182 protein-coding genes, 9 tRNA genes and 3 rRNA genes (2 of these 194 running past the window's edge) are annotated in these 230,686 nt (G+C 31.7%); 113 read left to right on the top strand and 81 right to left on the bottom strand.

Annotated features, from left to right (window positions below):
* The 5 genes from HYG85_RS10935 to sdaAB form a co-directional block, all read right to left on the bottom strand.
* A protein-coding gene (locus HYG85_RS10935; RefSeq protein ID WP_212693472.1) for an ABC transporter ATP-binding protein crosses the window boundary here: on the bottom strand, positions 1 to 545 show its 5' portion. Its footprint begins 331 nt before the window's first position; 545 of the gene's 876 nt are visible here — the first part of the coding sequence; its start codon is at positions 543 to 545; the stop codon falls past the left edge of the window.
* Positions 517 to 834, bottom strand: a complete 318-nt coding sequence (locus HYG85_RS10930; protein ID WP_113672995.1) for a hypothetical protein — start codon at positions 832 to 834, stop codon at positions 517 to 519. Before HYG85_RS10930 ends, HYG85_RS10935 begins: the two co-directional genes overlap by 29 nt.
* 40 nt (positions 835 to 874) lie before the next feature.
* Positions 875 to 1,393, bottom strand: a complete 519-nt coding sequence (locus HYG85_RS10925; protein WP_212693471.1) for an RNA polymerase sigma factor — start codon at positions 1,391 to 1,393, stop codon at positions 875 to 877.
* 234 nt (positions 1,394 to 1,627) lie between these two features.
* Entirely contained in the window at positions 1,628 to 2,518 is an 891-nt protein-coding gene (sdaAA, locus tag HYG85_RS10920; protein WP_212693470.1) for an L-serine ammonia-lyase, iron-sulfur-dependent, subunit alpha, read from the bottom strand.
* Between the two features lie 27 nt (positions 2,519 to 2,545).
* Entirely contained in the window at positions 2,546 to 3,217 is a 672-nt protein-coding gene (gene sdaAB / locus HYG85_RS10915; RefSeq protein ID WP_113672992.1) for an L-serine ammonia-lyase, iron-sulfur-dependent subunit beta, read from the bottom strand.
* Positions 3,218 to 3,455: 238 nt separating this feature from the next.
* On the opposite strand from sdaAB, the gene HYG85_RS10910 reads away from it, so the two are divergent.
* A complete protein-coding gene (locus HYG85_RS10910; RefSeq protein ID WP_113672991.1) occupies positions 3,456 to 3,716 on the top strand; it encodes an AbrB/MazE/SpoVT family DNA-binding domain-containing protein in 261 nt (86 codons plus the stop codon).
* Between the two features lie 85 nt (positions 3,717 to 3,801).
* On the opposite strand, the gene rsmI is transcribed toward HYG85_RS10910, so the two are convergent.
* The 33 genes from rsmI to dnaA all read right to left on the bottom strand — a co-directional run bounded on the left by rsmI (position 3,802) and on the right by dnaA (position 35,609).
* Entirely contained in the window at positions 3,802 to 4,656 is an 855-nt protein-coding gene (gene rsmI / locus HYG85_RS10905) for a 16S rRNA (cytidine(1402)-2'-O)-methyltransferase (RefSeq protein ID WP_212693469.1), read from the bottom strand.
* Positions 4,657 to 4,673: 17 nt separating this feature from the next.
* Positions 4,674 to 5,411: a tRNA1(Val) (adenine(37)-N6)-methyltransferase gene (locus HYG85_RS10900; RefSeq protein ID WP_113672989.1), complete on the bottom strand. Its 738-nt coding sequence runs from the start codon at positions 5,409 to 5,411 to the stop codon at positions 4,674 to 4,676.
* A gap of 6 nt (positions 5,412 to 5,417) precedes the next feature.
* Positions 5,418 to 6,350 carry a PSP1 domain-containing protein gene (locus tag HYG85_RS10895; RefSeq protein ID WP_113672988.1) on the bottom strand — a complete coding sequence of 311 codons (933 nt, stop codon included), beginning with the start codon at positions 6,348 to 6,350 and terminating at the stop codon, positions 5,418 to 5,420.
* Position 6,351: 1 nt separating this feature from the next.
* Positions 6,352 to 7,341 carry a DNA polymerase III subunit gene (locus HYG85_RS10890; protein ID WP_212693468.1) on the bottom strand — a complete coding sequence of 330 codons (990 nt, stop codon included), beginning with the start codon at positions 7,339 to 7,341 and terminating at the stop codon, positions 6,352 to 6,354.
* A gap of 301 nt (positions 7,342 to 7,642) precedes the next feature.
* Positions 7,643 to 8,086 carry a YaaR family protein gene (locus HYG85_RS10885; RefSeq protein WP_113672986.1) on the bottom strand — a complete coding sequence of 148 codons (444 nt, stop codon included), beginning with the start codon at positions 8,084 to 8,086 and terminating at the stop codon, positions 7,643 to 7,645.
* Between the two features lie 56 nt (positions 8,087 to 8,142).
* Positions 8,143 to 8,472 (bottom strand): cyclic-di-AMP receptor, encoded by a 330-nt coding sequence (locus HYG85_RS10880; protein WP_113672985.1) that lies wholly within the window; start codon positions 8,470 to 8,472, stop codon positions 8,143 to 8,145.
* Between the two features lie 167 nt (positions 8,473 to 8,639).
* Positions 8,640 to 9,281 carry a dTMP kinase gene (tmk, locus tag HYG85_RS10875; RefSeq protein ID WP_193774495.1) on the bottom strand — a complete coding sequence of 214 codons (642 nt, stop codon included), beginning with the start codon at positions 9,279 to 9,281 and terminating at the stop codon, positions 8,640 to 8,642.
* 1 nt (position 9,282) lies between these two features.
* Positions 9,283 to 10,707, bottom strand: coding sequence for an aminotransferase class I/II-fold pyridoxal phosphate-dependent enzyme (locus tag HYG85_RS10870; RefSeq protein ID WP_212693467.1), 1,425 nt, complete (start codon positions 10,705 to 10,707; stop codon positions 9,283 to 9,285).
* Between the two features lie 214 nt (positions 10,708 to 10,921).
* A tRNA-Lys gene (locus HYG85_RS10865) sits at positions 10,922 to 10,995 on the bottom strand.
* 19 nt (positions 10,996 to 11,014) lie between these two features.
* Positions 11,015 to 11,090 (bottom strand) — tRNA-Phe (locus HYG85_RS10860).
* 4 nt (positions 11,091 to 11,094) lie between these two features.
* Positions 11,095 to 11,171, bottom strand: a tRNA-Met gene (locus HYG85_RS10855).
* 35 nt (positions 11,172 to 11,206) lie between these two features.
* Positions 11,207 to 11,288: transfer RNA gene (locus HYG85_RS10850), tRNA-Tyr, on the bottom strand.
* Between the two features lie 6 nt (positions 11,289 to 11,294).
* Positions 11,295 to 11,367 (bottom strand) — tRNA-Thr (locus HYG85_RS10845).
* Between the two features lie 160 nt (positions 11,368 to 11,527).
* Positions 11,528 to 11,600: transfer RNA gene (locus tag HYG85_RS10840), tRNA-Val, on the bottom strand.
* Between the two features lie 41 nt (positions 11,601 to 11,641).
* A tRNA-Asp gene (locus tag HYG85_RS10835) sits at positions 11,642 to 11,716 on the bottom strand.
* 130 nt (positions 11,717 to 11,846) lie between these two features.
* Positions 11,847 to 14,745 (bottom strand): 23S ribosomal RNA (locus tag HYG85_RS10830).
* Positions 14,746 to 15,218: 473 nt separating this feature from the next.
* Positions 15,219 to 15,336: ribosomal RNA gene (gene rrf / locus HYG85_RS10825) — 5S ribosomal RNA — on the bottom strand.
* Between the two features lie 166 nt (positions 15,337 to 15,502).
* Positions 15,503 to 17,030 (bottom strand): 16S ribosomal RNA (locus HYG85_RS10820).
* Together the 16S, 23S and 5S rRNA genes with 8 tRNA genes alongside form the textbook arrangement of a ribosomal RNA operon.
* Positions 17,031 to 17,285: 255 nt before the next feature.
* A tRNA-Ser gene (locus tag HYG85_RS10815) sits at positions 17,286 to 17,376 on the bottom strand.
* 468 nt (positions 17,377 to 17,844) lie between these two features.
* The gene (locus tag HYG85_RS10810) at positions 17,845 to 18,768 is read right to left on the bottom strand and encodes an ABC transporter permease (RefSeq protein ID WP_212693466.1); all 924 of its coding nucleotides are present in this window, start codon (positions 18,766 to 18,768) and stop codon (positions 17,845 to 17,847) included.
* On the bottom strand, positions 18,765 to 19,877 hold the full coding sequence (locus tag HYG85_RS10805) for an ABC transporter permease (protein ID WP_212693465.1): 1,113 nt from the start codon (positions 19,875 to 19,877) through the stop codon (positions 18,765 to 18,767). The genes HYG85_RS10810 and HYG85_RS10805 overlap by 4 nt, the downstream gene beginning before the upstream one ends.
* Entirely contained in the window at positions 19,877 to 21,367 is a 1,491-nt protein-coding gene (locus HYG85_RS10800) for an ABC transporter ATP-binding protein (RefSeq protein WP_276515035.1), read from the bottom strand. The genes HYG85_RS10805 and HYG85_RS10800 overlap by 1 nt, the downstream gene beginning before the upstream one ends.
* A 114-nt stretch (positions 21,368 to 21,481) precedes the next feature.
* Positions 21,482 to 22,624 carry a BMP family lipoprotein gene (locus HYG85_RS10795; protein WP_244971310.1) on the bottom strand — a complete coding sequence of 381 codons (1,143 nt, stop codon included), beginning with the start codon at positions 22,622 to 22,624 and terminating at the stop codon, positions 21,482 to 21,484.
* A gap of 359 nt (positions 22,625 to 22,983) precedes the next feature.
* Positions 22,984 to 23,469, bottom strand: coding sequence for a hypothetical protein (locus HYG85_RS10790; protein WP_113672980.1), 486 nt, complete (start codon positions 23,467 to 23,469; stop codon positions 22,984 to 22,986).
* Positions 23,470 to 23,528: 59 nt separating this feature from the next.
* Positions 23,529 to 24,080 (bottom strand): Fe-S-containing hydro-lyase, encoded by a 552-nt coding sequence (locus tag HYG85_RS10785; protein WP_113672979.1) that lies wholly within the window; start codon positions 24,078 to 24,080, stop codon positions 23,529 to 23,531.
* A gap of 31 nt (positions 24,081 to 24,111) precedes the next feature.
* Positions 24,112 to 24,954: a fumarate hydratase gene (locus HYG85_RS10780; protein ID WP_113672978.1), complete on the bottom strand. Its 843-nt coding sequence runs from the start codon at positions 24,952 to 24,954 to the stop codon at positions 24,112 to 24,114.
* 132 nt (positions 24,955 to 25,086) lie between these two features.
* Positions 25,087 to 26,433: an S-layer homology domain-containing protein gene (locus tag HYG85_RS10775; RefSeq protein WP_212693464.1), complete on the bottom strand. Its 1,347-nt coding sequence runs from the start codon at positions 26,431 to 26,433 to the stop codon at positions 25,087 to 25,089.
* A 212-nt stretch (positions 26,434 to 26,645) separates the two neighbouring features.
* The gene (gene gyrA / locus HYG85_RS10770; protein WP_212693463.1) at positions 26,646 to 29,195 is read right to left on the bottom strand and encodes a DNA gyrase subunit A; all 2,550 of its coding nucleotides are present in this window, start codon (positions 29,193 to 29,195) and stop codon (positions 26,646 to 26,648) included.
* Positions 29,196 to 29,298: 103 nt separating this feature from the next.
* On the bottom strand, positions 29,299 to 31,209 hold the full coding sequence (gene gyrB / locus HYG85_RS10765) for a DNA topoisomerase (ATP-hydrolyzing) subunit B (protein WP_212693462.1): 1,911 nt from the start codon (positions 31,207 to 31,209) through the stop codon (positions 29,299 to 29,301).
* A 188-nt stretch (positions 31,210 to 31,397) separates the two neighbouring features.
* Positions 31,398 to 32,498 (bottom strand): DNA replication/repair protein RecF, encoded by a 1,101-nt coding sequence (gene recF, locus HYG85_RS10760; RefSeq protein WP_212693461.1) that lies wholly within the window; start codon positions 32,496 to 32,498, stop codon positions 31,398 to 31,400.
* 56 nt (positions 32,499 to 32,554) lie between these two features.
* Positions 32,555 to 32,764: an RNA-binding S4 domain-containing protein gene (locus HYG85_RS10755; protein ID WP_212693460.1), complete on the bottom strand. Its 210-nt coding sequence runs from the start codon at positions 32,762 to 32,764 to the stop codon at positions 32,555 to 32,557.
* 33 nt (positions 32,765 to 32,797) lie between these two features.
* Positions 32,798 to 33,901, bottom strand: a complete 1,104-nt coding sequence (gene dnaN, locus HYG85_RS10750; protein WP_212693459.1) for a DNA polymerase III subunit beta — start codon at positions 33,899 to 33,901, stop codon at positions 32,798 to 32,800.
* Between the two features lie 364 nt (positions 33,902 to 34,265).
* Positions 34,266 to 35,609: a chromosomal replication initiator protein DnaA gene (gene dnaA / locus HYG85_RS10745; RefSeq protein WP_212693458.1), complete on the bottom strand. Its 1,344-nt coding sequence runs from the start codon at positions 35,607 to 35,609 to the stop codon at positions 34,266 to 34,268.
* A 694-nt stretch (positions 35,610 to 36,303) separates the two neighbouring features.
* Here dnaA and rpmH point away from each other — a divergent pair.
* From rpmH to HYG85_RS10695, 10 genes are all read left to right on the top strand, one after another.
* A complete protein-coding gene (gene rpmH / locus HYG85_RS10740) occupies positions 36,304 to 36,438 on the top strand; it encodes a 50S ribosomal protein L34 (RefSeq protein WP_113672970.1) in 135 nt (44 codons plus the stop codon).
* Between the two features lie 118 nt (positions 36,439 to 36,556).
* The gene (gene rnpA / locus HYG85_RS10735) at positions 36,557 to 36,904 is read left to right on the top strand and encodes a ribonuclease P protein component (RefSeq protein ID WP_212693457.1); all 348 of its coding nucleotides are present in this window, start codon (positions 36,557 to 36,559) and stop codon (positions 36,902 to 36,904) included.
* A gap of 5 nt (positions 36,905 to 36,909) precedes the next feature.
* Positions 36,910 to 37,128, top strand: coding sequence for a membrane protein insertion efficiency factor YidD (yidD, locus tag HYG85_RS10730; protein WP_113672968.1), 219 nt, complete (start codon positions 36,910 to 36,912; stop codon positions 37,126 to 37,128).
* 22 nt (positions 37,129 to 37,150) lie between these two features.
* Entirely contained in the window at positions 37,151 to 38,125 is a 975-nt protein-coding gene (locus tag HYG85_RS10725; protein WP_212693456.1) for a YidC/Oxa1 family membrane protein insertase, read from the top strand.
* Positions 38,126 to 38,303: 178 nt separating this feature from the next.
* The gene (jag, locus tag HYG85_RS10720) at positions 38,304 to 38,933 is read left to right on the top strand and encodes an RNA-binding cell elongation regulator Jag/EloR (protein WP_113672966.1); all 630 of its coding nucleotides are present in this window, start codon (positions 38,304 to 38,306) and stop codon (positions 38,931 to 38,933) included.
* Between the two features lie 97 nt (positions 38,934 to 39,030).
* Entirely contained in the window at positions 39,031 to 40,413 is a 1,383-nt protein-coding gene (gene mnmE / locus HYG85_RS10715; protein WP_212693455.1) for a tRNA uridine-5-carboxymethylaminomethyl(34) synthesis GTPase MnmE, read from the top strand.
* A gap of 218 nt (positions 40,414 to 40,631) precedes the next feature.
* Positions 40,632 to 42,521: a tRNA uridine-5-carboxymethylaminomethyl(34) synthesis enzyme MnmG gene (mnmG, locus tag HYG85_RS10710; RefSeq protein ID WP_212693454.1), complete on the top strand. Its 1,890-nt coding sequence runs from the start codon at positions 40,632 to 40,634 to the stop codon at positions 42,519 to 42,521.
* Between the two features lie 49 nt (positions 42,522 to 42,570).
* Positions 42,571 to 43,290: a 16S rRNA (guanine(527)-N(7))-methyltransferase RsmG gene (gene rsmG / locus HYG85_RS10705; protein ID WP_212693453.1), complete on the top strand. Its 720-nt coding sequence runs from the start codon at positions 42,571 to 42,573 to the stop codon at positions 43,288 to 43,290.
* A gap of 317 nt (positions 43,291 to 43,607) precedes the next feature.
* Entirely contained in the window at positions 43,608 to 44,402 is a 795-nt protein-coding gene (gene noc / locus HYG85_RS10700; RefSeq protein ID WP_113674475.1) for a nucleoid occlusion protein, read from the top strand.
* Positions 44,403 to 44,526: 124 nt separating this feature from the next.
* Complete coding sequence (locus HYG85_RS10695) at positions 44,527 to 44,982, top strand: GNAT family N-acetyltransferase (RefSeq protein ID WP_212693452.1); 456 nt, start codon at positions 44,527 to 44,529, stop codon at positions 44,980 to 44,982.
* Between the two features lie 91 nt (positions 44,983 to 45,073).
* Here the strand turns inward: HYG85_RS10695 and HYG85_RS10690 are convergent, their stop codons facing one another.
* A complete protein-coding gene (locus tag HYG85_RS10690; protein WP_212693451.1) occupies positions 45,074 to 46,015 on the bottom strand; it encodes an alpha/beta fold hydrolase in 942 nt (313 codons plus the stop codon).
* 482 nt (positions 46,016 to 46,497) lie between these two features.
* Between HYG85_RS10690 and HYG85_RS10685 the strand changes: the two genes are divergently transcribed.
* From HYG85_RS10685 to HYG85_RS10650, 8 genes are all read left to right on the top strand, one after another.
* A complete protein-coding gene (locus HYG85_RS10685; RefSeq protein WP_212693450.1) occupies positions 46,498 to 47,664 on the top strand; it encodes a sensor histidine kinase in 1,167 nt (388 codons plus the stop codon).
* Positions 47,657 to 48,307: a response regulator gene (locus HYG85_RS10680; RefSeq protein WP_113672959.1), complete on the top strand. Its 651-nt coding sequence runs from the start codon at positions 47,657 to 47,659 to the stop codon at positions 48,305 to 48,307. Before HYG85_RS10685 ends, HYG85_RS10680 begins: the two co-directional genes overlap by 8 nt.
* 270 nt (positions 48,308 to 48,577) lie before the next feature.
* A complete protein-coding gene (argS, locus tag HYG85_RS10675) occupies positions 48,578 to 50,269 on the top strand; it encodes an arginine--tRNA ligase (RefSeq protein WP_212693449.1) in 1,692 nt (563 codons plus the stop codon).
* Positions 50,270 to 51,808: 1,539 nt separating this feature from the next.
* Positions 51,809 to 52,579: a ParA family protein gene (locus HYG85_RS10670; RefSeq protein WP_212693448.1), complete on the top strand. Its 771-nt coding sequence runs from the start codon at positions 51,809 to 51,811 to the stop codon at positions 52,577 to 52,579.
* Positions 52,580 to 52,581: 2 nt separating this feature from the next.
* Positions 52,582 to 53,463: a ParB/RepB/Spo0J family partition protein gene (locus HYG85_RS10665; RefSeq protein ID WP_212693447.1), complete on the top strand. Its 882-nt coding sequence runs from the start codon at positions 52,582 to 52,584 to the stop codon at positions 53,461 to 53,463.
* Positions 53,464 to 53,470: 7 nt separating this feature from the next.
* A complete protein-coding gene (locus HYG85_RS10660) occupies positions 53,471 to 53,968 on the top strand; it encodes a DUF4446 family protein (protein WP_212693446.1) in 498 nt (165 codons plus the stop codon).
* An 84-nt stretch (positions 53,969 to 54,052) separates the two neighbouring features.
* The gene (locus HYG85_RS10655; protein ID WP_212693445.1) at positions 54,053 to 54,343 is read left to right on the top strand and encodes a YkuS family protein; all 291 of its coding nucleotides are present in this window, start codon (positions 54,053 to 54,055) and stop codon (positions 54,341 to 54,343) included.
* Entirely contained in the window at positions 54,340 to 55,149 is an 810-nt protein-coding gene (locus tag HYG85_RS10650) for a Cof-type HAD-IIB family hydrolase (RefSeq protein ID WP_212693444.1), read from the top strand. Before HYG85_RS10655 ends, HYG85_RS10650 begins: the two co-directional genes overlap by 4 nt.
* A 114-nt stretch (positions 55,150 to 55,263) precedes the next feature.
* Here HYG85_RS10650 and adhE read toward each other — a convergent pair whose 3' ends face one another.
* Positions 55,264 to 57,879 carry a bifunctional acetaldehyde-CoA/alcohol dehydrogenase gene (gene adhE / locus HYG85_RS10645; protein ID WP_212693443.1) on the bottom strand — a complete coding sequence of 872 codons (2,616 nt, stop codon included), beginning with the start codon at positions 57,877 to 57,879 and terminating at the stop codon, positions 55,264 to 55,266.
* 1,001 nt (positions 57,880 to 58,880) lie between these two features.
* Between adhE and HYG85_RS10640 the strand changes: the two genes are divergently transcribed.
* Both HYG85_RS10640 and serS read left to right on the top strand, forming a co-directional pair.
* Positions 58,881 to 59,942, top strand: a complete 1,062-nt coding sequence (locus HYG85_RS10640) for an HD-GYP domain-containing protein (protein ID WP_113672951.1) — start codon at positions 58,881 to 58,883, stop codon at positions 59,940 to 59,942.
* Between the two features lie 414 nt (positions 59,943 to 60,356).
* A complete protein-coding gene (gene serS / locus HYG85_RS10635; RefSeq protein ID WP_212693442.1) occupies positions 60,357 to 61,628 on the top strand; it encodes a serine--tRNA ligase in 1,272 nt (423 codons plus the stop codon).
* A 104-nt stretch (positions 61,629 to 61,732) separates the two neighbouring features.
* Here serS and HYG85_RS10630 read toward each other — a convergent pair whose 3' ends face one another.
* The gene (locus HYG85_RS10630; RefSeq protein ID WP_212693441.1) at positions 61,733 to 62,011 is read right to left on the bottom strand and encodes an ArsR/SmtB family transcription factor; all 279 of its coding nucleotides are present in this window, start codon (positions 62,009 to 62,011) and stop codon (positions 61,733 to 61,735) included.
* 399 nt (positions 62,012 to 62,410) lie between these two features.
* Between HYG85_RS10630 and HYG85_RS10625 the strand changes: the two genes are divergently transcribed.
* The 7 genes from HYG85_RS10625 (at position 62,411) to mmsB (ending at position 71,722) form a co-directional block, all read left to right on the top strand.
* A complete protein-coding gene (locus HYG85_RS10625; protein WP_212693440.1) occupies positions 62,411 to 63,439 on the top strand; it encodes a substrate-binding domain-containing protein in 1,029 nt (342 codons plus the stop codon).
* The gene (locus HYG85_RS10620; RefSeq protein ID WP_212693439.1) at positions 63,436 to 64,971 is read left to right on the top strand and encodes a sensor histidine kinase; all 1,536 of its coding nucleotides are present in this window, start codon (positions 63,436 to 63,438) and stop codon (positions 64,969 to 64,971) included. The genes HYG85_RS10625 and HYG85_RS10620 overlap by 4 nt, the downstream gene beginning before the upstream one ends.
* A gap of 1 nt (position 64,972) precedes the next feature.
* Positions 64,973 to 66,556, top strand: a complete 1,584-nt coding sequence (locus HYG85_RS10615; protein WP_212693438.1) for a response regulator — start codon at positions 64,973 to 64,975, stop codon at positions 66,554 to 66,556.
* Between the two features lie 20 nt (positions 66,557 to 66,576).
* The gene (locus HYG85_RS10610; protein ID WP_212693437.1) at positions 66,577 to 67,647 is read left to right on the top strand and encodes a substrate-binding domain-containing protein; all 1,071 of its coding nucleotides are present in this window, start codon (positions 66,577 to 66,579) and stop codon (positions 67,645 to 67,647) included.
* 204 nt (positions 67,648 to 67,851) lie between these two features.
* Positions 67,852 to 68,877 (top strand): sugar ABC transporter substrate-binding protein, encoded by a 1,026-nt coding sequence (locus HYG85_RS10605; protein ID WP_113672944.1) that lies wholly within the window; start codon positions 67,852 to 67,854, stop codon positions 68,875 to 68,877.
* A 128-nt stretch (positions 68,878 to 69,005) separates the two neighbouring features.
* On the top strand, positions 69,006 to 70,526 hold the full coding sequence (locus HYG85_RS10600) for a xylose ABC transporter ATP-binding protein (protein ID WP_113672943.1): 1,521 nt from the start codon (positions 69,006 to 69,008) through the stop codon (positions 70,524 to 70,526).
* A gap of 2 nt (positions 70,527 to 70,528) precedes the next feature.
* On the top strand, positions 70,529 to 71,722 hold the full coding sequence (gene mmsB / locus HYG85_RS10595) for a multiple monosaccharide ABC transporter permease (RefSeq protein WP_212693436.1): 1,194 nt from the start codon (positions 70,529 to 70,531) through the stop codon (positions 71,720 to 71,722).
* Positions 71,723 to 71,783: 61 nt separating this feature from the next.
* On the opposite strand, the gene HYG85_RS10590 is transcribed toward mmsB, so the two are convergent.
* Positions 71,784 to 72,140, bottom strand: a complete 357-nt coding sequence (locus HYG85_RS10590; protein ID WP_113672941.1) for a winged helix-turn-helix transcriptional regulator — start codon at positions 72,138 to 72,140, stop codon at positions 71,784 to 71,786.
* A 286-nt stretch (positions 72,141 to 72,426) separates the two neighbouring features.
* On the opposite strand from HYG85_RS10590, the gene HYG85_RS10585 reads away from it, so the two are divergent.
* Together HYG85_RS10585 and HYG85_RS10580 are read left to right on the top strand one after the other, a co-directional pair.
* The gene (locus HYG85_RS10585; protein WP_212693435.1) at positions 72,427 to 73,704 is read left to right on the top strand and encodes an O-acetylhomoserine aminocarboxypropyltransferase/cysteine synthase family protein; all 1,278 of its coding nucleotides are present in this window, start codon (positions 72,427 to 72,429) and stop codon (positions 73,702 to 73,704) included.
* A gap of 109 nt (positions 73,705 to 73,813) precedes the next feature.
* Positions 73,814 to 74,689: a DUF3881 family protein gene (locus HYG85_RS10580; protein WP_193774493.1), complete on the top strand. Its 876-nt coding sequence runs from the start codon at positions 73,814 to 73,816 to the stop codon at positions 74,687 to 74,689.
* 110 nt (positions 74,690 to 74,799) lie between these two features.
* On the opposite strand, the gene HYG85_RS10575 is transcribed toward HYG85_RS10580, so the two are convergent.
* A complete protein-coding gene (locus HYG85_RS10575) occupies positions 74,800 to 75,867 on the bottom strand; it encodes an acyltransferase (RefSeq protein ID WP_212693434.1) in 1,068 nt (355 codons plus the stop codon).
* A 192-nt stretch (positions 75,868 to 76,059) separates the two neighbouring features.
* Here HYG85_RS10575 and uvsE point away from each other — a divergent pair, with 192 nt between their 5' ends.
* Positions 76,060 to 77,019: a UV DNA damage repair endonuclease UvsE gene (gene uvsE / locus HYG85_RS10570; protein ID WP_212693433.1), complete on the top strand. Its 960-nt coding sequence runs from the start codon at positions 76,060 to 76,062 to the stop codon at positions 77,017 to 77,019.
* Between the two features lie 17 nt (positions 77,020 to 77,036).
* Positions 77,037 to 78,047: a spore photoproduct lyase gene (gene splB / locus HYG85_RS10565; protein ID WP_330619266.1), complete on the top strand. Its 1,011-nt coding sequence runs from the start codon at positions 77,037 to 77,039 to the stop codon at positions 78,045 to 78,047.
* Positions 78,048 to 78,175: 128 nt separating this feature from the next.
* Here splB and HYG85_RS10560 read toward each other — a convergent pair whose 3' ends face one another.
* Complete coding sequence (locus tag HYG85_RS10560) at positions 78,176 to 81,397, bottom strand: SNF2 helicase associated domain-containing protein (protein WP_212693431.1); 3,222 nt, start codon at positions 81,395 to 81,397, stop codon at positions 78,176 to 78,178.
* Between the two features lie 250 nt (positions 81,398 to 81,647).
* The gene (locus HYG85_RS10555; protein WP_212693430.1) at positions 81,648 to 84,158 is read right to left on the bottom strand and encodes a M28 family metallopeptidase; all 2,511 of its coding nucleotides are present in this window, start codon (positions 84,156 to 84,158) and stop codon (positions 81,648 to 81,650) included.
* A gap of 683 nt (positions 84,159 to 84,841) precedes the next feature.
* Between HYG85_RS10555 and pgmB the strand changes: the two genes are divergently transcribed.
* The 5 genes from pgmB (at position 84,842) to HYG85_RS10530 (ending at position 89,426) form a co-directional block, all read left to right on the top strand.
* A complete protein-coding gene (gene pgmB / locus HYG85_RS10550) occupies positions 84,842 to 85,495 on the top strand; it encodes a beta-phosphoglucomutase (RefSeq protein ID WP_212693429.1) in 654 nt (217 codons plus the stop codon).
* 420 nt (positions 85,496 to 85,915) lie between these two features.
* Entirely contained in the window at positions 85,916 to 86,575 is a 660-nt protein-coding gene (locus tag HYG85_RS10545; RefSeq protein ID WP_212693428.1) for a hypothetical protein, read from the top strand.
* A 1,113-nt stretch (positions 86,576 to 87,688) separates the two neighbouring features.
* Positions 87,689 to 88,426 (top strand): GntR family transcriptional regulator, encoded by a 738-nt coding sequence (locus HYG85_RS10540; protein ID WP_212693427.1) that lies wholly within the window; start codon positions 87,689 to 87,691, stop codon positions 88,424 to 88,426.
* Positions 88,423 to 89,154 (top strand): GntR family transcriptional regulator, encoded by a 732-nt coding sequence (locus HYG85_RS10535; protein ID WP_212693426.1) that lies wholly within the window; start codon positions 88,423 to 88,425, stop codon positions 89,152 to 89,154. Before HYG85_RS10540 ends, HYG85_RS10535 begins: the two co-directional genes overlap by 4 nt.
* Before the next feature lie 198 nt (positions 89,155 to 89,352).
* A tRNA-Arg gene (locus tag HYG85_RS10530) sits at positions 89,353 to 89,426 on the top strand.
* 98 nt (positions 89,427 to 89,524) lie between these two features.
* Here HYG85_RS10530 and HYG85_RS10525 read toward each other — a convergent pair.
* Complete coding sequence (locus HYG85_RS10525) at positions 89,525 to 89,902, bottom strand: PDDEXK-like family protein (RefSeq protein ID WP_212693425.1); 378 nt, start codon at positions 89,900 to 89,902, stop codon at positions 89,525 to 89,527.
* 354 nt (positions 89,903 to 90,256) lie between these two features.
* Here HYG85_RS10525 and HYG85_RS10520 point away from each other — a divergent pair, with 354 nt between their 5' ends.
* The 5 genes from HYG85_RS10520 (at position 90,257) to HYG85_RS10500 (ending at position 95,236) form a co-directional block, all read left to right on the top strand.
* Entirely contained in the window at positions 90,257 to 90,394 is a 138-nt protein-coding gene (locus HYG85_RS10520; protein ID WP_212693424.1) for a hypothetical protein, read from the top strand.
* A gap of 278 nt (positions 90,395 to 90,672) precedes the next feature.
* Positions 90,673 to 91,179 carry a DUF2726 domain-containing protein gene (locus tag HYG85_RS10515; RefSeq protein WP_212693423.1) on the top strand — a complete coding sequence of 169 codons (507 nt, stop codon included), beginning with the start codon at positions 90,673 to 90,675 and terminating at the stop codon, positions 91,177 to 91,179.
* 321 nt (positions 91,180 to 91,500) lie between these two features.
* Positions 91,501 to 91,665 (top strand): hypothetical protein, encoded by a 165-nt coding sequence (locus HYG85_RS10510; RefSeq protein WP_212693422.1) that lies wholly within the window; start codon positions 91,501 to 91,503, stop codon positions 91,663 to 91,665.
* A 329-nt stretch (positions 91,666 to 91,994) separates the two neighbouring features.
* Positions 91,995 to 93,761, top strand: coding sequence for a sensor histidine kinase (locus HYG85_RS10505; protein WP_212693421.1), 1,767 nt, complete (start codon positions 91,995 to 91,997; stop codon positions 93,759 to 93,761).
* Positions 93,758 to 95,236, top strand: coding sequence for a response regulator transcription factor (locus HYG85_RS10500; protein WP_212693420.1), 1,479 nt, complete (start codon positions 93,758 to 93,760; stop codon positions 95,234 to 95,236). The genes HYG85_RS10505 and HYG85_RS10500 overlap by 4 nt, the downstream gene beginning before the upstream one ends.
* A 65-nt stretch (positions 95,237 to 95,301) precedes the next feature.
* Here the strand turns inward: HYG85_RS10500 and HYG85_RS10495 are convergent, their stop codons facing one another.
* The 3 genes from HYG85_RS10495 to HYG85_RS10485 form a co-directional block, all read right to left on the bottom strand.
* Positions 95,302 to 96,108, bottom strand: a complete 807-nt coding sequence (locus HYG85_RS10495; protein WP_212693419.1) for a carbohydrate ABC transporter permease — start codon at positions 96,106 to 96,108, stop codon at positions 95,302 to 95,304.
* The gene (locus HYG85_RS10490) at positions 96,105 to 97,004 is read right to left on the bottom strand and encodes a carbohydrate ABC transporter permease (protein ID WP_113672919.1); all 900 of its coding nucleotides are present in this window, start codon (positions 97,002 to 97,004) and stop codon (positions 96,105 to 96,107) included. The genes HYG85_RS10495 and HYG85_RS10490 overlap by 4 nt, the downstream gene beginning before the upstream one ends.
* A gap of 116 nt (positions 97,005 to 97,120) precedes the next feature.
* On the bottom strand, positions 97,121 to 98,440 hold the full coding sequence (locus HYG85_RS10485) for an ABC transporter substrate-binding protein (protein WP_212693418.1): 1,320 nt from the start codon (positions 98,438 to 98,440) through the stop codon (positions 97,121 to 97,123).
* 432 nt (positions 98,441 to 98,872) lie between these two features.
* Here HYG85_RS10485 and HYG85_RS10480 point away from each other — a divergent pair, with 432 nt between their 5' ends.
* Together HYG85_RS10480 and HYG85_RS10475 are read left to right on the top strand one after the other, a co-directional pair.
* Entirely contained in the window at positions 98,873 to 102,550 is a 3,678-nt protein-coding gene (locus HYG85_RS10480; protein ID WP_212693417.1) for a carbohydrate-binding protein, read from the top strand.
* A gap of 21 nt (positions 102,551 to 102,571) precedes the next feature.
* Positions 102,572 to 105,214 carry a carbohydrate-binding protein gene (locus HYG85_RS10475; RefSeq protein WP_212693416.1) on the top strand — a complete coding sequence of 881 codons (2,643 nt, stop codon included), beginning with the start codon at positions 102,572 to 102,574 and terminating at the stop codon, positions 105,212 to 105,214.
* Between the two features lie 166 nt (positions 105,215 to 105,380).
* Here the strand turns inward: HYG85_RS10475 and HYG85_RS10470 are convergent, their stop codons facing one another.
* Complete coding sequence (locus HYG85_RS10470) at positions 105,381 to 107,471, bottom strand: methyl-accepting chemotaxis protein (protein WP_212693415.1); 2,091 nt, start codon at positions 107,469 to 107,471, stop codon at positions 105,381 to 105,383.
* Between the two features lie 740 nt (positions 107,472 to 108,211).
* On the opposite strand from HYG85_RS10470, the gene HYG85_RS10465 reads away from it, so the two are divergent.
* The 4 genes from HYG85_RS10465 to HYG85_RS10450 are packed head-to-tail and all read left to right on the top strand — an operon-like array spanning position 108,212 to position 112,086.
* Positions 108,212 to 109,261 carry a glycosyltransferase family protein gene (locus HYG85_RS10465; protein ID WP_212693414.1) on the top strand — a complete coding sequence of 350 codons (1,050 nt, stop codon included), beginning with the start codon at positions 108,212 to 108,214 and terminating at the stop codon, positions 109,259 to 109,261.
* 15 nt (positions 109,262 to 109,276) lie between these two features.
* The gene (locus tag HYG85_RS10460; RefSeq protein WP_212693413.1) at positions 109,277 to 110,038 is read left to right on the top strand and encodes an NAD-dependent epimerase/dehydratase family protein; all 762 of its coding nucleotides are present in this window, start codon (positions 109,277 to 109,279) and stop codon (positions 110,036 to 110,038) included.
* 51 nt (positions 110,039 to 110,089) lie between these two features.
* Positions 110,090 to 111,211, top strand: coding sequence for an FAD-dependent oxidoreductase (locus HYG85_RS10455; protein ID WP_244971309.1), 1,122 nt, complete (start codon positions 110,090 to 110,092; stop codon positions 111,209 to 111,211).
* Complete coding sequence (locus tag HYG85_RS10450; RefSeq protein WP_212693412.1) at positions 111,208 to 112,086, top strand: hypothetical protein; 879 nt, start codon at positions 111,208 to 111,210, stop codon at positions 112,084 to 112,086. Before HYG85_RS10455 ends, HYG85_RS10450 begins: the two co-directional genes overlap by 4 nt.
* 86 nt (positions 112,087 to 112,172) lie before the next feature.
* On the opposite strand, the gene HYG85_RS10445 is transcribed toward HYG85_RS10450, so the two are convergent.
* The 3 genes from HYG85_RS10445 to HYG85_RS10435 form a co-directional block, all read right to left on the bottom strand.
* Positions 112,173 to 113,990, bottom strand: a complete 1,818-nt coding sequence (locus tag HYG85_RS10445) for an NADH-dependent [FeFe] hydrogenase, group A6 (RefSeq protein ID WP_212693411.1) — start codon at positions 113,988 to 113,990, stop codon at positions 112,173 to 112,175.
* Between the two features lie 20 nt (positions 113,991 to 114,010).
* Positions 114,011 to 115,804, bottom strand: a complete 1,794-nt coding sequence (locus HYG85_RS10440; protein ID WP_334300188.1) for an NADH-quinone oxidoreductase subunit NuoF — start codon at positions 115,802 to 115,804, stop codon at positions 114,011 to 114,013.
* Between the two features lie 118 nt (positions 115,805 to 115,922).
* The gene (locus tag HYG85_RS10435) at positions 115,923 to 116,414 is read right to left on the bottom strand and encodes an NADH-quinone oxidoreductase subunit NuoE family protein (RefSeq protein WP_113672911.1); all 492 of its coding nucleotides are present in this window, start codon (positions 116,412 to 116,414) and stop codon (positions 115,923 to 115,925) included.
* A gap of 582 nt (positions 116,415 to 116,996) precedes the next feature.
* On the opposite strand from HYG85_RS10435, the gene trmB reads away from it, so the two are divergent.
* The 4 genes from trmB (at position 116,997) to HYG85_RS10415 (ending at position 119,191) form a co-directional block, all read left to right on the top strand.
* Positions 116,997 to 117,641 carry a tRNA (guanosine(46)-N7)-methyltransferase TrmB gene (trmB, locus tag HYG85_RS10430; protein ID WP_113672910.1) on the top strand — a complete coding sequence of 215 codons (645 nt, stop codon included), beginning with the start codon at positions 116,997 to 116,999 and terminating at the stop codon, positions 117,639 to 117,641.
* Between the two features lie 26 nt (positions 117,642 to 117,667).
* Entirely contained in the window at positions 117,668 to 118,249 is a 582-nt protein-coding gene (locus HYG85_RS10425) for an amino acid kinase family protein (protein ID WP_113672909.1), read from the top strand.
* Between the two features lie 83 nt (positions 118,250 to 118,332).
* Positions 118,333 to 118,926, top strand: a complete 594-nt coding sequence (locus tag HYG85_RS10420; RefSeq protein WP_212693409.1) for a hypothetical protein — start codon at positions 118,333 to 118,335, stop codon at positions 118,924 to 118,926.
* A 112-nt stretch (positions 118,927 to 119,038) separates the two neighbouring features.
* A complete protein-coding gene (locus tag HYG85_RS10415) occupies positions 119,039 to 119,191 on the top strand; it encodes a hypothetical protein (protein ID WP_193774487.1) in 153 nt (50 codons plus the stop codon).
* Positions 119,192 to 119,306: 115 nt separating this feature from the next.
* On the opposite strand, the gene HYG85_RS10410 is transcribed toward HYG85_RS10415, so the two are convergent.
* Positions 119,307 to 120,257 (bottom strand): CPBP family intramembrane glutamic endopeptidase, encoded by a 951-nt coding sequence (locus HYG85_RS10410; protein ID WP_212693408.1) that lies wholly within the window; start codon positions 120,255 to 120,257, stop codon positions 119,307 to 119,309.
* 222 nt (positions 120,258 to 120,479) lie between these two features.
* On the opposite strand from HYG85_RS10410, the gene HYG85_RS10405 reads away from it, so the two are divergent.
* The 4 genes from HYG85_RS10405 (at position 120,480) to HYG85_RS10390 (ending at position 124,859) form a co-directional block, all read left to right on the top strand.
* A complete protein-coding gene (locus HYG85_RS10405) occupies positions 120,480 to 120,968 on the top strand; it encodes an RNA polymerase sigma factor (RefSeq protein ID WP_212693407.1) in 489 nt (162 codons plus the stop codon).
* Between the two features lie 11 nt (positions 120,969 to 120,979).
* Entirely contained in the window at positions 120,980 to 121,846 is an 867-nt protein-coding gene (locus tag HYG85_RS10400; protein ID WP_212693406.1) for a DUF3298 and DUF4163 domain-containing protein, read from the top strand.
* Between the two features lie 368 nt (positions 121,847 to 122,214).
* Positions 122,215 to 122,532, top strand: coding sequence for a thioredoxin (gene trxA / locus HYG85_RS10395; RefSeq protein WP_113672904.1), 318 nt, complete (start codon positions 122,215 to 122,217; stop codon positions 122,530 to 122,532).
* Positions 122,533 to 122,867: 335 nt separating this feature from the next.
* Positions 122,868 to 124,859: a hypothetical protein gene (locus HYG85_RS10390; RefSeq protein ID WP_212693405.1), complete on the top strand. Its 1,992-nt coding sequence runs from the start codon at positions 122,868 to 122,870 to the stop codon at positions 124,857 to 124,859.
* An 18-nt stretch (positions 124,860 to 124,877) separates the two neighbouring features.
* On the opposite strand, the gene HYG85_RS10385 is transcribed toward HYG85_RS10390, so the two are convergent.
* Positions 124,878 to 126,104, bottom strand: a complete 1,227-nt coding sequence (locus HYG85_RS10385) for an AI-2E family transporter (RefSeq protein ID WP_212693404.1) — start codon at positions 126,102 to 126,104, stop codon at positions 124,878 to 124,880.
* Positions 126,105 to 126,279: 175 nt separating this feature from the next.
* On the opposite strand from HYG85_RS10385, the gene HYG85_RS10380 reads away from it, so the two are divergent.
* The 3 genes from HYG85_RS10380 (at position 126,280) to HYG85_RS10370 (ending at position 132,459) form a co-directional block, all read left to right on the top strand.
* The gene (locus HYG85_RS10380; protein WP_212690144.1) at positions 126,280 to 127,737 is read left to right on the top strand and encodes a DDE-type integrase/transposase/recombinase; all 1,458 of its coding nucleotides are present in this window, start codon (positions 126,280 to 126,282) and stop codon (positions 127,735 to 127,737) included.
* Between the two features lie 847 nt (positions 127,738 to 128,584).
* Positions 128,585 to 131,812 (top strand): efflux RND transporter permease subunit, encoded by a 3,228-nt coding sequence (locus HYG85_RS10375; RefSeq protein WP_212693403.1) that lies wholly within the window; start codon positions 128,585 to 128,587, stop codon positions 131,810 to 131,812.
* Between the two features lie 29 nt (positions 131,813 to 131,841).
* Positions 131,842 to 132,459, top strand: coding sequence for a TetR/AcrR family transcriptional regulator (locus HYG85_RS10370; protein WP_212693402.1), 618 nt, complete (start codon positions 131,842 to 131,844; stop codon positions 132,457 to 132,459).
* A gap of 72 nt (positions 132,460 to 132,531) precedes the next feature.
* Here HYG85_RS10370 and HYG85_RS10365 read toward each other — a convergent pair whose 3' ends face one another.
* Positions 132,532 to 132,693 carry a hypothetical protein gene (locus HYG85_RS10365; RefSeq protein WP_193774485.1) on the bottom strand — a complete coding sequence of 54 codons (162 nt, stop codon included), beginning with the start codon at positions 132,691 to 132,693 and terminating at the stop codon, positions 132,532 to 132,534.
* Positions 132,694 to 133,482: 789 nt separating this feature from the next.
* Here HYG85_RS10365 and HYG85_RS10360 point away from each other — a divergent pair.
* Positions 133,483 to 134,061: a thymidine kinase gene (locus HYG85_RS10360; protein WP_212693401.1), complete on the top strand. Its 579-nt coding sequence runs from the start codon at positions 133,483 to 133,485 to the stop codon at positions 134,059 to 134,061.
* 98 nt (positions 134,062 to 134,159) lie between these two features.
* On the opposite strand, the gene HYG85_RS10355 is transcribed toward HYG85_RS10360, so the two are convergent.
* The 3 genes from HYG85_RS10355 to HYG85_RS10345 all read right to left on the bottom strand — a co-directional run bounded on the left by HYG85_RS10355 (position 134,160) and on the right by HYG85_RS10345 (position 140,048).
* The gene (locus HYG85_RS10355; protein WP_212693400.1) at positions 134,160 to 134,423 is read right to left on the bottom strand and encodes a hypothetical protein; all 264 of its coding nucleotides are present in this window, start codon (positions 134,421 to 134,423) and stop codon (positions 134,160 to 134,162) included.
* Between the two features lie 36 nt (positions 134,424 to 134,459).
* On the bottom strand, positions 134,460 to 135,710 hold the full coding sequence (locus HYG85_RS10350; protein ID WP_212693399.1) for a DNA polymerase Y family protein: 1,251 nt from the start codon (positions 135,708 to 135,710) through the stop codon (positions 134,460 to 134,462).
* 174 nt (positions 135,711 to 135,884) lie between these two features.
* Positions 135,885 to 140,048 carry a hypothetical protein gene (locus HYG85_RS10345; RefSeq protein WP_212693398.1) on the bottom strand — a complete coding sequence of 1,388 codons (4,164 nt, stop codon included), beginning with the start codon at positions 140,046 to 140,048 and terminating at the stop codon, positions 135,885 to 135,887.
* Between the two features lie 382 nt (positions 140,049 to 140,430).
* Here HYG85_RS10345 and HYG85_RS10340 point away from each other — a divergent pair, with 382 nt between their 5' ends.
* The 19 genes from HYG85_RS10340 (at position 140,431) to HYG85_RS10250 (ending at position 164,161) form a co-directional block, all read left to right on the top strand.
* A complete protein-coding gene (locus tag HYG85_RS10340; RefSeq protein WP_212693397.1) occupies positions 140,431 to 141,432 on the top strand; it encodes a hypothetical protein in 1,002 nt (333 codons plus the stop codon).
* Between the two features lie 124 nt (positions 141,433 to 141,556).
* Positions 141,557 to 142,054 carry a shikimate kinase gene (locus HYG85_RS10335; protein WP_212693396.1) on the top strand — a complete coding sequence of 166 codons (498 nt, stop codon included), beginning with the start codon at positions 141,557 to 141,559 and terminating at the stop codon, positions 142,052 to 142,054.
* Positions 142,055 to 142,105: 51 nt separating this feature from the next.
* Positions 142,106 to 143,485 (top strand): PhoH family protein, encoded by a 1,380-nt coding sequence (locus HYG85_RS10330; RefSeq protein WP_244971308.1) that lies wholly within the window; start codon positions 142,106 to 142,108, stop codon positions 143,483 to 143,485.
* A gap of 500 nt (positions 143,486 to 143,985) precedes the next feature.
* Positions 143,986 to 144,717 carry a glycerophosphodiester phosphodiesterase gene (locus HYG85_RS10325; RefSeq protein ID WP_212693395.1) on the top strand — a complete coding sequence of 244 codons (732 nt, stop codon included), beginning with the start codon at positions 143,986 to 143,988 and terminating at the stop codon, positions 144,715 to 144,717.
* Between the two features lie 134 nt (positions 144,718 to 144,851).
* A complete protein-coding gene (locus tag HYG85_RS10320; RefSeq protein WP_212693394.1) occupies positions 144,852 to 146,189 on the top strand; it encodes a sn-glycerol-1-phosphate dehydrogenase in 1,338 nt (445 codons plus the stop codon).
* 344 nt (positions 146,190 to 146,533) lie between these two features.
* Positions 146,534 to 147,259, top strand: coding sequence for a sulfite exporter TauE/SafE family protein (locus HYG85_RS10315; protein ID WP_212693393.1), 726 nt, complete (start codon positions 146,534 to 146,536; stop codon positions 147,257 to 147,259).
* A 125-nt stretch (positions 147,260 to 147,384) separates the two neighbouring features.
* Positions 147,385 to 148,740 carry an MATE family efflux transporter gene (locus tag HYG85_RS10310; RefSeq protein ID WP_113672889.1) on the top strand — a complete coding sequence of 452 codons (1,356 nt, stop codon included), beginning with the start codon at positions 147,385 to 147,387 and terminating at the stop codon, positions 148,738 to 148,740.
* A gap of 47 nt (positions 148,741 to 148,787) precedes the next feature.
* Positions 148,788 to 149,492, top strand: coding sequence for a histidine phosphatase family protein (locus HYG85_RS10305; RefSeq protein WP_113672888.1), 705 nt, complete (start codon positions 148,788 to 148,790; stop codon positions 149,490 to 149,492).
* 204 nt (positions 149,493 to 149,696) lie between these two features.
* Positions 149,697 to 150,701, top strand: a complete 1,005-nt coding sequence (locus HYG85_RS10300; protein ID WP_113672887.1) for a LacI family DNA-binding transcriptional regulator — start codon at positions 149,697 to 149,699, stop codon at positions 150,699 to 150,701.
* A 216-nt stretch (positions 150,702 to 150,917) separates the two neighbouring features.
* Positions 150,918 to 151,622, top strand: coding sequence for a histidine phosphatase family protein (locus HYG85_RS10295; protein WP_212693392.1), 705 nt, complete (start codon positions 150,918 to 150,920; stop codon positions 151,620 to 151,622).
* Between the two features lie 75 nt (positions 151,623 to 151,697).
* Complete coding sequence (locus HYG85_RS10290) at positions 151,698 to 154,895, top strand: alpha-mannosidase (protein WP_212693391.1); 3,198 nt, start codon at positions 151,698 to 151,700, stop codon at positions 154,893 to 154,895.
* Between the two features lie 391 nt (positions 154,896 to 155,286).
* Positions 155,287 to 156,165, top strand: a complete 879-nt coding sequence (locus HYG85_RS10285; RefSeq protein WP_212693390.1) for a carbohydrate ABC transporter permease — start codon at positions 155,287 to 155,289, stop codon at positions 156,163 to 156,165.
* A gap of 41 nt (positions 156,166 to 156,206) precedes the next feature.
* Positions 156,207 to 157,061: a carbohydrate ABC transporter permease gene (locus tag HYG85_RS10280; RefSeq protein ID WP_212693389.1), complete on the top strand. Its 855-nt coding sequence runs from the start codon at positions 156,207 to 156,209 to the stop codon at positions 157,059 to 157,061.
* A 58-nt stretch (positions 157,062 to 157,119) separates the two neighbouring features.
* The gene (locus HYG85_RS10275; RefSeq protein ID WP_212693388.1) at positions 157,120 to 158,517 is read left to right on the top strand and encodes an extracellular solute-binding protein; all 1,398 of its coding nucleotides are present in this window, start codon (positions 157,120 to 157,122) and stop codon (positions 158,515 to 158,517) included.
* 123 nt (positions 158,518 to 158,640) lie between these two features.
* Entirely contained in the window at positions 158,641 to 159,705 is a 1,065-nt protein-coding gene (locus tag HYG85_RS10270; protein ID WP_212693387.1) for an endonuclease/exonuclease/phosphatase family protein, read from the top strand.
* Between the two features lie 101 nt (positions 159,706 to 159,806).
* The gene (locus tag HYG85_RS10265; RefSeq protein WP_212693386.1) at positions 159,807 to 161,168 is read left to right on the top strand and encodes an extracellular solute-binding protein; all 1,362 of its coding nucleotides are present in this window, start codon (positions 159,807 to 159,809) and stop codon (positions 161,166 to 161,168) included.
* Between the two features lie 139 nt (positions 161,169 to 161,307).
* The gene (locus HYG85_RS10260) at positions 161,308 to 162,162 is read left to right on the top strand and encodes a helix-turn-helix domain-containing protein (protein WP_212693385.1); all 855 of its coding nucleotides are present in this window, start codon (positions 161,308 to 161,310) and stop codon (positions 162,160 to 162,162) included.
* Between the two features lie 139 nt (positions 162,163 to 162,301).
* Positions 162,302 to 163,252, top strand: a complete 951-nt coding sequence (locus HYG85_RS10255) for a sugar phosphate isomerase/epimerase family protein (RefSeq protein WP_212693384.1) — start codon at positions 162,302 to 162,304, stop codon at positions 163,250 to 163,252.
* Positions 163,253 to 163,294: 42 nt separating this feature from the next.
* On the top strand, positions 163,295 to 164,161 hold the full coding sequence (locus tag HYG85_RS10250) for an MBL fold metallo-hydrolase (RefSeq protein WP_212693383.1): 867 nt from the start codon (positions 163,295 to 163,297) through the stop codon (positions 164,159 to 164,161).
* 68 nt (positions 164,162 to 164,229) lie between these two features.
* Here the strand turns inward: HYG85_RS10250 and HYG85_RS10245 are convergent, their stop codons facing one another.
* The 14 genes from HYG85_RS10245 to HYG85_RS10180 form a co-directional block, all read right to left on the bottom strand.
* A complete protein-coding gene (locus HYG85_RS10245; RefSeq protein WP_212693382.1) occupies positions 164,230 to 164,784 on the bottom strand; it encodes a uracil-DNA glycosylase in 555 nt (184 codons plus the stop codon).
* Positions 164,785 to 165,150: 366 nt separating this feature from the next.
* A complete protein-coding gene (locus tag HYG85_RS10240; protein ID WP_212693381.1) occupies positions 165,151 to 165,861 on the bottom strand; it encodes a tryptophan synthase subunit alpha in 711 nt (236 codons plus the stop codon).
* Positions 165,851 to 167,017 (bottom strand): iron-containing alcohol dehydrogenase, encoded by a 1,167-nt coding sequence (locus HYG85_RS10235; RefSeq protein WP_212693380.1) that lies wholly within the window; start codon positions 167,015 to 167,017, stop codon positions 165,851 to 165,853. The genes HYG85_RS10240 and HYG85_RS10235 overlap by 11 nt, the downstream gene beginning before the upstream one ends.
* Positions 167,018 to 167,290: 273 nt before the next feature.
* Complete coding sequence (locus tag HYG85_RS10230; RefSeq protein WP_212693379.1) at positions 167,291 to 168,091, bottom strand: BtpA/SgcQ family protein; 801 nt, start codon at positions 168,089 to 168,091, stop codon at positions 167,291 to 167,293.
* 87 nt (positions 168,092 to 168,178) lie between these two features.
* Complete coding sequence (locus tag HYG85_RS10225; protein ID WP_212693378.1) at positions 168,179 to 168,937, bottom strand: nucleoside phosphorylase; 759 nt, start codon at positions 168,935 to 168,937, stop codon at positions 168,179 to 168,181.
* 30 nt (positions 168,938 to 168,967) lie between these two features.
* The gene (locus HYG85_RS10220) at positions 168,968 to 169,924 is read right to left on the bottom strand and encodes a carbohydrate kinase family protein (RefSeq protein ID WP_212693377.1); all 957 of its coding nucleotides are present in this window, start codon (positions 169,922 to 169,924) and stop codon (positions 168,968 to 168,970) included.
* Complete coding sequence (locus tag HYG85_RS10215; protein ID WP_212693376.1) at positions 169,917 to 170,495, bottom strand: cysteine hydrolase family protein; 579 nt, start codon at positions 170,493 to 170,495, stop codon at positions 169,917 to 169,919. The genes HYG85_RS10220 and HYG85_RS10215 overlap by 8 nt, the downstream gene beginning before the upstream one ends.
* A complete protein-coding gene (locus tag HYG85_RS10210) occupies positions 170,488 to 171,396 on the bottom strand; it encodes an ABC transporter permease (protein WP_212693375.1) in 909 nt (302 codons plus the stop codon). Before HYG85_RS10210 ends, HYG85_RS10215 begins: the two co-directional genes overlap by 8 nt.
* Before the next feature lies 1 nt (position 171,397).
* Complete coding sequence (locus tag HYG85_RS10205) at positions 171,398 to 172,471, bottom strand: ABC transporter permease (protein ID WP_244971307.1); 1,074 nt, start codon at positions 172,469 to 172,471, stop codon at positions 171,398 to 171,400.
* The gene (locus tag HYG85_RS10200) at positions 172,461 to 173,990 is read right to left on the bottom strand and encodes an ABC transporter ATP-binding protein (RefSeq protein ID WP_212693374.1); all 1,530 of its coding nucleotides are present in this window, start codon (positions 173,988 to 173,990) and stop codon (positions 172,461 to 172,463) included. Before HYG85_RS10200 ends, HYG85_RS10205 begins: the two co-directional genes overlap by 11 nt.
* A gap of 165 nt (positions 173,991 to 174,155) precedes the next feature.
* On the bottom strand, positions 174,156 to 175,211 hold the full coding sequence (locus HYG85_RS10195; protein WP_212693373.1) for a BMP family lipoprotein: 1,056 nt from the start codon (positions 175,209 to 175,211) through the stop codon (positions 174,156 to 174,158).
* Between the two features lie 160 nt (positions 175,212 to 175,371).
* Positions 175,372 to 176,106, bottom strand: a complete 735-nt coding sequence (locus HYG85_RS10190; RefSeq protein ID WP_113672865.1) for a GntR family transcriptional regulator — start codon at positions 176,104 to 176,106, stop codon at positions 175,372 to 175,374.
* 351 nt (positions 176,107 to 176,457) lie between these two features.
* Positions 176,458 to 176,709 (bottom strand): TIGR03905 family TSCPD domain-containing protein, encoded by a 252-nt coding sequence (locus HYG85_RS10185; RefSeq protein ID WP_113672864.1) that lies wholly within the window; start codon positions 176,707 to 176,709, stop codon positions 176,458 to 176,460.
* A 34-nt stretch (positions 176,710 to 176,743) separates the two neighbouring features.
* On the bottom strand, positions 176,744 to 177,634 hold the full coding sequence (locus HYG85_RS10180; protein WP_212693372.1) for an AraC family transcriptional regulator: 891 nt from the start codon (positions 177,632 to 177,634) through the stop codon (positions 176,744 to 176,746).
* Positions 177,635 to 177,769: 135 nt separating this feature from the next.
* Here HYG85_RS10180 and HYG85_RS10175 point away from each other — a divergent pair, with 135 nt between their 5' ends.
* The 15 genes from HYG85_RS10175 to HYG85_RS10105 all read left to right on the top strand — a co-directional run bounded on the left by HYG85_RS10175 (position 177,770) and on the right by HYG85_RS10105 (position 200,233).
* Positions 177,770 to 178,726: a DUF5107 domain-containing protein gene (locus HYG85_RS10175; protein ID WP_212693371.1), complete on the top strand. Its 957-nt coding sequence runs from the start codon at positions 177,770 to 177,772 to the stop codon at positions 178,724 to 178,726.
* 66 nt (positions 178,727 to 178,792) lie between these two features.
* Complete coding sequence (locus tag HYG85_RS10170) at positions 178,793 to 182,122, top strand: DUF5107 domain-containing protein (RefSeq protein WP_212693735.1); 3,330 nt, start codon at positions 178,793 to 178,795, stop codon at positions 182,120 to 182,122.
* Between the two features lie 166 nt (positions 182,123 to 182,288).
* Positions 182,289 to 182,987 carry a 5'-methylthioadenosine/adenosylhomocysteine nucleosidase gene (locus HYG85_RS10165; protein WP_212693370.1) on the top strand — a complete coding sequence of 233 codons (699 nt, stop codon included), beginning with the start codon at positions 182,289 to 182,291 and terminating at the stop codon, positions 182,985 to 182,987.
* A gap of 84 nt (positions 182,988 to 183,071) precedes the next feature.
* Entirely contained in the window at positions 183,072 to 183,818 is a 747-nt protein-coding gene (locus HYG85_RS10160) for a hypothetical protein (RefSeq protein WP_212693369.1), read from the top strand.
* Positions 183,819 to 184,149: 331 nt separating this feature from the next.
* Positions 184,150 to 185,208: a 2-oxoacid:acceptor oxidoreductase family protein gene (locus tag HYG85_RS10155; protein ID WP_212693368.1), complete on the top strand. Its 1,059-nt coding sequence runs from the start codon at positions 184,150 to 184,152 to the stop codon at positions 185,206 to 185,208.
* A gap of 20 nt (positions 185,209 to 185,228) precedes the next feature.
* Positions 185,229 to 187,475, top strand: a complete 2,247-nt coding sequence (locus HYG85_RS10150) for a thiamine pyrophosphate-dependent enzyme (protein ID WP_212693367.1) — start codon at positions 185,229 to 185,231, stop codon at positions 187,473 to 187,475.
* 143 nt (positions 187,476 to 187,618) lie between these two features.
* On the top strand, positions 187,619 to 189,259 hold the full coding sequence (locus HYG85_RS10145; protein ID WP_212693366.1) for a PucR family transcriptional regulator: 1,641 nt from the start codon (positions 187,619 to 187,621) through the stop codon (positions 189,257 to 189,259).
* Positions 189,260 to 189,473: 214 nt separating this feature from the next.
* The gene (locus HYG85_RS10140) at positions 189,474 to 190,775 is read left to right on the top strand and encodes a cytosine permease (RefSeq protein ID WP_212693365.1); all 1,302 of its coding nucleotides are present in this window, start codon (positions 189,474 to 189,476) and stop codon (positions 190,773 to 190,775) included.
* Between the two features lie 72 nt (positions 190,776 to 190,847).
* Positions 190,848 to 191,948, top strand: coding sequence for a DUF917 domain-containing protein (locus tag HYG85_RS10135; RefSeq protein ID WP_212693364.1), 1,101 nt, complete (start codon positions 190,848 to 190,850; stop codon positions 191,946 to 191,948).
* Positions 191,941 to 193,491 carry a hydantoinase/oxoprolinase N-terminal domain-containing protein gene (locus HYG85_RS10130; protein ID WP_212693363.1) on the top strand — a complete coding sequence of 517 codons (1,551 nt, stop codon included), beginning with the start codon at positions 191,941 to 191,943 and terminating at the stop codon, positions 193,489 to 193,491. The genes HYG85_RS10135 and HYG85_RS10130 overlap by 8 nt, the downstream gene beginning before the upstream one ends.
* Before the next feature lie 192 nt (positions 193,492 to 193,683).
* Positions 193,684 to 195,435, top strand: coding sequence for a stalk domain-containing protein (locus HYG85_RS10125; RefSeq protein ID WP_212693362.1), 1,752 nt, complete (start codon positions 193,684 to 193,686; stop codon positions 195,433 to 195,435).
* Between the two features lie 70 nt (positions 195,436 to 195,505).
* Entirely contained in the window at positions 195,506 to 196,555 is a 1,050-nt protein-coding gene (locus HYG85_RS10120) for a hypothetical protein (RefSeq protein ID WP_212693361.1), read from the top strand.
* A gap of 65 nt (positions 196,556 to 196,620) precedes the next feature.
* Positions 196,621 to 196,815: a hypothetical protein gene (locus HYG85_RS10115; protein ID WP_212693360.1), complete on the top strand. Its 195-nt coding sequence runs from the start codon at positions 196,621 to 196,623 to the stop codon at positions 196,813 to 196,815.
* A 60-nt stretch (positions 196,816 to 196,875) separates the two neighbouring features.
* Entirely contained in the window at positions 196,876 to 198,459 is a 1,584-nt protein-coding gene (locus HYG85_RS10110) for an NADase-type glycan-binding domain-containing protein (RefSeq protein WP_212693359.1), read from the top strand.
* A gap of 721 nt (positions 198,460 to 199,180) precedes the next feature.
* Entirely contained in the window at positions 199,181 to 200,233 is a 1,053-nt protein-coding gene (locus HYG85_RS10105) for a substrate-binding domain-containing protein (RefSeq protein WP_212693358.1), read from the top strand.
* Between the two features lie 179 nt (positions 200,234 to 200,412).
* Here the strand turns inward: HYG85_RS10105 and HYG85_RS10100 are convergent, their stop codons facing one another.
* A complete protein-coding gene (locus HYG85_RS10100; RefSeq protein ID WP_113671495.1) occupies positions 200,413 to 201,585 on the bottom strand; it encodes an IS110 family RNA-guided transposase in 1,173 nt (390 codons plus the stop codon).
* Positions 201,586 to 201,858: 273 nt separating this feature from the next.
* Here HYG85_RS10100 and HYG85_RS10095 point away from each other — a divergent pair, with 273 nt between their 5' ends.
* The 3 genes from HYG85_RS10095 to HYG85_RS10085 are packed head-to-tail and all read left to right on the top strand — an operon-like array spanning position 201,859 to position 205,299.
* On the top strand, positions 201,859 to 203,355 hold the full coding sequence (locus HYG85_RS10095) for a sugar ABC transporter ATP-binding protein (protein ID WP_212693357.1): 1,497 nt from the start codon (positions 201,859 to 201,861) through the stop codon (positions 203,353 to 203,355).
* Positions 203,333 to 204,316 carry an ABC transporter permease gene (locus tag HYG85_RS10090; RefSeq protein WP_212693356.1) on the top strand — a complete coding sequence of 328 codons (984 nt, stop codon included), beginning with the start codon at positions 203,333 to 203,335 and terminating at the stop codon, positions 204,314 to 204,316. Before HYG85_RS10095 ends, HYG85_RS10090 begins: the two co-directional genes overlap by 23 nt.
* On the top strand, positions 204,313 to 205,299 hold the full coding sequence (locus HYG85_RS10085) for an ABC transporter permease (RefSeq protein ID WP_212693355.1): 987 nt from the start codon (positions 204,313 to 204,315) through the stop codon (positions 205,297 to 205,299). Before HYG85_RS10090 ends, HYG85_RS10085 begins: the two co-directional genes overlap by 4 nt.
* Positions 205,300 to 205,443: 144 nt before the next feature.
* Here the strand turns inward: HYG85_RS10085 and HYG85_RS10080 are convergent, their stop codons facing one another.
* Entirely contained in the window at positions 205,444 to 206,721 is a 1,278-nt protein-coding gene (locus HYG85_RS10080; protein WP_212693354.1) for an L-cysteine desulfidase family protein, read from the bottom strand.
* A gap of 160 nt (positions 206,722 to 206,881) precedes the next feature.
* Here HYG85_RS10080 and HYG85_RS10075 point away from each other — a divergent pair, with 160 nt between their 5' ends.
* The gene (locus tag HYG85_RS10075) at positions 206,882 to 207,571 is read left to right on the top strand and encodes a Crp/Fnr family transcriptional regulator (RefSeq protein ID WP_212693353.1); all 690 of its coding nucleotides are present in this window, start codon (positions 206,882 to 206,884) and stop codon (positions 207,569 to 207,571) included.
* A gap of 87 nt (positions 207,572 to 207,658) precedes the next feature.
* Here HYG85_RS10075 and HYG85_RS10070 read toward each other — a convergent pair whose 3' ends face one another.
* The 6 genes from HYG85_RS10070 to HYG85_RS10045 form a co-directional block, all read right to left on the bottom strand.
* Positions 207,659 to 209,539, bottom strand: a complete 1,881-nt coding sequence (locus HYG85_RS10070) for a TRAP transporter permease (RefSeq protein WP_212693352.1) — start codon at positions 209,537 to 209,539, stop codon at positions 207,659 to 207,661.
* Between the two features lie 90 nt (positions 209,540 to 209,629).
* A complete protein-coding gene (locus tag HYG85_RS10065) occupies positions 209,630 to 210,628 on the bottom strand; it encodes a TAXI family TRAP transporter solute-binding subunit (RefSeq protein ID WP_212693351.1) in 999 nt (332 codons plus the stop codon).
* Positions 210,629 to 210,648: 20 nt separating this feature from the next.
* On the bottom strand, positions 210,649 to 211,044 hold the full coding sequence (locus tag HYG85_RS10060; protein ID WP_212693350.1) for a PPC domain-containing DNA-binding protein: 396 nt from the start codon (positions 211,042 to 211,044) through the stop codon (positions 210,649 to 210,651).
* 27 nt (positions 211,045 to 211,071) lie between these two features.
* Positions 211,072 to 212,427, bottom strand: a complete 1,356-nt coding sequence (locus HYG85_RS10055) for an FAD-dependent oxidoreductase (RefSeq protein ID WP_212693349.1) — start codon at positions 212,425 to 212,427, stop codon at positions 211,072 to 211,074.
* On the bottom strand, positions 212,427 to 213,344 hold the full coding sequence (locus HYG85_RS10050) for a dihydrodipicolinate synthase family protein (protein WP_212693348.1): 918 nt from the start codon (positions 213,342 to 213,344) through the stop codon (positions 212,427 to 212,429). The genes HYG85_RS10055 and HYG85_RS10050 overlap by 1 nt, the downstream gene beginning before the upstream one ends.
* 296 nt (positions 213,345 to 213,640) lie before the next feature.
* A complete protein-coding gene (locus HYG85_RS10045) occupies positions 213,641 to 214,648 on the bottom strand; it encodes a LacI family DNA-binding transcriptional regulator (RefSeq protein ID WP_212693347.1) in 1,008 nt (335 codons plus the stop codon).
* 323 nt (positions 214,649 to 214,971) lie between these two features.
* Between HYG85_RS10045 and HYG85_RS10040 the strand changes: the two genes are divergently transcribed.
* The 15 genes from HYG85_RS10040 to HYG85_RS09970 form a co-directional block, all read left to right on the top strand.
* Positions 214,972 to 217,221: an alpha-amylase family glycosyl hydrolase gene (locus HYG85_RS10040; protein WP_212693346.1), complete on the top strand. Its 2,250-nt coding sequence runs from the start codon at positions 214,972 to 214,974 to the stop codon at positions 217,219 to 217,221.
* 83 nt (positions 217,222 to 217,304) lie between these two features.
* Positions 217,305 to 218,567, top strand: coding sequence for an extracellular solute-binding protein (locus tag HYG85_RS10035; RefSeq protein ID WP_212693345.1), 1,263 nt, complete (start codon positions 217,305 to 217,307; stop codon positions 218,565 to 218,567).
* Positions 218,568 to 218,639: 72 nt separating this feature from the next.
* On the top strand, positions 218,640 to 219,542 hold the full coding sequence (locus HYG85_RS10030; protein ID WP_113672839.1) for a carbohydrate ABC transporter permease: 903 nt from the start codon (positions 218,640 to 218,642) through the stop codon (positions 219,540 to 219,542).
* Positions 219,535 to 220,377, top strand: a complete 843-nt coding sequence (locus HYG85_RS10025) for a sugar ABC transporter permease (RefSeq protein ID WP_113672838.1) — start codon at positions 219,535 to 219,537, stop codon at positions 220,375 to 220,377. Before HYG85_RS10030 ends, HYG85_RS10025 begins: the two co-directional genes overlap by 8 nt.
* Positions 220,378 to 220,409: 32 nt before the next feature.
* Positions 220,410 to 222,146, top strand: coding sequence for a glycoside hydrolase family 13 protein (locus HYG85_RS10020; protein WP_212693344.1), 1,737 nt, complete (start codon positions 220,410 to 220,412; stop codon positions 222,144 to 222,146).
* A gap of 195 nt (positions 222,147 to 222,341) precedes the next feature.
* A complete protein-coding gene (locus tag HYG85_RS10015; RefSeq protein ID WP_212693343.1) occupies positions 222,342 to 223,223 on the top strand; it encodes a hypothetical protein in 882 nt (293 codons plus the stop codon).
* A 33-nt stretch (positions 223,224 to 223,256) separates the two neighbouring features.
* Positions 223,257 to 224,183, top strand: coding sequence for a hypothetical protein (locus HYG85_RS10010; RefSeq protein WP_212693342.1), 927 nt, complete (start codon positions 223,257 to 223,259; stop codon positions 224,181 to 224,183).
* A 1-nt stretch (position 224,184) separates the two neighbouring features.
* Positions 224,185 to 224,766, top strand: coding sequence for a hypothetical protein (locus HYG85_RS10005; protein ID WP_212693341.1), 582 nt, complete (start codon positions 224,185 to 224,187; stop codon positions 224,764 to 224,766).
* A 10-nt stretch (positions 224,767 to 224,776) separates the two neighbouring features.
* Positions 224,777 to 225,601: a hypothetical protein gene (locus HYG85_RS10000; protein WP_212693340.1), complete on the top strand. Its 825-nt coding sequence runs from the start codon at positions 224,777 to 224,779 to the stop codon at positions 225,599 to 225,601.
* A gap of 21 nt (positions 225,602 to 225,622) precedes the next feature.
* Entirely contained in the window at positions 225,623 to 226,096 is a 474-nt protein-coding gene (locus HYG85_RS09995) for a hypothetical protein (protein WP_212693339.1), read from the top strand.
* Positions 226,097 to 226,224: 128 nt separating this feature from the next.
* Positions 226,225 to 227,463, top strand: coding sequence for a putative DNA modification/repair radical SAM protein (locus tag HYG85_RS09990; protein ID WP_212693338.1), 1,239 nt, complete (start codon positions 226,225 to 226,227; stop codon positions 227,461 to 227,463).
* A 149-nt stretch (positions 227,464 to 227,612) separates the two neighbouring features.
* Entirely contained in the window at positions 227,613 to 228,344 is a 732-nt protein-coding gene (locus tag HYG85_RS09985) for a TIGR03915 family putative DNA repair protein (RefSeq protein ID WP_212693337.1), read from the top strand.
* 529 nt (positions 228,345 to 228,873) lie between these two features.
* Complete coding sequence (locus HYG85_RS09980) at positions 228,874 to 229,047, top strand: hypothetical protein (protein WP_212693336.1); 174 nt, start codon at positions 228,874 to 228,876, stop codon at positions 229,045 to 229,047.
* Positions 229,048 to 229,136: 89 nt separating this feature from the next.
* Positions 229,137 to 230,432: a radical SAM/SPASM domain-containing protein gene (locus HYG85_RS09975; protein ID WP_212693335.1), complete on the top strand. Its 1,296-nt coding sequence runs from the start codon at positions 229,137 to 229,139 to the stop codon at positions 230,430 to 230,432.
* 6 nt (positions 230,433 to 230,438) lie between these two features.
* A protein-coding gene (locus HYG85_RS09970; RefSeq protein WP_212693334.1) for an ABC transporter transmembrane domain-containing protein crosses the window boundary here: on the top strand, positions 230,439 to 230,686 show its 5' end (the start). Its footprint extends 1,342 nt past the window's final position; 248 of the gene's 1,590 nt are visible here — the first part of the coding sequence; the start codon lies at positions 230,439 to 230,441; its stop codon lies beyond the right edge, outside the window.

Raw genomic sequence — 230,686 nt, 5'->3', positions numbered from 1 at the left:
ATAATAACTTTATCTTTACTAAAATCCGATAATAAATTACGGAATCTTATTCTTTCTTCTGGATCAAGTCCTGCTGTTGGTTCATCTACAATCAATACTTTTGGGGCATTTATAAGAGCTATTGCAATACCAAGTCTTCTCTTCATACCTCCGGATAATGCTTTTACCTTAAGTTTTTTACAAGTTTCAAGATGTACTTCTTCTAACAAACATAATATCTTTGATTTAGTAGGTTTTATATCTGATAACAAATAAAAATATTCTAAGGTTTCATATACTGACATATTAGGATATAAAGAAAATTCTTGTGGTAAATATCCTATTATTTTTCTTACTTCTTTTTTATTCTCAACTTTTATACCATCATAAGTAATTTCTCCTGAAGTCTTTGGTAATAAAGTTGTTAGAATCCTCATAAACGTTGTTTTTCCTGCTCCATTAGGTCCAAGTAGACCATGCATGCCGTTTTCTAATTCCAGGTTAATATTATTGAGTACTTGTTTATCACTATAACTCTTATTCAACTCTCTGATACATATTTTCATCTATAATCCTCCTGTATATTTTTCTTTCGATAATATTTTCATAATATAAGGCTACAATGAATAGTACTGCTCCCCCTGATAAAATAACAGTTAAATCAAATTCAAATAAAATTATGAAAACCATAATAATCAATGAAAAACACCCAAACAGCTTAAGTTTTACTTTTCTTTCTCTCTGTTTTATTAACTTGGAAGCTAACTCTGCTTTATCTTTTTGAATCCTTTCATATTCCATCCATCTTACTTTTTTCCAAACCTGATCCATATAATCCTTATGATTATTTTCCATATAATCAACTCCTATATATTTCTCATTCCTTAAATTAATATCAATCAATTGATACTATTAATTTAGTTTTTAGTTTTTTACGTGCACGGTATATTATTGCTTTTATCTGCTTTTCGGTCTTCCCTAGAACTAATGCAATCTCTTTGTAATTAAGATTTTCATATACATATAAATATATTGCATATCGTTGTATGGGTTTAAGCCTGTTTATAGTCTCATTTATAAGCTCATTTCTTTCTTGTTTGAGTATTATATTTTCTGGGGATGAACAATTTATTATTTCAAATTCCAGGGACATCTCTCTTTTACTTTTTCTAATATAATCTATGGCTTTATTCTTTATAATTGAGAAAAAGTAAGATTTTATAGATTTATTCTTATCAATTCTATCTCTATATACATATAATTTTGCAAAACTATCTTGTACTATATCTTGTGCCAAATAATTATCATGCACTATGTTCATTGCGAAATTTTCAGCTGATAATCTATAGTTATGTACAAAACTCTCGAACTCATTATTATCACCTTGCTTTAGTAATTCAACATTAATTTCCAAGTTATTTGCCTCCAAGATATATTTATAATAATTATTATAATTCCTATGTTAAACATACTCTATAATTAATACGAATAAAGCTATAAAAAGTTACGTTAATTTTAATAAAATATTTAATTATACTTTTTTCCATATAAAAATAGAGTTATCCAATAATACATAGTCTAACATTAAGAAAGCTAATACCCTTTTTTCATTAATGTACAACATATATTGGATAACTCTATATTAAAATTAGTTGACTTTATCTTCTCCAAATATTTTCTTTCTCAATTTTCTACCTGTAGGTGTAGTTGCTATACCACCTTCTGCTGTTTCTCTAAGATTCACCGGCAACATTTTACCTACTTTTCCCATAGCTACGACTACCTCGTCAAATGGTATAATACTTTTGATACCAGCCAAGGTCATTTCTGCCGAAATCATAGCGTTGGAAGTACCTATAGCATTTCTTTTTGCACATGGAGCTTCTACAAGACCTGCTACAGGGTCACAAATCAGCCCCATCAGGTTTTTCAGTGCAATGGCTGATGCATTCAAGGCCTGTTCCGGTGTTCCTCCTAGCATTTCTACAATTGCTGCTGCTGCCATCGCTGATGCAGACCCTACCTCAGCTTGACATCCCCCTTCTGCTCCTGATAGAGAAGCATTCTTGCCAATGATAATACCTACCGCACTAGAAGTTAATAATCCCTTTACAACAGTTTCTTCATCCAGATCAAATTTTTCTTTGACTGCTAAAAGTACCGCTGGTAATACTCCACATGAACCTGCTGTAGGACAAGCTACGATTCTACCCATAGAAACATTTACTTCCATTACACTAAGAGCATAACTAATAGCTTTGGACATTGTTTTTCCACATATGGATTTATTGTTCTCATAGAATCTTTTTAATTTTTTTGCTTCCCCACCGATCATAAAACCTTTGATATTCTTTTCTTTTTCATCAAGACCCTTTTCAATTGAATTTTTCATTATATCTAGATTATTTTTCATTACATTATATATTTCTTCTTTAGTTAGAGAGCTATTGATGCTTTCATTTAAGATCGCTACATCATATATCGCCAAATTTTTTTCTTTACATATTGCTAATAGCTCTTTCCCATTTTTATAATTCATTACCTCACCCTTTTCAAGTCATTGATATTATAGTATTAATTTATCTATTTTCGTTACATCATCTACATATTCCATTTTTTTAATATCCTCTAGTACACACATTTCAATCTCTTCATCAGATTCTAAAATAAGTCTGGCATAATCTCCTCTGGCATCTCTGTATAACTTCATGAATGCAATATTAACCTTATCTTTTGCTAAGATTGAAGTAATAGCTGCCATTACTCCAGGCCTATCTAGGTGTTTTGTAATCAATGTAGTATATTCTCCATTGAAATCAACATCAAAATCATTTATTTTTATAATGGAAACTTTACCCCCGCCAATTGACGAACCCATTACCATCATTTCATGACCGTCTTCTGAAAACATATTAATCCTTACTGTGTTAGGGTGGACATCTCCCAAATCTTTTGAATTGAATTTATACTTTATTCCTTTTTTCTCAGCTATCTCATATGCATTTCTAAGTCTCTCATCATCTGGAAGAAAACCCATTACTCCTGATAATAATGCTTTATCAGTACCATGCCCTAAATAAGTTTTTGCAAATGATCCATGAAGATAGAATCTTACTTCACTTACTTCCTTACCAAAGATCTCTCTAGCAATATAACCAATTTTGGCTGCTCCAGCAGTATGTGAGCTGGAAGGTCCAATCATTACTGGTCCAATAATATCAAAAATACTATATTCCATTTTACGTTCTCCTTTGATAGATTCTAGATAATTATTACTTCTTTAACTATACCTTCTTTATTCCTATATTTCAACATTATATATACTATTATTTGCGTTAAAGATGATAATTAATACTCACTTTGTAATATTCGCCAAAAAAAGATTATATTTACAAGATTATCCATTTTATTGACACTTATTACCTTTTGTGTTATCCTTATATAGGATAAACATAACGGTTTGAGGGGGAAATATTATGAAGTCAACAGGAATTGTTAGAAAACTTGATGAATTAGGTAGAATAACTTTACCAATTGAAATACGTAGGAATTTTGATATTAAAGAAAAAGATGCTCTAGAAATTTATGTCGATAATGAACAAATCATACTTAAGAAATATCAGCCTGCTGATATATTCACTGGCAATATGGATGATTTAATTGACTATTATGGGAAAAAAGTATCTAGACAATCAATTATTGAAATGGCCAAAATTGCTGGACTTAATGTAGACTAAATTAAATATACTTGAATATAAAACTAACCCTCTAATCATAGAGGGTTTCTTATTTATATTGATACTATTAGTATTACGAATATCTTCAATCTTGATTATCTAATTTTACCAAATAGTTATATATATCTCTTTTTGACGTACCCCTATCTTTGGCTACTTGTTTCATGGCATTTTTTTTATCTAATCCTTCTTCAATATATTTATTATAATGATCTTCTATAGAAATATTTTCCCATCTCTGGATTTCTTCATTTCTCAAATCTTCCAATGGTCTACCTTCAATAATGAGTACAAATTCACCTCTTGGCGATTCAGAACCATACTTATTTACTGCTTCCTCCAAAGTGATAGTATCTACTTCTTCAAATTTTTTAGTCAACTCTCTAGTAATTGCAATATTCCTATTACCTAATGCTTCCAATAATTGTTTAAGGGTTTGTTTTAATCTATGAGGTGCTTCATATAATATAATGGTTCTATGTTCAACCTTTAGTTTCTGTAATATGCTATTTCTCTCTTTTTTATCATGAGGTAGGAATCCTTCAAAAACAAATCTCCTAGTGTTGAGCCCAGATAGTATAAGTCCTGTTATCAACGCCACTGCACCAGGAACAGATGTAACTTCTATATCTTCCATTCTACATAGTCTGACTAAGTCTTCCCCAGGATCTGATATTCCAGGTGTTCCTGCATCTGTTACTAAAGCTATAGTTAAACCCTCTTGTAATTTTTTAATAAGATACGGACCCTTTTCAATTTTGTTATGCTCATGATAACTGGTTAAGGATGTATTTATATTAAAATGATTCAACAGCTTTTTTGTATGTCGTGTATCTTCTGCAGCTATAATATCAACTTCACTTAATACTCTTATAGCTCTATATGTTATGTCCTCCAGATTACCAATAGGTGTCGCTACTAGATATAATTTCCCTGACATATTCTCATTCCCATCTCTTATTGATTATATCCATATATATCATATATTTCATCTGTATATTTCCCAACTGATTCATATACAATTAGTGGTGGCTCTACTTTCAATAAAGGTTTACCATGTCGCACTGATTCTATTAGTACCATATTGGGTTCTTTGTCTATATAAGGATGAACTAATCTTATTCTCTTAGGTTCTAGTTTATATTTTTTTAGTGTTACAATTATCTCTGGTAATCTGCTTGGTCTATGTACCATATAGAATCTTCCTCCTACCTTTAATAAAGAAGCGGTATTTTTTATAACATCATCTAATGTACATAGTATCTCATGCCTGGCTATAGATTTTGGTTGTAGATCATTTTTTATACCATTTTTATTATTCATGTAAGGTGGATTAGAAGTTATCACATCAAAACTAGATAAAGGAAACAGCTTCACTGCTTCCTTTATATCACCTTTTACTATGGATATTTTATCTTCCAAACAGTTAAGTTTAACACTTCTATCTGCCATTTCTACACTTTCTTCTTGAATCTCCAGCCCAGTAAAATGATTACCTTTTGTTTTTGCTTCCAATAGTATTGGAATAATTCCTGTACCTGTACCCAAGTCAAGAACTGTTTCTTTTTCTTTAACAACTGCAAAACCAGTCAATAGTACAGCATCTATTCCAAAACAGAACTTACCAGTATTTTGTATTATTCTATATCCATTTCTATGAAGTTCATCTATTCTTTCGCCTTTTTTAAGTTCCATTTATATCTACTCTCTCTTCATTTTACCTTCTTTACGTTCTAGATTCTGTAATTCCTTTAATTCTTTTTCTTCTTCCTTTGAAATAGCTTCATTATTACCATTAGTACATTTTTTACAAGGTTTACCAACTTTAAACTTTAATTCACTTGCCTTGTATTGTAATATTTCTGGATCTCCATCATCTTTTCTAACAACCAATCTTACTAGCTGTCTAAGAACATTTACACTTAGTACTTCTCCTTTTTGTCCTTCTGGTGTGATTACCTTGTCTCCCACGTTTGGTAAGTGTTTATTAAGATATTCATAGGTTGATTCTTCGTATTTAAGGCAGCACATCAACCTTCCACAAACTCCAGATATCTTAGTTGGATTAAGAGATAAATTCTGTTCTTTAGCCATTTTTATTGATACTGGCTGAAACTCACATAGATGTGTATGGCAGCAAAGAGGTCTTCCACAGATACCGATACTACCTATCATCTTTGTCTCATCTCTAACACCGATTTGTCTTAATTCTATTCTTGTTTTAAATATTGCAGCCAAGTCTTTAACTAATTCTCTGAAATCAATTCTTCCATCAGCTGTAAAATAGAATAATACTTTGTTATTATCAAAAGTATACTCTACATCAATAAGTTTCATTCCTAAACCATGCTTGCTGATTTTCTTGACACAAATATCAAAAGCTTCTTTTTCTTTTGACCTGTTCTTTTCTTCTTTTTTATCGTCCTCTGGTGTTGTAATCCTTATAACGCTCTTTAGTGGCTGTATTATCTCATCATCAGTCACTTCCTTGATTCCTATTACAACATGTCCATATTCTATACCTCTAACTGTCTCTACAATGACATTTTGTCCTTTTTTTATATCTAAGTTATTAGGATCAAAATAATATATCTTACCTGCCTTCCTGAACCTGACACCGATTACTTTTATCATATTAATTCTCCTTTGTTTGTAATATCATCATCTCTATAACTAATCTGAAATTTGCATTTTGTTTCAATAAATTTTTAGCTTTATTAATATTCTCAATCATTATACTTATTCTATTATACGATAAAACCTGTGCTTGTTTCAACAGAGTTCTATATTTATCTCTATTAATTATATACATCTCATCATTTATCTTTTTTACAATGAGCAAATCTCTAAACCAAGTCATAAGTAAATCTAAAAAATCTTGTATATCATCTTTATAATCCTCGAATTTCTGACTTACCTCTAATAGTTGGTAATCATCACCATTAATTATAATATCTACAATCTTTATCATACTTTCTCTCATATCAAAAAATTCTGTAGATGATGCCAATTCCTTTGCTTTACCTATTATCCCCTGAGCAAAAGAAGTTATTAACTCACTTCTATAATCTGATATTTGAAGTTTTTCTATCACATAATTCATAACTTTATCAGGCATTATGGGTTTTAATTTTAAAACTACACATCTTGATAATATAGTAATTAAAAATTTGTTTATATTATTAGATAGTAGAAGTATCATCACATATGATGGAGGCTCTTCAATTGTCTTGAGTAAAGCATTCTGTGCCTGTTCTGTCATGGTATCTGCATTATCCACAATATAGATTTTATAGGGATGCTGATAAGGCTTAATATTTATATCCTGATTAATCTGTTCTCTTATATCATCAACACCAATACCTGTTTTTTTGGTCTGTTCTACATATATTACATCTGGATTGTTCAATGAATCAAAAGTCCGACAAGATATACATTCATCACATGGTGAAATTCCTTTTTTCTGGCACTGAAGTGTTTTAGCAAAAGTATTAGCAATAAGTTTCTTGCCAATTCCCTTTTCACCATCAATTATATATGCATGGGATATTTTATTAGTCTTGATAGCACTTTGTAAGTGGTTTATTATTTCATTATGCCCAACTATTTCATCAAAAGTATACATTTATATTCCCTTCCTGATAAACTATCTTAAATTCATCTCTAAACATTATTATACACTGTTTTAGAGCATAATTTATAGGATTTTTTATAATTATTCTATATTTTATGGGTTTATCTATTATTATTAACATAATCTCATGTATTTAAAAAGTTCTCCCCAATATGATAAATTAAAAAAGCTGTCTCAATACACATTTTATGTTAATAGACCTTAAGAATAACCAACAAAAATGTTTATGAGACAACTCTTTTATTTTTATAGGATAAAACCCCAAATTAGTTTATGGATAAAAATATATTTATCATGTCATTATATCTAATAATAGTCCCCTTATCTCATCTACATGTCCTAATATATTAAGATTATTTTTTTCTTCCTGAATTAATTCTTTTGCTAGATCATCTAGATTTCTATCCACTAATTTGACTATACCGTATACTCTATGCCTTCCACGTCTGTCTAAAAAATTTTCTCTTGAAAATTTGTGAGAGTGGGTTACTACTTCATTAACGAAGTCTTTGATTAATTCTCTATATTTTTTCATATCTTTTACATCCATATGCTTAGCAATTTTCTTACCTTGCTCTGTTATATCGTTAATCATCATATTCAATTTATCTTGAAGTGATGATTCATCTATTTTGCTAAGTAATGTAAATTTGAATTCTTTATTGTTATTATTATCAATCCTATTAATATTATCATTCATATCTGGCATTTTCACGGTATTTACTTTTAAATCCATAACAATATCCCCCATCTAGAAATTATTTATCTTTTGTATCAGTTATTCATAAACTTTTATAATTTGTAATATTGGTCTACATCAATGACAAATACTGTTGCTCCTCCAACTGTTACTTCAATTGGATATGGTAAATATCCATCTGGCATACCAGCTACTGGTGGATTCAGTAGTGACATTTGTTTATTGGTTTTACACTCTTTTTTTATAATCTCTATTACTTCGTCAACTTTTTCTTTTGGCACACCTATAAGTATTGTAGTATTGCCAGTTTTTAAGAAACCGCCTGTACTAGCTAATTTAGTAGCCATAAATCCTGCTTTGTTAAGTCCTTCAGTTAATCTGTGAGAGTCTTCATCATGAATTACTGCTATGATTAATTTCATAGTATCACTCCTAAAAATTTAATTTTTATAAGATAAAATGAATAAACAATCTATAGGCTATTAATTTATTATATTATATGATTAATATCGGATAAATATAGATTTTTGTTTAGAATATGAAGATATTATAATAACTCTTTTATAATCAATTAATATTTTTTAGATATTTATTTATTATAATTATACCTATTATTGATAATGTGTTCAATAGTATTTATTATTTCCCTATGGATATTTTCTACAGATTCTGATGCATCAATTATTTTAATTCTATGAGAATGAAGTTCAGCTAATTTTCTATAGCCTTCACAAGTTTTTTTATGAAAATCTAATTTCTGCAATTCTAATCTGTCTAGCTCTCTTTGATCCTTTTTACGCTTTAATCCTTCTTCAGCATCAATGTCCAATAGAATAGTTATATCTGGTTCTAACCCGCCTGTTGCGTATTTATTAATCTGTTCTACGTTATCTATACCTAAACCTCTAGCATGTCCTTGATACACTACTGATGAATCTACAAATCGATCACATATAACTATTTTGCCCTCATCCAATAATGGTTTTATATATTGCTCTACGTGCTGTGCTCTTGAAGCAGCATATAAAAGTGCTTCTGTCATATCTGACATCTCCATAAAATCTTTGTTCAATATTATATCTCTTATGGATTCACTTATAACTGTACCACCTGGTTCTCTTGTAAATACAAATTCATAATTATGATTTTCCAGATAACTTTTTAACTTCTCTATCTGAGTTGATTTACCTGAGCCATCTGCTCCTTCTATACTAATAAATAGTCCTTTCATTTTACACCTCTTCAATTATATTAATTGTTCTATATTCCTTATTACATATCCCCATTATTTCTATACCCAATTCCAGATATTCGTTGATTAGATTGATATTTTCTTCTGTGATTATTTCTCCTGGAACAATTAAAGGTATTCCTGGTGGAAAAGGTATAATAAAATCTCCTGATATCTTATCAACAGCATCTTCTAATTTTATTTCAACCTTATTTTTATTAAAGGCATCCTTTGGGTTATAATGTATTCGGGCATTATTTATTATATCATATTTATTGCCCTTTATTTGTTTTTTTCTTAACTTACTATCTATTTCTATGAGGGATTTAACTAATTTTTTAAACCCATATTTACTATCGCATATTGAAGTCATTGCAATAATATGATTAATACCACTTAACTCTACTTGTATATTATATTTGTCACGAAGTATTTCATCAAGTTGTGCCCCTGTAATATCAGCACTTGTACAATCTATAACTATTTTAGAGTAATCCATGGCTGCTATTTCCTTGCTGCCAATTATTTCATTATCTATAAGCTGTAAATTCTTTAACTGAGCCTTTAATCTATGTCTGCAATTTTTTAATTGTTTAACATATGCATTGAATAATTTATTACCTCTTGTGTCAATTATATTTCTGCAGCTATCTAGACTATTCATTAGTACATATGAGGGGCTGCTGGTTTGAAAGATAGATAGAGCATTTTGTAATCTATTAGTATCTATCCTATCATTTTTGATATGCAACATAGCGGTTTGAGTAATTGATGGTAGGGTTTTATGGGCACTCTGAATAACTATATCTGCACCTTGTTGTAATGAAGTTTCTGGAAAATAATTGTGGAATCTAAAATGTGAACCATGGGCTTCATCAACCATTAATATCTTATTATATTTATGGGTTATTTTTGATATTGCGGCTATATTGGATACATAACCTTCATAAGTAGGACTTGTAATAATTATCATCTTAATATGAGAGTTATTCTTGATTTTTTCTTCAATCTCTGTTGGATTAATTCCACCAATAAGACCGTTTTCTAGTACTTTGGGGTAAATATATATGGGTACCAAATTATTTATTAATATAGCATTATAAACGGATTTATGACTATTCCTTGCAATCAATACTTGGTCTTTTTCTTTACATATTGAAGTTATGGCAGAAATAATACCTCCAGTACTACCATTTACTAAGAAATAAGTTTTATCTGCACCAAAAGTCTTTGCTGCTTTTACTTGGGCTTCATATATTATACCAGAAGGATCATGCAAATTATCTGTTCCTCTTACTTCTGTAACATCTATCTTAGCTATATTTTTTAGCTTAAATTTTCTACCTAATTTATGTCCTGGCATATGAAAAGGATAAATTTTCTTCTTATATTCCATAAGGTGATTATAGAGTGTTTTTTCTTTCATTCAAATTCTCCTATCCATTCAGTAAAGGATTTTTATACTTATTTATCTTATCAACAGAAACAATCGGATTCATATAAGATTGTTAACAGTTTTATGTTTTTCATATAGAATCTGTTGATAACATTTATTTTATTTTATAGTAATTATTCTTATATTATATTAGACTATTTCATTATACTAAAAAATCGTCTATAAATATAGACGATTTCTTAAGTGAGCCACCCGGGACTCGAACCCGGGACACCTGGATTAAAAGTCCAGTGCTCTAGCCGACTGAGCTAGTGGCCCAAATTTTATAAAGTTTTTATGGTGCCCAGAGGCGGAATCGAACCACCGACACGAGGATTTTCAGTCCTCTGCTCTACCGACTGAGCTATCTGGGCATATTGGTTGCGGAGAAAGGATTTGAACCTCTGACCTTCGGGTTATGAGCCCGACGAGCTACCAGACTGCTCCACTCCGCGTTAACATTAACAGTACTTATATTACTATTAATTAGTGGAGGGAGAAGGATTCGAACCTTCGAAGGCGGAGCCAACAGATTTACAGTCTGCCCCCTTTGGCCACTCGGGAACCCCTCCATTGCAAGCCGACGATCGGACTTGAACCGATAACCTGCTGATTACAAGTCAGCTGCTCTGCCAATTGAGCCACGTCGGCGCATATTTATTTTCATCCACTTTATAATATTTTTTGTTATTCTTATAAAAATTATTCTATTATAATCTTTATAATATGTAAATACTAATGGATTATTTGCTTTATGCACGTTACCGTGCTATATAAAATTCCTAACTTATTGTAAAGGAATTTGATTTAGTGGGCGCAACAGGGCTCGAACCTGTGACCCCCTGCTTGTAAGGCAGGTGCTCTCCCAGCTGAGCTATGCGCCCTGGGAATAAATATTATATAAATCTATTAGTTTTACAACTAACGACCCAGAAGGGACTCGAACCCTCGACCTCCGGCGTGACAGGCCGGCGTTCTAAACCAACTGAACCACTGGGCCACATTTATAAACATTCAAAACAACACATTGTCATCAACAAATCATCTTTATCAACCTTTGCAAAGCTACATAACTTATATATCTTAACTCTTAGCTTAACTACCATACACTCAAATCTCTTTGATGTACTTAGGTCAAGCCCTCGACCTATTAGTATCGGTCAGCTGAACATGTTACCATGCTTACACCTCCGACCTATCAACCTTGTAGTCTTCAAGGGGTCTTACTACCTTTCGGTATGGGATATCTTATCTTGAGGGGGGCTTCACGCTTAGATGCCTTCAGCGTTTATCCCTTCCAAACTTGGCTACTCTGCTATGCACTTGGTAATACAACAGATACACCAGCGGTTCGTCCATCCCGGTCCTCTCGTACTAAGGACAGCTCCTCTCAAATATCCTGCGCCCACGACGGATAGGGACCGAACTGTCTCACGACGTTCTGAACCCAGCTCGCGTACCGCTTTAATGGGCGAACAGCCCAACCCTTGGGACCTACTTCAGCCCCAGGATGCGATGAGCCGACATCGAGGTGCCAAACCACTCCGTCGATGTGAACTCTTGGGAGTGATAAGCCTGTTATCCCCGGGGTAGCTTTTATCCGTTGAGCGATGGCAATCCCACTTTCATACCACCGGATCACTAAGTCCTACTTTCGTACCTGCTCCACCCGTCGGTGTCACAGTCAAGCCATCTTCTGCCTTTGCACTCTTCGAATGGTTTCCAACCATTCTGAGATGACCTTTGAGCGCCTCCGATACCTTTTCGGAGGCGACCGCCCCAGTCAAACTCCCCACCTGACATTGTCCCTACACCAGTTTATGGTGCCAGGTTAGAAATCCAGTACTACAAGGGAGGTATCCCAACATCGACTCCACAAAGACTGGCGTCCTTGCTTCAAAGTCTCCCTCCTATCCTGTACATGTAATACCGAATCCCAGTATCAAGCTGGAGTAAAGCTCCACGGGGTCTTTCCGTCCTGTCGCGGGTAACCAGCATCTTCACTGGTACTACAATTTCACCGGGCGCGTTGTCGAGACAGTGCCCAAATCGTTACGCCTTTCGTGCGGGTCGGAACTTACCCGACAAGGAATTTCGCTACCTTAGGACCGTTATAGTTACGGCCGCCGTTTACTGGGGCTTAAATTCAGAGCTTCGCTTGCGCTAACCCCTCCTCTTAACCTTCCAGCACCGGGCAGGCGTCAGCCCCTATACTTCACCTTTCGGTTTTGCAGAGACCTGTGTTTTTGCTAAACAGTCGCTTGGGCCTATTCTCTGCGGCCTCTATAAAGAGGCACTCCTTATCCCTAAGTTACGGAGTCATTTTGCCGAGTTCCTTAACAACGCTTCTCCCGTCGGCCTTAGGATTCTCTCCTCATCTACCTGTGTCGGTTTACGGTACGGGCACATACAAAACAATAGCGGCTTTTCTTGACAGTATGGATTCAGAGACTTCCCTACTTTTATTTCGGTCCTGTTCGTACTTCAGAAACGGACGGCGGATTTTCCTTCCATCCTATCCTTTGTACTTAAACGGGTTTTTCCATTCCCCGATTCTCTTATCCTCCTGTGTCCCCACAGTTCTGTTTGCATGCGGTACAGGAATTTCAACCTGTTGTCCATCGACTACGGCTTTCGCCCTCGCCTTAGGTCCCGACTTACCCAGAGAAGATCAGCTTTACTCTGGAAACCTTAGATATTCGGCCGAGAAGATTCTCACTTCTCTCTCGCTACTCATTCCGGCATTCTCTCTTCTTAATAGTCCACTGCTCCTTACGGTACAGCTTCTTCCCTTTTAAGAATGCTCCTCTACCACTGATATTACTATCAATCCACAGCTTCGGTGTCATGTTTTAGCCCCGGACATTTTCGGCGCAAGATCTCTCGACTAGTGAGCTATTACGCACTCTTTGAATGTATGGCTGCTTCTAAGCCAACATCCTAGTTGTCTTCGAAATCTCACATCCTTTCCCACTTAACATGTACTTTGGGACCTTAGCTGGTGGTCTGGGCTCTTTCCCTTTTGACTACCCAACTTATCTCGCGCAGTCTGACTCCTGATGAGCATCTATATGGCATTCGGAGTTTGATATGTTTTGGTAAGCTTCGCAGCCCCCTAGACAATTCAGTGCTCTACCTCCATTAGACTCCATCAAGGCTAGCCCTAAAGCTATTTCGAGGAGAACCAGCTATCTCCGGGTTCGATTGGAATTTCTCCGCTACCCACAGCTCATCCCCACGTTTTTCAACACGTGTGGGTTCGGACCTCCATTACCTTTTACGGTAACTTCATCCTGGCCATGGGTAGGTCACCCGGTTTCGGGTCTACATACACTGACTTAACGCCCTGTTAAGACTTGGCTTCCCTTCGGCTCCAGACCTTTAGTCCTTAACCTTGCCAGTATACGTAACTCGCCGGACCGTTCTACAAAAAGTACGCCGTCGATCATATATAGATCTTCGACTGCTTGTAAACATAGGGTTTCAGGTTCTCTTTCACTCCCCTCCCGGGGTTCTTTTCACCGTTCCTTCACAGTACTATTCGCTATCGGTCACTAGGTAGTATTTAGCCTTGGGGGGTGGTCCCCCCAGCTTCACACAGGGTTTCTCGTGTCCCGTGCTACTCTGGATCCTGCCAGCTCTTTTGAATTTTCACCTACCGGACTTTCACCGTCTTTGGTTGGCTTTCCCAAAACCATTCGGTTAATTCTCAAGATACCTTATGCAGTCCACAACCCCTAATAACTAGGTTATTAGGTTTGGGCTCTTCCCCTTTCGCTCGCCGCTACTCAGAGAATCGATGTTTCTTTCTACTCCTTCGGGTACTTAGATGTTTCAGTTCCCCGAGTTCCCCCTGCATAGCTATGTATTCACTATGCAGTAACTAGGTATTTCCTAGCCAGGTTTCCCCATTCGGATATCTCCGGCTCGATGGCTATTTGCGCCTCCCCGAAGCTTTTCGCAGCTTATCACGTCCTTCATCGGCTCCTAGTGCCAAGGCATCCACCCTATGCTCTTATTAGCTTGACCTATGTTTTAGTCATCTAAGAGCTAAGATTTACAAGTTATTTTATAGAATCTTTTGATTCTCGTAGCTTGTTGTTGCTTTGGTTTTTCTTGTTTTCACAGTTTTCCATATGCGACATATGGTTACTATTTATTTCAAGGATATTGATTATTTGATGTCTAGCTATTTCTTCTTCTCTTCTTATCGATGACTTATCATCAATAGTCCGATTGGATTAATAACTTACAATGTGTAGTTTTCAATGTTCATTTAAGAGTCGGCTTTACGTATGTAAAACGATCTCTTTCATTATAAATCTTTTTTGTTTCTTTGTTTGGCTTGTGTTAAGCGCTAGGATATATTATCATAGTCACCAGCGTTGTGTCAAGCACTTTTTTAATTTTTTTTACTTACATTTCCTATAACTGATAACTAAATTCTTTAATCATCTTAAAGAATTTTGATAGTGTCATATGAAGTTAAAGTAAAACTGGTAATCTGGCAGCCACCTACTCTCCCAGGTCGTCTCCAACCAAGTACCATCGGCCGTTAATGGCTTAACCATCGTGTTCGGTATGAGAACGGGTGTTTCCCAAAAACGCATCGCCACCAGAAATTTTCTGTATTCTTTTGTGTTCCTTGAATACTCAACAGTGAAACAACTAATTACCTTAGTCTTTTACCTAAGTCCTTAGTGCTTTTTATAAGATTAGCCTCAGCTAGTTTTTAATCTTCGGTTAAAAACTTCCTTAGATTAACTACATATCTTATTTTCCTTAGAAAGGAGGTGATCCAGCCGCACCTTCCGATACGGCTACCTTGTTACGACTTCACCCTAGTCATCGGCTTCACCTTCGACAGCTCTCTCTTTGCAGTTGAGTCACTGGCTTCGGGCGCTTCCAACTCCCATGGTGTGACGGGCGGTGTGTACAAGGCCCGGGAACGTATTCACCGCGACATTCTGATTCGCGATTACTAGCGATTCCAACTTCATGTAGTCGAGTTGCAGACTACAATCCGAACTGGGACGGCTTTTTTGGGATTTGCTCCATGTCACCATTTTGCTTCCCTTTGTCACCGCCATTGTAGCACGTGTGTAGCCCAAATCATAAGGGGCATGATGATTTGACGTCATCCCCACCTTCCTCCGAGTTGTCCCCGGCAGTCTCTCTAGAGTCCCCAACTTAACTTGCTGGCTACTAAAGATAAGGGTTGCGCTCGTTGCGGGACTTAACCCAACATCTCACGACACGAGCTGACGACAACCATGCACCACCTGTCTCTTCTGTCCCGAAGGAAAGTTCCGATTAAGGAACGGTCAGAAGGATGTCAAGATTTGGTAAGGTTCTTCGCGTTGCTTCGAATTAAACCACATGCTCCACCGCTTGTGCGGGCCCCCGTCAATTCCTTTGAGTTTCAATCTTGCGATCGTACTCCCCAGGTGGAATGCTTAATGCGTTTGCTGCGGCACCGAGGTTCGACCCCCGACACCTAGCATTCATCGTTTACGGCGTGGACTACCAGGGTATCTAATCCTGTTCGCTCCCCACGCTTTCGTGCCTCAGCGTCAGTTACAGTCCAGAAAGCCGCCTTCGCCACTGGTGTTCCTCCTAATATCTACGCATTTCACCGCTACACTAGGAATTCCGCTTTCCTCTCCTGCACTCTAGCAAAGCAGTTTCAAATGCAGTCCCGAGGTTGAGCCTCGGGCTTTCACATCTGACTTACTTCGCCGCCTACGCACCCTTTACACCCAGTAAATCCGGATAACGCTTGCCCCCTACGTATTACCGCGGCTGCTGGCACGTAGTTAGCCGGGGCTTCTTAGTCAGGTACTGTCACTATCTTCCCTGCTGATAGAAGTTTACGATCCGAAAACCTTCTTCCTTCACGCGGCGTCGCTGCATCAGGGTTTCCCCCATTGTGCAATATTCCCCACTGCTGCCTCCCGTAGGAGTTTGGGCCGTGTCTCAGTCCCAATGTGGCCGATCACCCTCTCAGGTCGGCTACTGATCGTCGCCTAGGTAAGCCGTTACCTTACCTACTAGCTAATCAGACGCGGGTCCATCCTATGCTACCGGAGTTTTTACCACTGAGTCATGCGACTCTGTGGTCTTATGCGGTATTAGCACACTTTTCAATGTGTTATCCCCCTGCATAGGGCAGGTTACCCACGCGTTACTCACCCGTCCGCCGCTTTCCACTATCTAAATCACCCGAAGGTTCAATAGATAGCTTCTCGCTCGACTTGCATGTGTTAAGCACGCCGCCAGCGTTCATCCTGAGCCAGGATCAAACTCTCATGTTAAAGTTTCATCTTGACCAGATTGCTCTGGCTTATATTTTATAGACTATCGTCTTATCCATTAATTTACTAAGGAATTTTCTTGGGTAAAACTTATTACTAAGTTTTTGGTTGTTTCACTGTTCAGTTTTCAAGGTTCTTTGCTGTTGTTTGCTGTTGTTTTTTGCGAGACAACGAAATATATCTTATCATGCATTTCAACATTTGTCAACAACTTTTTTTATTTTTTTTTAATTATTTATTTTACATAATTGTTAATGGCGGAGAAGGAGGGATTTGAACCCTCGCGCCGCGTGAACGACCTATACCCTTAGCAGGGGCACCTCTTCAGCCACTTGAGTACTTCTCCACAACTGAATTATATAAAATATTTAATTATGCCCTAACGAGTAGCGCAAAAGTTATTATACTAGAGGATACCTATAATGTCAATACGTTTTTTATATTTTTTATTAATTATTATATTTTATACATATATACTATATCGAAAATACTCGATTATACTCTGATTTAGGGGATATATATGCCTTTTAGGTATACTTATATCCCTATTAAATGTACTAAACTTTTCTTTTATGGTGTCTAGATATATATACCAAGGAGTATTAATCGCTATTAATCTAGTTAACCATACCTTTATATACAAGATATAGTAATTAAACCTTGATAATTACTATATCTTGTATAACTTAATCTTGTATAACTCAATATAAAATTTATTTATTATATTTTTTATATAATTAATCTTCAATTTATAACTATAGCTAGTAATAATACTAATCTATAACTAAAATATACTGGCTTTTAATATCTATACTTATTCTTTTATGTATGGTTCTCCATCAGCTGCTGGTGGAACAGATTTGCCTATAAATCCCATAAGTATTACTATTGTCAATACATATGGAATCATTGATAATACATCTATAGGTATAGGTATATTCTTTCCACCTAAGAAGACAACCAATGCTTGAGCTCCACCAAATACTAAACATGCTCCTAATGCACCTTGTGGTTTCCAATTTCCAAATATCATGGCCGCCAAGGCAATAAATCCTTGTCCAGATATTAAAGTTGGAAAGAAATTAGATGCTACTGCCAGGCTCATGGAAGCGCCGCCAAAACCTGATAATACCCCAGACAATATTACACATATATATCTAGTCTTATGCACGCTGATTCCTAAGGTATCTGCAGCTTCTGGATGGTCTCCAACTGCTCTAACTCTAAGACCTACTTTAGTCTTATATAATATAAACCACATAATTATTGCAAATAGAAATGCTAAGTAAACTGTTATTTCTTGATCAAATATATTATCTAAAAACGAATACTCAGGAAACACTCCCTTAAATAATTTGGGTATTTTATTTTCTAGAGGAATACTTTTTGTCATAAATTTTCCATCAAAAAATTTTCTGCATAGGAACAATGATAATCCTGGTCCCAAAAAATTAATAGCAATACCAGAGACAACTTGATCAGCTCCAAGTGTAACAGATGCTACTGCGTGTAATAATGCTAATAGACCTGCACCTATTCCAGCACATATTAGTCCAAGCCACCAAATTCCTGAATAATAACCTACAGTAGCCCCTATAAAAGCTCCCATAGTCATCATACCTTCTAATCCAATATTAAAGACTCCAGATCTTTCTGATATAACGCCTCCTAATGAAGTATATATAAGAGGTGTAGAATACATTAATGTAGTTCCTAATATAAACCCTATACTATTCATCTAGTCACCCCTTTTCTACCTGTTAAACGTTTTAATACTTTAACGATTCTAGGAATTGCTATAAAAAATATAATTGTACCTATCATTATACTAATTATCTCTTTTGGAGCTTCAATAGGTCTAGCCTGTATTTTGGAGCCTCCGTATTTTAGCGCTCCAAAGAATAATCCTGAGAAAATACATGCTATTGGTGAATTACCTGCTATCAGAGCGACTCCGATTCCGTCTAGACCATATCCTTCCATTGCAGATAGGGTGGTTATACCTTTTGATACACCAAGTATCATTAGAGCACCAGCTAGTCCACTAACAGAACCTGAAATGAACATGGAAGTAACAATATTTCTCTTTACATTAATTCCACCATATTCAGCAGCAAATTTATTGTAACCAACAGCTCTTAATCTGAAACCTAGGGTTGTTTTATTTAATATGAACCAGATTAATATTGCAACTAATATAGCTATTATGATTCCATAATTGACTGGAGCTTTTAGAATATCTCTTATTCCAGGATGGTCTAACAACCACTCTTTTCCCGATTCAGAGTTTTTGAACCCTTCTAAAAACACAATACTAGCACTATCTTTGATAGTATGTGCTTTATTAGTACGTTCAAAGAATGCAGGTATATTAATAACAGCATTATGAGCATATAAAGCAATCCAGTTCAACATGATAGATGATATTACCTCATGTATACCGAATTTTGCTTTTAAAGCTCCGATTAAAGCTCCCCACAACCCTCCAAATATAATTGCTACAATCATAACTACTATAGGGTGAATTACTGGAGGTAGGTTGAAAAAATATCCTGCCATTGAAGCTACGATTGTTCCTACTATAAATTGTCCTTCTGCTCCAATATTCAATAATCCTGTTTTTAAGGCAAATGCTATAGAAACACCTGTTAATATTAATGGAGTAGATTTGATTATCGTATATGCAATGTACTTAGGTTTACTGAAAACACCTTTTACTATAACGCCATATATCTGAAGTGGATTATACCTGGCAATAAGTAATATAATAGCTGTTATAATAAATCCAAACAATATTGACAAGAGCGTCATCTTGGTAGTTGATTTTAATAGTTTTTTCTTCTCCATTATTTTTTGCCCCCTGCCATCTCTAATCCTAATTTTGCTTCAGTTGCTTCTTTTGCATCTACTACATATTTGATTTTCCCTTCATATATGACTGCAATACGGTCCGATACATTCATTACCTCATCAAGCTCTAATGAAACTAATAATACAGCCTTATTCCTATCTCTTTGCTTTACCAATTCTTTATGTACGTATTCTATAGCTCCTACGTCAAGACCTCTTGTTGGTTGTGTAGCTATGAGAAGATCGGGGTTATTCATTATCTCTCTAGCTATAATGACTTTTTGCTGATTTCCACCGGATAAAGATTTAGCTAACACGTTTTCATCAGTTGGTCTTATGTCAAATTGTTTAATCAAATTCTTAGCATTATCAATTATCTTATCTTTTTGTAGGATACCTTTTTTAGAAAATGGTTCTTTATGATAATTTTCCAGTATCATATTTTCATATATACTAAAATCAAGGACTAACCCAACTTTTTGCCTGTTTTCTGGTATTGTTGATACTTTATTATCAATTATTTTTCTAGGTGTCATATTGGTAATGTCTTTCCCGTTTATCTTAACATGTCCTTTTTCAATTTTTCTTAGTCCTGTTATAGCTTCAACTAATTCACTTTGTCCATTACCATCTACACCAGCTATTCCAACTATTTCTCCTCTCTTGACTTCTAGAGATAGTCCATCAACAGCAACTAGACCCCTGTTGTTTTTTACTGTAATGTTATCAATGGACAATACTGTATCTGATGTTTCTCTATCCTCTTTTGGTACTTTGAATGTTACTTCTCTACCTACCATTTTGGCTGCTAGCTCTTCTTCCGTTACCTCATCTACTTTAACTGTATCAATTCGTTTTCCTCTTCTGATTATTGTACAATTGTCAGCTACCTGTTTTATCTCCTTTAACTTATGAGTTATTATTATTACTGATTTACCTTCTTTTGTTAAATTATCAATTATAATAACTAACTCTTTTATCTCTTGTGGTGTAAGCACGCTTGTAGGTTCGTCTAATATTAATATATCAGCTCCTCTATATAGAGCTTTTAGTATTTCCACCCTTTGCTGCATACCTACGGTTATATCTTCTATTTTGTCATCAGGATTTACATATAAACTATATTTTTCAGATAATTCAACAATCTCTTCTTTGGCTTTTTTCATATCTAACACACCATATTTAGTTATCTCACTGCCAAGAATAATATTCTCTACTACTGTAAAAGGTTCAACTAGCATGAAATGTTGATGGACCATGCCTATTCCATTAGCTATTGCTACATTAGGATTATTTACATTAACTTTATTACCATTAATATATATCTCACCACTTGTTGGCTCTATCATTCCATACAATTGATTCATTAGAGTAGATTTACCTGCTCCATTTTCTCCTAATAGTGCATGAACTTCTCCTTTATATACTGTAAGATTGATATTATCATTAGCAGTTAGATGACCAAATTTTTTAGTAATGTTTTTCATTTCAATTACTCTGGTTTTATAATCTATATTATGCAAAGTATCTATCCTTTCTCTATTTAGTTGGCTAAAATCACAGCTCAGACAATATGCCTGAGCTGTTTAGGAGTCAAATAACTATTTATCACCATATAATTCATCATATTCTTCTCTTGTCTTAGGAACAACTATCCTACCTGCTTTTATATCTTCCTCTAATTTAGCAACTTCTTCTAATATATCTTCTGGTACAGCTTCTGCCGATGTTGGAGCTATTCCTACTGCTCCATCGCTTAATCCGTAATTTTTATTAGTTCCGCCTTCAAATTTCCCATTTTTAAGATCTTCTGCAACCATAAATATTGCCTGGTCAACTCTCTTGACTGCTGATGTGATAATTGCATCTTTTCCTAGTTTTGCTCTTTGATCTTGGTCTACACCAATAACATATTTTTCATTTTCAACAGCTGATTCTATAACTCCAGTACCAGTAAATCCAGCAGCATGGAATATTATATCAGCTCCGTTTTGATACATACTATTAGCTATTGCTTTACCTTTTGCTGTGTCACCAAAATCATTGGCATATTGAATTTGTATCTTAGCATCTGGATTAGCGGTTTTTACTCCAGCTCTATATCCACTCTCAAATCTCCAGATAACATCAAATTCCATACCACCTACAAAACCTACATTATTTGTTTTTGTCATTTTACCAGCTATGTATCCAACTAAGAAAGATGGTTCATGTTCACTGAATGTAACACCTAATAGATTATCTAATGGTTCTTCATATGCATTATCTATAATCGCATATTTTCTGTCTGGATTAGTTTCAGCTGCCTTGTATACAGCATCTGCCATTAGATATCCAATACCCCATATCAAATCATTACCTTGGTCATATAATGTTTCCAAGTTAGGAGCATAGTCAGATTCTTGAGTTGATTCCATATATTCTGGAGTTATACCTAAATCTTTTTGAGCTTTTTCTAATCCTTCCCATGCAGATTGATTAAATGATTGGTCATTTATTCCACCTGTATCAGTTACCATACTTATTTTTAGATTTACATTATCTTGAGCTTCGTCTTGATTATCTTCTGTGTTATTATCTTCTGTATCATTTATGTCTTCTTGTGAGTCTGCATCAGATTCTTGATCATCAGTTACTTCATTTCCTTGACCTATTGTGTCTTCTTCTTTTTTCTCTCCACAACCAGTTAGAAGTAGAGTGAACACCATAGTCAGCATAACAATAATTGATAATACTTTTTTCATCTTATAACAATCCTCCCATATCTACATAAAAATATTAAATTATTACAGAAAAAATATTGTTTTTTACCAACTGTCAAGCTTGGTATTTTACCTTTATAAATTGAAGAATTAAATATTAATCTAATATTAACAAATCATCCAACTCATAATAAGAAAACTTATTTTTTTTGTAATAATCTTATACTTATATTACCATATCATGGGGGTTTTGTCATAATTTTTAACAAAATAATAATTATTATTGTAAAAAATACAAAAAAATAATATATCAATACGCAAATGTTATTGATATATTATTTATATAAGTAATGTATTATTCAATTATAATTAATTTTGTAAAGTATCTTTCAATTAAAACTTTATTTAGTAATATTTAATAATTTAATAAGTTCTTCTGAAGGTTGAATTTCGAATAAATTCAATTCATCATCCTCTTCATATATGCAATAATATATATCTAGGTTCTTAAGATTTTTATTTAACTTCTTTCTTTTGTTATATTTCTTTTTTTTATCATTAGCATAATCACTACTGGTAATAGGTTTAATTTTCTTTATTTGATTAGTGTTTATATTCACTAATATCTTTTCTTTTGAACCTGTTATTTCTTGTATGATGAATTCATTTTCAATCAACATGTATTTGTAAGAAGTTATATATTTTTTTATAATGATATAAGATAATATTGTTGCTATTATTAATGTCAAACCATCGATGATACTTGTATTAATCTTTAATGTGTTTCCTAAGAAATTAAAAAGTATTAATAGTATTGCACCTATTATTATAAAAACAAGCATTTTTAATGGTGATATTTTTTCTCTTTTTGTTATTTCTTGATGCATAGTTACATCCCCTAACTCTTATTTATTATATTTTAATAGGATATTTGTATAACCTTTATCTATATAATCTTGTATTTATTCTTTTCTGTTTCGTATAGATTGTTTCCTTCACTGTCAATGACAACTACTACAGGTAGATCTTTTACTTCCATTTTTCTCACTGCTTCAGTTCCTAGGTCATCATAAGCTATTACTTCAACTTTTTTGATTTTATCAGCTAGAAGAGCTGCTGCTCCACCAACTGCTGCAAAATATACTGCTTTATTCTTTATCATGCTTTCAATTACATCTTTGCTCCTGTCACCTTTTCCTATCATACCTTTTAGGCCTCTATCCAATAAGTAAGGTGCATATGGATCCATTCTATAACTTGTAGTTGGTCCTGCTGAACCAATTATTTCACCTTCTTTTGCTGGTGATGGTCCTACATAATATATAACACTATCCTTAACATCAAAAGGTAGTTCTCCACCTTTTTCTAATTGTTCAACCATTCTCTTATGGGCTGCATCCCTAGATGTATATAATACACCTGATAATAATACTTTGTCTCCAGCCTTGAGATCTTTAACTTTTTCCTCTGTTAGAGGAGTACTTATTTCTACAGTCATATTCTATACCTCCCACAATCTTATAGACTGATTAAATAATTCGTGTGCTATGTCTAGTAGCATGACAACTAATATTGACAGCGACTGGTAATCCAGCTATATGCGTTGGATAAGTTTCAATGTTTACAGCCAGTGCTGTTGTCCTTCCACCTAATCCTCCTGGTCCAATTCCTAGTTTATTAATTTTATCTAATAATTCTTCTTCCATATCTTTAATATATTCTTTTGATGAGTAATTGCCTACAGGTCTTAGTAAAGCTTTTTTTGCTAGAAAAGCAGCTTTTTCGAATGTGCCTCCTATACCAACTCCTACTATCATAGGTGGACATGCATTACCACCAGCTTGTTCTACTATGTTCAATATAGCTTTTTTTGCGCCTTCTATTCCATCAGCTGGCTTTAACATAGCAATCTTACTCATATTCTCACTACCGAATCCTTTTGGGGCAACTGTTATTTTTATTTTATCGCCCTCAACAATATCATAGTGAATTATTGCAGGAGTATTGTCTTTTGTGTTTTCTCTGAAGAAAGGATCTTTTACAACAGATTTCCTTAGATAACCTTCTTCGTATCCCTGTCTTACCCCTTCATTTATTGCATCGGTTATAGATGCACCTGTTATATGTACATCCTGCCCTATTTCACAAAATATAACTGCCATCCCTGTATCTTGACACATAGGCATCATCTTGTTTTTTGCTATCTCTGCATTTTGTTGTATTTGTTCTAATATATCTTTTCCAATTGGTGATTCTTCCTTGTTTTTATATTCTTTTATAGTATCTAATATGTCTTTACTTACATAACAGTTGGCTTCTATACACATTTCTTTAATCTCTTTTGTTATAAGATTAACTGATATTTCCCTCATAGAAATTCCTCCTTACAAAAAAAATTTATGTTAATATATAAATTAAACTTATATATACCTCTTTCTATCTTAATCAATTAAAACTTATTCGTCAAGAAAAAGCGCAAGTAAGTCAGAAAAAGGATATTAATCTTAGTTAATATCCTTTTTTACATTATATATTTCTTGATATAGATTTATTATTCTTTTATATTCGGATTCTGTTATTTCTCCTTTTAATTCATTACTTCTTACTCTACTTAACAATCCGATCTCTTCCGCTTTTTTCATATAATTTACGGCCCAGTTGCTGACACTATGATAGCTGTAACTGTATGATTTATATTCGTTCAATTTAATTTCGCCATTTTCTTTTTCATAGGCTCTAATCAATAAAGTATATACTTGTTCTTTTGTTATATTTTGATTAGGACGAAATGTATCATCGCCAAAACCACTTACTAGATCATTTTTATAGGCTGTGTAAATATATTTGGCGTCATTTGATTTTATATCTATGTCTTTGAATACTTCTTTTGGTTCTAATATATCAATTTTCAAAGCTTTTACAAGATATTCAGTGAATTTGGCTCTATCTAAGGGATTATCTTTTGCTTCGGTCTTAAAATTCACCGTATACTTAGATTTTTTTTCACTGGGTATTGTACTATTTTGAAAAATGAAATCTACATTTATTGAAACCTGGTAATTAGTATTATATTCTAATTTTTTTAGAGGCAATATTATTAAACTGTTATCAATGTATTTATCATCCTGAGGTAATATTATTTTGGTTTTAACTTCAAGTCCTTTATCTTCATTCTCCAGTTTTATATCATTGTTGTATATTCTTCTTATTTTATTTTTATCTGAATAGTAACTTAGTGTAATGGGCAAGCCTACATTGCTAGATTCTATATCCAAATCTCTATAGGGATTTATTTTATAATTATTTTCCCAAGTTATAGGTACACTTTCCATCTTGTCATAAGGGTATATTACAATTTTTTTATTTTTTACTGTCAAGTCCCTAGATTTTCCTCCAAGGTCATATGTGTACATATCTTTATATGAACCCATACCTATATGTTGATACAGTGGATCTAAAAATGATATTCTGGAATATGGATTATTAATTAAATCTACAACCCCATTTTTGTAGCTATCCAAATTATTATTTATAAATTCTGTTATATAAGGATTGAAGTATGAGTAATAGGATGCTCTATCCCAGCTATATCTTCCTCTATAATATTTGTTTCCACTTTCCTCAATAAGGGAGAAATTATTATTTACAGACATATATTTACTATGATTAGCAGCAGATGATTCCAACTGTTTACTATTCTCTATAGATCTGACTGATACTTTTTCTCTTATCCCATTTATATATTCAATAGCTTCGTCTGGTTTATCTTCGGAAGCATAGATGTTTATATTACAGATGATACTCACAGCTATAATTAAATATAATACTTTTTTTATATTCTTTATTATCACTTCTTCACCTCCAACATAAACTAAGCATTTAGTTATATGTTAATAGTTAACTAGTCCTCTTATACTATTATAACAGATATACTAAGATATACTGTTACATGTATATTACAACTTGAAGTCAATAATCAGGCTTTTATCAGCAATAATTCAAAAGAAAAAGGCTACATAAAGTCTTATTGAACTTTATGTAACCTCTTTTTGTTATTCTTATATTATTGTTTATTTTCTTCTTCTTTTTCTTCCTGTAATTCTTCGTCTGGATCTATTTCTTCTATTTCTTCTATTTCTTCTATCTCTTCAATTTCTTCTTCATGGGTTACTTCTTCTTTTATTCTTGCAATACCTGCTACAACTATATCATCATCTAAGTTCATTAGTCTAACCCCTGAAGTGACACGACCAAATCTGGATATATCACTGACTCTTATTCTGATAACTATACCTTCTGTAGTTATTATCATAAGTTCATTATCTTCATTAACCGCTTTTATTCCTATTACATTACCTGTTTTTTCAGTTATTTTATAGAATTTAACTCCTTTACCACCACGTCTTTGTGTAGTAAATTCATCAATATCAGTTCGTTTTCCTAATCCATTTTCTGATACTACCAATAAGTCAGTACCTTGTGATGTTAACTGCATACCTATTACTTCATCATCATGGTTCAGATTCATACCTCTAACACCCATGGATGTTCTACCAATAACTCTTACATCACTTTCGCTGAAACGGATACATTGTCCATATTTTGTACCTAGTATTATGTCTTGTTTATTATCTGTTAATTTAACTTCAATTAAATCGTCATCTTCTTTTAGAATTATTGCTTGAAGACCACTAATTCTGATATTTACATATTCCATGATATTACTCTTCTTGATAATACCTTTTTTAGTTGCCATAAGAAGATATCTGTCTTCTCTATATTCACTTAGAGGTATTACAGCTGTTATTTGTTCGTCTGGATCTAACTGTAATAAATTAACTAAAGCTGTACCTCTTGCTGTTCTACTAGCTTCAGGTATTTCGTATGCTTTTAATCTATATACTTTACCTTTGTTTGTAAAGTATAATATAAAGTGATGAGTAGATGTAATGAATAGGTTCTGTATGAAATCCTCATCTCTCGTTTGCATACCTTTAATACCTTTTCCACCTCTGTGTTGACTTTTATAAGTGTTTATTGGCATTCTTTTAATATATCCAAGATGAGTCATAGTAATAACTGTTGGCTCTTTTTTGATAAGGTCCTCTAAAGAGATTTCTCCTGCATCATAAGTTATTTCTGTCCTTCTTGGATCACCATATTTTTCTTTGATTATTAATATCTCTTCTTTGATGACAGCATATAATAATTTATCATCTGCTAATATGGCTTTTAATTCTTTTATCTTTTCCATTAGTTCTCTATATTCGTTTTCAATCTTTTCTCTTTCCAAACCAGTTAACGCTCTAAGTCTCATATCGACTATAGCTTGGGCTTGTATTTCACTGAACTGGAATCTATCTATCAAATTAAGTTTGGCTTCAGCAGTACTTTTGGAAGCTCTTATTATCTTAATGACTTCATCAATAAATTCTAAAGCTTTTAACAATCCTTCTAAGATATGTGCTCTATTCTCAGCTTTTTTCAATTCATACTTAGTTCTTCTTGTGACAACTTCTTTTTGATGCTCTAAATAGTATACTAGCATTTGTTTTAAGTTGAGTATCTTAGGTTCATTTTTCACAAGAGCAAGCATATTGATACCAAATGTGTCCTGTAGCTGAGTATGTTTGTATAATTGATTCAATATGACGTTAGCATTAGCATCACGTTTTAATTCAATTACAACACGCATACCTTTACGGTCTGATTCATCTCTTAGGTCAGAAATACCTTCTATTTTTTTCAGCTTAACCAATTCAGCAATCTTTTCTATTAATCTTGCTTTATTAACTTGGTAAGGTAGTTCTGTAACTATAATTCTCTGTTTGTTTCCTGGCATTGGCTCAATATCAACAGCTGCTCTTACTTTAACCTTGCCTTTACCAGTTCTGTAAGCTTGTTTTATACCATTTTGTCCTAATATTTTACCATAAGTAGGAAAATCAGGTCCTTTTATTATTTCTAGAAGTTCATCTATTTCAGTTTCTCTATCTTCAATTGTTTTGTTATCAATTATTTTAACTACACCATCTATTACTTCGTTTAAGTTATGAGGTGGTATATTAGTTGCCATTCCAACTGCAATTCCAGATGTTCCGTTTACTAGTAAGTTAGGAAATCTTGCTGGTAAGACTTCAGGTTCTTTTAATGATTCATCAAAGTTAGGTTTGTAATCAACAGTATCTTTACCTATATCAGCCAATAATTCCATTGACATCTTACTCATTCTAGCTTCTGTATAACGCATTGCAGCTGCACTATCACCATCAACAGAACCAAAGTTCCCATGACCATCTACTAATAGATATCTAGTAGAAAAATCTTGTGCCATACGAACCATTGCATCGTAAATAGAACTATCACCGTGAGGGTGATATTTACCCATTGTATCTCCAACGATTCTTGCTGATTTACGGTAAGGTTTATCAGGAGATAAATTAAGTTCACTCATTGAATATAATATTTTCCTATGAACCGGCTTCAATCCATCTCTTACATCTGGTAGTGCTCTTGAGGCAATAACACTCATGGCATAGTCAATATATGATTTTTTCATTTCATCCTGTAAATCAACGGATATTATTTGATCGTATTCTTGTCTTTCATCCATTATATTAATCCTCCCAAATTAACAATGTTAATGTTAATTTATTATTTACTTAACTCATATTAAAAGTGATTTAGTCGAGTTATTTTTAGCTTTATTATAAATTTTAGATATCTAAATTTCTTACATGCTTAGCATGTGATTGAATAAATTCACGTCTAGGCTCAACTTTATCACCCATTAATGTCGTGAATACTTCATCAGCACTTGCTGCATCATCTAATTCAACTTTTAATAGTATTCTCTTATCTGGATCCATGGTTGTATCCCATAATTGTTCTGCGTCCATTTCACCTAATCCTTTGTATCTTTGAAGGTTAATACCGTCTCTACCAATTTCATTTAACAATTTCTCTAAAACTCTATCATTGTAAACATACTGAGAGTTTTTATTTTTTGTAACTTTATAAAGAGGAGGTTGTGCAATATACACTTTTCCCTGCTCAATAAGTTTAGGCATATAACGGTAGAAAAATGTTAAGAGCAATGTTCTAATATGAGCACCATCCACATCGGCATCTGTCATAATAATTATCTTATGATATCTTAATTTCTCTATATCAAAATCATCTGATATACCTGTTCCAAAAGCAGTTATCATGGCTCTTATTTCTTTGTTGCTAAGTATTTTGTCAAGTCTGGCTTTTTCTACATTAAGTATTTTTCCTCTTAGAGGTAAGATAGCTTGAGTTTGTCTTGATCTAGCTGATTTTGCTGAACCTCCAGCTGAATCTCCCTCAACAATATATATTTCACATTTAGTTGGATCCTTATCTGAACAATCCGCTAGTTTACCTGGTAGACTAGTACTTTCTAGAGCACTTTTTCTTCTTGTCAGATCCCTAGCCTTTCTTGCAGCATCTCTTGCACGACTGGCCATCAATGCTTTTTCTAATATTACTTTGGCTACTGCTGGATTTTGTTCCAAGAAGTAAGTAAGCTGCTCAGATACTATAGAATCAACAGCACCTCTTGCTTCACTGTTACCTAATTTCTGTTTTGTCTGACCTTCAAACTGTGGATCTTCAATCTTTATACTGATAACAGCAGCTATTCCTTCTCTTACATCTTCACCAGATAAGTTCTTCTCGTTATCTTTTAGTATTTTATTTTTTCTTGCATAATCATTAAGAGTCTTAGTAAAGGCTGTCCTGAATCCACTTAGATGAGTACCGCCTTCAGGTGTATTGATATTATTTACAAAGGTGAATATATTTTCTACGTATGAGTCATTATGTTGGAAAGCGACTTCAACATATACTCCGTCTTTTGTACCTTCTGCATATGCTATTTGATCATATAATGTATCTTTATTACGATTTCTATATTTTACAAATTCCTTGATACCACCTTCATAATGAAATTCAAGCTCCTGAGGACCTTGTTCTTCTCTAGTATCAATAAATTTGATTTTTAGGCCTTTTGTTAGGAAAGCCATTTCTTGTAGTCTTTGTTTGAGTGTATGAAAATCATATACTGTTTCTTCAAATATTTCTGGGTCTGGTTTAAAATGTATATAGGTTCCCGTCTTATCAGTCTCACCTATAACTTTTAATGGATGTAGCACTTTACCTCTTGCATAGTTTTGTTCGTGTATTTTACCATCAGTATATATCTGAACCTTCAGCCATTCAGAAAGAGCATTAACTACAGAAGCACCAACTCCGTGCAAACCTCCAGATACTTTATAGCTACCGCCACCGAATTTACCTCCGGCATGTAGTATCGTAAAAACTACTTCTACTGCTGGTATTCCTTTTTGATGATGTATTCCAACTGGTATACCAAATCCATTATCTAATACTGATACTGAATTATCGGGATGTATTGTTATTTCAATATAATCACATCTATCTGCTAATGCTTCATCAATAGCATTATCTACTATCTCATAGACAAGATGATGTAATCCTCTTGATGAAGTACTACCAATATACATACCAGGTCTTTTTCGAACAGCTTCCAGCCCTTCTAAAACTTGAATATGACTTTCATTATATTCAGATAAATTACTCATAATAAACCTCCTGCTCTATGTTTAGATACGCATAATTATACGCATATATTTATCTATTATATATGTTAATTAATTAAGTACATATGAAGATGTATTAATTAAATTGTTATTTATACCTATCCTAACTATTATATATTAGTCTGTAAATTATTGCAAATAGGGCATAACAACTATTTAGTGAATTAATTTCATTTTTTATTATGTAAATCGTATAGAGTCACATTTCCTTCACTTACTTGGTATAATTTTCCAATATCAATACTGTTTTTTATATAATCTTCAACACCTGTACAAGTAACAATTGTTTGAATGTTCTCTAAAGAATTTATCAAATACTTTTGTCTATCATCATCTAATTCTGATAATACATCATCTAGAAGTAAAATTGGGGTATCATCCATTTTATCCACAACCAATTTTATTTCCGATAGTTTCAACGATAGGGCAGCAGTCCTCTGCTGACCTTGTGAACCATATTTTCTAATATCTATTCCATTAACTAAGAACATCATGTCGTCCCTATGGGGACCTACACTTGTTGTTCCGAATCTTATATCTTTTTCTAGATTATTTTCTAATTTTTGTTTAAAATCTATATTACTTACATTCTTTTCGTACACTATCTTAAGATTTTCTTTATTTCCAGATATATCTGAATGAATCTTATTTATAATTTCGTTCAGATCATTTATAAATTCTTCTCGTCTGTTGATAATCTTAATGCCATACTGGACTAATTGATTATCCCATATACTTATAGTCTCGTCAATTTTATTGATTTTTTTCAAGTTTTTCAATAAATTATTTCTTTGTTTCAAAATTTTTTGGTATTGCTGCAAGTTATGGTAATATATATTGTCCAGTTGACATAATTCTAAATTCAAGAATTTTCTTCTTTCTTTGGGACCATTTTTGATTAACCCCAAATCTTCGGGAGAAAAGATTATAACGTTAACGATACCTAATAGTTCATTCAATTTTTTAATAGGTATCCTGTTTATTGCTATACCTTTTCTATTATTTTTCTTGATGTGGATATCTATTACTTCGTCAATACCTTGTTTATTAACAGTAAGTTTTATATGTGCTTCACTGTTACCTAAGTTAATTAACTCTTTATCATTGCTTGTCCTATGTGATTTTGAAGTTGCACACAAATAAATGGCTTCAATGATATTAGTTTTGCCTTGAGCATTTTTCCCAAACAATATATTGATTCCATTTGAAAAATTCACAACACAGTATTCATAATTTCTATAATCCTTTAATGATAATGACTTTATAAACATATTTTTGCACTCCAAAAAAGCTAAATTCTTAATAAAAGTTAAAGCACATATAATTCTTAAATGACTTTAATCTCTCCGTATCCAGCTACACTAACTATATCTTGTGAATGTATTTTCTTACCTCTTCTTGTTTCTACTTCTCCATTAACAGTGACTTCACCATCAATGATTAATATTTTAGCATGTACTCCTGAATCAGCAGCCCCAGCTAATTTTAATAATTGTCCTAGTTTAATGTATTCATCTTTGATTTTGATTTCTTCCATATTTTTAATCCTCTCATACTAACTTTAGTTTGATTATCTTATTCTAATTGGAACAATTAGATATTTATATTCATCTCCATCTACCTGCTTAATAATACAAGGACTATGAGGATTAGTGAATTGTAAGTAAATATATTCTTCATCAATTACTTTTAATGCGTCGATAAAATATTTTGGATTAAATGCTATCTCTAATTCATTACCTTCTTTTTCAATATCAATTTCTTCGTATACATCACCAAAATCAGTATTGGATGTAATAACCATACTATCACTTTGTATAGTAATCTTGATAGGGTTATTTTTTGTTTCTCTGGATATTAAAGCAGCTCTATCGATACTGTTCAATAATTCTTGTTTTTCAACTTTAATCAATGTATCGTAATCTTTTGAGAAGAATTGTTCATATTTTGGAAAATCTCCTTCTAGAAGCCTTGAAACTATGATACTTTCTTCTAGTTCAAATAATACATGCTTGTCTGTAAAATAAATCATTACATCTTTTTCTTCATCTGTGTCTAAGATCTTGCTGATTTCATTTAAGGTTTTTCCTGGTACAACCACATTGATATTATCAAATTCAGATTCAAAATCCAATTTTCTGATTGATACTCTATGTACATCAAGAGAAACGATATTCAATTCGCTGTTCTTGATCTCTAATAATTCACCAGTTAATATAGGTCTTATTTCTTCTAGAGCTATAGAAAATATTGTTTGTCTTATCATTTCCTTAAGTTTCAGTTGAGAAACTTTAATGTATTTATCTTTTGATACATTAGGAAGTTGTAAAAAGTCATCTCCTGATTGACCTGATATATTGAATTTGGATTTTTCACATATTATAGTAGTGTAATTTTTTTCATCAACTGTTATCTCAACTTCATTATCAGGTAATTTCTTAACTATCTCAGAAAAGATCTTAGCTTTTAGAGCAACTGTTCCAGTTTCAATAATATTAGCGTTTACGTTACTTTCAATACCAAGTTCTAGATCATTACTAATTAATTTGAAGCCACTTGATGTTGCTTGTAATAAAATACATTCTAATATAGGTAATGTCGTTCTAGTTGATACTGCTTTTAAAACAGTTGTTACTCCATTTAATAAATCACTTTTACTACAAGTTAGTTTCATAATTGTTAATAACTCCTTTCACACGTGTATATAGATAATATATATTTTTTTATAGTAATTATAATAATAGGGCTTGTTAATATGTTCATAAGTATTCTAAACCCCTATTGTTAGTATCTGTTAATAAATCTAATAAGTCTGTTGATTAATTTGTTTTTTTTTATAAAGTATCCACAGGTTGAAAGAGGTTGTACCCCTGCAAAATGTTTTGCACAGGTTATACATATATTCTTAACACCCTTATGTTGATAACTTTATAGCCCTAAAAAAAATTATAATGCATTTATCTATAAGTTGAATTTATCACTAATTCCTACGTTATTCATCTTATTTTAAGTACATTATAATTTATTAAATGTAGCTTCTATTTCCCTGTTATTTTTTTCGTAAGTATTTCTATAGTGTTTTTTAATGCGCTATCTTTTTGGATATCTTTACTTATCTTCTCGTATCCATGGATAATTGTTGTATGGTCACGTTTACCAAGTATTTGTCCTATCTTAGGTAAGGATAAATCAGTTAATGTTCTTGATAGATACATAACTATTTGTCTTGGATAGGCTATTTCTCTCGGTCTTTTTTTAGAAACAATATCTGTAGGGTTAAGGTTATAGTGCTCTGCAACGATCTCTAATATAAATTCTGGCGTTATCTCTTTATCTTTTTCTGGTGTTATCAAATCTTTTAGAGCATCTTCAGCCAATTCCTTGGTAAGGTCTTTATGTACTAAGGTAGAATAAGCAATAATTTTATTGATTCCACCTTCTAGTTCTCTAATATTGGATTTTATGTTTGTTGCAACATATTGTATAACATCATTTGGTAGATTAAGGTGTTCAAGTTCAGCTCTTTTCTGAAGTATGGCCATCCTTGTTTCAAAATCAGGCGGTTGAATATCTGCTATTAACCCCCATTCGAATCTGGATCTTAACCTTTCTTCTAAAGTTTCGATTTCCTTTGGTGGGCGATCACTTGATATGATTATCTGTTTTTTTGCTTCATATAAAGTATTGAATGTATGGAAGAATTCTTCCTGAGTTCGTTCTTTTCCTGCAATAAATTGTATATCATCAACTAATAGAACATCTATATTACGATATTTTTGCCTGAATTCTTCATTTTTATCATCTCTAATGGAATTAATCAATTCATTAGTAAATTTTTCTGAAGATACATATAATACTTTTGATTCACTATTCTCCGAGAGAATGAAGTGAGCTATTGAATGCATCAAGTGAGTTTTTCCTAACCCAACACCACCATATATAAAAAGAGGATTATATGCCTCTGCTGGTGATTCAGCAACCGCTAAAGCCGCAGCATGGGCTAATTTGTTGTTGTTACCTACAACAAATGTATCAAATGTATATCTAGAATTGAGGCTATTATATTCATTATTATTAATAGTAGGTTGTCTTTTGCCACTAGATCTTTTTTCTTCTCTTTCTATCTCGCTTGGCAGCATAAACTTAATGTTATATATTTCACCTACTATTTCTCTAATTGCGATTATGATCGATTTGCTATATTTTCTTTCTATATAGTCACGACCGATCTCATCATCTGTTTTTATTATGATTGTGTTATCATGTACTCTAATAGGCTCCAGATTTTCTAGAAAAGTTTTATAAGATATTTTTGAAATATCTGATTCATCCCTAAGTAGCTCTTGAATTTTGTCCCATTTTTCAATAACGGAATGACTCATCATATATCCTCCTTTGCATTATTCAGGGTATATTTCCCATATTAACGATACAATCATAATAATATAAAAATATACCGTAAAATGAACATACTTATTCATTTTCATCTTACTATCTACAGTATATAATACGCTATACAGAACTAATTTTCAATGAAATAATGTTGATGTGTGGATAAAAATTGTTGATAAGTTGGTTTCATAGTATGTTAATAGTGTGGATAACTTGGATAACTCCAATTTTATCCACATTGTGTTGATTAAAATAATGTACAGGCTGTTAATAGTTTTTAATGTGCATAAATATAACTAAAATTAGAACTGTAAATTTTTGTAAATCAATAACAAATTGTCGACTTATCCACATTTTTATTGACAGTTGTGGATAAATAGTTTTTAACATATTATCCACAAAATGTGGAAAAAACACAAAAAAATTGTGGATAAAAATTTGTAGGATTATTATTTAGACATAGTTCTACTGACTAGAAACATTTTTTTCTTGACTAGAAGATAGTTTTTTAATATAATTAGAATAGTGCTTTTATGTAGATGAATCTATGAAGCATTATTATTTTTCATTAGTATTAGTAAATTATATGTATTTTGATAAATTGCTTATCATTAAATGGTACATGTTATTTAATAAAAAAGAACATTGTTGTATACTATGTAATTTTAAAGGAGGTGCTTATTCATGAAAATGACATACCAACCTAAAACGAAACAAAGAAGTAGAGAACATGGTTTTAGAAAAAGAATGAGTTCTAAGAGTGGAAGAAGCGTTTTAGCAAGAAGAAGAGCAAAAGGTAGAAAAAAATTGTCAGCTTAAGGCCTCATTTTGTGGCCTTTTATACTATCCTCCAAACCTGATTTTACTAGAATTTATTGAATTGTTTTTAAGGTTTAATAGAGGTCTTATTACCTTATAGTATGGGAGGAAGTTATTTATGAACAGGACAGAATCGTTAAAGAAAAGAAAAGATTTCAAAATCGTTTTTAACAAGGGTAGATCCCTTGCAAATAACTATTTAGTTATGTATATTTATAGTAATGGAGATTCTATTAATCGGTTAGGAATCTCTGTAAGTAAAAAAGTTGGGAACAGTGTAGTTAGACATAGGGTCACTAGATTAGTAAAAGAAAATTATAGGCTTAATGAGAACAGAATAAAAACTGGATATAATATTGTTGTAATAGGAAGGGTCAACTCTTCAAATGCAAGTTTTAAAGATATAGAAAAATCATTAAACAACTTATTGAGAAAACATAACCTATTAGAATATAAAGAGAAGTGATATATATGAATGTCTTTAAAAATATTTCATTAAAATTTATAATTTTTTATAGAAAATTTATTTCTCCTTTAAAGAAGCCATCATGTATTTATACGCCTACTTGTTCAACGTATGCATATGAAGCTATAGTCAAGTATGGATTTCTAAAAGGAGCTTGGTTAAGTATTAAAAGAATCTTAAGATGTCATCCATTCCATAAAGGTGGATATGACCCAGTACCATAAAATATTAGGAGGAACTAATTTCATGTTATTGTCGAATATTGTTGTTCTAACACAGAGCAGTTCATTTATAATAGGTCCAATAGCTAAAGTTTTTGGTGCGATTATGGACGCTATATATAATTTATTTAGTGCAATAGGTATTGAATCTTTGGGAATCAGTATCATATTATTTACTGTTATTATTAGATTATTAATGTTGCCTTTAGCTTTTAAACAACAAAAATCAATGATTGGTATGCAAGCAATTCAACCAAAGCTAAAGAAAATACAAGACAAGTATAAAAATAAAAAAGATGCAGAATCTCAAAATAAGATGAGAATGGAAATGAGCCAGTTATATCAAGAACATAATGTAAGTCCTTTTGGAGGATGTTTACCATTATTAATTCAATTTCCTATTATCATGTCATTATTTCAAGTTCTCAGAAATATACCAGCTTATATCATGAGCATAAAAGGTATTTACCTTAGTATAATAGCTAGCGTAAGAGGTGTAGCAGGTTTTGGAGATTATATTACAAGTTTGAATGAGGCTGCTAAAATACCAGTTAAGAATTTTGATATAGCTTCTAACGATAAAGTTATAGATCTATTAAGTACTTTTAGTTCATCTGATTGGACTAAGTTTACTGACCACTTTAATTCAGTTGGAGATAAGATTGCACCACTTGTAAATCAGTTAACGGATATTAACTATTTCTTAGGCATCAATTTAGCAGACAAGCCTGACTTAATGTCTATTGGTCTCTTAATACCAGTATTGAATGTTGTTGTTCAGTTTTTAGTTTCTAAGACTACAATGAGCAGTAATAATAAAAATATGGACGAAAAACAAGCTGCTACTAATAAGACTATGATGTATACTATGCCTCTTATTACAGTATTCTTCGTTGTTACAATGCCAGCTGGTTTAGGTCTTTATTGGTTAACAAGTAGTTCTTTCCAATTAGTACAACAAATTGTAATCAACAATCATCTTAAAAAAGACAAAAAATAACCTAATAAATTTCGCATAATTTATAAAACAAAATAGAACTCACCATAGTTTGTAATGTTTATAAAATCCATAGGATAGCTTTATTATATATACAACTTTTATTTTTGGATTTTAAAATTGAATAGTTTATGTTTGTATAAAAGTTGAATATATAAAATTTAAGGAGGAAAGTTCTAAAATGAATTTTGTTGAAAAAACAGGAAAAAACGTTAATGATGCTATAACTGAGGCATTAATCGAATTGGGGACTACAAGTGATAAAGTTAACATTGAAGTTATCGATAAAGGTCCAACTGGTTTACTTGGTTTGTTTAGTTCAAAATTAGCTAAAGTTAAAGTTACTAAAAAAATAAATTTATCTGATGTAGCTACTGAGTTTTTAGAAAATATATTTAGGGTAATGAATCTAAAAGTTGAAATTGTGGCTCAACTAAAAGAGCAGAACTTGGATATTGAGTTAAGTGGTCCAAGCATGGGAGTTCTTATTGGTAAAAGAGGGCAAACACTGGATTCGTTACAATACTTAGTAAGTTTGGTAGTTAATAAGGAATCGGATAAGTATGTAAGAGTTAAATTGGATACAGAGAATTATCGTGAAAGAAGAAAAGAGACTCTTGAGAATTTAGCTAAGAATTTATCTTATAAAGTAAGAAAGACTAATAGAAAATTTAGCCTAGAGCCTATGAATCCTTATGAAAGACGAATAATTCATTCCACATTGCAGAATGATAAATATGTAGATACTCATAGTGAGGGAGAAGAACCATTTAGAAAAGTAGTAATTACACCTAATAATTTCAAAAAGTAATAAAAGGGGGCCTAAGCTCCCGTCTTTATAAAGACCCAAGCTTACGAGCATGGGTTTTTTATGATAATATAGGAAATAAGCAAAAAGGAGATTTGTTATGGTAAATAATACAATAGCAGCTATATCTACTTCATTATCTGCATCAGGTATTGGTATTATTAGAATAAGTGGAGAAGATGCTATTATCATTGCAGACAAATTATTTGTTTCAAAAAAGAAAAAAATGTTGATAGAACAGAAAACACATACAATCCATTATGGTAATATAATTAATCCAGAGTCAAATGAAATAATTGACGAAGTGCTTGTATCTGTTATGAAAGAACCTAATACGTATACGAAAGAAAATATAATTGAAATTAATTGTCATGGTGGGGTCATAGTAATGCAAAAGATACTTCATTTGGTTTTATCAAATGGAGCAAGATTGGCTGAACCTGGGGAATTCACTAAAAGAGCATTTTTAAACGGAAGAATGGATTTATCAAGTGCAGAAGCCGTTATAGATATTATAAACGCAAAAACTGAACTATCTTTGGAAAGCTCTGTTAATCAATTAAAAGGTAATATTTACCGGGAAATAAAGAATATAAGAAGTAAATTGATAGAATTGATAGCTCATATAGAAGCATCTATAGATTATCCAGAGTATGATTATGAAGAATTAGGCGAAGATATGGTGTTAAATAATCTTGATGGGATAAAAGAAAAAGTTAGTAAACTGTTAAATTCAGCTGATGATGGTAAAATTATTAGAGAAGGTATTAAAACAGTCATAGTGGGTAAACCAAATGTGGGTAAATCTTCCCTTATGAATGCGTTATTAAATGAAGATAGAGCTATTGTGACTGATGTAGCAGGTACAACTAGAGATGTCCTAGAAGAGTATATGAATATAAAAGGTATACCACTTAGAATAATTGATACAGCTGGAATTAGAGAAACAGAAGATATCGTTGAAAAGATTGGTGTTAATAAATCAGAAGAATTGGTTCAAGAAGCTGACTTGGTTATAATGATGTTGGATGCTTCAAGTGATTTGACTGAAGAAGATAGATATATATTTAATCTGATCAAAAATAAAAAAACAATTGTTTTATTGAATAAGATTGATCTTCCTGTTAGAATAACAGAAGAATTTGTTAATGAGGAAGTTAAGAATACTAAAGTTATATCTACATCGTTGAAAGATAATAAAGGCTTAGATGATATAGAAAAGGCTATAAAAGATATGTTTTTAATTGGTGATATCAATTTTAATGATAATTTGTATATTACCAATATACGACATAAAGTGTCTCTTGAGAATGCAATAGATAGTTTGAATTCTGTTAAGGAATCAATAGAAATGGGTATGCCTGAGGATTGTTGGTCTATTGATCTAAAGAATTCTTACGATTATCTAGGAGAGATTACAGGAGATAGTGTTAGTGATGATATTATTCATCAAATTTTTAGTCAGTTTTGTTTAGGTAAATAACTCAACTTTCCCACTTCAATATATTATGCAGGTAAGCTAATTAAAAGGCTTTATAGAATAAAAATATAGGTGTTTCTTCTATCTTTTTATTCTGTAAACCAAACCTATAACCCTTAATTTACCTGCATTAAATTAAAGGTGGGAAAGTTGAGCAAATAAGTTTTATTTATCCTGATAGCCTTGATGGACTAGAGTTTATGTAAAAGGAGTTAATGTATATGAGTTATATTGAAGGAAATTACGATGTAGCTGTTATAGGTGCTGGACATGCAGGGTGTGAAGCCGCTTTAGCTGCTGCCAGATTAGGTCTTGAAACAGTTATATTCTCGGTAAGTTTAGATAGTATAGCCATGATGCCATGTAATCCTAGTATAGGAGGAACATCAAAAGGTCATCTAGTTCGTGAAATAGATGCTCTAGGTGGTGAAATGGGTAAAAATATTGATAAAACGTATTTACAATCAAGGATGCTGAATACTGGTAAAGGTCCTGCAGTTCATTCTCTAAGAGCTCAAGCAGACAAATTTACCTATTCCAAGGAAATGAAAATAATCTTAGAAAACACTTCACACCTAACTATAAAACAAAGTGAAGTAACTGATATAATAGCTGAAGATGGTAAAATTACAGGAGTAAAAACTATTTCAGGTGCTGTATTTAATAGCAAAACAGTAATAATTGCTAGTGGAACCTATCTAAAGGCACGTTGTATATATGGGGAGGTTAGTATTAATAGTGGACCCAATGGTCTGCTTGCAGCTAATCATCTTACTGATAGTCTAAGAAATTTGGGAATTGAGATGTACAGATTCAAAACTGGTACTCCTTCAAGAATTGACAAGAGTACAGTTGATTTTAATAAAATGGATGAACAAAAAGGTGACGAAAGAATTGTTCCATTCTCATTCATGAATACAGAAGAGGAAATCAAGAGAGACCAAATATCATGCTGGTTAACTTATACTAATGCAGATACTCATAGTATCATTAAGAAAAATCTTGATAGATCACCTCTTTACAGTGGAGTTATAGAGGGTACGGGTCCAAGATATTGCCCTTCCATAGAAGATAAAGTTGTTAGATTCCAGGATAAAGAGAGACATCAAGTTTTTCTAGAGCCAGAAGGTGAATATACTAATGAGATGTATGTTCAAGGAATGTCAAGTTCTCTTCCAGAAGATGTTCAAAGAGATATGTTAAGAACTCTTCCAGGTTTAGAAAAATGTGTAATCATGCGACCAGGTTATGCTATTGAATATGATTGTATCAATCCTTTACAATTAAATTCTACACTTGAGTTCAAGAATATCTCTGGTCTATATAGTGCGGGGCAGTTCAATGGAAGTTCAGGATACGAAGAAGCAGCTGCACAAGGGCTTATAGCTGGTATTAATGCTAGTATGAAGATATTAGGAAAAGAACAGATAGTGTTGGATAGGTCTGATGCCTATATAGGAGTTCTTATTGATGATCTGGTTACAAAAGGTACTAATGAGCCTTATAGAATGATGACATCAAGAGCTGAATATAGATTATTGTTAAGACAGGATAATGCAGATATTAGATTATCATCAATAGGTCACAAAGTAGGATTGATCTCCGATGAAAGACATAATAGTGTTATAGAAAAAGATAAGAAGATAGATGAAGAAATAAATAGATTGAAGAATACTACGGTAGGTGCTAATAAAGAGGTTAATGACTTTTTAGAAAAGTATGATAGCTCTACATTACGTTCTGGCAGTACATTAGCTGAATTACTTAGACGTCCAGAGCTTAATTATGATGTATTAGGAGAAATTGATAAGAGTAGACCACAACTTGAACCAGATGTAATAGAACAAGTTAATATTTCTCTTAAGTATGAGGGATATATAAGTCGTCAACAAAAGCAAGTTACACAGTTCAAGAAGTTAGAGAAAAAATATCTACCAGATGATTTGAATTATGAAGATATAAAAGGACTTAGAATAGAGGCTATGCAAAAACTTAATAGTGTCAAACCAAGGTCTATAGGTCAAGCGTCTCGTATATCAGGTGTGTCACCAGCAGATATATCTGTATTATTAGTGTATCTTGAACAACTAAGAAGAAATTATAATTCTTAGGTTAATGGATACCTATAAGCTATAAATAATAATAAGTTAGGATGATGATATGAGATACAATCATATACTAATAGAAGGTGCAGAGAAATTAGGTTTTAAACTAACAGATAATCAGGTAAAACAATTTGATAAATATTATGAGATGTTGATTGAATGGAATAATAAGATCAATCTTACTTCTATTGTGGATGAACAAGAAGTTATCATCAAGCATTTTTTGGATAGTATAGCTATAAAAAATGTTATGGACCTAAGTATAAGCAACAGCTTGATTGATTTAGGTACAGGGGCAGGATTTCCAGGTATCCCCCTCAAGATAGTATATCCTCATCTTAAGGTGACATTGGTTGATTCTCTTAATAAAAGAATTAATTTTTTGTCAAATGTTATAGATGAACTGTTACTTGATGATATTGTATGTATTCATTCAAGAGCTGAAGATCTAGGTAATACTGATATTTATAGAGAGCAATTTGATATATGTGTATCAAGAGCAGTTGCAGATTTATCTGTTCTTAGTGAGTATTGTATTCCATTTGTTAGATGTGGAGGTTATTTTATACCTTATAAATCCAGTAAATCAAGTGATGAGATTGAAATATCTAGAAATGCTATCAGTAAATTAGGAGGATTTTTAGAAGAAACCCAGAATGTTGAAATTCCTTTTTCTGAGATAGAAAGATCATTTGTTCTTATTAAAAAGGAAAAGATTACGCCTAATAAATATCCAAGAAAAGCTGGTAAACCTAAGAAAAATCCTTTGAGATAAATAATATTTCCTGGGAAATAATTTTGATTTTGTTAGGATTTTTGATATAATAAGTATAAGATAAAATAGAGAAAAATAATGTTTAATGATTTTCTATACATGATATTTTCAACATCCTAATTATTATATTTTGTATAGAATTTAAATGGGTATTAATGTTTGAGAATTATTATAATGATATGTAATAAGATAGATTTTAAAATACAATTAGTGTAATTTATTAAAATCAAAATTATATTAGCTCTTAATGCAGAGGGTGTTCCCTGAACATCTTAATATAAATAAATTAACTAAAGAAGAGAGGAATAGTTTTGAGTATGATTAATGAATATAATGTAACCTTCATTTCTGTTAATAATATTAGACCTAATCCATATCAGCCTAGAAGAGTATTCGATAAATTAATGTTAGATGAATTAGCTAATTCAATTAAAGAATTTGGAATAATGCAGCCTATTAGTGTTAGACGGATTAATGATGAATATTATGAACTTATCGCTGGTGAACGAAGATTGAGAGCTAGTAAATTAGCTGGTCTTACAGAGATACCTGCAATTGTTATTGATGTAAATGATAAAGATAGTGCTGTTATAGCATTAGTAGAAAACTTACAAAGAGAAAATCTTAATTATATTGAAGAAGCAGAAGGCTATTATAATCTAATCAATGATTATGATTTAACACAGGATGAGGTTGCTAAACAAGTAGGTAAAAGCCAATCTACCATAGCTAACAAGTTAAGATTACTTAAATTAAGTAATAATGTCAAAAAAGTTCTACTTGATAACAGTTTGTCTGAGAGACATGCTAGAGCTTTATTAAAATTACCTAATGAAGAGTTACAGCTTAATATTCTTAATAAAGTAGTTGAACAATCTCTGAACGTTAAAAAAACTGAAGAGTTAATTGATAGAACATTAAATAGATTAATTGAACAAGTAAACAAGAAAGATAAAGCAAAGGTAAAAAGATATCTAAAAGATATAAGAATATTTACTAATACTATTAAGCAGGCAGTTGATATGATGGAGAGTTCAGGTATTGATATTGATTATAAGGTAAAAGAAGTAGATGATTCTTATGAGATAAATATAGTTATACCTATGAACTAATAAGATTAATATGTACATATTTCTTATCTTAAGAAAGTAATACCTTTTAAGCCTATGAAATATCTACGTTTTCATATGCATCAAGGAAACTTTCTTAACGACTAAAAGAAGGGTAGTGTTACTTATGATTAATGCTATATATATTAATGGCGATAAAAATATTGAAGATGCTATTTTTGTTAGGGACAAGGTTTTTGTGAATGAGCAAAATATTGATTATAATATAGTTTTTGATGGCGAAGATAAAGAAGCGGTACATGTAGTTGTATATGAAGATAAAAACCCTGTAGGGACAGGTAGAATGATTATACAAGACAATCTTTATCTTATAGGGAGAATTGCTGTATTAAAAGAAAAGAGAGGTAACTATTACGGAGATCTAATAGTTAGAATGCTGATTCAAAAAGCTTTTGATACAGGTGCTGATTTTGTAGAAGTTCATTCTCAATTACCAGCAGTTAATTTTTATAAAAAGATTGGATTTGAAGAATGTGGAGAAGTGTATCAAGAAGCTGATATTGAACACATTAATATGCGACTTGAAAAAGGTAAAATGAAGAGAAAATGTAATTGCAAATAATAGTATATTAAAATTGCCTCCTTAATCAATAGGGAGGCAATTAATATTTTAGATTAATATTTATTATATTTTTTATAAAATTACGATTGTGTTAATTAAAATAAATATTACAAATGTCTATTATATCAGCAGGCTTTTCTAAATGAGGCAATAGTTTAGTATCATGTACATATGAATATTCTATTGCTGGATTTAGGGTTAAATAGCTGTTGATAATATCTTCTGAGTTATCATTATCTCCAGTTAATATATAAATGCTATTGTTAATATTTTCTATTGCACTATTAATGGAGACATTCAAATACTTGCAACATTTTGAGGCATATAAAAATTTGTTATTTGATCCTTGTAGGTGTGAAGCTTCATGGTATATAGTTATATATTTTTTTCTTACCAATTTTTTATTGTAGTAAAATCTCTTCTTCAGGTTAGTTCTCAAAATATATTTAGAGCAAGCAATATTATATATTGTTGTTCCTAATATAGGTGTTTCCAACACATATTTTAATAGTTTATCCTTTTTACTAGGATTTTTTTGAAGTGATGCTATACTGGTTGGGTTAATGAATAGTAATTTGTCAAATATATCTGGATTTTGATAACAAGCCATAGTAACAAATGATGAACTAGAAGAAGAAGCAATTACATCTGTTTTTTCTTTTATGACTTCATTAACGAAATCAGATATCAATTGAACATATAAAAAAGCCGTATACGTAATTTTAGGTTTGTCTGATCTACCATAACCAATTAAATCTAATGTATAGACAGTATGATTGGCTGATAGGTTCTTAACTATTTTTCTGAATTCATAGTCTGAACTTCCCATATATAAACTATGAATCAATAGTATTGGTTTCCCTTTTCCTTGTACAGTATAAAATAATTTACCAAATTTCCACCCATAATAATAACTATTGCATGAGAATAGATTATTCCTGATAGTAGAGGTTATGAATATTATTTTATTTATTAACGAGATTGTAATTAACGATACTAAAAAGTAAAATAGATTTTTTGTATGTTTTTTCACTTGCTTTCTCCTTTCTATTATTTTACCTTATAGGAAAGATATGTTCTTCCTATTTTTACCATTGTGTGTTGAACAAATTCATTATACCACATATTTATATAAGATATAGTATAGAACTTTTTTATTATTGTTTTATAGGTATTACGTCTACTATCTATTATGTAGCAAATTAGGAAAAAATTCAATAGAATTATTTAGAATTTATAAAAACGTAATAGTTTGTTAAATTTTCCAATTAAAATACTGAAAATAATAATATTTTATATTATTATATAACAAAAAATATTATTATATAATATGTTTGAATAAAATTATGTAAAATGTTACTAAATTCATTTAGTTTTTATGTTCCTATTTGCTGGAACATTTTAACTCCTAAGATAGTACTAATATACGTAATTTGCTTGTATTATAATATACTTTAATGATATAATAATATATCTAAAAGTTTAGGTTATATTTTGTCAGTAGGTGTTAAAAAAATGTATAAAAATGTAATGGAAAAATTGGATTCCATAATTAATGATACGAAAGAAATAATAAAAGAAAGAAATAAAGAGATTTATGAAATAAGTTCTTTCATTAAAAAGAGATATGTAGAAATAGAAGATAAATTTACAATTCTGAAAGATGAAGCTAACGACATTATAAATAATGTGGCAACGTTAGAGAAAAAGTTAAATCTTAGCAAAACAAAATTATCCATTATTAACAAAAATTGTCATCTGTATACAGATGACGAAATTAAGTTGGTCCAAAAGGAAATTGAAGATATAAAGAATAGGCTTTCACTTGAATATGAAAAAGAAATGGAAATAGTGCATAAGAGGGATAATCTAGAAAATCAGCTTAAAACTATTAGGCAGATAGCTGAAAAATCTGATTATGTAAGTAATAATCTAGATTTTGCATATGACATTTTATCTGGTGAACTTAACGAAATCAATAATGAAGTTAATAATATGTATACAAAAGAAATATGGGGATTGAAAGTTATAAAAGCTCAGGAAGAGGAAAGGTTAAGAATTTCTAGAGAAATGCATGATGGACCATCACAGAACCTATCTAATCTTATTCTCAAGACTGAACTATGCATTAAATTATTAGATAAGGATATTGATAGAACTAGATTGGAATTACAGTCTCTCAAATCTATTATAAGAACAACTATTGATGAAACTAGAAGGATGATCTATAATCTCAGACCAATGGCTTTAGATGATCTTGGTTTAGTTCCTACCTTAGAAAGATATATAGATAAAATTAGAAATGAAGTTAATTATGATATAACCTTAGATGTGATGAACGGGGAAGATAATGTTAATTCTATTATTTCTTTAACTTTATATAGAATTGTTCAAGAAGCAATAAATAATGCTAAAAAGCATTCTAATGCTGCTAATGTAAATATTAAGCTTAACTATAATTCGGAATTTATTGAATTGATAATAAACGATGATGGTGATGGCTTTGATATAAATAATGTAAAACTTAACATGGAAAATAATAGAGGGTTTGGTATTACTATGATGAGAGAAAGAACTAACTTATTAATGGGTGAATATAAGTTAAAATCTGAGAGGGGAATGGGTACAACAATCTATGTAAAGATACCTATTTTGGAAAGCAAGGAGGATATTAATGAATAACATTAAAATACTTATCGCAGATGACCATTCAATGGTTAGAGAGGGTCTTAAACAATTAATTGAGCTGGAAGATGATATAGAAGTCATTGATCAAGCCGGGGATGGTTCAGAGGCAATTCAAAAGATCGTAGAGGGCAATCCTGATGTTGTGTTGCTTGATATTAATATGCCTCGTATGAATGGACTAGAGGTCATAAAATATCTGAACGAAAATAATATTCCAACTAAAACACTGATATTAACTATTCATAATGAAGTAGAATATCTGTACAAAGCATTTGAAATTGGTGTTCAAGGATATGTACTAAAAGATTCTGAATCAGATGTTTTAATTAAAGCTATCAGAACCATATATAATGGTGAGTCTTATATACAACCAAATATGGCATCTTTATTATTTAAGAGAATGAATAATACTAGAGAAGAAAAAGAAGTAGGGTTCAATAAGTTAACTAAGAGGGAAATAGAAGTTTTGAAACTTATTACCGAAGGTATGTTAAATAAAGAAATAGCACATAATCTATGTATTAGTGAAAAGACAGTAAAAAATCACGTATCAAATATATTCAAGAAAATCAATGTATCAGATAGAACACAAGCTGCAGTTTATGCAATTAAAAATAATATAGTAGATATTTTTTAATTAATCCTCTTCAATTTGTTAAATGGACTTTTAATAGATTGAGGAGTAACTAGATATCAGTTGTTGAAGTTTAAGTTAATGAGCCTTAATACTAGACAAATAGGTTTATTTAATGTATAATTTTTATAATTCACTTATTGTACTCTCGTCTTCGGTGGACGAGAGTTTTTAATAATTAATAATTTATTTTACTTAATAAATTAATGAACAGTTGATATACGATTTTTAATAGATTATTAAGATTATACTTTTATGAAAGGAAGTTATATAATGGAGTTTAAAAAGGTTATTGTTGAGTTGTTGTCTAATATTATATCTGATTTCCCAGAAAATGAAATTGATGAATTAATTGAAATTCCTTCTAATTCCGAAATGGGGGATTTTGCTTTTCCTTGTTTCAAATTAGCTAAAATATTCAGGAAAGCACCTAATATGATTGCTGCTGATATTGGAGAAAAAATTGGTTCTTCAGATTATTTTTCAGATATAAAAATTGTAGGTGCATATGTCAATTTTTATGTTAATAAGAAAAAATATGTAGAAAGTGTTTTAGGTAATAGAGATGCTATAAATGGTAAATTAGATTGTGGTGAAGGAAAAACTATCGTACTAGATTATTCTTCTCCTAATATTGCTAAACCATTTCATATTGGACATCTTAGAACTACTATAATTGGTAATGCATTGTATAATATCCATGAACATCTAGGATATAAATGTGTAGGTATAAATCACTTAGGTGATTGGGGTACACAATTTGGTAAACTTATAGTTGCATACAAGTTATGGGGTTCAAAGGAAAAAATTGAAAAAGATGGTATTAATGAGTTAACTAATATCTATGTCAAGTTTCATGAGGAAGCAGAGAAAAATCCTCAATTGGATGATGATGCAAGAGCATGGTTCACTAAGATGGAGAATGGTGATGAAGAAGCCTTAGCTCTATGGCAATGGTTTAAAGATATTAGTTTAAAAGAATTTAATAGAATCTATGATATGTTAGATATAAAATTTGATTCTTATGCAGGTGAAAGTTTCTATAATGACAAAATGGATGTTGTTATAGAGGAATTAGATGATAAAGGATTAATCAAGATTAGTGAGGGTGCTAAGATTGTTGAATTAGAAGATGATAATATGCCACCATGTCTAATTACCAAGAAAGATGGTAGTACTCTATATGCAACAAGAGATATTACAGCTGCTATTTATAGAAAGAAAACATATGATTTTGAAAAGTGTATCTATGTTACAGCATTTGATCAAAATCTACATTTTGCGCAGTGGTTCAAGGTTATTGACAAAATGGGTTATGATTGGCATGATAAGTTGATTCATGTTCCTTATGGTTTAGTTAGTATGGAGTCTGGAAAATTATCAACAAGAAAGGGTAAAGTTATTTACTTAGAAGAATTGTTGAATGAGTCAATTGAAAAGACTAAGCAGATTATTGAAGAAAAGAATCCTAATCTTAAGGACAAGGAAGAGGTTGCTAAGATTGTTGGTATAGGTGCTATTCTATTCAATGATATGTATAATAATAGAATTAAGGATGTAGTTTTCTCATGGGATAAGGTTCTTAACTTTGAAGGTGAGACAGGACCTTATGTTCAATATACTTATGCTAGGGCTTCTAGTGTATTGAGGAAAGCTGAGTATGATAGCAAAGGTGAGAGTATAAATTATGATTTATTAACTGATGATTTGGCTTTTAATGTAGTTAAGACTTTACAGAGATTCCAAGGTGTAGTAGTTGATGCAGCTGAGAAGTTGGAACCATCTTTTATTTCTAGATATGTTGTTGATCTGGCACAGGAATTTAATAGATTTTATCATAACTGTCCTATTATAGTTGATGATATGGAATTGAGAAATGCTAGGTTGGAGATTGTTAGTATTGTTAGAGATGTTATCAGGGAGGCTTTAAGGTTGTTGGGTATTAAGGCACCTGAGCAGATGTAATAGATGTAAATATAGTAGTAGATGTATTTAGTGACCTATGGTTGAGTTTATTGTTTGATAAATTCGGCTGTAGGTTTTTTTGTTGTTTCATGTGAAATGGAGTAGTAATTATTGGGGGCTACACGGAAGTATACGATAGTAATAAATAGTTAGTTTTACTGCGCCTTACTCCAAGGAACGGTCTACGTAAAACTAACTATTTATTACTTGGAGATTGGGTGTAGAGGGATTAAGTTAGTATGGTTATTAAGGGTTGAGGTGAAGTAGGATAGGTTAAAGGATTAGGTAATTATTATATTATGGTGGATTGTAATTCAAGAATGAGGTAGTGAGATGTTTCACGTGAAACAATGGGGTAGTAATTATTGGGGGCTACACGGAAGTATACGATAGTAATAAATAGTTAGTTTTACTGCGCCTTACTCCAAGGAACGGTCTTCGTAAAACTAACTATTTATTACTTGGAGATTGGGTGTAGAGGGATTAAGTTAGTATGGTTATTAAGGGTTGAGGTGAAGTAGGATAGGTTAAAGGATTAGGTAATTATTATATTATGGTGGATTGTAATTCAAGAATGAGGTAGTGAGATGTTTCACGTGAAACAATGGGGTAGTAATTATTGGGGGCTACACGGAAGTATACGATAGTAATAAATAGTTAGTTTTACTGCGCCTTACTCCAAGGAACGGTCTACGTAAAACTAACTATTTATTACTCGAAGTTTGGGCATAGAGGAATAAGTTAATATGGTTACTAAAGAGAAAACGAAGTAAGATAAGTACATGAGTTAATTGATATCAGATTATAACAGAATAATAAATGAAGAATGATATAGCATGATGTTTCACGTAAAACAAATGGATAATAAGTATTAATTGGCTAGACGGAGATAATAACAACTATAAATGTTTCACGTGAAACATTTATACTAAGGAACTTGGAGCTAATATGAAATAAGGTAGCAAGTTGATAATACTACCGTATTTCATGAATAAATAGATACACCCTAATAAGTAATAGAAATGTATACATTTTCTAGAGAAACAAGCCATATAGCATAATTAATCTATCTACAGAAAATACAAACCCTATAGAGCATATCTAATGATTCACGTGAAACATTCATAAGATTACACAACAAACTAAATTTACCCAATTACACGTATATAAGTGTGATAAATAGTTAGTTTTACGAAGACCGTTCCTTGGAGTAAGGCGAAGTAAAACTAACTATTTATCACTACGATAACTACCGTGTAGCCCCCCAATCTAATTCACCACTAACAAACTAACTACTACCAACTAATATCCTTTAAATCAAATAACCCACTAACCTAATACCACCACTAATCAACAAAACAACTCCTTAAACCTATCCTGTATTACCAATAACCCCTCAAATTTCACCCACTCAACCCACAACCACTTATACCACCTCTACCTATATCCAAATTTTAACTAAATCTATCTAAAAAAATAGATTTAAAAAACCTATTGTGATATAATTAATAAAACGATATCCGAAAGAAGGGAATAATAATGGGAAGAATAATAGCCGTAGCTAACCAAAAAGGTGGTGTTGGTAAGACAACTACATCTGTAAATTTATCTTCTTGCTTAGCTGAAAAGGGGAAAAAAGTACTTACTCTAGATATTGATCCGCAAGGAAATACTACTAGAGGTTTAGGAATAGATAAGAGGAAGTTAAAGAATACTACATATGAGTTGCTTTTAGGACAAGCACCATTGAAAAAGTGTATAATCAAAAATGTATTCAAGAATATATCCCTTTTGCCTGCTGACGTTGATTTGGCTGGTGCAGAGATAGAGTTGATTGGAATGGATGATAATAGTTTCATATTGAAGAAGGAAATTGATCAAGTAAGAGATAAGTATGATTACATAATTATTGATTGTCCACCATCATTAAGTACATTGACAGTTAATGCTTTGACTACAGCGGATACAGTTTTAGTGCCTATACAGTGTGAATTCTTTGCTTTAGAGGGATTATCACAGCTTATGTATACTATTAACTTAGTTAAGAAGAGATTGAATCCTAATCTTGAGATTGAAGGAGTAGTATTTACAATGTATGATGCTAGGACTAATTTGTCTATGCAGGTAGTGGATGAAGTTAAAAAAGAGCTGAAGAGGACAAATATCTATAAAACAATAATACCAAGAAATGTTAGATTGGGAGAAGCGCCAAGTCATGGAGTACCGATTAATATATATGATTCTAATTCAAAAGGTGCAGAAAGTTATAGGTTATTAGCAGATGAAGTGATAAATAGGAAGGATGTTTAGAAATGGCTGCCGTAAAAAGAGGGTTAGGAAAAGGTCTATCTGCTCTTATTACAGATGATCTTGAACAAGAAATCACTGATAAAAGTAAAGGTATAGTTAAAATAAATATTAATGAAGTAGGCCCCAATAAAGAACAACCACGAAAAAAGTTTGATGAAGACCAATTACAGGAGTTGTCAGATTCCATAAAACAATATGGAGTTATTCAGCCGTTGATAGTTATTAAGAAGAACAAATATTATGAAATAGTTGCTGGTGAAAGAAGATGGAGAGCGGCTAAATTAGCTGGCTTGAAGGAAGTACCAGTAATAATTAAAGGTTATACACCTAGAGAGAAACTAGAAGTATCACTTATAGAAAATATACAAAGAGAGAATCTTAATCCTATAGAAGAAGCGTTTGCATATCAAAAACTTATAAATGATTTTAAGTTAAAACAGGATGATGTGGCTGAAAAAGTTTCAAAAAGTCGTTCTGCAATAGCAAACTCCATGAGATTATTGAATCTGGATGAAAGAGTACAGAGGATGATAGTTGATGAGATGATTTCTAGTGGACATGCCAGAGCATTATTAGCAATAAAAGATGGTGAGATTCAATATAATATCGCAAATAGAGTATTTGATGAAAAATTAAGTGTTAGAGATACAGAAAAACTCATCAAGAGCATTACAAAACCTAAGCTCCCTAAAAAAGAATCAAGAAACGATGAAGCCTTATCTGCTATATATAAAGATGTAGAAGAAAGGTTTAAAGAGATTCTTGGAACAAAAGTTACTATCAATCGTAAAAGTAAGAAAAAGGGGAAAATAGAAATAGAGTATTACTCAGATGATGAGTTAGAAAGATTAATTGAATTAATTAATTCAATCAAGGAAGGATAGTTTTTAGATGGAGATGTTAAATTATTATATTTCTAATAATGTTGAATTAATAGTAACAGTATTATGTGGTATAACCTTATTAATGTTAATATTATTGATTATTAATTCTATTAGAATAAAGAAATGGAAAAATAAGTATTATCAATTTATGAACTCTAAGGAAGACTTTAATATTGAAGATGTATTGCAAAAAAATATTAAAGATATAGATGGACTAAAGGATATTCTTCATAAGCAGAAACTTGATATAAGAGAAATGGAAAAACATGTTAGACAATCTATTGAGAAAGTTGCTGTTGTTAAATATAATGCCTTTGATAATATGGGTGGGCAATTAAGTTTTGTTTTAGCATTATTGAATCAAACAGATAGTGGTATTTTGTTGAATGGTATGCATAGCAGAGAAGGCTGCTATATGTATGTAAAAGAAATAAAGGATGGTAAAAGCGAAAAAGTTCTTTCAGAAGAAGAAAAAGCAGCTTTGGAAAAGGCAATGAAACAATAAGGAAAACAATTAACAATATTTAATTTTCATATTATATTTTATTGACTCTTGGTAATACTATTATTATTACTAGGAGGTGTTCTAATGGTCATATTAGTACAAGATGGATTAGATAATATTGAAAACTATTTAATAGGTAGAGGCTACAAAGTAATACATGGGAATACTACTACTAAAACTCATGATATATATATTTATTCAAGTTCTGCATATAAAGGTTTATATAATGAGATTTTTAGTAATAACATGCATAATTCTATAGAAACAAATAATGTATTAATGATTAATGCTAATAATAAATCTTATGCAGAGGTAGAAGATATAATTAATAGTAGAAAATATAGCAGTTTATTTGAAAGTGAGGGCTTTTTTTGAGATACAAGATGTTAGTACTTGATATGGATGACACACTTCTAGATGATGATTTAAGTATATCTACAGATAATATCAAAGCTATACAAGAAGCTAATAGTAAAGGAACAATAATAACTATTTGTTCTGGCAGGGTAAGTAAGTCAATTATAAATATTATTAAACAACTTGGAATCGCAAATGATAATGATTATTATATATCCTATAATGGTGCTGTTATCAATGACTTAAAAGGTAATAATATTTTTTATGAACCACTGCCACAAGATATACTTCCAAAATTGATTGATATAGGTAGAGAATATGGAGTTGATATTCAACTCTATGATAAAAAAGGAGTAATTGTAGAACAGGTTACTTCAAGGACGGAGACTTATCAAGGACTTAGTAACATAGCAGCTGATGTAGTGGACGATCTTAAAAACTATGATAAATCAATCAAAATATTATATAACTATGATGATATTAAGATATTGGAAAAGATGCAAGAACATATCATAGAGTTATATAATGATAAAGTTAATGTATTCTTTTCAAAACATACATATTTAGAAGTATTGAGTAAGAAAGCTAACAAAGGTATAGCATTAGAATATCTTGCCAATTATTTACATATAGATAAGGAAGAAATAATAGCTGTAGGAGATAGCTTCAATGATAAATATATGATTAAATATGCGGGTATGGGAGTAGCCATATGTAATGCTAGAGAAGAAATAAAAGAAATGGCGAATTATGTAACAAAATGTAACAACAATCAAAGTGGAGTTGCAGAAGTAATAAATAAATTCATATTAAAAGATTTTTAAATGAATATCATTTTTATTTATTTCAATTACTATGATAAAGTTAATATTTATATATAACAAAAAAGAAGGGAAAAATGGCAACCCTTCTTTTTTGTTATCATTTACATTATATATTTATTTTCCGTAGTAAGCTTTTTTGTATAAGTCAACTAATTCTTTTACTAAAGGTAATCTTGGGTTAGCAGGAGTACACTGATCTTCAAATGCTCTGTCTGCTAAATAATCAACTTTACTTAGGAATTCTTTTTCATCTACACCAAAATCTTTTATTGTAGTTTTTACATTAAGTTCTTTCATAAGCTTTCTAACTGCATTAGCTAGTGATTTTACGCCTTCTTCTGGTGTCTTACAAGGTAAGTTAAGGTGCTTAGCTATGTCAGCATATTTTTCAGGAGCTATGAATTTTTCATATTTAGGGAATGAAGCAAATTTTGTTGGAGTTTTGCTTCCGTTATATTCTATAGTATGTGGTAATAATATAGCGTTAGCAGCACCATGAGGTATATGGAATTCTCCACCTAATTTATGAGCCATTGAGTGGTTTACACCAAGGAATGCATTTGTGAATGCCATACCAGCCATACATGAAGCATTATGCATTTTTTCTCTTGCTACAGCGTCATTACCATTTTTGTAAGCTCTTGGTAAATATTCAAATACTAATTCAGCAGCTTTTAGAGCAAGTGCATCTGTATAATCAGAAGCTAAAACAGAAACATAAGCTTCTAAAGCATGTGTCAATACATCAAGTCCAGTATTAGCTGTTACACCAGCAGGTACTGACATTACGAAATCTGGGTCGATTATTGCTACATCCGGAGTTAATTCATAGTCAGCTAGAGGATATTTGATTCCTTTTTCTTTATCAGTGATAACTGCAAATGAAGTTACTTCTGATCCTGTACCTGATGTAGTAGGTATAGCAACAAATCTTGATTTATTACCCATAGTAGGGAATTTGTATACACGTTTTCTTATATCCATGAATTTGAGAGCCATGTCACTGAATCTTGCTTCTGGATGTTCGTAGAATAACCACATTCCTTTTGCAGCATCCATAGCTGATCCACCACCTAATGCGATAATTACATCAGGATCGAATTTTTGCATCATTTCTGCACCTTTTTTAACTGTTTCGATAGATGGGTCAGGTTCAACATCAGTAAATACTTCACAATGTATACTATCAGTTCTATTTCTTAAATGATAAAGAATCTTATCAACGTATCCGAATTTTACCATGAATGGGTCAGTAACTATGAAAGCTTTTTTGATATTTTGCATTTTACTTAAGTATTGTACTGAACCTGGTTCAAAGTATATTTTTTCTGGAATCTTAAACCATTGCATATTCACTCTTCTATTCGCCACTCTTTTCTTATTTATTAGATTAACAGCTGTTACATTTGATGTTGTTGAGTTTCTTCCGTAAGAACCACAACCAAGTGTAAGAGATGGCATATTAGTATTATATATATCTCCAATTGCTCCATGAGTAGAAGGAGAATTGATTATTATACGACCAGTTTTTAATCTGGAAGAGAATTGCTTGATTACTTCATCATCATTAGAGTGAATAACTGATGAGTGGCCAAGACCACCAATCTCAACCATTTTTTCACATAGATCAATACCATCTGTAGCATTTTTAGCTTTTATGATAGCTAATACAGGAGATAATTTTTCTTTGGATAATGGATATTCATGTCCAACTCCATCAAGTTCACAACATAAAACCTTTGTATCTTCTGGTATATCTATATTAGCTAATCTAGCAATCTCTACAGGTGCTTTACCTACTATTGCTGGATTAACAGCACCTTTTTCAAGGTTCATAACAACGCCTTCTAAGCGTTTAGTTTCTTCTTTAGTTGTAAAGTAGCAGTTTTGTTTTTTCATGTAATCTGTTACTTGTTTATATATAGGTTCTTCAATGATTGCTCCTTGTTCAGATGCACAAATCATTCCGTTGTCAAATGCTTTTGATAAGATTAAATCTGTTGCAGCTCTTTCAACATCAGCAGTTTTTTCTATGAAGCAAGGTACGTTACCAGGTCCAACACCAAGTGCAGGTTTTCCAGTTGAATAAGCTGATTTAACCATTCCAGATCCACCTGTAGCAAGTACTAAAGCAACACCAGGATGGTTCATCAATGTATTTGTTGCTTCTAATGAAGGCATTTCTATCCATTGAATACAGTTTTCTGGAGCACCAGCTTTTACAGCTGCATCTCTTACAATTCTTGCTGCTTCAGCAGAACACTTTTGAGCTGAAGGATGGAATGCAAAGATGATTGGGTTTCTTGCTTTTGCTGAAATAATAGCTTTAAATAATGTAGTTGAAGTTGGGTTAGTAACAGGAGTTACACCAGCAACAACACCAACAGGTTCTGCAACTTCCATGTAATCTTCTTCTTTATTAATGTTAGTGATACCTACTGTTTTTTCATATTTGATACTATGGTAGATATATTCTGTTGCAAACATATTCTTAGTTATTTTGTCTTCATATACTCCTCTACCAGTTTCATCAACAGCTAGTTTAGCTAAATACATATGTTTGTCTAATCCAGCAAGTGACATTTCTTTAACAATGTTATCTACTTGTTCTTGGTTAAGTTGTAAATATTCGTCTAATGCTTTTGTAGCTTTTGATACTAATTCGTCAATCATTTTTGGCACATCAACATTTGGTTTATCATTAGTTTTAGTGACTTTTGTGTTTGCCATAATTATATACCTCCTAGATATTTTTAATATTAGTTTTCCCTATTTTGTAATTATAAATGCGACAAGTAGTCGCTTAATAAATTGATTTCTACATATAAATAATGTTAAAATATTAACAATTATTTTCAAAAAAATATTACACTGACATAATAGCAAATTGATAATATTTTGTCAATAACTAAAATAAAAATATACAAAATAAAATATACAATATAACTATAAATACTGTATACAAGACAGCATATTTCACATAACAAAGATTATAATATAGTTATTATATATAAAAAAACACTATAGATATTTAATGATACTTCTTATCTTGAGAAGTTATGATATCAAATATAATTAAAAATAGTTAAATTTATAACAATAAATTGCGATTTAGAAAACTTAACAGATCAGTTAAATAGGATATAAAAAATAACGAAAAATATAATTTACTTAATATAAATAGCTATTATTATATAGGTAATGTTTTAATTAAATTCATATATTTTAAATATGAGATTATAATATATTTTAAGGTATATTAATTGATAAAATAACAATTTATTATATAGATTAGTATATGAAATATGAACTATTTTACTTCTTTTTGATAGAAAAAAATTAGAGAATAGGTCTTTGTAACTAATATAAAAATAACCTGCGTTTCAGGGGGGGAATAAAACGCAGGTTGAGGGGGGTATTAGATGATGTACCATATTATTGAGGCTTATTTCCTAAACCAAAATCCTCATAAATAAAACATTGTAAATAAATGGTACATTAATAATGATTACCATAATAAGTCTTTTTATTCATTTATTTCAATTTTAATTGAAGATACTATAAAAAAATGATATGATTATATCAACTGTAAAGAGATTTTTATTTAGTAACGAATAATGATAAAGAACAAATAATTATCTTTAGAAACTTGATTAATATTTTTTATTGGATTATTTATTAATGAGTAATAGTTAATAGAGATTTTTTAGCCGTTCTGTAGGTGGGATTTAATGAGAAGAGTACTAATAGACAATTTAAAAGGTAATGAGAGAGTAGCACGACCAGTTTATTCATTAAATGGTAGCTTTCTTTTATCAAAGGGGATTCATATTAAGAAATCTTATGTTGTTCGTTTAAGAGAGCTAGGAGTAGATTACATCTATATAGAGGATGAATTATCTGAAGGTGTTGAATTAAAAGATTTTATTGAAGAAAAGACAAGAGAAAACTGTAAAAAAGAAGTTAAAAAAGTATTAGAGAATTATAGTACCCAAGGACATCTAGAATTAACTAATATTGTATCAGCTGCTCAGGATATTGTTGAGGATGTATTGACCCAACGTAATATTATTGTTAATCTAGTTGATATCAGGAGAAAAGATGAATATACATATGCCCATTCTGTCAATGTATGTGCTTTAGCAGTTTTATTGTCTATAAAGTTAGGTTATAACAAAAATAGAGTTAAAGATATAGCTATAGGTGCTTTATTGCATGATCTAGGTAAAGTTCTTATTCCAGAAGAAATCCTTAACAAACCTGGTAAGTTAACCGAAAAAGAATATGAAATAGTTAAGCAACATGTAATCTATGGTTATGAAGCGATAAGCGAAGCTTCATGGATAAGCTCTATATCTAAAGTCATAATATTAACTCATCATGAAAATGTTGACGGTTCTGGATATCCTTTCGGCTGGAGTGGCAATAAAATCAATAGTGCGACAAAAATTATTTCTATATGCAATGTTTTTGATTCTATGGTAACCAAAAAACCTTATAGAGAAGCTTATAAAATATATGAAGTAATAGAATTTCTTATTGCTAATAAAGGACGATTGTTTGATGAAGAAATTGTTGATGAGTTTATAAAATATATAGCAGTATATCCATCAGGTATGGGAATCATAACTAATGAAGGAAAGAAAGGTATTGTTCTAAAACAGAATAATGGATTTCCATCAAGACCTATCATAAGGATTCTGGAAGATGAAAATGGAAAATATGATGAGTGGGTGGAAATTGATTTAATGGAGAATAAAAAACTTTTTATTGTAGATACTTATGAAATATAGATAAAAATATTTTAGGTTGAAAAGAAACATAATATATATTATAATTATTAAAAATAGTTTTTGTGCTATGATGGAAGCTAAGATTAAGGTAGTTTTTCAAGAGAGTCAGAGATGGTGAGAACTGGCAAAACGAAATAATCCCTCCACTTCCGGAGTACCTGACGATGAGTTAGAGGTTGGTATCCTTTATAATACTAATCAAGAGATTACAATTTTTATTGTAATAAATTGGGTGGCAACGCGGATATCCTTTCGTCCCATTAAGGGCGAAGGGTTTTTTTATTGTTTTTTATTTATATATTCGTACAGTCTTTGGATAATGAAAGGTAAAGAGATATAGGATAACTGAAATCTCTTAAGTGACTAAGTCGCTTGTTAATCGTATAGAAAAGAAAAATAGAAGGAGTGAATAAGATGTTAGATATTAAAATGTTAAGAAACAATTTTGACCAAGTGAAAGAAGCTTTATCAAACAGAAAAGAGGAGTTTGATCTTGATTCTTTTGTGGAACTTGATACTAAGAGAAGACAATTATTACAAGAAGTAGAGCAATTGAAAAATAAGCAGAACGTTGTATCAAAGCAAATTCCTGCCATGAAAAAAGAAGGTAAAGATGTAAAAGAAGTATTGGCTGAGATGAAAGAACTATCTAATAAGATTAAAGAAATAGATGGTGAAGTAAAAAAAGTTGATAATGATTTATATAACTTTATGTTAACTATACCTAATATACCTAACGAATCAGTTCCAGCTGGTGATACAGATGAAGATAACGTTGAAATCAGACGTTGGGGAGAGGTTAGAGATTTTGGATTTGAACCAAAAGCCCATTGGGATATTGGTAAAGACTTAGATATTCTTGATCCAGAATCAGCAGGTAAGATAACAGGAGCTAGATTTACTGTATACAAAGGTAAGGGAGCAAGATTAGAAAGAGCTTTAATCAACTTTATGTTAGACCTACATGTAGATAAACATGACTATACAGAAGTTTTCCCACCTTTTATGGTTCATAGAAAAAGTATGGTAGGAACTGGACAATTACCTAAATTTGAAGAAGATGCATTCAAAGTTGAAGGTACAGATTATTTCTTGGTGCCAACAGCTGAAGTACCAGTAACTAATATGTATAGAGAACAAATACTTGAGGGTGCTAAACTACCTATTAAACATTGTGCATATACAGCATGTTTCAGAGCAGAAGCAGGTTCAGCAGGAAGAGATACTAGAGGGTTGATAAGACAACACCAGTTCAATAAAGTTGAATTAGTAAAATTTGTTAAACCAGAAGAATCTTATAATGAACTTGAACAGTTGACAAAAGATGCAGAAGAAGTTCTACAATTATTAAATATTCCTTATAGAGTAGTAAAGATATGTATGGGTGACTTAGGATTCACAGCTGCTATGAAATACGATATTGAAGTATGGATGCCAAGTTATAATAGATATGTAGAAATTTCAAGCTGTAGTAACTTTGAAACTTTCCAGGCTAGAAGAGCTAATATCAAATATAAAGATAATGTAAAGGACAAAGCAAAATTCATTCATACTCTTAATGGAAGTGGTGTAGCTGCAGGTAGAGCAACGGCTGCAATACTTGAGAATTTCCAACAAGAAGATGGAAGTGTTGTTATTCCAGAAGCCCTAAGAAATTATATGGGTGGTTTAGAGAAAATTCAATAATAGACTAATATAAAACAGGACTGTCTCTTATATCTTACAACAGCTTATAGCCGTCAATAATGTATTAAGAGTCAGTCCTGTATTTTTGTATTTGAGTCATAAAATTAATCATCAAAAAGGGAAGTAACCAGGTCAATTGCTATTTGATTAACTACTTTATAAGTGATCTCTAGTCCTTTACGTTCACCAACAATTATTCCAGCTGATTTTAATTTAGAAATATGCTGTGACACAGTTGATTGGGGTATGTTTAAACAACTCTGCATAAAAGAGACATTACAACCTTTATTTCTAATTAAACCATTGACAATGCACAATCTTGTAGGATGACCTAGTACCTTTAAAATTTCAGCTGCTTCATAATATTTATTTATATCTTCCATAATAATAATATCCCCCTATTAAGTCCTGCCCTTAGCGTTTTAATTCAATCATATATATTATTTTAGCAAATATAGTTATTTATGTAAATATATAGATTAAAAAATGTATTAATTTCTACAGAATTGTATAATTAATCACGTATAATAAGTTGATTATTTAAGCTTTAGAGGTATATCTTAATTTTATTATAAATTCCAAATATTACGTATGGGATGTAATATGTTCATATAGGTCAACAAATTAATTTTTGATTGGTATAAAATATGATAGTACTATTTTAATATTAATATGAAAATAAATCAAAAAAGTGCTATTTACAAGGAATATTAGGGATATGTTATAATTATAGACAAGAAAGTTTTAAAATAGACTACACTACCAAGTAAGGATGGACAAAAATGAAAAAAGTTATTTTAGGTATAATAATAGGTATATTATCTTTAGTATTAATAATTAGTCTAGGTCTCTCATTTTTATATATGAAAGACGTTAATTATAGTAAAGAACAGAAATTCAATAAAGATAAAGATTCACCTAAATACCACCTAATGGTTATTTCCAATGATATCAATACATTATCAGGGGAAGCATTTTTAAAAGGACTCAATGATGCTAGCCACAAAATGAAAGTGGCATTAGAGATCAATGATGTCAAGAAAGAAGATATAAATGAACAGTTGGATTATATTAATATAGCTATAGCGTCAAAGGTTGATGGTATTATTCTTCAGGTAACGGATAATGAAAAGATTAAAGAAGCCATTAATCATGCTGTGGATATGGGAGTTCCCGTTGTAACTGTATTTGAAGATGTACCAGCTAGTAAAAGACAGAGTTATGTAGGGTCCAATTCATTTGAAATTGGAGAGAAAGCTGGGAAACTAGTTAGCAATGCCATAGATAATAAAGGAGAAATTGCTATAATCCTTGATAATATTCAAGAAAATGATTATTTGGAGACATCCAAGAATCTTATATTATCAGGATTCAAGGATATCACTAATAAATATGATGAAATGGAAATAAAAAAAGTTGAAGAATCCAAATTAGGTTTATTAGGAGCAGAAGACATTATCAGCAAGATAATAAACAGTTATCCTAATATAAGTGCTATCTTTTGCAGCAGCGTCAAAGATACCATTGGTGTTGCTCAAGTGATTGTTGACCTTAACAAAGTAGGGGATATCTCAATAGTTGGATATGGGGACAGTGAAGAAGTATTGAAGTATATTGAAAAGCATGTAATAGATGCCTCTATAGTTGATAATCCTTATGATATAGGATCTAAGAGTATAGAAGCTATATTAGAAGTTATAACAAAAGGTACAACATCATCCTTTTATGATACTGGTTTAAATATTATCACTAATGAAAATATTGATGATTATACCAATAAAAGGCAAAAGAGTGAAGGTGATGAAAGTTGAGATTCTTTGATAGGTTATTAAGGCTTAATACTATTCGTAGAAAAATGCTGGTTTATTTTATGATAACAATCATATTAATAAGTATAGTAAGTATATTTACTTTCATAATGTCCAGTAAATTCATGCAGAAGATGGAATCCATGTTCGTTGATGGAGTTGCCCTTACAGAGCTATCTGAAACTGTTACAAAAGTAAATGTTAACCTTAATAATTACTTGTCTACTAAACATTCAGATAGTCTTAATAACTATCTTAGATATAGTGATGAATTAAGAGAAAAAGCAATGGATATGAATAAAGGTTTATCTTATGACAACAACAGGTTATTACTTAAGGATATAGCTTTTATGATTGAAACATATCTTAATGAAGCAGATAAAGGGATTGCAGCAAAAAGAGGACGGGATATTGATGAATACCTGACTGTATATACTACTACAACACAATTAGAAAGTTACATCAAGGAATATATCAACAAAGTTAATTATAATGAATTCAATAGGAATACCAGGGAGTATCTTAATATAAAGAACAAATTGAAATTTTTGCAGCAGATTAATATTATACTAATATTAGATATAATAATATTATCTATTCTAATTATTTATTCTACAACATACAAAATGACAGAACCTATTATAAAATTATCCCATAATGCTGAAGAGATAGCTAAAGGAAATTTTGATATAGATGAAGTAATAGTATCTACTGACGATGAAATAAAAGTAATGGCGGTAGCATTCAATAAGATGAAATCCAATATCAAAGAGTATATCAAGAAACTTAGAAATACAGCAGAAATGGAAGCCAAATTGATGGATCAGGAACTTCAGAACCTTAAGATGAAAAATCTTTTGGATAATGCTGAGTTACAAGCACTTCAATCTCAAATAAACCCACATTTTCTATTTAATACCTTGAATGCAGGAGTACAACTTGCAATGATGGAAGGTGCTGATACCACCAGCAGTTTCTTAGAAAACATGTCGGCCCTTTTCAGGTATAATATTAAGAAACTGGATAACCCAGTAACATTGAAAGAAGAAATTGAAAACATTAAATCATATTCTGAGTTGTTAAAAGTACGTTTTGGAGATTTTATTCAATTTGAATTCAGTGTTGACAATAGTATCTCTCAAATATTTATGCCTCCTCTGATTTTACAACCGTTAGTGGAAAATGCATGTATTCATGGAATTGGGGATTTGGAAGAAGGGGGTATAGTACGTATAGTTACAAGAAAAGAAAAAGAATATGGACAAATCATTATTGAAGATAATGGTGTTGGAATGAAGAAGGATGACATTGAGAAGGTGCTCAAAGTAACCTCTGAATCCAAAATACTTCAGAAAGCAAAGAAGGGGCATACTACAGGTATAGGACTGGGAAATGTCATTCACAGATTACATCTTTACTTCGGGAAAGAAGATGTAATAAAAATTATTAGTGAAAAAGGTATGGGGACTAAAATCGTTATTAACCTTCCTTTGGAAAATAAAGATATTCTATCAGACCGTGAGGAGATGCGTTAATATGTATAAGCTATTAGTTGTTGATGATGAGGAAATAGTTATAAATGCAGTCAAATTTATTGTTAGTAAGAATTTTGATAATGTTGAAGTTGTTGATAGTGCGAGAAATGGTAGAGAGGCCATAGAAAAAGCTAGTAACCATAATCCAGATATAATATTTATGGATATAAGGATGCCAGGTATAAACGGTATTGATGCAATTAAAGAAATAAAAGAAAGAAACAGTAGAGTGCAATTTGTTATACTATCTGCTTATGAACAATTCGAATTTGCCAAAGAAGCAGTTAATCTAGGTGTAAAAGAGTATATTCTCAAGCCAATAAACAGATATAAACTTATTGATACGCTGAACTCCATAATAAGCGACTTGGAGGAGAAGGAAAAAAAGAGAAAAAAAGAATTGGAGAACATAGAAAAACTTCAAAATATACTGCCTATACTTGAAAGTGGATTCATATACTCAATCTTAATGGATAAGGAGTTCGGAAAAGAAGTAAAAAGATACCAAGATCTCTTTGACCTAGGGGATGATGGTGGTTATATGATGATCATTGAGTTTGGTGAAGGTGAAAAAGCCATGTCTCTAACTAATAAAATTGGCTCAAGTGTAAAAAGCCAAAAATTCTATCCAAGTATCAGAGATATGTTAAAATATAGATGTAAATGCCTTATAGGTCCTACTATGATTAACAGGATAATTGTTTTTGTGGCAACAAAGGAACATGAGGATGAGTACAAGCAGAGGCTTGAAGCTATCCAGATGGCTGAAGATATTGTGAAAAAAGCCAAGAAAAGCACTGATGTAGAATTTTTTATAGGTATTGGAGGATATAGTAAAATCGAATACCTTCATAATTCTTATGAAGAAGCTTTGAAGGCTCTTAGGGACAATAGCGGTGAGCATGTTGTTCATATTATGGATGTAAAAGAGGTAAAAGATATCTCTCTAGATAAGTATAATGAACGATGTAAAAAACTATTAAGCAGCATTGAACTTGGAAATACAGATGAAGCATTATTAATACTCAATAAAATATTTGATAGTATATCTAAGTTAGTGCCTATCAATAGGAAAAGTAAAATGATAGAATTGATTGTGCTCATATATCAGATGGCTTATACTATGGGTATACCATCAGATATTTATATAGACTATTCTTCATATTTACAAGAAATAATTAATATGGAAGAAGAAAAAATCCAAAGATGGGCCATAAAAAGAACAAAACATATTATAAAGATGGTTAAAGAATACAAACAGAACAAAGTAAGTAAATTGATAATGAATGCGAAAGATTATATTGACAAGTATTTCAGTAATGAAATTACTTTAGAAGAGGTTTCTAAGGTGATAAGTATAAGTCCTCAATATTTCAGCAGGTTATTTAAAGAAGAGACAGGTTATAATTTTATTGAATACCTGACCAATATTCGTATAAATAAATCAAAGTCTCTTATTAAGAATTCTAACAAAACCATTAAAGAAATTTGTTATGAAGTAGGATATAATGATCCAAACTATTTCAGTAGATTGTTCAAGAAGATTGTTGGTATATCACCTACGGAATACCAAAAAGACATATAAAAGTATAGGGGGTAATACTTATGTCAGCAAAAAGGAAGTTGAAGGTTATTATAGCGATAGTTAGTTTATTGATTATTATTGTAGGTACTATGATAGTTGTTGCTATGAACTCCAAAAAAGACCAAAAAGTCAAAGATGATACTATTAAGATTGGATTATCAATAGATTCTCTTGTAATAGAGAGATGGCAGAGAGATAGAAATATATTTGTAGCAAAAGCCAAAGAACTAGGAGCAGAGGTATTGGTTCTCAATGCTAATGAAGATAATGATACTCAGATTAAACAGATGAAATATCTGATTGAACAAGATGTTGATGTATTAGTTGTAATTCCATATGATAAAAATGGTATAACCGAAGTTACTAAAGCTGCTAAAAAGAAAGGTATAAAGGTTATAGCATACGATAGGCTGATATTCAATGCTAATGTAGATTATTATGTATCCTTTGATAATGAAAAAGTGGGAAGATATATGGCTGAAAGCATGTTGGAAGCTGTACCAAAAGGGAATTATGTAATTATTAATGGTTCAAGTAAAGATAACAATAGCAAGATGTTTAACAAAGGAACAATAGATGCATTAAAACCTTTTGTAGAAAAAGGTGACATCAATATATTAAAAGAGGTATGGGCAGAAGATTGGAGAGAAGAAGTAGCATATTCTTGTATAGAAGAAATCCTATCAAAAGGAGAACATATTGATGGGATAATTGCTGCCAATGACCGTTTGGCAGAAGGAGCAATCGAAGCATTGGCTGAAAACAGAATAGCTGGAGATGTTGCAGTGGTAGGCCATGATGCCGATTTATCAGCATGTCAGAGGATTGTTGAAGGTACTCAACTTATGACAGTCTATAAACCTATAAAGATTCTTGCACAAGCAGCAGCTGAAATAGCTATCAAAATAGCAAAAGGTGAGATAATAGAGAATGAGACTCTTATTGATGATGGAACATATTATGTGAAATATATAAAATATGATGTTATTCCTGTAACCAAGGATAATATTGAAGATACTATAATAAGAGATGGATTCCATATCAAGGAAGATATCTATAGAAATATACCAGAGAGTGAGTGGAAGGATTAAATAGCAGGTAATTCTAATGGAATTATTTAATATTAAAATTTTACTATATGATTAATATATTAAGAATAACACATTAAAATATTTAAGTTATTGATAATTTATTCTAGAGCCTTTTGGGCTCTTTTTTATTACAATGTATGTAGATAAGGTTGATACCTTATAAAACAGTTTTTTAATAACAATTAAAAATAACGGAGGGATTTTATGAGAAAGAAATTTAAGATGATGTCACTTATTATAGGACTTATGATGTTAACTTCACTATTTGCAGGGTGTTCTTCTAAAAAGGATGACAAAATTGTTATAGGTTTATCACTTCCAACACAACAGGAAGAAAGATGGGTAAGAGACAAAGAAAAAATGGAAGCAGTTGCAAAAGAATTAGGAGTAGAGTTAAAAGTTCAAGTTGCCAATAATGACTTGTCACAACAAGATTCACAAGCTAAGAACTTAATAGCTCAAGGAGTAGACGCATTAATAGTAGCTCCTCAAGACGCATCAGCAGCAGCATCAATCGTTGATGAAGCAGCAAAAGAAGGTATCAAGGTAATATCATATGACCGTTTAATAATGAATACAGAAAACATTGACGTATATATATCATTCGATAATGTAAAAGTTGGAGAATTACAAGGTAAATATATCACTGATCTAGTTCCAGAAGGAAATTATTTCTTAATGGCAGGTGCACCAACTGATAACAATGCAACATTATTCAAAGAAGGTGCTATGAAATATATTCAACCACTTGTTGATAGTGGAAAAATCAAAGTTTTAGTTGACCAGCCTGTTGATGACTGGAAACCAGAAAATGCTCTTAAGATAGTAGAGAATGCTCTAACAGCTAACAATAATAAAGTAGATGCAATTTTAGCGCCTAACGATGGTACTGCTGGTGGTGCTGTTCAAGCTTTAGCAGCACAAGGTCTTGACGGAAAAGTGCCTATTACAGGACAAGATGCTGAGCTTGCAGGAGCAATAAGAATCGTTGAAGGTACACAAACTATGACTATCTTCAAAGATACTAGATTATTAGGTGAAGAAGCAATAAAAGCTGCTGTAGCATTAGTTAAAGACGAGAAATTAGAAGAAGCTAATCAAACTGTAAATAATAACTCAGTTGATGTTCCATCTATCTTATTAACACCATTTGCAGTAGATAAAGATAATATAGATGAATTATTGATCGACAGTGGTTACTTGAAAAAAGAAGACGTATACAGAGAATAATATCAATTAATAAGTGCAGAATATGATATCAATATTTATTTGGAATGTTGTTAAAATATGAAATTTTGGAGAAGGGATGACTTATTTCTTCTCCTTAAGAATGTTAGTAAAGAAAGGTGGTGCTTAGCATGAACGACTATATACTTCAGATGGAGGACATAACTAAAGTATTTCCTGGTGTAAAAGCTCTTGATAACGTTAATTTTAAGGTTAAAAGAGGAGAAATTCATGCTTTAGTAGGAGAAAATGGTGCTGGGAAATCCACTTTGATGAAAGTTTTAAGTGGTGTTCATCCATATGGTAGTTACACAGGAAGAATCATGATAGATGGAAAAGAACAAAGATATAATGGCATCAAAGAATCTGAGCACGGTGGAGTAGCTATTATTTATCAAGAACTTGCCCTAGTTAAAGAGATGAATATAGCAGAAAATATCTATCTTGGAAATGAAATAAAGAAAAATGGTATGATAGATTGGAATAAAACAATCTCCAACACTTCCAAGTTATTAAAAGAAGTAGGGTTAGATGATAATCCATTAACTAAGATAATAAAACTTGGAATAGGTAAACAGCAATTAATCGAGATTGCCAAAGCGATATCTAAGAATGTTAATATACTTATCCTAGATGAGCCTACAGCAGCTCTTAATGAGACAGAAAGCGAGAACCTCCTTAACATCATAAGAGAGCTTAAGAGTAAAGGAGTTACATGCATATATATTTCACATAAATTAAATGAAGTAAAAGAAATAGCTGACAATATAACAGTACTAAGAGATGGTCAGACTATATCAACTACGGTTAATGATGATAGTATGACAGAGGATAAGATCATATCTCTAATGGTAGGTAGAGAGTTAACTCAGAGATTCCCAAGAAAAGAGCATAAACCATCAGAACCTATGCTGGAAGTAGAGAACCTGACTGTATATAATCCAGAGATGCCTGATAAAAAGATAATAGACAATATTTCCTTTACAGCTAAAAAAGGAGAGATTTTAGGTATTGCAGGACTTATGGGAGCAGGTAGAACAGAACTTGCCATGAGCTTATTTGGTTCCTATGGTGTAGGTAAAACTGGAACTGTCAAGATTCAAGGTAAAAAAGAGACTATTAATAGCCCTAGAACAGCCATTAGAAAAGGATTATGTTATCTTTCGGAAGATAGAAAGGTAAATGGACTTGTTCTTGGAATGGATATAAAAGAGAATACTACATTAGCTAATCTCCACAAGATCTCAAGACATGGTGTTATCAATCAGAATGAAGAGATTAAGATTACTAATGAATATGTAAAAGCCCTTAAAACAAAAACACCATCAATAGAACAAAAGGTCAGTAACTTAAGTGGAGGTAACCAACAAAAAGTTGTTCTAGCTAAATGGTTAATGGCAGATCCTAAGATTCTAATATTGGATGAGCCTACAAGAGGTATAGACGTAGGGGCTAAATATGAGATATACAATATAATGAACGATTTAGTTGACAAAGGTGTTTCAATTATTATGATTTCATCTGAGCTTCCTGAAATTCTAGGAATGAGTGATAGGATACTCATTATGCACGAAGGTAAATTGACAGGTGAACTTGATTATAAAGATGCATCACAAGAGATAGTAATGCAATATGCAACGGGAGGGATGTAAGCATGTCTAATGAAAATGGAATTATAAGTCTTATTAGATTATCTCTAAAGAAAAATATAAAACAATATACAATGTTCATAGCTTTAATTGGATTAATGATTATATTCACAATACTTACTGGCGGTACATTCATAATGCCAAGGAACTTATCCAACTTGTTTATACAAACATCCTATATAGCGATTCTTGCTTGTGGGGTTGTACTTGTAATTGTTGCAGGTCATATAGATTTGTCTATCGGTTCAGTAGTAGGATTCTTAGGAGCCATAGCAGCTACACTACAAGTTAATCTTCATTACGGAACATTAGTTACTATAATAATAACATTATTTGTAGGTTTACTTATCGGATTATGGCAAGGTTATTGGGTTGCTTACAGGAATGTACCTGCATTCATTGTAACCTTAGCAGGAATGATGATTTTTAAAGGGACACTGTTAGGGGTTACCAACGGGGCAACAATCGCTCCTTTAGATGATAGTTTCAAGGCTCTTGGACAAGGATATATTCCAAACATCGCTTCTCTTAATATAGGTTCTTTATCAATTAATATGACAACGATTATTATAGGTATTATTGCAATCATTATCTATAATGCTTTAGAGCTTAAGAAAAGAGGAGAAAGAAAAAGATATGATTTTGAAACTCTACCAAAGAATCTTCAAATGGTAAAAATGATTGTTGTATCTTTAGCTATAGCTATCTTCTTCGGTATCATGGCATCTTATAAAGGTATACCTTATTCTATAGTATTTGTTTTGGTTGTTGGTATTCTATATACATTTATTACTAAGAATACTACATTTGGACGTCACGTATATGCAATTGGTGGTAATAAGGAAGCTTCTAGATTATCAGGTATCAATATTAAACAGAGAAATCTTTTGATATTTGCATCCATGGGTATATTATCAGCATTGGGAGCTATCATATTTACAGCCAGATTAAATGCGGCAAGTGCTTCAGCTGGAGCAGGACTTGAACTTGAAGTAATAGCATCTGCTATTATTGGTGGAACTAGTACTATGGGTGGAGAAGGAACCATAGTAGGAGCGATAATTGGTGCATTGGTTATGGCAACACTTAATAATGGAATGAGTCTTATGAATGTAGGACCAACATGGCAGTATATTGTTAAAGGACTTATACTATTATTAGCAGTTTGGGTAGACATTTCAACTAAAAAGAAAAACTAGAGTAGTTGTATAAAATAGACTCTGTTTTAGATATGAAGATTCTAAAACAGAGTTTATTTTATTATGATTCCATGTATTTTTTACCCCAATTACATAATTCAGTAAGGATATCTTTTAGTGACAAACCTCTTTTGGTTGGGATATATTCAACTTTTGGAGGAATAGTCGCATAAGCCTTACGTTCTATAAGCCCATCACTTTCAAGCTGCTTTAATTCCAAGGATAGAACTTTATGGCTTATATTTGGTATCGTATTTTTTAACTGACCATATCTAATAGGTTCTTTCTTTATTATGTGCCATAATATTATGGCTCTCCATTTACTCCCAATTACAGTCATAGTAAAACCTATTGAACAAGTAAAATCTTTTTGTCTGTTTTTTTGATTAGGAAATTTTTCTAATGATTGTTTAGCCATTGAATATCACCTTACTTTCAAAATGGTAAGTAACTGATTAAAATGTGCGTACTTGCAATATATTATAATTATTCTATAATATAGTATAAATTATCCTATGTAAAGTATTTCATAGTTATTTTAGTGAAATAGAAGCATATATGTATAAAAATCCTTATATCACTAGAGTGCCAAAAATTACTACGTGGAATATCATCATATACAGGCACTTTGGTAAATTAATATATTGAATTTTTATAATATATACTCTATAATATAAACAATATTTAGACAGGAGGTCATAAAAATGGAGAAAAAATGGAAAATAGAAACAGCGGCTGTGCAAGGTGGATATGCTCCAGGTAATTCTGAACCAAGAGTTCTACCAATATATCAGAGTACCACATATAAATATGATACTTGCGAAGAAGTAGCCAAATTATTTGATTTAGAGGCAGCAGGACATATGTATACAAGAATCAGTAACCCAACAGTTGAGGCGTTGGAGAAAAAGATGGCTATGCTTGAAGGTGGCATTGGTGCTATGGCAACTTCATCAGGACAAGCAGCTACAATGATAGCAGTTATGACCATTTGTACGGCGGGAGATCACTTATTAGCAGCCAGTACTTTATATGGTGGTTCTTTTTCATTACTGAAAACCACACTTAAGAAATTCGGAATAGATGTTACATTTGTCGATCCAGAACTTAGTCTAGAAGAATTGAAGACTTACATAAAACCTAATACAAAAGGCGTTTTTGCTGAAACTATAGGTAATCCTGGTCTTAACATTCTAGATTTTGAGAAGTTTTCAACATTGGCACATGACAATGTTGTTCCATTAATCGTTGATAATACTTTTCCAACACCTTATTTATGCAGACCTATTGAGCATGGAGCAGATATAGTAACTCATTCATGTACTAAATACACAGATGGACATGCTACAAGTGTAGGTGGTATGATTATTGATAGTGGTAAATTCAATTGGGCTAATGGTAAATTCCCAGAAATGACAACTCCAGACGAAAGCTATCATGGTGTTGTGTATGTTAGAGATTTCAAAGAAGCAGCTTACATTACAAAAGCTAGAGTTCAATTATTAAGAGATGTTGGAGCAGCAATGAGTCCATTTAATGCTTTCTTGATGAATTTAGGATTAGAGACATTGCCTCTTAGAATGGAACGTCACAGCCAGAATGCATTAGCAGTAGCAAAATGGCTAGAAGGAAATGATAAGATTTCATGGGTTGTTTATCCAGGACTTGAAAGTCACCCAACTCACGATCTTGCCAAGAAATATCTACCAGATGGTTGCAGTGGAGTTTTAACTTTTGGTGTAAAAGGTGGAACAGAAGCAGGAGAGAAACTTATTGATAATCTGAATCTGATAGCATTGGTTGTTCATGTAGCAGATGCCAGATCTTGTGTATTACATCCAGCTAGTACTACCCATAGACAATTATCGGAAGAAGAACAGATTGCTTCAGGTGTTAAACCTGATTTGATTAGATTTTCAGTAGGTCTTGAAAATATTGATGATATTATTGATGACCTTGCCAATGCACTAGAACAAATATAATTTTCATTATATAAAATTTATAGCTAGACAATTACTATATGTAATGTTACTATAATTCTACATATAATTATAGATTATGAGTTTAGTATGTAGAAGAGTGGTGAATAATATGGAGCAATATTTGAGTGCAGTTGGGTTTAAGAAACTCGAAGAAACCAAACAGATGAAAGATGTAATACAGCAGATAATTAATGACCCTACAGAGAAATATATATCTAACTATGGTGAAGATAAGATAAAAGTTGAGCTCTTAAAAGAATATAGTGATGAATTAGGTATAATAGTTAGAGGCGAATTAGATGAAAAAGAAGAATTAAAGGTTTTTTCTATTATTCCATATAAAAAAGGTAACTTGACTATGGACATCGATGAAGTTGATGTAATATATTCAAATAATAGCAAAGATGATTATTATGTATATTTTGAAGATATTAAGACTGGTAATCCCATAACATTTTTTCTTCAAAATGTAGTTGATTACTTAGATATTGATGAAGACGAAGATGCATATGTGGAAAACATAAGATTAATAGCATTGTCGAATGAGGGAACAGTGATATTCCCTATCAATAAAGATGAAGTGGACAAGAACCTTGAACAGGAAGAAGAACAATGGAGAGCTAATCTGCTGGAATTGGCTAGAGAAGGCGATGAAGAAGCAATTCAATTATTGGAGATTGATGCAGAGCAGTCAGCTGAGCTTTTTAAAGTCCGTACAAAGCATGAAGACCTGCTCACTATACTAGAAGGATATTTCATACCCTATGGACTTAATGATGCAGAGTATTCAATACTTGGAACAATAGAAGATTTTTGTGTTGAGACTAATGCTCTTACAAAAGAAGAAGTATATATTATGGATGTAATGTGTCTGAACTTCAAATTACAAGTGTGTATCAATAAAAAAGATTTGATTGGGATTCCTTCAATAGGTATGAGATATAAAGGAATATGTTATGTACAAGGACATGTAGAATTCAGTTAAGATGCATGAAAAAATCTATCAATTAGACAATATAAAAATAATGTGCCAATCGTTTATTAACGGTTGGCATTATTTTTATGTAATAATCTATTGTTTTAGTAGAAAATTTTTTAAGAAACTTTCAAACGATCTTCATCAATAGGATTAGATAGCCTAATTTTCTTGGTTTTATTTCTGTTAAGGAAGGTTCGAATAATAGCCATTAATTGACAGAAGTAGTAAGTTGCTATGGCTGTAACAATGAAAAGTAAAACCATACCTAAAAAGCCGTTGTATAATGATGTAAAGCCGATGATTTTTGTATAAGATGTAACTAACGATATAATTAACATGTGACTGAGATAGAAGTCGAATGATAGGTTACTTAAAAGATGTATTCGTTTAGATTTACTTTCTAATTCTAATTTACTAAAACATCCATAGAGAAGATAGAAACTTGTCATACTATATAACATAACAGTTGGCTTAACAGAATACATATAGGTATTTGTTAATTTACTATCTGTAATAAGAATGGCAAAGCTTACTAACCAACCAAATAGTATATAAGAGCTTTTAATGTTTAGCAATTTGGATTTATGAGATGCGAAATATATACCAAATACAAAATAAAACAGCCAGGTAGGCAGTAAAATATAATTATACTTAATTAAATTATAAGGTAATATACTAATACCTAATTTATAGAGAAAAGTACCTCCTTGAAAGTATAGGGATATTATACCTGATACGATTAATGTAGGTATACCTTTTCTATAATCAAACAATCTCTTAAGGAGTGGATAGATAATATATAGCTGTATAATGATTACTAGAAAATATAAGTGATTATATCCAGTTAGAATAATATTCATATAGTCAAGAGTCAGTAAGGTACTTAAATGATGACGATTATTATAAATAACATAGATTGCAAGCCATATTACATAAGGAATAATAATCTTTTTTAAATGTTGTATATAAAAATTAAGAAGAGTAGAATTAATCTTGTCCTTAGTATCTGTATAGTGTAGAAAGTAACCTGACATAATAATAAAAATAGGTACACAATATCTAAAAAATTGATTAATGATATAAGTAAATTCATGATTCATATAGCGAGCAGTTATGTGGATTCCTAGTACAGATAATGCGCAAATAATTCGTAATAAACCAAAATTCAATAAGAATTTTTTCATAGTATATCCTCCAAACAGTATATAAAAAAATATAATTAACATATATAATAATAACAAACATACAAGCGTTATGCAATTAAGAATAAAGATATTAAGTAATTGATATGTTTTTTATATTAATAATAAGCCTATTTTGTATAAAAAAATATTTAATAAGGATAATAATATTGTATAGATGAGGAGGATAATGAAATGAAGTGTAGATTAGGATATGTTTCTCTGGCGCTGGATTTAGAAAAGGTTACATCATCGAGTGTTGTTACTTATAGACATTATAAAAGCCTTACTTCAGAGCAGAAAATCAATAAATTAAAAAAGGTTACTTTATCTAATTTACAGGATCTTGAGAAAATATTAAATTACAACGCAGAAAATGATATTCATTTTTATCGTTTAACATCTAATTTAGTACCCTTGGCTACACATCCTGATGTCGTTGATTGGGATTATAGAAAATTCTTCAGTATAGATTTTGAATATATCGGTAAGTTAATAAAGAAATATGATATGAGGGTTGATCTACATGCAGATCAATTCAATGTAATTAACAGTACCAATAAAGATATAGTGGAAAAGACAATAACAAATCTATATTTTCTAGCAATGATACTGGAGGATATTGGTTTATCCAATGGAAAAATAATTATACATGTAGGTAGTTCTATGGGAGGTAAAAAAGAGTCTATCAATAGGTTCAAAACTAATTTTAAACATTTTCCAAAGATAGTTACTAATAAGATAATTATTGAAAACGATGATAAGATTTTTAATATCATTGATGTTCTTAAGCTATGTAATGAATTGAAAGTACCTATGGTTTTGGATGCTCATCATTATCGCTGTAATAATGAAGGAGAAAATCTTTATGAATATATAGGAGATATCTTTGATACTTGGAATAATGATGTATGGCTCCCTAAGATTCATTATTCTAGCGGCAGGGATAGTGAACTGGACAGAAAACATTCTGATTATATTTTTGCTAAGGAGTTCATAGATTTTGTGGAGCAAGTAAGAAATGTACAAAATAGGGATTTTGATATAATGCTGGAATCCAAGAAGAAAGAAATTGCTTTGTTTAAGTTAATGGAAGACATAAAAGAATTGAAGAAGGACTGGAGTTATATAGATAAAACAACATTTGAATTGTAGAGGTGATAGGTATGTTCATGCCAAAGAGAGTTTTAATAGAGAAGGATGCTTTGAATTATCCTTTGGGAGAAAAGCTATATAAGGAATTTCAGGATAAGGATATTGAGCTTATTATGTTGGAAACTACTAGAACCAAAGGGATACCAGGTACAACCAAGGAAGAAAAATATAGTCATGGGAAAAATACTCTTGTAGTTGGAGTAAAGAAGAGTCTGACCTTTCAGACATGTAAACCTTCTGCCCATTATCAATTACCCCTTGTAACAGGTTGTATGGGACAGTGTGAGTATTGTTATCTTAATACTCAATTAGGTGATAAACCATATACAAGAATATATGTAAACCTAGATGAAATATTAGACAGGGCCAAGAAATATATGAATGAAAGAAATGGAGAAGTTACAATTTTTGAAGGTGCAGCAACATCGGACCCTCTACCAGTAGAGCCTTATACACATGCCCTTAATAAAACCATAGAATTCTTTGCAAAAGAAGAACTGGGAAGATTCCGTTTTGTTACAAAATTCACTAATGTAGAAGATATAGTAGGTGCCAAGCATAATGGACATACAACTGTCAGGTTCAGTATCAATACCGATAAAGTCATCAACAGTTATGAACATAGAACTCCTAGCATGAGAAACAGAATTGAAGCAGCTTACAAGGTATTGAATGCAGACTATCCTATTGGCTTCATAATCGCACCGGTATTTGTATATGATGGGTGGAAAGAAGAGTATAAAATGTTGATAAGAGATTTAAATAATAAGTTAGATGTGGATAAACATAAAAATATCAGCTTTGAGATAATATCCCATAGGTATACAACTAAAGCAAAAAATATAATTAACGAGATATTTCCAGAGACTTCATTACCAATGACCGATGAGGAAAGAACATTCAAATATGGTCAATTCGGTTACGGTAAATATGTTTATAATAAAGACCAGTTATCAGAGATGAAAGATTTTTTTAAGGAACAGTTAGGAACATATTTTTCGGATAGTGAGATTAAATATATAATTTAATAATTATTTATTAAGGGCTTTCTCATGATACATTAATTCCTATCCTCTAAAAAGTATAGCTTATAGAGGATAAGTGCCATGTATAATGGGGAAGCCCTTTTGATCTGTAGGTAACAGATATAATCATATCATAAGTCAAATAATGATTTTATCTCATCTTCACTTAACTTAGTCAACATTGTCTCACCTGGTTTTATAATAGAATCAATCATTGATTTTTTCTTTTGCTGTAACTGATATATACGTTCCTCTATTGTTCCAGCGGTTATCAATTTGAAGACTTGGACAGATTTATCCTGTCCTATCCTATATGCTCTATCAGTTGCTTGATCCTCTACAGCTGGATTCCACCAAGGGTCATAATGAATAACCATATCAGCTCCGGTCAGGTTAAGTCCTGTTCCACCAGCTTTTAAAGATATAAGGAAAACGCTGGTATCCCCATCATTGAAATCATTCACCATGTCTCTACGTTCTTCGGATTTGGTTGAGCCATCTAAGTAGTAATTAGAGATTTCATTATTATCCAATGAATCTTTTATTATACCAAGCATACTTGTAAAACTAGAGAATAATAGTATTCTATGTCCGCTATCTACGGCATCGGTCACTAACTCTAGTAATAATTGCAATTTACCGCTATCACCCTTATAATCTTCTATGAATGTAGAAGGGTGGCAGCATATTTGTCTTAGCCTTGTGAGAGCTGCTAATATCTTCATTTTGCTTTTATTAAAACCTTTGTCAGTAATTTCTTGGGCTATTTCTTTTTTAGTTTTTTGTAAATATGCTAGATATATTTTTTTCTGGTTTTCAGTTAAATCTGTAGACATTTTCGTTTCTATTTTAGGGGGGAGTTCAGTCAATACATCTGTTTTTAGTCTCCTAAGGATAAATGGTTTTATCTGATTGTTTAATTGATTTAGAGCTTCTTCATCACTGTTCTTAATAATTGGTCGTTCATAATTGGATGTGAATTTCCTGTTGCTCAATAGATAACCTGGTAATATAAAATCAAAGATTGACCATAATTCCATTAAAGAATTTTCTATAGGTGTACCTGTCAGGGCAAACCTAACTTTTGAAGGTATCAATTTTACAGCTTTCGCATTCAATGAGTTAGGATTCTTTATATGTTGTGCTTCATCAATAAAACAGTACTCGAATAAATAATTAGTGTAATCTTCTATATCTCTTTTTAATAACCCGTAGGAGGTTATTATAACGTCATTATCATTGATTTCTTTGAAATATTCTTGTCTATCTTTTCTGTTTCCAGTTAGTATCAGAACATTCAAGTCTGGTGCGAATTTCTTTATTTCATCTGCCCAGTTATATACTAGAGATGTAGGGGCTACAACTAATGAAGGATTCTGGCTTTCAGTTGATTTTATTAGTGCGATTGATTGTATAGTTTTACCAAGTCCCATATCATCAGCAAGGATTCCTCCAAAACCATAGTAGGCTAAGGATTTCAGCCACATGAATCCAAACTTTTGGTAATCCCTAAGTATTTTTTCCAGGGTGCTAGGTGGAGTGAATTCCATATCTACTGGTTCCGTTATATTTTTTACCAGCTTATTAAAACCTTCATTACGATTGAAAATGCTGATGTTTTTTTCTTTCAACAGAGTATCAAGATAGAAAGCTCTATATTTAGGTACCTTGATTATTTCATTTTTAAAATCTTTAGAAGATAGATTGAGTCCATTAATAACTGTAGATAGATTTATTGCTTCTTGGTTTTCTAGAGGCAGGAAACCTCCATTTTTTAATTTGTAGTATCGTTTCTTTTCTTTTAGTGATTTCATTATGGAAACAAGTTCATCTTGTTCTATGCCCTCAATGCTGAAAGATATTTCAAGCATGTTAGATTCTTCACTTAATCTAATTCCACCTTGCATGTCGTATTCTTCTTTGATATGAATATTTTTAAAATTCTCAGAGTAGTATATTGTAGCCAGTTGCTGTAATTTGGGCAAATAGTAATAGATGAAATCATATAAGTTACTTTCATCTTCTATAGTAAAAAAATCATCTTCTTCTGATTTCACACAGGAAGCTTCCTTCAAAAGTGATAATATGATTGCTTCCTTTTTGATATCTTGGACTAATATTATATCTTTTGGTATATCTGGTTTTTGTTCAGGTATAATACCTATCTTGTAATCACCATAATTAAAGTTGATAGTACCTTTTACAGTATCAAAATATTTGTCCAGATAGATTTCACAGGAAAAGTCTCCGGAGTATAGTTTATCTGATATTTCTGAGTCCATATGAACTGTTCCAAGTTCTTTTAGGACCGGTAATATGGTTGATACGAATTTGTGTTTATAATTGATACTCAGCTCTATTGATTTGGTTTTATTATTAAAGGTTTTGTCAATAACATGAAATAGTTGCTGTTTTTCTGGTGATAACTTATAAACATTATTGTCATAGAAAACATATTTGCAATCCGTGGTTAATCTAAAAAAGTTCTGATTATTTTTTATAGTGATGACGATACTATTAGAAGATTTTTTTACGTCAAATTTCATATCTATATCAGTTAGTATTTTGCAATTTCTATATATGATATCATTATAATTAATGTTAAAATTTCTATTTTCCAATATGGATAGGGTTTTTTTGATGTAGGTTTCAGGCAGGGCTATATTATTTTTATAGCCAGTAAAACTGCTTCTATAGCCTGCATCTTTATTGATGAATTTCTCAGTTTCATAATAGTCACCTATGGTGTTTATGAATTTGTCATCACAATCGTTGAAGTAATGATTATTAGTGTCGAAAACAAATTCTTTTCCATATGTGATACTTCCACCAGTCTTATATTTTTTGTATAGTTCATTGAAATTCTTGAGGGTATATAGTCTTTTATCTCCAATTCTCAGATTATAAGATGATGAATAATAGTTATTATAGATGCTTATTGGAAAAAAGGTGATTTCAATATTGACAGGAGTTTTTTTAATAGCCTTGCTTGTCCTGCCTATCATAGCTTTCGAGAAATTTTCAATTACATTGTCATAGGAATTATTTATATAATTCTTATTGAATTCATCCTGTCTGTATAAAATAGTCAATAAAGCAGCTATTATATGTTTACAGGCACCATAATATTTTTGGAATGCTTTACAATTACATTCCATATAATTGAGCTTACCGTTATTATGGTCGAATTCCAGCAGAACATTATATAAGTCGGTTCCCTTGACTTTTATGTCAAAGAAATCAGTATAAAAGTTTATATCCTCTACATGACCTTTATTGTAATATTTTACACCCTTCATGAAAGTCTTATCATTACATAATCTACGTATATCATCAAGAGAAAATTGAATCATAAATTTCACCTACTTAAAACTAATTCCAATTGTTATATTAGTCCATATTGAGTAATTTTGCGTTATCTATTATTATAACAAAAATGTGTTGCAGTTAAAAGGATTTTAGTCCGTATTTCTCAATTTTATAAATATTAAAAGAAATTTGGAGTGATATCATTTATATCTATAAAAAAACAAGGAAATAGATTATTTTGTAAGCTATCTCCTTGTACTATATCAGAGTTTTTTTATTATAGAAAGATTGTTGTTATGCTGATTTTTTCAATGTTTCCAATGATTTATATATTGTACCATCATTGGTTATTATGAAATCATATATAATATCAGTAACTTGTTCTATTTGGAAGTAATCTATTATGTCTATAGTATCTTCTTTGGTATGTATTTTAGTAGTACCATTTTCACCAAATACATCTTTTTGTCCTAGAGTGATTCCTGGTATATTATATTTATTAAACAATCTGTGGTCGCTTCCACCATAGGTTTCATCTAGTACAAGTAAACCGTTATATCTAAAAGAGTTGGATATAGATTCTTTTAGAGTTGTATTTAAATTTGATTCCTCAAACATACCATTCATACAAATTAGACCACCATCACTTTTGCCGATAGTATCAATATTGATATCATAGAATTCATCATATTTATTCCTCATATCCAATACAAAATCTTCGGTACAAGATAATAAAGAATCTTCACCGTTGAATGCAGCTATGATTATATCTGTTTCAAAAGGTTGTTCTTTGGAACGCTCTTGTAATCTTTTGGCTAATTCCAGAATAGTTGTTATTCCTGATCCGTTGTCTACTGCTCCGCAGAATATAGTATCTCCTGCCCAACCAACATGATCCAAATGTGCAGATAATACTACGGCTTTAGTTGAATCAATACCTTTTATCTTACCGACAACACTTTTAATATTAGCTTTTTTAGTATTATATGATAACTGTAAATCAACAGTAGTTATATCTTTAGTTTTTAGATCATTATATAGTTTATTAGATACTTGTATATAGTTTGTTGGTTCAGCAAATAGTTTGGTTATTCTAAACATGCTGTCAGCTTGTTGAAAAATAGCTTTTGCTTTGATTTCCCATCTTGAAGTAGTATCATTTTTATCTATTACAAGAATCTTATTTTCAATATCACTGTCTTCCTTATCAAATGTTATGGTGGTATTTATATTAGTAGCTATGAGAGAGGGATAATCTATATAGTCTTTGCCATATTTGTAGGTTTTACTTGTACCATCTGCAAAGGAAATCTCTAAATTAGCTGTTTGTTCATCTGGGTTGAATACTGTTTGGATAGTATCGTGGTAATAATCTTCATCATATGTATCTAATCCTATTTCTTCATAGAAATCAGTAATGTATTCAACAGTTTTTTCATTACCTTCGGTTCCAGGAAGTCTGCCCATGAACTCAGGTGATGCTATAGTTTCCATAGTTTTTTTGAAAGTAGTTTCAGGTTTGAAAACAACACCATCATTTTTGATTATGAAGTCAAATAATGTATTGGTTATCTTCTTGATTTGGTTGAAGTCAATTGTATCTATAGTATCATATTTTGTATGTATGGAAGTTGTATTATTTTCTCCAAGTACATCTTTTTGGCCAAGAGTTACAGCGGGTATCTTATTATGAAGAAAATAATAATGGTCACTAATGCCATAGAATTCATTAAGCAACTCAATATGGTTATCATTAAAACAATTCAGTAATGATTGTTTTAATGACTTATTAACATATTGTTCCTTATAATAACCATTTATTGTAAGACTGCCACCATCAATTTTACCTATGGTATCTATGTTAATATTATAAATATCATCATATTGTTCTTTTATGGCAGGAACAAAATCACAGCTGCAGTCCAGCCCAGATTCTTCTGCATTAAAAGCAGCAATAATAATATCCATATCAAAAGGTCTATGCTCTGAACGATGTTTTAATTTTCTAGCTAGTTCAAGTATTGCTGAAATACCTGAAGCGTTGTCTGATGCACCGCAAAATATGGTATCACCTGCCCAGCCTATATGGTCTAGATGTGCAGATAATACTAATGCTTTTGATGAGTCGGTTCCAGAAATTTTACCAATAACACTTTTTACTTTTGACTCGTTAGGAACATATTTATTGTGAAATTTAATATAATCAATATTTTTGGTTTGCAAATCAGTATATAAGTTCTCTGTTATTTGAACTGTAGGTGAGGGCAAAGGATTAACTCTTATATTTTTTCTAAGCGTATCCACTTTCATAAAAGTTCCTTTATTTTCAATGCTCTTGATTCTTCTATCAACAACAAAAATTTTATTTTTCATATCTGGGTCATTAATATCAAAGGTAATATCAGATTGTATATTTGCTTCTTTTAGCATAGGAGAATCTAAATAATCTTCACCATATGTATAGACTTTACTAGTACCATCTTTGAAAACTGCTTCAAGATGATGGATTTGCTGGTCAGGGGGATAGATTGTAACATCATTTTCAAAATAATAATCTTCATCATATTTTTCGAGATCTATATTATTATAGAAATCTGTTATGTAATTGATTGTTTTCTCATTGCCTTCAGTGCCTACAAGTCTACCCATGAATTCTTCAGAAGCAAGAGTTTCTATAGTTTCTCTAATTGTATTTTTGCCATGATGATTTGAATGAGCTAATGATGGTTGTAATGCAGGTATTATTAGATAAGCCAATAGAACAAGTGTCATAATTTTTGCTGGAACAGTTATTTTTTTTCTCATGTTTGTCCTCCTATCATTGCATGAAATTGATTTTAATTATTACTAATAGTCAGTAAGATATAAAGTCCTGATTATTAAAAGTTAAGTATGAGCATAATTACGTATATTGGAGTGAATGTAATGTAAACTAATGAGTATAATATAAGATATAATAAGAGTAATCTAGAGTTATAATAAGTCTGTTTGTTTAAGATAAACAATCATGTAGAAAAATATAGGGTATAAGCCCTATATTTCGATGAATTGTTGCAAGTTATTGATAGTAAATATATAGTTAATTGTTGTAAATATCATTATAACATATAAATCTACATAATAGTATATTTTTATATAAAAAAATGGTTAAATTTTGTAATACTATAATTTTACCAACTATTGTCCATATATATTTATTAATTACTACCAATTCTTGTAATATATATTGTACTGAATAAGTATTTTTTGCTATTTTTCTTTTGGTTTATGAGGTATAATCTTAAAACATTTTTCTTATAGGTATAAATATTGGATACTGTAAGATTTTGTTATATAAAAAATGGGAAAACTTAAAATATAAAATATTGAATGTTTTGAGTATATAGTGTATACTTTACACTACTATAGCAAAGTTCTATTTTAAAATTCTAATGGGATATACCCGTTCCAGTATTCAAAAAGATAATTACGTAAAGGTGGTCGACTAAATGAATAATAAATACAAGTTATTTATATTTGATATGGATGGTGTTATTACTGAGACAAGTGAACAACACTATCAAGCTTGGAAACAGCTTGCCAACGAGATAGGCATAGAAATTGATAGAAAATTTAACGAGAAGTTAAAAGGTGTTTCAAGAATAGAATCTCTTGAAAGAATACTTGAATATGCTAATAAAGCTAATGATTTTACAGAGGACGAAAAGTTAGAATTAGCAACAAGAAAAAATGAAAATTATAAAGAAATGATACTTAAGTTCACAGAGGAAAACCTTTTTGAAGGAGTAAAAGACCTATTTGATGAGCTTAAAAAGAGAAACATCAAGATTGCAATAGGAAGTGCTTCTAAGAATGCACCTACTTTAGTAAGGTTATTAGGAATTGAAAATGATATTGATTATATTGTTAATCCAGCTGAAGTTAAAAGAGGTAAGCCAGCACCAGATATTTTCCTAAAAGCAGCAGAACATTTGGGCGTAGATATATCAGAATGTATAGGTGTTGAAGATGCTGAAGCAGGAATAGAAGCCATAAAATCAGCAGGTATGTTTGCAGTTGGTATAGGCGATAGCAAGGTTCTTAATAAAGCTGATATTGTTTATGGAGAAACAAAAGATATTAAACTTGAAGATCTTATGTAGATGTTTTTAAATATTAGGTTATTAAGAAACGTATAAGAAAACCAATAGCATTTAGTTAAAAAAATTGTAAAGAGTTTTGTTCTTAAAAATAGAACAAGGCTCTTTTTTTCTGGGATAATTGAAAAAATACTTGACAAATCATGATGAAAATATGTGTGTGTTGAATTTATTTAATTAATGATAAATGATATATTAAGTAATTTTATAAAGCTGTATTAGTGTTTTGATTACAATTAAACGTAATTGTTTTTGTCGAACTTTACATTTATAATACGACAGAATTTTCAGAATTGTTATGTTATACTGTTGTTGTTTTCGATCGAAACAACAAATAAAAATGTGTAGTGTAGAGCAACTAATGAAAAATAAAATTAAAAAAATAAGATACTGTTCTACCTAAAAAAGAAAGGATGAAACAAAATGAAAAAAATTATATCAAAAAAATTTATTGCATTTTTAATGGTAGGAGGAATGTTAATGTCAAATATGTCAGTATTTGCAAGTACATTACCTGCACCTATTAATGAGGTACCATCAGTAGTAGCAGATAAAGATATTTCAATGAAAAATACAGTTGTTAAAGATTATTCTGGCTTTGGTGAAATTCTTAGTATACGACAAGGATCTAGAGCACTTTTAGTTACTATAAAAAATCAATATGATTCTAGACTTTACACTTTAATTATTGGTGATAAAACACAAGTAAGTGATAGTATAAGTGGTAAAAAACTTGAAGGAGCAGATTTGAAGGTTGGGAACTATGTATACACAGAATACAGTAGAAAGATGACAATGTCTATTCCACCACAAACACTTGCTTCTAAAGTTGAAGTAGTAGATGGTTATATTGTTTCATATGGCATAGTAGAAAAAGTAAAAGATGGAGTAATTATAGTTAACAATGGAATTATGGGTGATATTCATTTGAATTTATTGGAAAATGCAGTAATTGAAAATGAAGCTGGTGAGGAATTATCAATAAGTGATATTAATTCAGGAGATAGAATTAGAATCTACCATTCTCAAATAATGCTTTTGATGTTACCAGTTACATACCAAACTATTAAGATAGTAAAATAACACTACTTTTCAAGTTATTACGTCATAATATAGAGCTAAATTATGATTATATAATTATACAAGGTATAAACGCTAGAATATTAGTGTTTATACCTTTCTTAGTGGGAATCTATATAGAGTTATAGTTAAAGTTTTACTCTATTATTTACTATCTATTGGATTTTTAGTATGATACCGTATTGATTTATTGGTTTTCAATATTTTAAGGTAATAGTATAGTAGGTGAATTGGTATGTAAAAACTATTAACATATGTACCATTTACTTAAGTATATGAATAATAACTGGATATAAAGCACAATTACATGTAATAAAAATACTATTGTTTTGTTGATTATTAATATATAATTCATAGTCTCTAAATGTAAATTACAGCAACTGGATTAATAATCCTTGTAACATGTATAATTTGTATTGTTATTATAAATCGTACAATGGTTTTAGTGGTTAATGAGAATTTTATATATGTTAGTGTAGACATTAGAAGTTTAATACTGGGAGCTAATAATTTTTAAGTGATGAATTTAGTAATATTGTAAAATTAAATAATAAACGATTATATTTGTATTGTTATATAGAATTAAAATAATAAAAGACAAAAGAAATAAGTGAAATATTACTATGAAAAATGGTATGAAATTATCCTTTTCTAAACTAAACAGATATTTTTTCGCAATATAAGAAAGCTAGATATAGTATATATAAACATGGATATTCTGTTTAATTACTATGTGCTATAAATAGAAGCGGTTGTATAATACGTTATCTCTCCTAAAAATTGGTATGTCAAATACTCTAGTCATATATAAAATGAAATCAGATAATTAATAGGCTGAAAAATAAATAATATTAAATCAATATATTATATAAATATAAGTGAAATTTTAATGGGTAATAATTACTCCGATTAATTAAAATCAGTAGATATTATATTTATAATTACCTGTAAAAGTAATGTTTTATCACTATTAAAGCAATAGTAAGCTATCTATTAATAGGATTTTTATAAGATAATATGGAATTGACCATAGATTAATATTATGATATACTGACAGCTATTGGTTTGAAATATGTAAAATAATGTATGTTTTTAATGTTATGAGGAGGATGTTATTTGGTTGAATATCATATTAGCCCAAGAGATGATGCGGCTGAAAAAATAGAGTATTATATTATTGAAAATAAGCTGGAACCTAACGCTAAGATCCCATCTGAGAGGGATTTATGTGAGATGTGGGGAATTAATAGGACGACCCTAAGGTCAGCTATCAAAAGACTTGTTAGTAGTGGAAAATTATATAATAAAAAAGGTTCAGGTACGTTTGTAGCAGATTATAAGATAATAATAGATTTGCATAGTATCATAACCTTATCAGATATAGATATAAGAAGAAACAGGTTATTAATAGAAGTGATTTCTACTAAAATTATAGAAAGTAATAAACATATATCTAAGGAGCTTCACATATCCTTAGGTACTAAAGTATATGAATTCATAAGACTTATAAAAGTGGATAGGGAGCCGATATGTTTTGAAACATTATATATTCCATATGATAGATTTTTAGATATTGATAAATATAATTTAGAGGAAGAGATCTTATATAAAGTAATGGAAAATAGATATAATACAGAGATTTCAGGTGGAATAAGGAATGTTGGTATTTCACCAATAAATTTTGTAGATGCTGATCTGTTGAATGTTGAAAATAACTCGGCAGTATATATTTTGGATGGAGTAATTTTTGACAAAGACAATATACCCATAATATATATGAAATCAATGCTGAGACCGGATAAAGTAAAATTCTCTTCTTCAAAGATATATAAATATAGAGGTGTACAAGCATGAGGAAAGCAGAAGAAATTAATTATAAATCTCCTATGTATTTACAGTTAAAGAAAGTAATATATAGTAAAATTCAAAGTGGAGAATATCTACCTGGAACCAGTATACCATCAGAAAATGAGTTAGCAAAAATGTATGGTATAAATCGTTTAACTGTCAGAAATGGAATAGATCAATTAGTCAATGAAGGATTATTAATGAGAGTTCAGGGAAAAGGTGTTTATGTACTAGGAGCAAATGGAAAAAGTAATGTAGAGACTGTTGGTGGGTTTGAAGAGATTGTAGACGCAAGTAATGCTAGGTCTATTAAAATTATTAAACAAGTGGGTAGAAAAGCATCTGATAAATTTTCATGGATATTTGGTATTGGTACTGAAGATGAAATTTATTATATTAAGAGAATCATTAATGTTGGTGGCACACCATCATCTCTAGAAGAAACGTATATTCCTAAGTATCTAATTCCACAACTTGACTCAATTGACTTATCTGTTTTTTCTATAGAAGAAATATATGAATTTTATGGCATAATTAGAAACAAGGTAAATGAAACTATTGATTTAACTAGATTAGATGCAAATGAAGGAAGAATGCTTAAAATTAGTGCTAATGAGGAAGTAATGGTTATGGAAAGTATTAGTTTTGATGATAAGAATAGAGTAGTAGATTATAGGCGTAAATATAGTGTAAGTGATTTATGCAAGTACAGTGTGTGTATGAAAAAGGATTAGTATTTTGTGTTATCCTTTTTCCTTTAATTTATCATATTATAGGCAATGATAGATTTAACCATAAAAAATGTAGAAATTTAAATAGGAATAGTTCTTGACTTACAGGTAAAACATGATAAAATATATGTTGCAGATTGTTTTATTATTTTGTTTGTTTAACAAATACATAATAAGATAATTATATAAATAAATTTACTTGTTTCCGTAGCTCAGTAGGATAGAGCGACCGCCTCCTAAGCGGTAGGCCGTGGGTTCGAATCCCGCCGGGAACACTGATTAAATAAAGACTTTATTATACTTTTCTAAAAAGTAATAAAAATAACAAGCCCCTACTTACTTAGTAAGTAGGGGCTTGTTTTAGTCGTATTGATTAATCAATAAAATCTACTTTTAAACGAACTTTTTCGCTTCCTTGATTCTGAATTAAACTTTTAGCAAAAATTCTACCTTCTCCAAGGTAACGTGTAATTGTTAGAGTATCATTAGCACGAATTTTCTTGTTTTCAATAGTAATAAAACGACCATCATCTTCCCATATATGGATATCCAAATATGTAGTGACATCACTTAAATTTTTTATTTCAAGTGTGACATCTCCATTATCAGTAGTAACTTTTTCAAAATGAGAATCCATAGATCCGTAACCACCATCAGGATTAAGAACCATAGTTGTCGAAGCATAACAGTTTGTACCAAAAGAAACTACAAAAAGAAAGACTAATAGTGTTGAAAATATTTTTTTAGACATTATAACTCACCCCCTTTAATAAAATATTATAGCATAGATTCTAACAAATGCAACAATATTATAAAAATTTAAAATTATTTAATTTGTTTTTAAAATAACTATAAATTATATTGAAATAATAAAAAAAATCTTTATTTAATGGTGTTATTCAATAAAAGATAAAATATTTAATAATAAATAAGTAAATTAACGGATTAAGATAATATAATGCTATGATTAAAACATCTAAATATGGATTAATAAGTTCTAGACTAAATTTAATCTTTTTCTAATTGCTTACTATCAGATTATTTGATAATATTAATATTAGAAATCTAAATTAATAAAGATATTAATATAAGAAGGTGTTTAAAAATGGAAGTTATTATAGATATCTTATCAGATATTATATCAGTTCCCCTAGAAAAATGGGATAAATTAAAATCATGTTATAAAATAATTACCGCTTCACTATTAGCAACTATAATAATTGGTGCATGTATATACTTCTAATTAAAATAAAAATATACAATCTATTATTATTTAATGATAAGGAGATATATTAAATTCAACATTGTGGTAAATGTAACGAAATACCCTGTAATAAATTTTGGGAAAACAAAAATCCTGAGTGGTCAGAAGAACAACACAGAAAAATAGTAGAAGAAAGGGTCAAAATGTTAAAAGCTGTAGATTAAAAGGAATTAATCAATAACTTAATTTTATTGACGCACCAACTAACTAATAAACAATGAAGACTAGTAGATAAGTAAAACACAGGAAAGGCAAAAATGGAAACAATAATAATAACACTAATAGCAATAATTTTCATAGGAATACTATTTAAAATAGTTGAAAGTAAATTATCCAATAAGAATAAATATAACTACGCAACAGCCTACAAAGATGTTGATAGTATACTCACAAAAGCAGAATTAAAATTTTATGATACTTTATATGATGTCTGTAATGATTTGGATGTCACCTTATTTACCAAAGTAAGAGTAGCGGACATAGTAAAAGTCAAGAATAAAGATGACTATTTCACCTATTTTAACAAAATAAGTTCTAAACATATTGATTTTGTACTATGTGACAATGCAACTCTAAAGCCTTTGGTGTGTTTAGAATTAGATGATAGATCCCATTATAGAAAAGATAGAATGGAAAGAGATAAATTCATTAATGAAGTATTAAGCAGCATAGGTTATGAAGTAGTACATATACCATGTAAATACAAATATGATAAGGAAGATGTTAAACTAGAATTACAAAATGCTTTGAAAAATGTATCATAGAAATGAAAACTAATTATCCTAGATTAAATAAAATTTTTGGGATAATTCTTTTTTGTTTTAATTCAAATATAACAATAGTTTTAATTAAAATTACCACCATAAGAAAAAATTACTAATACTCGTAAATGTATTTAATTTAATATATTGTTAATACTAATAAAGAATTCTTAAAAAAATTTACGAATTTTTGAAACTAAATGAGGTGTTCGTGCGTCTAATTAATGAGGAGTAAAATAATTACTATTTTTTAATAGGGCAAATTTTAAGAACACCAATGCTGAACTTTAAGACTATAAACAACACAATGATGAGGTGAGTATATTGAAGAAGAATACAATAAGAGCTATAGCATTGGTTCTAGGATTAAGTTTATTTTCTTTTGTAGGATGTAAGACTGACAACACAGACCCTAATACACCAAACCAAGAAAATAATAATGAAATCCAAAACAATGAAAATGTTGACATGAATGGTGACAACATGTAATTAAACTGAAATCAATATTATTATTTCGATTTAATACTTATGAAACAAGTTAAAAAAATAGATATGAAATTTCTAGGTTGATAGAAGTTTTTTAATCTATTTTTTTATTGCAAAAATCTTATTAGTAGTATAGTGTAGAAAGAAGTACCGAAATTATAGAAATATGACATGTATTAAAATATACTATTGTAGTATAATATGGGGTAAGTAATCTATATAAATAAAATAAATAAGGGACTGTTTCTTGACAAAATAAATAGAGACAGTCCTTTTGAGACTGTAACAAATTACTGTATAATACATTATATGTCTAAAGGAAGTGAAGAACTTTGATACACTATCGCTACTCTTTTCGATTCAAATTGATTACAGTATTTCTTATATCCATATTTTTATTATCAATTTTAGTAATGGTAACGTTACCAACGTATTTTTCAAAGACAATGAATAAAGAGATTGATGTATTGACGGACAGTACTTTAACAGCTATTGAACATAATCTTAATAGTTACTTTGATGAACTTGAAAGAATAACTATCATGCCGTATTTCAATCAATCATTTATGGATTCTCTGTTAGTAATAAATAACAGTTACTACGATGAATTGGATACATATAATAAATTTCTATTAACTCAATCTATACAATATACATTGGCTAACTATCTTCAATCAACTCGTGTTGATGTATTAAGTGCTCTTTTTGTAACAGAAAACCTGCAATCATTCATTACAACTAAAAAGTACGGACAAACTTCAGTTATTAATGGATATAACTTCAAAGGAGCACAATGGTATCGACAAGCTATTATAAACAACAGTAATGTAACATATATCAATGCCCATAAACAAGATTATCTACAAACCCCCGTAGCTGGTCAAGTGTTTTCAGTGGCTCGTCTTATAAAAGACCCAATAACAATGAAGACCTTGGGAGTTCTTATGGCTGATATGGATACCAATATTATTGCAAAGACTTTTAATAATATTAATCTAGGGGTTTCATCAATTATTACAGTGTATGACGGGAACAATAATCTTATATATGCTACAAAACCAATATCAGAGTCCTTAGAAGACCAAATCATTAATTATACAGGTAAAAAGATCTCCTCAGAAAAAGATGATTATAGACTTATTAAAAGACCATTGAGCAAATTGCCATGGCATATCAATATATTAGTATCTCAATCTGAGCTAAATGATAAAGTCAAAGGTATGTATATAGTAGGCGGTTTATTTATAATCCTAGAGCTCTTGATTACTATATTGATCTATTATCTTATGTGGAATCATATTACCAAGCCTTTCAACAATATGCTTATGACAATTGAGAAGATTCAAAAAGGCAACCGTTCTCTATTATTCGACGAATCAGGAAAAGATGAGATTTCTTATTTGTGTCATAACCTCAATAATATGATGTATGAGATTGATGATTTGGTAAGCAGAGAGTATAAGGCAATCATAGAAAAACAAAAAGCCGAATATCATGCTTTACAATCTCAGATACAGCCTCACTTTTTATTTAATACCCTCAATGGATTGATAGGGCTTAATAGATTAGGTGAGCGAAAAAAAGTAGAAGAGACAATAATCAACTTAACAGGAATGATGAGATATATTCTCAATCAACAAGATACATCTAGCCTAGAAGAAGAATTCAAGCTTCTAAAGCGGTACTGTGCATTACAAAAATTACGTTTTGGCGAACGTATCAACTATGATTTTCAACTAGACCCAGAATTAGAAGATGTTCAAGTTCCAAAATTACTATTACAACCTTTGGTGGAAAATGCCATAATTCATGGGTTGGAACCTATACACGAGTCTGGTCAATTACAAGTAAAAGCATTTATAGAAAAAATAGAAGATAAAGATTATATATACATATTAGTTGAAGATAATGGAATTGGTTTTGACATAACTAAAGTATCATCCAACGTTGGAATTGCCAATACAAAAAACAGGTTAATGCTTATTAATTCATCTAGTGAAATCACAATTGACAGCAAAGAAGGAGAAGGTACCAAAATAAATATAAAGATACCTCTTAATCTTGAAAATAACTCAAAGGCAGGGAGTGTTGATCTATGAGAATCTTAATAGCTGATGATGAATATTTAGTCAGATCTACATTAGTTAGTATGTTAGGAGAATTAGGTATATCAAAGGATTGGATTGATGAAGTAGACAATGGGGAAGCTTTGATAAGTCAAATTCAAACAGCGACTTATGATATCGCTTTTATAGATATCAGGATGCCAAAAATGAATGGACTTGAAGCTATTGAAAAAGCTAAAAGTATAGCACCTTACACAAAATGGGTTATAGTTACTGGTTACTCAGAATTTTCATATGCAAAAGAAGCTATACAGCTAGGGGTATCCAATTACTTATTGAAACCCATAAGTATCAACGAACTAGGTGAAGTTATCTCAGAACTGCTCCAGGAGAATCAAAAATATGCTTTACTGCTGAATCAACAGTTTGAATCAGACATGAATAGTATATATCAAGAATTACAATATCTAGAAAAGCTTGAAATCAACTATACTGAGCATATAAAATATATGACATTTTGTATTAATACCAATTCTTTTGATATAGCTCTCAGAAATAATGTAATGCAGAAATTATATGGAGAACTAAGAGAAAAGATTAAAAATATCATTACTCCTAATATTAGAATAGTTTTTTTAAACAGACAAGGAGTTGATTTAACCTTAGTTTTGGCATGGGGATTCTTAGGCAATCATGAAGAGGCTGAGGAAATAGTAAATAATTTTTATAAGTCTCTAAAAGTTATGCTCTTAAAATATCGTTGTACAGGTATGGAATTGACGCTGATTCATTCAGAAGCTGTAGACTCGCTGGATAATAATTTCAAATACCTGCATTGCATATATAACATGTGTCAGTTAAGGATATTGAAACCTAGTGAGCACATATTTACCCTTAATGACCTTAAGGATATGTGGGAACAAGCAGAAGACAGTCAGCTACAATTAGTTGACAATTGCTCCGGGTTATTTGATACATTTTATAGTAACAACTATTTGGCTTTCATGAGTCATGTTGATACTCTTGACAAATTGATTAATACTAATGAACAATTACTGATGGATGACTTTAAAAAATATCTAAATCCTTTACTTGAATCTTATGATGAAGGTAATACGACTATTGAGAAGTTGAAACAGATAGCTCATGAATACCTTGTTAAAACCAAGTCAACTGATGATAGCCAAATGGATAGTATAAATCAAATTAAACTCTATGTCCAAAAAAACTACATGAAAGATATAGGTATCTATCAGATTGCAGATAAATTAGATCTGACACCTAATTATCTAAGTACGTTGTTCAAGAAAAAAGAAGGTATCACTTTCATGAAATATCTCACCAAGACGAGAATGTTAATCGCAAAAGAATTATTAACAAACAACAATGTTACAGTAAGTCAAGTAGCCAATCAAGTTGGTTTCAACAGTGCAAGATATTTCAGTAAGCTTTTCAAAAACTATTATAATATCTACCCATCCGAATTAAAGCATAAGAAGTCCAATTAATAATAAGGCAATGGAATTCTATCTTGTATATTCTCTAACAATATATTAGATAGAATTCCGTTGGATTATCCTTTGACAGCTCCAGCAGATAATCCTTTAACAAAGTATTTTTGGAGAAACAAATAGAGAATAACTAATGGTATTGTACCTATTATACATCCAGCAGCTACCCAGTTGATCTGATTAGAGAACTGAGAGAAAAATTGATTTAGAGCTACTGTTAAAGTATACATATTGGGTTTCTGTAAGAAAAATATTGAAAATGTATAATCATTCCATATAGCTACACCAACCAAGATTGTAACTGTTGCTGTTACTGGCTTCAACAATGGGAATATAATCCTGAAAAATATTCCAAAACGTCCGCATCCATCAATCAAAGCTGCTTCATCAAGTTCCTTGGATATGGAGCCTATGAAACCAGTAAACAAAAAGATTGTTATTGGTAGCTGATAAGCTATATGAGGTAATATAACGCTTAAGTATGTACTGGTTCCTGTAGTATTGACAATCAATTTATACAATGGAACCAATATAGTTAATGGAGGCACAATCATACAGGATACACATAAGGTATAAATGAAATTATTGAATTTTGTTTTATACCTTGCCAATGGATATGAAGCAAATGCACCAAGAACAATAACACTTACAACTACTACAAGAGTGATGAATATATTATTCTTGAACGCCGATATCATGTTTGCCTCTAACCATGCATTCTTAAAATTATCTAAATAAAGGTTAAAAGAAGGTATCCAATAAGACGAGCTATTGGAAGCAGGTCTAAAAGCCAAATTGATTAAGATATAAAAAGGTATCAAATATAAGATGCCTACAATATACATAATACATCTACTGAGTCTTTTCACATTTCTACCTCCTTATTCCTGAAAAATTTCAAATTGATAATACTGATTATGCTAATTATTAAGAACATAACTATTCCCATTGCAGAAGCATATCCCGCATCCATTCTTACAAAATATATCTGGTACATCATTGTTGATATAGAAGCTGATGTATAGCCAGGTCCGCCTTTTGTCATAGCCATGATTACATCAAATAGCTTCAAACCACCAATAATGTTTATAACTACACTGGTTGTTATGGCTGGCATTAACAATGGAATTGTAACGTTTTTGAACTTTGTCCAACTTGTAGCACCATCTATACTAGCTGCCTCGTAATAGGTTTTAGGAATACCTTGAAGGCCAGCTAGATATATAACCATTGAAATACCCATATATTGAAATGAGTTTACAAGAGTGATAATCCATACAGAACGTTTTCCTACAGCAAGCCAGTCAAGTGGATCTAAGCCCAACAGCATCATAATATCATTGATTGCTCCACCTTCAAATTTGAAAAAGAAATACCATACATATCCCATAATCAATGCACTTATAACAACTGGTAAGTATACAACAGTTCTTACCAATTTCTCACATCTCATTTTTTGATCCAATAGAACTGCACATCCAAGACCTAGAACATTTTGTATTAATGTACTGCCTACTCCATAGATAAGAGTATTTTTTACGGTAAAATAAAAGTCTTTATCGTGAAATAATTTCTGATACTTCTGTAATCCTACCCATAGAAATTTTGGAGAATAACCATTCCATTCTTTGAAAGATATAATAATTCCCTGAAAAAATGGATAAAATATAAGCAGAACAAAGAAGATAAGAGCAGGAACATACATGATATTAACTATTTTTGGTGAGTGTAACTGCTTTTTAAGTTTGCTTTGTATCGTTTTCATATCTATTCCTTTCTAGATTCAATAATTAATGAGTTACAAAAAGGACTGCTTCATAATATATTCGTTAACTGGCTAACATTATGAGACAGCCCTTTCTTTAGATTATGTATTTATAATTAATTATCTTGTAGTTGATGTAGACGGTTAAACTCTGATTCCATGTTTTCTGAGAATTCTCTAGGAGTGATAACCTTGCCTAGTAGGGATTGAGAATTCTTACACATAACATCCCACATTCCATTTGGAAGATATACTCTATCAAAGTATGGGAAAGTTCTTAGGTTAGCGTATTTCTCATAAGTTTTTGTTAACTCTCCAGCATTGATTTCTACACCTTCAATAGCAGGAGGTAATTTTGTATAAGCACATACTTTTGCAACATTTTCTTTTTGTGCACAGAAATCAATAAATGCCATAGCAGCTTCTTTGTTAGGAGAATCTTTCCAAACACCGAAAGTTGTTTTTTCTCCACCAGCGAAAGTTGGTTCATCACCATCATATATAGCAGGAATAGGCATCATATCTGCTTTTATTTCTGGATTAAGAGCACGAGCTTCTTCAATGAAATATGGACCATAGAATCCAATAGCAGCTTTACCTTCAGCAAATTTTGCTATATTGTCACTGAATTTTACTGTGAAGATATCTTTGTTTATATAACCTTTTTCAAACATTTCAAGCCATTTTTCAGGTAGAACGTCCCATTTGTTCCAATCAAAAGTTTTATTTAATAGAGCTTCTGCTTCATTTTTCTCTGGACTTATCAATAGTGGTGTTGCAAAGAAATCGAAGAATTGAGCTTCCTCCCAGCCTTCAGCAGCACATACTATTGGAGTGATTTCTCCATTACTCTTAGTTTTGATAGTTTCACATGCAGCCATAAATTCATCAAGAGTAGCTGGTATTTCTATACCATATTCCTCAAAAATAGCTGTATTATAGATTGGACCTGATTGATCTTGATCAAAAGGTAATACATAAAGTTTGCCTTCTTCGTCGCTGACGATTGGTTTGAAGGACTCTGTAACTTTATCAGCCCATTCTCTGTCACTTAAGTCAGCTAAGAATTCACCATATCTTAATTTTGCCCATCCATGAGTTGAGAATATATCTGGCATATCTTTGGCAGCCATTTTTACTTTTAACATGTTTTCATATTCTCCACCAGGAGCACTGAAATCAATTTGAATATTAGGATTAAGTTTTTCATATTCTTTTGCCATATTTTCAAGAACCTCTGCATGTTTACCAACAACATTAGTCCATACAGTTAATTGAATAGGGTCTTCGTTATTTTTTGCATCTGGTTCGGTAACTTCAGGTGTTGAGTTGTCAGGAACATTTGCACTTTCTTTTTTTGCATCATTATTTTTACATCCAGCAAATAACATTGTTAAAACTGTTACTAGCAATAATAATGTACCTATCTTTTTCATATAAACATCCTCCTTGTTTTTCATTTCATGATTTTATTATAGCTGGTGAATGAAGATAATTGTATGACTTAGAATTACACTTAAGGTATATATTTCTTTGATTATAATATGGAAACATGCCATTTATACAGGATTTTAATTAATAACATGATTTTGAATATATTGAAAACAATATTTTAAAGGCATTATCAAATTTTATTATTTACACATTTCAAGAGTTGGAATATAGTCCTAAGTATATATGCTGTACTATGACTTATAGTCATAAACCAAGGATACCTTATCTAAGGTTAAATATGATATATTTCACATCTAGAAGTTACCTATATTCTTCTAACACTATACTAAATTATAAATTGAATTGTTACAAGCCAGATACTTAAAATATTACTTGGATTATATTGAGTGGTATAAAAAATGAGGAGGTATTTTATGTTTAACAAAAGGTATAACAAAAGAAAGTTTATTGTAATGTGGGTAATCATTTTTATTTGTATCATTTGTACAAGTCCAATAACAGAAGAAAAGGCATATGCTGATTCTCAAACTATCTATTATGTGTCAACTGATGGTGATGATTCTAATGCAGGCACAATATCTCATCCTTTTGCAACATTAGATAGAGCTAGGGATGCTATAAGAGAATTAAAGCACACCAGTGGTATCCCAGCAGGTGGAGTAACAGTATATATTAGAGAAGGAGAGTATATTCTAACAGATACATTCACTTTGACACCTGATGATTCAGGAGAAGTAGATGCTCCAATAATATATAGATCATATCCAGGAGAAGAGCCCATAATCAGCGGGGGAATAAATGTAGGAGAATGGACGAGAGTCACTGAAAATATTGGGGGAATTACACCTGAGGCAAATGGAAATCTATGGGTAGCAGATATACCTCAAGGTGAGAGAGTCCATTATTTTTATATTAATGGAATAATGCAGCAGGTGGCAAGACAATATAATCATGATGTGTGGAGAAGCTGGTACAAGTTTCGTAATAATAGTGGAGAAATAGGAACTATAGGTCCAAATGGTCAGTGGTTGAAGTATAGGGATGAAGTTAGTCTAGAGAATCTACCTAGTAATGGGGATATGGAAATGCTATTGATTAATGTTGTATTTTGGAACAGCATATCTGTCATAAAAGATGTAGACCCAATTACAAAAACAGTATGGAGACATAGTAAGAATCCTAACAATTTTGCTAAGGACACATTTGATAATTATGAAGGTGGAGGTTATTCAAACTTGATAAATGCTCTTCCTTTTCTTGATAGACCAGGTGAATGGTGTGTAAATAGCACACAAGGAAAGATTTATTATTGGCCTTATGATGAAAACATGGATAATAAAAATGCAGTAATACCTGTTTTGAATGAATTAATCCGTTTGGAGGGTGATGGAGAAGCCAACAACTGGCAAGATCAGGTACATGATATAGAGTTTAGAGGGCTTACTTTAATGTATTCAGATAGGTTACATGAAGATGAATGGTCAGCTGGTTCTATAAAACGTAACAGTGAAGATCCTGGAGGTGCTGTTTATCTACAAGGAGTAAGAGATTGTGTTATAGAAGGTAATAAGTTACTCAATATAGGTGCTTACGGAATCGCTATGACCCAATATAACCAGAACAATAGGATTCTACGCAATGAACTGGGATTCTTGGGATGTGGAGGTATAGAACTATACGGATATGGACCAGGTAATGTAGACGTTAATAAGAATAATATCATAGAAAGAAATTATATCCACCATATTGGACTTGCACCATATTCACATTCTGCTGCAATAACTATCTATGGAAGTAATAACAATACGATCAAGTACAACTATATCAGAAATGTTCCATATGCAGGGATATCTATAGTAGGGGTACCAAATAATGAAATAAATGATAGGAATGATAATACAAAGACTATAGGTGGTTACGATACATATTGGGATAATACGGATTTCTATCAGCTAAGAGATTCAGAGTTGCCTGATGATCTTACAGAACATAGTGTCAAAGCTTATTTACATTCAGAAAATAATGTTGTGGAAAAAAATATTGTTAGAGATTATATGATGAAACTTAATGATGGTGGAGCTCTATATTCATGGCATTGTGGGGATGGAACAAAGTGGAAAGGAAATATACTATATAGAATCAATCCTTTATCCGGGTTATATATGTACAATATCTATTTAGACAGTAGCTCCAATTATTGTACTTTAAGTAACAATATCACTTGGTGCAATAATACTCATTTGGATAAAGGAATAAGTAACACATGGATAAACAATCCTATTAGTTATCCCAATAAACCCCAAGGATATGATGAACTTCTTAATGTAATTACCAATGAAGTAAATTCTCTTGGAGGATGGCCAGAATCCCTTGCAGAAAATGGATTATATACTATAGAAGCAGAAAATAGTGTTTTGAAGGATACATCAGTCAATACATCTGGTTCTATTAAATATGTAGAAGGCTGTGATAATGATGATTGGATTATGCGTAAAGTAGATTTTGGGACAGGTATGGAAGGCTTTGAAGCAAATGTCTGTGTTGAACAGCAAAATGAAGAGGCATATATTGAAATAAGACTGGATAGTCCTAATGGTAATCTTATAGGTACTTTAAATCTAACTTCAACAGGCGAAGCATTTAATATTCAGTCTTGTGCTATTTCCAATATAAGTGGAATTCATGATATATATATGGTATTCAAGGGCGCAAATGATATATGTAAGCTAGACTGGTTTAGATTAATTAAGAATTATACATATGAACTTCCTGAGATTATTCAAGCGGAAGACTTCAGCAATATGAATGGGGTAGAGATACAACCTGAAGGCACAACGGTAGGATGGTGCGATGATGGGGACTGGCTTTGCTACAATAGAGTAAATTTCGGTAATGGATATAATGGTTTTACTGCAAGGGTTGGAGTAGATAACGAATATGCAGGAAGAGTGGCTAAAATAAGATTGGATAGTCCTACAGGAAGATTAATTGGAACCCTTAATCTACAAGGTACAGGCGGATGGGAAGTTTTTGAAGAACAGAGTACCATAGTGTCAGGTGTAAGAGGATTACATGATGTTTATATAGTATTTGAAGGTGGAATTGGTGCAGGTAACTTTGATTGGTTTGAATTCAGTAATCCTATATCATCTACATTACCTGTTGACCTAGAATTACTGGATATAGGTATACCATTAATAACAGGTTCTGCTTCATATGATAATCAAGAATTATCAGTAACAGGTGCAGGCTCTGATATATGGGGAAGCTCAGACCAATTTGCATATGTTAATAAACTGGTTAAAGGGAATTCAGAGATTATTGCTCGTGTTACGTCTTTAGTAGATACCGATGAATGGGCAAAAGCAGGATTGATGTTTAGAGAATCTGGAGATTCAGATAGTAATTTCGTTGATTTGATAGTAACACCATCTAATGGTTTGGAGTTACAGTGGAGAACTAACAAAGGCGGTAATTGTAATAACATTAATTTAGGTAGCTATACTTTTCCGGTATATCTGAAGCTAATAAAATCCGGCAATACTTTTTCAGCCTATAAGTCAGTAGATGGTATCAATTGGAGTTCATCCCTTGGTAGCTGTAGTGTAGATATGAATAGTACAGTAAAAGCAGGTATATGTGTATCATCCCATAATCCATATCAAGGTACTACGGCTAAGGTTGATAATATTGACATAACTTCTCAAGAAATACCAACCTTATTAGATATCCAAGCAGAAGGTTATAATTCTATGAATGGAGTTGAATTATCTAATGAAGGAACATCTGTAGGATGGTGTGATACAGGAGATTGGTTATGTTATGAAAATATAGATTTAGGAGGTGGTTTTTCAGCATTTACAACAAGGGCAGCTGTAGACAATTCTTATGCTGGGAGAAAGGTGGAGATTAGACTTGATGGCATTACTGGAACAATAATTGGTACTCTAACAATGAAGGCAACTGGTGGTTGGGATATGTTTCAAGAGCAAAGTACTGATATAAGTGATGGTAGTGGAATACATGATGTTTATATTGTGTTCAAAGATGGTGATGGCGCAGGTAACTTTGATTGGTTTAGATTCCAATAATATAAAATAGGAGGGTTTCATATGTTAAAGAACAAGTCTTTCAATAAGACAATTATTATTTTGATGGTTTTTGTAACAACGTATGTGTTGGGGATAACCCCTATTAGCATGGAACAAGTATACGCTGCAGGTATACAAGCAACTTTTTATGTATCACCTGATGGGGATGATACTAATCCTGGTACAGAATCACAGCCTTTTGCAACTATTACTAAGGCACGAGATGTCATTCGTACCATCAATGATAACATGACTGGGGATATTATCGTTTATCTAAGGGATGGGGAATACTATATAGAAGATACTATAACTTTTAATGAATCAGATAGTGGCACTAATGGGTATAAGATTCATTATAAGAATTATAATAGTGAAGAACCTGAAATTATAGGTGGACAAAAAATTACAGGATGGACATTACATGAGGGTAACATTTATAAGGCTTATGTAGGGAACGATTGGCAATCTTATAATATGATAGAAAACGGTGTTACATGTACAGTAGCAAGGACACCTAATACAGGGTATTTTAAAGTGGATTCAAAGGTAATTGAAGGTATATCCTTTAAGTATAAGGCAGAAGATATAACTGATACTTTTGATTACAGTGATGCATCTGTGATGATATGGGTGGGACAAGCTCATTGGGATTGGTTCACTTCCTTGTTGAGTATTGATAATGTAGATTTTACAAATAAAACTATCAAGGTTAATCCTAGTACTAATACCTTTAGAACAATGGATACAGGTGCAAGATATTATCTAAATGGTTCCTTAGATTTTTTAGATACTCCTGGAGAGTTTTATTATGACCAGTCAGAGGGGTATGTATATTATTGGTCTGGTAATGATTCTATAGACCAACAGGAAATCATTGCTGCCACTGTAAAAAATGTTATAGAGCTAAAAGGTAGTTCTACTGATAATCACGTTATGAATCTACATTTTGAAGGACTTAAAATGGCATTAAGCAATTACAGTAATGAGCATTGGAGTTATCAAGACCCAGGGACTATAGGCATTGGTGATAACAATGAGTATGAACATGGTCGTTACGGATTATTCTATATGGAGAATGCAAGTCATAATGCCATTAGATTCTGTAAGATATTCAATGCAGGATTCAGTGCTATAATTTTGAATCATGCAGCCGATAATAATACAATCTATGGAAATTGGATACAGGATGCTGGCTATAACGGTATTTATCTAACTGGATGGGGACCTAATAGGGGCGGTTTTGCTAATATAACTGAAGCTTATGTGAATCATAATAATATTATTTCTAACAACTATATTTATAATTGTGGTTTGAATGTAGGTCATGGATCAGGTGTCCAATTATATATGAGTGGAGATAATGAAATTTCATATAATGAAATTAGTACAATGCCAAGGTATGGTATATCATTAAAAGGGCAAAGATGGGGCACACAGCCATCAACATACTATGGTGAAACAGTTAATTTTGATAATCACTATGATTTTAATCTATGTAAAGATAATGTAATCAAATATAATGATATGTATGATTTATGCAATGATAGTGGTGATTGCGGAGCAGTTGAAGGATGGGGAACAGGAAAAGGCAATTATGTTTTCAATAACAGATTACATGACTATTATAATGATGTAAGTTCCTATGCTTTTTTCGGATTTATGAATGATGATGATTCTGATTATTATACATTAGAAAATAATCTAGTATATAATTGGGCAGGAACAAGAGCATTCCAGAATAATGGAAATTCAAATCTCACATATATTAATAATCATCATAGTACTAATGAACAGGATGCAATGACAAAAGCATCTCAAAACGGTATTGATTGGAATAATGTGGGGCTAAAAGGTGATTTTCCTTTTGATACTTCATTGGTAGCTACAGTATTGTTGCCAACCAAATATGAAGCAGAAAAAGCAGTATTGTCAAGTGGTGCAAGTATCAATACTAATCACACTGGATATTCTGGAACAGGCTTCATAGATGGATATGGAAGTACTGGCGCAGCAACAACATTTTCAGTCAATACATCAAAAGCAGGACATTATGAGGTTGTTTTAAGATATTCAGGAGAAGTTTCTGAAAGGACATTAGGTGTCTATGTTAATGGAACGAAAGCTTTGGATACCAATCTTCCTCCTACTTCTGATTGGGACTCATGGGCAAGTAAAAAAGAAGTTTTAACCTTAGAAGAAGGGCTTAATACTATTACTTATCAGAATGATGCTGGAAATAATGGAGTAGCTAACTTGGATTATATTATGGTAACGCCATGTACGGTTGAACCAATAACTATTGAAGCAGAAGACTATGATTCAATGAATGGAGTCAGTCTTCATCCAGGAGATCAAGTCGTGGGTTGGTGCGATGATGGAGATTGGTTATGTTATAATAATGTAAATCTAGGGAATGGATATAATGAACTTGTTGTCAAAGTAGCAGTTGACCCAGCTTATGCAGGTAAAAGAGCTGAAATAAGACTTGATAGTGTGACAGGTACATTGATTGGGACACTTACCGTTGGCGATACAGGGAGTTGGGATACATTCCACGAACAAACTATATCATTGACAGGTGGTAGTGGTGTACATGATATTTATGTTGTATTTAAAGATGGTAGTGGAGTAGGTAATTTTGATTGGTTCAGATTTGATTACTAATACAACAAGGTAATCCATTAGCCTATAGAATCTTAAGTAATATATGAAAACAATATTCTAATATTAATTAGTATTAGGGTGTTGTTTTCTTTTTGCCAAAATGGTATGAGAGGACGGTAGATAAAATAATTATCTACCTCCTACTCAATTTATTAATGATTATTAATTAGATTGAAAAGTTCTCAGCTGTATTTTTCATATCAATAGCCATCTTTGCAAGAGTTTCACTAGAAGCTTGAATTTCTTGTATTGAAGCCATTTGCTCTTCGGTTGCGGCTGATACAGTTTGTGTTTCACCTGCTATTTCTCTACTAATATTTTCAATATCTTTAACGGAAGACACTATTTCAATACTACTATCTGACATTTGTTGCATAGTACTGGATACTTCCTGAATCTGACAGGAAACATGCTTAATTAGATTAATTATATCTTCATATGATTTTCCTGCACGAACAACAGTTTCTTTACCTAATTTAACCTGATTAGTACCTTCATTCATAGCTATTACTGCTTGATCAGTACCATTTTTAATTTCTAGTATTAATTCGGATATTTTTTTAGCAGCTGATTGGGACTGTTCAGCTAATACTCTTACTTCATCTGCAACGACTGCAAACCCTTTTCCTTGCTCTCCTGCCCTAGCTGCTTCTATTGCCGCATTAAGAGCAAGTAAATTGGTTTGTTCTGAAATATTGACGATTATATCCACTATTTGACTTATTTCTGCTGAATGAGCGTTTAAGCGGATTATTGCCTCAGAAGAATTTACAGTAGTTTCTTCGATTGTATTCATCTGAACAACTACAGCATCCATAGCTTTTTCTCCATGATTAGCTGCTTTTGTTGCTTCATTAGACCCATTTGCTACATCATTAACATTCTCTGTTACTTGTTGGATACCTTGTAATATCTGTTCTATTGTATCTGTACTATGACTTACAACGGTCATCTGTTTTTCTGTTCCATCGGCTAGATTTTCCATAGCATTAGTTACTTGTTCTAAAGCCTGTGCTGTTTCTTTAGTAGTAACCGAGAATTGATTTGAAGATAAGGTTACTTGCTCTACAGAATCTAATATCTGCCCGATAAGATTCCTAATATCTTTTTGCATATTGACTAACATCTTAGCTAAATATCCAAATTCATCTTTACGGTTTATGTATTTTTGAGGCATTTGTTTAGAAAAATCCCCTTCTGCTAACAAATTAATATGGTTTATAGCTCCGTCCAGTGGAGCAGTAAAATATTTAGCAATAATAATTGCTAATATAAAAGCAACAATTATTATAACAAGTACCATTATAAAAGCTGTATTTTTCATGGTATTTATATCTTTTTGGATTTCTGTTTCCTCTATTACACCGATTAATTTCCATCCAAGTCTATCGGAGTTATATGCATTGACCACATAATCTTTACCATCCATATTGACATGAATATTTTCGGTTTCATTGATATCATTTTCATTTAACAACTCTTCTGGAAATACATCTTTAATATCTTTAAACATTAAATCTTCGTTTTTGGGGTGAGCTAATATTTTACCATTTCCATCTACCAGAATAACAAATCCTGTTTTACCTATATTAATATCTTTTATAGTATTTGTAAGATTTTCCAAACTTAGAGCCACCGCAACAACACCTTTATTATTTCCTGTTTCATCTTTAATCACAGAAGCGGCACTCATAAATAACTTACCTGTTCCAGTTGATTGGTAAGGATCCGTTAGAATTACTTCGTTGGGATTGTTCCAAGCCTGTTGATACCAGCCTCTTTCTCTTGGATTATAACCTGGAGATCTAGTACTACCTTCTTTAACAGGCCACTTTAGATAACCTCCATTTTCTTCTACACCTATTCCAATTAAATAAATATTAGGATAACTTTCTCCCACATTTTTCATTACTTCCAAAAGGCTATTAGACAGACTACCTATTTCTGGCGTTGGTATTTTAATCTTTTTATCACCTTTTTTATCAGCAGTCGAAAATATTGTGTTATCTATTTGAGTTACTAAAGAATGAGTAGCCATTTGTTTTGCATTTCCTTTTAGCGTTTCAATGTTACTATTTAAGTAATTATCAACTTGGTTAATCGTATGAGTAGTTGTATCTCTAAAATTTTCGTATTCATTTGTTTCAAATCTCAAAATATAAATAATTGTTCCTACTATCAAAGGTATTAAAGCTATACCTAAAAAAACTGTAAATAATTTTCCTCGTATCCCTGTAAATTTTTTTCTTGTTCTCATAGTAAGTCTCCTTTAAGTCAATTAGTGTTATAATATGTAATGAACTTGTTAAAAAATTAGGTATAAATATTAGAAAAATAAAATATAACTTAGAAAAACCTGTTTTAATACTATAACTCATTATATACTAGGGGTTAAATTTATGTCAATATATGTATTTGAACTATAACCTAAAGCATTATTGTTTTTAGTCCCAAATTACTATATTTTTTTAATATATATATTATGATGAGTGATTAGGGCTATTTAGAATAAATAAAAGGGTAGTATATTTTATTTTGAAAATAGTGGACTATAAAATTAAAATAAGTTTAAATATTAATACTTATATTCTAGAAATATTTGACAACATTTTTACAATATACTATAATTAAAGATGAATTAAATGAAAAGGAGCAAGTGCAATGTCTAAATTCTTAACTAAATGAGACGAATTGAATAGAAGGTGAAGAGAGAAAACCAGTAGAATGGTTTTATTAATGGTACTCTTTACTAAATTTTAGTTAAGAACACAAGTTAGCACTAAATAGTATAATAGGATTAGGCATGCTTGAGGCATGTTTTTTTATACCCTTTTTTAATAATATATTTTGATTAATATACTATAAAGGCTATAAATGGAAGTGTTCATTTACAGCCTTTTTTTGCGTACTTCTATACCATTTATCTATGGATTTTTACCTTCTATCCAAACTTTCCCTTACTGTTTAATTTATATTTTATATACAGAGGTGAGTCAATTGAAAGATGAACATGTAATGAAAATGACAAGGCAAGATGGTAGTAGAAAATATGCTTTTGTCACATTTCTAATGATGAATGACCATTTTCTGCCTGGTATATTAATGCAGGGTAATCAATTGCGAAAAGGTAACTATGGTGCGGATTTGGTATGCCTGGTTACAGAGAATATATCACAAGAGGCAAAAGATATAATAGGAGAGATCTATGATTATGTAGTTGATGTAGAAGAAGTCTTCATACATCATAGAAGGCGTCAAAAACGTCAAGATAGACCTTATTTATTCACAAGATTTCAAGCATTAAGATTAGGTATAGATGGAGATTTGGGGTTTGATTATGAAAAGGTAGTTGTTCTAGATGCTGATGTACTGCCTAGAAAGAATTATAATCAGCTGTTTGCATTGGATACACCAGCAGGAACTGTGAATGAGAGGAAAGGCTATACTATGGAGTATAGCAATGACGGAAAGTATATAATTCCACCAAATGTGAAAACAACAAAAAAGTGGATCTGGCATAGAACCTATGATTCCATGTGCCCTCATGGAGAAAATGTACCTGTGGATATTTGCCATCGTGTCATAGATGATCCGAGTAACATGGGAATAAATAGTTCCTTATGGGTATTGACTCCGTCTATGGATGATTATCATGAGATAATGGAAGATGTTAATAGACCAGAGATAAAAAAGCTCATAGGAGATATTTTCAATTGGCCTGAAATGCAGTATGCAACTATACATTGGGCAGGCAGATGGAAAAATATTGACCTTATCTTCAATGGATTCGGGGGATATCCATCAATTGATATATTGTATGGACTTCATTATGCAGGGTTCAAACCATGGAATTTTAAGGATAAAAAGAAGATTTACCGTTTAGGGAAAAAGAAGGATTTTCTCTATTGGTATAAAACATATATTGAGATGGTGACAAAAGATTATCCTAGTTTTCTGGAATATAAGAAGTTAAAGAATCTATTAGATTGTATCAATGACTTTCTTAGAAGTGAAGGATTGGATTTAGCTAATACCAAGGGTGGATAATGGAGGAGAGTTAAAATGTTAAAAGGATTAATAGGTTATACAGGTTTGGTGGGTAGTAATTTAGATAGGCAGGCATTTTTTCATGAAAAATATAATAGTAAAAACATCGATAGTATAAGAGGCAAGAAATTCGATTTACTTGTATGTGCAGGTATATATGGAACCAAGTGGTATGCTAATAAGTATCCACAAGAGGATAAACTGGCTATTTACAGACTTCTAGACAATCTTGTAACTGTATCCTGTGGATATTTTGTTCTCATATCCACTGTAGATGTGTATAAAAATCCTAATGGGGTAGATGAGGACACAATTATTTCTCTTCATGGTTTACATGACTATGGTAAACATAGATATGAGGTAGAACAGATAGTAAAGGCTAGATTCAGACATCATTCCATTATACGCCTGCCAGCCTTGTTTGGAAGGAACCTGAAGAAAAATTATATATATGATTTAATGAATAATCATTGTTTGGAATGGACGCATAGAGATAGTGTGTATCAATATTATAATCTGGATTTTTTATGGGATGATATTAAGATTGTCATGGATAATCATATCCCACTTATTAATTTCAATTCAGAGCCTATAAAAGCATGGGAAATTGCCAATGAGTGTTTTAATAGAGATTTTACTAATGTGACCAAAAGATTACCAGACATCTATGATGTAAAATCAAAATACTCTAATCTATTTAGTAAAGACAATGATTATATGTATTCAAGACAGAAGGTACTTAAAGATATCATTAATTTTAGTAGTAATAGTGTATAAGTAAAGCAATTATCAAGAAATGAATTGATAAAAGATATTGGGGTGATTAGTATGATTATTGAGGCTGATTATATTATATTAGGTGCTGGTATGTATGGGTTATATGCCAGCAAAGATTTAGTTGATAAAGGAAATAAAGTGGTCATATTAGAACATGATTGTAATAGTTTTCAGAGAGCATCCTATATTAATCAAGCTAGAGTACATAGAGGATATCATTATCCAAGAAGCTATGCTACAGCTATAAAGTCAGCTGATTATTTTAAAAGGTTTTATATGGACTTTGAATTTGCAATCAACAATAGATACAAGAGCATATATGGAATTGCTGAAAATTATTCATTAACTTCCGCTAAGCAATTCAAAAGTTTTTGCAAGAAGGCAGATATACCATGTACAGAAGTGTATACTAACCAATATTTTAAGAAAAACTTGGTTGAACAAGCTTTTTTGACGGAAGAATATGCTTTGGATGCAGGAACGATCAATGAATGGTTTATGGAAAAATTAAATGAGAATAAGAAGTGTAAAATTTGTTATGACATAAGAATAAGAGAGGTATCAATCAAAGGTGGCAAATATGTTATTAGGACAGAAGATGGAAATATATTTATGGCATCTACGGTCATCAATACTACTTATGCAAGTGTAAATCAAATACTTAGACAATTTCAAGCACCACTTTTTAAAATAAGATACGAGATAAGTGAAATCATCATATGCAAGATAAAAGAGAATTATAGTGAACTGGGGTTAACATTGATGGATGGACCATTTTTTTCTATAATGCCTTTTGGCAATGGTAATTATCATTCTCTTACATCTGTTACTTTTACACATCATAAAACATGTAATGAAATATTGCCCCATTTTCCCTGCCAGGAAAGAAACAAAAAATGTACGCTATACAATCTAGAGAATTGTAATTTGTGTGATGAGAGACCAAAGACCTTTTTTCATAGCATGAAACAGTTGGCTAATAAATATCTTGCTATGGATATGAACATTACTTATATAAAATCATTATTTGCTATAAAACCATTATTGGATGTTTCAGAGATGGATGATTCCAGACCTACAGTTATAAAAGTATGGGGAAAAGAACCAAGATTGATTACGGTACTATCAGGTAAAATTAATACAGTGTATGATTTGGAGAAGGTGATTGGATGAAAGCACAAGGGTATTTTTCTGTTGTAATCTATGAAGATAGATGTATGAATGAATTGATTAAGCAGATATATTATGTAGATGAATGTCTAGACAGATTTGTTATGAATTATGAAATTATAGTTGTATTAAAAGCTGATTTTGATGAAAATATGTACAGTAATCTAAGTGAGTTAAATGAACGTATTAAGGGTAATGTCATATTGGTGAGTTTGAGTTATAGCCATAATATTGAGAGTGCTATTATGGCAGGAGTTGACATAAGTATTGGAGATTATATATATGAGATTGAAAGAGGCAGCAATCCATCAACTTATGAAAGTATAGAAAATATGTATATTGAGTTAACTAAACGAAAATGTGATATAGCTTTTTTAAGACCAAGAAATATTGGATTGATGAATAGATTAATGATGAAAATATTAAATAGAAAAGGTAAGGGGAATATTGTTTTAGGCAAGAATCTTGTAAGACTGGTTACTAGAAGAAGTTTGAATGCTGTAGATAGCCAATATGAGAGAGATAATACGAGAAACTTGATGTTCCAGCAATGTGGATTGAAAAATACGAATATCTATTGTAAAACAAAAAGCAAGCAGATTGATAGTAATTTCAATAAAGAATTATCTTATTTAGTTAGATTCAAGAATCTAGGATGTAAGGCAGCATATTTTTTGGGGTGTATATATTTATTAATCTTTCTTGGAGTAATAATATTTGGAGAAATTCAAAAAGAATCTTTTGTGCCGTTATTTTTACTGAGTTTCTCTATATTACTTGCACTCATTGGGATTTTGATTAATCATTTATTATTGTTGTATAGAGAGGTAAAAGGAGCTAAATATTATATTGTACAGGAAGTGAGAAGGTTAAAATAGGGTAAGGATTATCTTAAATCAATAAAAAGTTTGTCCAGTATTATATTTAGTACAAAGGACAAACTTTTTAGCTCTTCATAGTATATCTATTCAACTTTAACTTCTTTCTCAAGATAAGGGTATTTACCTCTTTTAATATATGTTGTATGAAGATATTTTTTTGAAGTATCAGATAGAGGTTCCCCCAAGAATTCATCATATATTTGCTTCATAACAGGGTTTTCATAGGATTTTCTTATCTTGCTGTCTTTATCAATATTATAAAGAGTATCAGCACGATTATGTCTATAGTCCAGGGATATCTTCTTATGGTCTTTACCACCTAAGATAGGTTGACCTCCACCACCTACGCAGCCTCCAGGGCAAGCCATTACTTCCATATAATCAAAGGGTTTTTCACCGCTTAGATGTCTTGTCAAAGCTTTCTTAGCGTTACCTGTACCATGCGCTATTGCAATTCTTAGAGTAGTATCTCCAAAGGTTACTTTACCATATTTTAACCCTTTTTGACCTCTTGCTTCTTCATATTCAGGAACACCTATTTCTTCTCCTGTTATAAAATAATGAGCAGTCCTTACTGCGGCTTCTAATACTCCACCGGTAGCACCAAAAATAGTACCTGCACTACTGAATTGGTTAAAAGGTTCATCATATTCGCTATCAGGTAGGCTGTTGAAATGTATTCCTACTGATCTTATCATTCTGGATAATTCTCTGGTAGTCAATACATAATCAACATTTCTGTAGCCATCTGATGTCATCTCTGGTCGTGCAGCTTCAAATTTTTTGGCAGTACAAGGCATAATAGCTACATTGACTATACTATCAGGGTCAATGTTATATTTCTTGGCATACCAAGTCTTGGTAAGGGCTCCACACATTTCATGAGGGGATTTACAGGTTGACAGGTTATGAAGCATATCAGGATAGAAATGTTCTGCAAACTTGACCCAGGCAGGACAGCAAGAAGATAGGAGAGGCAGTTTTTCAGGATGTTCTGTAACCCTTTCCTTTAATTCGCTTGCTTCCTCCATGATAGTAAGGTCTGCTGTAACATCTGTTGCAAATACTTTATCAAAACCTAATCTTCTAAGTGATGTAACCAGTTTTCCTCTAACCATAGTACCTACAGGCATATTGAAATCTTCTCCTATTGTAACTTGAATAGAAGGAGCTGTCTGAGCTATGACATGTTTGGTAGGGTCATTTAGAACTTTCCATACATCATCAATGTCTTCTCTGGCTGTTAGAGAACCTGTAGGACAGGCAATAATACATTGACCACAAGTGATGCAAGTAACTTCACTGAGATCTTTTTTGAAGCTAGGTGCTATAACAGTATTAAGCCCACGATTTAATGGAGAGTAGACATTACATTCTTGTATCTTATTGCATATCGCCATACATCTTCTGCAATTTATGCATTTATTATAATCTCTTTGAATAAAAACGTTATCGTTATGGAAACCGTAATCAGGCATCTCACCAGTATAAGGGATATTTCTGATACCTAAGCTGTCTGCAACATTCTGTAATTCACAGTTTAGGTTCCTTATACATGTCAAACATTCTCTATGGTGATTGGATAATAGCAAAGTTACAGCAGTCCTTCTTGCATCTCTAACTTTTTTTGTATTGGTTTTAACCTTTAGTCCATCCCTGACGGGATATACACATGAAGGCTGTAATGCCCTGATACCTTCTATTTCCACAACGCATACACGACAGGCTCCAATTTCATTTATATCTTTTAGATAGCATAAACTAGGAATTTCAATATTGACTAGCCTTGCAGCTTCTAGGACAGACATTCCCATTGGGACTTTATAAGGGTTTCCATCAAAATATATAGTAACAAGTTTTTCTTTCAATTCTTGTTCATCTTTTTCTCGTATATTTTCCACTTTTTTAGCTCCTTTCCGGGTTATCGTTTATAAATGGCATCAACAGGACATTTCGGTATACAAGCTCCACATTTGATACAAATATCTTGATGTATATGGTAAGGGGGCTTCTTACGTTCACCTGTTATAGCATCTACAGGACAGACTTTTGCACATATTCCACAAGCAATACATTTATCATCAGAAATGACTACTCTAAGAAGGGAATTACAAACTCCTGAAGGACAACGTTTTTCTTCTATATGAGCGATATATTCGTCTTCAAAATAATTAAGTGAGCTTAGTATGGGATTAGGAGCAGTTTGTCCAAGTCCACACAAGGAGCCATTTTGTATATTGATGCTTAAGTCTTTTAATATATCAATATCTTCCATACTGCCTTTGCCTTCTGTTATTCGTTCTAATATCTCAAGAAGCCTTTTGGTTCCTATTCTACATGGTACACATTTTCCACAGGATTCATCAGTAGCGAATTCCAGATAGAATCTGGCTATATCTACCATACAATCTGATTCATCCATGACAATCATTCCACCAGAACCCATCATTGAACCTATATCAGTTAAGGATTTAAAATCTATTTTAGTATCAAGATGAGATTCGGGGATACATCCTCCAGACGGACCTCCTGTCTGTACTGCTTTGAATTTCTTGCCACCAGGGATACCACCGCCAATATCGTAAACAATAGTTCTTAATGTAGTTCCCATAGGTACTTCAATAAGACCTGTATTATTAATCTGACCAGCAAGTGCGAATACCTTAGTTCCTGTACTATCTTCTGTTCCGATACTGCTATACCAATCAGCGCCTTTTAACAGGATTATTGGTATATTGGCGTAGGTTTCTACGTTATTGTTAAGGGTAGGATATTCCCACAATCCCACTTCTGCTGGAAATGGAGGTCTTGGTCTAGGTTCGCCCCTGAATCCCATAATAGAAGATATAAGAGCTGTTTCTTCACCACATACAAAAGCTCCTGCACCTAATCTGATGTCAAGGTCAAATTGAAAGCCAGTTCCTAATATATTATCACCTAATAGACCAACCTCTTTTGCTTGTTCAAGAGCTATTGACAGGCGTTCTACAGCAATAGGATATTCAGCTCTGACATAGATAAAACCTTGGTTAGCTCCGATGCAGTAACCAGCTACTAACATAGCTTCTATAATACTATGGGGGTCACCTTCAAGAATCGAACGGTCCATGAATGCACCAGGGTCACCTTCGTCAGCATTGCAAACAACATATTTTTTATCATTCTTGTAGGCACGAGCAAATTCCCACTTTTTACCTGTGGGGAAGCCGCCGCCGCCTCTTCCTCTTAGACCTGATTTCTTAACTGTTTCAATAATTTTATCAGGTTCAGGTTTATTATTAAGAATATCCCCTATGGCTTTATAACCATCCATTGCAATATATTCATAGATGTTTTCCGGGTCGATGATACCGCAGTTGCGAAGAGCTATTCTCTGTTGATGATTGAAAAAATCCAGGTCATCAATTCTTTCCTGTACTTTATCTGTAGAAGGACTCTTATATAACAGTCTTTCAACTACTTTATTATTTTCTATATGTTCTTCAAGGATATTATCTACATCTTCTGGTCTTACACGGCAATAGAAAGTACGGTCAGGATGTACTACTATGATTGGACCTAGCTTACAGAAGCCGAAACATCCTGTTTTGAATACTTTTACTTTATCTCCTAAGTGACGTTTCTTAATTTCTCTTTCCAATTTTTTTAATATCACCTGACTGTCAGAAGCTGTACAACCAGTACCAGAGCATACTAATATATGATGTTTATTGATTTCTTTATCAACTGAGGTTTCTTTTAGTCTGATAGAAAGTTTTTCATATTGTTCTTTTTGAAGTTTATCAAGTTCTGAAATTGAACCAATAGGTTTGAAGTCCATAAGCTCATCTCCTTTATGAGTTTTTTGTGTATTTATGGATTATTGAAGGTATATCTGAGGGAGATAGACGCCCATATACATCATCATTGATGGTTATTACTGGAGCTAGTCCACATGCACCGATACATCTAGTCGCTTTTAATGTGAACATTTTATTGTGTGTTGTTTCACCAACATCCAAGCCTAATTCTTCTTTTATTGCTTCCAAGATATCAGAGGCACCTTTTACATAGCAGGCTGTACCTAGACAAACACCTATAGTATATTTTCCAGTTGGTTCTTGTGAAAAAAGAGAATAGAAGCTTACAACTCCATTAATAGTAGATATGGGAATATCCATTTTTTCTGATATATATGATTGGACCTTGATGGGAAGGTATCCAAAGATGTCTTGAGCTTTTTTTAAAATATAGATCAACATACCATTTTTATCTTTGTATTTTAAAATGATCTCATCAAGTTTTTGATAATTCTCTATTTCATTTTTATCAATTGTTATTTCCATTAATTTGCCTCCTTGATATATTTTGAGTTATTTCACAAATTTATAATTTATCTTAATGTTAGGCTATACAAATAAATGGAATTTTATTCTTGTTTTGAATGATATTATGTCTTGTATATAATTTAAGTTATTCTTATATTTTGAGAAGAATAATTATCAATATAGGACTAAATTCTTATAGTAATATTTGGAACATATGTATTATTATGACATTAATTTGTAATATTACTACCTTAATATAAAATTGCAATTATTCCCTAAAAGCTTGATTTATAGGCATATAACTAACTTTTTAATGAAATAAATTGTTTGTAATAGGATATTAACTTTACATATAATAGTAATATTAAATTCACAATTTGGACATATTTATATGATAGGATAATTATGTAGAAACTACCCCCCCTTTTATTTATATATAAAAACTTTTAACCTATCCATTGGGATAGGTTTTTTTTGCATATGTTTAATTGACAAATCTTAAAACATAAACCATAATAATTATAAAATGATTAACAGGTCATTCTTACTTTTTTAGATTATATTCAATATAGATTTTAACAATATTTAAGGAGCATATTTATGAGATTAAGAAATGTTAAAGGTTCAGATGAAAAAGTATCAGAGCATTCAAGAATAATAGAGAATGAAAAGGATTATAAAGGAAAATGGAATGAAAAATTTGGGAATGACAATCCTATACATATAGAAATTGGAATGGGTAAAGGTAAATTTATAACAACCTTGGCTAAGAATAACCCTAATATCAATTATATTGGGTTCGAAAAATTTACGAAAGTTTTAGTAAGAGCTCTTGATAACCTAGATGAAGAAGAGCTCTATAATGTATATGCAATAAGAATGGATGTTGAACAAATACTTGATGTATTTGAAGAGGGAGAAATAGAAAGAATCTATCTTAACTTCTCTGATCCATGGCCAAAAGATAGACATGCCAAAAGGAGACTTACACACCATGATTTCTTGGAAAGATATGAAAAAGTTTTATCGCCTAATGGCAGGATCTGTTTCAAGACAGATAATAAACACCTATTTGAATTCTCTTTAGAAGAGATTGAAAAACATGGTTGGAAAACAGAAAAGGTCACTAGGGATTTGCATAACAGTGATTATGTTGAAGGTAATACCATGACTGAATATGAAGAAAAATTTGTTAGTCTTGGTATGCCTATTTGTAGATTGGAGGCATTCAAAGAAAAAATCTAAGGGTTAAAAAAAGGAGGAGGTTCTTTATGAAAACTAAAATCAAAATCAAAAAAGATGAAAAACTAGGTAGAACATTTATTGATTTCTTCAAATTAAAAGATAAGTATAAGAAAGATTTCAGGTTTGATGTATTAAATACTTTGATAAAAGATCAACAGCTATTTGTTACGATTAATACCAATCTATGTTGTGCAGTAGATAATAGTGTACCAATGGACAACATAAAAATAATTGAAAAATATATTAAGGATAAGGGTTATAGCAACATTGTGGTACCTATAGAAAATACTAATAAAAAATCTGTTTTTGGAGTAATGCTAGGTGCAAAGAACAAGAATTCATCTTATAAACTAGGTTTCATATTGCCAAAAAATAACTTTGACAGAGAATTGTATGATAAGTTATTCAACATCTATGATATGGAAATTGGTGTAGGATTAGTGAAAGATGAAGATGAAACCTTAGAAGATTTTAGAAAAGGTTACTTTGATACACTCTTCAACAATGAATATTTACAGAATAATATATTTGTAGGTATTATGTTTGATAAGATAATAACTGACTTGGAAGTAGATGAAGATGAAATTAATAATTTAGTGAAAATATAAAAAATATGTATATTTTGAAGTATTTCACATACCTTTAATATGAGAAAACTAATATAAGAATACCTTAAAGAAGAGGTGAACTCATGTTAGAGGATGGCAATAGCAGGTCAACGTTCATTGGTAAAATAATAGAAATAAAAAATGATGACGAATTTGTTGTTGAAACTTTAGATAAGAAAAATTATATTATCGTAGATATAACAGAAGATGTTATGTTTGAAGATGGAGTATCTAGAGATTTCTTGATAGGCAATATAGTTATGTTTGAAACAATAAAGTCTTTTAGGGTTACTGATTATCCCCTGCAGCATAATGTTATAAGAATCATCGCTAATGATAAAGATGAAATTATATCTGTAGATAGCAGAGAAACATTAAGTGGATATCTGGGGGTATTTCCAGATGTAGTTCTAGATATAGATAATAGGGAAACAACAGTCAAGGAAAAAAATATTGTTGCTATTACATTACAAGAAACAGATGCAAGCTATGAATATGAAAAGGAAACAGAATCGGTAATATTAATCAGTGAATCAAAACAACAACAAGAACAATATATAGAGCACTACTGGGCATTTGCAGCAATAGACAAGGGTGTAAGTGAAATCGCCTTTAATGTATTGGATAGTGAGAAAACCGGTGATGAAAAGATTAATTTTATAATTAACATTAAGTAGTAGAAGAATAATTAATAGGAAAAGTCCCTTAACTACCAGATTCTCATATAATATTATAGAATAATATTTTATATTATTAAAGGATAAGCGCTTTAATAATACAGGAGAATGTATGAAGTTTTCTGATAAAGTCAAATATAAGTATCGGCAACAAAGTTATGGGAAGAAAAACAAGAAAAAGCAACAGTTCAATATTACAAAAAGCCTAGATGATATGGAAAATTATCTGGAAAAATTATTAGGGAAATATACTAAGAAGAAATAAAAATTGGGGATGTAGGGTAATACATTTTTGAACATTATAAAATGTATTACCCTACATCCCCGTCTTATTGTAATAAGTATGTAATTCATTTTGAATTAATACATTCCATTAACTTCTAAAGTACGAGAATCTCTTTTATAATTACATGAGCAATAAAAATAATTATTGATGAAATTAGATAAACATCAAATATTTTATCTTTACTTTTTATAGGTTCTATTACTTCAGCAGGGGCTTTAACAAAGAGGTATTCCTTTTTATTATGTTTGACAGCTGCATAAAACAATAGAAATACTAGTGGTAATGTAATAAAAGTAAGTATAAGTGGTATAGGCAATAAAGAAATAATTGCATCCTTACTTACTGTTTCTTGCGCAATCAAGTCATAATCAATTGAGTTTCCAAATATCTCTTGCAGGAATAATGCTAATTTGGCAATAACCATTTGTAAACCATTAATCAAAAAGTGTATGAGCATACTAGAAAATATAGAGCCTGTTATCTTCACTAGTATGAATAATATGGCACCCATGACAAATGCATAAGAAAATTGATTTGCATTCATATGGAGCATACCAAAGGATAGACCACTTACTAGAGCTGCTTTAAAAATATTCACGTTTTTATAATTGGTTAGAAGTATTCCTCTAGTAACTATTTCTTCATTGATTGCAGGTAGTACTGCAACTAATATGAGTAGCAGCCATAATGGAAATTCTGCTAATGTAAAAATAGTGCCTGATATCTTATTTTCAAAAAATATTTGTGATACTAGATTAATAAGACTTAATAGAGGTTGTATCAATAATCCAATTCCTATCGCTAATAGAACATTGATGATATCAAGTTTATTGAACAACAATGTTTTTTTAACAGGTTGTCTTGTAATCATGAAGTATAGAATAACTGGAATTACAATGAAACCAAGCTGAGGTATTAATATAGAACTAATAGAAGTCAGCTTAAGATTGAAATGCAATGCTAGATATCCAATGATTTCAGGAACCAGTGTCATTATTAGTATAAGTATCAATATGAATATATTACCACGTTTTGCAGAGTTCATAGGTATCGACCCTTTCTATATAAATATTGTTTTAAATGTCTTATTTTTACCATTTTAATTATTAGAAATATAAAGTATACTAATTGCTGAGTTTAACTTTAGTTAAAAATGAACCTTAACCTAATATAGCATATGAAAAAAATATATTCAACTTTTTTCAAATAATATCAACTTTTTATATATTTCAAACGTCTTATCAATGTAAGGAGGTAAAAAAAACTAATGTCGACATTTAACAATTATAATTACAACAAGCTTGTTGAGTTTATTAAGATTCATCAAGAAGATTTTTATAGATTAGCTTACAGCCATGTACATAATAGAGAATCGGCACTTGACATTGTCCAAGATTCTATTTACAAGGGCCTTACATCCGTACATAAATTAAAAAATATAGATAAATTGAAAACATGGATGTTTTCTATAATAGTCAACACATCCATAAGTTACTTAAGAAAGAACAAAAGACTTATTATAACAAATGATTTCCCCGAATCAATTGAGAGAGAGAATATTGATATTGCCGATAGAATAGATCTCTATCATGCCATTGAAAAACTTGATGTCAAATATAGGACCATTATTGTATTACGGTATTTTGAAGACATGAAGATTGAGGAGGTTGCTGATATAACAGGTTTAAATATTAATACTGTTAAATCAAGATTATATAATGGAATAGATAAACTCAAGGTAATATTAGATAAGTGAGGTGCCATTTAATGGAGGATAAATTAAATAATATCAAACGAGAGTATAAGAATATAATTATTCCAAAGGAGTTAGATCAAATGGTTGATAAAACAATCCAAAAAGCTGATAAAGATGTAAGAAATCCAAAAATAAGATTCGGTAGAGGGTTAAAAGTGGCAGTTGCCGCTCTTGCAGTATGTAGTATGTTTGTACTTGCAATTAATACAAATGAATCTTTGGCTAAGTCAATAGCCAATGTACCTGTTTTAGGTAAAGTTGCGGAGGTATTGACTTTTGTAGACTATGAACGTGAGACTGATACCATAACAGAAAATGTGACAATACCAGAAGTGGATGGTCTTAATGACAAAGATATACAAGATAAGATTAATAAAGAAATACAAGCTAAGATGGATGAGCAAATCAAGGAAGCTGAAATAAGAGCAGAAGAATATAAAGAAGCATATTTTGCAACAGGCGGTACAGAAGAAAATTATAATCCAATTGAATTCAAACTTGATTATGAGAAAAAATACTCTGATGATTCCATTTTATCATTTATAATTTATCATCATGAAACTTTAGCTCCAGCTTATGCTGAAACATATTACTATAACATTGACTTGAATACCAATGAAGAACTTACATTAGAAGATGTTCTAGGTGAGGATTACATTAATAGAGCAAATGAAAGTGTTAGAAAACAAATTGAAGAATTGAAAGCTAATCCTAGTGAAGACCGTCATTATGGTTTCTTTGAGGGAGAAGCAGGATTTACAAGTATTAGTGAAGATCAAGGTTTCTATATCAACAGTGATAAAAAAGTAGTTGTTGTATTTAATAAATATGAGATTGCAGATGGTGCAACTGGTCCACTAGAATTTGTAATAGAATAATTAATCAAATAAACTATATATAAATTAGATGATTTCTGTATAATGCAGAAGTCATCTTTTTTATAATAACCAAATTATTGAAATTAATGGTATAAAGTGGTATATTTAAATTGATATATACACATTATATATTATAGCTGAATAAATATTATAAAGAGTATTCTATATTTAACTTAGATATAGTATTATGTTAAATAATATTGGAGTCTTTGCATATGATAGAACAAGGGATACTGTTATTTGATTCAGGGATAATAAATAATAAAATAATATCAAAAACTTTAAAAATGTATTGACATATATCACTATATTAGAATATAATGATATTATAATTAATACAAATATAATTTAATAAGGAGGTTTTAATTATGGCACTAGCATTTACAGATCTTAATTTTGAAGCAGAGGTTCTTAACTCAGATATACCAGTATTAGTTGACTTTTACGCAGATTGGTGTGGACCATGTAAGATGATGGCACCTGTTATAGATGAATTGGCAAAAAAATATGAAGGAAAAGCTAAAATAGGAAAATTGAATGTTGATCAAAACGGTGAAACAGCTCAAAAATATAGAGTAATGAGTATTCCTACAATGTTATTAATCAAAAATGGTCAAGTTGTAGACACTGTAGTGGGAGCAGTTCCAAAACAACAATTGGAATCAAAAATTGAATCAGCTATGTAGAGTAAGATAAGGAAGTCTATTTATCATATAAAGGTAAATAGGCTTTATTTTTTTATCAAAAATTAATAATTGTAATTTTAATGGTGTAAAATATACAAGCCAAAATAGTACAAGTAATAACAAGATAGACTAATTCAAAATACAATAAAAAAATGTATAATGATACAAGAGTGTTTATATATATTTTTATCTACTTAAGTCTTACTTAATATTTTTCTACTTATATCTATATCTAATCATTTAATATTACCCAATGAATAACTAAAATCAATGGAGGTGGTTACCACAATTAGAGGTGAGGCACAAATCTATATATATGTATAAGGAGGAGAAAAATGTTTTTAAAAAGATATTTCAAGACTTTTTCAATATTGTTATGCATTACTTTAATCTTGGCAGTTACAATTATACCTACAAGCGCAGCAGGGACAGGGGTTCCTGTAAAACCGTCATTAAGCCATAATCAATGGTCAGGAGATATTGATGGTGATTATGATTTGACTTGGAACATATGGTATGGAAACAATGGGACAAGTTGGAAGCTATTCGAGAAGATCGGGGCAGGCAATTATCAAGAAATACATAGTGGTACTTTAATTGATGATACACCTAATCCTCAAAGTGAGACCTTTCAAGTAAAAGGAAGAACAATTGAAGGGACATATAAATATTATATTGAGCTGACTAATTCATATGGAACTACAGCTAGTGACGAGATTTCTGTTGTAGTGGGGAATGCAACTGGCAACATAATAATAAACGGTATAGATACCCAAAAAGTGGTCTATCAGTTTACTCAGGCTCAAGGAATGAATGATTATACTCTAAGTTTTAATGGAGTCGCTAATCCTGTTTTTACTGTTATTACGAATAATAGTTCAGTAGTTGATTGTTCAATAGTAAATAATAATACTCTTAAGATTAATGGTAAAAAAGCTGGACGAGCTTCTATTAAACTAAAAGAAAGCACTACAGGGGAAGAGAGATATGTTGGAATAAGAATCAAAAATGCTGATGGAAGTATTCCAGGTATGCCTAATTATCTTTCTATAGGCTCTGTAAGTGAAGATAAACAGGGAGATCTTGATTTCTGGAGGGATTTCCACACTGATGACAAGAATAAGAGGATGGACATAAGATATATCTATATTAATGGCGGTCCAATAAATGGATGGCGTACTTGGACTAATGTTGATGGTGGACGAGCTAAGAACTTTATTATTGAAAGCAGAAAATTAGGTATAATCCCATTCTTCGTATACTATAACATTCCTGACAGTGGAGAAAGCTATAGTCTGGATTTAGCTCATATTCAAGATTCAACATATATGGATGCCTATTATAAGGATTTAAAATTCTTTTTAGACATATGTAAGGAGTATGCAGAAGATGATACAGTAGGTATAGTGTTTGAACCAGATTTTCTTGGTTATATGATGCAGCAATCAGGTAAACAGCCAAATGAGATAACAGCGTTAGTAAGTGCAGCATATAGCAGTGGTGTATTGACCAGTGGTGTAGACCCAGATTTTCCTAATACTGTTGAAGGATTAGTCAAATCGGTGAACTATATTGTAAGCAAATACTATCCACAAGCTTATTATGGATGGCAATTCAATCTATGGGCCTATGATGGACATGATGTTCCTAACAATGGTATTTTACATAAAACAGAGACAATGGGGGTAACTGATGGATTGAACTTCATTAGAAGTAAAGCTCAGCTTATTACAGATTATTATGTTAGTGCAGGTGTAAAATCATATGGAGCGAATTTTGTTTCAATAGATAAATATGGACTGGATGGTGGTGGAGTAACACCTCAAGCCGCTGCCGATCCTGCAGGTTCCACTTGGTTCTGGAATAGTGATATATGGAATAATTATCTTGAGTTTGTAAAAGTCATGAATACAAGTTCTAATCTTCCTGTTATATTATGGCAGATACCAGTAGGGCATATCAATACAAGTCAAGCATCTAACCCATATAATAATGGTCTTTTCCCTGACTTGAATGGAACTTCTACAAAATATGAAGATTCTGCACCAGTGTATTTCCTTGGAGATATATTCAAACCAGGTTCTACAGAGCGATTTAATTATTTCAAGCTTAACGCACATAATGATAATAAAATAACAGATAATGGAACTGATACTATAACATGGGCACATCATATGGACAAAGCAAAAGAATCTGGAGTCATTTCAATACTATTCGGTGCTGGAGTCAATAGCAGTACTGATGGAGTTGGTTCACCTCCAACTGATGATTATTGGTGGATTACCAAGGTTCAAAGATATTTTGATAATCCTATTTTGCTTAATTGATAAAAGAAGACGAAGAGGTTATTCAACCTCTTCGTCTATTTCCGTTTGCATATTATCAAGTATTGTTTCTTCTTGTTTTTTATGCATCTTCATTTCATATTTCTTATTTATTTGTTTATCTATTATATTCTTGATTACTGCGAAGAATGGTACACCTAAAAACATTCCTATCAAACCAAATAGTTTTCCACCAACTAATATTGCAAAGATAACCCAAAATGGACTGAGCCCTGTTGAATCTCCAAGGATTTTAGGTCCTAGTATATTACCATCAAATTGTTGAAGACCTAATATTATCAAAGCAAACCATAAAGCTTGTATAGGGCTGATTATGAATACTAGTATAATTCCTGCAAAACCACCTATGAATGGACCAAAATAAGGAATCATGTTAGTTACACCTACGAAAACACTAATCAATAGAGCATTAGGTATATGGAATATCAGGGTAATTATAAAGCATAGGACACCTATAATTAATGAATCAATAAGTTTTCCAACAAAAAATTTGGAAAAAATCTGATGACTATCTTTTAATATCCCTAGTAAACTATTGGCTGTATTTTCTCTAAACAAAGCTATAATACCTTTGTTAAAACTTGCTAATGATTTCTCTTTACTTGCTAATAAGTATATAGCTATAATGAATCCTACTAAAACATTTAGAAGACCGAAAGTAAAGCTTTTTGTGAAATTCAAAAGGGAAGGTGCAATATTACTGAATACATCGTAAACATTGTTTAATGCAGCAGGGATATTATTAAGGTTATCATCAATGAATTGGTTGATAGCCTTAGGGTCAATGAATTCGATTGAACTATTATTAACAAAATGATTTATTTTATCAATCAACTCTGTTATCAAATCGGGTAATTTGTTTATTGTATCAGCTAAGCTGTTTAGAAGTTCTGGAATGATAAAAGCTAAAATGATTATGATAAAACCTAATACAGTGATATATGAAAACAATATAGCAAGAGATCTTTTGGCTTTTAGACTTTTAATACTTTTTTTCCTGATTCTTATCTTACCTATCAATTTCTCAAACCAGACTACTAAAGGATTAATGAAATATGCTATCAGAAAACCTATTATAAAAGGCGATAAAGTTGATAAAGTACTTCTAAAAAAAACTTTTGTTTCTTCCCAGTTACCAATGAATTTATAAAAAACTAAGCTAACAAAAACAACTAAGATTGCATAGATACTTATAGTGGTATATCGTTTGTTCCATTGAATTTTCATATTTTGCCCTCCTCAACAGTAAAGGTAGTGTAAAGTTTAACACTACACTATTTGTTTAAATTCTTTATTTATCAAGGGTTTCACAGTTTTTTGCAATAAAATAACAATGACCCCCTATTTTCAGTTATAATTGAAGTTCCAACACACCAAAAATTCCTGAAAGGATGTCATTGCTATGCCTTCAATTATAACTTATTTACTTAATATAATTCAATACCAAAATCAACAAATTTCTTGGTTACTTCTTTTCATCTCTAAATTTATTCCTCTTAAGCAATGGGCTTTTGATGATGCTCATTCACCTAAGTATCAGAAATTCAAGACCGATAAACTACCTATTATTAAACGCTTTGTTAAACAAGATTGGCAATTTTTGACTGAATACTATCTTCTTCGTTATGGTAAACCTTTAAAACCTGTTAGGACTCAAAAAGGTAAAATCCGTAATGTTCCTAACGATACCATTTGCCCTTTATGTGGTGCTCCACAGCAATATATTTACGATAATAATGGTGGTAAAGGCCAATTTAAGTGTAAAGTTTGCCAAAAAACTTTTGTTACGGGTGAACAAGTTTCTTCTCCTCTTGTTCTTAAATGCCCTTATTGCAATCATTCTCTTGTTGCAAAAAAAGATAGGAAACATTTTAATGTACATAAGTGCATTAATAATAAGTGCTCTTATTATATATCCAATGTGAGTAAATTACCTAATGACGTAAAACATTCTGATCGCTATAAGTATAAACTACGCTATATCTACCGTGAATTCTCTGTAGATTTTTTTGCTATGGATTTGGATTCTCTTCCTAAAAATGCTTCTTCTTTTAAATTCCGTAGTAAAAGTGCTTATATCATGGGACTTTGTTTGTCTTATCATGTAAACCTTGGACTATCTTTAAGAAAAACTGCTCAGGCTTTAAAAGACATTCATTGTATTGATATCTCTCATACTATGGTTGCTAACTATGCTCATTCCGCTGCTACTCTTATTAAACCTTTTGTTGATAATTATAATTACAACCATTTCTCTACTATGATAGCTGATGAAACTTATATCAAAGTCCGTGGTATCAAAGGTTATGTTTGGTTCATTATGGATGCTGTTTCTCGTTCTATCCTTGGTTACAGGGTATCTGATAATCGTGGCGTAGGTCCTTGTATCCTTGCTATGCGTATGGCTTTTCGCAATCTTAAAAAGCTTCCTGATAAATTTCGTTTTATTGCTGATGGCTATAGCGCTTATCCTTTAGCTTCTCAACAATTCGCTCTCCGTGAGAAAGATCCTCTTAAGTTTGATATCACTCAGGTAATAGGTCTTTCCAATGATGACGAAGTTTCTAAAAAGTTTCGCCCATTCAAGCAGATTGTAGAACGCCTTAACCGAACTTTTAAAGCTTCTTATCGTATAACCAATGGTTACGATAATTATGATGGTGCTAATTATGCCTTGTCTTTATGGGTAGCTTATTACAATTTCCTACGTCCCCATAAAGTTACTTGCTATAAAAAGCCTTTGAATAGGGTTAATTTGCTCTCCAAAGCTGATAACATGCCTGGAAAATGGCAACTCCTTATATACCTTGGTCAAAAAACCATTCTTCATTTACAAGAGCAACAATCTATCTGTTCTTAGATTTTGAACCAGAGGCACTGATACAGCCATCCCGCAGGGACATGCCCTTGATAGCATCATTAAACAATGCTACAATGCCATGATTACGACGGGATAGGTCTATCTGTTCTTGAGTTTTTCACCGTCGGCACCATTTTTAAGCATTGTTTAATGGTGCTGTCAAGGGTGGCGTAAGTTACCAAGAGCTATTTCTGTTACCTTTTTTTCTTTTAAGGCTTAATTATTTTTTGTTTTTGTTTTTCATAGGCTACTTTACACTACCACAGTAAATTCATCGTATAAATACGAGAATAATATATTTCATATTTCTTCGTTATATATATTAAAATTAAATATATCTTATATCTAATAAAATTTTTAATTATACTATTTATAATTCCTTGAAAAGTATTTTTGAAATGACTTATTCATATAAGCAGATAAAAACTTAAGTCAGTATCTTGTTAACTACATAATAACAAATATTACTAGCATGTATAGTAATATTAATAAAAATTAATATAAAATTAATAATTATAGTTTTTCTATTGATAATAGTTATTTCCAATTAATTACAAGATATACAAATGTTAAATATATAAAGGATGTAGGTTTTAATGTGCATAATTACTTGTTTTTTAGGGTAAACATTATATATATGGTCAGGGAAAATTCCTTAGGATTAACTATATTTTTAGAGTTAAAACATTTTGGATTATTAGCCAGTTTGGTTATTGTCATTATATTATAGAATAAGATTTAGATATAATTGGTGTTGACAAAAGTATAAAAGATAGGTATTATAGTGTTACCGACCGAACAGTCGGTCGGTAATTGACAATAAACGAAATTGTGAGAGGAGACTAATATGTTATCAAAATTCAGTGTAAAAAAACCCGTAACAATAGTAATGATAGTACTCATTTTTATAATATTCGGAGCAGTATCATTTACTCAGCTGAATACGGATCTATTACCAAGTATGAATATTCCTTATGCGGCAGTATCAACTACTTATATAGGAGCAAGCCCTGGGGAAGTTGAAAATACTGTATCAAAAAATATTGAAAGTGCACTGGCAACTGTGCAGAATGTAAAGAAAATACAATCTATTTCATCAGAGCATAATTCTATAGTTATAGTAGAATTTAATGAATCAACTAACATGGATGTAGCTATGTTGGATATGAGGGAAAAGCTCGATATGGTCACTGGTTATTTTCCAGACGAAGTAGGTTCTCCTATGATTATAAAATTCAATCCAAGTATGATGCCTATCATGGGATTCGCTGTTACCAAAGAAGGCAGTGATATGTCAGAAGTTGGAGATTTTGTAGAAAATATTGTTAAACCAAGATTAGAGAGAATAGAAGGTGTAGCTTCTGTAACTATCAATGGAGATGTTAAGAAGCAAGTTGAAGTTACACTGGATTCAGATAAAATGGAACTGTTAGGTATTGATAGTGATATGATATCTAAACTACTGCAAGGTTCCAATTTTGATATGCCTGCTGGACAGATTACCGAAGGGGACAAGGATATAACAATCCGTACTATAGGTAAGTTTGACAGTATAGAAGATATTGAAGATTTTATCTTATTGGAAATACCTGTTCCTGTTATACAAGGTGAAAAAGCAGATGTATGGGAAATGTTAAAACAACAAAAAGAAAATGGCAACAAGCCACAGGACTCTAATGGGGTTCCAAATACTGGCATGATACCTAACCCTAATGAAATACCAAATACTATCCCTGACAATATGCCTATGCCTGAAATAAAAATGGAAACTACTACGATAAGATTAAGTGATCTTGCAACAATAAAAGAAGTAGCCCAGAACAGTAAAATGTATTCCAAAGTTAATGGTGAAGACAGTATTTCACTTATGATTCAGAGACAAACAGAATTCAACACTACAGATGTTTCTAAGAAAGTCAATGATACTATAGATCAGATAAAAGAAGAATACCCAGACATGAATATATTGGTTACATTAGACCAAGCCAAGTATATTAACGATATGGTTTCTTCAGTTACCGTTAATGCAATAGTAGGAGCAATACTTGCAATATTGATCTTATTCATATTCTTGAAGGATTTAAGACCAACCATTGTTATTGGTGTAGCAATACCTATTAGTATCATTGTATCATTTACATTCATATGGTTAAGCGGCATTTCCCTTAATGTTGTATCATTAGGTGGATTGGCACTTGGAACGGGTATGCTGGTGGATAATGCGGTAGTTGTTCTGGAGAATATCTATAGAATGAGAAAAGAAGGAAAATCCAGAGTTTCAGCAGCTATTGAAGGAAGTAAACAGGTATCAGGAGCTATCATAGCTTCAACACTAACGACCATAGCAGTTTTCTTACCTGTTATATTCGTTCAAGGTATGACAGCACAAATATTCAAAGAAATGGCTATAACTGTTACACTTACATTACTTGCAAGTTTATTGGTTGCTTTGACATTAGTACCAATGTTATCATCAAAACTTATCAAGAAGCCAGATACAAGTACTCATCATAAAGCAATGGACGGATTTAGAAATTTATATATAAGATTATTAAAAGGATCTTTGAAACATAGAGCTTTAGTTGTTATACTAACAGTTATCTTATTTGTAGCTAGTATCTTTGGAGCTATGACAATAGGAACAGAGCTGATGCCTACTACTGATGAAGGGCAGATAACAATTACTGCTTCAATGCCAAAAGGTACTACGTATAATAATACAGTAGCAAAAATAAAAGAGATAGAAGATATACTTATTGATTTCCCAGATATAGAGACTATCAGTACTTCTGTAGGAAGCGGCGGAGGAATGGGTCAGCTCATGGGAGGTGGATCAACAGATAGTGGTACACTCAATTTAACTCTTGTTCCTAAGTCAGAAAGAGATAAAAGCACTCAGGAAATATCAGATGATATAAGAAACAGTATATTAGGTAAGGTAGAATGTGATTTAGAAGTAAACGCAGTATCTAATATGATGGCTTTCTCCACTGTACCTGTTCAAGTTGACATAGCTGGTACTGACTTTGATGAATTAGAAAAACTTGCTAAGGAAGTTACTTCTATCGTTGAAGGTATTGATGGAACAGTTGAAGTTGATAATGGTATATCAAAAGGAGCACCAGAGCTTAATATCACATTAAATAGAGAAATAGCAGGGCCTCTTGGTATTACTACAGCTGCTGTGGCAGGTACAATCAGACAAAGACTAACAGATGTTAAAGCTACAACACTTGACTTAGATGGTAAAAAAGTAGATGTTTATATTAATAAGACATCCGATACTGAGCTTCAGACAAAGGATATTGAAGAGCTTCCATTTACTTCTATGACAGGTAAAACTGTTAAATTAGGAGATATAGCAGATATTGAAGAAGGAGTAGGTTATACTTCAATCAATAGAACTAATCAAAAGAGAGTAATCAGTGTTACCAGTAAACTAGAAAAAGGAGTAAGTGCTGGTAATGTCGGTAAGATATTAGATGAGAAATTAAAAGATATAGATATACCGGATGGTTATAGTATTGAAAATGCCGGAGAAAATAAAGAGATTCAGGATGCTTTCGTAAGTCTGTTATTAGCATTGCTATTAGGTGTAGTACTAATATATATGATTATGGCATCACAATTTGAATCATTCCTATATCCATTTATTATCTTATTCAGTGTGCCACTGGCATTTACAGGAGCATTTATTGCATTATTCATTACTAGAACACCACTTAGTATAGTAGCATTCTTAGGTATGATTGTGTTAGCTGGTATTGTTGTTAATAATGGTATCGTACTAGTGGATTATATAAATAAACTAATAAAAGTTGGAAAATCTACAAAAGATGCTATAATAGAAGCTGGAAGTGTTAGAATAAGACCTATTCTAATGACAGCTCTAACAACTATATTGGCTGTAATTCCAATATCTCTAGGTATTGGTGAGGGAGCAGAAATGATTGCTCCATTAGGTGTAACAGTTATTGGTGGTTTGATAATGTCTACATTCTTAACATTGATAATTGTACCAGTCATCTACTCAATATTTTATGGATTTAAAAAGAAGATTTCAAAAAAAGCGTAGTATTATATTTATAAAAGAGGGATAGATAGATGATGAGCAAAAAAAACCTGTTATATGAAGCTGCTATGACAATTATGATAAGAGAAGGCGTTAACGGACTTACTATATCTAAGGTTGCTAATGAGGCCAATATTGGTAAAAGCACCGTATATGAATATTTTAAGAGCAAAGATGAACTCATATACAAGACTATAAATTATATGGGAGAAAAATATGTTGAAGAAATTCAGCAAAGGCTATTTACTGATAATAAGGGTTTCGAAATGACCATCAAGGGTCTCATAAAAATAATTATAGCAACCATAAGACAAGGAAATACTAATTTCATATTCATGATAAGCGAATGCGATAAGACCTTCAAATCCAAGGTAGATACTCATGAACAAATCAAAAATATTATGCTTGGAATTAGAATGAAACTATATAATCTCTTGGAAGAAATTATTGAACTAGGAGTCAAGGAAGGTATTATAGATAAGCCAAAAGATAAAATGACTTTTGTGATTTGGCAGAACCTTTTGGTGATATTATCATATGAGTTTTCTGGAGAAGACGTATTCCTAGAACAAAATGATATCACTATAGGTGATGATGAAGAAAACATTAACACAATCTATGATCTCTTATTAAAAGTTCTGAAAAGCTGAAATTACCAAAAATAAAAGGCTATCACCATATATTATGTATGTGGTGGGAGCCTTTTAAAATAGAAGCATATATTACATCATTTCTTTTAAGTCATCCATTAATCTTTCGGCTTTATGCATCATTTTTTTGCCTTTTCTTTGCATTTTACGCATATCACGTTTGTCCATATTCACAAGAGCCAATGATGATGCACCGATTACACTTCCTACTATTAAACCTGTTGCAAATTTCATTGATTAGATCTCCTTCCTAAATACACTAAAAATTAATTTTTAATACACTAAAGGATAATAACAATGTATGTTAAAATTCTTTTATACTTTCATTTATATTTTGGGAAAATATGATAATAATTATACTGGTAAAAAATGAAAAGACAAATTTTATCCACAAATTTTTATCCACAGGGACAAAAAGCGACATAATAATTTGCTGTAATTATTTATTAGAGTATGATAACATCTTAACTTTGTTAAGAAATTAACCTTTTTATAAATTTTTTTAAAATTATTTTTATGGATATATAATGATATTTTAGTATTAGGCATGACAAAATTGTGTATAGTTATTAAAGTTATCCCCAAGAAAATGGTGTTATCAACAGGAAAAATGTGGATAACTACCAAAAATGATTAAAATTTTACATATATACCAAAACCATGAAGTAGGGCAACTTCATGGTTTTGACCGGAACAGCAATATATGTATACTGCTTTTAATAAGTGTACTGGTACCTTCCTAAAGGTACTTTTCTTAGAACAAAGGGCATTGCTCTAGTTGTTTTTACAAATTTAATGAGTATGTATTAAAATACTCCCTCTATTATATAAGATGTTAAACACCCCAAAAGGTTACAAAAAAATGAAAAAAAGTTTAAATTGATTATATAGTCCTATAATAAAATGAGTAAAAATAGGTCATAAGACTTAGGTAAAAACATTGTTGAGATAAAAATTAATATATGTCATAATATATAATGGATGAAAAAATTAGTTTCAATAATTAATGTTAGGAGAATACATATGGCTAAGTTATTTTTTAAATACGGCACAGTTTTTTCTGCAAAATCTTTGAACCTTATAGCTACAGCTCATAATTATCAAACTCAAGGCAAAGAAGTATTACTTTTAATTCCTAAAATAGATACTAGAAGTGACGGATATGTTTCTACTAGAGCAGGATTCAAAATGCCAGCAGAGCTAATAGATGATGATACAGATATTTATGATTTATATGTTTCACATCGTAAGCAAAAAGATAATATTGATTGTATACTTGTGGATGAATGCCAAATGTTAAAATCTAAACATATCGATCAACTTAGAGAAATTGTTGATGAGTATAATACACCAGTCATTTGTTATGGTCTTAGAGTTAGTTATACGTTAGAGTTGTTTGATGCAAGTAAAAGACTATTTGAACTTGCTGATAAACTAGAAGAGATAAAGACTGTTTGCTGGTTTTGCAATAATAAGGCTACCCATAACTTAAAACTTGTTGATGGTAAGCCTGTATATGAGGGTAAACCTATTGATATCGGAGGACTTGAGAAGTATGTACCTGTCTGTTATCATTGTTTTAAGAATCCCAAAGAAATATGATGATGAACTTATTTTAAGAAACATTCTTATATAAATTATATGTATTGCCCAGATTCTTAGGATTTAACATTCAAAGGGTCTGGGCTTATATTTATTACCTATATTTTGAAAAGTATCCACTTACAGGTATTTAATTCGTATTTTAATTCACAGGATTTTTCCACACCATTTATAGCAACTAGACATGTGTAACTTCTCATGGGATTTCCTGCAATCTTTTCTTCGGTATGATATAGAACTTTGTTTACTTTAACTGTCTTCAGTTCGTGTTCTTTGGTTTCGAGTCTGAATCTTAGAGGCATCAAGACTCCTTTTAAATTGAACCATCCAATCATCTCAATAGGTTCCATTATTACTTTCATAAAGTCGCCCTTCCTTTCTTAATATTGATTCAAAACTTATAAAAGGCTTGACATAATAGGGTAATTTTCTTCTGGCATACCTCCATTAAGAGGTCTTAGACCACTATGCAAAAATGAAGCTCTAATAATAGCGGTATTTCCATATCTTAAACGTATCTTATCAATTGATTCATCAAGAGCTGTGTATTTCTCATGTTTATCAAAATCAAACAGAGACAGCTGTGTATTGGTTTTTGAAGAAAGAGAAGATACTCTGACTCCAAGGTGTCTGATAGGTTCTTTGTTCCAAGCTTCGTCAAATAAAGTACATATGGCTCTGTAGATATCATTAGTTATATCAGTAGATTCTGCCAGCTGCATTTGATGAGACAATGAAATGAAATCATGTGATTTTATACTTACACTCACCATTTTTGCTATCATATCAGAATCTCTTAAACGCATACAAACAGTCTCAGTAAGGGATAATAAGATAAGCTTTGCCGTACGGGAATCTGTCACATCAAATGAAATGGTAGTAGAGTTACCAATGCCTTTTGCTTCGGGGGAACATGGTTTTACAATAGAGGTAGCTATACCATTGGCATAAGCGTGTATAAGGTATCCATGGCTCTTAAAATGGGCATATAAGAGTTCAGGGTCTGAATTTGCCAACTCACCAATGGTGTAGATACCTAGCTTTATAAGCTTTGCATTGGTTGCTCTACCTACCATGAATAAGTCTCTTACTGGTAAAGGCCACATTTTTTCCTGTATTTCGTTTGGAAATAACGTATGAATCTTATTAGGCTTTTCAAAATCCGATGCCATTTTAGCTAATAGTTTATTATTAGAAATACCAATATTAACGGTAAATCCTAATTCTTTTTGTATTTTGTCTTTCAAATGATGAGCAAAGCTGATGGGAGAACCAAAATGGTGGCTCATGTTAGTATAATCAAGGAAACATTCATCAACACTGTATCTTTCAACAAGAGGAAAATATTCTTTGAATATATCTACCATTGCATCGCTGCATTGCATAAAAAGTTTATAATTAGGAGGTACTATTACAAGAGATGGACATTTCTGACGAGCGCTGAATAATGACTCACCTGTTTTTATACCATATTTTTTAGCAGGAATGGATTTTGCTAATACTATTCCATGTCTTTTGGACTCGTCGCCACCTATAATTGCAGGTATGGTTCTAAGGTCAATGCAGGATATCTGTGTGTTCATTCTATAAGTAGCTTCCCAACTTAAATAAGCTGAATTTACATCAATATGAAAAATTCTATGTTCCATAAAAACACCTCTTAAAATTAGTATACACGAACATGTGTTCGAGGTAAAGGGGTATTTTTTGGTAAGAAATGTTAAAATATGGTAAAAAAACAAACCGTTATTCTTCGGAGGAATGAATAACGGTTTGTCAACAATATAAAAAATTATATTAAGCTATGTAAAATTTGTGTACTCCTATTTTGCTTGTGTAAATGTTCTAGTAACAATTTTACTTGGTAATGATCTACCTGTTCCATATTTACGGATATGAATAGTTATGTCACCAGTCAAATCTGGAAGGTTGCTACCGTTATATTTGATCCAAGTATTTTTATCATCAATAGAAAATTCCATATTATTATTAATAGTTACAGTATTATTGCTATCATTGGATTTAATATTACGAGGATGTATTATTCTTTGGTCTAATTTGATAAGTTGAGTTTTATCAGTTCCTTTTAATCTAATAAGAATACCGTTAGCAGCAGTCATGGAATCCAACTCATCCTTAGTTAACAATACATTATCTTCATAAGGAGTGGTGTAAGTGATACCACCATCCAAACTATATTCAGCATATGTTGTAATCCCCATAAGTTTGCTAGCATTTTGCCCATCCAAGGAGAAGCTAACAGGATCTAATTCAGCTGGGACTATTATATCTTGGGTATAAGCTATTTCCACAATATTGCTGGAAGTTGTAGTACCTGCGGCATATTTACGAACATAGAGAGTAACATCACCAGATAAATCAGGATTATTATAACCATCATATTTAGTCCAGTTAATTTTATCAAAAGAATACTCTAAGCTTGTATCTAATAAAATAGTATTATCAGTATCATTGGCAGCCAGACTACTAGAGCTTAAATTGCTATCATTAATATGAATTGTGTAAGTTTCATTAATGCCTTTACTTCTGACTAATATATTATCATTAGAATTAATGGATTCAAGCTCAGCATCAGAGAGTAATATGTTATCTTCATAAGGAGTAGTATAAGTGATACCACCATCCAAGCTATATTCTACATCAGGAGTAATCTCCATAAGTCTACCTGCATTATCACCACTAAAGGAGAATGAAATATCAGATAAAACTATAGATGAAGTATCTCCAGTAAATTTTCTAGTAACAATTGGACTAGGTAGAGAAGTACCTCTAGCATATTTACGAACATGAATAGTTAAATTACCAGTCAAATCAGGAAGATTGCTGCCATTATATTTAGTCCAAATCTCTTTATTATCAATAGAGAATTCCATGTACTTACTAAGACCTTTTAGAGTATTTTCGGTATCATTAGCTTTTATTGTGCTGTTCCATAATCTATTTTTACCGATTTTGATTAATTGAGTATCATCATTACCTTTCATTCTAATAAGAATACCATGAGCAGTAGTAATTGATTCTAACTCATCTTTAGTAAGCAGTACGTTTTTTTCAGAAGGAGTAGTGTAAGTATTACCGCCATCCAAACTATATTCTATGTCAGGAGTAATCCCCATAAGTCTACCCGCATTTTCACCGCTAAAGGAGAATGAAGCAGCAGTAAATATTTTAGTAACAATAGGGCTAGCTAGAGAATTGTTCTTAGCATATTTACGAACATGAATAGTTAAATTACCAGATAAATCAGGAAGATTATTACCATTATATCTAGTCCAAGTATTCTTATTATCAATGGAGAATTCCATACCACTTCTAATACCTGTTAGAGTATTTAAAGCATCGTTAGATTTAATTGTACTTCTTAGCAATCCTTCTCTAACAATCTTAATTGTAAGAATATCATCAGTACCTTTCATTCTAACAAGAATACCATGTGTAGTTGTTATAGAGTCTAACTCATCTTTGGTAAGTAATACGTTATCTTCGGAAGGAGTGGTATAAGTGATACCACCATCTAAACTGTATTCAGCATTTGTTGTAATTTCCATGAGTCTACCAGCATTTTCACCGCTAAAAGAAAATGTAGCAGCAGTAAATTTCCTAGAAATAATATTACTTGGCATATAAAGACCAGTAGCAGCTTTACGAATATATATTGTAATGTTACCAGATAGATCAGGAAGATTATCTCCATTATATCTAGTCCAATTAGTTTGATCTATAGAAAATTCCATTGTATTATTTAGACCAGAAATTGTATTATCTAGATCACTATGCTTGATAACTTTATCACTTAAACTTCCATTTTTAATATATATTACAAATTCTTTATCTGTATCAATAGGTTTCATTATTATACTATTTGTACTATTAATAGATTTCACTTCAGCTTCTGTTAATAACAAGTCATCCTCATTAGCAGTTGTGAAAGTTTTACCACCATCTAGACTATATTTTTCACCTTTTTTTAATCCCATAAGTCTGTTAGCATTTTTACCATCAAAAGAAAATAAAGCGGCGGTAAATTGTCTAGTTAAGATATTACTGGAAAGACTCGCTCCAGATCCACTTCTTCTTATATATATTGTAATATTACCAGATAGATCAGGAAGATTGTTTTTATATTTAATCCAATTTACTCTATCAGTAGAAAACTCCATATACCCTTTCATACCTGTTAAAGTGTTTGCTTTATTATTCATTATTACATGGTGCTGTTTTAAATAGTATCGATAGATATGTAACACGTAAGGTTCATAAGTGCTGTTGATCCTAATTCTAATATGATCTGTTGTGTTGATAGACTTAATCTCATCATCTGTAAGTAACAAATCGTCTTCAGAAGCAGTTATATAAGTGTTACCACCGTCTATACTATATTCTTCACCTTTTTTGATACCCATGAGTCTATAAGCATTTGAACCGTCTACAGAGTATTTAGCCAGTACTAAATTTCCTTGTGGCAATCTTTTATGTAGTGCTTTAATAGTGCTCAGTTGTTCGCTGTCTGTGTTCTTATCAAATGCAGCATATATGTTAAGGATTAGTTCTTGTAAGATAGTTCTATCATAATCTGAAATTTTTTGTATTGGTAATCTATTAAGAAGGTCTGTCATAACTTTTGGGTGATATGTAAAGATATCAAGTATATCTGCTATTATTTGTTCCCATTCTTTGATTGTGGCATCATTAGAAATCATGGAATCTATCTTATAGTACCATGCAATCAGATTTTTTTTATTAATATCTATTGCTTTATTAATGATTTCTATTTTATTAGTTGAATCAATTACTTCAGATAGCCAAAGTAATTGGTTAGATTTATCTAAGCTATCCCTATCCTTAGTAGCTTCTGCTAATAATTTTGCATAGATTGGATGATCTCCCCAAGGTATAGTAGTTGCGGGTCTATTCCAAGCATATCCTATACCACCAATATTATTACCAAGTCCCCAGCTATCCTCTGATTTCATATATAAAAAAGCCATATGATTAGGCTGTCTTACATCCGTTGAAGGTACACCAAAGGATCTGTATATTAGAGTACCAAAATATGATATTCTTGTACAGACACCACCAATTTCAAGTAAATCTTTTAATTTCCATTCACCCTTGTAATTTCTACCGTCCCTTTTTCCATAAGGCATTAAAAAAGCTGCTTTTTTTAATGTACTTTGAGTTATATAATCAGGGTGTTTGGTTCTAAGAAAATCGTGAAGCCAATCTATATCTGCATCTGAAGTAGCATTATCTGCTACCATGGTAAGATGTGTAACATCAAGATTGTTAAAAGACGGGAATAATTTACCTTCAGTGTTAAGTCTTTTATAATGATCATATCTTACAACTGGATCTATAACTGTGTGATTAGAATCATAGGTCTTAATAGGATTAGCATGAACTAAAGCCATTGCGATAGCAAATTTTGCATAGAAGCCATCATGACAATCCTCATCGTTTTCCCATAGATCTTTCCAGACATCTAGAGATTTCACCAGTCTATCTTGTTTATAATCAGATCTTCCTTGCAAAAATAAATTAAGAAGATCGTCTCTATTGAAAATAGTTGATAAAAAAGTAGCATGGTCAGTACTCTTAGCCTTGAATTTTTCTAGATTATCAGCACCAAGTCTATCAATGAAGGTTCTTTTAACTAGAGCAGAGTAGAATTCATGGTCTTCTAAGCTTAAGATAATATTATCAATGGTTTCTGGTGTTTTTGATCTTAGATATTCAGTATACTGATTGAGTAAAGTACCATAACTGGTGTTATTAGTATTACTTATAATATTTTCGTTCATAATGGGAAGATTATTATCTTCTAGTTTACTAGTTGTAGAGGTTTCAATTATAGTGTTGGTTTCTATTTCAGCCCCATATGTGCTGAAACAAGGGGTTGTCAAACTGATTCCCAGTCCTACAACCATTAATTGAAACAGTTTTGATTTCTTTTTTGCCTTGCTCATATTATTCCTCCTCATTCCACTTTGTTGACAGTAACATATGATTAATCACAGTATAAGTAACAATTTAATTGTAGCAGTATTCTATTAAATAGAGATATCATCATTTATAACCAAATTTAAGTAGCAAATTGTACCAAAATTTACCATCTGTTATATGAAAAGATTATACTATATTGAATATTTTAATAATGCTAAGTATTCATTAGATATCTGAATTATGTATTGAGTAGTATATATGTCAATAGCTAGTCCTATACACATTCCTAATTAGTAAACATTAAGAAAATTTTAAGAAATTATTCATTATATCAAAAGAAATTCTAAGTACAATATACTTGTAAATAGATGCTCAAGAAAAATAAACTTAAGAGGAGTAATAAAAATGAAAACTAGAAAATTAATTTATTCGTTAATAGTGATAGTTATGACAATTAGTACAGTGATTTCTGGTTGTAAATCAAAACCAGTGGAAAAAAGTAAGGTTAAGAAGCAAAATGAAACTGAATTCAGTACTCAACCAAAGGAGGAAGAAGAGCAAAAAGAAGTTAAGAAACAAAATGAGATGCAAGATGAGATACAAGATGAGCCACTAAATGGTATCCCTGAAGAGATTAGTTCATTAATCAGTATATCTGGAAATCAAGAGAGCAGTGCTGTTGTTATTAATACACAAGGTGGACCTATGTATGATTTTGATACAACTACGGTAAAAGAAGAGACAGAAGAAATTAAGAATAGAGATTTCTTTATAGTTAATGTACATCAAAAGCAAACCAAGAATCCTGAACTGTTCCAAGACAAAGAAATATCTTTTGAAGAAGCTATAAAATATGATAAGGAAAGTATTCAGATGTTAGCGAAGGTAATAAACTATTATAAGGAACAAGGGAAAAAGGTGTATGTTCTAGGTATGTCTTTTGGAGCTTTGATGGCCCAAGAATTAATTTCAGAATATGGTGTTGATATAGCAGATAAATACCTGATTATTGTTGGTAGACTTGATATGCCAGAAGTTATTTGGAAATCCTTTAGTAAAGGTGGTACAGGATATTTTGTAGATGGTGTCAAGGCTGTAGCTAATGAAAATGGAATAATGGATGACCCTGAATCAGATGCTATCCCTAGTAACAGTGAGAAAAATGTAAATAAGCTAGCTGCTGGATTAGGTAAAAATAGATACACTGAAAAGCTAGATAAATATGATTTGAAGAATATTACCTACATTAGCGCAATGGAAGATGAGGCTGTTGGAAAATTATCAGAAGAAGAAATCAATTTCTTGAAATCAAAAAATGCTAAGATTATATTATCAGAAGGTGGACATAGTGAGGTTATATCCAATGAGATAGTAAACGGATTTAAAATCGCATTTGGACTTGAGTAGTTCTAAATCACTGATATTGAAATAAACCATCATATAAAGTATAATAAAAAAAAATTAAAAGATTAATTAATTTATATTATATAGAAAACATAATATTATACTATCATATGAGAGGAAGCATAAGATGAAAAACATGGTATTAATTGGTATGCCAGGAGCAGGAAAAAGTACAATCGGTGTGGTATTAGCCAAAACTTTGGGATTTACTTTCATTGATTCTGATTTGGTCATACAAAAAAGAGAAAACAGGTTGTTGCAAGAGATCATTGATGATATTGGAATGGAAAGATTTCTAGATGTAGAAAAAGAAGCGGTTCTAAGTATAGATGTATCAAAATCTATTATAGCAACTGGTGGAAGCGTAATTTTTAGAAACGAAACAATGAAACATCTAAAGAAACTGGGAGATATAATCTATCTAAAAGTTTCTTATGAAGAAATTGAAAGAAGAGTCAATAATATAACTACTAGAGGCATAGCCATGGCAAAAGGACATACATTGAAAGATGTCTATGACCAAAGAGTTGAACTCTATGAAAAATATGCAAATATAGTTATTGATTGTGATGACAAAAATCTGGAAGAAATTGTTAAGGACATAAAAGATAGTATACCGGAATAGAATATTATTATCATAAGAATGACTTGAGAACATGACGAGGGAAACGTCCCCATGACATTAATGGTATTTTTGAAGGGAGGAAATTATACGGTTAAAAACTATATAATTGATACTAATGTAATGATTCATGATCCTGAATTCATGCATAATTTTGAAGGTAACAATATAATCATACCCTTACTTTGCATAGAAGAACTGGATAATCTAAAAAGAAGAGAAGGATTAGTTGGATTCCATGCTAGAATGGTAGCAAAAGAGATTAAGTTATTAATGGAAAAGGGAGACATAGAAAAAGGAATAAGATTACCCAACAAAAGTGTTTTGCGTGTAGAATTGAATCATATGGATATAGACATTCTTCCTAATGGCTTTGATACCAATAAAAATGACTCAAGAATATTAGCTATTGTATTAAGCCTAAAAAAAGTCAATGATAGTAGTCGGATAATATTAGTTACAAAAGACTTATATATGGCTATAAAAGCTAGGTCATTAGGAATTGAAGTAGAAGATTATCAAAGTGACCGTATTGACATTGATACTATCTATAAAGGTTATACCGAGATTGAATTATTGTCAAAAGACATTAACAAAATATTTGATGGAGGATTAGAAGTTCCTGATCTACAAGAGGAAATATACCCTAATGAATTTTTCCATATTAAAAGTAAGGACCAAGTTTCTCACGAAATATTAGCCAGATATGACGGAAATAAAATAGTTCCACTTATACATGCCAATGAAAATGCCTGGGGGCTGAACCCAATCAATAGAGAGCAAAAGATGGCATTTGAATTACTTATGAACCCGGATATACATTTTGTAACAATTATAGGTGGGGCAGGATCAGGAAAAACAATTCTTGCAACAGCTACAGCTTTGCAAAATGTAATAGAAACTAATAAATATAGGAAAATAGTATTTGTTAGACCAGTAATAGCAGCAGGAAATGATATAGGTTATCTTCCAGGTACAGAACGGGAAAAACTGAAACCTTGGATGGGAAGTTTCTATGATGCTATAGAGAATTTATCTGATATAAAAGAAACCAATAAGAACAATGGAGGAAAACCGACTTTCACTGTAGAGGATTTTATAGAGCAATTTCGCCAAAGAGGGGTAATAGAGACCAAGACCTTTACCTACATGAGAGGAAGGACATTCACTAATTCCTTGATTATAGTAGATGAGGCACAGGAAATGACCCCCCATTTAGCTAAACTTATGTTAACTAGAGCAGGAGAACATTCCAAATTTGTATTTTTGGGAGACCCAAGTGATAACCAGATTGATAATAACTACATAGATTCAAAATCCAATGGCTTAGTATATACCGTAGAAAAGATGAAATCCTTTAATATAACAGGGCACGTAGCACTTAAGAGAGTAGAACGTAGTCCATTAGCTAAGATTGCAGAGAAAAATATGTAATAATAAAAGTTCATATGTATTGAGCGTAAAGCCCAATTTAGACTGTCGACAAAGTATTAAACAGACAACGGTCGTATATTGAAATCATATATAATGATAATACACTCTTGTTATGTTTGTTGCTTCTATCTGTTTTAAAGGATGGCAACAAGCGTAAAAGTCGCTCGTTAAAAAGTTATTTCGTTATGCCAAAAATCATAAATAGCCAGTAGTTATGTCAACTAGAAGAAAAAATGTTTTGTGATTATATCCAAGATTACTTCAAGCAAAATAATATATGTATATGTGAAGTAGTGAGGCAGGACGCCGAACCCAGCTTTTTGCTCAGGACGAGCAAGTAGCTGGCGAAACATATACATATATTATTTTGCAAAAACCAAGTCAGAACAAAATATTTTTTCTGACTTACCTGTACAGTAAACCAAATGCATATTGACAATCTGGAATCGATTCCATATAATTATATTAATAATAGACAAACATCTTCTAGGAGGAGAAAAATGAGCAGATTACCACTAATTACAGCACATGCAGGTTGTATGAATACAGTACCAAATTCAATTGAATCAATAATGAAAGGAATAGAAACAGGTGCAGATATTATTGAAGTCGATGTAAGAGCCACAAAAGACGGTGTGCCAATATTAATTCATGATCCTTCAATAAATACTATACAGGATGAACAAATACAAGTTAATGAAACCACTTTTGAAGACCTAGAAAAACATATCAACAATAAGATGGTAACATTATTGGAAGCATTAGATATAGCACAACAATATAATATAGTACTTAACTTGGATATAAAATCATTAGATGCCATTGATTCCATAGCAGCACTGGTAAATTATGAAAAAATGAATAATCATGTAATCCTTTCTGGTTGCAAAAAAGAAAAAGCAATATATCTATATAATAACTATCCACAATTCCAATATCTACTAAATGTAGATACCAATTCATTAAGCGAAGAAGATTTTAATCAACAATCAATAATAGAAGAAATTTGTAATGAAGCCAATTCCATGTCTTGTTGTGGAATAAATATTGACTACAAATATTGCAATGAGGAAATAATCAAGTACTTCCATTCCAGATTTTTACCAGTAGCAGTCTGGACTATAGATAATGAATGTGACATGGAAAAATATATAGAACTAGGAGTATATTCAATAACAACAAATAAAATCAATACACTAAAACATATAAAAGAGAATATATTAAGTAAATAAGAATCCATTATAGGATTAAACTTATAAAAATGAAAGGGTAAAAGCTCTTTCATTTTTTTGAATAAATATGTAAAATAGAGTTATAAAGAAAATAAAAATATGAAGTATAATAATCTTACAATGGAGGGCAAATCATGGACTTTAAAACATTCAAGATTGAGGATTTTCTTAACAAAAGCTTTAAATGCAATTGTAATAAAGTACACAGAACATCTATTGAAGAAATACTAATAGGGGAAAATGTAACCCTTGAATTACCAAAACTCATTAATAAATACGGCTATAAGAATATACTAATCGTTTCAGACTCCAATACTTATAAAGTACTAGGAGAAACCGTAGAAAAAATATTAAAAGATAGCCAAATCAGTTGTACGTCCTATGTTTTTGAAGAAACCAATCAATTAGTACCTGATGAACAAGCTGTAGGAAGACTTCTAACTAATATTGATGATAATATAGACCTGATGATAACAGTAGGTTCTGGTACTCTGAATGATTTGTCAAAATTCGTAAGTTATAAGATACATATTCCATATTTTATTGTAGCTACAGCACCATCTATGGATGGATACGCCTCAACTGTATCACCCCTAATAGTAAATAACCTAAAAACCACATACGAAGTCAATTCACCAAAAGCCATAATAGCAGATATAAATATAATAAAAAAAGCTCCTATGGAAATGATAACTGCTGGATTAGGAGATATATTAGGTAAATATACATGTCTGTGTGACTGGAAAATAAGTTCAATAATAAACGATGAATACTATTGTGAAAGCGTCGTAGACCTAGTAAAAGAATCTATACACAGATGTGTTAAAGATATAGAAGGCATTAAAAATAGAGATACAATCGCCATAAAAAATCTAACTGAAGGCCTGATACTATCTGGTATTGCTATGAGTTTCGTAGGAAATTCAAGACCAGCTTCAGGCGCCGAACATCACCTATCTCACTACTGGGAAATGATGTTTCTATTCCAGGGCAAAGAAGCAGTACTCCATGGCACAAAAGTAGGTATAGCCACCCTTATCATTGCCAAACTATACGAAATGCTTACCAACACCAATCTAGACTTTGAAAAAGCACTAAAACACGCAGAGGAATTTGACTACAATGACTGGGTTAAAAATATAAAACAAAAATATAAACACGCCGCCAATGACGTTATTAAACTAGAACAAAAAACCAACAAAAATTCCAAAGAAGAACATAAAATAAGAATACAAAAAATAAACCAAAACTGGGACGAAATAATTGACACAATAAAAGATATCATCCCCCCTACAGAAGAACTAAAAGCCATACTCCTTAAAGTAGGAGCCACCATAACCCCAAACCAAGTAGAAGTAGATTCCACCACAGTCTCAGACAGCATAAAGATAGCTAAAGAACTAAGAGCAAGATATACAGTACTACAGCTTTTGTGGGATGTAGGATTGCTAGATGAATTTGCTTCTATATAAAGTATGAAATAGCCAACAATAATTCTCAAAGAGGAAATAATATTTTGTGATTAAAATTGAAGGGGACTACAAGCAAAATAGTATATGTATATGTTGAGTAGTGAGGCAGGACGCCGAACCCAGCTGTTTGCTCAGGACGAGCAATTCCGCTGGCGAAACATATACATATACTATTTTGCAAAACCCACGTCAGAACAAAACATTCTTTCCGACCTACTGGTACAATATTAAATCTCACATTAACCTTTTTGCCAAAAAGGTCAAAACATGATATATTTTAGTATAATAGTAATAACTAAAAAACAATAATAACACTATAAATACTAAAATACGGAGAGAACCTTATGACAGAAAAAATATTGACTTTAATGATTTGTTTCGGCGGCAGTTTAATTCAAGGTTTATCAGGATTCGGTTTTGCAATGTTTGTTATGTTTTTTCTTCCCTTTATCATGCCTCTAAAAGTGGCAGCCATAGTAACAGGTATGCAAACCTTTTTTATGGGTACTTATGTTGTCTTTAAGTTCAGAAAACATATTGATTACAAAATAGCCATGGTACCTCTAATATCTTCATTAGCACTTGTACCTATTGGAGTGCGTCTGTTGGTCTTTGGAAATGAAAATATATTAAAAAGAATTCTTGGAATCACTATAGTCTCTATTTCCATTTTCCTATTTATAAAAAGTAGAAAAGAAATAAAAATCAAGACTAATGTAAAAAATGGAATTATAGCAGGTTCATTAAGTGGAATTATGAGCGGAATGTTCAATGTTGGTGGACCACCTTTGGTCGTATATTACTTATACGGAATCAAAAACAGGTTGTCCTACAAAGCAACTCTAGAATTCAGTTTCTTAATTAGATCAATGATGATTGTAGTTATGCATATTGTATATGGAAATATCAATAAGGAAATAATAATTTTTGCGCTATTTGGAGGAATAGGTACTAGTATTGGAAATCTGCTTGGGTTGAGCATGTTCCAGAAAATAAATAGTGTAATATTACATAAAATAGTTATTGTCTTAATGTTTGTTCTGGGAACCCTGTTAATTATAAATAAGTAAACTGGAAGTTGTTAAAAACATAGTTGACATTTCTATCTAAAACTACTAAACTGAATTTTACAGAATAAAAAAATAGTATTTGCTTTGTTTATAATATAGCCATACTGAAAGGAAAAGTCGTCGCAATGAATAATAATACTAAAGAGAACAAGATGGGTACTATGAAAGTATCTAAGCTTATGGTTTCCATGTCAATACCAGCAATATTATCTATGTTAGTCCAAGCATTATATAATATAGTAGATAGTGTATTTGTTTCAAGAGTAAGTGATGATGCATTAACAGCTGTATCACTAGCATTTCCTATACAATTAATAATAATTGCTTGCTTTGTGGGGCTTGGAATAGGAATTAATTCACTTATATCAAGGAAATTAGGGGAACAAGATCATGAAGCAGCATCTAATGCGGCTGAACATGGTATACTTCTATGTATAGTTTTATATGTAATCATTTTATTAATTGGTATCTTGTTTGCCAACAGTTTCTTCACATTATTTACAGATAGTCAAAATATCATTAACTTAGGAACTGAATACATAAAGATAATAATGATATTCTCATTTGGTAGATTACTGGCTCAAGCAGGAACAAGTATCCTACAAGGTAGCGGTAATATGATTCATCCAATGATATCACAGTTATGTGGAGCTGTATTCAATATTATTTTAGACCCAATCCTTATATTTGGATATTTGGGATTTCCAGCATTAGGAGTTAAAGGAGCGGCCATTGCTACTATATCAGCTCAAATTTTATCTATGGTCTATATATTGATAGTTCTATTTACTAAGCAAAATAGTGTAAAATTGAATCTCAGAACATTCAAATATGATAGTAAGATTCTAAAAGGAATAATGCAGGTTGGATTACCAGCTACAATAATGCAGGCAATAGGCTCAGTCATGGTTACTGGATTGAATTTGATTCTTGCAGGATTTGGAGAGGCTTCAGTTACGGTTCTAGGAGTTTACTATAAGCTTCAATCACTTATATTTATGCCTGTTTTTGGATTGTCTCAAGGAGTCATGCCTATAATTGGATATAATTATGGATCTAAGAATAGAAAGCGATTAATGAAAGCTTTGAAACTTGGTATTATCGCTGCAGTTGTGTATATGACACTAGGATTCTTGGTATTCCAAATAATACCCGCACAGCTGTTAGAGCTGTTTGACAGTTCAGATGAAATGATGAAAATTGGAGTTCCAGCATTTAGGATTATCAGCTATGTATTTCCTCTGGCCGCAGTTTCCATAATGTGTGGTACTGCATTTCAAGGGATGGGAAAAGCATATATCAGTATGATTGTTTCAATCCTAAGACAATTAGTGGTATTATTGCCTGGAGCGTTCATTTTGGGTAAATTATTTGGTTTGGACGGAGTATGGGTTTCATTTGTTTTAGCAGAGATTGTTGGTATCGTAGTTGTATTGGTATCAATCAAGAAAATATATGAAGAACAATTATTGAAGTGGTAATATGCAAGGGGATTTAATCTATACAATTAATACGGGAAGGTGAAAAGATGAGATTATATATTATTCGTCATGCAGAACCAGATTACAAGAATCATACCATTACGGAATATGGTCATGAACAAGCAAAAGCTTTAGCTAGAAAGCTTGACAAAGAAGGTATCACTAAGATATATTGCTCACCATTAGGTAGAGCCATTGATACAATGAAGTATACTGCTGATTTAATGAAGATTAAACCAGAAATACTTGAATGGACCCAGGAAATACCAAGAATGCCAATAACTAATGACAATATAGAAGATTGTCCAGCTTGGAATTTACCTGGAGAAGTAATTTTTGAAGAATCATCTTACTTGACCCTGGAAGATTGGCATAATCTACCGATAATAAAAGATGTAAAAGCTAGAGAAAAATTTACTGAAATACAAGAAGAGTCAGATATGTTTCTAAAGCAATTAGGATATGAGAGAGTTGGGAACAAATATCGTATATTGAACTCTAATACAGAGAAAGTAGCTGTTTTCTGTCATGGAGGGTTTGGACGAACATGGATTGCCCATTTACTTAATATTCCATTACCTATGTTCTGGGCAAGCTTTTTTATTAAAACATCTTCTGTGACAACTATCCTATTCGAGGAAAGATCAGAGGAATGGGCTGTACCTAGATGTATAGGATTTGGAGATACATCTCATTTATATGAAGCTGGAATTGAATGTTCATTTACTGGATTAGCAGGAAACTTTTACTAAATATAAAGAATAAATTTTGATTAAATTATATATATTGGACTTAAACGTATATACACCCATTTTTATAAGTTCAATATATATATAAGTATGTCAAAAAAAGATTTTATTTTGACCTAAACAAGGTACTATATTGAACAACAGTTCAATTTATGATAAAATTTCATAATATAGTGAAAAAAATATTAGGGGATAGGAGGAGAATAAATGGCTGTAAAGATAAAAGATGTAGCAAAAAAAGCAGGTGTTTCAGTTACAACAGTATCTAGAGTTCTAAATGATGGAAAATATGTCAGTGATGAATTAAAAGAAAAAGTTAAAAAAGCCATAGAAGAACTGAACTATTCGCCTAGTTTTATAGCTAGAAGTTTAGTATTGAAAAAGACCAATTTATTAGCTGTCATAGTTCCTAATATTACGGCTAGTGTCAATTCAATTATTTTGAGCAAAATAGAAGAGACAGCAAGTAAGAATAATTATAATATCATAGTTTGTAATATGGCTGAAAATCTAGATAAACAATATAAATATCTAAATATTTTCAAAGAGATGAGAGTAGACGGTATCATAATAACCAATGAAAAGATAGATGATAAAACTAGAGACTTTTTAGAAAGCATCAATATACCTATTGTTTTTGCAAGTGCTAAACCTAGTAATCAAAAGCATATAGCTATAGTTGTAAATAATTATCAAGCGGCTTATGATGCTGCTGAATATCTAACCAGTCTAGGTCACAAGAGGATAGCTTTCATTGGGGGAGATAGACGAGATATCACTTCTGGACAAGAGAGATACAATGGTTATAGAAATGCATTAAAAAACAATAAAATACCATTAGTTGAAGAATATGTTGAATTTGGTAATTACAGTTTACAAGATGGGTATTCTATAATGAATAAAATCCTAAAATGCAAAAAACTTCCAACAGCAGTTTTTGCTGCCAGTGATGATATGGCTGTGGGAGCAATCAATTGTATTAAGGATAATGGATTGAAGGTACCAGATGATATATCGGTAATAGGTTTTGATGGCACAGCTGTGGTTGATATTGTACGTCCAAGATTAACTTCTATGGAGCAACCAATAAAAGAAATGGGTACAATGGCTGTTGAGATGCTTATTCAAAAGATAAATAAACAACAGACATTGGTTAATGAAGTAATTGTTAATCATGAATTAGTTGTTAGAGATAGTTGTAAAAAAGTATAATTCTATAATGAATATTGATGTTTTGTAAAATATTAATAATTCACTTTTCTGTTCTAAACTTACGATGAAGTTATTGACAATATGGAAGCGATTCCATATAATATAAGTAAATAAAGAATTTTTAAAATTAATTAGTTAAATATTATGCGTATTGGAAACGATACCATAATATTTGCTTTTAGAAGTGAAAAATTAAATATGTGAAAGGAGAATATTATGAGATTATATATTATTCGTCATGCAGAACCAGATTATGAGAACGATACAATAACTGAGGAAGGGCATAGACAAGCAAAAGCATTAGCTAAAAAGCTTCAAAAGGAAGGTATTACTCAGATTTATTGTTCACCATTAGGTAGGGCTGTTGCAACTATGGAATATACTTCTGAGCTGCTAGGTATCAAGCCTGTAATACTTGATTGGACTAGGGAATTATCTAAAATGCAAGTTGAAGATGAGAGAATAGGCAGATTGCCGGCTTGGAACTTACCAGGAGAAATAATTTTTGATGATATATCTTATTTGACTCATAAGAATTGGCATGAATTACCTATAATAAAAGAAGTCAATATCAAAAATAAGTACGATGAGATAAAGGAAGAATCCGATAAGTTCTTAAAAGAATTAGGATATGAAAGACAAGATACAAAATATCGTCTATTGAATCCAAATGAAGAAAAGATAGCTATTTTTTGTCATGGAGCTTTTGGAAGAACGTGGATTTCTCAGTTATTGAATATACCTCTTACTATTTTTTGGGCTAGTTTTTGGATTTCACCAACTTCCGTAACAACTATCTTGTTTGAGGAAAGATCAAAAGAATGGGCAGTTCCTAGATGTATTGGGTTTGGAGATACATCACATCTATACGAAGCAGGTATCGAGAATTCATCAAGTGGGTTGACAGCAAATTTTTATTAAATAGTTGACATAGGGATGTACTTGATAAAGTTATGAGGTACATCCTTATGGGAATTCGACTGGGAGGAATAATACATGGATATAACTTTGGAAAGATTAAAGAAAATAACCCAAGAACTAAAGAAATACATATATTCAAAAAGAATCAATATAGACAAATATCTAATGAAAAAAGGAAATTACAAAAACATCGAACAGGTAGAAAAAGCAGAAACCAAGTGGCAGGAATTCAATCGGGGAGATTTTTGGGGAGGGATAGATTCCCATTTCTGGTTCAGGACAAAAGTTGAGATTCCAGAGGATTTTGCAGGAAAAAAAGTTGGACTATGTTTCTATACCGGCGAGCCAAAACCATTATCCGTTGATAATGATGGCTGGGATGTCTATAACCCACAGTTCATCCTATATGTGGATAAAATGCTTATACAAGGGCTGGATATTAACCATAGAGAAGTAAGTATTACAGATAAGGCTCATGCAGGACAGGAATATCAAATAGACCTTCATGCCTATAGCAGTGGCAAAGAAAAAATAACCAGTGAGCTTTTTGGAGAATTGGTTGTCATAGACGAATCCGTAAGAAAGCTGTACTACAATATTCAAGTACCCATATGGGTTACAGAAAACCTTCAACAAGATGACAAAAGACGTATTGATATACTAACAGTTCTAAATCAAACAATCAATTTAATTGACTTAAGAAAACCTTTATCAGATTTATTTTTCAAATCAATCAATCAAGCAAACCAATTCATTGAACAAGAATTATATAATAAAATGTGCGGTCACGAAGATGTAATAGCTACTTGTGTAGGGCATACACATATAGATGTGGCTTGGCTTTGGACATTAAAACAGACAAGGGAAAAAGTTACACGTAGTTTTTCGACGGTACTGAAACTTATGGAAGAATATCCTGAATATACATTCATGTCAAGTCAACCTCAGCTCTATAAATACATTAAAGAAGATCACCCAGAGATATATGAAAAAATTAGAAAAAGGATAGAAGAAGGCAGATGGGAACCTGAAGGTTCAATGTGGTTAGAGGCAGATTGCAATATCTCATCAGGAGAATCCCTAATAAGACAGATCATGTTTGGCAAAAGATTTTTCAAGAAAGAATTTGATGTTGAAAATGAAATTCTTTGGCTACCAGATGTATTTGGATATAGCGCAGCTCTTCCACAAATTCTAAAAAGATCAGAAATACAGTATTTTACCACTACTAAAATAAATTGGAATCAATTCAATAAATTACCTAATGATACCTTCATGTGGAGAGGGATCGATGGTAGTGAGATAATGACATATTTTATATCTACCCGTAATCCTTACTATGACCCTGAAACATATTACACAACCTATAATGGATTTATTCATCCTGGTGCAATCATGGGTGGATGGGATAGATATCAGCAAAAGAACATCAATAATGACATACTTGTTGCATTCGGTTTTGGTGATGGCGGCGGCGGAGCTACAATAGAAATGCTAGAAACTGGTCGTAGAATGAATAAAGGTATTCCTGGTTGTCCAAAGGTGGAGATAGGAAAAGCAGGTGATTATTTCAAAGGATTGGATGAAAAATTCCATGAAGGGGAACTGCTGCCTAAATGGGTAGGGGAATTATATCTGGAATACCACCGTGGAACATATACTTCTATGGCTAAGAATAAATGGTATAACCGTAAAAGTGAGCTTCTTTATCAGGATATAGAATTTTTATACTCTTTATCCATGAACTTTGGTAATAAATATCCTCAGCAAAAAATCAATGAAAATTGGGAAACAATCCTGCTGAACCAATTTCATGATATATTACCTGGTACTTCTATAAGAGAAGTATACGAAGATTCCCATAGACAGTATGAAACAGTATTGCAAGAAGGTAATATATTAGCTGAAGAAGGTCTGAAAAAAATTTCAGAAAATATTAAATTAGAAAACACATCAATTGTTGTATATAATACTTTGTCTTATGATAGATCGGACATAGCTGTTTTTGATATACCAGAAGGGTATGAAAATCCATGCATAGAAGATGAAATGGGCAATATTATACCATGTCAGATTATTGAAGATATAGATAAACCAAAAGCTGTATTTTTTTCAGAAAAAATACCATCTAAAGGATATAAAGCATTTAATATCAGGAATGACCATGAAAAAAATACTCATATTGATCAGTTGATTGTAAAAGCTTCAAAGCTAAGTAATAAATACTTTTCAATTGCAATTGATGGCAAAGGTACAATTACATCTATTTATGATAAGGTCAATAATCGTGAGATACTGAGACAAGGTAAAAGAGGAAATCAATTACAAGTATTTGAAGATAAACCTATGAAATATGATAACTGGGATATAGACATCTATTATAAAGAGAAAATGTGGGAGATTGATGAAGTTACAAAGGTGGAAATTGTAGAAGAGGGACCTGTTAGGGGTGGGTTGAAAATCCATAAAAAATTCCTGGATTCTACCATAATTCAGACAATATATATTTACAGCAATATTCCTAGAATTGATTTTGATACATATATTGACTGGAAAGAAAACCAGCTTCTCCTAAAAGCCGCATTTCCTGTAGATATACAAGGGGATAAAGCTACTTATGATATACAATTCGGAAATGTAGAGAGAGTAACTCATAATAATACTTCATGGGATGCTGCACAATTTGAGGTATGTGCACATAAATGGGCTGATCTATCAGAAGATGCCTATGGAATCAGTTTGTTAAACGATTGCAAATATGGTTATGATATAAAAGACAGCGATATGCGTTTGACACTATTGAAATCAGGGATAGAACCACAGGAAGCAGATCAAGGAGAACACAGATTTGTGTATTCCTTATATCCTCATGTAGGGAACTGGAAATACGGAAATACAGTTCAAATGGCATATAATCTAAATACACCATTATATACAAGGCTAGAACAAGCACATGAAGGGTTTCTTCCAAGGGAATTATCAATGATACAAGTAGATCAGGAAAATGTTATTATTGAAACCATAAAGAAAGCTGAAGACAGTGATTATATCATTATTAGACTGTATGAGTGCTATAACAGACGATGTGAAGTTACCATCAAGTTCTTTAGTGAATTGAATGAGGTAATTGAGTGTAATATGATGGAAAAAGAATTGGAAAATATTCCAATCAATAATATGAGTTTTCATTTCCAGATTAAACCATATGAAATACGAACTTTCAAGCTAAAGCTGAAAAAGAATGGAAACCAATATATGAAAAAAACACAATAAGCATAGAAAAAGAACAAGTTTTTTATAAAAACATAATAAATATATCCCTTAAAAATGCTTCTTATACGTAGTAATTTGCATACAAGAAAATATTTATCCGTATAACTATTGACAATCTGAAATCGGTATCATATAATATTATCATAAATAGTATACATATAACCCAATATCTAAGTTAGTGGCAATGTAAAAATTCATAGTTTAATATGTTAATGTAAAACTTATTTGTTGATAATGTACTAATTATTTTATGGCCTGTATTCAAACAGGTAATATTGAATATATTATATGGTATCGATATCATGTAATATTTAAATGTATTTCTACAAAAAATTATCATAAGAGGTACTTAGGTAATTTATCTAAAGCACAAAAAAGGAGTATGGTTAAAATGAAGAAGAAAAACAAAAACACACAGTTGGTATGGTATTTATTTCTACTCCCTAGTTTTCTGGGCTTAGCTTTATTTATGGCTTATCCAGTTATGGAATCATTCCGATTAAGTTTTTTCAGGTCAAATGGAACCATTGAAAAATGGGCAGGTATTGATAACTATATATATGTATTCAAGAACGCAGGGTTTTGGCAAGCGGTACGAAATACGTTTTATATCGGTTTTTTTCAATTACTTATTTCTATACCACTTGGATTTATTATTGCTTCAATAATCAATCAAATGAAATGGTTCAAGAATTTCTTTAAGGTAATATTTTTTATACCTTATGTTACATCCATTGTAGCAGCAGCTATGGTTTTTCTTTATGTTCTACATCCAGACATGGGACTTCTAAATACTTTATTAAGTAGTTTGGGTCTTCCTACTTCTACATGGCTGGCAGATTCAACAACAGCAAGATGGGGAGTAATTATTTTATCTGTTTGGCATCAACTAGGTTTTATTATAATAATTAGCTTAGCGAATCTACAGGCTATACCAAATGATATTTATGAAAGTTCATCTATTGATGGAGCTAATAGATTTAAACAATGGTGGTTCATCACTATACCAAATATGACAGGAACATTTGCCTTTTTTGTTGTAATGGGTTGGATTGGCGCATTGAAGCGTTTTTCAGAAACATATATCTTGGGAGGATTACAAGGAAGTCCAGGAAGATCTCTGTATACAATAGTTGGATTCATATATGAAAGAGGTTTTGGAGGAAATGAATTTGGAGTAGCATCAGCAGCAGCATATATACTATTTGCTATTATCCTTATATTCACCATATTTAATCTTAAGATATCCAAGATGAATAAAGCTAATTAATATAATGTACAAACTAAAAAATATCTAAGAAGGTGTAGAAGATGAAAAAAAATGGTTCAAATAAATCAAAAAAGTTAACAATAGAGATTATAAAAGTTGTTGTCTTATTTTGCTTTGGTCTTATTATGATGGGACCTTTCATATGGATGGTTAGTGTTAGTTTCGAGAGGATGGCAAATATTCAGCCGCCGTTCCCACCTAGATTATTTCCAAAAGAATTTTCATTTTTCAATTATGAGATCATATTGGAAAATGGGAGTCTGCTCAAAGCTTATTTCAATTCATTTGTAGTAGCGTTAGGTTCTGTTGCATTAAATATTTTTTCAGCATTGTTAGCAGGATATGCATTCTCTAAAGGTGTTTTCAAAGGTAAGAAACTACTATTTGTAGTTATTCTAGCTACTATGATGATTCCAGGGGAAATAACATTGATTCCAATGTATATGATGTTCAATAAAGTAGGACTGTTGAATACATTCTATCCAATTATCTTTCCAAGTCTATTATTTGGATTTGGAATAATATTGACTAAACAGTATTTTGATAAATTACCAAATAGTTTAAGAGAAGCAGCTCAGATTGACGGAGCGAGTGAAGTAAGAATATTTACAAAAATATTTTTACCATTGACAGGGCCAATATCAGCAACATTGATAATTCTATCATTTATGAGAAGTTGGAACAGCTTCATTTGGCCAATGATTGTACTTAGTGATCAAAAATTACAAACAGTTCCAATCTACTTAGCAAGTTTTTCCATGGAAGATGGGACACGTTATGCTGGATTAACAATGGGATTAGCTACTGCTAGTATTCTTCCAGTTATAATAGTATTCCTATTCTTGCAAAAATATATTATCCAGAGTGTTGCTCTAAGCGGACTCAAGGGAGAATAGTAGAGATGAAGGAAAACATCTCGTGACTAAATACCAACACAAATAAGGAGGAAGAATTATGAAAAAAATTATGGCTTTAATTCTTATTGTAGTATTGACTATGTCAACATTTTTAGTTGGATGTGGATCAAAAGATAATGATAAAACTGATAATGGTACAACAACTGACAATAGTACAGATAATGATACTGGCAAAGATGTAGCAGATGAAAAAGAATGGTCAGGAACTATTAAAGTTCAGATGATCGGTTCATTCAAGATGGAAGATTCAACTGATCCAGTTTCAGGTGTTAAAACAAAAGGTGTACATCTTTTGAAAGAAGAATTTGAAAGAACTCATCCAGGTGCAAAAGTAGAATATGTATTAATGGGATGGGATAGTTATCAACAAAAAACACAAGCCATGTTAATGTCTGGTGAAGCTGATGTATATCAAGTACCAGGTATAGCAAGTTTTGCAGCTCAAGGTTTGTTAGAACCACTAGCACCTTATATTGAAAATGAAAATTATGACCTAGAGAAATATATCAACGGACAAATTAATGGATGGAAGGCAATGGGTCCTGAAGATTCAGATTTAGAGATATATGGTGTACCTGTATTGGGAGATACAAGAGTTATCGTGTATGACAAGAAAATATTTGATGATTGGGGAGTTGAATACCTTTCAGAAGAGCCTACTATAGATGAAATCATGGAAAAAGCGGCTAAGATGACAGGTAAAAATCCTGTAACAGGTGAAGAAAACTATGGTCTATATTTTAGAGGTAAATATGCTTCTGACCTTGCATTGAATATTGGTGAATCTCTTGGTGGAACATGGGGAACTGGTTTCAGATACAAGGATCTTCAAGTCAACTTTAACTCTGAAGAAATGAAAAAAGGAGTACAATATTTGAAAGATGCTGTAGCATATGCTCCAAGTGGAATTTTATCAGAGCAAGGAAACGAGTTGTTCCTTACTGAAAATAATAATATTGGAATGACATTAAGAATAGGTCCTGGATTCTTAAAACCTATTTATTCAAATGGATTAGATGAGAGATACGGTGCTTCTTTACTTTTTGTAAATCCTGAAAAAGGAATGGGTGGAGTATTTGAAGGTAGCCCATGTGCAATTGGAAAGAGCAGTGAAAACAAAGAGTTAGCTTGGGAGTACCTAAAATTCACTGGAAGTGAGTTCTACCAACAATATCTATGGGATGAGTACATGGCAGCTCCAGTGTTAAAATCAGCTACTGAGTGGGAACATATAAAAGCAGTACCACAGATGGAAGTAGTATTAAAAGCAATGGGTAGATTATGGGGACCACGTTATCCTTACCGTTCTGCACAACCAAAATCAATATTAGCATCTAATGTTGAATTAGCGTTATTAGGGCAAGCAACAATTGAAGAAGCTCTAGACAATGCTCAAAAAGAAACAGAAGAATGGATTAAAGAGCAGCAAAAATAACATAGAACAATAACTTATTAATAAAAACATAATATAATCTGTAAAAAGGGGCTGTATCCATTATACAAATATTTATCACCATAGATGTATTACGGGACAGCCCCTTAATTATTGGAGGACATAATGAATAAAATTGAAGTTCAAAAAATACAATTAGCAATTGATAAAGCAAATGATACTTCCGGTGTTGAAGCCCTAGAGATCATTCCGGAGTTGAATGACATTGAAGGCACTAATAGATTTGATTCCATAGAGAAAAAGGATTACTTGAAATTAGTTTTATTCAATGCTGAAAGAGGAAAGTACCTTGAGGAAATAGATGCGTACATGAAGTATCATCCAGCATTAATAGATGCTGATATCATTTTCTTCAATGAATTGGATAAAGGGATGATTAGAACAGGAAACAAAGATACTGCCTTGGAACTTGCTGGCAGACTATCAATGAACTATATCTATGGAGTGGAATTTCTGGAACTGACTAAAGGTGGCTCTAGAGAAAGAAAAGTACCAGGTGAAAACAATGAAGCTTTTCATGGAAACGCTATTATGTCACGTTATGAATTAAAGGATTCTTTTCTTATAAGACTTCCTTTGGAATATGATTGGTTTCATGATAATCAAAAACGTCTTGGGGGAAGAATGGCATTATTAACTAAAGTCAGAGTCGGGAACAATGAAGTAGGACTTGTTTGTACTCATTTAGAAAATATGACTTCATCAACAGGCAGGAAGAATCAAATGGATTATATCTTAAAACAAGCAGATAAGCATTATCCTGATATACCAGTTATCATAGCAGGAGATATGAATACAAATACTTTCAACAGTAACGACAAGAAGGATGTAGAGAAAGCATATCTTGATTTCGAGAAAGAGAAGGATAGAATATATTCACCTCAACTATATGAAGAGATTTTTCAAGCTGTTGAAGAACATGGGTTTGATTATACTAACGCTAATGTTAAAGGCAAGCTTACACGTAGAAAACATAAGATAGGTAAAGATGATCTTCTGCTTAATCTGGATTGGTTCTTTGTCAAAGATATGCATTGTCATCAAACAAATGTTGTAAATACTATTTTTTGTAATAAAGAATTATCTGGATTTCAAATGGAACAGAGTGAAGGTATTGAAATATCAGATCATAATGCCATTGTACTAAAAGCTTATTTCAAAAAAAATTAATAGTGTTAAGGGGATGGTTAATTTGATTTAAGTATACTAAAGGTATTGACAAGGAGATGGACAAAAATGAATTTTTAAGAGGTAAATAGGAGGAGAATTTCATGAAAAAAATAATAACATTAATTTTATCAGCAATATTGTTAATGACTACGTTTCTAACTGGATGTGGCTCAAAAGATAATAATGATGAACAAGTCAATAAAGATGGGGTTGAAGATAAACAATGGTCAGGAACTGTAAAAGTCCAGATGATAGGTGAATTCAAAATGAAAGATTCAACAGATCCCGTTTCAGGAACAAAAACTAAAGGGGTTCATGTATTGAAAGAAGAGTTCGAAAGAACACATCCTGGTGCTACAGTTGAATTTGTCTTGATGGGATGGGACAGTTATCAACAAAAAACTCAAGCTATGTTAATGTCTGGGGAAGCAGATGTATATCAAGTACCAGGAATCTCCAATTTTGCTTCTCAAGATTTATTAGAACCTTTGGCTTCATACATAGAAAAGGATAAATATGATCTGGATGCATATATTGATGGTCAAATTGATGGATGGAAAGCCATGAGTTCCAGTGATGAAAATTTAGAAATATATGGTTTGCCTGTTTTGGGGGATACAAGAGTAATAGTATATGATAAAAAATTATTTGACGATTGGGGAGTTGAATATCTATCTGAATCACCAAGTATTGATGAGATACTTGAAAAAGCAAAAAAAATGACAGGTAAAAATCCCGTTACAGGAGAACAAAATTTCGGGATTATCTTTAGAGGAAAGTATGCTTCCGATGTTGCAATGAATATTAGTGAATCACTTGGGGGTACATGGGGAAGTGGTTTCTTATGGAAAGATATGAAAATCAATTTCAATTCAAAAGAGATGATACAAGCATTAAATTATACAAAAGAAGCACTTAACTATGCACCAAGAGGTATTTTGTCATCTCAAGGAAGTGAATTATTCCTAAAAGAGAATAATAATATAGCTATGAATATAAGAACTGCTCCTGGTTTTATGAAAGCCATCTATTCAACTGGATTGGGAGACCGTTATGATGCTGCTTTACTTTTTGTGAATCCAGATAAAGGTATGGGTCAGGCGTTTTCGGGAAGTCCATGTTCTATTGGAAAAGCCAGTGAAAATAAAGAACTTGCTTGGGAGTATTTGAAATTTACTGGAAGTGAATACTACCAAAAATATCTATGGGATGAATATATGGCTCTTCCTGTCCTAAAATCAGCTAGAGAATGGGAGAGTATCAAAGCTGTTCCACAGATGGATGTCATGTTAAGGTCTATGAGTTTGTTATGGACACCTCGTTATCCATATCGTTCTGGTCAACCACGTTATATCCTGGCTACCAACGTTGAAAAAGCATTATTAGGAGAAATGAGTCCAGAAGAAGCTTTGAACAATGCTCAAAAAGAAGCAGAGGATTGGTTGAAGGAACAGTGTAAATAATATAGAATTAATATTTAAGGGACAAGTTTATACAAAAATGAGCGTCCCTTAATATTTTTTTATGTTTGATGAATACTTGAAGAGTCATTTTCTAATAGTATATAATGAGATTAAATGCATATTGGATGGAGGTTATATTGTGAAGATAAATGATAATGAGCAATCTGCTACTCATAATACTGTATATGAATTGGACGATAGACATGTTAAGTTATATACCATACCGGATTTTGTAGCAATAGGTTGTGTGAAATCTGATCAAAAGTGGAGTTTTTATGAGCATATGCACCATTCCCATGAATACATATATGTAAAAAAGGGAAGTATAAAATATTGGTGTGACGGGGAAGAATTTGTTGCACATGAAGGGGATTTCTATTTTATACAACCAGAGCAAAAGCATAAAGAGATAAGTTATAGTGAACCTATTGAGTTCATATATCTAAAGTTCAGATATAATAATAAGATAAAATTAGATGATTCAGGATTACAATTAATAAGAAATGTAGATAAAGATGTAATTGAACTCATAGAAAAGATTCTTCTAGAATTAGAGAATCAGCAATCTGGTGCTAAGCAAATAGTAGAAGCCATCATTTTAGAGCTTGTTTGGAGAGTAAGAAGAATACTGAATATTGTAGAGGATAAAAATCCTAATAGATTTGGTTACAAGAATACACTTGTAAAAAAGGCAGTGGAATATATTAAGCTAAATAAATTTCAAAAGTTGACAGTAAAACAGATAGCTGATAATTGCAATGTCTCATCTGACTATTTATCTCATATTTTCAAAGATATCACAGAACTAACACTTTTGCAGTTTATTGAGAGTATTAAAATGAATGAAGCCATGACTATGATAACAAGTAGTGATCTTAATATAAATCAGATAGCTTATAAATTAGGTTATAATGATTCTTTGTACTTTTCAAAGAAATTCAAAAAAATATTTGGTGTCTCACCATCAAAATATAGAAAGCAGAATAGACCATAATTAAAACAGAAAAGACCATGTTTGGAAAATGAAAAACATTTATAATATTAATATAAAACATAAAAATGACACTACATCAATTGTAAAAGATAGTGCTTCTATATAAAAATTACAGAAAAGAATCTAATGGAGGGAAATTATGAAATATAATTTTTCTTGTTCAACTTCTTGGAATGGGCATAAAGCTCAAGAAAAAAATATTACAGGATATGATATACTGCATGAAATTAAAGATTTGGGTTTTGACCAAGTTGAATTAAATTATAATGTAACAGAACAAACACTTAGAGAGATGTATCCATTATTGGAAACTGGAGAAATGAAAGTGTCTAGTTTACATAATGTGTTTCCCAAAGCATCTGAAGAATATGGTCCATCATCCATATTGTTAGGTTTTGAAGACCAGTATAAGAGGAAACAGGCTATAGATTATACCATAAGAACAATTGAATATGCCAAAGCGTTAGGTGCAAAAGGAGTGGTTATCCACTCAAGTAAGATAATTGTATGCCCAGAGGATGATGAGTATTATAACAAAGAGTTAAGAAGAGTATTTTTAAAATATGGTATGGATTCTAAGGAATATAAGGATACATGTAATGTAGCTATGGCTATTAGGCAGAAAAAAAGTAAAAGACAGACTGAATTGATTATTGAGAGTTTAGAAGAAATTTGTGATTACATGTTTAAAAAGAATATACATGTTAAGTTAGGTTTGGAAAATAGGGCAATGTATCATGAGATGCCTGACGAAGAAGAGTATAGAATGATTTTTGATAGATTGACAGATGAACCAGTTTATGTATGGTATGACATTGGACATGGTGAAATGCTTAATCAATTAGGAGTTTTTGATGGGTTTAAAGTGCTTCGTAAGTATAGGAATAAATTGTTGGGAGTACATATACATGATGTTGATGACAGATTCTTGGATCATCTAGCACCTTATTCAGTTAGTAATAAGCTTGATAATTACCTGGATATAATAGACTTGGCTCCTATAAAAGTATTGGAATTAAGCAAAAACAATACTTCTGATATGATAAAAACTGGTGTAGAGCAATTAAAAAACAAATTAGATGAGTTATAGATTAACTAATATATAATTACTACGACATAGGAGGTAGCTAAAATGAAATTTTTAGGAACATCAGCAGCTGATTCAATCCCTAATCTGCACTGTCAATGTGCTCATTGTATGGAAGCAAGGAAAAGAAAAGGAAAAGATATCAGGATGAGAGCTTCTTTTCTTCTTGATGAAAATAATCTAATAGATATAGGACAAGATATTAATGCCCAATCCCAGAAATTCGAACTGGAATTATATAAATTGAAGAATATTTTTATAACACATAGTCATGAGGATCATTTCAGCTTGAACGAGTTATTGAATATTTCACATGCACATAAAAATGGAGGAGCCAAAGGGCGTGAGAAATTGAATGTATACTTGAGTAAACCAGCTTATGGTTATATGGAAAAATTATATGCAGCCATGAGGACAAGTCCATTTAATGAGTCTACAGAGTCACAGTATGTTAATTTTATTCCTCTAGATTATTTTGAGAATTATGAAGTAGGTGATATGAAAATCTATACTCTTAAAGGTAATCATGATGCATATGGTGAAGGAGAAAAGAGTATAAATTATATTTTTACATTTAAAAATGGTGTTAAGGTATTATATGCATCTGATACAGGATATTATCCAGATGAAACATTTGAACATCTAGAAGGTAAAATGGATTATGTAATAATGGAATGTTGTACAACTGATAGTAAGAATAAAGGTAAAAGAGCGGGTTCTCATTTAGATATCAAAGGGTATTTAGAGATGCTTGATGAGTTTAAGAAAAGGAATTTTATAGATGAGAATACTAAGATATATGCTACTCATATGAGCCATTCACATGATCTGATGCACCAAGAGCTTCAGGATACATTTGACAAGACTGATTATAAGGTTGTAGTTGCATATGATGGGTTAGATATTTGTTAGTATTGATGTGATAGTATTATATTATAGGGACTGTTTTAATGGACAGTCCCTTTTTGATGAGTTTTATGTTAACTAATTTCAACATATTTTTCTTTGATTTTCTTGAAATCTTCCCAGGCATCTTTCTTTTTTGATGGGTCACGTAATAGGGCAGAAGGATGGTAGGTTGCTATTAAGTTATATCCTTTTCGTTCAACCCAATTTCCGTGTTCTCGTGTAATCCTAAAGTTTTTGTCTATGATACATTGGGCGGATACTCGTCCAAGGCATACTATTATTTTCGGCTGAATCAGTTTAACTTGATATCTTAAATATGGTAAGCAGGCGTTTTTCTCGTTTTCAAGGGGATTTCTATTTCTAGGTGGTCTGCATTTTACAATATTAGCTATGTATATTTCTTCTCTAGTTATATCTACCGCTTTTAGGATTTTATCGAATAGCTGACCTGATTTTCCTACAAAGGGGGTACCGGTTAAATCCTCTTGTTCACCGGGACCTTCACCAATGAACATTAGGTTTGTATTGATATCTCCTTTGCCGAATACCATGTGATGTCTGGTTTTATATAGATTGCATCTTGTGCAATTATTACATATTTTTTCAAGTTCATTCCAATCTAACATTCTATTTTCGCCTCACAATGTTCTTGATGAGATTATTATATCAGATATTTATGAGGTTGGAAATAGATTGGGGGTATCATTAAGGTATTTTTGGAAAGATTATTGCATGTATGTCAGAAAAAGTGTTTTGTTCGGACTTGGTTTTTGCAAAAGAGTATATGTATATGTTACGCCAGCGAAATTGCTCGTCCTGAGCAAACTGCTGGGTTCGGCGTCCTGCCTCACTACTCCACATATACATATACTCTTTTGCTTTAAGTAACCGTTAATAGGGTTACAAAACACTTTTTCTTCTGATTGGCATGACTGATGGCTATGGTAATTTTAGGTTTTTGATAGAAAACCCAAATTAGATACTTAGTAGGTTTAGCCTTTTAAAGATTGAATGTAAGTCATGATATCTTGGTCGGTTTCTTGTTTTAATAGGGCGCTTCCTATGAAGGCTGCGTCGGCTCCGGCTTTTTGTATTCGTAGTATATCTTCACGTGTTGAGACGCCGACTCCGCAGTAGATAGGGTTTTTGATACCTTTTTGTCGGAGGTATTCTACGCATTTGTCTAGTGTTTCGTAGCCTTCTTTTACTTCGCCGCTTGATTTGGATTGTAGGTATACGAAACCATTGGAGGCTACTGCGCTAGTAACGTTTTCTTCTGGTAAGTCGAAAGGTACCCAGCAAGATATTTTTATACCTTGGTTGATTAATTGATCTTTTATGTCTTCGTTTTCTAGTCCAACCATTATTAGGTCATATGTTTCTAGTTCTTTACAGCGGGTGATGAATTTTTCTACGCCAATAGCTTTTATGGTGTGTTCATAGGCTAATAGGATTATTGGAGTATCGGGATGTTTTTCTTTTAGGATTTTGATGCCGTCGAAATATTTGTCAAAATCATCGCAAGCTTCCATGGCAGCTTTCATTCTACCGCCTATGAAGTCGCTATCTAGATATGCGTTGTCAGTAGGGAAGTCAACTTCTAGAAAATCACAGCCTGCCTTGGTATAGATATCTGCTCTTTCTATACTTTTTTCTATTGTTGGGTAACCAAAGGATAAGTAACCTATTATTTTAACACTCATTAGCTGTACCTCCGTTGTATATTTTTAGTATTAATGCTTTCATTTCATCTACATTTGGAACGATTGGGTTAGTTTTAGTACATCCATCAGCGATTGCTAATTTTGCTATTTCTTCTAATTGTTCATTGAATGATTTATCATCATTGATTACTTCTTTTAATGATGTAGGTATATCTAGTTTTTCATTAATTTCTTTTACTGCTTCTAATAAAGAGTCTTTATTAATTTTTCCAGCTAGTTTTTTGTAACGTTGTTCAGCTGTCTTATCAGACATGTTGAATTCAATTACATAAGGAAGTATAATAGCATCAGCTAAACCGTGAGGAATACCGAATAATCCACCAACGGTATGTGCGATACTATGTACTATCCCAAGGGATACATTAGTAAATGCCATACCAGCAAGGCATGATGCTACTAGCATATTTTCTCTTGCAGTCAAATCATCACCAGTTTTATAAGCTGTTACAAGGTTATCAAGTATCATAGCTACTGATTTTTCAGCTAGAACATCAGATATCATGTTGGCTCTTGTTGAAGTATAAGCTTCTACTGCATGTGTAAGAGCATCCATACCAGTTGCCGCAGTAAGTTTTGGAGGCATGGAAGCAGTAATATCAGGTTCAAGTATTACTACGTCAGGTATCATCTTCATATCACTTGCACCAGATTTTTTATGAGTCTCTGTATTGGTTATAACTACAGAACGACTAACCTCACTTGCAGTACCACTGGTAGTTGGAATTGCTATCATTCTAGCTTTATTTCTAAGTGGAGGCATATTATTATGCTTCGCTTCAAATTTATCAATGCTATCAATTTCTGGATGCTCATAGATAATCCACATAGCTTTGGCAGCATCCATAGCAGAACCACCACCAACACCTACAATCCAATCAGGACCATAATCCATCATTACCTTAGCACCTCTATAAACTGTCTCAAAAGATGGGTCTGGCTCAACATCATCAATAACCATTGACTCAATACCAGCATCTTTCAAATAACCTTGAATCTTAGCCATATGACCACTTACAATCAGATAATCACCACTTGTAACAATCACAGCCCTCTTACCATCTATAGTCTTCAAATGTTCAAGAACACCCTGCCCGAACATCAATTGCTCTCCACCTAACTTCATAGGTCTCATCATCTTAAGTCACTCTCCTTATATTAATTAAAAAAATTTTAATTTATAAAACTATTATTGTATATTAATAATTCAAATTTAACGTAGCCCAGTAGGTAATATATATACAAACAAAGCGATTTTTAAATATAAGTTAGAAAATCTTAGTGAGCGGAAATTAATATTACGTTAAGAACCTTAACTGTTTGACGAAGGAGTTGTTAAGGTTTAGTAATATTAATTGGAGCGAAATTAGCTTTTCTTCTTATATTTAACATGAGCTGTTTTGTATATATATTAACCTACGGAAGCACACCTAAATAATATCTTTTCCATTAATTCCCTAACCTTACTACTATCAATAACACCATCAGTCTTAAGGCTTGATCCAACAATAGCTCCGTCAGCAATATCAAGCTGTTCATCAGCATTATCAGTTGTAACACCACTACCGATGAATACTGGGATTTTAACCTTGCTCTTAACTCTTTTAACTGCGTCAAGAGGAGTTTCTCCACCAGTATGTGAACCAGTTACGATAACACCATCAGCACCACAAGCCCCTGCCCATACAGCAGATTCTTCAAGGCTGATATTTGGGTTTAACATATGAGTATATTTTACCTGTACATCAGCTAATATTCTAATTTCAGTTGCATTAATAGCTTTTCTGTATTTTAGGGCTTCTCCACTGCAAGCTTCCATGATTCCATTGAAGCTGACAACAGTATCAACAAAAACAGGTAAACGTATAAAATCAGCTCTAGCACCTTTTGCACAAGCAAGAGCACTTTTATAATCACTAAAAGCCGCATCTACACCAATAGGTACATTAGTATGTTCCTTGATTACAGCTGTCAAGGCTGCAAGAGCAGCAGTTTGTTCAGTGGTCAATAAATGTGTGAAAGGCATGTCTCCATCATTTTCTACCATTATTCCATTGACGCCGCCTTCTTCCAAAGCTTTTGCATCTTTTATTGCAGCAGCATACACTTTTTCCATATCACCATCAAAATTAGCTGTACCAGGTAAAGCTTTTAGATGTACCATACCAATAATAGGTTTATTTGTTCCAAATAGTTCTTCACACCAACTCATGTTTCATCTTCCTTTCTTATCTAGGAATATCTATTTTATATTTCCTTGAATCTATTGCATAAAATGTCTAAGTTATAATATAGTTATCTATTTATTAGCTGTATCATATAAGACAATACCATCAAGTACTACACGTACAAGATCTTCTTCTTCAGCCTTTTGTCTATTACCGCCTTTTAAATAGTTCTTAAGGTTTTCAAGAACGGTTGTCATAGTTACAACACATCCTTTTATACCCATTAGACGTGAGAGTGTAAGGATTGTACTGCTTTCCATATCAATTCCACCAATGTTGAACTTTTTAAGCTCTTGAATATCTTCTACGATAGACATTTCAAGCTTAGTGGATAATCTGGATTCTCGCATTTGACTGTAGAAACCGTCATAACTGCAGATAATAGAATTATCATAACCGAATCCATTATTTTCAGCACTTTTATTCATGTATTCAATTAGTTCAAAGTCAGCAACTGCAGGATATGATTTATCAACATATGTTGTTGTTGTCCCATCTTCACGCATAGCGCCTACAGGTATAATGAATTTTCCTAACAGATCATCTCTAAGTCCCATTACTGTTCCTAGACGAATAGCGACTTCCATACCGCATTCGTACATTTCTTCCATTGCTATAGCGGCTGAAGGACCTCCAATACCTGTTGAGCTTATTGTTATTTTCACACCTTTATAAAATCCAGTATAAGAGTGAAATTCTCTGCTGACTGCAATTTCTTTAACATCATCCATGAAACTAATTATTTTTTCGACTCTTCTTGGGTCGCCAGAAAAAACAACGTATTTGCTAATGTCTTTATCTGTTGATTTCAGATATAAAGTCTTTTCCATTTATGCCAATTCCTTTCTATTGTCCATTATCTATTTATTATTTATGAAATTAGTATCAAAACGCTCTTTTAATTGTTCTTCTGTAGGAACATTGCCTAGACATCCCATTTCTTCTATTATGAATGAAGCAACAGTAGCTCCCGTTTTTCCACAATCAATATAAGACATATCATTAACTAATCCGTATATGAAACCTGCAATATATGAGTCTCCCACACCTGATGTATCTACAACCTTGTCAGGCTTGGCGATTGGTACTGTTTCTTTGAGGATAGTATCATTATGGTTACATATGATAAGACTACCGTTCTTTCCTTGTGTGATAACTAAACATTTACAGCGACCATTATTAAACAGTTCACAAATGTCATGAAGCCCAAATAACTTCTTGATTTCTTCTTTTTCTCCTTCGTTCATAAAGATGATAGTAGAAGAATTGAGCAGATATTTTAGACTGTCTTTTGGAAAAGCGTCAAAATCACATTTCATACCAAATATGATTGGTACATCTTCTTTTACACAAGCTTCAGCAAAGGCCATATTGTACTTGAGGTTTCCGACTGTTATGACTCCGTATTTTGCCCTTTTAATTATCTCTTTATCAATATGAATAGGGTATTTATCAGACATGGCACCTGGATAAAACAAGGTTATATGATTACCCATATTGTTTTCTATCAGATAAGAGTTCGAGGTTACATCTTCCTCAATAACTTCTACACCATCTAAGCAAATGTGGACATTGTGTAGGAAATCCCTATATCCTGTGGATTCAAAATCATTTCCAACACGCATCATCAACATTGATTTCAGTGATAATTTTGCACATGTGTAGGCTATATTCACATTGCAGCCCCCATAGTATATTTTGCTGTTGTCAGCATTTTGGATTATAGAAGTCTTTCCAATAGAGATGGAGTCTCCTGTTTTAATTATCCTGTCTAGGCTGGGATAGCCGACTGCTATGAAATCTATATCTTTAGTCATCTAATTCACCACCATCCAGCTTCTCGTAGAGTTCCTTCATTGTAATAACACTGCCTAAGTATTTTTCTATATCTGCTAAGTGAACTTTATTAACAACTTCATCATTGGTCGCTACACATTCTTTTACAACAATTGGATTGTAGTCCAAATGATAAGCACCTTCCACAGTCGCTCTAATACAACAATTGGTTTTTGTACCGCATATTAGAAGGTTTCTTATATCATGTTCTCTAAGAATAAGGTCTAGGTCAGTACCTAAAAAGGAGTTGTATCTTCTCTTTTTGACTATATAATCAGTTTCTTCTTGATATCCAAGTTCTGGCATGATATCTTCTCCACCAGAACCTTCAAGACAATTTATTCTTCTTCCTGAGCCTAGTTCTTTATCAAATAAATATTTTCTATGATAGTGTTTGGCAAAAATAATCAATATATTTTTTTCTCTGCAATGGTCTATTACCTCTCTGATTCTAGGTAGAATCTCTTGGTTCTGAGGATAAAACACTTTTCCATCAGGGTGGGCAAAGTCAAAAAGCATATCCACAATAAGAAGAGCCGTTTTTTTATTCATCTTTTATCCCCCTATCTAAGTTTCCAATCATTCTTATAGCACCAACAATGGATAATACCACTACTATGAATATGAAAGGTATCATCTGTACGAAAGTTCCTGGTATGTTTAGATTCTGCAATCTAAGTTGAATGGAGTCAGCAAACCCAAATAGGAAGCTGAATACATAAGTACCAAGGGTGGTACCTCTACCACAGAATATAGCTGCAAGTGCAATGAATCCACGTCCATTAGTCATATTCTCAACAAACATGGTAAGATTACCGAGAGATAAATTAACACCAGCTAAGGCACATAGGATTGCGCTTATATAAACTGTAGAGTATTTTATACGATTGACTTTGATTCCAATGGCTTTGGCAGCCTCTTCGTTCTCGCCAACAGCTCTGACATAGATTCCGTATTTTGTATGATTGAGTACAAAATATACAGCTATGGCAATAAGGATACTTACATAGACCATAGGTGAATGGTCATTTATTATAGGCCCTATAAAAGGGATTTTATCTAAAAAATCAATATGAACAGGAGTTGTTCCGACTATTTTTGGATCTGAGAACACACCTCTTCTGCCAAAGGCAACCTGCAAAACAAAAGATGTGAGACCAGCTGCAAATATATTAACTGCAAGTCCTGTAATTATGAAGTTACCTTTTAAAGTGATTCCGAATACATTGAATAGTAATGCGAATAACATTGAAGCGAATATAGCTGCAATTATTGCAATAAAGATGTTTCCAGTAGCAAAGCTGGCTAGTACGCCTGCGAAAGCACCCATAAGCATCATACCTTCTAATGCAATATTAAGAACATTGGCTTTATGAGTAAACAGTCCGCCAAGTGCAGCTAATACTATAGGTGTTGCCATTCTTAATGATGTGTGTAATATAGCTTCTAACATACTAACCCCTCACTTTCCTTCTAAACATAAGTTTCAGTCTTGACATAAAACCAAATTCTGTATTTAAATAATCTACAGCTAAGAAGAATATTATTAGACCTTGAATTATACTGATAAGGGATCTTGGTACGCCAACCATTAGTTCCATAGTGCTTCCGCCATTTTTTAGTATTCCAAAAAATAGTGCTGCTATCAGAATACCAATAGGGTTGTTTTTACCAAGAAGGGCGATTGTCATGCCGTCCCATCCATACCCAGGTGAAAATCCAGCTATAAATCGATGATGAACACCTAGAACTTCCCCTGCACCAGCAATACCTGCAAGCATTCCACTAACTACCATAATGATGATTGCTTTATTTCTGGTATTCATACCAGTAGCTTCTGCAAAGCTTACATTATGACCAATGGCTTTTATCTCAAAACCTAGTCTTGTATATTTGAATATATAATAGACTATACATGCCATAATTAGAGCAATGATGAATGCCCAGTTTAATTGAGATGTTTTCATAAAACGGGGAAGGTAAGCACTTTGTTCTATAGGGTATGTAGCAGCATAACCTTCTCCAGAGTAGAACACGAAGTTGGTTAAGTAATCAGTCAATAATATTGCTACATAGTTCAACATAATGGTAACAACCATTTCATTTACGTTAAATCTGCCTTTTAATACTCCCGGAATAAGAGCAAATAGTCCACCTACCACAACAGCAGCTAGTATACATAGAATTACATGAAGTACAGGTGGTAGTCCTTTTAAAGTAAATCCTACATACGCAGCAGCAAATGCACCTAGATACATTTGACCTTCAACACCCATATTGAAGAGATTGGCTTTGAAAGCAACTGCTATTGCAAGACCGGTTACAATGATAGGAGTAGAGCTGAATAGTGTATTATAAAGAGCGCTTTTCCCAACCAGGGCACCTCTGAACATAGCACCATAAGCTTCTATTGGGTTGTGTCCTGATACAACAATTAATATTGCTCCTACTAAAAAGGCAAAGATAACAGGTAATATAAGATAAAATACTTTTTTTGAAATTTGCTTGTAATTTATTTTAGCCATCATTCTCTACCTCTCTTTTATCTGTTATTCCAGCCATAAGATATCCAAGTTCCTCTTTTGTAGTCTCTTTTGCATTGACTTCGCCGATTATACTACCTTTGTACATGACAATTATTCTATCGCTAAGATTCATAACCTCCGATAGTTCAGAAGATACCACTAGTACGGCTTTATTATCATTTCTGAGACTGATGAGTTGTTTGTGGATGAACTCTATGGAACCAATATCAACTCCACGAGTAGGCTGACTGGCGATAACTAGATCAGGATTCATAGATAATTCTCTTGCAATAATTACTTTTTGTGCATTCCCGCCAGATAGCTGTCCAACATCACCATCTGCTGAACCTACACGAATATCAAAATCATTTATTAATTCATCACGGTTATCTCTTATTTTTTTATAGTTATAATGATAGGTAGAACCAAATTTATCAGTATCATGATAACCTGCCATAAGATTTTCTGATATTTTCATATTCCTACACAAACCATGTTTATATCTATCTTCTGGAATAATACCAATTCCTAGTTTTCTAATTTTTTCAGATGGATAATTAGTTATGTTCTTGTCTTTGTATGTTACTTTTCCATTAGTACATTTCATAAGCCCTGTGAGTACTTTGATTAATTGGGATTGACCATTTCCTTCAACCCCTGCAACACCAAGAATTTCTCCTCTTTTAACAGCGAAATTTACATTATCAAGTAATCTAACCTTTTGCTTATTGGTTACACTAAGGTTATTGACAGAAAAGAGTTCATCACCAATTTTGGGTTCCGGTTTTTCTACTTGGAGTAGAACATCTCTTCCCACCATTAATTTGGCTAGGTCTTTTTCTGTTACATCTTTTGTTTCGACCCTGTCAACAATTTCACCTTTTCTTATGACAGTTACGCTGTCTGAGCATCTCTTGACTTCTCCTAGCTTATGTGTAATAATGATGATTGTCTTGCCCGCCTCACGAAGTTCATTAAGGCTGATAAGTAGTTCATCGACTTCTTGAGGAGTAAGTACAGCAGTTGGTTCATCAAGTATTAAAATATCCACGTTACGATAAAGCATTTTCAATATTTCTACCCTTTGTTCAGTTCCTATGGGTACGTTTTGAATTTTATCTTTTGGATTAATATTAAAACCATATTTCTCAATAAGTTCTTTTACAACTTTGATTTCTTTTTTCTTATTGATTCTGATGCCTTTTGTGAGTTCATCACCCAATAAGATGTTTTCGAAGATTGTAAATGTAGGTACTAATTTGAAATGTTGGTGAACCATACCTATTCCAAGGTTAATTGCATCACGAGGATTATTTATGGATACGTGTTTTCCTTTAATGTATATTTCACCTTCTGTTGGTTGTAATAAACCATATAACATATTCATGAGAGTTGATTTTCCAGCACCGTTTTCCCCAACAATTGCATGGATTTCACCCTCTTTAACTTGGAGGTTAATTTTATTATTAGCTGTAAAATCTCCAAATTTTTTTGTGAGATTTTTAGTTTCTATGATATACAAGGAAATTCACTCCTTTACATAACGAGTTCGTTTATTTATGATGTAAACTTGGATGATTTTATATGTTTATACAGGTATTAACTAATCTACAATACATTCCAAGGCCTTTTCCCTTATTCCAAACCTTGAAATGTATTGCGGCAAGGATTAGTTGATATCTTTTTTTTATTCTTTTGTCACATCAGTGACCTTAATTTCTCCACTAACTATTTTTTCTCTTATTTCTTCTAGTTGGTCGAGATATTCTGGTTTTAACATATCTTTTGTGTGTTCCATTTTACTAAGTTCTGTTCCTTCTTTTAATCCAAGCTCTATAACATTTTCATCGCCAATAGTACCATCTTGTAATTTATCTGCTAGCATGACCATCGCCATATCAAGTCTTTTCATCATACTTGTAAGAATGTTGCCAGGAACAATATAATCTTGGTCAGAGTCAACACCTACAGCAAAAACATTTTTCTCTTTTACTGCTTCGAATACACCTTCACCGGTTCCGCCTGCTATCTGATATACTACATCTGAACCTTGGTCAATCTGTACTAATGCAAGTTCTTTTCCTTTTGCTGGATCACCAAATGAGTTGGAATAACCTTTTAATACTTTGATGTCAGGATCTATATATTTGGCACCTTCTTCGTATCCTACGATAAATTTATCAATACCAGGAGATTGAACACCACCTATAGCACTGATTATCTTTTGATCATTTGTTTTATCAATGGAATCATCAGTAGTTACCATAGCTGCTAGAGCACCAGCTAAGAAAGAGCCTTCATGTTCTTTGAAAATTACAGAAGTAACATTAGGTTGGTCTACTACTATGTTGAATATTGCGAATCTTGTATCTGGAAATTGAGGAGCTACTGTGTTAAGAATATCAGCGTGTCCATATTCAAGGGTACAAACTAAGTCATATCCAGCTTTTGCAAGTTCAGTCAGGTATTTTTCCCCCTCTGAAACATCAGCAGGTTCAACAACTTTTATTTCCATGTTCATGTCTGATTCGATCTTTTTGAGTCCTTCATATGCTGAATCATTATAGGAACGATCTCCAAGTCCACCAGCACTTGTTACCATAGCAACTTTGAATGTTTTGTCTTTTGCTGTATCTTTATCATCAGTGTCGGTGTTATTATTCTTGTTGTCACCGGTTTTTGTACAACCCACTAATAATAGAGTTAAGCATAACATAATTGCAAATACCTTTTTTAAGTTCATTTTTATCCTCCTTTTTTGTAATTAAATAAGTTTTAATTAGTTTTGACATTTATGATAACTTCCATTCTACTTTTTAAAAAATCTTTCGTACCAAAGGGATGGGTAAAACATTTTATTAAGTTTGGTACGAAAGTTATTAGTAAAATTGGAAAGTATCTGCTTATTCAACAAAATCCATATAGAATTTTGATCTATCAGAGCGGTAATAAGTTTTAAAATATTCTACTAATATTTTGTCATTATCATGTTTTCCATATACCCAGCCGTTGAATTTCAGCAATGGAAGGTTAAGACTGATATCCAATGCTTTTGCAAGTTCTTCGGAGGGTAATACTGCTTCTACTGTTCTGTTAGTTCCTATAATCTCTATTTTATAAACCTGTGAAAGGGTTTTATAGATTGAGTTATTATTAAAATTAAAATTTTCAATGGAAGGTACATATTTGTAGGGTATATAGGATTTTGTGTAGTTGATAGGAGTACCTTCAATTAGATTAACTCTTTCTGTATAGAACACTTTGTCCTTATTATCTAGATTCATATGATGAATTATTCTTTTACTTGGCGTGAACACATCATATTTCAAAACTTTTGATATAGGATCGAAGCCTTTGCTTCTCAACATCTCAGTACAACTAGTCAATTTTAGTAATCCTTGTGCGAATTTTTTACCTTTTACATATGTGCCTTTACCATGAATCTTGTACAAATAACCTTCGTTAACTAATACGTCGATTGCTTTTCTAACTGTAGTACGACTGATATCGTATTTCTCCATCATGTCACGTTCTGAGGGTATTAGTTCATCAGCATTCACTTCTTCATCTTCAATCATTCTTATGATTTCTTGTTTTAACTTATAGTACAAAGGTATTGGCGTATCGATACTTTTCATATTATTCCTCCTTAAGGTGGTGTTAACGTGATGTCATCTCGTCACTACCAGTTAGGTAGAGTGTAGCATATTTTTTTACATTATTCAAGGTGTTTTGTGCATAAAGTATAAAATTTTTGTTTTTACTGTGGAAAACTGTGAAATATAAAGGAATTTAGCTGAAAGGAAATAATTGTATTAGGGCTTATTTGGGCAATAAGATGGAAATATGGATATTCTTGTAAGGTATTTAGATGAAAATAGATAAAAATAACGTGTTTGTAACTTAAAAAGAGACCATCCCAATATACATTTACTTGAATATCCCTGTAGAAGGATTCTAAATGAATTATGAGATAGCCTATAAAAATATTAAGCGTTATTTTGCTTGTACTTTTTTAATGCCTGTGCTAACTGGTCTGGACATGATGTGGATTTGGAGCCACAAGGAAGTCCATCCAAACGCTCTATGACCTCATCTACTTCCATACCTTCAATCAAGGTACTGATACCTAATAAGTTACCAGCACAACCACGAGTAAATTTTACATTAGTTACCTTGTTGTCCTTGATGTCAAAGGTTATTTTTGTAGAGCATGTTCCTGATGTATGATATTCGTACATATGTATCTATCCTTTCTAAGATGTTATTGATTAATCAGCCTTTTTTAATATTTCGATAGTTATTAGGAGATAGAGAAATATTATTCTTGAAAACTCTAGAAAAATAATAAGGATCTTTGTAACCTAGTATCTTGGATATTTCTTTTATACTCTTGTTGGTGGTATCCAATAGTTGACAAGCCTTCTGCATCTTCAAATGGATAAAATAATCAATAGGAGAATAACCTGTACTTTCTTTGAAAACATGTATAAGATAGTTTTTACTAAGAAATAGGTGATTACTTAGACCTTCCAGGGTTATTTTCTTGTCAATATTTTTATTCATATATTCAATACACTGATTGATGAAACCACAATCACCACAATTGTTTCCGTAGTTATTTTTTCCATCATGAATAATACTTGTTAAAAACACACCAAGCAATTTATTGATATATATCATGTTATTGATTGAATATCCTTTTTCATGGAGATGATATATCTGCTCAAATTGTTTTACCAGATTACTGTGTTTCAATGGTGACACCGTTATTACAGGTTCATTTTCTTTCATGATATAGTTATAATATTCACAGCTTAAGTCACCGTTGAAATGTATCCAGTATATACTCCATGGGTCACATTCATCAGCATAATATATATGATTTCTATTAGCTTCTATTATGGTTAACTGATTTTTTTCTAGAGTAAAGTCCATTGTATCATATACTATTTTTCCCTTTCCATAAACACAAAAAAGTAAGATGTATTGATTAGAACCTTCCTTTCTTTCTCTATAATGATGTCTAGCTTCTGGAAAATAACCTATGTCTGTTATGAACAAAGGTTTTATTAATGGATGAATAGTAACTTTTTCCAGAATGGGCTTGGGAATCACAATGAGTTTTTCACTCTTGAATCCTTGTTCTATCTTGATTCTATTCATGTAGTTAGTATACATTAATAAAATTATTTTGGCAATGAAAAAAGTAATATAATCCATCTTTTGATTGATATATGATATTTCTAATATCCTCTTAACTTATTAGAATAATAGTATAAAGATAAGGCAGGTGATTACATGAAAGAAAAGCTAGAGATATATGAGAGTAATTATAGGAATGCAAAAAGTATACATATGAGTAATAACTTGATTAGCTGTACTATATTACCCGAGCTGGGGGGGAAGATTGCTTCATTCTATCATAAAGATAAGAAGTTTGAATTATTATTTCAGAATAAGAAGGACGAATATATGAAGCCAGATATGTATGATGATTTCTCATTATATGATGCTTCTGGTTTTGACGATTGTTTTCCAAGTGTTGATGAGGGTTTTGCAGATTTTGGTTCCGAGAAGATCAAGTATCCAGATCATGGAGAGATATGGAGTAGTTGTTTTGACTATGAGATCATTGGTGATAGGGTTAAGTTAAAATATGCAAGCAGGTTATTGCCTTATACCTATGAGAAGTCTATCGGAATTAATGAGAATACTATTTTGATTGATTACAAAATCAAAAATACTGGTTCAGAAGTGATTGATTGTTTTTATACCATGCATTGTCTGATAAATTGTGAGAAAAATATAATCTTGAAATTCCCTAGTGAGACAAAGGAAGTTATAAATGTACTGGAAAGCAGCTTTTTAGGTAAAAAAGGTAGTATACATCCTTTTCCTGTAACACAGACAAATGAAGGAAAAAGCTTTTTTCTAGACCATGTTAAATCACCTGATAGTAATGGATACGAAAAGTATTATGTAATGGATAAGATAGAAGATGGAATCTGTGGTGCTTACTATCCCAGTAAAGGAATTGAATTCGTTACAAAATATGATGCAACAAAATTACCTTATCTAGGATTTTGGGTTACAGAAGGTGGCTTTCGAGGTGACTATAATTGTGCTTTAGAACCTTCTAATGGTTTTTATGACAGTATGAAAAGTGTTTACGAGAATAATAAATTTATGAAGTTAGAACCAAATACTGATTTTGAATTCAGTATAGAGCTTAGTTTAACAAGTGTTACTGATTAGTTAGAAAGATAATGATAAATGTAAAATAAAAATTATAATAAGGAAGGTGTTTTTATGAGTAATATAATGGATGCTAAGATTTGGGTAGATACTATTGATTTACCTACATATCCAGTGGGTGAACCTAATAAGAATCCACTGTTTCTAGAGAAAAGAGTTTATCAAGGCAGTTCGGGTAAGATATATCCTCTTGCTTTTACAGATGAACTGATTGATGAAAAAGTAATGAAAACTTATGAAGTGGTATATTTGGAAAATGAGTATATCAAGGTTATGATTATGCCTGAAATGGGTGGTAAGATCTATAGAGCATATGATAAGACCAATAACTATGATTTTGTTTATTATAATCATGTGGTAAAACCTGCTTTGGTAGGATTAGCAGGACCTTGGGTTTCTGGAGGTATTGAATTCAACTGGCCTCAACACCATAGACCTAGTACTTTTTCTCCTATAGAGTATGCTATTGAGGAAAATGAGGACGGAAGCAAGACCTGTTGGGTAAGTGAAATAGACCGTATGTATGGAACTAAGGGAATGGCTGGTTTTACAGTATATAAAGATAAAGCTTATATTGAAGTAAGAGGACAATTGTATAATAGAACCGAAGTACCTCAGACTTTTTTATGGTGGGCTAATCCGGCTGTAGAAGTCAATGATTATACAAAATCAATCTTCCCTCCAGATGTTCATGCAGTTTTCGACCATGGTAAAAGAGATGTTTCCAGATTTCCTATAGCAACAGGGGTCTATTATAAGATGGATTATTCAGAAGGTGTGGACATATCCAGATATAAGAATCTTCAAGTTCCAACCTCCTATATGGCGTATCATTCGGATTATAATTTTGTGGGAGGCTATGATTTCTCGGTTGAAGCAGGAATACTTCATATAGCTGACCATCATATCTCACCAGGTAAGAAACAATGGACTTGGGGTAATGGTGATTTTGGACAGGCATGGGATAGAAATCTAACTGATGAAGACGGACCATATATTGAACTTATGACAGGGATCTATACTGATAATCAACCAGACTTTACATGGTTAGCACCAAAGGAAGAAAAGACTTTCAAACAATATTTTATGCCTTACAAAAAAGTAGGAGAAGTGAAGAATGCTACCATTGATGCTGTGTTGAATCTAGAGGTAGTAGAAGATATAGCAAGAGTTATGTTATATACAACAAGTATCTTTGAAGGGCTGACTATGAGCTTGTATCTAGATGATGAGTTGATATATGAACAGCCAATAGAAGAAATATCTCCAGTTGCTGCAATAGAAGAAAGTATTGAATTAAAGAGTAAAGTTGAGGAATATAGATTAGAAGTGATTGTAAGAAAGAGTAACGGACAGGAGTTGATTAGTTATAGACCAGCTAAACCTGAGATACTTCAGACTCCAGACCCTGCAAAACCTGCATTGGAACCAAAGGATATCAAGACTTGTGAGGAACTTTTCTTGACTGGTCTCCATATAGAGCAATATCGCCATGCAACGTATCAACCAGAAGATTATTATCTTGAAGCTCTTAAGAGAGACGAAGGAGATATAAGGAACAATAATGCTTATGGACTGCTTATGTACAGACGAGGTAATTTTGAAGAGAGTGAAAAATATTTTAGAAAAGCAATAGAAACTGTAACGGCAAAGAATCCAAACCCATATGATAGTGAACCATATTATAATCTAGGATTAACATTAAAAAAACAAGGCAGATATAGTGAAGCTTATGATGCATTCTATAAGAGTGTATGGAGTAGTGCTTGGCAAGACAGTGGTTACTATGAAATTGCTTGTATTAATTGTATTAACGAAGAATGGGAGTTAGGATTAGAACATATAGATAAATCTATTGTAAGAAATTATCATAACACTAAAGCACGTAATCTAAAATCTTCTATCCTAAGAATTTTGGGACGCAATGAATCCAGTGTAAAACTGGCATTAGAAACTATAGATATTGACCCTATAGATTTTGGAGCTGTATATGAATTATATAAAAATTATACTATCCTTGATGATAAAGAGCTGGCAGATAAGTATTTCAAAAGATTAAATGATCTATTAAGAGGATACCATCATAATTATCTTGAACTTGCTATTGATTATGGTAATGGAGGTCTCTATGAAGATGCCATAGATATTTTATCCTTGTATGATGAAGGAGAAGATAGTTATCCATTGATTAATTATTACATGGGATATTATTATATGAGAGCTGATGATAAGGATAAGGCTGTAGAAGCTTATGAGAAGGCTGCGGCTATAAAACCAGATTATTGTTTCCCTAATAGGTTAGAGTCTATTTTAGTGTTAGCGGAAGCTATGTACATCAATAATAAAGATTCCAAGGCACCTTATTATCTGGCTAACCTGTTATATGATAAAAAACAGTATCAAAAAGCAATAAAATTATGGGAAGCAAGTATTGAAAAAGACAATACCTTTGCAATAGCCAGCAGGAACCTAGCATTAGCTTATGTTAATAAGAATGATGATACCAAGAAGGGGCTATTCTATTTGGAAAAAGCATTTGACTTGGATCAGACTGATGCAAGAGTGCTTTTTGAACTTGACCAACTGTATAAAAAACTGCAAAGACCTTATAAAGAAAGATTAACTTTCCTTGAAGAACATATGGAAACTGTAGAAAAGAGAGATGATCTATTTATTGAATACATTACCTTATATAACAACATTGGTGATTATAGCAAGGCATTGGAACTTATAGCTAATAGAAAATTCCATCCTTGGGAGGGTGGCGAAGGAAAAGTAACTACCCAGTACAAACGTTGCCGTATTGAACTTGCCAAGGAAGCTATAGTGAGTAATAAAGCTGAGGAAGCTATCAAGTTATTACAAGAGTGTACAGTATATCCTCATAATCTTGGTGAAGGTAAACTTCCAGCAGCAGCAGAAAATGATATATACTATTTTATGGGAATGGCTTATGAACTTATTGGTGAAGAAAGTAAAGCGGTAGAATGTTATGATAAAGCTTCTTATGGAATAGATGAGCCTACGGATGCTATGTATTACAATGACCAGCCTGCTGATATGATGTTCTATCAAGGGTTAGCTCTAGCGAAGTTAAATAGAGTCAGTGAAGCAAAGGGAATGTTCAACAAGCTATTTGATTATGGTGAAAATCATATTTATGATAACAAGAAGATAGATTATTTTGCTGTTTCCCTACCAGATTTCCTAGTATTTGAAGATGATTTGAATGTTAAGAACAGAGTCCATTGCCTATATCTAATGGGGCTTGGAGAATTAGGAATAGGCAAAATCAACAGTGGATTAAAATATTTGCAAGAAGCTTACCAGCTTAATATGAATCATCAAGGGATCATGGTTCATAGAGAGTTAAATGAAAAATTTGTTAAAATGTGATATAAGGATTATATAAATGTTACATAATATTCAATTTTAAAATTTAATATAGCAATATTTAAAAAATTAGTGTTCACAAATTATTGGTACTATGAGATAATTATATATGTGAACACTTTTTGCTATTTATAAGCGATAAATATATATATGATCTAGGAGGAAAATAATGAGCGTTGTAGGAATTATAGGTGCTATGGAAGAAGAAGTAGCAGCTTTACAAAAAAAAATGGTTATTGATCAAGTTGAACATTGTGCAAGTCTAGAATTTTACATAGGTAAGATCTTTGACAAAGATGTAGTAGTTGTTAGATGTGGTATTGGAAAAGTCAATGCAGCAGTGTGTACCCAGATTATGATTGATAAATTCAATGTAGATATGATAATCAATACAGGAGTAGCTGGTGCTGTCAGCAATGAATTGAATATTGCTGATATAGTTATTTCAAGTGATGCTCTTCAACATGATATGGATGCTACAGGATTCGGGTATAAACTTGGTGAGATACCAAGAATGGATGTAAGCTGTTTCAAAGCAGATGAAAAGTTGATTGAACTTGCAAGCAAAGCAAGTAAGAATAAGATTACTGATCATAATGTTTTTGTTGAGAGAATTGTCAGTGGAGACCAATTTGTTTCAGATATGGAAGTGAAAAAAAGACTATTAGATAATTTTGGAGGATTCTGTACTGAGATGGAAGGGGCATCTATAGCTCATGTTTGCCATCTTAATAATGTGCCATTTGTTGTTATAAGGTCCATATCAGATAAAGCAGATAATTCAGCGGAAACTAATTTTGCAGAATTTACTATGATTGCTGCTGATAATTCAACGAAAATAATTGAAGGAATGATTGAAATTTTATAAATTGTAAATAATTTCCAAATAACTCTTCCAAAAATTGCAATATTGATGTATAATAATTGTAAATAATTGGAAGGGGAGTTTGTTATGTTTGATACAATTAATTTAATAGTATGCTCAATATTATTTTTTATTTTTATTATAGGTGTATTTAGCTGTTTATCGGCTAATAATAAATATAATGGAATTCTAAAGACTATTGATGGTAGATTTATGGACAAGGATGTCATGATGATTGAACATAAATATAGACATAGGGTTGTTTCGGGAACTAAGCCACTAAATACAAAAATTTTTATTGAAAAGAATCTGTACGATATTAAAATAAATAAGATACCTATTAGTATATTGGAGGATATTGCTATCAATACACTTTATTTTACAATACTTATTGGTCTTACATTCACTTTTCTGGAAATAGCATTGTTGAATAAAATAAATATAAATAATTTACCTAATGTTTTAATATGTGGTATAGTAGGTTTAGTACTTGGATTAGTACTACTTGGAGTCAGAATGATATGCCGGTTAGAGGATAAAAAGGAAATTGCTGCAATTTATCTGTGCAACCATCTGGATAATGAATTGGAAATCGTTATGAATGGGGTTAAGATTGCTAATGAAGGTTATAGTGAAAATAAAGAAAACAAAAAAATTTATAAAAAAGGCAAAAAAGGTATATACGATATTTCAAACTATCCTAGGGTTAGTAGGGACAGGGATGAAAATATACCAAACAGTTCAGAAGTTCCAAGAGGGACAAAAGCAAAAAGAAAAAGTCCTTTATTAGATGAAAATGTCTTGGAAGATGTTATTAAAGAGATAATGTCTTGAGATTAAAGAAAATCATTGTATCACTTACGTAGAATGTGTGGAATCGGTAAGTGATAGGATGATTTTTTTATTTCTGTAAAAATTCTATTTTAAAGTGAATTGAATAAAACTCTTTGCTAAGTAGTAATTGAATATTACACTGTTTTTAAATAAATAATTGGTATATTCCGTTATATTTTTACTTATACTGAAAGTGGTATGAGTATAAAAATAGAACATAAAATTAGATAATAAGTACTTGATAATAATTATTATTATGTTATAATGATTGTCAAAGGATATATTTAGTAATTTTACTATTGATTTTTAACACATAAAAGGAGGAAAGAAGATGAGTGTAAATCTACCTGTTACAAATGAACATGGTTTTTATGAGATTAGGCTTGAGAGTATTGGAGGTCTGGGAGCCAATCTTATTGGTAAAATTTTAGGTGAGTTAGGTGCTCTATATCTTGACCTTAATAGCTCTAACTTCGCAAGTTATGGTTCAGAAAAAAAAGGAACACCAGTTAAAGCATTTATTAGATATTGTGATCCAAATATGGAAATAAGAATCAACAGTCCAATAGAGAAACCTCATGTATTAGGGATATTTCATGAGAATCTAGCTGGCAAAATACCAGTAATGGCTGGTGTGGATGAAAATACTATGGTTGTAGTGAATACAAATGACGAGCCGGACGTTATAAGAGATAGATTAAAAATGCATGCCGGAACCTTAATATGTGTAGATGCTCTCAAAATAGCATTGGAAGAACATACAAGAATCAACATGGTATTGTTAGGAGCAATAGGAAAAGCTACAGGTTTCATTTCATTGGAATCTTTGGAACAAGTAGTAAAGGAGACTATAGGTAAGAAATATCCAGTTGCATTGGAAGGTAACTTGGCTGGAGTTAAAAGAGGTTATGAAGAAATAACAATCACAAAATATGATGATGATGGTAAATACCCATATCAAGAATATAAAGAAGTAAAAAGAGATTGGGGTTATGCTAATGCTCCTATAGGTGGTGTCAATACTATACCTGGTAGTACAGTGACTAATGATTTATCTGCCAGCAGGCAAGGTTATGTTCCTATATTCCATGTAGAAAAATGTATACATTGTGGTCTATGTGATACTACATGTCCAGATATGGTATTCCAATTTGTTGAAGGAGAATACAAAGGAAAACCTGCAATGGTCAATAAAGGATTGGATTATCATCATTGCAAAGGCTGCCTTAGATGTATAGAAGTCTGTCCAACAGCGGCATTGACAGCTGAATTAGAAAGAGATTATGATATCAGTAAATTACATGTCAGAAATAAAGACTTGATTGTGGATCAGATGGAATTTCAGGATACTGGCGCTAATTCAATTGTCAATACTGAGAGCGGAAATTAGAAAGTAGAGGAGGATTAATAATGGTAGAACAAAAGATTGTTTTTGATAGTGGGAATGAGCTGGCGGCTTATGCGGCTAAACAAATAAATTATCATATAATGGGTTATTATCCAATTACTCCATCAACCAAGATAGCAGAACACTTGGATCTGTTAAAAGCAGAAGGAGAACATGACGTAATGATGATACCAGGTGATGGAGAGCATGGAGCAGCTGGTATCTGTTATGGAGCTACAGCTGGTGGCGGACGTGTTTTCAATGCTACATCAGCTAATGGTCTCCTATATGCTCTAGAGCAATTACCTGTACAGTCAGGTACTAGACTTCCCATGGTACTTAATGTAGTATGTCGTACGGTATCTGGTCCTCTTTCTATAAAAGGTGACCACAGTGATATTATGTATACTCTAAATGCAGGATGGGTGATTCTCTTTGCAAAAGACCCTCAGAGAGTATATGACATGAATATATGTGCTCTTAAGATTGCTGAAAAAGTTAAATTGCCTGTAATAGTTGCTTTTGACGGATTCTTCACCAGTCATCAAAAAAGAAGAGCAAAGGTTTTTGCAAAAGATGAAGATGTTCAGGGCTTCGTTGGCAAGTATGAGCCAGACTACCATCTCTTGGACCCTGATAAACCAGTAACTATGGGTTCTTATATGAATGAACCAGACTTGATAAACAACAAATTCCAATTACATGAAGCCATGAATGAAGCTAGAGGTGTTATTAAAGACGTCTTAAAAGAATATGGTGAATTATCTGGTAGAACGTATAATGTAGTTGAAGGTTATAAGATGGAAGATGCAGAAGCTGCTCTATTCATAATAGGCTCAAGTTATGATACTGCAATTCTTGCAGTTGATGAATTAAGAAAAGAAGGTAAAAAAGTTGGTGTATTCGCAGTCAATGCACTTAGACCTTGGTATCAAGATGAAATATATGAGATGGTCAAGAATACAAAAGCTATAGTTGTAGCTGATAGACAAGATAGTTATGGTGCTAATGGTGGTAATTTGTCAATAGAGTTAAAGGCTACTTTACAAGATCATAAATCAAATATTGAAGTTGCAACACTGGTTTATGGACTTAGTGGAAAAGACTTTTATATTGAAGATGCCATAGAGATGTTAAATAGAGCCCTTGACATAGCTAAGAGTCAAAAAGTAGAAAATAGATTTGATTATTATGGTAACTATAAAGGTGATGAGAGTTATGAACCTAAGCAGTTATTCAAGCCTATAACTAAAGAGGAATCATCTCCAGGGGTAGTTACTGTAACTAAAGATGAAGAAACAGGAAGATTCATTGCAAAAGGTGGTGTGCCTAAGGTAGCTACCAAAATGCCAAAAAGATGGGGACCAGGTTCAGGAGCATGTCCAGGCTGTGGTATTCCTGTTAATGTTAATCTATTATTAAAAGGTATTGAAGGTAATGTAGTATTATTGTTCCAGACAGGATGTGGTATGGTTGTAACAACTCCTTATCCACAAACAGCTTTTAAAGTAAGTTATATCCACAATCTATTCCAAAATGGTGGAGCTACTCTTTCAGGTGTTGTAGAGATGTTCCATCAAAAACAAAAAAGAGGAGAGATACCAGAAGGTGAAGATTTCACATTTGTCATGGTCAGTGGAGACGGTGGTCTGGATATAGGTATGGGAGCCGCTCTAGGTGCAGCGCTTAGAAATCATAAAATGATAATAATGGAATATGATAATGGTGGTTATATGAATACAGGATATCAATTATCCTATTCATCACCAAGAGGAGCTAAGACTTCAACTTCTCATGTCGGTCCTGCTCAGGCAGGTAAGGCTAACTACAATAAGGACACTCCTATGATATTTGCAGCTACTAACATTCCTTATGTTGCCACAGTTGCTGAGTTCATGCCAACAGATTTTATCAGGAAAGCTGCTAAGGCTCAGAAATATGCTTCAGAATATGGTTTAGCCTTTATAAAAGCATTATCAGCCTGTCCTCTTAACTGGGGTGATGAACCAAGATATGAAAGAAGTGTAATTGAAGCAGGAGTTAACAGCTGTTATCATCCTCTATATGAAATTGAAAATGGTATTACTACAATAAATTACAATCCAGAGACTAAGAATAAAAAAATCCCAATGGCAGATTTCTTCAAGATGATGGGAAGAACTAAACACTTATTGAAACCAAAATATGAAGATTTGCTAGGAGATATTCAGCAGGAAGTTGATAGAAGATGGGATAGATTAAAGGCTAGGAATGATAGCCCAGTGTTATAAAAGTTAATATATTGTTGAAATTAGAAAGTTGATTCTGTTACTTACGGGAATCAACTTTCTATAATTAATTACATGATTTGTTATTTTTAAGGTATAATATATAATAAATATTGATGTTGAGACTATATTAAGGAGACATAAGAATGAGTTTATCAATAGCGGACTTATTAAATTTACCTTCACTGAGCAATGCTGAAGTAGTTGCGGGAAAGAAAGGATTATATAAAAATGTAGATTCCATTTCTGTCCTAGAATATCCTGATCCTATAGCTCTCCAGGATGAATTGTTTAAGAATAGCAAATTCTATGGAAGTGAAATAGTAATTACAGGTTTTGTTTATATCAAAGATGATGTTGATGCACAATGTAAAGTGATCAGACGTCTTCACGAAATGGGCGAAGTAGGTTTGATACTTTATTATGTGGGGATTTTTCTTCCATGCATTGACAAAAAAGTGATTGAACTTGCTGATGAATTGGGATTCTCTATAATCTGCATGCCAAAAAACAGGATGGACCTAAGGTATAGCGAAGTCATCTACGAGGTGGTGGAAGCTATATTAAAAGAGAAAAAAGTAGATATTCATCTTGTCAGTGAGATGCTGGAGAGAATATCTCTTTTACCCGTTCATCAACGCAGTATGGATACAGTACTTAGGATGTTGAGTGACAGGATGACTTGCTCCCTTTATTTGACGGACTATGATTTCGTCAGCATGAATATGGCGAACTGGCCTAGAATAAGCAATGTAAAGCTCACTGATATAGGGAAATATTATGGTAATGATTATACTAGGATACCTAAAGAGCCTGATTCTGTATTTATTAATCGTGATATCTGTATCTGTAGTCATAGTATAAAAAGTGAAAAAACATCATGTCTATATTTAATTATAGTAAAAGAAGATGGTATATTATCAGAGGAAATATGTAGACAAGCTGCAGAAGTTGTACAGCTATTCATAAATATATGGAGCCAAGGACATGGAAATATTGGAACAGAAGAATTGATAAGGGCTATTTTGAATGATGAACCTATGAAAATGAGAAGACTTGCTGAAATATTTCATATAGATGTTAGAGCAATACAGCATCTGCTTATTGTTAAACAGGATAAATCTATAACTAATAATGGACAATTAAATAAGATAAATCAATATCTTAAGGAAAAGACAAAGACAGTGATCGAAAAATTCTTTGAGGTCAGTTTGGTTGGTAATTATAATGACTGCTTCGTCATATTCTTAGGTAAGGCGAAGGTAAAAAACTCCTGCGAAATGATAACAGAATGTCTTCTATATGAATTAGAGGATTTTGAAGAGAAAATCATTTTAGTAAGTAATTTTGCCCTAGAAAATACTAGAGAAGTAAGAAGTGCTTACATAATGTGCAGTAATTATTTGCAACAGGCAAGATGTATATATCCTAATAAGTGCTCAATTACTCTACAAGAATTACAATTTGCAAAAAAATGCCAAGATGTAATAGACAAAGGAGAAGATAGTATAAAAGAGACCTTACATTTGTTGTCGCCCATTGAGAAAAGTGGGAAAGAGCAAAGAAAGGAATTATATACTACACTTGAAATTTTTATGTTGGATTCTGGATTAAATGTATCCAAAACAGCAGAAAAGTTATTTCTCCACAAAAATACTATAAAATATAGAATAAAAAAATTGAATGAAAAGTTTAATTTTCATATAGATAAGATGCCAGAGTCTTATGATCTATATAAGGCAGTTGCTCTTAGAAGACTTTTGAAAAATAAATCAAAACTTTCTTAGCAGGACATGAAAATAGAGAATCCTTTTAGTTGGTTATTGTACAATGGGACAATAATCAGCTATTTTTTTTTGCCTTTCAGATAATTACAGATAAATATGAAATCTATATAATTAGGTAATAGGTTTGAAAATCAACAGTTTTTTCGTTGGTTATTATAAATTTAATCGTATAGGGCCACATGAAAATTATGGATTATATGAAAGGAGTTTTAATATGAACGAAAAGAGTACTGGATTTGAAGTGAAACAAGAGCAACGTCAAAGTTGGCAGTCTATTGCAATAGTATGGATCGGATCAATGATCTGTGTACCATGCTTAATGGTTGGAGGTCTTCTAGGTAACGGGTTATCATTAGGTAATGTTGTTATAGCTATATTAATTGGTTATGGAATTATTTGCTTTTACATGAGTTTTATGGGTATGCAAGGATGTGACACTGGTTTACCAACAGCTGTCATGGCTTCGGGAGCTTTAGGTGAAAAAGGAGCCAAATATGTAATCAGCAGTGTGTTGGCAATTGCCTGTATCGGATGGTTTGGAATTCAATCAGCTGTATGTGGAGCTTCTTTTTCTTCAATGTTAGCTTCAATGATAGGAATTCAAATACCTGTATGGATATCTTCAATCTTGTGGGGAACGATAATGTTAGTCACCGCTTGTTATGGATTTAAAGGGTTGAAATGGCTGAATTATCTGGCTGTTCCTTTGTTATTAATCGTATGTGGTTATGGAGTTTGGGCTGCAATGGTACAGTTTGATGGTGCTACGGTTATTGCTGATTATACACCAGCGACACCCATTACTCTAATGAGTGGAATAAGTCTTGTTGTTGCAACTTTTGCAGTTGGTGGAGCCATCAGCAGTGATTATTGTCGTTTTGCCAAAAGTAGAAAAGATGTTATAAAATCCTCAATATTAGGAGTTCTGCCAGCAGGCTTAATCATGCTTTTAATCGGTGCACTAATGAGTATTGTAACTGGTCAATACGATATAAGTACAGTACTGACTACTGTAGGTGTACCAGCTATAGGTTTGGTAGCTTTGGTATTGGCAACCTGGACGACTAATATTACAAATGCTTATAGTGGAGGATTGTCTCTATCCAATCTGTTGGGATTTGATGAGAGCAAGTTCAAAATTACAACAGCCGTAGCAGGTGGAGTTGGAACTTTATTGGCTGTAATTGGAGTATTGAATCAACTCACTTCCTTTTTAAGCTTATTGTCAGCTTTGGTTCCTGCTCTTGTAGGTACTCTGATTGCTGATTATTGGATAATAGGTAGAGGGAAAAAAGAGAATTTTAAAATACGTGAAGGAGTTTCAGCAAAGGGCATGATATCTTTTGTAGCAGGTGCACTCATTGCCTGCATAACAGGTGGTACATTTGCTGCTTTTCCAACATTGATAACCGCTTTACCGATTCTAAATATTCCATTTTTTATTGGACCATTAAACGGAATTTTAGTAGCAATGTTTGTGTACATTATATTATATAAATTATTACCAGAGAAATAAATATTAGAAATGTAACAGTTGTAATCTTTACATTAAGATGAGAGTTTGATAGTTGAAAGGAGTTGTATGTAAATGCGAAAAATTGGATTACCAGAGATAGAAGACATCGCACTAGGAGCTGCATTACTAGGAGCAGGAGGAGGTGGAGACCCTTATATAGGGAAGCTGATAGCCATGGGGGCTGTGCAGGAATGTGGAGAAGTAACACTGTTGGACCCTGAAGAGATACCAGATGATGCACTTATTGTTCCTATTGCTATGATGGGTGCACCAACTATTCTTGGTGAAAAAGGTGTTGGAGGAAACGAGTATAAGACCTTATATGATATGGTGTCCAAATTTTATGGTAAGGAGATATATGCTTTCATGCCAATTGAGGCTGGTGGAGTAAATAGTATGCTTCCTATAGCAGCTTGTGCTAGATTAGGGCTTCCTATGGTAGATGCTGACGGTATGGGAAGAGCTTTTCCAGAGTTACAGATGGTTACATTTACAATAGGAGGGGTTAAAGCCACACCTATGGCATTAACAGACGAAAAAGGAAATTGCGCTATCTTTAACACCATTACCAATAAATGGACAGAAGAACTGGCAAGAGCCGTAACAATGAGCTGTGGAGGTTCCGTTTCTGTTTCACTTTTTTGTGTAGATGGTGCCACATTGAAAAAATATGCAGTCAAGAATATCGTTACCAGAAGTCAGAAACTCGGAGAAGCCATTCGTAAGGTAAAAGACTGTAATGAGGAAACACCTGAACAGAATTTCCTAAAATCTACTGAAGGTTTTAAGTTGTTCAAAGGTAAAATTGTAGATGTACTTCGTGAAACAAAAGGTGCTTTTAATTTTGGTAATGTAGTCTTAGAGGGTATTGGAGAATATAAGGGAAAGAATGCCTCAGTAACTTTCCAAAATGAGAATCTGACAGCTGAAGTAGATGGAGAATTGTTGGCTACAACACCAGATTTAATCTGTATAGTAGATACAGAAACATTTATTCCAGTGACTACAGATGCTATAAAGTATGGGAAACGGGTAATGGTTGTAGGACTCAAGTGTTTTGAGATGTGGAGAACCCAAGCAGGTCTAGAATTAGTTGGACCTGGTTACTTTGGCTGTGATACTGATTATATTCCTCTAGAACAACGGGTGAAAGGAAGTAGTATAAATGTATAAATTAGGTATTGATGTAGGTGGAACCAATACAGATGCAGTATTAGTAGATGAAAACTTGAATATAGTGGCAGAAATAAAACATCCTACAACAGAGGATATTCACGATGGAATTTCAGGTGCTTTAAAAAGCGTATTAGAAATATCTGGTGTTGATAGAAAAGATATTCATCAAGCAATGTTAGGTACAACCCAGTGTACTAACGCTATAGTTGAACGAAAAAATTTAGCTCCTATTGGTTTTATGAGAATCGGAGCTCCTGCAACCCTTGGTATACCAGCTATGGTAGATTGGGAGAATGATATAAAAAAGATTGCCGTTGATACAATTATTGTAAAAGGTGGATTTGAATACGACGGAAAAGAACTAGCGCCATTCGATGAAAATGAAGCGAAGTCATTTTTTAAGAAGATGAAGGGAAAAGTGAAATCAATAGCTATTTCCTGTGTATTCTCTACTGTTCGTAATGAACATGAACTGGCAGCTGCAAAACTTTGTAGAGAAGTCATGGGTGATGATGTACATATATCTATTTCCAGTGAGATTGGTTCTATGGGGTTGATTGAAAGAGAAAATGCAACTATTTTGAATGCGTCTCTATATAAGGTGGCAGAACGTTTTACAGATGGATTTGCTCGTAGCTTGGAAAATGAAGGAGTCACTGATGCTAAGATATTTTTATCCCAGAATGACGGAACATTAATGACAATAGATCATGCAAGAAAATATCCTATATTGACCATTGCATGTGGTCCTACGAACTCTATACGTGGAGCTAGTTATTTAAGTAACTTGCAAGATGCTGTCGTTATTGATGTAGGAGGTACAACCACAGATTTAGGTGTGATACATAATGGATTCCCTAGAGAATCAAGTGTTGCGGTAACAATCGGTGGTGTCCGTACTAATTTTAGAATGCCTGATGTTATATCTATAGGATTAGGTGGAGGTTCTATCGTTAGAAAACAAGAAGATGGAACTGTTACGGTTGGTCCAGATAGCGTAGGTTATGAAATAACTGACAAAGCTTTAGTTTTTGGAGGAGATGTTATCACAGCTACAGATATTGCTGTATGTCTTGGTATGGCTGAAGTAGGAGATAAAACAAAAGTAGAAAAGCTTGACAAGGATTTTGCTAAGAAGGCTATGATGCAGATAAAATCAATGGTAGAAGAAGGCATTGATATCATGAAAACTTCTAATAAAGATATAGAAGTTGTTATGGTAGGTGGTGGTTCCATTATAATTCCTGATGAATTAGAAGGCACAAATACCGTTGCAAGACCAGAACATTTTGGCATAGCCAATGCAATTGGATCAGCAATCTCCAGAGTTAGTAGTACTTATGAGAAACTAATAAATTATGAGGAGATTAAAAGAGAAGATGCGTTGAATAAGGCTAAAGAAGAAGCTATAGAAATGGCGGTTGATTCAGGAGCGATACGTGAAACCATAGAGATTATTGAGATAGAAGATACTCCACTGGCATATTATCCTGGAAATACGAATCGGGTTAAAATTAAAGCTGCAGGTGATCTATTGTAAGGGTTAAGTTTAGTATACATATATATTATTAGAATTAGAAAAAGTTGATTTCTGTTAATTATGGGAATCAACTTTTTTTAGTTTTTTGTAGAAAAGTGCATTTCATCCCATAAATCATGTCGTTCGTCAGGATTTGTAGAAATATCTATATGAAATTAGTATTATAGGTATAGCTTAATAAGGAGGAAAGATATGACTAATATAAAAATAGATATTAAAGCATTAGAGGAACCAATAAAAAAGTCTAATAATTTAGCTGAAAGGACTGATAATCTTCTGAATGAATTTAATTCGCAGAAAATTTGTATTGACAATATAATTTGTGAAAGAGATAATATTAAATATGATTTGGATAAAATTGGTACAGAAATAAAACTCATATCAGAAAGATTTACTAAGTATGGTAAACAAATTAATGGCGTAATAAATGCATATGAATATGCTGAACGAGAATTAAATAAGATGTTAATGGTACTAGAGCCTCCAAGTAAAAAAGAAAAAAATGATAATGATATTAAACCTGCTGATGTAACCGTGGGAGATGTGAAAATCGGAAATACAATGGTGTCTAATGGTATCACTACAGGAAATTTGATAGACATTGTTAAAGGACTAGGCGGTACAGTCTCATGGGATGAAACATCCAAAACTGCAACGGTAATCATAAATGGTAAAACAACAAGTTATAATTTGAATAATATCAAAGATGGTTTTGGGTATGCAAGTGATGGTTCAACGTTTACAGTGAAAGATGGACATATACAAGTTGGTATAAGGGAAATATCAGAAAAAGCAGGTGCTAATGTCAAATGGTCTCCAACTTCATTGGGGGTTAAAGTAGATGTAGACTATATTCATGCAAGTGTATCAAGCATTACAAAGGTCACTAAAGATAGTGGTGAAGCAGGAGAATTATGGGTAAGTGATAATATAGTGATTTTTGAACAAGAAGGAAGCAGGAGCCATGTGAGATATCCAGTTAAAGATGGTTATGCTACAGCTTGGATAGATACTGATAAGTTAAATGTAGGTGTAAAAGTTACTTCAGATAAACAAGTAATAGAACCAGCATCAAGTAATAACATGAACTTAGATTTTTCTGACTTAGACAAAATAACTTTATCTTATGCTAATGGAGATGTTTTACCATTGACAGACAAACAAAAACAGGCAATTAAAAAAATTCAAACCTACCAGAATCATGATTATATTAAACAGCATCAAAATCAAACACAAATTTATCTGTTTGAGGGTACGGCTGTTAATAAAGATAAAAAAGAGAAATATTCTGAGGAAAATGGAAAAACGTTATATAAAGACCGTTATGGAGCGATATTAGTTGTTGTAAAAGATGGGCAAATAGCTTACATAACCCCAGAAGCATCTACATTACCAGATTATCCTAGAGGTCCAAATAAATATAATGGATATACAGATATGCCAACTCTTGTAGATGGTGTATATAGTTTTAGACAAACATCTCATCCTGCAAATGATGCAAAAGGAAATAATTCAAGTTATCCTGCATTAAAGATACTGTCAACTAAGGGAGAAGAAGCGGAAGTTGTAAGGTATAGTACCACCAAAGGAAAATGGAAAAGTGGTACTTCAGGAGGTATTAATTTTCATATGGGATATAGACATACAAAAGAATATAGTGGGCAAGAAATTGATGGCAATTTTACTCCCAAAATATGGGTGAATTCTTCAGGATGTCAGACCGTCAGACCTGGAGGCGATAATCAAAATTGGACACGTTATAATGAAATTGCGGAAATTATAGGATTTGATAAAGATGGCTTTGTAAAATATGGAGAAGCCCCGGACAATGTTAAAGGTATATTTGTAGTTGATAGAAGCTTTATGGATCCTAATGAGAATAACTATAAAGATGTGTTGGGGGATTATGGTATAGAATATATAAAACATGGTACTAAAGAGTAATAATATAATCAAAAGCATATAGGTTTTTATTCTATATGCTTTACAGGAAGAAAGGAGATAAGAAGATATTATGAAACGTTTAATTATAATAATATTATCATTGTTATTATTATGTAGTTGTAAACAGTCAGTAGAAAAAAATATTACTGAATCAGATATAGTTGCTAATACAAAAGAGGAAACAAAAGAAACCAGCACAAAATCAAATGCTAGTAAAGAAGAAGTTAAAGAAATTAAAGAATCTAAAAAAGTAGAGTACCATAATCCATCTATGGTTGTAACTAATGAAGATTATGCATATTATTGCAATTGGGGGCATTATATAGATGATAATGGTAAATTTCACGGTGAAGGTGATGTAAATGCAGCAGCTATTATACAGTACGAACTAAAGACAGGCAAAAAAGAAATAATAGCTAATGTAGCTGCAGATGATAGTAGTTTTATATTAAAGGACAACTTTTTGTTTTATACAGAGGATAGAGTTCTTCATAAAATAAATTTATTAGACAGAACATGTAATGATATTATTAAAAATATAAAGAGGGATTATTATTGTACAATTGATAATAAAATAGTATATATCAATAAAGAAGGAAAATTATTAACAGCAAATTTTGATGGAGAGATAGAAAATGAATTACTAGCAAATGAAAAAATATATTTGAGTCAAGTAAAAGGAAATAAAATTTATTTTGGTGATAGCTCTGATTCTATATATTGTATCAATGTAGATGGTTCTGATAATTATAAGGTGCTTAATAATGCATCGAGACCTATTATAACAGACACTACTATCTATTATGTTGGTGAAGATGGATTATATAAAGCTAATTTAGATGGTAGCAACCCTCAATATGTTGTGGGAGATTGGAATATGTTTTATTTTGAGGCAGGAGATTATATATATTATTACGATTTTGAAAAAGAGGGTATAGCTAGGATAGATATAGAAACAGGTATGATAGATGATAAAATAATTCATCTTGGTTTTATTGATATGATACAGATAGGTAATTTTCTTTATATAAGAAATATGCCAATGCCAGGTCAATATGAATATAAAAAAGTGAACTTAGAAACATTTGAAATAACTGATAATACAGAGATGTTCTTTTAATTATTAATTAATAATAGAGATATACAAGAGCTCTTACATAGTATGTAAATAAAAGAGAATAGGCAATGAATAAAGCAAAAGAAAAAAATTTTTCACATGGTTATAGTGTTGATAAAGAATTGAAAAACGATTATCCAGTTATGATGCAACGAGTTGATTTTGAAAGGAGAGAAAGTGATTTAATTAAAATAACAATATTAGAAGTTTATAATGAGGATAAATATGATGATAAATGTATTGCTGAACTAAGGATATTTTAAAGTATGAGATATAATTTGAGTAAAATTAAGCACCTAGTTAGTATAAGGGGATAGACTAAAATGACAAACTTATTGAAGAAATATATAGTACCTATATTTATCTGTTTGATAATATTTGGATTACAATCTTTTGCAAATGGTGGTCCTTCAGAATGGAATGGAATAGTAGAGGGGCAAAATATTAAATTTGTAGATATAAAAGATATCGATTTAACATCTGAATTATTATCAATAGATATAAAAGAAGAATTTATCAATGTTGAAGTAGAGTATAAATTGGTAAATACTGGACAAGAGAGAGAAATAGAATATTCATTTCCAATAAGATTATGGACTTTTTTATGGCAAGAATTTGATGAGATATATCTTAAAGATGTTAAAATGATTGATGGTGATAAAGAGTTAGATTATGTAGTAAGTAAAGAAATAGTTAAGAATGATGAAGATGATGAAAAAGAAGCAAATTATTTTTATAACTCTAAATTACATTTTAAGAAAAATGAGATAAAGACATTAAATATATCCTATAGCATAAAGCCATACTATATTTTAAATCAATCTGAAGGGTTTTTATTGTCTTCGTCAAGTAACAGTAAATTTTATTATGATTTTACTCCTGCAATCCATTGGGGAGATAGAAAAGTTGATGCATTCAAATTAAAGGTAAATTATAAAGATATTATAGAAAAATGTGAAGACTTTCAGATTAATATGCCTGGATTTACTTATAATGAGCAGGGTATATATGACTTAGAAATACTGGATTTAAATTTTGATAAGTATAATAAGTTACAAATAGAATACGATATGAAAAAATATAATTACTATAATCATATAAGAAAAAATACTTTAAACTCAAATGTGATAAATTCTATTACTTCAACTTCTACATTACCAGATGAAGGCGAATATACATATGCAGTTAAAAATTTATTTGATCAAGATTTAGCAACAGCATGGGTTGAAGGTAAAGAAGATTTAGGAATTGGAGAGAGTATTGAGATAGAATTTAAATCCCATACCAATATAGGTGAGATTGCAATTGCTAATGGTTATACGACTAATAATAGTTGTTATAAAAATAACGGGAAAATTAAAAAACTCAAAATTGATATTTATGATACAGATGATGCTGGAAAAGAAAGATGCATTAGCAAAATTGTGGAATTAGACAATAGAAATGTAATACCTGAAATAGGAGATTTTACTCAAATTTCTAATCTATATAAATACTATGACATGTTTGACTTTTTATCTGTGTTTGATGAGAAAAGAGTATATACCAATAGAATTGTATTAACTATCTTAGAAGCAGAATCTGGAAATAAATATAAAGATGTATGCATAAGTGAAATATTATTACTAGGTAGTAAAAGTACATCCGAAAAATATGGAGAGAGTTACGATAACATAGATGAATTTAATAGTAATGATGAATTAAATAAATCAGATAATAAGTCTCAATTTAATAATAAACAAAAAAATCAAAGTGATATTGAGGTTAGTGATAGCAATGATTCAAGTGATACTAGTAATAGAGATTTAATGAACAATAAAACTCTGATTTTACCTATTTTAATAAGTGGAAGTATTATTATATTGTTATTAGTAATTGTATATATTTTAAAGAAAAAAAGAGTATAAAAGAGTCTTAACATCTATGTCATTATATAATTAATACTATATACCCATAAAGCCTTGCTATAGTATAAGCAGGTTTTATGGGTATTTTAATATAGTATTCTTACAAGATGTACCTTGTTACATATCATCTCATACAATATATAGTGGATATAAAAACTATCGCTCTTGACAATCATAAAGATACCAATTAGTTGATTGTTGTTGTAACTTTTGGCAAAAAAATAATGCATAATTTTTCCAGTATATATAAAATGATTTTTCATCTTAACGAAGTATTGTTATTTTTTTAATTACTTACTGAAACAAGTAAACCCAAATAAGATATTATTATCCATTTAAGTTGGTTTAAAACAGTGAAAATAATGTAACAAAGGGTTAATTAAATACAAAAAAGAAAACATATATTTTGGTAAAATAATAATGATACACAAATAGAATATTAATTAATCAACGCATAATTGAATAATAACTAAAATAATATGAGGGAAAAGAAATTTTTTAGGTATTATTGACAAGACACTTAAAAAGTAGTAATATAATAAGTGAAACAAGTTACATTGAAACAAGGAAGTATAGATATGGCTATCTAATACTCTTTGTAGTAGGTTGTTTATCATTATCTAAAGGGTGTAAGTTTTTATGAAGAAAGAGATTCAAATTGGTGCTTAAGATTTATGGCATAAGGACTCTGAAGCAAAAAAAAATATTAAAGGAGGACAAAATGAAAAAAACGGTAACGATAATAATGATTTTGACTATGGTAATGTTGGTTTTTGCAGGTTGTAAAACTAAGAAAGAGGTACCACCGACAGATAATAATACTACAGATAATAGCACCAAAGATAACGATTCGAAAGATAACAGTTCTAAAGAAGATTATGAAATTGCAGTAGTTGTAAAGTTAACAGGTATTCCATTTTTCAATGTTATGGAGGAAGGTGTTAAGAAGGCGGCAAAAGATTTGGGTGTAAATGCATATGTAACTGGCGCAACAGATGCTGATCCAGCATTACAGAAAAAGATTATAGAAGACCTTATTACAACAGGTGTTGATGCAATTGTAGTAGTACCTAATGATGCAACAGTTCTTGAGCCAACGTTAAAAAGTGCACAGGAAAAAGGTATTCTAGTTATTGCAAACGAGTCACCAGGACAAGTTGGAGCTGATTATGATACAGAAATGATAGATAATAAGAATTTTGCAATTGCCGCTGCTGAAGCTGCTGCTAAGGCTGCTGGTGGAGAAGGACAATATGTATTGTTTGTTGGAGGACTTTCAGTTCCCCTACATAACGAATGGGCTGATTTAGCTACAGAATATCTTGCAGAAAATTACCCTAATATGACAGAAGCAACAGACCGTATCCCATGTGGAGAAGATACTGAATTATCACGTACTAAGACACTTGAACTTATCAAATCTTATCCTGACCTAAAAGCAATTATCGGATGGGGAAGTCTTGGTCCAATTGGTGCAGCTGAAGCTTTAAGAGAGAAAAAGATGACAGATGATATCGCTGTAACAGGTACAGTTATTCCTTCACAGGCTGCTCAATATCTTGCTGATGGTTCTATAGATCATGGAGTACTTTGGAATCCTTCTGATTCAGGATATGCTGCTGTATATGTAGCAAAATCATTACTTGAAGGTAAAGACGTAGAGTCAATTGATGTTCCAGAAATAGGAAAACCAAAAGTTGATAATGGAAATGTTTTGATATTTGATGCTACATTAAATATTACTAATGAAAATGCAGATTCTTTAGGATTTTAATTAGTAAAAAGGGTTGATGCTGAGTGACGTAAAGTGACTCAGCACCTTTATTATAGTATTATGGAGCCAGCTATACAAAAGTCAAGTAAAAAATGAAATAAAAGAAGAAAATATTGAATAGATAAAAAAGAACATCATAAATAAAGGTACTGCTAAGAATACCTAAATTATATTGTGAGTTATGTAATGTATATAAAATCCTCTTTACTGTTAAGCATAGCGAAAATGGTATTTATCATGTTTTTGGACACATTACAAAGTGCAGAATTATGATGCTTGCCTTGAAGTTTTTTCTTATGATATTTCTGACGGAATTGATTGTTCTTGCCTTTTCCTACACACGCAACACGTGTAGCTGTAAAAATGGAAGTTCTGAGGTATTTAGAGCCACGTTTAGATATGCGACACCGTTTACCTTTGAACTCTCCTGATTCATAGATGGAGGGATCAAGACCGGCAAATGCTAATAGTTGAGAAGGTGAATTAAAGCGTGAGATATCACCGATTTCACCAATGATAGAAGCACCAATAACGTTACCAACACCTGGTATTGTTGTTATAAAATCAAAATCAGCCATCAGAGCATCAAGATGTTTATCGATAATAGCAATCTGTTTGTTGTAGTGATTGATGTCATCGATGATAGACTCTATAAGAAGTGAGTTGGTAATAGAAGTATCACCAATTGTTTTTTTAGCAAGATTTTTGATTAATTGAGCAGCAGAAACACGATCCCCCTTGATTTTGATAATGCTTACAAGTGTGTCAAGATGCATACGAGCAATCTTAGCAGGAGCTGGATAAGAAGAGAAAAGATTCATAGCCCACTGAGAATGCTGTTTGAAGTGTTTGATAAACTCAGGGAAAGTAATCTGGAGCAATCGAGTGAACTCCATTTTGGCCTTTGCAAGGGTATGAAGTTTATCTAGACGTAATCTAGATAATGACTTAAGTTCAGAAGTCGTGTATAGTGTAGATATATAGGGTTTGAGATGCGTGAAATTATGCATGATATATCTACAGATTGCAAGGCAGTCAAGTTTATCAGTTTTTGTGTTTCTTAGTGAATATGCCATTCTACTGTGGTGGGTTAGAACGGGGTTAATCATATACACGTTGAAACCGGCAGAGTGCAAGAAGTCACGGATGTTACTGGAGTAAATACCAGTTTCTTCAAGCCCTATATGGACGTTATCAAAAAGCTCCGTATGGGAAGAAATTTCCGTATGGAGTTTTTTAAATCCAGCAGAAGAGTTTTCGATAGTAAAAGACTCTGAAAGGATTTCACCGTACTCTGAAATAATAATTACATCATGTTTTTTTGAAGCGACATCAATGCCAATAAAAAGCATGTTAAGACCTCCTAGATATATTTAAACATTGTGCGACCACAAACTAAAATTCGGATGACCTTGTAAATGAAACGTCAAGCGTTAACCAGCTAATTTATCCTTTGAATAATAGTTGTGGGTATACCCTCCATTCAACGGTCGAGCCGTAGGTAAAACATGGAATACTCCACAACGTTTATCTAAATATTATATAGGAAAATAATATAAAGCAGAAATAAGAAAGGAGAGTATACTGATGTATCAATCTGATATATTTAGTATACAAGGTAATTTATGTCAGAACTATTTTTAGAAATGAAGCAAGTCAGTAAAACTTATGGTGGAGTAAAAGCATTAAAAAATGTTAAGTTTGGACTGAATAAAGGTGAAATACACTGTCTTGTTGGACAAAACGGTTCTGGAAAATCTACGCTTATTAAAATTATAGCTGGAGTACTTAAACCAGACAAAAATTCTATTGTTCATATATTTGACGGAGATAAGGGACTAGAAGTTACTGATAGAAATGCACAAAATAAAGTATCTGTAATATATCAAGATCTAAGTGTATTCCCTAATATGACTGTAGCAGAGAATATAGCAATCAATTCTTATGCAGACAAAGCTATAGGACATATCAATTGGAAGGAAATCTATAAAAAAGCAGAAAAAGCTTTGGAGAAAATACAAGTAGAATTAGACTTATCAACTCCTGTTTCGGAACTTTCTATAGCAGATAGGCAGTTGGTAGCCATAGCAAGAGCCATAGCAACTGACGCGGAACTAGTTATTATGGATGAACCTACATCATCTCTTACCCGAAAAGAGGTTAATATACTATTTGGGATAATAAGGGATTTGCAAGAAAAAGGTATGACGATTATGTTTGTTAGCCATAGGTTGGATGAAATTTTAGAAATCGCAGAACGTATCACAGCCCTAAGAGACGGAGAAATTGTTGGTGTTTTTGATTCAAAGGATATTGATGATACTAAACTGGGTTATCTTATCAGCGAACAAAACATCATTCCTGAACAGAAATTCAATATGCCTGATTATAATACTATATTATTAGAAGTGAAAAATCTTTATCGGGTTGGTCATTATAAAGATATCTCTTTTCGACTTAGTAAAGGAGAAGTTCTTGGAATAATAGGATTGTTGGGTTCAGGAAGAACGGAGCTTGCGCTTTCATTGTTTGGTATGAATACCCCTACTTCTGGCGAAATCTATATAGAAGGTAAAGAGGTAAAATTGAAAACCAATAAATGCGCTATAAAAAATAAAATAGCCTATGTACCAGAAGATAGACTATTACAAGGGTTGGTTATTGACCAATCAGTCAAGCATAATATGTCTCTTACAATTATTGAGAAATTACAGGAAAAGTTTGGTCTAATAAATAAAAAGAGACAAGTAAATATTACAAATGATTATATTGAGAAGTTAAGTATCAAAAGTGCTACTCCAAATATTCATGCATCAGCTATGTCTGGTGGTAACCAACAAAAGATTGTTATAGCAAAATGGTTGGCTATTGAACCAAATGTATTGATATTGGATGAACCAACAAATGGTATTGATATCGGAGCAAAGAGTGTTATATATGATATTATCCGAACATTGGCAGAAAGTGGCATGGGAATTATTATAATATCTGATGAAGTTCCAGAGATTTATTACAATTGCTCACGTTGCCTTATCATGAATAAAGGATCTATTGTAAAAGAAGTAAATACCATGGAAATTACTGAAAAGGAGTTTTATAATGATGTCTTACAAACACAATAAAAGCTCAATAAAAAAGATTTTTCAAACCCATGAATTTTATCTTATGATGGTAGTTTTATTTTTAGTTGCTATTTTAACAGTGGTTTCAGGAGGTAGATTTCTTTCTTTTGGAAATATCACTGATATGCTTGCAAGTGCTGCTGCTTTAGGAGTTATGGCTATTGGTTTGTTAGTAGTTATTATATCAGGTGGTATAGATATTTCTTTTATGGCAACAGCGACAGTTGCACAGTATCTTGCTGCAATGTTCATAATGAGTATTGGTGGAAATATGTTTGTTGTATTTGCTGTAGCTATAATGGTTGGTATTGTTCTAGGACTGATTAATGCTGCACTGGTATATAACTTAAAGGTTCCTGCCATTATTATAACCATTGCGACAATGAACGTTTTTTATGGCTTCTTGATGTATTTTACAGGAGGCACTTGGTTATATGGCTTCCCAGAGTGGTTTGCAACAAAGACTTCTGTTACAGTATTGGTTATCCCTATAGGAATACTAGTTTTTGCTTCATTGCTGACGTGGTGGATTCTAAAGTGTACCAATATTGGCCGTCATGTTTATGCTGTAGGTGATAATGCAGAAGCTTCAAAAAGGGTTGGTATCAAAGTTTACCGTACACTTCTTTTTGCTTACGCTTATATGGGTGTAATGGCTGCTTTGGGTTCAATAGTACTTATGTATGTGACACAAAATGTAGCACCTAATGCACTGGTAGGAAAAGAAATGGAAGTTCTTGCTATGGTTGTTTTAGGGGGAGCTGCTTTATCAGGAGGTAAGGGAACTGTTATTGGTACTTTGTTTGGATTGATGCTTGTAACAATAATCAATAATGGCCTTGTTTTCGTAGGAGTATCTAGTTATTATCAAACCCTCTTTATGGGTATTGTTGTAATGATAAGTTTTTGCTTCACTGGACTCAGAGGAAGGAAAAAAAGAGGGAAGGAGATTGAGCAATGAAATTAAACATGCAAAGTTCTTTGGTAAAAAGAAATAGAGACAATATTATGCTATCCATCATTTTAATGATTGTAGTAATTATCGTTTCTCTGATTAGTGAACGTTTTTTATCATACAATACCTTTATTTCTGTAACTCGACAATTTCCTGAAATGGGATTGCTTACCCTTTGTATGATGATTACAATGATAACAGGAGGCATCAATCTATCGTGTATTGCTTCTGCCAATCTATCTGGTATTATTATGGCTAAGATGATGACCTCTATGATTCCAAAAGGTACTGAAAATGTTGGAGTCGTGATATTAGCTATTATAGTGGGGATTTCAATCAGTGTACTAGTTTCTTTTGGTAATGGAGTTATTATTGCATATTTGAAAGTTCCGGCTATCTTGGTAACATTGAGTATGCAGATGCTTATTTCAGGAGTTAGTATAGTAATTACAAAAGGTGAGATTGTTTCCGGTTTTCCTGAGAGTTTTCAGTTTATAGGAAATAAGAGTGTCTTAGGAATACCAGTTCCTCTTTATATATTTGCAATATGTGCAATCATAATGTATATTGTGCTGCATCATTTGCCATTGGGACAGAAGGCTTATATGTATGGTTCCAATCCAACTGCTACAGAGTTCTCAGGCGTTAATGTAAAGCGTATGATTATTAAAGTATACTCTTTATCTGGTTTCTTTGTTGGTGTAGCAGCAGTTATATTGACATCAAGATTCAACTCAGCGGCGTCTGGTTATGCAACAAGTTATTTGCTTCAAAGTGTTCTTATTGCAGTACTTGGAGGCATAGACCCTAATGGTGGAAAAGGAAAGATTAGTGGTATGATACTTGCTGTATTATTATTGCAGATTGTTGCAAGTGGATTGAATATTCTACGTGTAGATCAATTTTTGATTACCGCGCTTTTCGGTCTTATATTATTGGCAACAGTTGCTTTTAGATTGAATTCCTTTAAAAAATTGTTTAAATTATAAATGAATAAGATATGCTCAACTTTCCCACCTTGAACTAGTATGTTTGCATAGAATATTGAAGTGGGAAAGATGAGTTAGTTATTAAAACCGTAATTATATTCCAGTTGGATAATAATAATAATGAAGGTGATGATATTGTATTCTCTATATTTTGGTCATGATTTTAAGGATCATATCATCGGTTTCTAACATAGCATCACAAGCAATACGGCTCATGTTTTCTATCGTCTTTTCTACTGAATCATAAATGATTCCTGTACCTGATTGAACTACTTTTCCTTCCATAGCTAATTCAGAAGCCATTAATGCAGCATCAATACTTGAAGCAATTTTTATTGCACATGATGGTTTTGCACCATCGCAGATTACACCAGTTAAATTGGCAATACTGTTTTTGATTGTATCTTCAATGTTTTTTAATGTGCCCCCGTTTAAATAAGTGACTGCACAACCTACACCTATCCCTGCCGTAATTGCACCACAGAAAGCAGATAATCTTCCGATTCTTGTCTTAATGTGGATTGGGATAAGATTACCTATTGCCAATGCTCTGTATAATTTCTCATTATCAATGCTATTTTCTTTTGCATATATGAAAATAGGTGAAGTGATGGTTAAGCCTTGGTTTCCGCTTCCTGAATTAATAACTACTGGTAAATCACAACCGCTCATGCGTGCATCTGACCCACCTGCGGCAAAGGCTTTCATCTTTTCCTTTATACTATCTTTGGCATTATGTAATAATGTTTTGCCGACATTTAGACCATAATCATTATTAAGTCCATTCTTAGCTATGGCGATGTTGTAGTCAAGTTCATTCTTGAATATTGGTCTAATAATTTTCAAGTCAACATTGGATATATAATCGACAATACTTTTGATTGTTAACGTTGTACGATCAGTTAAAGAAGAATTAAATTCTTCTTCTTTGCAGGGATTATATATGAGGTTTTTGCCATTCTTTTTTAAACTAGTTACATTAGTGTGTTGATGTATTACTTCAACTTCAGCCCATTGACCATCTTTTTTCATGATTATTTCTATATAAAGTTTTGGTTTTTCTTTTACATGATATACCGTGCAAATTTTTTTGTCGTGTAATTCAATAGATTTTTGAATGATGTCGTCTGTTAATCCTTGGAGTATTTCTAATTGTTTGGTAGATTTTCCTATAATCATACCTAATAGAGCCGAAAATTCTACTCCCATTAAGTTTTTGGTGCCTGGTATAATTATACCTTGAACATTCTTAATAATATTTCCGCTAACATTTACCAATATTTCATCTGGATTTTGTCCTAAGACTTCTACACATCTAGCACTGGCAAGAGCAATTGCTATAGGCTCTGTACATCCTAATGCAAGAATCAACTCTTCTTTTAATATATCTGTATAAATATCAAAATTCTTTTTGTGGTCCATAATTATCTGCTCCTTTTTTGTTTAAAGCATATTAGTAATTCATAATATAAGCGTATTTAAAGGTTGCAGTATATGTCAGTTTATTTATAGCTAAGACTAAACTAGATATTTACATTGACATATACTGTATTTGATGTACAATATTAATAGAGGTGAAAGAATGGATATAAAGAATATTAGTTTAGTATTTCCTGAAATATATGATAAAGCTTTAGAAACTTTAATTCGTCAGCATTCTTATGAAAAATTCTATAAAAAGAATGCTATTTTAACACATCCTGGGGATAACCTCAACTATATTTATTATATTAAGAGAGGTAAAACCAAACATTATATGAGTAATGATGAGGGTCTAGAAAAAACTCTGTATATTCTCAATTCGGGCTGGTTGTTTGGAGAAATGGCACATGCTTTAGGATATAAAACAGGAGTATTTTCTATAGCTGCTACTGATTTGACCTTATATATTATTCATTCAAAGACTGTGGACAAACTATTGAATGAAAGCCTGTTATTTCAAAATGCTATAATACATTGTTTATCTCACAAAATTAGCACCTTAAGGTATGAGATTGAAAATCTCACTTTTAACTCTGTAAAAGATCGAATTAAAAGACTGTTTTTCATGTTTGTGAACACCGAACATATTCTTGATGGTGAATGGTATGAATTGAATTTTAATTATACACACCATGAAATAGGAGTTCTAATTGGTAGTGCTAGAGTTACAGTAAGTAAAACTATTAATATTCTTTATAATGAGGGTTTTATACGTATTGTTAACCGAAAATATCAAATGCATGTAAAAGTTTACCGAGATTATTTTAAGAAAATGCAAACGAATAATTGATAACAAACTAATTATTATTTTGTCTTTATATTATTTTTTAGATTGTCATGAATCTGTTCACCTATCAACTACACTAACATTATGAGGTTAATAATTTTTCTTTTTTAATATCTTTCTGCCTTTTACCAATAATAAAAACATTATTCCGCCTACAGTTAATGAAATTAAGTTTGCTTTTAGCATAAAAATAGCAATTGATAAAAAAGCTATTCTCTCAATAACACTTGTCTTCACATTAGTATTCACATAGCCTTGAATTGCATAAGCAACAGAATAACAAAAGATAAATCCACTAACCCAGGTTACTAATGTTGTTAAATTAAATCCAAAACTGACAAATTGTGAATTGTACGTAAATGTAAATGGTAACACAAATCCTGCTATACCCAATTTAACGGCCTCTAGACTAACTGACATTGAATCTTCTTCTGCAATTCCAGAAGCGGCGTATGAAGCAACAGCAACAGGAGGGGTAATAGCAGAAATGCAAGCAAAATATAAAAGAAACAGATGTGCTGCCAAGGGTTCGATTCCAATTTTAATAAGTGCAGGTGCTATTGCAGTTGCACATATGATATATGCTGCTGTAGTAGGGAGTCCCATACCTAATATAATACATACAAACATAGCCAGCAATAGACTAAGAAGTATATTATCCCTGCCTAATGCTACGATTGTACTAGAGAATTTTAAACCTAAACCAGTTAGGGCAAACATACCTATTACTATACCGGATGTTGCACATGCTGCTACAACCTGTGTGATAGATTTACCTGCACTTCTAAAGCCATATGCCAGTTTAGCTAATGTTAATCTATTTCTTTTATCAAGAAATCCACAAATAATAATCGCAAGTATTGCCCAAATGGCTGATTTCATAGGTGTCTCTTTCATGATAAATAATTGAAATAGAAGTACAATGACGGGAATAAATAATTTCATACCTTTTTTAGCTACTTTTTTTGCATTAGGAATCTTATCCTCCGGCATACCACTAAAGGATCTTTTGATAGCTTCTAAATCAACCATTTTTATTAATACAGTATAATACATAAGGGCAGGTAATAGAGCCGCTAGACATACTGTAGTATATGGTAGACCCGCTATATCTGCTAGAACAAATGCAGCAGCACCCATAATGGGCGGCATAATTTGTCCGCCAGTTGATGCTACTGCTTCTACTGCTCCTGCGAATTTTTTGGGGTATCCTTCTTTTTTCATAAGAGGAATTGTAAAAGCCCCAGTACTTACAACATTAGCAACACAACTCCCTGAAAGTGTTCCGAAAAAAGTGCTGGCAATTACTGCCATTTTTGCTGGTCCGCCTCTTTTTTTACCAGCTAGGGCTATGGCTAAATCTCTAAATATTTCATCAGCACCTGTTGCGCCAAGTAAAGCGGCAAAAAGCACAAATAAGAATACATTGGTAGCAGATACCGCGATAGGTGTACCATATACACCTAAATCACTATATACTGTAGCAACAACTCGCATAAAAGAGTAACCTTTGTGACCCATTATGCCAGATATATTATTGCCAAATATAGCATAAATAATCATTATTGTTGCAATGGATGGTAATATATATCCCAATACTTTTATGGATGCTATCAAAACCAAGCCTACAACAATTATTCCAAAGAATAATACTTGATAAGTTAAAACACTTGTCTGCATAACTTGAGTATAAAAATCAAAGTTAATAATAATATATAAACCTGTTATAAATGAAAGTGCAATTAATATCCAGTCGATGATTCTGCATAAGAATTTGTTATTAGTAAAACCAATATTCTTTGTTTCATAATGTAAAAATATTAAAGCTAATCCTAACATTAAGTGAATAGCGAAGAATTTAATACTTGGTAAAGTATAGATGGTGAAATTGGCAATATGTATTAGTCCTGTAAACACAGAGATTAAAATAGTAAAAATTTTTTTGTATTTGTTATATGTTAGATCGTTCACTTTTTGACCTCCATTAATATATTTAAATGTCTATGTCTATCTAATGATTAGATAAACATAGACATTCTCATTTTATCTATTTTAATAGAATTATTCTTTTGTATATTCGTCTGGAATTAGTTCTGAGGGTACATCGATTCCAACTTCCTCCATATATTTAACTACGCCGCCATGTAATGGAATAGGTGAGTAAATATTATTTTCTGGTACTATATTACTAGCGGCATGATGAATTGCTAATAAGTCTGCTTGATTCTCATAAATAGTTTTGGTAATAATGTATATTTCATCTACAGAAATATCAGAACTTGTACAAAGGAAATTCCATTCGTTTAAAGAAAGAGTATCTTCTTTAACACCTTTATAAGCTCCTTTTTTAATTACTGACTTAGAATAGAAATCAAAGATATCCATAATTTTGTTTTGTTCATCTTCTGTGAGTGCAATAAACTTTAGATCTTTTGTTCCTTCTATTTCCATAATTGCAGGCCATGGTGGATTCATAAATGTTATTGCACAGTCAATAACGCCATCTGCAACAGCTTTTGCAGTAGCTGAATGACCATCATTATGTATTGCGCTAGGTTTGATGCCCATTTCATCAAATATAATTCTTAATGTGGTATCCATTGCGGCGCCTTTACTTCCAAGACCAACAGTTTTGCCATTCAAATCTTTTAACGTCTCGATATCCATGTCAGCCAAAGCATAAATTGTCATTGAAGATGGATACAGTGCAATCATGCCTCTGACTTTGTCATGTGCAACACCATTAGTCCAAGCTGCACTACCTTGATAACCACCGAGAACACTTGAAGTCATAGCAATTCCTAATTCAACATCTCCTTTTTGTAACATTCCAAGATTTGCTGTAGACCCTCCGGTTGTTTCTGTGCTATACATAAAATTATCGGGTAGGTATTTATTAATTAATGTTGTAATTCCACCACCCATTAAATAGAAAGTGCCTCCAACTGATCCGCTGCCTAAAGAACATCTCTTAATTTTTGAGGTATTAGAACATCCTGTTACCATTGCAAATAGTAACACTACTATTACGCTGATAGATAGTACTTTATTCTTTTTCATAACTCATACCTTCTCTCTTATTAGTATATTTCATGTAAAAAAATCTTTAAACCAAGAAAAGCTGTACATTTTCTTAGTCCTCCACCATAAACTTTTTGACCCTTTGTTGAGCAGCTTATATGAATATGGATGAAATAGGGTTTATCGTCATCAGTATAAATTTTTTTCATAATATTACTCATGTACTTTTTTTTCATCACCTCGCCTGAGAAACTTAGTATTTCGCTTGGACCACTTATTGTCTCCCCTTTTAAGTTTGGTGGTATATTGTCATTTTGTGGATTTACCATACATATATCAGTAACAGAACCTATTGCGCCGCTAATATAAGCTTTTTCCCAACCTTTTTTTAATACAAAATCTATGATTTCATTTTTTATATCACCATTTCTTGGAATATTAAGTATATATAGCATGATTATTCTCTCCAATAAACATAGTATTTATTTATTTACTTTTTTAATAGCTTGGCTTGCTGCAATTAGCAATGGATCATAAACTGGTGCTACTGGCGGAGCATACACTAAATCTAGCTCATTTAAATCATTAACCGTCATGTTTGCTGTTATTGCTGCAACTAATACATTTATTCTTCCGGCTACAGATTCACTGCCGATAGCTTGTGCACCTAATATCTTACCGGTTGTACGTTCAAATACAAGGTAAATGTGATTCTCTTTCCCGCCAACATAATAAGATGCTTTATCATTTTTTGTTATACTTATTGAGACTGGATTGTAACCATTGTTTCTTGCTTGTTCTATAGTTAATCCAGTGGAAGCGATGTAGAAATCAAAAACCTTTGTTACCTGAGAAGATAGAATGCCTCTGAATTTTTGGTTTTCTCCGACAATATTAGCGCCAACAAGTTTTCCTTGTTTGTTTGCTGTTGTTCCTAATGGAACATATGTAAATGTATTGGTAATAATATTTTTCATTTGAACGCAATCCCCAGCTGAATATATAGATTTATCGCTTGTTCTCATATAATCATCTACGACTATACCGCCTTTATAACCAATCTCAAGTCCTGCATCTTCAGCAATACGTGAGTTAGGTTTTACTCCTATTGAAAATACAATAAGGTCTATATCTATCTTCTCTTCTTTTGTAGTTACAAGCCCTGTTACTCTACCATCCTCTACTAGAATATCTTGAATACCATTGTTTGTTAATACCTTAATACCATTCGCTTCAATATGTTCTAATAACATTTGAACATAATTATCATTAATAAAGCCAAGTATCTTTGGAGATAATTCGAATACAGTGACTTCAATATCGTTTATTGATAATTGTTCTGCAACTTCAAGACCTATTAATCCGCCGCCTATGATAGCAGCCTTTTTCACATTGTTCTTTCTGATATAATTTTTTATAGCGGTTCCATCTTCTAGATTTCTTAATGTATATATACCTTCTGTATTTACATCTGCAAACTCTGGAATAATAGGACTTGCCCCAGTAGCAATGACAAGCGAATCATATCTTATATCTTCTTTGCCGTTACAACTTGATACTGTTATTGTTTTATTATCTCTGTTGATAGCAGTTACTTTACATCCTGTATAAACATCTATATTCCTCTTTTTTTTGAGAGTCTCTGCGTTTATTGCTACTAGATCCTCTTTTTCATTAATCATGTTTCCAAGGAAATAAGGTAAGCCACATGCACCTATACTTATATTTTCTGTTTTTTCGAATACAGATATTTTAATATTTTTGTTACCTCTCCTTGCTCTTGAAGCTGCACTAAGACCAGCTGCATTACCGCCGATTACGACTATGTGTTTTTCCATTACCTCACTCCATATCTGTCTATAACACCTAGATCATTCATCAGTTTTTCCAGATCACGGTATTTCTGGCCGGTAAATTCCAAATATGGTTTACGCAAATGTCCTCCTGGCAAACCTAATATTTTAAGAGCTGCTTTTATAACTATAGGATTTGTTAATTGATACAAGCTTTCTATTAATGGATAATATTTAAAGTAAAGATTTCTACAGTCTTTCATTTTTTCAACAGAATCCCAAGGTCTGGAAAACGTCGCTACTTCTTCAGGAATAATGTTGCCGCCTATGTTAGCAGTTCCGTGACCTCCTACTGCTAATGTCGGGATAACTATTGAATAATCTGTATAATCACAACACAAAAGGTTAACTTGATTACCACATAACCTTTTAACGTTTACTAACTGTGAAACTTTTGGCATTGCTTCTTTATCAACTATAAAATTACTATTATTTGCTGCAAGTTTTGCAATGGTCTTTGGTTCAATATTTACACCCACTCTTGAAGGATTATTGTAAATACCACAAGGGATTTTAATAGAGCTCATACATGTATTTAAATGCTCATATACTGCTGTTTGAGGTATGAGAAGATATGGCGGTACTGTAAATATTACACCATCTGCACCTTCATGTTCTAAAAATTTTGCAAATTCAACACTCTGATTTGTAGATGCCGCAGAAGCATTGAAGTATACAGGTATTTTATTTTTTGTCATTTTAATAACTTCTTTGACTATACTCTTTTTCTCTTCGATGGATAACAATGTAACTTCACCGGCAGAACCCAGTATAAATAGTTGCGAAGTTCCGTATCTGATTTGCCTTTCTATCAGGATTTCAAATCCTGAATAGTCAATTGAACCGTTGGCTTTAAATGGTGTTGGCATGGCCACCCATGAGCCAGTAGGTTTTTTAACCATTTGATCACCTCATTTATTTTATTGTAAAACTGCATGTGATAATCATATTATATATTCTTGCTAAAGTTATTTCTGTAATTAATAAAACATTGTATATTATGTTACATTGGATTATATTTTATGTCATTAAGTCTATATGAACCTAGTAAAAACAATTAAATTCCTATATTTTAAAATAAAAATAAGTGTAACTGGAAACCATGCTTTAATGGTTTTTAGTTACACTTTCAGAATTAAAAAGAGCTCTGCATAACTAACTATGCAGAAATTCTAAGTGCGTTTTTAACTTAATGACATTAGGATTTTACAGTGGAGCCTCTTTCAATCAACGTAGGCAAAGTAGAATAAGACTGAACCTGAAGATTAGGATTCTTAATCTTTCTTAGTAATGTCTTAGCAGCCTGATAACCCATATCAAAAACATCAATATTAACTACAGATAACATAGGCTCAGTGATACGAGAATAAGGATAATCATCAAAAGTGATTACAGATATATCATCAGGTATCTTGAAATCATTGTATTTAATAGCGTTTACTACACCAAGGGCTATATTGTTATTAGCACAGATTACAGTATCAGGTGTCTTTTTCTCTCGGAGTATCTTATGCATCACTTCAAAACTCATCTCCTTGGAAGAATCCGTATATTCATTATGAAGTAGAGTTCCGTGACTGCGATTTATAATGGTTCTTGCACCTTCCAAACGATGAGCAGATATTTGATCATCTTCAGCTCCGCCTATGAAAGCTATCTTGTTGTAACCCAATTCAATAACATGTTTTGCTGTGATTTCTCCAGATAAATAATTGTTAATATCAACCCAGCATAAAGCGCTGTTATAATCTGGCTTGCCTATAAGCATATGAGGAAAATTGGACTTTGTTATAACACTTTCTATGGTAGGGTCAAATGCCGAGGCATGAATAATGATACCATCAGCACTTTTTTGATAGATTATTTTATCAATGAGCTTAGATATATCTTCCTCAGAATTAGAACTTACAAGAGTCAGGTTATAGTCTTTTTTTGCAAGAGCTTCCTGGATTCCACACATAATTTCAAAAGAATGGGGATTAGTAAAAGCTACATTCTTTTCAATTTTCATCATATAAACGATATTCTTTGTCGCCTGTCTAGCAAAATTCCTTGCTCTTGTATTAGGATAATAGTGTAATTTTTTCATGACAGCTTCAACCTTCTCTGTCGTAGCGGCTGATATTGGAGAGGATTTATTTATAATCTTAGATACTGTTGAGATGGATACTCCAGCTTCTCGTGCCACATCTTTTATGGTTGCCATAAGATCAATCCTTTCTATTTTTAGGAAAACATTATACTTAAATAGTACAACGTTTTCCTAAAAAAGTCAAGCTAAATATAGCTATTTTGTTGACATTTATAATATGTGAGTGTATAATTAGTGTAAAATTACCAATTAATCTATATTTAATATTCAAGTTGATAAGGAAAACACTTTCCTTGATTGGTAAAAAAATATGTCTTTGAAATATTCCCAGTTTTAACGTATTTCAAACTCTAGAAATTAATCGACCTCCAAGTATAGCTTTAACTAGAGTTTCAAATAAATAAGTAAATAACATTAACTTATAGGAGGATTTTAGAATGAAGAAGAAAATAGTAGCTTTTTTCATGGTTATGATGTGTGTAGTTTGTCAGTTGAATGTTCCAGTTAGTGCTAGTACTTCGGCACTTGGACCTGTTACACCTAAGGATGTGGTATATCAGATTATTACTGACCGTTTTGCAGATGGTGACCCATCAAATAATGTACCATCATCAGCTCAGCTATTTGATGATAGTAATAACGATAATAAAGGTGATGGAGATGACTTAAAGCTCTATCAAGGGGGAGACTTTCAAGGAATAATTGATAAAATACCTTATTTAAAAGGTATGGGTGTAACTGCAGTTTGGATTAGTGCACCTTATGAAAATCGTGACACACCTATTATTGACTATCAACCAGGTGGAAGTCAAGATATATGGACTAGTTTCCACGGTTATCATGTAAGAAACTATTTTGCAACTAATAAACACTTTGGATCAATGAAGAAGTTTGAACAATTAAGAGATGCCCTACATGCTAATGGAATCAAACTTGTAATTGATTTTGTAACAAATCATAGTAGTCGTTGGTTGAATCCAACAGATAATTTCAGCCCTGAAGATGGAAAACTATATGAACCTGATAAGGATTCTAATGGTAATTACGTATTTGATGCTAATGGAGAACCAGTGGATCTTAATGGTGACGGTCAATTAGAGAATCTATTGGCAGACCCACATAATGATACACAAGGATTTTTCCATGGTCTAGGAGACAGAGGTGGAGATACATCATCATTTGGTTTCAGACATAAAGAGTTAGGTTCATTAGCTGATTATTCTCAAGAAAATGGTGTTGTAGTAGAGTACTTAGAAAAAGCAGCTCAATTCTGGGTTGATAAAGGAATTGATGGACTTAGACATGATGCGACTTTACATATGAATCCTGCATTTGTAAAAGGTCTAAAAGATAGTATTGACAGTAAGAGTAACGGACCTTTGACACACTTTGGAGAATTCTTCATTGGTAGACCTGATCCAAAATATGATGAGTATCAATCATTCCCAGATAGAACTGGTGTCAATAACCTTGACTTTGAGTTTTTTAGATGTATAACTAGTACATTTGGAGATTTCAGTACCAGCATGGCTGATTTTGGTAATATGTTATGTTATACAACTAGTGATTACACTTATGAAAATCAAACAGTTACTTTCCTTGATAATCATGATGTAACTAGATTCGGTTATTATCAAGCACGTAGAGAAGTTTACAATGCAGCATTGGTAGCGCTTCTTACATCAAGAGGAACTCCTAATATCTACTATGGTACAGAACAGTATATGACACCTAACACAAATAGTGATGTTGGGGGAAGAATGTTCATGGAAGTAGATTCAAGTTTCAATACATCTACAGATGCTTATAACATCATCAAGAACATGTCAGACCTAAGACAAGAAAATGATGCATTGGCTTATGGAACAACACAAATACTTTATTCAAATAATGATGTATTAGTTATGACACGTAAGTTCTTTGATAAAGAAGTATTAATAGCTATAAATCGTCAGCCTGACAATTCAGTGGCAGTTAATACTAATGTAACTACTGGTTTTGCAGATGGTAATTATAATGATGAACTTAATGGCATAATGAAAGCCTGCGGAATCGTAGTTTCAAATGGTGGTAAAGTGTATGTAGGTACGTTACCAGGAGGATATGCAGGTGTATGGTCTTATAATCCTAACAATAACGGACCTAAGATCGGTAATGTTATGTCAACTATGGGGCGTGCAGGAAACAAAGTTTATATCTATGGAAATAACTTAGATGGAAACGTTGATGTGAAATTTGATAATGTAAGTGCATCAGTTGTTTCAAATACAGCAAATTATATAGAAGCTATAGTACCTAATGTAGCTGCTGGTGAAGTTAATATTACAGTTACAAATAATGGAAGTACAAGTAATACTTTTGGATATACAGTTTTATCTGGTGACCAAGTACAGACTATATTCCGTGTGAATGCCAATACTGGTTTTGGTGATACAATTCATGTTGTAGGTAGTATTCCAGAGCTAGGTAATTGGGATACCAACAAGTGTACAGAAGCTATGATGAATCCTAACTATCCACAATGGTTCTTACCAGTTAGTGTACCAGCCAATACTTCTTTTGAATTCAAATTCATTAAAAAAGATGCCAATGGTAATGTAACTTGGGAATCAGGGTCTAACAGAGTATTTACTTCTACATCCGATATTAACGGTACATCTGAAACACCTGTTTATAATTGGAACTAGGTAATAAAGAAAGCATGTAAATTAAAGCATTTCACTAGAAGCCATAGTGAAATGCTTACAATCACAAAATGGGAGGCATTAACATGAAAAAATTATTAGCTATCTTACTGATTGCCACTCTATGCATGAGTACTATTGTAGGTTGTGGCAAGAAAAAAGAGGAAGACAAAGATACTACTACAAATTTAGAAAGTGAGAACACTTCGGGGGATAAGAAAGAAGAAGCTAAAGAACCAACACATATTAAAATCTGGTACGAAACACAAGAGGCCATAGCTGAAGAACTTCAAAAAGAACTTGATAAATTGGCTCCAGAGATAGTTGTATCTGTTGAAAGAAAAGAAAAGTTGACAGAGACTCTAAAACTTGTTGGAAATGATCCAAGTAGTGCACCTGATATGTATTTCTTTGCACATGACAAGATAGGAATATTTGCTGAAATGGGTATTTTATCACCTATTACCAACTTCATTCCTGAATCAACATTTGATGATTTTATACCTATGACTGTCAGCGCAGCTACTTATAAAGATCAAATCTATCAATTACCTATTTACTTTGAATCTTTGTTGTTCATGTATAACAAAGCTCTTATGAAAGAGGCTCCAAGAACAACTGATGATTTATTGGCTTATATGGAAGTTAATACAAAAGATGGTAATTATGGATTTGTTGAGCAGCATAGTACAGCTTATTTTACTGTAGGATGGATTCATGCTTATGATGGATTCGTTATCAACGATAAAGCTGAACCAGGTCTTGATCTTAAAGAAACAAAAGATGCTATCAAATATCATAAACAATTTGTAAAATATATGCCAATAGATGGTGATTATAATACCATGACTACATTATTCAAAGAAGGTAAGGCTCATTCTACTATTGGTGGACCATGGTTAATTCCAGACCTAGTAGAGAATGGAATTGATATTGGTATAGCTCCTATGCCTGTTGTAAATGAAACATTAAAAGCTATCAGTCCATTTGCTGGTATCCAAGGTATATGTGTATTAAAAGGAGCAGAAAGCAAGAAGGAAGCAGTAGCGAAAGTTCTAGAACAGTTATCTAAACCTGATATAGGTATCAACTTAGCAAAAGCTATTGGTTCAGCACCAGTAAACAATAACTGTTATGAGGATGATGCAGTCAAGAGTAATGAGATCGTCATGACACTTAAAAAAGCTTCTGCAACAGCAGTACCAATGCCTAACGTACCAGAAATGGATGTTATGTGGGCTATAACTGAGAATCTATTATCAAGTGTAAATAAAGGGGATGCAGATCCTGTGACAGCTTCAGATGAAGCTCAGAAAAAAGCACTGGAACAGATTGAAGCTATGAAATAAATAATACAGAAGGGGTATCCCCCTTCTGTATACCAATATGAGTATAAGTGACATTAAGGCAGGTGTGCAGAAATGAAAAAAAGAGGTTACAAGAAGATTATTCCATATATATATTCTTTTCCTGGTTTGGCATTAATAGGTCTTATGATTGTTTTTCCTATCCTCTATACTGGATATATCTCTCTTACCAATATGAATGTATATCATTGGTTTGATTTTCAAGTAATTGGATTTCAGAATTATATGAAAGCATTATTTGTACTAGATACAGGATTCCTTACTGCTTTTGGTAGAACGATTATATGGACTATTGTCAACATGGTATTACAGATGGTTATAGCTTTTATTATAGCAAGTTTATTGAATGTGGAAGGTCTTAGATTAAAAGGGTTGTACAAGACCATACTTATGTTTCCTTGGGCAATGCCTGGGTACATATCTATTCTTTTATGGAAAATGGGAATGTTTAATACAGAATTCGGGTTATTGAATCATTGGCTTAATAAGCTGGGTTTTGCTAATGTACACTGGTTAAACAGTAATAATATAGCTTTTGCTTCTTCGGTTATGGTTAATCTGTGGTTGGCATTACCTTTTATGATTATGATTATAGATGGAGCATTACAAAGTATTGATAAAGCATACTACGAAAGCGCAACAATTGAGGGTGCAGGTTATTTCAGCAAGGCAAGAAAAATTACAATACCCCTGTTAAGACCTATTATTGCACCAGCGGTTGTTATTACTATATTTACTACTTTCAAGCAGTTTGATATTATCTATCTGCTAACACAGCAACAAGGTTCTAAGACAGGAGCGGATATTCATACAATCATTACTTATACATATGAAAAAGCTTTTGTTACCAACAATTATGGGTACAGTTCAGCAATATCCATAATTATATTTATGATATTGATTATATTCTCGTTGACCATTCGAGGCAGATTAAAAGGAGGAGATGTAGATGCATAGAAGAACAAAACATAGAATCAAGATGAGTTTGCTCAATCTATTTTTTATTGTTGCATGCCTATTATGCATTGTACCTATTCTTTACACTTTATCTGTATCCCTGAATGGTACTAACAATATATTGAGTGGATCTTTTTCTTTTGTACCTAAGGAGTTTACACTTGATAATTATAAAGCAGTGTTATTTAACAAGCCATATCTCTTATGGTTGAAAAACACATTAATATTGGTTGTGGCTACAGTTACTATATCATTAGCGGTAGCTATACCAGCTGCCTATGCTTTTTCCAGATTTAGATTCATTGGAAGGAAAACTATTTTGTATATATTGATTATACTTAATGCCTTTCCATCAATCTTATCCATGTTTGCCATATACCGTATATTGATGCCTATGAAATTAGTGAATTCTTATCTTGGATTGATCTTGATATATGTGGGAACCATGGCTATATTTGGTCTTTGGAACATGAAAGGTTATTTTGATACGATACCTATAGAGATTGAAGAAGCGGGTAAAATAGACGGAGCTAATGATTTTCAGCTGGTAACTAAGTTGATTCTGCCATTAGCTAAGCCATCAATTATAGTTACAGCGGTTATGATTATTATCTTTGTATGGAATGAATACATATTCGCAGTTACTTTTATGACAGGTGCAGAAAAATATACTTTAGCTGCTGGATTATATGCTCTTCAAGCAACCCAGTATACACGTAATTGGCCTATTTTCTCGGCTGCATCACTATTAACAGCTATTCCTATACTAATTATTTTTCTGGTAATACAGAGAAATATGGTTTCTGGACTTACAGCAGGTGGTGTAAAAGGATAATTTTTCAGTAATATTTATAGAGGAGGATACAGATGAATTATGAAGCAGTATTGCATATACCCCTTTCTAATTATGCTCATGGCATAGATGAAGAGAATGTCGTATTTAGAATACGGACAGCAAGGGATGATATAAAAAGTTGCATACTACACTATGGGGATAGAGCTTGCCGTGTAAATCCAGTTATTTTTAACAGTGAACCCATGAAGGTAGTTGCACAAGATGAATTATACGATTATTATGAAGTTGTTCTACACTCACCATATACACGTATATGTTACTATTTTGAATTAAGTGATGGAGTAGAAAGTAAGTATTATTATTATGATATGTTCATGAATACCCTGCCAATAGAGCGTTCAGAATTCTATCAGTTACCTTTTAATAGAAGAGAGGATATTGCAACTATTCCATCATGGGTACAAGATGCAGTAGTCTATAATATATTTCCTGATAGTTTTGCTACTGCTAAAGGGTATATTAGTAATAAAAAAGGTGAAGCCAAGTTTTCACATCATACTACCTATAGTATGCGTGGAGGAACTTTGAAAGGAATAAAGGAGAATATACCTTATTTCTTAGATTTGGGTGTTAATTGTATTTATATGAATCCAATCTTTGTGGCTGGAGAGTGGCACAAATATGACTTGATCGGTTACTATAACATTGATCCATGTTTTGGTACCAATGAAGATTTTAAGGAATTAGTTGATGCTTGTCATGACAACGATATACGAGTAATCATTGATGGAGTATTCAATCATTGTGGCTGGCATTTCTTTGCATTTGAAGATGTATTGGAAAAAGGAGAAGCTTCTAAGTATAAAGATTGGTTTTATGGATTGAAATACCCTGTGGAATATCCGGATAGCCAAGAAGACATACCTACATATGATTGTTTTGCTTATGAGCGTAAAATGCCTAAGATGAATACATCTAATGAAGAGGTAATCGAGTATTTCTTAGATGTGTGTAAGTATTGGACTGAGAGTTATGGGATTGATGGATGGCGACTAGATGTAGCCAGTGAGGTAGATGATACTTTCTGGCGTGAATTCCGTAAGACTGCCAAATCAATTAACCCAGACTGTTTTATCATAGGTGAAGTATGGGAGTCTGCTCAGCATTGGTTGTTAGGAGATCAATTCGATTCTTCCATGAATTATGATATGCGTAAAAATTGCCGAGATTTCTTTGCAGTTGATACATTAGACAGTTATGGATTTGATAGTAGAGTGACAGCCATGCTCATGCGTTATAATAAGAATATAGTTCATGGACAGTTGAATCTACTAGATAGCCATGATGTACCTAGATTTTTATCTATATGTCAGGAAGATATGAAACGATTTAAATTGTCTGTAATATTCCAAATGACATTTTTAGGTGTACCTATGGTATTTTATGGTGACGAGAAAGGTCTAGTTGGTATAAAAGAACATGAGTATAGAAGACCAATGAGCTGGGATAAAGAAGAAGGAGCAGAGATATACAGCTTCTATCAGGATATCATTAAGTTAAGACGTAACAAGGATACACTGAAATATGGTGATTATAAAACAATCATGGCAGAAAGAAATAGTGGAGTATACGCATTTAAGAGATGCCATGATGATGAAGAAACTTATGTAATACTTAATCGTAGTGAAGAGAGTATAGCTATAGATAATGTTATTGGCGATACCAATTATAATATTGATTTATCTAGTAATGAAGATTGCAAAATGGTAGAGCCTTGGGGATTCGTTATTGTTAGTAAGAGCTGTTGATATTATATAAATATAAATTTAATATAAAATTATTAGAATAAGGGCTTGTCTATATTTAGCCCTTATTTTTAGTGGAAAAAATATCCACAGAACTATTTAGGTAGTATTTATATAACATTAATGTTAAAATATTAAACAATGATATTTATATGTAATGTTAGTTTCAAGAAAGATTTCATAAAAGGGGAATATGTAGTGCAAAGATATAGAAAATTAATTGGTTTTGTGAGTTTAATGCTAATCATTATTAGCCTAATTTGTAATATATTTTATTATAAAGCCCAACAATTAGAAGAACCTATTATTCTAGAACATTATATTGAAGATAAATTGTATGAAAACAAAGATGTGAACCTGACATTTTATTTTATTACTAATTTGACTGATAAAAGCAAATTGTTGAATGTCTATTTTCCAGAACAAGATTTGTTATGCTACGTTGATTATAGACAGGAGTATGAGTCAAGATACTATAGAGTCAATATAGTTAATCTTAACCTCATGTATGATGACTTGAAATTTAATGAAAATGGTGTAGTTGTTTTGGAAGATGCAGTCATTACATATAATAATGGTTTAACTCAAAATGTAGATATAGGGAAAATTATATTATCTCTTGATAGAGAAAGAAGTTTAGATTCTACTATGTCAGGAGTAAGTACCTCAGGACAATCAATAGAATGTTTTAAGCTGGATAATAGTATTATAATAAATAAGATTACTTCCAGACTATATGATGAAACTAATGATTTTGTATATATGAATTTTGTTGATAGGACTATAAGTAATATGGGTTTTCCAGCAGAAAATGTTGATATTCATGATGAAAAAGAGAATAGAATTTTTTCACATATGAATGAATTACCATTACCACATGAGGCAATTAATTATGTGGAAGTATGGAGCTACGTTAAACCAGAAGATGAAAGGAAATTCAATATATATGAACTTTGTTATACTTTAGAATATACATATAAAAATGGAACAGAGGGTAAAGAAGATTTACTGAATATAAGGCATATTCCATGTTTCACAGAAAAATTAATATCAGATCTGGTGAAAATAAAAAGAGATTAATATGAAATAATACGAAAAGAAAGAAGGAAGATGATGAAAAAAAATAAGAAGAAAATACTGATTTTTGGAGTCATAGCATGTATATTTAGTCTGATACTTAATATTGTAAATATACAAGTACACAAGATCAGTGAACCCATAGTATTAGAGCATTACTTAGAAGTATCATTACATGATGAAATTGATCTTAGTATTAATTACATAACCAATAGAAGAGATAGTATTAAAATCAATAGAATCTATTTCCCTAAATATGATCTTACTTTTTATGATAAGAACTTTCAAGATACTAATAGTTTAAAATACTATAATAGTAATACAGCTGTTCTTAATACTCGCTTGAATTTAGATCAGCAAAAAGAATATGAGGAAATGGATAATATTATCTTAGAAGATGCAGTCATTACGTATAATAATGGGTTGGAACAAAATATAGATATTGGGAAGATTATTATCAATAACAATAAAGAAAAAGGTTTGCATAGTACAATGAGTAGTTCTTCTAGTACAGGATTTTCTAAGACAGTGTTTGAACTTGATAACAGTATAATTATTAACGATATTACATCCGAGCTTTATGAAGAGACACATAATTTTGTTAAAATGAATCTAGTTACTAATGATGAGTTAGACAATACTTTAGTAAATATATCAAAGGAGACCGATAAAGACAAGATTATGGAAATGGAGAATAATTACCATAATAATCAAAAGGATATAGTGTGTTATCCTGTAGATGAACTACAACTACCATTCCAAGCCTATAATACCTTAAGTGTTAATACTAATTTTGAAATGTTGGATAATGATTGTAAGTACAATGTTTATGACATTAGATATACATTGCTTTCTACCGATGAAAATGGTAATGAGGGTAGTCAGAGTCTGTATAACATAAGGTATTCACCATATTTTACAGATAAATTAGTTAAAGAACTTGTTAAGAAAAGGGGATTATAGGATGGGTAAACATTTTGGAACAATTGTATGGGGGATAGTGTTCATACTAATTAATATAAACATTGGTTTTATCGATATTTTGCCAAATGTTGTAGGATATATACTTATTACAAGTGCTGTATCAAAGTTATATGATAAGACAAAAATTAAGGAATTTCATATTGCAACTTATGTAGGTTCAGTATGTGCAGTTGTACGTATTATTACTTTTTTCTTCTTCTTGAGCCAAAATTCAGAAGTCACTATATTATCAACAGCCATTGGTACCATAGTACAATTACTAATATTAGTATTAGGATTTTATTTGTATGAAGCTGTAATTAAACTGTTAGAAAAAGAGAAAGCCCAATTAGTGGAGCAGATAAAAAGTGGTCGTAACTTTTTTCTATATGTGCAGCTAATAGCAAGTTTTGTTATGACTTTCAGTCTCAATGTAGCAGAAGGAACAGCGATTACGATGAATTTTATATGTGCTTGTGCAATGATAATAACTATGATTGTCTGGGCAGTCAATATTAATACTGTCAGGAAATATTTTAATGGACAGTTAAAAACTGAGAATGAAGATAATTATTTGGGGTAAGGTGATATGTTTGTTTACACAGATAAAGAAACATAAATATTTCTATTTAGCTGTTGGAATAGTGGTTTTAATATTAGCTTTTAATATTTTTACTGCATATAGAAGATTAATTCCTGAACCAATATTTTTAGAACATTACTATGAAGGATATTATGAGCATTTTTATGATAGATTTTTTCTAGAATATATTGATAATAACAATAGTAATAAAAATATCAGCAACGTATATTTTCCAGAAGTTAATATAAAGTTATTTGCTGAACCATACTATGAGTATAACTATAATTACTATACACATAAAATAGTAAATTTTCCATTAGCAGTGTCAAAAGATGATATATTTTTTGACTTAGAAAAAGTTGAATTGAATAGAGCTATCATCTCTTATACAGATTCATCCACGCAAGAGGTTGATTTAGGTCGAATTATTTTATATCGTGAGAAGAAAGAAACACAAGGATTAATACCTATAGTAAGTCACGTAGGTTTACCTAAGGAGAGGTCAGAAAACAGTTATGAGATAGATGGAGAGATATTAGTAAAAGATATTCAAGCTGATCTACAAGAACAACTATCTGATATTATAGATATGGATGTAAATACTTTAGATAATAATATTTCTATAAATATGGCTGTGCTAAAACCAGATGATGAACGTAAATTCAACGTATATGATATATGCTATCATATGGTTTATAAGAATATGGGTGGTGAAACCTATATAATACCGCTGGGTCCTGTAGGTTATAATCCTTTCTTTACGGAGGAAGAAATAATGAGGTATGTAAAGTATAATAAGTATAGTAGAAAACAGCTATTATTGAAGGAACAATAAGTATATATTAAGAGGTGTCACATGAAGAAATATAAAAAATATATATTAATACTTATTGCACTAGTAATTATAATACAGATTATTAACTTTAGCATACCTAGAAAACTACAAGATATACTTTCAATATCATCTAATACTGTAGTTAATTATTGTGGTGTTTACGTTACTGATTATAAACCTAATGGTGGTATGGATAATAGTAATGTTAAACTGACAATTGAACAATTCCAAGATATCATGGAAATAATGAAGAAAACAAAATATCATAAAACTTTCAACCCTGATTACCATTCATCTGATACAGCTGGATTTTATTTTATGAATTTTACGTATTTAATAAATGATACTAAAAAAGTTAGAAGAATGACTTTTTCAAAAGATGGTTATATTGAGATTAGTGGTAAAAGTTCTTATATATCTTTCAATCAAAATGAATCAGAAAAGTTAGCAGAAGAAGTATACGAATATATCAATAATATTGTGACTCATGATTAAAGCGATAAATACTTTTTTGACCTACATTCAATAAACTGATTTATTCACATTCATAAAGACCAGATTATTTGACAGAACATATGTTTGCATTACTGCCATAATTTTGATATAATATAGATGGTGATTATATGAAGAAGAATATAATAGAAAAATTACAAGTATTAGCTGATGCAGCTAAGTATGATGTTTCATGTGCTTCTAGTGGTGTTAATCGAAAGAATACAGGTAAGATAGGAAGTTCGCAAGCTAGTGGTATATGTCATACTTGGGCGTCTGATGGTAGATGTGTATCCTTATTAAAAATATTACTTAGCAATTATTGCGTATATGATTGTGAATACTGTGTTAATAGATTGAGTAATGATGTACAAAGAGCTAGTTTCACACCGGAAGAAGTAGCTGAACTTACTATTGAATTTTATAGAAGAAACTATATAGAAGGTCTATTCTTAAGCTCAGCTGTTGAAAAAAATCCTAATCACACAATGGAGAAGATTGTCAAGACTCTACTTATACTTAGAAATCACTATGGATTTTCTGGTTATATTCATGTAAAAGCTATACCAGGAGCAGATAAGATACTTATTAAGCAAGCAGGAGAGCTTGCAGATAGGATGAGCGTTAATATAGAATTACCAACAGAAGATGGACTAAAATTATTAGCACCTCAAAAAACAATGAAGAAATTATTCTTACCCATGAATCAAATAAAAGATGAGATAAATAAATCAAGTTACGAAGTAGCTCGTTACAAACATGCCAAAAAATTCGTTCCAGCAGGTCAATCTACTCAGATGATTGTAGGAGCTACCAGTGAAAGTGATTTGTCAATGTTAAGCATAACTGATCAATTATATAAAAGATTCAAGTTAAAAAGAGTATATTTTTCTGCATATGTACCTGTCAATAAAGGTGGTAACCTACCTGCCATAAGTGCAACTACAACACCAATGCTTAGGGAACACAGGTTATATCAAGCAGATTGGCTATTGAGATTCTATAAATTTGAAGCAAAAGAATTACTGGATAACAGCAATCCCAATTTTGATTTGGACTATGATCCTAAGATGATATGGGCACTTAGAAATATTGGTGAATTCCCAAAAGAAGTAAACAAAGTATCGGTAAACGAATTATTAAGAATTCCTGGGATTGGAATGATTTCAGCTAGAAGAATACTAAAACAAAGAAAAGTAAGAATAATTACTTATGAAGATTTGAAAAAAATGGGAGTGGTATTGAAAAGAGCTAGATTTTTTGTCACATGCAACGGAAAGTATTACGGAGAAAAAAATCTTGATCCAGAGACTATTAAAACCATCTTGAATCCTTTACCACCTTATGAACAACTTACTTTGAAAATATAAATACATCAAATAGAATTAAGCAATTTTTATGAGACAGCCATTCTTATGTTCTATTAGGATGATAACAAGTCAAAATATATTGAACCTATTGAAATCGGAATAGATGGTTAAATTTAATATATAGCAATAATTAATAAAGGATTGATAATATGGTGTATTTACATGATGGAACATTTAATGGACTCTTAACTTGTGTATACGAACATTATTATACTGAAAAAGCTAATGGAATATATTATGAAAATAGATATGAAATACAACTATTAGAACAAGAAGTTAATATTGCTACTGATGATAAAAAAGCAGGTAAAGTATATGATGCCATATGGAATAAGATATCCGATGAAGCTATGAAAAACGTCTATTATACCTTTTTATCCGATGATTACAAAAAAGACTGCTATATATTAAAATATCTGGAATTAGGATTTAAGATGGGTTATAAAATAGACAACGACCATACTCATAAAGATGTTCTGAATGTCCATAACCTATCTTCCAAAGTATCAAAGGAAAGGCATAGATTGTTAGGTTTGTTAAGATTCCAAGAGGTGGGAGATGTGCTGTATGCACCGTTAACGCCTGACAATGATGTTATTGAATTACTTGCTGACCATTTTGCGGATCGAATGAAAAATGAGAAATTTATTATCCATGATAAAAAGCGTAATAAAGCAGTTATATATAATAAAAGAGAATGGATGATAACAGACTTTGAGTATCAGGAAGATATAGCTATTTCAGAGAGAGAAAGAAATTTTCAAGAAATGTGGAAAGGCTATTTTGAGCATATAGGAATTAAGGAGAGAAAAAATCTTGTATTACAAAGACAATTCGTTCCCACTAGATACAGGAAAAATATTGTTGAGTTCAATAAATAAATCATTACTATTAAATAAATCTAAATAAACGCTATATGCTCTTGGTAAGAAAGTTTATACTTCTTTATTATTGATAATTAAATATATTTTTGTATTGTGTGGAATTAAAATTCTATATTAGATGTTAATATGTATAAATAAATTAAAAAGGAAATACCGCTATACATACAGGTACATGTGTACAACTTTTATCACAATATACACAGTGTATGCAATTAGTACAATTTTCGCAATTGCTACAATAATTATTACTGGGACAATGTCCTGAATTTTCACAAACAATAACATAAGATATATTTCCTGATTTAATAATGTCCAAAATAAATACCTCCTAGTGTTAAATATAATATTTTCAATTATATAATAATTGTATTTTAATGTCAAATAAAAAATACAAATAGCTTTTTTTTTGGATAAATATGATATAAATTTACAAATAATACTACATGAGTTATATTAATATATGATATAGTACATATAGATTAAATATACACTATATTAAATATACACTAAGAGAGGAGGCTTAAGTATGGATGTGATTAAATCGGGAACAATATCTTATATGATTATTTGTGAAAATTCTGGTTGTAGTAATTGTACGAATACAACACCACCCCCTTGTACCTATTGTGATAAAGGATGCGTACATGTACCTGTTTGTGTTCCTGCTAATGTTGATACCTGTGTTGGTGTAAAATTCTAGTGATTTTAAAATATTAGTCTTATTCAATGAAATAAGACTAATATTTTAAACTATAAAAATTAATATTAAATAATTAAAGGGATGATAATATGAGATATAAGCAATCTATATTTAATATAGAAATAGATAATATAGAAAATGGCAAGAAGTTATTTTTCAACTCATCTAATTGCTCTTATGTTGTATTAGATGAAAAATACATAGATTATTTATATAATGTTGATACTAAAAATATTAATATTAGAGAGGATGAAATAGGAAGAAAGCTTTATGAGCAAGGGTTTATTGTGAATTATGAATTAGATGAAATTGAATTAATTAAATTTAAAAGTAATTTAGCTAAATATCAGCAGAAAAGTTATAATTATACTATAGCACTAACATTAGATTGTAATATGGCTTGTCCATATTGTTATGAAAAAAAGAATAATATATATATGAGTAAAGAGGTTAGTGATAAAATTATTGACCATATTGATAAGCAAATAATATCTGGTATTAAAAATATTAGTATCACATGGTATGGTGGAGAACCACTATTAGCTATTGATTTAATTAAAAAAATGAGTAAAAAAATTATAAGTATGTGTAACGAAAAAGAACTAAATTATACTGCTAATATAGTAACAAATGGATTACTATTAACTGAGGAAATGGCTAAGACATTATTAGAATATAAAGTTACATTTGCACAAGTAACTATTGATGGATTAGAAAAAACTCATAATAATCGACGAATAACTATAGATGGATCTAATAGCTTTAAAACAATTATAAAGAATATAAAAAATGCATGCAATATTATAAGTATAGCTGTGAGGATAAATACTGATATAGATAATCAAAATGAAATTCCACAATTAATAACATATTTACATTCTGTATTACCAAATGATAGAGTAAAAATTTATGTTGCACCTGTTGAAGATAAGAAAAATGATGGGTATGAAGGTTGTTTGAATTTTATTGATTTTGCTAATTTTCAAACTAATATATTCAATAGTTTTTTAACAAAAGAAAGTGTTAATAAATTTTTTCCAAGCCCAATATCTGTTGCTTGTGGTGCACAATGTATTAATTCAGCTGTTATTGATCCTAATGGTGACGTGTTTAAATGTTGGGAACAAGTAGGCCTCACTAAATTTAAAATTGGTAATATTGTAGAAGGAGACAACAATGTAATAAATTTAATAAAATTTGTAAATATGGAAATACCTCATGAATGTTATAAATGTAAATTCTTACCATTATGTTTGGGCGGTTGTCCTCATGCTAGAATGTATAATAATAATAGTGCTGCATGCACAAGAAATGCAGCATCTATAAAAACTATTTTGTTAAAATACTATAATGCTTGGTGCGATAAAAAAATAACTGAAGGTTGAAATGATATGATAAGAAAAATAGTATCAAATAATAAGTTGAAGATTTTTAATATATTTGTTATACATACAATACTAGAAATAAGTTCATTAATATTACCTATTTTATTATCAAAATTTATAGATACAGTTATGGTGTTGGATAAAAAAGGGGATTTTGTACATTATATTATTTTAATAGGGTTATTAGTGATTTTCCAAGTTGTTTTATACTATATTTTAACTATTGTTTCTACAAAATTAAATAATATATTAGC

It is taken from the genome of Vallitalea guaymasensis (assembly GCF_018141425.1).
Taxonomy (GTDB): domain Bacteria; phylum Bacillota; class Clostridia; order Lachnospirales; family Vallitaleaceae; genus Vallitalea; species Vallitalea guaymasensis.
This window is presented reverse-complemented; position numbering and strand designations above follow the sequence as displayed.

Bases quoted from the DNA above. Each gene is read 5' to 3' on its own strand.
- HYG85_RS10930 (WP_113672995.1), bottom strand. From the start codon at position 834: ATGGAAAATAATCATAAGGATTATATGGATCAGGTTTGGAAAAAAGTA.
- sdaAA (WP_212693470.1), bottom strand. From the start codon at position 2,518: ATGAATTATAAAAATGGGAAAGAGCTATTAGCAATATGTAAAGAAAAA.
- sdaAB (WP_113672992.1), bottom strand. From the start codon at position 3,217: ATGGAATATAGTATTTTTGATATTATTGGACCAGTAATGATTGGACCT.
- HYG85_RS10910 (WP_113672991.1), top strand. From the start codon at position 3,456: ATGAAGTCAACAGGAATTGTTAGAAAACTTGATGAATTAGGTAGAATA.
- rsmI (WP_212693469.1), bottom strand. From the start codon at position 4,656: ATGTCAGGGAAATTATATCTAGTAGCGACACCTATTGGTAATCTGGAG.
- HYG85_RS10900 (WP_113672989.1), bottom strand. From the start codon at position 5,411: ATGGAACTTAAAAAAGGCGAAAGAATAGATGAACTTCATAGAAATGGA.
- HYG85_RS10895 (WP_113672988.1), bottom strand. From the start codon at position 6,350: ATGATAAAAGTAATCGGTGTCAGGTTCAGGAAGGCAGGTAAGATATAT.
- HYG85_RS10890 (WP_212693468.1), bottom strand. From the start codon at position 7,341: ATGTATACTTTTGATGAAATAGTTGGGCATAATGAAATAATAAACCAC.
- HYG85_RS10885 (WP_113672986.1), bottom strand. From the start codon at position 8,086: ATGGATTTAAAAGTAAATACCGTGAAAATGCCAGATATGAATGATAAT.
- HYG85_RS10880 (WP_113672985.1), bottom strand. From the start codon at position 8,472: ATGAAATTAATCATAGCAGTAATTCATGATGAAGACTCTCACAGATTA.
- tmk (WP_193774495.1), bottom strand. From the start codon at position 9,281: ATGAAAGGACTATTTATTAGTATAGAAGGAGCAGATGGCTCAGGTAAA.
- HYG85_RS10870 (WP_212693467.1), bottom strand. From the start codon at position 10,707: ATGAAAGAAAAAACACTCTATAATCACCTTATGGAATATAAGAAGAAA.
- HYG85_RS10810 (WP_212693466.1), bottom strand. From the start codon at position 18,768: ATGAATAGTATAGGGTTTATATTAGGAACTACATTAATGTATTCTACA.
- HYG85_RS10805 (WP_212693465.1), bottom strand. From the start codon at position 19,877: ATGGAGAAGAAAAAACTATTAAAATCAACTACCAAGATGACGCTCTTG.
- HYG85_RS10800 (WP_276515035.1), bottom strand. From the start codon at position 21,367: ATGAAAAACATTACTAAAAAATTTGGTCATCTAACTGCTAATGATAAT.
- HYG85_RS10795 (WP_244971310.1), bottom strand. From the start codon at position 22,624: ATGAAAAAAGTATTATCAATTATTGTTATGCTGACTATGGTGTTCACT.
- HYG85_RS10790 (WP_113672980.1), bottom strand. From the start codon at position 23,469: ATGCATCAAGAAATAACAAAAAGAGAAAAAATATCACCATTAAAAATG.
- HYG85_RS10785 (WP_113672979.1), bottom strand. From the start codon at position 24,080: ATGACTGTAGAAATAAGTACTCCTCTAACAGAGGAAAAAGTTAAAGAT.
- HYG85_RS10780 (WP_113672978.1), bottom strand. From the start codon at position 24,954: ATGAGGGAAATATCAGTTAATCTTATAACAAAAGAGATTAAAGAAATG.
- gyrA (WP_212693463.1), bottom strand. From the start codon at position 29,195: ATGGATGAAAGACAAGAATACGATCAAATAATATCCGTTGATTTACAG.
- gyrB (WP_212693462.1), bottom strand. From the start codon at position 31,209: ATGAGTAATTTATCTGAATATAATGAAAGTCATATTCAAGTTTTAGAA.
- recF (WP_212693461.1), bottom strand. From the start codon at position 32,498: ATGTTTATAAAGTCATTATCATTAAAGGATTATAGAAATTATGAATAC.
- HYG85_RS10755 (WP_212693460.1), bottom strand. From the start codon at position 32,764: ATGGAAGAAATCAAAATCAAAGATGAATACATTAAACTAGGACAATTA.
- dnaN (WP_212693459.1), bottom strand. From the start codon at position 33,901: ATGAAACTAACTTGTAGTAAAAGTGATTTATTAAATGGAGTAACAACT.
- dnaA (WP_212693458.1), bottom strand. From the start codon at position 35,609: ATGAGTCATTCCGTTATTGAAAAATGGGACAAAATTCAAGAGCTACTT.
- rpmH (WP_113672970.1), top strand. From the start codon at position 36,304: ATGAAAATGACATACCAACCTAAAACGAAACAAAGAAGTAGAGAACAT.
- rnpA (WP_212693457.1), top strand. From the start codon at position 36,557: ATGAACAGGACAGAATCGTTAAAGAAAAGAAAAGATTTCAAAATCGTT.
- yidD (WP_113672968.1), top strand. From the start codon at position 36,910: ATGAATGTCTTTAAAAATATTTCATTAAAATTTATAATTTTTTATAGA.
- HYG85_RS10725 (WP_212693456.1), top strand. From the start codon at position 37,151: ATGTTATTGTCGAATATTGTTGTTCTAACACAGAGCAGTTCATTTATA.
- jag (WP_113672966.1), top strand. From the start codon at position 38,304: ATGAATTTTGTTGAAAAAACAGGAAAAAACGTTAATGATGCTATAACT.
- mnmE (WP_212693455.1), top strand. From the start codon at position 39,031: ATGGTAAATAATACAATAGCAGCTATATCTACTTCATTATCTGCATCA.
- mnmG (WP_212693454.1), top strand. From the start codon at position 40,632: ATGAGTTATATTGAAGGAAATTACGATGTAGCTGTTATAGGTGCTGGA.
- rsmG (WP_212693453.1), top strand. From the start codon at position 42,571: ATGAGATACAATCATATACTAATAGAAGGTGCAGAGAAATTAGGTTTT.
- noc (WP_113674475.1), top strand. From the start codon at position 43,608: ATGATTAATGAATATAATGTAACCTTCATTTCTGTTAATAATATTAGA.
- HYG85_RS10695 (WP_212693452.1), top strand. From the start codon at position 44,527: ATGATTAATGCTATATATATTAATGGCGATAAAAATATTGAAGATGCT.
- HYG85_RS10685 (WP_212693450.1), top strand. From the start codon at position 46,498: ATGTATAAAAATGTAATGGAAAAATTGGATTCCATAATTAATGATACG.
- HYG85_RS10680 (WP_113672959.1), top strand. From the start codon at position 47,657: ATGAATAACATTAAAATACTTATCGCAGATGACCATTCAATGGTTAGA.
- argS (WP_212693449.1), top strand. From the start codon at position 48,578: ATGGAGTTTAAAAAGGTTATTGTTGAGTTGTTGTCTAATATTATATCT.
- HYG85_RS10670 (WP_212693448.1), top strand. From the start codon at position 51,809: ATGGGAAGAATAATAGCCGTAGCTAACCAAAAAGGTGGTGTTGGTAAG.
- HYG85_RS10665 (WP_212693447.1), top strand. From the start codon at position 52,582: ATGGCTGCCGTAAAAAGAGGGTTAGGAAAAGGTCTATCTGCTCTTATT.
- HYG85_RS10660 (WP_212693446.1), top strand. From the start codon at position 53,471: ATGGAGATGTTAAATTATTATATTTCTAATAATGTTGAATTAATAGTA.
- HYG85_RS10655 (WP_212693445.1), top strand. From the start codon at position 54,053: ATGGTCATATTAGTACAAGATGGATTAGATAATATTGAAAACTATTTA.
- adhE (WP_212693443.1), bottom strand. From the start codon at position 57,879: ATGGCAAACACAAAAGTCACTAAAACTAATGATAAACCAAATGTTGAT.
- HYG85_RS10640 (WP_113672951.1), top strand. From the start codon at position 58,881: ATGAGAAGAGTACTAATAGACAATTTAAAAGGTAATGAGAGAGTAGCA.
- serS (WP_212693442.1), top strand. From the start codon at position 60,357: ATGTTAGATATTAAAATGTTAAGAAACAATTTTGACCAAGTGAAAGAA.
- HYG85_RS10630 (WP_212693441.1), bottom strand. From the start codon at position 62,011: ATGGAAGATATAAATAAATATTATGAAGCAGCTGAAATTTTAAAGGTA.
- HYG85_RS10625 (WP_212693440.1), top strand. From the start codon at position 62,411: ATGAAAAAAGTTATTTTAGGTATAATAATAGGTATATTATCTTTAGTA.
- HYG85_RS10615 (WP_212693438.1), top strand. From the start codon at position 64,973: ATGTATAAGCTATTAGTTGTTGATGATGAGGAAATAGTTATAAATGCA.
- HYG85_RS10610 (WP_212693437.1), top strand. From the start codon at position 66,577: ATGTCAGCAAAAAGGAAGTTGAAGGTTATTATAGCGATAGTTAGTTTA.
- HYG85_RS10605 (WP_113672944.1), top strand. From the start codon at position 67,852: ATGAGAAAGAAATTTAAGATGATGTCACTTATTATAGGACTTATGATG.
- HYG85_RS10600 (WP_113672943.1), top strand. From the start codon at position 69,006: ATGAACGACTATATACTTCAGATGGAGGACATAACTAAAGTATTTCCT.
- mmsB (WP_212693436.1), top strand. From the start codon at position 70,529: ATGTCTAATGAAAATGGAATTATAAGTCTTATTAGATTATCTCTAAAG.
- HYG85_RS10590 (WP_113672941.1), bottom strand. From the start codon at position 72,140: ATGGCTAAACAATCATTAGAAAAATTTCCTAATCAAAAAAACAGACAA.
- HYG85_RS10585 (WP_212693435.1), top strand. From the start codon at position 72,427: ATGGAGAAAAAATGGAAAATAGAAACAGCGGCTGTGCAAGGTGGATAT.
- HYG85_RS10580 (WP_193774493.1), top strand. From the start codon at position 73,814: ATGGAGCAATATTTGAGTGCAGTTGGGTTTAAGAAACTCGAAGAAACC.
- HYG85_RS10575 (WP_212693434.1), bottom strand. From the start codon at position 75,867: ATGAAAAAATTCTTATTGAATTTTGGTTTATTACGAATTATTTGCGCA.
- uvsE (WP_212693433.1), top strand. From the start codon at position 76,060: ATGAAGTGTAGATTAGGATATGTTTCTCTGGCGCTGGATTTAGAAAAG.
- splB (WP_330619266.1), top strand. From the start codon at position 77,037: ATGCCAAAGAGAGTTTTAATAGAGAAGGATGCTTTGAATTATCCTTTG.
- HYG85_RS10560 (WP_212693431.1), bottom strand. From the start codon at position 81,397: ATGATTCAATTTTCTCTTGATGATATACGTAGATTATGTAATGATAAG.
- HYG85_RS10555 (WP_212693430.1), bottom strand. From the start codon at position 84,158: ATGAGAAAAAAAATAACTGTTCCAGCAAAAATTATGACACTTGTTCTA.
- pgmB (WP_212693429.1), top strand. From the start codon at position 84,842: ATGAATAATAAATACAAGTTATTTATATTTGATATGGATGGTGTTATT.
- HYG85_RS10545 (WP_212693428.1), top strand. From the start codon at position 85,916: ATGAAAAAAATTATATCAAAAAAATTTATTGCATTTTTAATGGTAGGA.
- HYG85_RS10535 (WP_212693426.1), top strand. From the start codon at position 88,423: ATGAGGAAAGCAGAAGAAATTAATTATAAATCTCCTATGTATTTACAG.
- HYG85_RS10525 (WP_212693425.1), bottom strand. From the start codon at position 89,902: ATGTCTAAAAAAATATTTTCAACACTATTAGTCTTTCTTTTTGTAGTT.
- HYG85_RS10520 (WP_212693424.1), top strand. From the start codon at position 90,257: ATGGAAGTTATTATAGATATCTTATCAGATATTATATCAGTTCCCCTA.
- HYG85_RS10515 (WP_212693423.1), top strand. From the start codon at position 90,673: ATGGAAACAATAATAATAACACTAATAGCAATAATTTTCATAGGAATA.
- HYG85_RS10500 (WP_212693420.1), top strand. From the start codon at position 93,758: ATGAGAATCTTAATAGCTGATGATGAATATTTAGTCAGATCTACATTA.
- HYG85_RS10490 (WP_113672919.1), bottom strand. From the start codon at position 97,004: ATGAAAACGATACAAAGCAAACTTAAAAAGCAGTTACACTCACCAAAA.
- HYG85_RS10485 (WP_212693418.1), bottom strand. From the start codon at position 98,440: ATGAAAAAGATAGGTACATTATTATTGCTAGTAACAGTTTTAACAATG.
- HYG85_RS10480 (WP_212693417.1), top strand. From the start codon at position 98,873: ATGTTTAACAAAAGGTATAACAAAAGAAAGTTTATTGTAATGTGGGTA.
- HYG85_RS10475 (WP_212693416.1), top strand. From the start codon at position 102,572: ATGTTAAAGAACAAGTCTTTCAATAAGACAATTATTATTTTGATGGTT.
- HYG85_RS10470 (WP_212693415.1), bottom strand. From the start codon at position 107,471: ATGAGAACAAGAAAAAAATTTACAGGGATACGAGGAAAATTATTTACA.
- HYG85_RS10460 (WP_212693413.1), top strand. From the start codon at position 109,277: ATGTTAAAAGGATTAATAGGTTATACAGGTTTGGTGGGTAGTAATTTA.
- HYG85_RS10455 (WP_244971309.1), top strand. From the start codon at position 110,090: ATGATTATTGAGGCTGATTATATTATATTAGGTGCTGGTATGTATGGG.
- HYG85_RS10450 (WP_212693412.1), top strand. From the start codon at position 111,208: ATGAAAGCACAAGGGTATTTTTCTGTTGTAATCTATGAAGATAGATGT.
- HYG85_RS10435 (WP_113672911.1), bottom strand. From the start codon at position 116,414: ATGGAAATAACAATTGATAAAAATGAAATAGAGAATTATCAAAAACTT.
- trmB (WP_113672910.1), top strand. From the start codon at position 116,997: ATGAGATTAAGAAATGTTAAAGGTTCAGATGAAAAAGTATCAGAGCAT.
- HYG85_RS10425 (WP_113672909.1), top strand. From the start codon at position 117,668: ATGAAAACTAAAATCAAAATCAAAAAAGATGAAAAACTAGGTAGAACA.
- HYG85_RS10420 (WP_212693409.1), top strand. From the start codon at position 118,333: ATGTTAGAGGATGGCAATAGCAGGTCAACGTTCATTGGTAAAATAATA.
- HYG85_RS10415 (WP_193774487.1), top strand. From the start codon at position 119,039: ATGAAGTTTTCTGATAAAGTCAAATATAAGTATCGGCAACAAAGTTAT.
- HYG85_RS10410 (WP_212693408.1), bottom strand. From the start codon at position 120,257: ATGAACTCTGCAAAACGTGGTAATATATTCATATTGATACTTATACTA.
- HYG85_RS10405 (WP_212693407.1), top strand. From the start codon at position 120,480: ATGTCGACATTTAACAATTATAATTACAACAAGCTTGTTGAGTTTATT.
- HYG85_RS10400 (WP_212693406.1), top strand. From the start codon at position 120,980: ATGGAGGATAAATTAAATAATATCAAACGAGAGTATAAGAATATAATT.
- trxA (WP_113672904.1), top strand. From the start codon at position 122,215: ATGGCACTAGCATTTACAGATCTTAATTTTGAAGCAGAGGTTCTTAAC.
- HYG85_RS10390 (WP_212693405.1), top strand. From the start codon at position 122,868: ATGTTTTTAAAAAGATATTTCAAGACTTTTTCAATATTGTTATGCATT.
- HYG85_RS10385 (WP_212693404.1), bottom strand. From the start codon at position 126,104: ATGAAAATTCAATGGAACAAACGATATACCACTATAAGTATCTATGCA.
- HYG85_RS10380 (WP_212690144.1), top strand. From the start codon at position 126,280: ATGCCTTCAATTATAACTTATTTACTTAATATAATTCAATACCAAAAT.
- HYG85_RS10375 (WP_212693403.1), top strand. From the start codon at position 128,585: ATGTTATCAAAATTCAGTGTAAAAAAACCCGTAACAATAGTAATGATA.
- HYG85_RS10370 (WP_212693402.1), top strand. From the start codon at position 131,842: ATGATGAGCAAAAAAAACCTGTTATATGAAGCTGCTATGACAATTATG.
- HYG85_RS10365 (WP_193774485.1), bottom strand. From the start codon at position 132,693: ATGAAATTTGCAACAGGTTTAATAGTAGGAAGTGTAATCGGTGCATCA.
- HYG85_RS10360 (WP_212693401.1), top strand. From the start codon at position 133,483: ATGGCTAAGTTATTTTTTAAATACGGCACAGTTTTTTCTGCAAAATCT.
- HYG85_RS10355 (WP_212693400.1), bottom strand. From the start codon at position 134,423: ATGAAAGTAATAATGGAACCTATTGAGATGATTGGATGGTTCAATTTA.
- HYG85_RS10350 (WP_212693399.1), bottom strand. From the start codon at position 135,710: ATGGAACATAGAATTTTTCATATTGATGTAAATTCAGCTTATTTAAGT.
- HYG85_RS10345 (WP_212693398.1), bottom strand. From the start codon at position 140,048: ATGAGCAAGGCAAAAAAGAAATCAAAACTGTTTCAATTAATGGTTGTA.
- HYG85_RS10340 (WP_212693397.1), top strand. From the start codon at position 140,431: ATGAAAACTAGAAAATTAATTTATTCGTTAATAGTGATAGTTATGACA.
- HYG85_RS10335 (WP_212693396.1), top strand. From the start codon at position 141,557: ATGAAAAACATGGTATTAATTGGTATGCCAGGAGCAGGAAAAAGTACA.
- HYG85_RS10330 (WP_244971308.1), top strand. From the start codon at position 142,106: ATGACATTAATGGTATTTTTGAAGGGAGGAAATTATACGGTTAAAAAC.
- HYG85_RS10325 (WP_212693395.1), top strand. From the start codon at position 143,986: ATGAGCAGATTACCACTAATTACAGCACATGCAGGTTGTATGAATACA.
- HYG85_RS10320 (WP_212693394.1), top strand. From the start codon at position 144,852: ATGGACTTTAAAACATTCAAGATTGAGGATTTTCTTAACAAAAGCTTT.
- HYG85_RS10315 (WP_212693393.1), top strand. From the start codon at position 146,534: ATGACAGAAAAAATATTGACTTTAATGATTTGTTTCGGCGGCAGTTTA.
- HYG85_RS10310 (WP_113672889.1), top strand. From the start codon at position 147,385: ATGAATAATAATACTAAAGAGAACAAGATGGGTACTATGAAAGTATCT.
- HYG85_RS10305 (WP_113672888.1), top strand. From the start codon at position 148,788: ATGAGATTATATATTATTCGTCATGCAGAACCAGATTACAAGAATCAT.
- HYG85_RS10300 (WP_113672887.1), top strand. From the start codon at position 149,697: ATGGCTGTAAAGATAAAAGATGTAGCAAAAAAAGCAGGTGTTTCAGTT.
- HYG85_RS10295 (WP_212693392.1), top strand. From the start codon at position 150,918: ATGAGATTATATATTATTCGTCATGCAGAACCAGATTATGAGAACGAT.
- HYG85_RS10290 (WP_212693391.1), top strand. From the start codon at position 151,698: ATGGATATAACTTTGGAAAGATTAAAGAAAATAACCCAAGAACTAAAG.
- HYG85_RS10285 (WP_212693390.1), top strand. From the start codon at position 155,287: ATGAAGAAGAAAAACAAAAACACACAGTTGGTATGGTATTTATTTCTA.
- HYG85_RS10280 (WP_212693389.1), top strand. From the start codon at position 156,207: ATGAAAAAAAATGGTTCAAATAAATCAAAAAAGTTAACAATAGAGATT.
- HYG85_RS10275 (WP_212693388.1), top strand. From the start codon at position 157,120: ATGAAAAAAATTATGGCTTTAATTCTTATTGTAGTATTGACTATGTCA.
- HYG85_RS10270 (WP_212693387.1), top strand. From the start codon at position 158,641: ATGAATAAAATTGAAGTTCAAAAAATACAATTAGCAATTGATAAAGCA.
- HYG85_RS10265 (WP_212693386.1), top strand. From the start codon at position 159,807: ATGAAAAAAATAATAACATTAATTTTATCAGCAATATTGTTAATGACT.
- HYG85_RS10255 (WP_212693384.1), top strand. From the start codon at position 162,302: ATGAAATATAATTTTTCTTGTTCAACTTCTTGGAATGGGCATAAAGCT.
- HYG85_RS10250 (WP_212693383.1), top strand. From the start codon at position 163,295: ATGAAATTTTTAGGAACATCAGCAGCTGATTCAATCCCTAATCTGCAC.
- HYG85_RS10245 (WP_212693382.1), bottom strand. From the start codon at position 164,784: ATGTTAGATTGGAATGAACTTGAAAAAATATGTAATAATTGCACAAGA.
- HYG85_RS10240 (WP_212693381.1), bottom strand. From the start codon at position 165,861: ATGAGTGTTAAAATAATAGGTTACTTATCCTTTGGTTACCCAACAATA.
- HYG85_RS10235 (WP_212693380.1), bottom strand. From the start codon at position 167,017: ATGATGAGACCTATGAAGTTAGGTGGAGAGCAATTGATGTTCGGGCAG.
- HYG85_RS10230 (WP_212693379.1), bottom strand. From the start codon at position 168,091: ATGAGTTGGTGTGAAGAACTATTTGGAACAAATAAACCTATTATTGGT.
- HYG85_RS10225 (WP_212693378.1), bottom strand. From the start codon at position 168,937: ATGGAAAAGACTTTATATCTGAAATCAACAGATAAAGACATTAGCAAA.
- HYG85_RS10220 (WP_212693377.1), bottom strand. From the start codon at position 169,924: ATGACTAAAGATATAGATTTCATAGCAGTCGGCTATCCCAGCCTAGAC.
- HYG85_RS10215 (WP_212693376.1), bottom strand. From the start codon at position 170,495: ATGAATAAAAAAACGGCTCTTCTTATTGTGGATATGCTTTTTGACTTT.
- HYG85_RS10210 (WP_212693375.1), bottom strand. From the start codon at position 171,396: ATGTTAGAAGCTATATTACACACATCATTAAGAATGGCAACACCTATA.
- HYG85_RS10205 (WP_244971307.1), bottom strand. From the start codon at position 172,471: ATGATGGCTAAAATAAATTACAAGCAAATTTCAAAAAAAGTATTTTAT.
- HYG85_RS10195 (WP_212693373.1), bottom strand. From the start codon at position 175,211: ATGAACTTAAAAAAGGTATTTGCAATTATGTTATGCTTAACTCTATTA.
- HYG85_RS10190 (WP_113672865.1), bottom strand. From the start codon at position 176,106: ATGAAAAGTATCGATACGCCAATACCTTTGTACTATAAGTTAAAACAA.
- HYG85_RS10185 (WP_113672864.1), bottom strand. From the start codon at position 176,709: ATGTACGAATATCATACATCAGGAACATGCTCTACAAAAATAACCTTT.
- HYG85_RS10180 (WP_212693372.1), bottom strand. From the start codon at position 177,634: ATGAATAGAATCAAGATAGAACAAGGATTCAAGAGTGAAAAACTCATT.
- HYG85_RS10175 (WP_212693371.1), top strand. From the start codon at position 177,770: ATGAAAGAAAAGCTAGAGATATATGAGAGTAATTATAGGAATGCAAAA.
- HYG85_RS10170 (WP_212693735.1), top strand. From the start codon at position 178,793: ATGGATGCTAAGATTTGGGTAGATACTATTGATTTACCTACATATCCA.
- HYG85_RS10165 (WP_212693370.1), top strand. From the start codon at position 182,289: ATGAGCGTTGTAGGAATTATAGGTGCTATGGAAGAAGAAGTAGCAGCT.
- HYG85_RS10160 (WP_212693369.1), top strand. From the start codon at position 183,072: ATGTTTGATACAATTAATTTAATAGTATGCTCAATATTATTTTTTATT.
- HYG85_RS10155 (WP_212693368.1), top strand. From the start codon at position 184,150: ATGAGTGTAAATCTACCTGTTACAAATGAACATGGTTTTTATGAGATT.
- HYG85_RS10150 (WP_212693367.1), top strand. From the start codon at position 185,229: ATGGTAGAACAAAAGATTGTTTTTGATAGTGGGAATGAGCTGGCGGCT.
- HYG85_RS10145 (WP_212693366.1), top strand. From the start codon at position 187,619: ATGAGTTTATCAATAGCGGACTTATTAAATTTACCTTCACTGAGCAAT.
- HYG85_RS10140 (WP_212693365.1), top strand. From the start codon at position 189,474: ATGAACGAAAAGAGTACTGGATTTGAAGTGAAACAAGAGCAACGTCAA.
- HYG85_RS10135 (WP_212693364.1), top strand. From the start codon at position 190,848: ATGCGAAAAATTGGATTACCAGAGATAGAAGACATCGCACTAGGAGCT.
- HYG85_RS10130 (WP_212693363.1), top strand. From the start codon at position 191,941: ATGTATAAATTAGGTATTGATGTAGGTGGAACCAATACAGATGCAGTA.
- HYG85_RS10125 (WP_212693362.1), top strand. From the start codon at position 193,684: ATGACTAATATAAAAATAGATATTAAAGCATTAGAGGAACCAATAAAA.
- HYG85_RS10120 (WP_212693361.1), top strand. From the start codon at position 195,506: ATGAAACGTTTAATTATAATAATATTATCATTGTTATTATTATGTAGT.
- HYG85_RS10115 (WP_212693360.1), top strand. From the start codon at position 196,621: ATGAATAAAGCAAAAGAAAAAAATTTTTCACATGGTTATAGTGTTGAT.
- HYG85_RS10110 (WP_212693359.1), top strand. From the start codon at position 196,876: ATGACAAACTTATTGAAGAAATATATAGTACCTATATTTATCTGTTTG.
- HYG85_RS10105 (WP_212693358.1), top strand. From the start codon at position 199,181: ATGAAAAAAACGGTAACGATAATAATGATTTTGACTATGGTAATGTTG.
- HYG85_RS10100 (WP_113671495.1), bottom strand. From the start codon at position 201,585: ATGCTTTTTATTGGCATTGATGTCGCTTCAAAAAAACATGATGTAATT.
- HYG85_RS10095 (WP_212693357.1), top strand. From the start codon at position 201,859: ATGTCAGAACTATTTTTAGAAATGAAGCAAGTCAGTAAAACTTATGGT.
- HYG85_RS10090 (WP_212693356.1), top strand. From the start codon at position 203,333: ATGATGTCTTACAAACACAATAAAAGCTCAATAAAAAAGATTTTTCAA.
- HYG85_RS10085 (WP_212693355.1), top strand. From the start codon at position 204,313: ATGAAATTAAACATGCAAAGTTCTTTGGTAAAAAGAAATAGAGACAAT.
- HYG85_RS10080 (WP_212693354.1), bottom strand. From the start codon at position 206,721: ATGGACCACAAAAAGAATTTTGATATTTATACAGATATATTAAAAGAA.
- HYG85_RS10075 (WP_212693353.1), top strand. From the start codon at position 206,882: ATGGATATAAAGAATATTAGTTTAGTATTTCCTGAAATATATGATAAA.
- HYG85_RS10065 (WP_212693351.1), bottom strand. From the start codon at position 210,628: ATGAAAAAGAATAAAGTACTATCTATCAGCGTAATAGTAGTGTTACTA.
- HYG85_RS10060 (WP_212693350.1), bottom strand. From the start codon at position 211,044: ATGCTATATATACTTAATATTCCAAGAAATGGTGATATAAAAAATGAA.
- HYG85_RS10055 (WP_212693349.1), bottom strand. From the start codon at position 212,427: ATGGAAAAACACATAGTCGTAATCGGCGGTAATGCAGCTGGTCTTAGT.
- HYG85_RS10050 (WP_212693348.1), bottom strand. From the start codon at position 213,344: ATGGTTAAAAAACCTACTGGCTCATGGGTGGCCATGCCAACACCATTT.
- HYG85_RS10045 (WP_212693347.1), bottom strand. From the start codon at position 214,648: ATGGCAACCATAAAAGATGTGGCACGAGAAGCTGGAGTATCCATCTCA.
- HYG85_RS10040 (WP_212693346.1), top strand. From the start codon at position 214,972: ATGAAGAAGAAAATAGTAGCTTTTTTCATGGTTATGATGTGTGTAGTT.
- HYG85_RS10035 (WP_212693345.1), top strand. From the start codon at position 217,305: ATGAAAAAATTATTAGCTATCTTACTGATTGCCACTCTATGCATGAGT.
- HYG85_RS10030 (WP_113672839.1), top strand. From the start codon at position 218,640: ATGAAAAAAAGAGGTTACAAGAAGATTATTCCATATATATATTCTTTT.
- HYG85_RS10025 (WP_113672838.1), top strand. From the start codon at position 219,535: ATGCATAGAAGAACAAAACATAGAATCAAGATGAGTTTGCTCAATCTA.
- HYG85_RS10020 (WP_212693344.1), top strand. From the start codon at position 220,410: ATGAATTATGAAGCAGTATTGCATATACCCCTTTCTAATTATGCTCAT.
- HYG85_RS10010 (WP_212693342.1), top strand. From the start codon at position 223,257: ATGAAAAAAAATAAGAAGAAAATACTGATTTTTGGAGTCATAGCATGT.
- HYG85_RS10005 (WP_212693341.1), top strand. From the start codon at position 224,185: ATGGGTAAACATTTTGGAACAATTGTATGGGGGATAGTGTTCATACTA.
- HYG85_RS09995 (WP_212693339.1), top strand. From the start codon at position 225,623: ATGAAGAAATATAAAAAATATATATTAATACTTATTGCACTAGTAATT.
- HYG85_RS09990 (WP_212693338.1), top strand. From the start codon at position 226,225: ATGAAGAAGAATATAATAGAAAAATTACAAGTATTAGCTGATGCAGCT.
- HYG85_RS09985 (WP_212693337.1), top strand. From the start codon at position 227,613: ATGGTGTATTTACATGATGGAACATTTAATGGACTCTTAACTTGTGTA.
- HYG85_RS09980 (WP_212693336.1), top strand. From the start codon at position 228,874: ATGGATGTGATTAAATCGGGAACAATATCTTATATGATTATTTGTGAA.
- HYG85_RS09975 (WP_212693335.1), top strand. From the start codon at position 229,137: ATGAGATATAAGCAATCTATATTTAATATAGAAATAGATAATATAGAA.